At 69.8% G+C, this 230,686-nt stretch carries 210 protein-coding genes and 14 pseudogenes (2 of these 224 cut by a window edge); 121 read left to right on the top strand and 103 right to left on the bottom strand.

The window, feature by feature from the left end:
* Together OG747_RS46330 and OG747_RS46325 are read left to right on the top strand one after the other, a co-directional pair.
* On the top strand, positions 1-329 hold the final stretch of the coding sequence (locus OG747_RS46330) for an ATP-binding cassette domain-containing protein (protein ID WP_405885372.1). Its footprint begins 454 nt before the window's first position; 329 of the gene's 783 nt are visible here — the last part of the coding sequence; its start codon lies beyond the left edge, outside the window; it ends in the stop codon at positions 327-329.
* 14 nt (positions 330-343) lie between these two features.
* The gene (locus OG747_RS46325) at positions 344-1,606 is read left to right on the top strand and encodes a sugar ABC transporter permease (protein WP_405885371.1); all 1,263 of its coding nucleotides are present in this window, start codon (positions 344-346) and stop codon (positions 1,604-1,606) included.
* Positions 1,607-1,817: 211 nt separating this feature from the next.
* Here the strand turns inward: OG747_RS46325 and OG747_RS46320 are convergent, their stop codons facing one another.
* The gene (locus OG747_RS46320) at positions 1,818-3,308 is read right to left on the bottom strand and encodes an RICIN domain-containing protein (RefSeq protein ID WP_405885370.1); all 1,491 of its coding nucleotides are present in this window, start codon (positions 3,306-3,308) and stop codon (positions 1,818-1,820) included.
* A gap of 406 nt (positions 3,309-3,714) precedes the next feature.
* On the opposite strand from OG747_RS46320, the gene OG747_RS46315 reads away from it, so the two are divergent.
* The 15 genes from OG747_RS46315 (at position 3,715) to OG747_RS46245 (ending at position 25,489) form a co-directional block, all read left to right on the top strand.
* Positions 3,715-5,682, top strand: coding sequence for a glycoside hydrolase family 97 catalytic domain-containing protein (locus OG747_RS46315; protein ID WP_405885369.1), 1,968 nt, complete (start codon positions 3,715-3,717; stop codon positions 5,680-5,682).
* 227 nt (positions 5,683-5,909) lie between these two features.
* Positions 5,910-7,985 (top strand): DUF1996 domain-containing protein, encoded by a 2,076-nt coding sequence (locus OG747_RS46310; protein ID WP_405885368.1) that lies wholly within the window; start codon positions 5,910-5,912, stop codon positions 7,983-7,985.
* 634 nt (positions 7,986-8,619) lie between these two features.
* Positions 8,620-9,093 (top strand): DUF2871 domain-containing protein, encoded by a 474-nt coding sequence (locus tag OG747_RS46305; protein ID WP_405885367.1) that lies wholly within the window; start codon positions 8,620-8,622, stop codon positions 9,091-9,093.
* Positions 9,094-9,602: 509 nt separating this feature from the next.
* Positions 9,603-11,003: a dihydrolipoyl dehydrogenase gene (gene lpdA / locus OG747_RS46300; protein WP_405885366.1), complete on the top strand. Its 1,401-nt coding sequence runs from the start codon at positions 9,603-9,605 to the stop codon at positions 11,001-11,003.
* 27 nt (positions 11,004-11,030) lie between these two features.
* Entirely contained in the window at positions 11,031-11,765 is a 735-nt protein-coding gene (locus OG747_RS46295) for a hypothetical protein (protein WP_405885365.1), read from the top strand.
* A 697-nt stretch (positions 11,766-12,462) separates the two neighbouring features.
* Positions 12,463-12,990, top strand: coding sequence for a hypothetical protein (locus OG747_RS46290; RefSeq protein WP_405885364.1), 528 nt, complete (start codon positions 12,463-12,465; stop codon positions 12,988-12,990).
* 526 nt (positions 12,991-13,516) lie between these two features.
* Positions 13,517-15,661 (top strand): hypothetical protein, encoded by a 2,145-nt coding sequence (locus OG747_RS46285; RefSeq protein WP_405885363.1) that lies wholly within the window; start codon positions 13,517-13,519, stop codon positions 15,659-15,661.
* Between the two features lie 86 nt (positions 15,662-15,747).
* On the top strand, positions 15,748-17,277 hold the full coding sequence (gene pelF / locus OG747_RS46280) for a GT4 family glycosyltransferase PelF (protein WP_405885362.1): 1,530 nt from the start codon (positions 15,748-15,750) through the stop codon (positions 17,275-17,277).
* Positions 17,274-18,662, top strand: coding sequence for a hypothetical protein (locus OG747_RS46275; protein ID WP_405885361.1), 1,389 nt, complete (start codon positions 17,274-17,276; stop codon positions 18,660-18,662). Before pelF ends, OG747_RS46275 begins: the two co-directional genes overlap by 4 nt.
* A gap of 85 nt (positions 18,663-18,747) precedes the next feature.
* Positions 18,748-19,749, top strand: coding sequence for a GDP-mannose 4,6-dehydratase (locus OG747_RS46270; RefSeq protein WP_405885360.1), 1,002 nt, complete (start codon positions 18,748-18,750; stop codon positions 19,747-19,749).
* Positions 19,750-19,781: 32 nt separating this feature from the next.
* The gene (locus OG747_RS46265; protein ID WP_405885359.1) at positions 19,782-20,495 is read left to right on the top strand and encodes an NDP-sugar synthase; all 714 of its coding nucleotides are present in this window, start codon (positions 19,782-19,784) and stop codon (positions 20,493-20,495) included.
* Positions 20,496-20,502: 7 nt separating this feature from the next.
* On the top strand, positions 20,503-21,435 hold the full coding sequence (locus OG747_RS46260) for an NAD-dependent epimerase/dehydratase family protein (RefSeq protein ID WP_405885358.1): 933 nt from the start codon (positions 20,503-20,505) through the stop codon (positions 21,433-21,435).
* Positions 21,432-22,094 (top strand): spherulation-specific family 4 protein, encoded by a 663-nt coding sequence (locus tag OG747_RS46255; protein ID WP_405885357.1) that lies wholly within the window; start codon positions 21,432-21,434, stop codon positions 22,092-22,094. Before OG747_RS46260 ends, OG747_RS46255 begins: the two co-directional genes overlap by 4 nt.
* Positions 22,091-23,041, top strand: coding sequence for an endo alpha-1,4 polygalactosaminidase (locus OG747_RS46250; protein WP_405885356.1), 951 nt, complete (start codon positions 22,091-22,093; stop codon positions 23,039-23,041). Before OG747_RS46255 ends, OG747_RS46250 begins: the two co-directional genes overlap by 4 nt.
* A 234-nt stretch (positions 23,042-23,275) precedes the next feature.
* On the top strand, positions 23,276-25,489 hold the full coding sequence (locus OG747_RS46245) for an FUSC family protein (protein ID WP_405886056.1): 2,214 nt from the start codon (positions 23,276-23,278) through the stop codon (positions 25,487-25,489).
* Between the two features lie 77 nt (positions 25,490-25,566).
* On the opposite strand, the gene OG747_RS46240 is transcribed toward OG747_RS46245, so the two are convergent.
* On the bottom strand, positions 25,567-26,769 hold the full coding sequence (locus tag OG747_RS46240) for a cysteine desulfurase-like protein (protein WP_405885355.1): 1,203 nt from the start codon (positions 26,767-26,769) through the stop codon (positions 25,567-25,569).
* Between the two features lie 575 nt (positions 26,770-27,344).
* Here OG747_RS46240 and OG747_RS46235 point away from each other — a divergent pair.
* Positions 27,345-27,530 (top strand): class I SAM-dependent methyltransferase, encoded by a 186-nt coding sequence (locus tag OG747_RS46235; protein ID WP_405885354.1) that lies wholly within the window; start codon positions 27,345-27,347, stop codon positions 27,528-27,530.
* A 653-nt stretch (positions 27,531-28,183) separates the two neighbouring features.
* On the opposite strand, the gene fusA is transcribed toward OG747_RS46235, so the two are convergent.
* Together fusA and OG747_RS46225 are read right to left on the bottom strand one after the other, a co-directional pair.
* A complete protein-coding gene (fusA, locus tag OG747_RS46230; protein WP_405885353.1) occupies positions 28,184-30,298 on the bottom strand; it encodes an elongation factor G in 2,115 nt (704 codons plus the stop codon).
* Positions 30,299-30,726: 428 nt separating this feature from the next.
* Complete coding sequence (locus OG747_RS46225; RefSeq protein ID WP_405885352.1) at positions 30,727-31,215, bottom strand: NADPH-dependent F420 reductase; 489 nt, start codon at positions 31,213-31,215, stop codon at positions 30,727-30,729.
* 165 nt (positions 31,216-31,380) lie between these two features.
* Here OG747_RS46225 and OG747_RS46220 point away from each other — a divergent pair, with 165 nt between their 5' ends.
* The 3 genes and pseudogenes from OG747_RS46220 to OG747_RS46210 all read left to right on the top strand — a co-directional run bounded on the left by OG747_RS46220 (position 31,381) and on the right by OG747_RS46210 (position 34,187).
* Positions 31,381-32,121, top strand: coding sequence for a class I SAM-dependent methyltransferase (locus OG747_RS46220; protein WP_405885351.1), 741 nt, complete (start codon positions 31,381-31,383; stop codon positions 32,119-32,121).
* A gap of 202 nt (positions 32,122-32,323) precedes the next feature.
* On the top strand, positions 32,324-33,067 hold the full coding sequence (locus OG747_RS46215; protein ID WP_405885350.1) for an amidohydrolase family protein: 744 nt from the start codon (positions 32,324-32,326) through the stop codon (positions 33,065-33,067).
* A 116-nt stretch (positions 33,068-33,183) separates the two neighbouring features.
* Positions 33,184-34,187, top strand: a pseudogene (locus OG747_RS46210) (IS5 family transposase).
* A 783-nt stretch (positions 34,188-34,970) separates the two neighbouring features.
* On the opposite strand, the pseudogene OG747_RS46205 reads toward OG747_RS46210, so the two are convergent.
* A pseudogene (locus tag OG747_RS46205) lies at positions 34,971-35,662 on the bottom strand (FAD-dependent oxidoreductase); the annotation flags it as partial.
* Positions 35,663-35,729: 67 nt separating this feature from the next.
* Entirely contained in the window at positions 35,730-36,428 is a 699-nt protein-coding gene (locus OG747_RS46200) for an SDR family oxidoreductase (protein WP_405885349.1), read from the bottom strand.
* A gap of 280 nt (positions 36,429-36,708) precedes the next feature.
* Between OG747_RS46200 and OG747_RS46195 the strand changes: the two genes are divergently transcribed.
* The 3 genes from OG747_RS46195 to OG747_RS46185 all read left to right on the top strand — a co-directional run bounded on the left by OG747_RS46195 (position 36,709) and on the right by OG747_RS46185 (position 39,624).
* Positions 36,709-36,894 carry a hypothetical protein gene (locus OG747_RS46195; RefSeq protein WP_405885348.1) on the top strand — a complete coding sequence of 62 codons (186 nt, stop codon included), beginning with the start codon at positions 36,709-36,711 and terminating at the stop codon, positions 36,892-36,894.
* A 371-nt stretch (positions 36,895-37,265) separates the two neighbouring features.
* Positions 37,266-38,273, top strand: coding sequence for a zinc-binding dehydrogenase (locus tag OG747_RS46190; RefSeq protein WP_405885347.1), 1,008 nt, complete (start codon positions 37,266-37,268; stop codon positions 38,271-38,273).
* Positions 38,274-39,051: 778 nt separating this feature from the next.
* Positions 39,052-39,624: a 4-oxalocrotonate tautomerase family protein gene (locus tag OG747_RS46185; RefSeq protein WP_405885346.1), complete on the top strand. Its 573-nt coding sequence runs from the start codon at positions 39,052-39,054 to the stop codon at positions 39,622-39,624.
* Between the two features lie 21 nt (positions 39,625-39,645).
* On the opposite strand, the gene OG747_RS46180 is transcribed toward OG747_RS46185, so the two are convergent.
* From OG747_RS46180 to OG747_RS46165, 4 genes are all read right to left on the bottom strand, one after another.
* Positions 39,646-40,368 carry a hypothetical protein gene (locus tag OG747_RS46180; protein ID WP_405885345.1) on the bottom strand — a complete coding sequence of 241 codons (723 nt, stop codon included), beginning with the start codon at positions 40,366-40,368 and terminating at the stop codon, positions 39,646-39,648.
* Between the two features lie 41 nt (positions 40,369-40,409).
* Positions 40,410-40,790 carry a hypothetical protein gene (locus OG747_RS46175; RefSeq protein ID WP_405885344.1) on the bottom strand — a complete coding sequence of 127 codons (381 nt, stop codon included), beginning with the start codon at positions 40,788-40,790 and terminating at the stop codon, positions 40,410-40,412.
* Positions 40,791-40,823: 33 nt separating this feature from the next.
* The gene (locus tag OG747_RS46170; protein ID WP_405885343.1) at positions 40,824-41,543 is read right to left on the bottom strand and encodes a hypothetical protein; all 720 of its coding nucleotides are present in this window, start codon (positions 41,541-41,543) and stop codon (positions 40,824-40,826) included.
* A 135-nt stretch (positions 41,544-41,678) separates the two neighbouring features.
* Positions 41,679-42,407, bottom strand: a complete 729-nt coding sequence (locus OG747_RS46165) for an alpha/beta fold hydrolase (protein ID WP_405885342.1) — start codon at positions 42,405-42,407, stop codon at positions 41,679-41,681.
* Between the two features lie 296 nt (positions 42,408-42,703).
* Between OG747_RS46165 and OG747_RS46160 the strand changes: the two genes are divergently transcribed.
* On the top strand, positions 42,704-43,060 hold the full coding sequence (locus OG747_RS46160) for a hypothetical protein (protein WP_405885341.1): 357 nt from the start codon (positions 42,704-42,706) through the stop codon (positions 43,058-43,060).
* A 15-nt stretch (positions 43,061-43,075) separates the two neighbouring features.
* On the opposite strand, the gene OG747_RS46155 is transcribed toward OG747_RS46160, so the two are convergent.
* The 5 genes from OG747_RS46155 to OG747_RS46135 form a co-directional block, all read right to left on the bottom strand.
* Entirely contained in the window at positions 43,076-45,832 is a 2,757-nt protein-coding gene (locus tag OG747_RS46155; RefSeq protein WP_405885340.1) for an AAA family ATPase, read from the bottom strand.
* A 350-nt stretch (positions 45,833-46,182) separates the two neighbouring features.
* Entirely contained in the window at positions 46,183-46,815 is a 633-nt protein-coding gene (locus OG747_RS46150; protein WP_405885339.1) for a UbiX family flavin prenyltransferase, read from the bottom strand.
* A gap of 281 nt (positions 46,816-47,096) precedes the next feature.
* Complete coding sequence (locus tag OG747_RS46145; protein ID WP_405885338.1) at positions 47,097-47,453, bottom strand: transposase; 357 nt, start codon at positions 47,451-47,453, stop codon at positions 47,097-47,099.
* Positions 47,454-47,570: 117 nt separating this feature from the next.
* Positions 47,571-49,073: a UbiD family decarboxylase gene (locus OG747_RS46140; protein WP_405885337.1), complete on the bottom strand. Its 1,503-nt coding sequence runs from the start codon at positions 49,071-49,073 to the stop codon at positions 47,571-47,573.
* On the bottom strand, positions 49,073-49,672 hold the full coding sequence (locus tag OG747_RS46135) for a non-oxidative hydroxyarylic acid decarboxylases subunit B (RefSeq protein ID WP_405885336.1): 600 nt from the start codon (positions 49,670-49,672) through the stop codon (positions 49,073-49,075). Before OG747_RS46135 ends, OG747_RS46140 begins: the two co-directional genes overlap by 1 nt.
* A 114-nt stretch (positions 49,673-49,786) precedes the next feature.
* Here OG747_RS46135 and OG747_RS46130 point away from each other — a divergent pair, with 114 nt between their 5' ends.
* Positions 49,787-50,251 (top strand): MarR family winged helix-turn-helix transcriptional regulator, encoded by a 465-nt coding sequence (locus tag OG747_RS46130; RefSeq protein ID WP_405885335.1) that lies wholly within the window; start codon positions 49,787-49,789, stop codon positions 50,249-50,251.
* Positions 50,252-50,644: 393 nt separating this feature from the next.
* On the opposite strand, the gene OG747_RS46125 is transcribed toward OG747_RS46130, so the two are convergent.
* The 5 genes from OG747_RS46125 to OG747_RS46105 all read right to left on the bottom strand — a co-directional run bounded on the left by OG747_RS46125 (position 50,645) and on the right by OG747_RS46105 (position 54,931).
* Positions 50,645-51,541 (bottom strand): oxidoreductase, encoded by an 897-nt coding sequence (locus OG747_RS46125; RefSeq protein ID WP_405885334.1) that lies wholly within the window; start codon positions 51,539-51,541, stop codon positions 50,645-50,647.
* Between the two features lie 340 nt (positions 51,542-51,881).
* A complete protein-coding gene (locus tag OG747_RS46120) occupies positions 51,882-52,949 on the bottom strand; it encodes an MBL fold metallo-hydrolase (RefSeq protein ID WP_405885333.1) in 1,068 nt (355 codons plus the stop codon).
* A 114-nt stretch (positions 52,950-53,063) separates the two neighbouring features.
* Positions 53,064-53,861 carry an SDR family NAD(P)-dependent oxidoreductase gene (locus OG747_RS46115; RefSeq protein ID WP_405885332.1) on the bottom strand — a complete coding sequence of 266 codons (798 nt, stop codon included), beginning with the start codon at positions 53,859-53,861 and terminating at the stop codon, positions 53,064-53,066.
* A gap of 39 nt (positions 53,862-53,900) precedes the next feature.
* Entirely contained in the window at positions 53,901-54,581 is a 681-nt protein-coding gene (locus OG747_RS46110; protein WP_405885331.1) for an SDR family NAD(P)-dependent oxidoreductase, read from the bottom strand.
* Complete coding sequence (locus OG747_RS46105; RefSeq protein ID WP_405885330.1) at positions 54,578-54,931, bottom strand: hypothetical protein; 354 nt, start codon at positions 54,929-54,931, stop codon at positions 54,578-54,580. The genes OG747_RS46110 and OG747_RS46105 overlap by 4 nt, the downstream gene beginning before the upstream one ends.
* A 456-nt stretch (positions 54,932-55,387) precedes the next feature.
* On the opposite strand from OG747_RS46105, the gene OG747_RS46100 reads away from it, so the two are divergent.
* The 5 genes from OG747_RS46100 (at position 55,388) to OG747_RS46080 (ending at position 58,677) form a co-directional block, all read left to right on the top strand.
* A complete protein-coding gene (locus tag OG747_RS46100; protein WP_405885329.1) occupies positions 55,388-55,531 on the top strand; it encodes a hypothetical protein in 144 nt (47 codons plus the stop codon).
* Between the two features lie 63 nt (positions 55,532-55,594).
* Positions 55,595-55,873, top strand: coding sequence for a hypothetical protein (locus OG747_RS46095; protein ID WP_405885328.1), 279 nt, complete (start codon positions 55,595-55,597; stop codon positions 55,871-55,873).
* A gap of 156 nt (positions 55,874-56,029) precedes the next feature.
* Positions 56,030-56,791, top strand: a complete 762-nt coding sequence (locus OG747_RS46090) for an enoyl-CoA hydratase-related protein (RefSeq protein ID WP_405885327.1) — start codon at positions 56,030-56,032, stop codon at positions 56,789-56,791.
* A gap of 6 nt (positions 56,792-56,797) precedes the next feature.
* The gene (locus OG747_RS46085; RefSeq protein ID WP_405885326.1) at positions 56,798-57,787 is read left to right on the top strand and encodes a 3-hydroxyacyl-CoA dehydrogenase NAD-binding domain-containing protein; all 990 of its coding nucleotides are present in this window, start codon (positions 56,798-56,800) and stop codon (positions 57,785-57,787) included.
* A complete protein-coding gene (locus tag OG747_RS46080) occupies positions 57,784-58,677 on the top strand; it encodes a 3-hydroxyacyl-CoA dehydrogenase (protein WP_405885325.1) in 894 nt (297 codons plus the stop codon). Before OG747_RS46085 ends, OG747_RS46080 begins: the two co-directional genes overlap by 4 nt.
* Positions 58,678-59,109: 432 nt before the next feature.
* Here the strand turns inward: OG747_RS46080 and OG747_RS46075 are convergent, their stop codons facing one another.
* Positions 59,110-60,270: an alpha-hydroxy-acid oxidizing protein gene (locus OG747_RS46075; protein ID WP_405885324.1), complete on the bottom strand. Its 1,161-nt coding sequence runs from the start codon at positions 60,268-60,270 to the stop codon at positions 59,110-59,112.
* 108 nt (positions 60,271-60,378) lie between these two features.
* On the opposite strand from OG747_RS46075, the gene OG747_RS46070 reads away from it, so the two are divergent.
* The gene (locus OG747_RS46070; RefSeq protein WP_405885323.1) at positions 60,379-61,416 is read left to right on the top strand and encodes an Lrp/AsnC family transcriptional regulator; all 1,038 of its coding nucleotides are present in this window, start codon (positions 60,379-60,381) and stop codon (positions 61,414-61,416) included.
* Positions 61,417-61,902: 486 nt separating this feature from the next.
* Here the strand turns inward: OG747_RS46070 and OG747_RS46065 are convergent, their stop codons facing one another.
* On the bottom strand, positions 61,903-62,670 hold the full coding sequence (locus OG747_RS46065; RefSeq protein ID WP_405885322.1) for a pirin family protein: 768 nt from the start codon (positions 62,668-62,670) through the stop codon (positions 61,903-61,905).
* A gap of 256 nt (positions 62,671-62,926) precedes the next feature.
* Between OG747_RS46065 and OG747_RS46060 the strand changes: the two genes are divergently transcribed.
* On the top strand, positions 62,927-63,424 hold the full coding sequence (locus OG747_RS46060; RefSeq protein WP_405885321.1) for a MarR family winged helix-turn-helix transcriptional regulator: 498 nt from the start codon (positions 62,927-62,929) through the stop codon (positions 63,422-63,424).
* Between the two features lie 464 nt (positions 63,425-63,888).
* Positions 63,889-64,326 (top strand): nuclear transport factor 2 family protein, encoded by a 438-nt coding sequence (locus OG747_RS46055; RefSeq protein ID WP_405885320.1) that lies wholly within the window; start codon positions 63,889-63,891, stop codon positions 64,324-64,326.
* A gap of 44 nt (positions 64,327-64,370) precedes the next feature.
* On the opposite strand, the gene OG747_RS46050 is transcribed toward OG747_RS46055, so the two are convergent.
* The gene (locus tag OG747_RS46050; protein ID WP_405885319.1) at positions 64,371-64,736 is read right to left on the bottom strand and encodes a transposase; all 366 of its coding nucleotides are present in this window, start codon (positions 64,734-64,736) and stop codon (positions 64,371-64,373) included.
* Between the two features lie 420 nt (positions 64,737-65,156).
* Here OG747_RS46050 and mdlC point away from each other — a divergent pair, with 420 nt between their 5' ends.
* The 4 genes from mdlC (at position 65,157) to OG747_RS46030 (ending at position 70,288) form a co-directional block, all read left to right on the top strand.
* Complete coding sequence (mdlC, locus tag OG747_RS46045) at positions 65,157-66,740, top strand: benzoylformate decarboxylase (RefSeq protein WP_405885318.1); 1,584 nt, start codon at positions 65,157-65,159, stop codon at positions 66,738-66,740.
* A 75-nt stretch (positions 66,741-66,815) separates the two neighbouring features.
* Entirely contained in the window at positions 66,816-67,577 is a 762-nt protein-coding gene (locus OG747_RS46040; RefSeq protein ID WP_405885317.1) for an SDR family oxidoreductase, read from the top strand.
* 219 nt (positions 67,578-67,796) lie between these two features.
* A complete protein-coding gene (locus tag OG747_RS46035; RefSeq protein WP_405885316.1) occupies positions 67,797-68,675 on the top strand; it encodes an LLM class F420-dependent oxidoreductase in 879 nt (292 codons plus the stop codon).
* Positions 68,676-68,758: 83 nt separating this feature from the next.
* A complete protein-coding gene (locus OG747_RS46030) occupies positions 68,759-70,288 on the top strand; it encodes a GMC family oxidoreductase (protein ID WP_405885315.1) in 1,530 nt (509 codons plus the stop codon).
* 63 nt (positions 70,289-70,351) lie between these two features.
* On the opposite strand, the gene OG747_RS46025 is transcribed toward OG747_RS46030, so the two are convergent.
* Entirely contained in the window at positions 70,352-70,909 is a 558-nt protein-coding gene (locus tag OG747_RS46025) for a TetR/AcrR family transcriptional regulator (RefSeq protein WP_405885314.1), read from the bottom strand.
* Between OG747_RS46025 and OG747_RS46020 the strand changes: the two genes are divergently transcribed.
* A complete protein-coding gene (locus tag OG747_RS46020) occupies positions 70,858-71,250 on the top strand; it encodes a nuclear transport factor 2 family protein (RefSeq protein WP_405886054.1) in 393 nt (130 codons plus the stop codon). The two genes, OG747_RS46025 and OG747_RS46020, sit on opposite strands and share 52 nt — an antisense overlap.
* Before the next feature lie 114 nt (positions 71,251-71,364).
* Here the strand turns inward: OG747_RS46020 and OG747_RS46015 are convergent, their stop codons facing one another.
* Positions 71,365-71,817: a MarR family winged helix-turn-helix transcriptional regulator gene (locus tag OG747_RS46015; protein WP_405885313.1), complete on the bottom strand. Its 453-nt coding sequence runs from the start codon at positions 71,815-71,817 to the stop codon at positions 71,365-71,367.
* A 42-nt stretch (positions 71,818-71,859) separates the two neighbouring features.
* Complete coding sequence (locus tag OG747_RS46010; protein WP_405885312.1) at positions 71,860-72,369, bottom strand: MarR family winged helix-turn-helix transcriptional regulator; 510 nt, start codon at positions 72,367-72,369, stop codon at positions 71,860-71,862.
* Positions 72,370-72,524: 155 nt separating this feature from the next.
* On the opposite strand from OG747_RS46010, the pseudogene OG747_RS46005 reads away from it, so the two are divergent.
* Together OG747_RS46005 and wrbA are read left to right on the top strand one after the other, a co-directional pair.
* A pseudogene (locus OG747_RS46005) lies at positions 72,525-73,007 on the top strand (YceI family protein); the annotation flags it as partial.
* 117 nt (positions 73,008-73,124) lie between these two features.
* Positions 73,125-73,727 (top strand): NAD(P)H:quinone oxidoreductase, encoded by a 603-nt coding sequence (gene wrbA, locus OG747_RS46000; protein WP_405886052.1) that lies wholly within the window; start codon positions 73,125-73,127, stop codon positions 73,725-73,727.
* Here the strand turns inward: wrbA and OG747_RS45995 are convergent.
* The gene (locus tag OG747_RS45995; protein ID WP_405885311.1) at positions 73,676-74,029 is read right to left on the bottom strand and encodes a hypothetical protein; all 354 of its coding nucleotides are present in this window, start codon (positions 74,027-74,029) and stop codon (positions 73,676-73,678) included. The genes wrbA and OG747_RS45995 overlap by 52 nt on opposite strands.
* Positions 74,030-74,128: 99 nt before the next feature.
* On the opposite strand from OG747_RS45995, the gene OG747_RS45990 reads away from it, so the two are divergent.
* A complete protein-coding gene (locus tag OG747_RS45990; RefSeq protein WP_405885310.1) occupies positions 74,129-75,244 on the top strand; it encodes a PP2C family protein-serine/threonine phosphatase in 1,116 nt (371 codons plus the stop codon).
* Between the two features lie 80 nt (positions 75,245-75,324).
* On the opposite strand, the gene OG747_RS45985 is transcribed toward OG747_RS45990, so the two are convergent.
* The 3 genes from OG747_RS45985 to OG747_RS45975 form a co-directional block, all read right to left on the bottom strand.
* Positions 75,325-77,595 carry a M4 family metallopeptidase gene (locus tag OG747_RS45985; RefSeq protein WP_405885309.1) on the bottom strand — a complete coding sequence of 757 codons (2,271 nt, stop codon included), beginning with the start codon at positions 77,593-77,595 and terminating at the stop codon, positions 75,325-75,327.
* A 972-nt stretch (positions 77,596-78,567) separates the two neighbouring features.
* A complete protein-coding gene (locus tag OG747_RS45980; RefSeq protein ID WP_405885308.1) occupies positions 78,568-79,941 on the bottom strand; it encodes a cytochrome P450 in 1,374 nt (457 codons plus the stop codon).
* Positions 79,942-80,088: 147 nt separating this feature from the next.
* Positions 80,089-81,369, bottom strand: a complete 1,281-nt coding sequence (locus OG747_RS45975) for an MFS transporter (protein ID WP_405885307.1) — start codon at positions 81,367-81,369, stop codon at positions 80,089-80,091.
* Positions 81,370-82,200: 831 nt separating this feature from the next.
* Here OG747_RS45975 and OG747_RS45970 point away from each other — a divergent pair.
* The gene (locus OG747_RS45970) at positions 82,201-82,707 is read left to right on the top strand and encodes a hypothetical protein (RefSeq protein WP_405885306.1); all 507 of its coding nucleotides are present in this window, start codon (positions 82,201-82,203) and stop codon (positions 82,705-82,707) included.
* Positions 82,708-82,822: 115 nt separating this feature from the next.
* Here OG747_RS45970 and OG747_RS45965 read toward each other — a convergent pair whose 3' ends face one another.
* Entirely contained in the window at positions 82,823-83,803 is a 981-nt protein-coding gene (locus tag OG747_RS45965; RefSeq protein ID WP_405885305.1) for a Dyp-type peroxidase, read from the bottom strand.
* 602 nt (positions 83,804-84,405) lie between these two features.
* Between OG747_RS45965 and OG747_RS45960 the strand changes: the two genes are divergently transcribed.
* The 3 genes from OG747_RS45960 to OG747_RS45950 all read left to right on the top strand — a co-directional run bounded on the left by OG747_RS45960 (position 84,406) and on the right by OG747_RS45950 (position 87,018).
* Positions 84,406-85,293, top strand: coding sequence for an oxidoreductase (locus OG747_RS45960; RefSeq protein ID WP_405885304.1), 888 nt, complete (start codon positions 84,406-84,408; stop codon positions 85,291-85,293).
* A 71-nt stretch (positions 85,294-85,364) separates the two neighbouring features.
* Positions 85,365-86,198 carry a helix-turn-helix transcriptional regulator gene (locus tag OG747_RS45955; RefSeq protein ID WP_405885303.1) on the top strand — a complete coding sequence of 278 codons (834 nt, stop codon included), beginning with the start codon at positions 85,365-85,367 and terminating at the stop codon, positions 86,196-86,198.
* A 160-nt stretch (positions 86,199-86,358) separates the two neighbouring features.
* Complete coding sequence (locus OG747_RS45950) at positions 86,359-87,018, top strand: class I SAM-dependent methyltransferase (RefSeq protein ID WP_405885302.1); 660 nt, start codon at positions 86,359-86,361, stop codon at positions 87,016-87,018.
* Between the two features lie 518 nt (positions 87,019-87,536).
* Here OG747_RS45950 and OG747_RS45945 read toward each other — a convergent pair.
* Entirely contained in the window at positions 87,537-88,277 is a 741-nt protein-coding gene (locus OG747_RS45945) for an SDR family NAD(P)-dependent oxidoreductase (protein ID WP_405885301.1), read from the bottom strand.
* A 473-nt stretch (positions 88,278-88,750) separates the two neighbouring features.
* Between OG747_RS45945 and OG747_RS45940 the strand changes: the two genes are divergently transcribed.
* Complete coding sequence (locus tag OG747_RS45940; RefSeq protein WP_405885300.1) at positions 88,751-89,545, top strand: polysaccharide deacetylase family protein; 795 nt, start codon at positions 88,751-88,753, stop codon at positions 89,543-89,545.
* An 858-nt stretch (positions 89,546-90,403) separates the two neighbouring features.
* On the top strand, positions 90,404-91,843 hold the full coding sequence (gndA, locus tag OG747_RS45935) for an NADP-dependent phosphogluconate dehydrogenase (protein ID WP_405886050.1): 1,440 nt from the start codon (positions 90,404-90,406) through the stop codon (positions 91,841-91,843).
* A gap of 128 nt (positions 91,844-91,971) precedes the next feature.
* Here gndA and OG747_RS45930 read toward each other — a convergent pair whose 3' ends face one another.
* From OG747_RS45930 to OG747_RS45920, 3 genes are all read right to left on the bottom strand, one after another.
* Entirely contained in the window at positions 91,972-93,015 is a 1,044-nt protein-coding gene (locus OG747_RS45930; RefSeq protein WP_405885299.1) for an NAD(P)-dependent alcohol dehydrogenase, read from the bottom strand.
* 116 nt (positions 93,016-93,131) lie between these two features.
* Positions 93,132-93,302: a hypothetical protein gene (locus tag OG747_RS45925; RefSeq protein ID WP_405885298.1), complete on the bottom strand. Its 171-nt coding sequence runs from the start codon at positions 93,300-93,302 to the stop codon at positions 93,132-93,134.
* Between the two features lie 171 nt (positions 93,303-93,473).
* Positions 93,474-94,142: an MFS transporter gene (locus OG747_RS45920; protein ID WP_405885297.1), complete on the bottom strand. Its 669-nt coding sequence runs from the start codon at positions 94,140-94,142 to the stop codon at positions 93,474-93,476.
* Between the two features lie 311 nt (positions 94,143-94,453).
* Between OG747_RS45920 and OG747_RS45915 the strand changes: the two are divergent.
* Positions 94,454-94,868 (top strand): annotated as a pseudogene (locus OG747_RS45915) (dihydroxy-acid dehydratase); the annotation flags it as partial.
* A gap of 157 nt (positions 94,869-95,025) precedes the next feature.
* Positions 95,026-95,646 carry an L-threonylcarbamoyladenylate synthase gene (locus OG747_RS45910; protein WP_405885296.1) on the top strand — a complete coding sequence of 207 codons (621 nt, stop codon included), beginning with the start codon at positions 95,026-95,028 and terminating at the stop codon, positions 95,644-95,646.
* A gap of 113 nt (positions 95,647-95,759) precedes the next feature.
* Here OG747_RS45910 and OG747_RS45905 read toward each other — a convergent pair whose 3' ends face one another.
* From OG747_RS45905 to OG747_RS45895, 3 genes and pseudogenes are all read right to left on the bottom strand, one after another.
* Entirely contained in the window at positions 95,760-97,100 is a 1,341-nt protein-coding gene (locus OG747_RS45905) for an enolase C-terminal domain-like protein (RefSeq protein WP_405885295.1), read from the bottom strand.
* Between the two features lie 61 nt (positions 97,101-97,161).
* A pseudogene (locus tag OG747_RS45900) lies at positions 97,162-97,984 on the bottom strand (gluconate permease); the annotation flags it as partial.
* Between the two features lie 127 nt (positions 97,985-98,111).
* A complete protein-coding gene (locus tag OG747_RS45895; protein ID WP_405885294.1) occupies positions 98,112-99,071 on the bottom strand; it encodes a 5-dehydro-4-deoxyglucarate dehydratase in 960 nt (319 codons plus the stop codon).
* A 106-nt stretch (positions 99,072-99,177) separates the two neighbouring features.
* Between OG747_RS45895 and OG747_RS45890 the strand changes: the two genes are divergently transcribed.
* Positions 99,178-99,966 carry an IclR family transcriptional regulator gene (locus OG747_RS45890; protein WP_405885293.1) on the top strand — a complete coding sequence of 263 codons (789 nt, stop codon included), beginning with the start codon at positions 99,178-99,180 and terminating at the stop codon, positions 99,964-99,966.
* Between the two features lie 290 nt (positions 99,967-100,256).
* Entirely contained in the window at positions 100,257-101,660 is a 1,404-nt protein-coding gene (gene sthA / locus OG747_RS45885; RefSeq protein WP_405885292.1) for a Si-specific NAD(P)(+) transhydrogenase, read from the top strand.
* Positions 101,661-101,992: 332 nt separating this feature from the next.
* Here the strand turns inward: sthA and OG747_RS45880 are convergent, their stop codons facing one another.
* The 6 genes and pseudogenes from OG747_RS45880 to OG747_RS45855 form a co-directional block, all read right to left on the bottom strand.
* Positions 101,993-102,505 carry a hypothetical protein gene (locus OG747_RS45880; RefSeq protein ID WP_405885291.1) on the bottom strand — a complete coding sequence of 171 codons (513 nt, stop codon included), beginning with the start codon at positions 102,503-102,505 and terminating at the stop codon, positions 101,993-101,995.
* A gap of 65 nt (positions 102,506-102,570) precedes the next feature.
* Positions 102,571-103,359 carry an ArsR/SmtB family transcription factor gene (locus tag OG747_RS45875; protein WP_405886049.1) on the bottom strand — a complete coding sequence of 263 codons (789 nt, stop codon included), beginning with the start codon at positions 103,357-103,359 and terminating at the stop codon, positions 102,571-102,573.
* Positions 103,360-103,376: 17 nt separating this feature from the next.
* A complete protein-coding gene (locus tag OG747_RS45870) occupies positions 103,377-103,577 on the bottom strand; it encodes a hypothetical protein (RefSeq protein ID WP_405885290.1) in 201 nt (66 codons plus the stop codon).
* A gap of 217 nt (positions 103,578-103,794) precedes the next feature.
* The gene (locus tag OG747_RS45865; RefSeq protein ID WP_405886128.1) at positions 103,795-103,998 is read right to left on the bottom strand and encodes a hypothetical protein; all 204 of its coding nucleotides are present in this window, start codon (positions 103,996-103,998) and stop codon (positions 103,795-103,797) included.
* 70 nt (positions 103,999-104,068) lie between these two features.
* A pseudogene (locus tag OG747_RS45860) lies at positions 104,069-104,551 on the bottom strand (oxaloacetate decarboxylase); the annotation flags it as partial.
* 211 nt (positions 104,552-104,762) lie between these two features.
* Entirely contained in the window at positions 104,763-105,371 is a 609-nt protein-coding gene (locus OG747_RS45855; RefSeq protein WP_405885289.1) for a TetR/AcrR family transcriptional regulator, read from the bottom strand.
* Between the two features lie 153 nt (positions 105,372-105,524).
* Here OG747_RS45855 and OG747_RS45850 point away from each other — a divergent pair, with 153 nt between their 5' ends.
* From OG747_RS45850 to OG747_RS45810, 9 genes and pseudogenes are all read left to right on the top strand, one after another.
* Positions 105,525-106,154 (top strand): isochorismatase family cysteine hydrolase, encoded by a 630-nt coding sequence (locus OG747_RS45850; RefSeq protein WP_405885288.1) that lies wholly within the window; start codon positions 105,525-105,527, stop codon positions 106,152-106,154.
* Complete coding sequence (locus tag OG747_RS45845) at positions 106,151-107,728, top strand: aldehyde dehydrogenase (NADP(+)) (protein ID WP_405885287.1); 1,578 nt, start codon at positions 106,151-106,153, stop codon at positions 107,726-107,728. Before OG747_RS45850 ends, OG747_RS45845 begins: the two co-directional genes overlap by 4 nt.
* A 73-nt stretch (positions 107,729-107,801) precedes the next feature.
* A complete protein-coding gene (locus tag OG747_RS45840) occupies positions 107,802-108,287 on the top strand; it encodes a lipocalin-like domain-containing protein (protein ID WP_405885286.1) in 486 nt (161 codons plus the stop codon).
* A gap of 510 nt (positions 108,288-108,797) precedes the next feature.
* Positions 108,798-110,081 (top strand): MFS transporter, encoded by a 1,284-nt coding sequence (locus OG747_RS45835; protein ID WP_405885285.1) that lies wholly within the window; start codon positions 108,798-108,800, stop codon positions 110,079-110,081.
* Positions 110,082-110,879: 798 nt separating this feature from the next.
* Positions 110,880-111,143: pseudogene (locus tag OG747_RS45830) on the top strand (MFS transporter); the annotation flags it as partial.
* Between the two features lie 32 nt (positions 111,144-111,175).
* The gene (locus OG747_RS45825) at positions 111,176-111,679 is read left to right on the top strand and encodes a YitT family protein (RefSeq protein WP_405885284.1); all 504 of its coding nucleotides are present in this window, start codon (positions 111,176-111,178) and stop codon (positions 111,677-111,679) included.
* A gap of 418 nt (positions 111,680-112,097) precedes the next feature.
* Complete coding sequence (locus tag OG747_RS45820) at positions 112,098-113,822, top strand: dolichyl-phosphate-mannose--protein mannosyltransferase (protein ID WP_405885283.1); 1,725 nt, start codon at positions 112,098-112,100, stop codon at positions 113,820-113,822.
* A gap of 521 nt (positions 113,823-114,343) precedes the next feature.
* Positions 114,344-114,529 (top strand): hypothetical protein, encoded by a 186-nt coding sequence (locus OG747_RS45815; RefSeq protein WP_405885282.1) that lies wholly within the window; start codon positions 114,344-114,346, stop codon positions 114,527-114,529.
* A gap of 50 nt (positions 114,530-114,579) precedes the next feature.
* Positions 114,580-114,777: pseudogene (locus tag OG747_RS45810) on the top strand (transposase); the annotation flags it as partial.
* On the opposite strand, the gene OG747_RS45805 reads toward OG747_RS45810, so the two are convergent.
* Positions 114,740-115,639: an NAD(+)/NADH kinase gene (locus OG747_RS45805; RefSeq protein ID WP_405885281.1), complete on the bottom strand. Its 900-nt coding sequence runs from the start codon at positions 115,637-115,639 to the stop codon at positions 114,740-114,742. The pseudogene OG747_RS45810 and the gene OG747_RS45805 sit on opposite strands and share 38 nt — an antisense overlap.
* A gap of 230 nt (positions 115,640-115,869) precedes the next feature.
* Positions 115,870-116,055 (bottom strand): carboxylesterase family protein, encoded by a 186-nt coding sequence (locus OG747_RS45800; protein ID WP_405885280.1) that lies wholly within the window; start codon positions 116,053-116,055, stop codon positions 115,870-115,872.
* Positions 116,056-116,202: 147 nt separating this feature from the next.
* On the opposite strand from OG747_RS45800, the gene OG747_RS45795 reads away from it, so the two are divergent.
* The 3 genes and pseudogenes from OG747_RS45795 (at position 116,203) to OG747_RS45785 (ending at position 117,815) form a co-directional block, all read left to right on the top strand.
* Positions 116,203-116,712 carry an alpha/beta hydrolase gene (locus OG747_RS45795; RefSeq protein ID WP_405885279.1) on the top strand — a complete coding sequence of 170 codons (510 nt, stop codon included), beginning with the start codon at positions 116,203-116,205 and terminating at the stop codon, positions 116,710-116,712.
* Positions 116,693-116,998: pseudogene (locus OG747_RS45790) on the top strand (alpha/beta hydrolase fold domain-containing protein); the annotation flags it as partial. The gene OG747_RS45795 and the pseudogene OG747_RS45790, both read left to right, overlap by 20 nt.
* Positions 116,999-117,527: 529 nt before the next feature.
* The gene (locus OG747_RS45785; RefSeq protein ID WP_405885278.1) at positions 117,528-117,815 is read left to right on the top strand and encodes a cupin domain-containing protein; all 288 of its coding nucleotides are present in this window, start codon (positions 117,528-117,530) and stop codon (positions 117,813-117,815) included.
* Between the two features lie 74 nt (positions 117,816-117,889).
* Here OG747_RS45785 and OG747_RS45780 read toward each other — a convergent pair whose 3' ends face one another.
* The 6 genes from OG747_RS45780 to OG747_RS45755 form a co-directional block, all read right to left on the bottom strand.
* Positions 117,890-119,221 (bottom strand): MFS transporter, encoded by a 1,332-nt coding sequence (locus tag OG747_RS45780; protein WP_405885277.1) that lies wholly within the window; start codon positions 119,219-119,221, stop codon positions 117,890-117,892.
* Between the two features lie 255 nt (positions 119,222-119,476).
* Complete coding sequence (locus OG747_RS45775) at positions 119,477-120,451, bottom strand: catechol 2,3-dioxygenase (protein WP_405885276.1); 975 nt, start codon at positions 120,449-120,451, stop codon at positions 119,477-119,479.
* A gap of 10 nt (positions 120,452-120,461) precedes the next feature.
* Complete coding sequence (locus tag OG747_RS45770; RefSeq protein ID WP_405885275.1) at positions 120,462-121,550, bottom strand: 4-oxalomesaconate tautomerase; 1,089 nt, start codon at positions 121,548-121,550, stop codon at positions 120,462-120,464.
* Positions 121,547-122,257: a 4-carboxy-4-hydroxy-2-oxoadipate aldolase/oxaloacetate decarboxylase gene (locus tag OG747_RS45765; protein WP_405885274.1), complete on the bottom strand. Its 711-nt coding sequence runs from the start codon at positions 122,255-122,257 to the stop codon at positions 121,547-121,549. Before OG747_RS45765 ends, OG747_RS45770 begins: the two co-directional genes overlap by 4 nt.
* Positions 122,254-123,003, bottom strand: a complete 750-nt coding sequence (locus OG747_RS45760) for a PIG-L deacetylase family protein (protein ID WP_405885273.1) — start codon at positions 123,001-123,003, stop codon at positions 122,254-122,256. The genes OG747_RS45765 and OG747_RS45760 overlap by 4 nt, the downstream gene beginning before the upstream one ends.
* A gap of 48 nt (positions 123,004-123,051) precedes the next feature.
* Complete coding sequence (locus OG747_RS45755) at positions 123,052-123,702, bottom strand: GntR family transcriptional regulator (protein WP_405885272.1); 651 nt, start codon at positions 123,700-123,702, stop codon at positions 123,052-123,054.
* A gap of 323 nt (positions 123,703-124,025) precedes the next feature.
* On the opposite strand from OG747_RS45755, the gene OG747_RS45750 reads away from it, so the two are divergent.
* From OG747_RS45750 to OG747_RS45725, 6 genes and pseudogenes are all read left to right on the top strand, one after another.
* Positions 124,026-124,769 (top strand): tannase/feruloyl esterase family alpha/beta hydrolase, encoded by a 744-nt coding sequence (locus OG747_RS45750; protein ID WP_405886047.1) that lies wholly within the window; start codon positions 124,026-124,028, stop codon positions 124,767-124,769.
* A gap of 412 nt (positions 124,770-125,181) precedes the next feature.
* Positions 125,182-125,622 carry a hypothetical protein gene (locus OG747_RS45745; RefSeq protein WP_405885271.1) on the top strand — a complete coding sequence of 147 codons (441 nt, stop codon included), beginning with the start codon at positions 125,182-125,184 and terminating at the stop codon, positions 125,620-125,622.
* A 64-nt stretch (positions 125,623-125,686) separates the two neighbouring features.
* The gene (locus OG747_RS45740) at positions 125,687-126,016 is read left to right on the top strand and encodes a LacI family DNA-binding transcriptional regulator (RefSeq protein ID WP_405886045.1); all 330 of its coding nucleotides are present in this window, start codon (positions 125,687-125,689) and stop codon (positions 126,014-126,016) included.
* Complete coding sequence (locus OG747_RS45735; RefSeq protein ID WP_405885270.1) at positions 125,901-126,527, top strand: hypothetical protein; 627 nt, start codon at positions 125,901-125,903, stop codon at positions 126,525-126,527. Before OG747_RS45740 ends, OG747_RS45735 begins: the two co-directional genes overlap by 116 nt.
* Positions 126,419-126,658 (top strand): annotated as a pseudogene (locus OG747_RS45730) (EamA family transporter); the annotation flags it as partial. The gene OG747_RS45735 and the pseudogene OG747_RS45730, both read left to right, overlap by 109 nt.
* A gap of 194 nt (positions 126,659-126,852) precedes the next feature.
* Positions 126,853-127,302 carry a hypothetical protein gene (locus OG747_RS45725; protein WP_405885269.1) on the top strand — a complete coding sequence of 150 codons (450 nt, stop codon included), beginning with the start codon at positions 126,853-126,855 and terminating at the stop codon, positions 127,300-127,302.
* Positions 127,303-127,332: 30 nt separating this feature from the next.
* Here the strand turns inward: OG747_RS45725 and OG747_RS45720 are convergent, their stop codons facing one another.
* Entirely contained in the window at positions 127,333-127,644 is a 312-nt protein-coding gene (locus OG747_RS45720; protein ID WP_405885268.1) for a hypothetical protein, read from the bottom strand.
* Positions 127,645-127,690: 46 nt separating this feature from the next.
* Entirely contained in the window at positions 127,691-127,888 is a 198-nt protein-coding gene (locus OG747_RS45715) for a hypothetical protein (protein WP_405885267.1), read from the bottom strand.
* Positions 127,889-127,900: 12 nt separating this feature from the next.
* Between OG747_RS45715 and OG747_RS45710 the strand changes: the two genes are divergently transcribed.
* The 3 genes and pseudogenes from OG747_RS45710 (at position 127,901) to OG747_RS45700 (ending at position 129,426) form a co-directional block, all read left to right on the top strand.
* Complete coding sequence (locus OG747_RS45710) at positions 127,901-128,479, top strand: TetR/AcrR family transcriptional regulator (RefSeq protein WP_405885266.1); 579 nt, start codon at positions 127,901-127,903, stop codon at positions 128,477-128,479.
* A 110-nt stretch (positions 128,480-128,589) separates the two neighbouring features.
* A pseudogene (locus OG747_RS45705) lies at positions 128,590-128,962 on the top strand (MauE/DoxX family redox-associated membrane protein).
* A complete protein-coding gene (locus OG747_RS45700; protein ID WP_405885265.1) occupies positions 128,959-129,426 on the top strand; it encodes a peroxiredoxin in 468 nt (155 codons plus the stop codon). Before OG747_RS45705 ends, OG747_RS45700 begins: the two are co-directional and overlap by 4 nt.
* A gap of 55 nt (positions 129,427-129,481) precedes the next feature.
* Here OG747_RS45700 and OG747_RS45695 read toward each other — a convergent pair whose 3' ends face one another.
* Positions 129,482-129,808, bottom strand: coding sequence for a cupin domain-containing protein (locus OG747_RS45695; RefSeq protein ID WP_267060618.1), 327 nt, complete (start codon positions 129,806-129,808; stop codon positions 129,482-129,484).
* Positions 129,809-130,001: 193 nt separating this feature from the next.
* Positions 130,002-130,373: an SH3 domain-containing protein gene (locus OG747_RS45690; protein WP_405885264.1), complete on the bottom strand. Its 372-nt coding sequence runs from the start codon at positions 130,371-130,373 to the stop codon at positions 130,002-130,004.
* 280 nt (positions 130,374-130,653) lie between these two features.
* Between OG747_RS45690 and OG747_RS45685 the strand changes: the two genes are divergently transcribed.
* Positions 130,654-136,191, top strand: coding sequence for a hypothetical protein (locus OG747_RS45685; protein ID WP_405885263.1), 5,538 nt, complete (start codon positions 130,654-130,656; stop codon positions 136,189-136,191).
* 13 nt (positions 136,192-136,204) lie between these two features.
* Here OG747_RS45685 and OG747_RS45680 read toward each other — a convergent pair whose 3' ends face one another.
* On the bottom strand, positions 136,205-139,030 hold the full coding sequence (locus OG747_RS45680; RefSeq protein WP_405885262.1) for an AAA family ATPase: 2,826 nt from the start codon (positions 139,028-139,030) through the stop codon (positions 136,205-136,207).
* A 189-nt stretch (positions 139,031-139,219) separates the two neighbouring features.
* Here OG747_RS45680 and OG747_RS45675 point away from each other — a divergent pair, with 189 nt between their 5' ends.
* From OG747_RS45675 to OG747_RS45665, 3 genes are all read left to right on the top strand, one after another.
* Entirely contained in the window at positions 139,220-139,882 is a 663-nt protein-coding gene (locus OG747_RS45675; RefSeq protein WP_405885261.1) for a LuxR C-terminal-related transcriptional regulator, read from the top strand.
* 133 nt (positions 139,883-140,015) lie between these two features.
* On the top strand, positions 140,016-140,735 hold the full coding sequence (locus OG747_RS45670; RefSeq protein WP_143606978.1) for a DUF4255 domain-containing protein: 720 nt from the start codon (positions 140,016-140,018) through the stop codon (positions 140,733-140,735).
* A gap of 95 nt (positions 140,736-140,830) precedes the next feature.
* Positions 140,831-142,834: an ATP-binding protein gene (locus OG747_RS45665; protein ID WP_405886043.1), complete on the top strand. Its 2,004-nt coding sequence runs from the start codon at positions 140,831-140,833 to the stop codon at positions 142,832-142,834.
* A 67-nt stretch (positions 142,835-142,901) separates the two neighbouring features.
* On the opposite strand, the gene OG747_RS45660 is transcribed toward OG747_RS45665, so the two are convergent.
* Positions 142,902-144,341: a hydrolase gene (locus OG747_RS45660; RefSeq protein ID WP_405885260.1), complete on the bottom strand. Its 1,440-nt coding sequence runs from the start codon at positions 144,339-144,341 to the stop codon at positions 142,902-142,904.
* 127 nt (positions 144,342-144,468) lie between these two features.
* A complete protein-coding gene (locus tag OG747_RS45655) occupies positions 144,469-146,121 on the bottom strand; it encodes a DUF4157 domain-containing protein (protein ID WP_405885259.1) in 1,653 nt (550 codons plus the stop codon).
* Between the two features lie 231 nt (positions 146,122-146,352).
* On the opposite strand from OG747_RS45655, the gene OG747_RS45650 reads away from it, so the two are divergent.
* The 12 genes from OG747_RS45650 (at position 146,353) to OG747_RS45595 (ending at position 160,273) form a co-directional block, all read left to right on the top strand.
* Positions 146,353-147,933: a phage tail sheath subtilisin-like domain-containing protein gene (locus tag OG747_RS45650; RefSeq protein ID WP_405885258.1), complete on the top strand. Its 1,581-nt coding sequence runs from the start codon at positions 146,353-146,355 to the stop codon at positions 147,931-147,933.
* 68 nt (positions 147,934-148,001) lie between these two features.
* Positions 148,002-148,445, top strand: coding sequence for a phage tail protein (locus OG747_RS45645; RefSeq protein WP_054230236.1), 444 nt, complete (start codon positions 148,002-148,004; stop codon positions 148,443-148,445).
* Entirely contained in the window at positions 148,445-148,927 is a 483-nt protein-coding gene (locus tag OG747_RS45640) for a hypothetical protein (protein WP_351527922.1), read from the top strand. The genes OG747_RS45645 and OG747_RS45640 overlap by 1 nt, the downstream gene beginning before the upstream one ends.
* Complete coding sequence (locus tag OG747_RS45635; RefSeq protein ID WP_095856654.1) at positions 148,924-149,082, top strand: DUF6760 family protein; 159 nt, start codon at positions 148,924-148,926, stop codon at positions 149,080-149,082. Before OG747_RS45640 ends, OG747_RS45635 begins: the two co-directional genes overlap by 4 nt.
* Before the next feature lie 2,988 nt (positions 149,083-152,070).
* Positions 152,071-152,610, top strand: a complete 540-nt coding sequence (locus OG747_RS45630; protein WP_405885257.1) for an extensin — start codon at positions 152,071-152,073, stop codon at positions 152,608-152,610.
* 43 nt (positions 152,611-152,653) lie between these two features.
* Positions 152,654-153,079 (top strand): phage tail protein, encoded by a 426-nt coding sequence (locus OG747_RS45625; protein WP_054235291.1) that lies wholly within the window; start codon positions 152,654-152,656, stop codon positions 153,077-153,079.
* 15 nt (positions 153,080-153,094) lie between these two features.
* The gene (locus OG747_RS45620) at positions 153,095-153,823 is read left to right on the top strand and encodes a peptidase M23 (RefSeq protein ID WP_405885256.1); all 729 of its coding nucleotides are present in this window, start codon (positions 153,095-153,097) and stop codon (positions 153,821-153,823) included.
* Positions 153,823-155,739 carry a VgrG-related protein gene (locus OG747_RS45615; RefSeq protein ID WP_405885255.1) on the top strand — a complete coding sequence of 639 codons (1,917 nt, stop codon included), beginning with the start codon at positions 153,823-153,825 and terminating at the stop codon, positions 155,737-155,739. Before OG747_RS45620 ends, OG747_RS45615 begins: the two co-directional genes overlap by 1 nt.
* Before the next feature lie 40 nt (positions 155,740-155,779).
* Entirely contained in the window at positions 155,780-156,220 is a 441-nt protein-coding gene (locus OG747_RS45610; RefSeq protein WP_405885254.1) for a GPW/gp25 family protein, read from the top strand.
* Positions 156,220-158,178, top strand: coding sequence for a putative baseplate assembly protein (locus OG747_RS45605; RefSeq protein ID WP_405885253.1), 1,959 nt, complete (start codon positions 156,220-156,222; stop codon positions 158,176-158,178). The genes OG747_RS45610 and OG747_RS45605 overlap by 1 nt, the downstream gene beginning before the upstream one ends.
* Entirely contained in the window at positions 158,175-158,732 is a 558-nt protein-coding gene (locus OG747_RS45600) for a phage tail protein (protein ID WP_405885252.1), read from the top strand. The genes OG747_RS45605 and OG747_RS45600 overlap by 4 nt, the downstream gene beginning before the upstream one ends.
* On the top strand, positions 158,729-160,273 hold the full coding sequence (locus OG747_RS45595) for an NADase-type glycan-binding domain-containing protein (protein WP_405885251.1): 1,545 nt from the start codon (positions 158,729-158,731) through the stop codon (positions 160,271-160,273). Before OG747_RS45600 ends, OG747_RS45595 begins: the two co-directional genes overlap by 4 nt.
* Positions 160,274-160,769: 496 nt before the next feature.
* Here OG747_RS45595 and OG747_RS45590 read toward each other — a convergent pair whose 3' ends face one another.
* From OG747_RS45590 to OG747_RS45575, 4 genes and pseudogenes are all read right to left on the bottom strand, one after another.
* Positions 160,770-161,975, bottom strand: coding sequence for an SPFH domain-containing protein (locus tag OG747_RS45590; RefSeq protein ID WP_405885250.1), 1,206 nt, complete (start codon positions 161,973-161,975; stop codon positions 160,770-160,772).
* 11 nt (positions 161,976-161,986) lie between these two features.
* Positions 161,987-162,238 carry a hypothetical protein gene (locus OG747_RS45585; RefSeq protein ID WP_405885249.1) on the bottom strand — a complete coding sequence of 84 codons (252 nt, stop codon included), beginning with the start codon at positions 162,236-162,238 and terminating at the stop codon, positions 161,987-161,989.
* 108 nt (positions 162,239-162,346) lie between these two features.
* Positions 162,347-163,225, bottom strand: a complete 879-nt coding sequence (locus OG747_RS45580) for a hypothetical protein (RefSeq protein WP_405885248.1) — start codon at positions 163,223-163,225, stop codon at positions 162,347-162,349.
* A gap of 144 nt (positions 163,226-163,369) precedes the next feature.
* Positions 163,370-163,741 (bottom strand): annotated as a pseudogene (locus OG747_RS45575) (ROK family protein); the annotation flags it as partial.
* On the opposite strand from OG747_RS45575, the pseudogene OG747_RS45570 reads away from it, so the two are divergent.
* Positions 163,741-164,010: pseudogene (locus OG747_RS45570) on the top strand (MlrC C-terminal domain-containing protein); the annotation flags it as partial. The pseudogenes OG747_RS45575 and OG747_RS45570 overlap by 1 nt on opposite strands.
* 54 nt (positions 164,011-164,064) lie before the next feature.
* Here OG747_RS45570 and OG747_RS45565 read toward each other — a convergent pair.
* On the bottom strand, positions 164,065-164,301 hold the full coding sequence (locus OG747_RS45565; protein WP_405885247.1) for a chaplin: 237 nt from the start codon (positions 164,299-164,301) through the stop codon (positions 164,065-164,067).
* A 222-nt stretch (positions 164,302-164,523) separates the two neighbouring features.
* On the opposite strand from OG747_RS45565, the gene OG747_RS45560 reads away from it, so the two are divergent.
* On the top strand, positions 164,524-164,730 hold the full coding sequence (locus tag OG747_RS45560) for a hypothetical protein (protein WP_405885246.1): 207 nt from the start codon (positions 164,524-164,526) through the stop codon (positions 164,728-164,730).
* Positions 164,731-164,794: 64 nt separating this feature from the next.
* Here the strand turns inward: OG747_RS45560 and OG747_RS45555 are convergent, their stop codons facing one another.
* A complete protein-coding gene (locus OG747_RS45555; protein ID WP_405885245.1) occupies positions 164,795-165,445 on the bottom strand; it encodes a DUF4360 domain-containing protein in 651 nt (216 codons plus the stop codon).
* A gap of 264 nt (positions 165,446-165,709) precedes the next feature.
* Positions 165,710-166,300, bottom strand: a complete 591-nt coding sequence (locus tag OG747_RS45550) for a YbhB/YbcL family Raf kinase inhibitor-like protein (protein ID WP_405885244.1) — start codon at positions 166,298-166,300, stop codon at positions 165,710-165,712.
* Positions 166,301-166,440: 140 nt separating this feature from the next.
* Here OG747_RS45550 and OG747_RS45545 point away from each other — a divergent pair, with 140 nt between their 5' ends.
* The 12 genes and pseudogenes from OG747_RS45545 to OG747_RS45490 all read left to right on the top strand — a co-directional run bounded on the left by OG747_RS45545 (position 166,441) and on the right by OG747_RS45490 (position 179,232).
* Positions 166,441-166,983, top strand: a complete 543-nt coding sequence (locus tag OG747_RS45545; protein ID WP_405885243.1) for a hypothetical protein — start codon at positions 166,441-166,443, stop codon at positions 166,981-166,983.
* A gap of 183 nt (positions 166,984-167,166) precedes the next feature.
* Entirely contained in the window at positions 167,167-168,333 is a 1,167-nt protein-coding gene (locus tag OG747_RS45540) for an acyl-CoA dehydrogenase family protein (protein WP_405885242.1), read from the top strand.
* Positions 168,333-169,099, top strand: a pseudogene (locus tag OG747_RS45535) (SDR family NAD(P)-dependent oxidoreductase). Before OG747_RS45540 ends, OG747_RS45535 begins: the two are co-directional and overlap by 1 nt.
* 90 nt (positions 169,100-169,189) lie before the next feature.
* Entirely contained in the window at positions 169,190-169,948 is a 759-nt protein-coding gene (locus OG747_RS45530) for a FadR/GntR family transcriptional regulator (RefSeq protein WP_405885241.1), read from the top strand.
* Positions 169,949-170,053: 105 nt separating this feature from the next.
* Positions 170,054-170,854: an enoyl-CoA hydratase/isomerase family protein gene (locus OG747_RS45525; RefSeq protein WP_405885240.1), complete on the top strand. Its 801-nt coding sequence runs from the start codon at positions 170,054-170,056 to the stop codon at positions 170,852-170,854.
* Between the two features lie 2 nt (positions 170,855-170,856).
* Positions 170,857-171,858, top strand: a complete 1,002-nt coding sequence (locus OG747_RS45520; RefSeq protein WP_405885239.1) for an acyl-CoA dehydrogenase family protein — start codon at positions 170,857-170,859, stop codon at positions 171,856-171,858.
* A gap of 91 nt (positions 171,859-171,949) precedes the next feature.
* A complete protein-coding gene (locus OG747_RS45515; RefSeq protein ID WP_405885238.1) occupies positions 171,950-173,104 on the top strand; it encodes an acyl-CoA dehydrogenase family protein in 1,155 nt (384 codons plus the stop codon).
* 184 nt (positions 173,105-173,288) lie between these two features.
* Positions 173,289-174,842 (top strand): FadD3 family acyl-CoA ligase, encoded by a 1,554-nt coding sequence (locus tag OG747_RS45510; protein WP_405885237.1) that lies wholly within the window; start codon positions 173,289-173,291, stop codon positions 174,840-174,842.
* The gene (locus OG747_RS45505; protein ID WP_405885236.1) at positions 174,832-176,067 is read left to right on the top strand and encodes a CaiB/BaiF CoA transferase family protein; all 1,236 of its coding nucleotides are present in this window, start codon (positions 174,832-174,834) and stop codon (positions 176,065-176,067) included. Before OG747_RS45510 ends, OG747_RS45505 begins: the two co-directional genes overlap by 11 nt.
* Before the next feature lie 62 nt (positions 176,068-176,129).
* A complete protein-coding gene (locus tag OG747_RS45500; RefSeq protein ID WP_405886042.1) occupies positions 176,130-177,287 on the top strand; it encodes a thiolase family protein in 1,158 nt (385 codons plus the stop codon).
* Positions 177,288-177,307: 20 nt separating this feature from the next.
* Positions 177,308-178,456: an acyl-CoA dehydrogenase family protein gene (locus OG747_RS45495; RefSeq protein WP_405885235.1), complete on the top strand. Its 1,149-nt coding sequence runs from the start codon at positions 177,308-177,310 to the stop codon at positions 178,454-178,456.
* 5 nt (positions 178,457-178,461) lie between these two features.
* Positions 178,462-179,232, top strand: coding sequence for an SDR family NAD(P)-dependent oxidoreductase (locus OG747_RS45490; RefSeq protein WP_405885234.1), 771 nt, complete (start codon positions 178,462-178,464; stop codon positions 179,230-179,232).
* 10 nt (positions 179,233-179,242) lie between these two features.
* Here OG747_RS45490 and OG747_RS45485 read toward each other — a convergent pair whose 3' ends face one another.
* Together OG747_RS45485 and OG747_RS45480 are read right to left on the bottom strand one after the other, a co-directional pair.
* Positions 179,243-180,514: an amidohydrolase family protein gene (locus OG747_RS45485; RefSeq protein WP_405885233.1), complete on the bottom strand. Its 1,272-nt coding sequence runs from the start codon at positions 180,512-180,514 to the stop codon at positions 179,243-179,245.
* A gap of 6 nt (positions 180,515-180,520) precedes the next feature.
* The gene (locus tag OG747_RS45480; protein WP_405885232.1) at positions 180,521-181,537 is read right to left on the bottom strand and encodes a CoA transferase; all 1,017 of its coding nucleotides are present in this window, start codon (positions 181,535-181,537) and stop codon (positions 180,521-180,523) included.
* A 74-nt stretch (positions 181,538-181,611) separates the two neighbouring features.
* Between OG747_RS45480 and OG747_RS45475 the strand changes: the two genes are divergently transcribed.
* Positions 181,612-182,649 (top strand): enoyl-CoA hydratase/isomerase family protein, encoded by a 1,038-nt coding sequence (locus OG747_RS45475; protein WP_405885231.1) that lies wholly within the window; start codon positions 181,612-181,614, stop codon positions 182,647-182,649.
* Between the two features lie 70 nt (positions 182,650-182,719).
* On the opposite strand, the gene OG747_RS45470 is transcribed toward OG747_RS45475, so the two are convergent.
* The 7 genes from OG747_RS45470 to OG747_RS45440 are packed head-to-tail and all read right to left on the bottom strand — an operon-like array spanning position 182,720 to position 188,173.
* Positions 182,720-183,448 carry an enoyl-CoA hydratase-related protein gene (locus OG747_RS45470; protein ID WP_405885230.1) on the bottom strand — a complete coding sequence of 243 codons (729 nt, stop codon included), beginning with the start codon at positions 183,446-183,448 and terminating at the stop codon, positions 182,720-182,722.
* Positions 183,445-183,939 carry a hypothetical protein gene (locus tag OG747_RS45465; protein WP_405885229.1) on the bottom strand — a complete coding sequence of 165 codons (495 nt, stop codon included), beginning with the start codon at positions 183,937-183,939 and terminating at the stop codon, positions 183,445-183,447. The genes OG747_RS45470 and OG747_RS45465 overlap by 4 nt, the downstream gene beginning before the upstream one ends.
* A gap of 58 nt (positions 183,940-183,997) precedes the next feature.
* A complete protein-coding gene (locus tag OG747_RS45460) occupies positions 183,998-184,315 on the bottom strand; it encodes a hypothetical protein (RefSeq protein ID WP_405885228.1) in 318 nt (105 codons plus the stop codon).
* Positions 184,281-184,664: a hypothetical protein gene (locus OG747_RS45455; RefSeq protein WP_067374632.1), complete on the bottom strand. Its 384-nt coding sequence runs from the start codon at positions 184,662-184,664 to the stop codon at positions 184,281-184,283. Before OG747_RS45455 ends, OG747_RS45460 begins: the two co-directional genes overlap by 35 nt.
* Positions 184,661-185,368, bottom strand: coding sequence for an ABC transporter ATP-binding protein (locus OG747_RS45450; RefSeq protein WP_405885227.1), 708 nt, complete (start codon positions 185,366-185,368; stop codon positions 184,661-184,663). The genes OG747_RS45455 and OG747_RS45450 overlap by 4 nt, the downstream gene beginning before the upstream one ends.
* Entirely contained in the window at positions 185,365-186,075 is a 711-nt protein-coding gene (locus OG747_RS45445; protein ID WP_405885226.1) for an ABC transporter ATP-binding protein, read from the bottom strand. Before OG747_RS45445 ends, OG747_RS45450 begins: the two co-directional genes overlap by 4 nt.
* A complete protein-coding gene (locus OG747_RS45440; RefSeq protein WP_405885225.1) occupies positions 186,056-188,173 on the bottom strand; it encodes an ABC transporter permease subunit in 2,118 nt (705 codons plus the stop codon). The genes OG747_RS45445 and OG747_RS45440 overlap by 20 nt, the downstream gene beginning before the upstream one ends.
* A 387-nt stretch (positions 188,174-188,560) precedes the next feature.
* On the opposite strand from OG747_RS45440, the gene OG747_RS45435 reads away from it, so the two are divergent.
* The 4 genes from OG747_RS45435 to OG747_RS45420 all read left to right on the top strand — a co-directional run bounded on the left by OG747_RS45435 (position 188,561) and on the right by OG747_RS45420 (position 191,420).
* Positions 188,561-189,031: a pyridoxamine 5'-phosphate oxidase family protein gene (locus tag OG747_RS45435; protein WP_405885224.1), complete on the top strand. Its 471-nt coding sequence runs from the start codon at positions 188,561-188,563 to the stop codon at positions 189,029-189,031.
* A 73-nt stretch (positions 189,032-189,104) separates the two neighbouring features.
* The gene (locus OG747_RS45430) at positions 189,105-189,536 is read left to right on the top strand and encodes a nuclear transport factor 2 family protein (RefSeq protein WP_405885223.1); all 432 of its coding nucleotides are present in this window, start codon (positions 189,105-189,107) and stop codon (positions 189,534-189,536) included.
* On the top strand, positions 189,533-190,633 hold the full coding sequence (locus OG747_RS45425) for an acyl-CoA dehydrogenase family protein (protein ID WP_405885222.1): 1,101 nt from the start codon (positions 189,533-189,535) through the stop codon (positions 190,631-190,633). The genes OG747_RS45430 and OG747_RS45425 overlap by 4 nt, the downstream gene beginning before the upstream one ends.
* Before the next feature lie 4 nt (positions 190,634-190,637).
* On the top strand, positions 190,638-191,420 hold the full coding sequence (locus OG747_RS45420) for an acyl-CoA dehydrogenase family protein (RefSeq protein WP_405885221.1): 783 nt from the start codon (positions 190,638-190,640) through the stop codon (positions 191,418-191,420).
* Positions 191,421-191,437: 17 nt separating this feature from the next.
* Here the strand turns inward: OG747_RS45420 and OG747_RS45415 are convergent, their stop codons facing one another.
* Positions 191,438-191,605, bottom strand: coding sequence for a hypothetical protein (locus OG747_RS45415; protein WP_405885220.1), 168 nt, complete (start codon positions 191,603-191,605; stop codon positions 191,438-191,440).
* A gap of 31 nt (positions 191,606-191,636) precedes the next feature.
* On the opposite strand from OG747_RS45415, the gene OG747_RS45410 reads away from it, so the two are divergent.
* Together OG747_RS45410 and OG747_RS45405 are read left to right on the top strand one after the other, a co-directional pair.
* On the top strand, positions 191,637-191,867 hold the full coding sequence (locus OG747_RS45410; RefSeq protein WP_405885219.1) for a hypothetical protein: 231 nt from the start codon (positions 191,637-191,639) through the stop codon (positions 191,865-191,867).
* Between the two features lie 68 nt (positions 191,868-191,935).
* Complete coding sequence (locus OG747_RS45405; protein ID WP_405885218.1) at positions 191,936-192,748, top strand: acyl-CoA thioesterase; 813 nt, start codon at positions 191,936-191,938, stop codon at positions 192,746-192,748.
* 175 nt (positions 192,749-192,923) lie between these two features.
* Here OG747_RS45405 and OG747_RS45400 read toward each other — a convergent pair whose 3' ends face one another.
* Positions 192,924-194,075: a thiolase family protein gene (locus tag OG747_RS45400; protein ID WP_405885217.1), complete on the bottom strand. Its 1,152-nt coding sequence runs from the start codon at positions 194,073-194,075 to the stop codon at positions 192,924-192,926.
* Entirely contained in the window at positions 194,068-195,495 is a 1,428-nt protein-coding gene (locus OG747_RS45395) for a class I adenylate-forming enzyme family protein (protein WP_405885216.1), read from the bottom strand. Before OG747_RS45395 ends, OG747_RS45400 begins: the two co-directional genes overlap by 8 nt.
* Before the next feature lie 54 nt (positions 195,496-195,549).
* Between OG747_RS45395 and OG747_RS45390 the strand changes: the two genes are divergently transcribed.
* Both OG747_RS45390 and OG747_RS45385 read left to right on the top strand, forming a co-directional pair.
* Positions 195,550-196,311, top strand: coding sequence for an SDR family NAD(P)-dependent oxidoreductase (locus OG747_RS45390; RefSeq protein WP_405885215.1), 762 nt, complete (start codon positions 195,550-195,552; stop codon positions 196,309-196,311).
* A 50-nt stretch (positions 196,312-196,361) separates the two neighbouring features.
* On the top strand, positions 196,362-197,108 hold the full coding sequence (locus OG747_RS45385; RefSeq protein WP_405885214.1) for an SDR family NAD(P)-dependent oxidoreductase: 747 nt from the start codon (positions 196,362-196,364) through the stop codon (positions 197,106-197,108).
* Between the two features lie 67 nt (positions 197,109-197,175).
* On the opposite strand, the gene OG747_RS45380 is transcribed toward OG747_RS45385, so the two are convergent.
* The 7 genes from OG747_RS45380 to OG747_RS45350 form a co-directional block, all read right to left on the bottom strand.
* The gene (locus tag OG747_RS45380; RefSeq protein WP_405885213.1) at positions 197,176-198,228 is read right to left on the bottom strand and encodes a CaiB/BaiF CoA transferase family protein; all 1,053 of its coding nucleotides are present in this window, start codon (positions 198,226-198,228) and stop codon (positions 197,176-197,178) included.
* Positions 198,225-199,166: an LLM class F420-dependent oxidoreductase gene (locus tag OG747_RS45375; protein WP_405886040.1), complete on the bottom strand. Its 942-nt coding sequence runs from the start codon at positions 199,164-199,166 to the stop codon at positions 198,225-198,227. The genes OG747_RS45380 and OG747_RS45375 overlap by 4 nt, the downstream gene beginning before the upstream one ends.
* A 94-nt stretch (positions 199,167-199,260) precedes the next feature.
* Positions 199,261-199,665, bottom strand: a complete 405-nt coding sequence (locus OG747_RS45370; protein ID WP_405885212.1) for a cobalamin B12-binding domain-containing protein — start codon at positions 199,663-199,665, stop codon at positions 199,261-199,263.
* The gene (locus OG747_RS45365; RefSeq protein ID WP_405885211.1) at positions 199,665-201,269 is read right to left on the bottom strand and encodes a methylmalonyl-CoA mutase family protein; all 1,605 of its coding nucleotides are present in this window, start codon (positions 201,267-201,269) and stop codon (positions 199,665-199,667) included. The genes OG747_RS45370 and OG747_RS45365 overlap by 1 nt, the downstream gene beginning before the upstream one ends.
* A complete protein-coding gene (locus OG747_RS45360) occupies positions 201,266-202,693 on the bottom strand; it encodes a FadD3 family acyl-CoA ligase (RefSeq protein WP_405885210.1) in 1,428 nt (475 codons plus the stop codon). Before OG747_RS45360 ends, OG747_RS45365 begins: the two co-directional genes overlap by 4 nt.
* Positions 202,690-203,868: an amidohydrolase family protein gene (locus OG747_RS45355; RefSeq protein ID WP_405885209.1), complete on the bottom strand. Its 1,179-nt coding sequence runs from the start codon at positions 203,866-203,868 to the stop codon at positions 202,690-202,692. Before OG747_RS45355 ends, OG747_RS45360 begins: the two co-directional genes overlap by 4 nt.
* 35 nt (positions 203,869-203,903) lie before the next feature.
* On the bottom strand, positions 203,904-205,454 hold the full coding sequence (locus OG747_RS45350; RefSeq protein WP_405885208.1) for an AMP-binding protein: 1,551 nt from the start codon (positions 205,452-205,454) through the stop codon (positions 203,904-203,906).
* 64 nt (positions 205,455-205,518) lie between these two features.
* On the opposite strand from OG747_RS45350, the gene OG747_RS45345 reads away from it, so the two are divergent.
* Complete coding sequence (locus tag OG747_RS45345) at positions 205,519-206,526, top strand: 2Fe-2S iron-sulfur cluster-binding protein (protein ID WP_405885207.1); 1,008 nt, start codon at positions 205,519-205,521, stop codon at positions 206,524-206,526.
* A gap of 109 nt (positions 206,527-206,635) precedes the next feature.
* On the top strand, positions 206,636-207,355 hold the full coding sequence (locus OG747_RS45340) for an enoyl-CoA hydratase/isomerase family protein (RefSeq protein WP_405885206.1): 720 nt from the start codon (positions 206,636-206,638) through the stop codon (positions 207,353-207,355).
* Between the two features lie 104 nt (positions 207,356-207,459).
* Here the strand turns inward: OG747_RS45340 and OG747_RS45335 are convergent, their stop codons facing one another.
* The 11 genes from OG747_RS45335 to OG747_RS45285 form a co-directional block, all read right to left on the bottom strand.
* Positions 207,460-208,026, bottom strand: a complete 567-nt coding sequence (locus OG747_RS45335; protein WP_405885205.1) for a TetR/AcrR family transcriptional regulator — start codon at positions 208,024-208,026, stop codon at positions 207,460-207,462.
* 122 nt (positions 208,027-208,148) lie between these two features.
* On the bottom strand, positions 208,149-208,967 hold the full coding sequence (locus OG747_RS45330; protein WP_405885204.1) for an NAD(P)-dependent oxidoreductase: 819 nt from the start codon (positions 208,965-208,967) through the stop codon (positions 208,149-208,151).
* Positions 208,967-209,599, bottom strand: coding sequence for a DoxX family protein (locus OG747_RS45325; protein ID WP_405885203.1), 633 nt, complete (start codon positions 209,597-209,599; stop codon positions 208,967-208,969). Before OG747_RS45325 ends, OG747_RS45330 begins: the two co-directional genes overlap by 1 nt.
* Positions 209,596-210,063, bottom strand: a complete 468-nt coding sequence (locus OG747_RS45320; protein WP_405885202.1) for a hypothetical protein — start codon at positions 210,061-210,063, stop codon at positions 209,596-209,598. Before OG747_RS45320 ends, OG747_RS45325 begins: the two co-directional genes overlap by 4 nt.
* Positions 210,060-211,721, bottom strand: a complete 1,662-nt coding sequence (locus OG747_RS45315; protein ID WP_405885201.1) for a thiolase C-terminal domain-containing protein — start codon at positions 211,719-211,721, stop codon at positions 210,060-210,062. The genes OG747_RS45320 and OG747_RS45315 overlap by 4 nt, the downstream gene beginning before the upstream one ends.
* 61 nt (positions 211,722-211,782) lie before the next feature.
* A complete protein-coding gene (locus tag OG747_RS45310; RefSeq protein ID WP_405885200.1) occupies positions 211,783-213,150 on the bottom strand; it encodes a cytochrome P450 in 1,368 nt (455 codons plus the stop codon).
* A 15-nt stretch (positions 213,151-213,165) separates the two neighbouring features.
* Positions 213,166-213,357 carry a ferredoxin gene (locus OG747_RS45305; RefSeq protein ID WP_405885199.1) on the bottom strand — a complete coding sequence of 64 codons (192 nt, stop codon included), beginning with the start codon at positions 213,355-213,357 and terminating at the stop codon, positions 213,166-213,168.
* A gap of 27 nt (positions 213,358-213,384) precedes the next feature.
* Positions 213,385-214,746, bottom strand: coding sequence for an ABC transporter substrate-binding protein (locus OG747_RS45300; protein WP_405885198.1), 1,362 nt, complete (start codon positions 214,744-214,746; stop codon positions 213,385-213,387).
* A gap of 36 nt (positions 214,747-214,782) precedes the next feature.
* Positions 214,783-215,985: a CaiB/BaiF CoA transferase family protein gene (locus OG747_RS45295; RefSeq protein WP_405885197.1), complete on the bottom strand. Its 1,203-nt coding sequence runs from the start codon at positions 215,983-215,985 to the stop codon at positions 214,783-214,785.
* Entirely contained in the window at positions 215,985-217,421 is a 1,437-nt protein-coding gene (locus tag OG747_RS45290) for an aldehyde dehydrogenase family protein (protein WP_405885196.1), read from the bottom strand. Before OG747_RS45290 ends, OG747_RS45295 begins: the two co-directional genes overlap by 1 nt.
* Positions 217,418-218,152, bottom strand: coding sequence for an SDR family oxidoreductase (locus OG747_RS45285; protein WP_405885195.1), 735 nt, complete (start codon positions 218,150-218,152; stop codon positions 217,418-217,420). The genes OG747_RS45290 and OG747_RS45285 overlap by 4 nt, the downstream gene beginning before the upstream one ends.
* 236 nt (positions 218,153-218,388) lie before the next feature.
* Between OG747_RS45285 and OG747_RS45280 the strand changes: the two genes are divergently transcribed.
* From OG747_RS45280 to OG747_RS45255, 6 genes are read left to right on the top strand one after another with little or no spacing between them, the layout of a single operon-like run.
* Positions 218,389-219,195, top strand: coding sequence for a TauD/TfdA dioxygenase family protein (locus tag OG747_RS45280; RefSeq protein ID WP_405885194.1), 807 nt, complete (start codon positions 218,389-218,391; stop codon positions 219,193-219,195).
* Positions 219,192-219,896: an SDR family NAD(P)-dependent oxidoreductase gene (locus OG747_RS45275; protein ID WP_405885193.1), complete on the top strand. Its 705-nt coding sequence runs from the start codon at positions 219,192-219,194 to the stop codon at positions 219,894-219,896. Before OG747_RS45280 ends, OG747_RS45275 begins: the two co-directional genes overlap by 4 nt.
* Positions 219,893-220,423 carry a carboxymuconolactone decarboxylase family protein gene (locus OG747_RS45270; RefSeq protein WP_405885192.1) on the top strand — a complete coding sequence of 177 codons (531 nt, stop codon included), beginning with the start codon at positions 219,893-219,895 and terminating at the stop codon, positions 220,421-220,423. The genes OG747_RS45275 and OG747_RS45270 overlap by 4 nt, the downstream gene beginning before the upstream one ends.
* A gap of 34 nt (positions 220,424-220,457) precedes the next feature.
* The gene (locus OG747_RS45265) at positions 220,458-221,720 is read left to right on the top strand and encodes an SRPBCC family protein (RefSeq protein ID WP_405885191.1); all 1,263 of its coding nucleotides are present in this window, start codon (positions 220,458-220,460) and stop codon (positions 221,718-221,720) included.
* Entirely contained in the window at positions 221,707-222,027 is a 321-nt protein-coding gene (locus OG747_RS45260; protein ID WP_405885190.1) for a hypothetical protein, read from the top strand. Before OG747_RS45265 ends, OG747_RS45260 begins: the two co-directional genes overlap by 14 nt.
* Before the next feature lie 2 nt (positions 222,028-222,029).
* Entirely contained in the window at positions 222,030-223,250 is a 1,221-nt protein-coding gene (locus OG747_RS45255; RefSeq protein WP_405885189.1) for an amidohydrolase family protein, read from the top strand.
* A 73-nt stretch (positions 223,251-223,323) separates the two neighbouring features.
* On the opposite strand, the gene OG747_RS45250 is transcribed toward OG747_RS45255, so the two are convergent.
* Genes OG747_RS45250 through OG747_RS45220 form a run of 7 tightly spaced genes read right to left on the bottom strand, consistent with a single transcriptional unit; the run spans position 223,324 to position 230,087 of the window.
* On the bottom strand, positions 223,324-224,115 hold the full coding sequence (locus OG747_RS45250) for an enoyl-CoA hydratase (RefSeq protein WP_405885188.1): 792 nt from the start codon (positions 224,113-224,115) through the stop codon (positions 223,324-223,326).
* A 15-nt stretch (positions 224,116-224,130) separates the two neighbouring features.
* A complete protein-coding gene (locus tag OG747_RS45245; protein ID WP_405885187.1) occupies positions 224,131-225,279 on the bottom strand; it encodes an acyl-CoA dehydrogenase family protein in 1,149 nt (382 codons plus the stop codon).
* Positions 225,276-226,178, bottom strand: a complete 903-nt coding sequence (locus tag OG747_RS45240) for an acyl-CoA dehydrogenase family protein (protein WP_405885186.1) — start codon at positions 226,176-226,178, stop codon at positions 225,276-225,278. Before OG747_RS45240 ends, OG747_RS45245 begins: the two co-directional genes overlap by 4 nt.
* Positions 226,168-227,109 (bottom strand): NADPH:quinone oxidoreductase family protein, encoded by a 942-nt coding sequence (locus OG747_RS45235; RefSeq protein ID WP_405885185.1) that lies wholly within the window; start codon positions 227,107-227,109, stop codon positions 226,168-226,170. Before OG747_RS45235 ends, OG747_RS45240 begins: the two co-directional genes overlap by 11 nt.
* Positions 227,106-228,122: a phosphotransferase family protein gene (locus OG747_RS45230; RefSeq protein WP_405885184.1), complete on the bottom strand. Its 1,017-nt coding sequence runs from the start codon at positions 228,120-228,122 to the stop codon at positions 227,106-227,108. The genes OG747_RS45235 and OG747_RS45230 overlap by 4 nt, the downstream gene beginning before the upstream one ends.
* Positions 228,119-229,432 carry an acyl-CoA dehydrogenase family protein gene (locus tag OG747_RS45225; protein ID WP_405885183.1) on the bottom strand — a complete coding sequence of 438 codons (1,314 nt, stop codon included), beginning with the start codon at positions 229,430-229,432 and terminating at the stop codon, positions 228,119-228,121. The genes OG747_RS45230 and OG747_RS45225 overlap by 4 nt, the downstream gene beginning before the upstream one ends.
* A 1-nt stretch (position 229,433) precedes the next feature.
* Entirely contained in the window at positions 229,434-230,087 is a 654-nt protein-coding gene (locus OG747_RS45220) for an AMP-binding enzyme (RefSeq protein ID WP_405885182.1), read from the bottom strand.
* 112 nt (positions 230,088-230,199) lie between these two features.
* Between OG747_RS45220 and OG747_RS45215 the strand changes: the two genes are divergently transcribed.
* Positions 230,200-230,686, top strand: the 5' portion of a protein-coding gene (locus OG747_RS45215) for a TetR/AcrR family transcriptional regulator (protein WP_405885181.1). Its footprint extends 194 nt past the window's final position; the window shows 487 of its 681 coding nt (coding positions 1-487); the start codon lies at positions 230,200-230,202; the stop codon falls past the right edge of the window.

Raw genomic sequence — 230,686 nt, 5'->3', positions numbered from 1 at the left:
GGCAGACGGTCGCCATCGCTCGCTCGCTCCTCGGCGACCCGCGGATTCTTCTCCTCGACGAACCGACCGCGGCTCTGGGATTCGAGCAGACGGCCGAGGTTCTGGACCTCGTCGACCAGTTGCGTGACCGCGGCCTGGGAGTACTGCTCATCAGCCACAACATGGGCGACGTCAAAGCTCTCGCGGACCGGGCCGCCGTGCTGCGGCTCGGTCGTAACAACGGCTTCTTCGACGTGAACACCGCGCCTCAGGAACAGATCATCTCCTCCATCACCGGCGCCACGGAGAACGTGCCCCACCGGATGGCCTCCCAGGAGGCGGGGTGGTGAAAGGGATGCGCCACATGACGGACAACACCCGGGCCGACCCCACAGCACCTGACGCCGAGGCCAGTCGGCCGCGCCGCGCAGGGGCTGTCGCCCGTGCCGTCGATCATTCGGTCACCCTCTTCCGGCGCAAACTGAACGCCGGCGAACTGAGCTCGCTCCCCGTCATCCTCGTCCTCGCCGTGGTCTGGATCACCTTCCAGTCCCTGGACCGGAGCTTCCTCTCGCCTCGGAACCTGTCCAATCTCAGCGTGGACGTCGCGGGCACGGGTCTGATCGCGGTCGGCCTCGTCTTCGTCCTGCTGCTCGGTGAGCTCGACCTGTCGGTCGGCTCGATCAGCGGTCTCTCGGCGGCCGTCTTCGCCGTTCTGAACGTGAACAACGGCGTGCCCGAATGGCTTGCCGTCATCATCGGGGTGCTCGTGGGTACCGCGGCGGGAACCATCCAGGGCTTCTCCTTCGCCAGGACCCGGGTGCCGGCGTTCGTCATCACGCTCGCGGGGCTGCTCACCTGGAACGGCTTCATGCTGTACATCCTCGGGACCAGCGGCACCGTCAACCTCGACGAGAACGGGTTCGTCGCCAAGCTGACCAGCTACTACTTCACCAACGCCGGCGCCGCCTACGGCCTGGCGGCGGTCGCCTCGGCCATGCTCTTCCTCGTGTCCTACCAGGACAGGCGGCGCCGCAAGGCCGTCGGCATGCCGCACCGCTCACTCCGGGGAATCGTGGTGCGCACGGGAGTACTCGCGGTGATCGCGTTCACCGGCGCGTATCTGCTCAACCGTTTCCAGGGCCTGCCGCTCGCGCTCCTGATCTTCCTCGTCGTGGTGGCCGGCCTCGACGTCGTTCTCCGCCGCACACACTACGGGCGGCAGATCTACGCACTCGGCGGCGGTGTCGAGGCAGCCCGTCGCGCCAGCCTCAGTGTGACAAAGGTGCAGACCGCGGCGCTCGCGGTCTCGGGCACCATGGCCGCGATCGGCGGTCTGTTCCTGGCCTCGCGCATCACCTCGGTGAGCCAGAGTTCAGGCTCGGGCGTGCTGCTGCTCAATGCCATCGCGGCAGCCGTCATCGGGGGCACCAGCCTGTTCGGAGGACGCGGCACCACCTGGTCAGCGGCGCTCGGCATGCTGATCATCCAGTCCATCGCCTCGGGCATGGCGCTCACGGACACCCCCGCTGCTCTCCAGTTCGTCGTCACGGGCGGGGTGCTCTTCGCCGCGGTGGTCATCGACTCGCTGTCGCGGCGTTCGCAGATGGCACATGGGCGGGCTTGACGTGCCTGTTCCGGCGTTGCTGTCGCGGTTCCCCGACGTTGCTGTCGCGCGACAAGACGGTGCCGATCCCCCGCGCCGGCGTGCGGCGGCGGGTACAGGTGACCGGCGAGGCGGGTGAGGCCGCGTCCGTGCTCCACGCGCGCGAAGGGCACATGGAGCACGGACGTTGCAGGAATCGGGCGGCCCGGAATCAGGACTCACCCGCAGGCGGTCAGGAAAGGCTCCACTGCTGGCTCGTCGCGCCGGTGCCCGTCTCCTGTTCCACCGCCGCGCCCTGAGTGGCCGAGCCACCCGCGACGCCGATGTCCAGGTCGCTGCCCACCCCGGCGAGCATGTAGGTGCTGCCGCTGTAGCTGCCGACCAGGTCGAGGAACCACTGTTGGTTGGTCCCGCCGTTGCAGGTCCACTGCTCCAATTGCACTCCCGTGGCGGTCGACTGGTTCGGTACGTCCAGGCACAGGCCGCTCTTCACGCTCTTCAGGGTGTAGATGTTGTCCGCCACCCTCGTGAGGGTCCATTGCTGGTTGGCGCCGCCGTCGGACGGCCATTGGATGGTCTTGGCGCCGTTCGAGGTGGAGCCGCTCGCCACATCCATCGGCATGGAACTGTTGCCGTTGGTCAGGGTGCGGACCCCCGCGGAGGGCACCCCGCTGTCGGCCGTCCAGGTACCGACGCCCGGGTCGAGGGACCAGGTGGGGTACTGGCCGAGGTTCACCGTCGTGCCCCTGATGGTCAACGGTAGCCAGATCAGCTTCGACGAGCCCAGGTCGGAGGTGTTCCACCGGTCGCCGGCGTAGATGTAGGTGGTGCCGGTGGAGCCCTGAACGGTGATGACGTTCGCCGTCTGACTGCCGTAGGTGTGGGTACCGGGGGCGGCGAAGTTCCGGAACGCCGACCAGGGGCCGCTCAGCGATGTGGCGGTGGCGTAGATGTTGTCGTTCAGACTCCAACCCGTCAGATGCGAACCGAACACGTAGTAGATGCCGTTGGCCTTCACCATGGCGGGCGCCTCGACGCTGTTGCTGCCACTGCCGCCGAGCACCGTCACCGCGCTGTCCACGGACAGGTAGTCCGCGGACAGCTTGTCGATGCGCAGACCGTTGTTGCGGTCCTCGCTCAGCAGATAGGCCGTGCCGTCGGTGTCCTGGAACAGACCCAGGTCACGGCTCAGGTTGCCCAGCGGCCGGAAGCTCCCGCGGTAGGTGTAGGGGCCGCATGGAGTGCTGCTGGTGGCCACACCGACCTTGGCCTCGGAGTAGTTGGTGCTGTCGATGTGCATGTACATCACGTACGTACTGGTCGAGGCGTTGTAGATGACCTTGGGCCGCTCCACGACCCGGCTGGGTCCCAGGTCCCCGCTGCTCTGCTTGGCCAGGGCGACGCCCTGATAGGTCCAGTTGGCCAGGTCGGTGGACGAGTAGCAGGTGATGTCCTGGAACGACGTGTCCGACGAGGTCTCGCCGGTCTTGTCCTCCCCGAAGCCGTACCAGGCGTCTCCCACCTTGATGATGCCGAGGCCGTGCAGCTGCAGCGCGTTGCCGTTCTGATCGGTCCGTGTGGCGCCCGTGGTGAACGACACCGTGGCCGCGTGCGCCTCGGTCGCCGGAAGCAGGAGCGCGGCAAGGCCCCCGAGCAGCATGAGGAAGGCGGTGGCGGCTCTGCGCCATCGACCGATCGACCGATGGGGTACTCCCTTGGGCATGCTCTTCCCTCTCCTCGAGGCCAGGTTGAGTCCCTGTCACCCGGCGGGGATCCATGAGAGTGGCAGGTCAGACGTGACGTCAAGGATTGCGATCGATTTTGTTTATTCTTGACCGCTCAAGAGGAGGTGAGACCTATTTCGCTCGGCAGCCCATACCCCCTCCAATTGCCACCAGAACCGGCGAGTTGCACGGCCTTCCGAGCCGCCGCCCGCGAGGGAATCATGGTGACGACCCATTGACCTCTCAAACAATAAGGCACTAAAAACGTCGCCAACGGCGAGGGTATGTTTCTTCCTGATTGGAATTGTTGAAAACGGCTCCTGGCGTCAGCTCCGCGCCCGACTCCAGCGGGGCCGACGTGCCTTTCTTCCTCATCGGCCTCATCAAGCGAGAGGTGTGCTGGTTGTGAACGTTCCAGGACGTCAGGGACCATCCGACGCGCACAGGACCGGCCCCACCGGATCGGTGTCCCGCCGCGGGATACTCAAGGGCACGGCCGTCACCGCGTCGGCGGCCGCGCTGGGCATCGCCACCCCCCGTCCGGCCGAGGCCGCCGACGCCTCGGTCACCGCGACCTCGCTCGACGGCGCCACCACCCTCACGATGTCGCTGACCGGTGGTGTGCTCCGCTGGTCGGCCCAGCGCAACGGCGCCACCGTGATCGACACCTCGGCCATGGGGCTGCAACTGAGCGACGGAACCACCCTCGGCACCGACACCGCGCTGACGAACTATCAGCACTGGCATGTCGACACCACCTGGACCCCGTCGTACGGACGCAACGCGACCGTCTCCGACGCCTATCAGGAGATGCGCTGGAACCTCCGGGACACCCGCACCTCCATCAACTTCGGCGTCCAGATCCGCGCCTACGCGTCCGGCGTCGCGTTCCGCTATGTCCTGCTCGACTCGGGCACCGCCACCATCGCCGGTGAACTCACGACGTTCGTCTTCCCCGACAGCACACTCGTCTACAGCGCGCGGGACGAGGACCCCTACAACCCCGTCATCCCCGGCTCCATCCCGTCCACCGGAAGCCCCTCCACGGACAACGGCCCCCTGACCGACCTGCCGCTGACCGCCACCTGTCCCGACGGACTCATCGCCTCCGTCTGTGAGTCGGGCCGCGTCAACTACCCGCGCCTGATGCTCAGTTCCGTCTCCGGACAGCCCAACACCCTCGCGGCCCACCTGATGCAGCACACGGCCCGCGGCTCCGACACGCTCCAGACGCCCTCCACCGTCACCACGCCGTTCGTCACGCCATGGCGCGCGGTGGTCATCGGCTCCACCCACGCCGAGCTGGTCGACAACGCCGAACTGGTGCTCAGCCTCGCCCCGCCCAACGCCCTTGCCGACACCTCGTGGATCAGACCGGGAAAGGCCTTCCGCTGCAACCTGAGCACCGCCGACGGACTGGCGGGCGTCGACTTCGCCGTCGCGCGCGGCCTGCAGTACATCGAGTACGACGCCGGGTGGTACGGGCCGGAAAACTCGACGACCGACGCGACCCAGCCGATCCCGGCGATCGACATGCCGACGGTCATCTCCTACGCGGCCGGCAAGGGGATCGGCCTCATCCTCTACGTCAACCGCATCGCGCTCAGCGACCCGGACTCCCTGTTCGCCCTCTACCAGAGCTGGGGCGTGGACGGCGTCAAGCTGGGATTCGTCAATGACGGCACACAGGCGATGACGAACCTGATCACCGGCTGGGCCAGGACGGCGGCCAAGTACAAACTGCTGATCGACATGCACGACGACGTACGGCCGTTCGGCTACGAGAGGACCTACCCCAACTGGATCACCCTGGAGGGCGTGCGGGGCAACGAGCACTTCCCGACCGCCACCCACAACGTCACCCTGCCCTTCGCCCGCAACATCGGCGGTCCGATGGACTACACCATCTGCTACGGCCAGTCCCGCGACCGGACGACGAACGCCCACCAGATGGCGATGGCGGCCGTGTATTACCAGCCCCTGAATTTCCTGTACTGGTACGACACGCCGTCGAAGTACTCCGCTCCGTCCAAGTGGCCCGGGCTGCCCTGGTACGACGCCATCCCCACCGTCTGGGACCAGAGCACGACGCTCGCGGGCTCGATCGGTGAGTACATCGCCGTGGCCCGGCGCAGCGGCGCCATCTGGTATCTGGGCGCGATGACCAACGAGACCGCCCGGACCCTGTCGCTCCCGCTGTCCTTCCTCGGCGGCGGCACCTACACCGCGACGATCTACGCCGACGGAACGCCCGGAAGCAGTCCCTACCAGACCCCCGTCGTCGTGAGCACACGGACCGTCACCTCGGCGACCGCACTGAGCGTGGCGATGACCGCCGCGGGCGGCCAGTCCGTCGTCCTGCAGCCGAACTGAGCCTCGGAACCGGTACGCATCCCGCTCCCCGCCGGACCGGCTCGCCGGAGCCGGGAGGTCGGACGAGGGCAGACCCCCGGGACATTGGGTCGCTGACAGCGCGACGTTTAACGACAAACTAAGAGGCTGCTGTGAATTTGTGAGGCGTTTGAACGCGGGCGGGCTCATCTGCGTATGGCACTGGGGATTTCCATGCCTGGCCTGCTACGGGACGTAGGAGCACACACGTGAGACGCAACACGCGCAGACGCCCCAGGGGCGCACAGCGTGCGACTTTTGCCGCAGCCGCGCTGATATTGGGCGGAGGAGGGCTGGTAGCGGTCAATGTCTACGCTTCAGCGACCGAAAGCGGCTCGGGTGGTGCGCCCGGTCAGCCGGCGAACCCGAGCGCGAGCAACCAGACCTGGGCATCGGGAGCCGCCACCATCGACTGTCCGGACGTGGGCAGCCAACTCGCGGAGGTGCCACAGCAGGCGAGGACGGACGTCGACAAGGAAGTCGCCCTCCTCGACCAGCAGATCTCCGAAGCGTATGCACGACTGACCTCGGAGCAGCAGGCGCAGACGCAGGACGCGAGCTTCGTGCAGAACGCGATCCTCGGCCCGCTGAAGGAGAAGCGGGGCGCGGTCATCGACCGCATCAAGACCGACTTCAAGGGCGCGGGCGCCGAAGCCCCGAACTCGCTCGACGGTCTCGCCTCCTGCACCGCGGTCCCCGCAGACCAGGCCCAGAACAACGCCGGTGGCCAGAACGACAACGGCCGGCAGCAGAACAACAACGGCAACCAGAACAACGGCCAGCAGGGCGGCAAGGCGAACGGCGTCAGCGGTCCCGTCGCCGCCGACTTCGTGGACATCACGACGGTCCAGCCGAACGTGCAGCAGAAGCCGCGCAACGGCGGCGACGCCTCGACCGGTACGTTCATCAGTTCGTGCGGTGTGAACGCCAACAAGAAGTTCAACACCGACAACGTGATCGTCGCCCCCGGTGTCGCCAACGGCGCCCATCACCTGCACGACTACGTCGGCAACCAGTCGAACGACGCGTTCGCCAGCAACGACGATCTCGCCAACGCCTCGACCACGTGCCAGAACCAGGGCGACAAGTCCACGTACTACTGGCCGGTGCTCCGCCTGCAGGACGGCACGCAGGAGTTCGACGCCGACAAGAACGGCGGTGGCCTGGAGGGCAACGTCGGGAAGGTCCTGCAGGCCAAGCAGGCGCAGATAGAGTTCATCGGTAACCCGCAGACCAAGGTCGTGGAGATGCCGACGTTCCTGCGCATCATCACCGGCGACGCGAAGGCGTTCACCAATGGCACCGCGAACGCCAACGCCCACTGGAGCTGCACCGGCTTCGAGGACAAGGTGCAGCTGACGGACAAGTACCCGATCTGCCCCCAGGGCAGCAGCGTGGTACGGACGTTCGCCTTCCAGAGCTGCTGGGACGGTCAGAACATCGACAGCGCCAACCACCGCACCCACGTGGCCTTCGCAGGCACCGACGGCAACTGCTCAGGCGGCTTCAAAGCGATTCCCCAGCTGACGATGCGGCTGGTCTACGACGTTCCGGCGCCGACCATCGAGAACGACCAGGTGAAGAACCCGTACGCCGTGGACGGGTTCCCCGAGCAGCTGCACAAGGCGATCACCGACCACGACGACTTCATCAACGTCTTCGACGCATCCCTCATGCGGGAGATGGTGGACTGCATCAACGCCGGCCGACAGTGCGGCGACGTTGGTGGCGGTGCCGGCGACGGTGCAGGTGGCAGTGCAGGCGGTGGCAGTACGGGTGAGCCGTCGAAGGACGAGCCGACACCGAGTCCTGACGCCCCGTCCGGTGGCCACGACGGATCGGCCCCCGCCACCCCCACGGATACGCAGACCCCGCAGGCCCCGCAGACCCCGGCCAGTACGCCGAGCATCGAACCGGCGGGCGGCGGTTCGGCCACCGGCCACGGTGGCGTCGTACCCAAGGCGGACACGACACCCTCGGCCGCAGGGAGCGACGCGGCCACCCCACCGCAGGGCGACACCGCCGGCGGCCACGGCAGCGAAGCGACCCACCCCGGGCGGACGTCGGCCACGAGCGCGGACGCTCCGTCCGCGCAGGCGACGACGCAGGACACGTCGCAAGCGCAAGCACAGTCGCAGTCGCAGTCGCAGTCGCGGACCGAACCGCAAGCGGTCACGGGCGATCTGGCCGACACCGGCACGACCCTGTGGCCGGCCGTGGCCGGAGGGGTTCTCGTGATCGCGGGCTTGGTGCTCCTGCGCCGGATCAGGCGCGGCTCTGTGTGACACCGCCTCCGGGCGACAGACACGAGGACGCCCGCCGCCCGTACCCGCAAGCCGCGGGTACGGGCGGCGCCGTCCCTGGTGTTCCTGGCCGCCCAGCCCCAGCGCACTCCCGCCACGACCGCCGGCATCTCTCAGGCGTTCGGCTACCACGACAAGAGCGCCACCCGAATAGCCGCCGAAGCCGGAGCACCGTAGAAGAACTACGTACCCGACGACCACCACGCGGTGACAGGGGCTGAGCCGGTCAGCTGCGAGCCAGGGTCATAAACCCGATCTCGCTCCACGGCCGCCACGGCGGCCCGGAAGGCTCCGGTCGGCCAAGTCGGCCGCAGCGCCGGACAACACCCCGCGCAGCGCCAACTCATAACGCGACACCGTCGGCCCGTTGACCGGTCAGTCTTTCGCTCGGTGATCATGTACGGGCCGCGCTCGACGCCGGCCCCCAGGACCGTCCGGCCACGTCGGGCGAAGGTCTGCCGCGCGACGGACAGAGTGCCCAGAAGCCGTTGAAGCCCGCTCGAGGACCGCTCGGGCGATCTCCTGAACCAAGCGAGACGTTCCTACCGGAGTGCTTCAATGGCCCCTGTCCGAGCCCGAGTTGACCAGCACCGACCGGCAGGGAGCGAGCACGCGCATGCGGAAGTCGTACTACGCGGCACACACCTACATGATCCTCGGAGTGATCTCCGGCCTGTACTACCGGGAATTCACCAAAGCCAACCATTTCGACGGCGACACCCAGCTCGCGCTCATGCACACCCATCTCCTCGCACTGGGCATGATCGGCTTCCTCGTCGTCCTCGCCCTGGACAAACAGTTCCAGCTGTCGGGGACGAAACTGTTCACCTACTTCTTCTGGTTCTACAACGCGGGCATCGCGATCACCGTCGCCATGATGTTCGTCCACGGCACCGAAACCGTACTCGGCAACCACACCCCCGAAGCAGTCATCCTGACCGCAGGCCTGGGACACACCCTCCTCACCGTCGGACTCATCCTCCTCTTCATCCAACTCGGCAAACGACTCGACGAAACCACCCGAACCCAGCCCACCGAACCAGAACAGAAACTTCCCCATCTCGATGTCAAGCCGATGCGGGGCGACTGAGCGCTCGGCGTGTCAGTGAGGCGTGACAACATCTCGGGCACGACGAGTACGGGTGGCCCTTGTCGTCGTGCAGTCGTACACGGCTCCGGCCGCGTCCAGGACGTCCCAGACCTGAGTCCGGTCGGGGAGACCCACAGCCCGGCAGCGGTCGCGGTCTTCGGTCCAGGACCGGGGCACGTACAACTCCCGGTCGAACGAGGCGTGTCCACTGCGGACCGAGTACGGGCCGACAGCAGTACCGTTGCGAACACGCCCGCATCCGCCACCGCGCTGCGATCCGGGCGCACCCGTCCGCCATCTGGCCCAGCAACTGGTCGAAAATCGCCTGCCGGCGGGGAGGGCCTACGCCGTGGTCCGTGGGCCGTGGCTTGTGGGCCGTGGCCTGTGGTCATCGCCTGATCTTTCCTCGCCCCCGGTGACACCGATGACCAACGCCGGCCGTACCCCTGCGCGCACCGACCCCGACCGGCAAGATCGCCGCCTGCGGCTGGAGTACTAGGCTGGCCGTCATGAGCGCACACTTTGACGTGGTGGTCCTGGGCGCCGGCCCGGGTGGATATGTCGCGGCGATCAGGGCCGCCCAGCTCGGCCTCAGCGCGGCGATCGTCGAGGAGAAGTACTGGGGCGGTGTGTGCCTCAACGTGGGGTGCATCCCGTCGAAGGCGCTGCTGCGCAATGCGGAGCTGGCCCATATCTTCACCCAGGAGGCCAAGACCTTCGGCATCCGGGTGAACGGTGAGGTGAGCTTCGACTACGGCGAGGCCTTCACCCGCAGTCGCAAGGTGGCGGACGGACGCGTCAAGGGCGTCCACTACCTGATGAAGAAGAACAAGATCACCCAGTACACCGGCCACGGCACCTTCAGCGACGACCACACCCTCCAGGTCGCCCTCACCGACGGCGGCACGGAGACCGTCACCTTCGGCCACTGCATCATCGCCGCCGGCGCCACCACGAAGCTGCTGCCCGGCACCTCGCTCAGCGAGCGCGTGGTGACGTACGAGGAGCAGATCCTGTCCGACACGCTCCCGGAGAGCATCATCATCGCGGGCGCGGGCGCCATCGGCGTCGAGTTCGCCTATGTACTGCACAACTACGGCGTCGAGGTCACCCTCGTCGAGTTCCTCGACCGTATCGTCCCGCTGGAGGACGAGGAGGTCTCCGCTGAGCTGACCCGCCGCTACAAGCGGCTCGGCATCAACGTGCTGACCTCCACCCGGGTCGAGGCGATCAACGACTCGGGCGATTCGGTCAAGGTGATGGTGACCACCGGCGGCCAGCGGCAGACGCTGCAGGCCGGCAAGGTGCTGCAGGCGATCGGCTTCCAGCCGCGCGTGCAGGGCTATGGCCTGGAGAACACCGGTGTGAAGCTCACCGACCGCGGGGCGATCGACATTGACGGGCGCTGCCGCACGAGTGTCCCGCACATCTACGCCATCGGCGACGTGACGGCGAAGCTGATGCTCGCTCACGCGGCCGAGTCGATGGGCATCGTGGCGGCCGAGACGATCGCCGACGCGGAGACCATGGAGCTCGACTACGTCATGATCCCGCGGGCGACCTACTGCCAGCCGCAGATCGCCAGCTTCGGCTGGACCGAGGCGCAGGCCCGTGAGAAGGGCTTCGACGTCCGGGTGGCGAAGTTCCCGTTCACCGCCAACGGCAAGGCGCACGGCCTGGGCGACACCGCGGGCTTCGTCAAGATCCTCAGCGACGCCCGGTACGGCGAGCTCCTCGGCGCCCACCTGATCGGCCCCGAAGTCACCGAACTCCTCCCAGAGCTGACCCTCGCCCAGCAGTGGGACCTGACCGTCCACGAGGTCGCGCGCAATGTACACGGCCACCCGACGCTCGGCGAGGCGGTCAAGGAAGCGATCCACGGGCTGGCAGGTCACATGATCAACATGTGACCCGGGGCACCGGGGACAATCGTCGCCATGAGCGACCGTATGGATGACGCCGAGAGCCGCCTGACCAGGATCGAGCGGCTGCTGGAGAACGGCGAGCGCGATGTGGTACCCGCGTGGCGCCGGGCGACGCGCGGTGAGCCGCGCTGGGCGGTGACCGCCGTGATCCTGGTGGCGGTCACCCTCCAGTTGATGCTGCCGCACCGGCTCACCCTCCAGCCGTACTGGGCGCTGCCGGTGCTGGAGGTGGTGCTGCTGGCCGGTCTGATCGCCGCGAACCCCCGGCGGGTCGAGCCCCGGACTCGGTGGCTGCGGCGGCTGGACCTGGCCCTCATCTGCGTGATCAGCCTGGCCAACGGCTGGGCGGCGGACCAATTGGTGGCGGGCCTGGTGAACGGCACCGAGGGGAAGGACGCCGGGCCGCTGCTGCGGACCGGCGGCAGCATCTGGCTGACGAACATCATCGTGTTCGCCCTGTGGTACTGGGAGTGGGACCGCGGCGGACCGATGGAGCGGGCCCGCGGTCACCACCAGTTCGCCGACTTCCTCTTCGTACAGATGCAGAGCCCGGAGACCGCGCCGCCGGACTGGGAGCCGGCGTTCCTGGACTACCTGTACCTGTCGTTCACCAACTCCACCGCCTTCAGCCCGACCGACGTGATGCCGCTGTCGCGGTGGGCCAAGATGCTGATGATGCTGCAGTCCTCCGTCTCCCTGGTGATCGTGGTACTCGTGGTGGCCCGGGCCGTCAACATCCTGCATTGACAGGGCACACGGGGGGCCGTTCTCGGCGCCCGCGACGCCTCCGGCGCCCCCTTGCCACGACAACCACCTCTCCGGCCTCTACAAAGCCCTGGTACGCGGCGAACTGCGCCTCACCGACCAGGGGCACTGGCTGCTTACTTCCACCAAGGACGTCGAACCCTCCGGCTCGGGCAGCCCCAAGGCCGACCGGGCCGCCCTCAAGACACTCGGCCTCGCGTCCGTGGCCGATCCCGCATCCCCCGCTCCCACCCACATCCACGCCCACCGCCGGTCCCCTCACACAGGACCGCACAGCCGAAGGCGGCCGCAGCACGAGCTGAGGTTGCGGTTCGTACGGACGAATCCGCGCCCGCGCCCCGCGCGAAACCGGCCCCGTGCGTACGGAGTGCCCTCGGCCGGAAATCACGGGTTGGCCGAGAAGGACCCCGGCTCACATCCGGTGGTGATCCTTCCGTGGCAGCCGACGCATCCGATACTCGCCAATACCGTCCGGTCACGCCTCGGAACCGTCCGGCGCCGCGGGCCCGCCCCGACCGACCCCTCGCCCCCTCGGTGCCATGCAGAGACACGGGTGATCGCAATGTGTGATGACCCGGTTACAACAGCTTCACGAGACGTACACTTCCGGCCGAGTGCCGCTTCCGGTGTTCCGGCAGGGGCAGACGGTGCGCTCGCGGTTTGCCTAGCCTCCCGGGCCATGCGATCCACTCAGTTGAGACGCCTCGGTCTCGCCGCCGCCTTCGCCCTTGTCCTCGCCGTGTTCGGTCTGGCCCCCAGCGCGAGCGCGGCCGACCCCGCTCCGGCCGACCTGACGTTCACCACCGACAGCGCCACCACCCACCCGGGTGGCACGGTGAACCTGTCGATGACCATCACCAACAACAGGACGTACGACATCTGGTTCGTCTACCAGACGATCGACCCGACGTGGCTGACCACCCAGCGGCCCGATCTGAAGTACGGCTTCACCGGTTGCAGTCTGGCCACGGCCGCCGGCAGCACTCCCTGTTCCGGCACCGGGCCCGCCAACCTCGGTGCCAACTACGGGGCGACCGTCCCGCCCGGCCAGAGCCGGACCGTCACGCTGACGCTCCAGGTCGCCGCCGACTCCGGTTGCAACGGCAACATCGGCTTCTACTCGTACTACTACGCCGAGTTCAGCGACAGCACCAACTCCAGTGGCGGCCCCGTCTACACGCCCGAGACCCGTGTGCTCTGCTCCTGACAACAGGCCGGTGTCCACGTCGGACTGAGTCCCGGCGCAGGGCATCCCACGGGACATCGAGTCCCCGAAGTGCCGGTGGCCGGCGGGCCCGCGCGCGTGCGGGCCCGCCGGCCACCGCCGGTACTCCAGAGTTCGGGGCCCGGGGTCCGGGGTGAGTCAAATCCGGCCCGGATCCGGGTAGTCGACGTGGCCTGAACCACTGACGCCCCGACCGGCGGAACCGATGGCTCCGCATTCGATCCGCCTCAGGCCACGACCAGCCCACGAGGCTCATGGACCATCCTCGCCCCATGCTCCCCGGCGGCCGCCGACCCGGCTTTCCGGACCCGCTGATGACCGATTCGACGCCTGCGCTTTTCCGTCACGTTTCGCGGCATCACCACGAAAGCTACACACAGACACCACTATGTGACGCGACGGATGCGTCGACGACCGACACCTGAGGGGGGCGACGGCGTCGCGCAAGGGGGTGTGTCCGCTCCACAGGAGCCGTACCCACCCCTGCCCGGGGAGGGGACTTCGCCGCATGAAGCGGACCAAGCGGACCATACGCACGACCGCGCTCACGGTGGGCGCGCTCATCGCCTCGCTCGGCTTACCGGCCGGCACGGCCCAAGCCGACGCCACCACACCCCGTATCGATCTGCGGGTGCTGGTCGTGAGCGACGGCGGCCCGTCGACCGATGCCATCGCGGCCGAACTGGACGCCGCCGGGACGCCGTACACCGAGGTCGACCTCCAGCAGTCCGGGAGGTCCGTGATCGACGCCGGCTTCCTGGCGGACACGGTGGACGGGCGACCGCGCGCCAAGTTCCAGGCCGTCGTCCTGCCGAACGACAACCCGTTCCCCGCGGGCTCCGCCGAGATGGCGGCCCTGGCCGCCTACGAGCAGACGTACGCGATCCCGCAGGTGGACGCCTACACCTACGCGCGTCCCGAGGCCGGGCTCCAGTCCCCCGTCAGCGGCGGCTACTCCGGCAGTGTCGACGGCGTGCAGGCTCAGGTCACGGCGGCCGGGAAGGCGGGGCCGTTCGGCTATCTGGACGGCACCGTGCCGTTCGAGGACAACTCACCCACGGTGGCCGAGAGTTACGCCTATCTGTCAACGCCCGCCGCGGGGGCCGACTTCACCCCGTACGTCGACGCGCCGATACCGGGGCAGTCGACGCGGGGTTCCCTGGTGGGCGAGTACCGGCACGACGGGCGGCGCGAGCTCGTCGTCACATTCGTCTACAACCAGTACCAGCAGCAGTTCCGGCTGCTGGCCCGCGGCATCGTGGAGTGGATGACCGGGGGCGTGCACCTCGGCGCCTCGCGCAACTACTTCGCCGTACACGTCGACGACGTCTTCGCCGCCGACGACCGCTGGGACACCCAGCTCAACTGCACGCCCGGCGACATCGACTGCCCGCAGGGCGAGGGCGTGACCAACCCGATCCGCATGACCGCTGCGGACGTCGACAACGCCGCCGCCTGGGAGAGCAGCCGGAACTTCACCCTCGACCTGGCCTTCAACGGCGCCGGCAGCGTGGACCAGCGTACGGACAACAACGGGGTCGACCTGCTGGCCGACAAGCTGATCGCCGACCGCGACAAGTTCCGCTGGATCAACCACACCTACACACACGCCTTCCTCGGCTGCGAGCAGGACACCACCGTGGTGCCATGGAAGTGCTCCACCAACGCCGACGGCAGCACCAAGTGGGTCAGCCGCACCACCATCTCGGACGAGATCGCGAACAACCGCGCCTGGGGGCAGGCGGCCGGACTGCCCCTCGACACCAGCGAGTTGATCACCGGTGAGCACTCGGGGCTCAAGGTGCTGCCGCAGCAGCCCGACGACAATCCCAACCTGGCGCCCGCGCTCGCCGACAACGGCGTCGCCTGGCTCGGCTCGGACAACTCCCGCGAGTCCGACCAGCGTCAGGCCGGTCCCGCCGCGACCGTCCCCCGCTATCCGATGAACGTCTTCTACAACGCGGGCCGGGCGGCCGAGGAGGTCGACGAGTACAACTGGCTCTACACGAGCCGCGCCCAGGGCGGCAGCGGCATCTGTGAGGACCACTCCGACACCTCCACCTGTCTGTCGGCGCCGCTGGACACCACCACGGGCTACGCCGACTACATCGTGCCGCTGGAGACGAGGATCGACCTCGGTCACGTCCTCTCCAACGACCCCAAGCCGCATTTCATCCACCAGTCGAACCTGGCCGAGGACCGCATCGCCTACCCGGTCCTCGACGGCGTTCTCAACGGATACGCCGCCCTGTTCGCGGACAACACCCCGGTGGTGAACCCGCGGATGAAGGACATCGGCGTCGAGATGCAGCGGCGCGCCGCGTGGAAGGCCGCTCTCGCCGCAGGTCAGGTCACCGCCTACCGCGTCGGCGACACGGTGACGGTCCAGGCACCCGACGGCGTCGCGGTGACGGCCACCATGCCCACGGGCACCACGAACGGAAGCACCGGCTTCGGTTCCGCGTACGCCGGTGAGGTGTCCGGATGGACCGCGTCGGCCGGCGCCCCACTCGCGCTCACCCTGCCGTCGGCCACCGCCTCGCCGGCCACGACCCTCGACAGCACGGAGAAGGTGGCGGCGACCAGCACCACCCCGCGCACCCGGGTGCCGGCCGGCGTGACCCGGCAGGTGCCCTACACCCCGGACAACTGAACGGCGCACCGACCGAAGGTCCCGGCCGCACCACCCGCGGCCGGGACCGGCACGACCACCCCATACCTCGGCCGTGGAGCACATCGATGCACGTTCCCCACGGCGCGCGACGCCCCAAGTCAACGCGCGTCACTCTGCTCACCGAAGGTACGTATCCGCACAGTCACGGCGGCGTCAGCGTCTGGTGCGACCAGCTCGTCGGCGGGATGTCCGACATCGACTTCGACGTCATCGCCGTCACCGGCACCGGACGCGAACCGATCGTGTGGGACATCCCCGGACACGTCTCGGCGGTCGTCCCCGTACCCATGTGGGGGCCCGCCCCCGAAGGCCGCCCGCCCCGTGGACGGCAACGGAACCGACTCGCAGGCGCCTACGAGCAGTTCCTGACCGCCCTGCTCGATCCCTGCGCCGAGGACCGGTTCGCCGCCGCCCTGTACGTGATGGCTCGGGCCGCGGCGGCCGGCATGCTGAGTCCCTTCCTGCGCGGGGACCGGGCGATCGGCATCCTGACGGCCGTCTGGAACCGCCCGGGCCTTGCCGTGCGCGAGGCCCGGCCGAGTCTGCACGACGCGATCACCGCGACCGCTCTGCTGGAACACGCGCTGCGTCCGCTGGCCGCACCACTGCCGCAGGACGGAGTGGCCCATGCGGTCAGCGGCGGCGTCGCCGCGCTCCCGGGGCTGGCCGCGCTCGAACGGCACGGCGTACCGCTGTTGCTGACCGAACACGGGGTCTATCTGCGCGAGCGGTACCTCGGCTACCGCACCGCCCCCTACCGCTGGCCGGTGAAGGCCGTCGTCCTCGGCTTCTTCCGGCTGCTGGCCGAGGAGACCTACCGGCGGGCCGCCCTGATCACACCGGGCAACCGCTACAACCGGCTGTGGGAGGAACAGGGCGGCGCGGACCCCGGATCGATCCGGACCGTCTACAACGGTGTGGATCCCGCCGCGTTCCCGCCGGCCGGGCCCGAGCCGACCGACCTCACCCTCAGCTGGGCCGGGCGCGTCGATCCGATCAAGGACCTGGAGACCCTCATCCGGGCCTTCGCTCTCGCTCGCGCCCAACTCCCTTCCCTACGGCTGCGGTTGTTCGGTGGGACGCCGCGTGGCGGCGAGGCCTACCGGGAGCGGTGCGAGGCGCTGGCCGCCGAGCTCGGTCACGCGGACGCGGTGACGTTCGAGGGCCGTGTCGACGACATCAAGGACGCCTACGCCGCAGGCAACGTCGTGATGCTCTCGAGTATCAGCGAGGGTTTCCCGTTCACCCTGATCGAGGCCATGTCGTGCGGACGGGCGACCGTCTCCACGGACGTGGGCGGCGTACGGGAGGCCGTCGGCGACACCGGACTCGTCGTACCGCCGCGCGATCCCGGGGCCATGGCCGCCGCCGCGCTGGAGCTGCTGGGCGATCCCGGTCGCCGCCGGTCGATGGGCGAGGCGGCCCGGCTGCGGGTGATCGAGCAGTTCACCCTGCGCCAGACGGTCGACACCTTCCGCTCCATCTATCTGGAGTTGTCGACGCTCGGCCGGATCACGCCACGTGATCCCTGGACGGCGGACTCCGACACCGCACTCGCCACGGCGGGCGCGCGAGCGCGGAGCCTGGCCGGATGAGCGGGCCGATAGAGCTCGAACCGGGCGCGTCGGAAGGGGACACGTTGTCCCTCCGGCTCGCCGACGACCGCACCCTCGCCCTGCGCCTGCCGGGCCACGACCCGGACCAGGGCCCGCACCCCGACGCGGTCGACCGGCTGGCCGCCGAGCTGGCCGACGGCATCGGGCCCGCCGTCCACCCCTACGAGGTGGCGGCGCTGCTGGAGTCGGAGGGGCTGACCGCCGAGGTGATCCAGGAGCGGTACGGGCATCCCCATCTCTTCTCGCTCGCCTCCACGCTGTTCGAGCGGGTGCCGCGCACCTTCCCCGAGCCCGCGAAGCCGACCGACCCGTGGCATCCCGACCATGTGCGGTGCGCGCTGCGCGGGGCGCTGTTCGCGCTGCCGGGGCTGGCCTACCTGCTCACCGGACGGCTGTGGCAGGCCGACCGGCACATCTCCGCTCTGGTCGTGGCCGGGCTGGTCTCCTGGGCCTGGGGCCAGGCGCTGGGGCACCGGGCCTATCTGCGGATGATCACAGGGCGGCGGGAAGCGGGCCGTACGCTCCTCAAGGGCGCGCCCCTGGGTGCCGCGGTGGCCACGGCCGCCGGGGCGGTGCTCGCCGGGTCCGCTGCGGCGGCCCTGGCCGCGGCGGCACAGTCGGTGTACCTGGCGGCGGCCGGTGTGCTGCTGGTGCTGGGCCGGGAGCGGCTGCTGCTGGCCGCGCTCACCCCGGTGATCGCCGGTGCGGCGGTGCTGCCCTGGTGGGAGCCGGGCACCGTGCTGCGGGCCGGTCTGCCTCTGCTCGCGCTGCTCGGCACGGCCGCCGCCGCCGGCTGGGCGCTGCGGACCACCTTCGCCGCAGACCCCGTGGCCGACAGCACGCGGCCCCGGCTGCTGCGGTCGCTGCCGTACGGCCTGTTCGGGCTGGCCGCCGGGATGCTGGTCCTGCTCGAGGGTCTCCGGGAGCCGTACGCCGTGATCGTTCTGACCGTGAGCATGGGGCCGGCCGAGTGGCTGCTGTACCGCTACCGGGGTCTGTCGGTGGCGGCGCTGCGGGCGACCGCCACGCCGACCGCGTTCCTGGTGCGTTCGGCCGGCGTCCTCGCCTTCTGTCTGCTCGCCTATCTGCTTCCGCTGCTGCCCGCGGCCGTACTCACAGGGGCCGGGCCGGCCTCTGTGCTGCTGCTCGCGGCGACCTTGTGGACCTCACTGCTGCTCCAGGCATTCGGGGTGGCCTGGACGCCCGCCGCGGTGTGTCTCGCGGCCGCCGGCGGAGCCGGAGCCGTCACCCTGTTCCGTCTCCCACCGGGCGCGGCGGTGCTGCCGCTGTGCTGCGGCGCCGCCGCGCTGTGTCTCACGGCGTGCGCGCTACGGCTGCTGGGGCGGCCCGCCCCGCACGCCTGACCATCACCACCGCACGAGCCCCGCCCGTTCGGGCCTTGCCCGATGCCCGGACATCGCCTGCGCAACCGACCGGAAGGACCACGCGTTGACCTCCGCACCGCTCGCCGCCGTCACCGGAGCCGAGGGTTTCATCGGCTCGCACCTCACCGAGGCACTGGTCGCCTCCGGACACCGAGTGAGGGCCATGGCGCAATACAACTCCTTCGCCTCCTACGGCTGGCTGGAGACCCTGCCCTCCGACGTCCTGGACCAGGTGGAGATCGTCCTCGGCGACGTCCGGGACCCCGGCTCGGTCCGCGGTCTCCTCGAAGGCGCCGACTGCGCCTACCACTTGGCCGCCCTCATCGCCATCCCGTACTCCTACCAGGCACCGCACAGCTACGTGGACACCAACGTGACCGGCACCCTCAACGTGCTGGAGGCGGTGCGCGCCCTCGGCACGCCCCGGCTGGTGCACACCTCCACCAGCGAGACCTACGGCACCGCGCGGACCGTTCCGATCACCGAGGACCACCCCATCAACACCCAGTCCCCGTACGCCGCGTCCAAGGCCGGCGGGGACCGGCTCGCCGACAGCTACCACGCGAGCTTCGACACCCCGGTGGTGACACTGCGGCCGTTCAACACCTTCGGGCCGCGCCAGTCGATGCGCGCGGTGATCCCGAGCGTCATCGGGCAGGTGGCGGCCGGCGCGCACACCATCACCCTCGGCGATCTGCGCCCCACCCGCGACTTCACCTATGTCAAGGACACCGCGCAGGCGTTCCTCGCGGTCGGCACCGCGCCCGCCGAGCACGTGGAGGGCCGCACCTTCAACGCCGGAACCGGCGGCGAGATCTCGGTCGGTGACCTGGTCACGCTGATCGGCAAGGTGATGGACACCGACATCGACGTACGCGAGGACCCGCAGCGCATCCGGCCCGCGAACTCCGAAGTCATGCGGCTGGTCGCCGACGCGACCCGGCTGGGCGAGGCCACCGGCTGGAGTCCCGCCCACGACCTGGAACAGGGGCTCACGCACACCGTGGAGTTCTTCCGCGACCCCGCCAACCTCGCCCGCTACAAGACCGGCATCTACAACATCTGACCCGTCCGGCACGTCCACGAAGGAGGAACCCCATGCACGCAGTGATCCTGGCGGGAGGCAAGGGCGTCCGGCTGCGGCCCTACACCACCGCGCTGCCCAAGCCGCTCGTACCCATCGGCGACCAGCACGCCATCCTGGAGATCGTGCTGCGCCAACTCGCCACGGCCGGTTTCACCGACTGCACCATCGCCATCGGCCACCTCGGCGAGATCATCCGCGCCTACGTCGGCGACGGCTCCCAGTGGGGCATGGCCGTCGACTACGCCACCGAGGAGAGCCCACTCGGCACCATGGGCCCCTTACTCACCATGCGCGAGCGACTGCCGGAGTCGTTCCTGGTGATGAACGGCGACGTGCTCACCGACCTCGACTTCGCCGACGTCCTGCGCCGGCACCGGGCCTCGACCGCCCCGCTGACGATCGCCACCTACGCCCGCAAGGTGCACATCGACTTCGGGGTACTGACCACCGACGCGAGCAGGGTCGTCGCGTTCACCGAGAAGCCGAGCATGGACTACCACGTCTCCATGGGCGTCTACGGGCTGTCCCGGTCGACGCTCGACGGTTACACCCCCGGGCTGCCGCTGGGCTTCGACGAGCTGGTCCTGGACCTGCTCGAGGCGCAGAATCCGCCGCACGCGTACGAGTTCGACGGGTACTGGCTCGACATCGGCCGTCCCGACGACTACGACCGGGCGAATGCCGAGTTCACCACCCGCAAGTCGCTGCTGCTCAAGGGAGCCTGACCACCGCATGCGCATTCTCGTCCTGGGCTTCACCGGCTATCTGGGCGGTCACGTCGTCGAGCATCTGCGCGCCCTGCCGGGCGTCCGGGTGCTCGGCGGCGGGCGCTCGCCCGACGCGGAGCTGGACATCGACCTGGCCACCACCCGTACGAACCGGCTGGCGAAAACCCTGGCGTCGGCGGCGCCCGATGCCGTGATCAACTGCGCGGGGTCGACCGACGGGGACCCCGTGACCTTCGCGGAGGTCAACTCCCGTGGCCCCGCCGTCCTGTGCGCGGCGCTGCGGGAGGCGGCACCTTCGGCACGCCTCGTCCAGCTGGGCTCGGCCGCCGAGTACGGGCCCGGCACCCCGGACACCAGGGTGACCGAGTCGGCGGCCACCCGTCCCGTCACCGCGTACGGCGCCACCAAACTCGCCGGTACGGTCACGGTGGCCACCTCCGGCCTCGACGCGGTGGTGCTGCGCGTGGGCAATCCGGTGGGGCCCGGTGCCCCGCCCACCGGGCTGCCCGGTCGGATCGCCGGGCTGCTGTGCGCGGCCGGCCTTGATCCGGACGCGGTGGTCCGGCTGGGTGACCTGTCGGCGTACCGCGACTTCGTGGACGTACGCGATGTGGCGCGCGCGGCGGTGCTCGCGACCACGGCGCCCGGGCCCCTGCCACCCGTCCTCAACATCGGCGGCGGGCATGCCGTCCCGGTGCGCGAGCTGGTACGGGCGCTGGCCCGCACCGCCGGGTTCCGGGGGCGGATCGAGGAGAAGGGCGGCGGATCCGCCCGCTCGGGAGGGGTGTCGTGGCAGTGCTCCGACATCACCGCCGCCGGGGACGCCCTGGGCTGGCGGCCGTCCTACACCCTGGACGACTCGCTGTCCGCGCTCTGGGCGGCGGCGACGACCGCGGACGCCCCGTCCCCCCGGCCGGAAGGCGACCGTACACCGTGAACCTGCTCATTCCGCTGTACGTCCACCCGGCCGAGGATCCGGGGGCCTGGCACCGCCTGATCACGGCCGCCGCCCGTACGTACGCGGTCGTACTCAATCCCGCGAGCGGTCCGGGCCCGAGTCCCGACCCCGCGTTCACCGCGGCGGCCGGGGCGCTGCGGGCCGCCGGGGCCCGCCTGCTCGGGTATGTGGACACCGACTACGGTGCGCGCACCTCGGCCGAGGTCGCGGACGACGTCGTACGGCACCAGGAGTGGTACGCGGCCGACGGCTGCTTCCTGGACCGGGTGGCCTCGGGTCCGGCCGAACTCCCGGCCTGCAGAAGACTGGTGCGGGCCGTCCGGCGGCTGGGCGCCGGGACCGTCGTGCTGAACCCCGGGGTTCATCCGGCGCCGGGGTACGCCCGCGTCGCCGACCTGACGGTCACCTTCGAGGGGCACTGGTCGACGTATGTGTCGGCGTTCAGCAGACCGGCGTGGACCGCGCGGCATCCGCCCGAGCGGTTCTGCCATCTCGTCTACGGCGTGCCCGAGGCGCTCGTGCCGCTCGCCGTGCGCACCGCGCGCGACCGCGGCGCGGCGATCTGCGGCCCCGTGACGGGTGAACCTCCCAATCCCTGGGCGCAGTTGACGCCCGCGCTGAGTGAGGCGGAGCGATGAGACGCTCGGCGGTGACCCTCGTGGCGATCGTGACCGCGCTGCTGGTGGGGTGTTCCGCCTCGGACGGCGGAGACCGGGCGTCCGGCGGGCACCGGTCGACCGCGAGCGGACTCTCCGAAACCTCTGCGGGCACAGCGCGGCGGCCGACGCCCGGCGGCGGGAAGTCCAGCAGTCCCGCCGGACAGCCGTCCGCCTCGGACAGCGGTCCCGGGCCCACCCCCACCGATCGTCGACGGACGAGGCTCTGGCAGCCGCGCCCCGGTGTGGCCTGGCAGTGGCAGCTGGACGGAGAGGTCGACCCGTCCGCCGACGTACCCGTCTACGACATCGACGGCTTCGAGAACTCCGCGGCGGACGTGGCACGCCTCCACCGCGACGGTCGCAAGGTCATCTGCTACGTCAACGTGGGTGCCTGGGAGAACTTCCGGCCCGACAAGGACGACTTCCCCCGGTCGGTGCTCGGCGCCTCCAACGGCTGGGAGGGCGAGCGCTGGCTGGACATCCGCCGGTTGTCCGTACTGCGGCCGATCATGGAACGGCGTGTCGACATGTGCCGCGCGAAGGGGTTCGACGCGGTGGAGCCCGACCTGGTGGAGGGGTACGGCAACGACACCGGATTCCCGCTGACCGCGAGCGACCAGCTCGCGTACAACCGCATGATCGCGCACATCGCGCACGCGCGCGGGATGTCCGTGGGGCTGAAGAACGACCTGCCGCAAATCCCTCGGCTCCTGAGTGACTTCGACTTCGCGGTCAACGAGGAGTGCGCACAGTACGACGAGTGCGCACAGCTCAGTCCGTTCATCGCGGCGGGCAAGGCGGTCTTCCACGTCGAATACCAGGAGTCGACCAGCGAGTTCTGCGCCGAATCGCGCAGGCTGAAGCTGTCGTCCATGCGCAAGAAACTGGAACTCGGGGTGTGGCGCCAACCCTGCGCCGGCGGATGAGGCCGGAGTGTCCACCGGGCGGCCGCTGCCGCGAGCCGAACGCCCGAGTTGCCGAACGCCCGAGCTGCCCGAGGGCGGCAGTGGCGTCGACTCATGCCATGCTGGAAGCGCTGATCATGGCGGAGAGCAGGGTGGAGAGCGGGGCGGAAGGGCAGCGTGAGGACGACGGCACGGCTGGGCCCGAGGAGGATCTGGGACCGATTCGCGGCATCGGATCCCGGGCTGCTGCGGCTCATGGCCGGGCTGCGCACGGTGGGCGCCATCGCGCTCACGCTCGCGGTGCTGGCGCTGCTGGGGGCCGATGTGACGCGCATGGTGGCCGGCTCCATCGCGGCCATGGTCGCCACCTTCGCCATCAAGGAGAAGCAGCGGCGCGGCCAAGCGGTCACCCTGGTGCTCGGCCTTGCGGTGGCCCTCGCCGCGATGTCGCTGGGAGCGCTGCTCAACACCCATGTCGTCGCGGGTGACCTCTTCTTCCTCGCACTGATCTTCGCCGCCGTGTACAGCCGCCGGTTCGGCGATCGGGGAACGGCTCTGGGCCTCATCGGGTTCCAGATCTACTTCGCGTCCCTGTTCGTCAGGGCCACTCCCCCCGCTCTGCCCGGGCTGTGCGGGACGCTGGCCGTCGCGTTCGTGTGCAGCGCGCTGGTGCGCTTCGTCGTGGTACACGAGACGCCCGAGCGTGTTCTGCAGCGGCTGCGCGAGGCCTTCCGGGCTCGCCTGGCACAGCTGGTGTCCGCCCAGATCGAGCTGCTGGACGCCGGACCCGATCGCGTGGAGAAGGCCCTGGAGGACGTCAGACGGCACACCGCCCGTCTCCACGAGAGCGCGATGATGATCCAGGGGCGGCTGGCGGAGGGGACCGACGACAGCGCCACCGCCTCACTCGTGCAGCGTCGGGTCGCCGATGCCGAGATCGCCGCCGAGCGGCTCGGAGTTCTCCTCCTCACCGCCCGCAGCGCCGAACGTGCCGACATGCTCACCCTGCATCTGCCGAACGCTCCCGTGCCCGCGCCCGGTAACCGGCTCCGGGCACAGGACGACATCACCGTCACACTGCGCCGCGATCTCGATGCGCTGCGCCTGCTCGTCGTCCGCCCGGTCGCCCACGACCGCGCCACCGCGCTGGCCCACGTACGCAACCGGCTCCTCGGTTACCGCGACGAGGAGAATCTGCCGCGCGCCTCGGCCGCCGTACAGGACGTCTTCCGTGGGATCGGGGAGGCGGCGCGCGCCGTCCTGGGCCTGCGACTGGCCCTCGACGGACCTCAGGACGAGTCCGACGACACGCCGTCGACGACCCGGTCGCGTGAGGAACTGGACGCCGAGGACGCCGCCCTCGCCGGGGTCGAGGAGAGCGAGCGGGACGAGTCCCGCCAAACGGGGTGGGAGCGTCCCACGACCCGCGCGGCGGTCCAGGTGTCGGTGGGATCCGCCCTCGCCATCGTCGGCGGGGAGTTCCTCTCCAGCCAGCGCTGGTACTGGGCGGTGCTGACCTGCTGGGTCGTCTTCCTGAACACGGCGTCCACCGGAGAAATCCTCGTCAAGGGCTACCGTCGGCTGCTCGGCACCGTCCTCGGTGTCGTCGCCGGTGGAGCCCTCGCGGGTCTGGTCGGCTCTCACACATGGACCGCGTTCGCCCTGGTGCTGCTGTTCGTCTTCGCCATGTTCTTCACCGCGCCGCTGTCGTACGCCCTGATGTCCTTCTTCGTCACGGCGAGTCTGGGCCTGCTCTATACGCTGCTCAACACCTACAGCACCGGGGTGCTCGTCCTTCGGATCGAGGAGACCGCGCTCGGTGCCGCCTGCGGTGTCGTCGCGGCCGCCCTGGTCCTGCCGGTACGCACCGCTCGCCGTACCGACGAACTGCTGGCCGCGGTTCTCAACCGGCTCGCGGAGGTCACCGGCGCGGCGGTTGATCAGCTGAGCGGCGGTCCCGCACTCGATCTGCTGGACAAGGCACGGGATCTCGACACGGCTCTGGACGATCTACGGTCCTCCACCCAGCCGCTGACCCATCCGATCACCCCGCTGCGGACCCGCCGCGAGACCGCGCGGTATGTCGTGGCCCTCCTGGAGACCTGTGCCTATCACGCGCGTTCGCTGGCGGCGACGGCCGAAGTCCTGCCCTACAGCAAGACCGTCGCGGCCGACCCCCGCCTCAAGGGAGCCGGTCGGCGCATCGCACACAACATCGACGTGCTCCGCGCACGCGTCGAGGACGAGGACAGCACGGGCGTGGCCGAGACCGGCGCCAGCCTCGCGGCCATGCTGGAGCCGGACCGGCCGGGTGTCCCACGGCACGACCGCGTGACGGACCGCGTCCTGCGGCATCTGCAGCGACTGGACGAAGGTGTGATCGGCCTGGCCCGCCCGCTCGGAGTACCGGTCTCGACCCCCACCGGCGCGCCGTCCGACACGGCTCGGCGTGTCGGCGACCTCAGGTGATCGCCCTTACGTTCCCCCGCACCCGTGATCGGACGGCATCCGCCGCGCCGCCCGTCGCTCTGTGCCGTCTGCGACGGTCACGTTTTCAAGAACGCCGCCAAGCCCTGGAGGAGTCGCTCCACGTCGTCCTTGTCGTTGTACGGCGACAGCCCGACGCGCAGGCCGCCGGTGTCGCCCAGACCGAGGTGCCGGGATGCCTCCAGCGCGTAGAAGGTTCCCGCGGGCGCGTGCACGCCGCGCCCTGCCAGGAAGGGGTAGGCGTCCGCCGCCTCCCGGTCGTCGAACGTCAGGAGCAGGGTGGGAGTGCGGTCGGCCGCCGTGGAACGGATCGTGATGCCGCCCAGTGCGGCGAGGCCGTCTTGCATCTGCTCCCGCAGCGCCCTCTCGTGCCGCTGGATCGATGCGAAGGCGGACCGCAGGCGGTCACGCCGCTCACCCGGTCCGGTCCCGAGACCGGCGAGCAGGTCGACGGCGGCGCGGGTGCCGGCGAGGAGCTCGTAGGGCAGCGTCCCGAGCTCGAAACGCTCCGGAACCACGTCGGTGGACGGCAGCAGCTTGTCGGGACGCAGCGTTTCCAGCAGATCCGGGGATGCGGCGAGGACACCGTGGTGCGGACCGAGGAATTTGTACGGCGAGCACACGTAGAAGTCGGCGCCGAGCTGTGCGACGTCCACGAACGCGTGCGCCGTGTAGTGCACGCCGTCGACGTAGAGCAGCGCTTCCGTCCGGTGGACCAGTCGGGCGATCTCGGGGATGTCGGGGATCGTGCCGATCAGGTTGGAGGCGGCGGTCACGGCGACCAGCCGGGTGCGCTCGGTCAGCAGCTCGCCGACGGCCGACGGCGAAAGTTCGCCCGTGCCCGGATCGAAGTCCGCCCAGCGCACCCGGGCGCCGACCCGCTCCGCGGCCTGCAGCCAGGGGCGGATGTTGGCGTCGTGGTCGAGACGGCTGACCACGATCTCGTCACCGGGGGCCCAGTTCTTCGCCAGCGCGTAGGAGAAGTCGTATGTGAGCTGGGTGGCGCTGCGGCCGAAGACGACTCCGGAGGGATTCCCGCCCAGGAGGTCGGCCATGGCCTGCCGGAACTCCCGGACGAGCGCCTCGGCGTTCGTCTCGCCCAGGGCGGTACTCCCCCGGTTCGACAGGGGGCGGTTCAGCGCGTCGGCGATCGCTCCGACGACCGGCGCCGGTGTCTGCGTTCCTCCCGGACCGTCGAAATGCGCGATGCCGGCCCGCAGCGCGGGGATCTGGGCGCGCAGCGCGCCGACGTCATAGGTCACTCGGACTCCTCACGGGCGACGGCGCGTCCTGGTCCTTCCGACCTGGACGTGGCCGGAAGGGGGCGACCGTCGGACGGGTGCGCCACGGTCCCCGGTCGATCATCGCAGGCCGCTTCCCTCCGTGGAAGACGGGACGTCCGCCAAGAAGAACGCCGGAGGCGGCCCCGGCTCTCCGGCCTGTCGGCGCAGGCGGGCGGCGTCCTACCCGACAACCGGGCGAGGGTCCTCGGTGCGCGGGTGTCCACCTGGTGGTCCCGGATCCAGCGGGGCGCCCGGCTGATCCTGGTGAGGCGGCTGTCGGCCGGCCCGATCCGGCGTACCGGCGCCGCTCGCCGTGTACCGACCGCACGACTACGACTGGTCCACGCCGCTCGCGGAGATCCCGCGCGCCCTGCACCACCTCGTCACCGCGGGCAAGATCCGCTACGGCGGCTTCTCCGCTCGCCGCGCCCGGGTGAGCTGGAGCGCCTCGAAGCCCACCTCGCGGGGCTGGACGTCCGGCTCACCCCGGCGCGGATCGCTGCAGGGGACGAGGTGTCGGCCCGAAGTTCCAAAAGACCTGGTCCGGCGCGGGTATGACGCACGTTCACTGCGCTATGACGAGGCATGTGACGGCAGGACACCGCGTCGCCGGCGTAGACATCAGCGAGGTGCAGATCCGTCGGGCTCAGATGCTCGTGCGGGAGGCCAACTTCATCAGGGCCGACGCCACCTCGGTTGAATTCTCCGGCGGATCGTTCCCTACGGTGGTATCCCTCTGAGTTCGAAATTACGCGCTGAGGACGAACTTGACCGACGACAGGTGTCGCGGGCGGGAAGGACTCGGTGACGCCGGAGCTGGAGTAGCCCACGTCGGCGGTGAAGGTGATGCCGCTGATCGCCGCGGCGGCGTCACTGCTGGGGAACAGGAGGGGACAGGCCTGTTCCAGAGGGGTCGCCGGCTGGGTGCCGGCCTCCGCTCGGTAGTCGGCTGCGAATCCGAGCCACGTCGCCGCGGCGTCACGGGGTCGGGCGAACAACAGATTCCCCGCACACAAGTCCAACCGCTCCTGACAGGGTCATACGCCGGGTCTTGCCCTCATCATTGAGCCCACGCCACCTGGGCCGCGGGTGCTGTTCGGTCTGCTTCTGTCGCTGCACGCGCCCCATGTGGCCCGCAGCTCATCGAAAGCAGACAGCAATGGCGAACACCCGGGCCGCATCGGCCAGTTCTCGTGTCGGAGCCACGTCGTGATCGCGGCCCGCCTCCCGGGCTTGATCATGCCCCTCGTCTATCTCTGCGCAGTCGCCGCAGCCATGGTCTGGTACTGGCGGCATCGCGGCGAGTAGAAGGAGGGCCCGGAAGGCACGAGGCGGCCATATGTACGGCGATGACGACGGTCCCGCCCGCGTGCGGGCGGGACCGTCGTCGGGGTTACGGGGCCGGTGTCCCGTTGGACGCCGTGCTCGGTGCCGGGGCGTAGCCGGCGGGACGGGTGGTGAAGACTCCCCGGCCCTGGGTCCGGCTGCGCAGCCGGGTCGCATAGCCGAACAGTTCGGCCAGCGGCACGGTGGCGTTGATCACCACGGCGCCCGCTCGCGCGACCGAGCCCGAGACCTGCCCGCGTCGCGCGGCCAGGTCGCCGAGCACCCCGCCCACGGCGTCGTCCGGCACGGTGACCGTGACGTCGACCACCGGTTCCAGAAGAACCATTGTGGCGGCGCGCAAGGCATTCCGCAGCGCGAGCCGACCGGCCGTCCGGAACGCCATCTCCGAAGAGTCCTTCGGATGGGTCGCTCCATCGGTCAGGACGACGCGCACCCCGGTGACCGGGTGACCGCCGAGCGGCCCTTCGGCCAGGGCGTCACGGCAACCGGCCTCCACCGCCCGGACGTACTCCTGCGGCACCCGTCCACCGACGACGGTCGAGCGGAACTCGAAGCGCGTCGCGCTGTCGCCGCCGTTGTCGACGGCGGTGCCCGGGGCGGCCTCCAGCGGCTGCACGTCGAGCACGACATGCGCGAACTGACCGGCGCCGCCGTCCTGCTTGACGTGCCGGTAGACCAGCCCGGTCACCCCGCGGGCGACTGTCTCCCGGTAGGCCACCTTCGGCCGGCCGACGCGGACGTCCAGCCCGTGGGCGCGCCGGATCTTCTCCACCGCGACCTCCAGATGCAGTTCGCCCAAGCCCGACAACACCATCTGGCCGGTCTCGGCGTCGGTGCGGACGACGAGCGAAGGGTCCTCCTCGGCCAACCGCGTCAACGCCGACACCAAGCGGTCCGCGTCCGTGTTCCAGCCGGCTTCGACCGCCACGGAGACGACCGGATCGGCGGCCGTCGGCGGTTCGAGTACCAACGGAGCCGCCGGGTCGCACAGGGTCGACCCGGCGCGGGCCGACTTCAGCCCGACCACCGCGACGATGTCCCCGGCCACCGCCCGGTCCAGTTGGGCGTGGCGGTCGGCCTGGACCCGCAGGATCCGGCCGATCCGCTCGGTGCGCCGCACGCCCGAGTCCCATACCGCCTCTCCCTTCCCGATCGTTCCCGAGTAGACACGCAGGTACGTCAGCCGCCCCGAAGCGGTCGCGTTCACCTTGAACACCAGTGCCGCGAACGGCGCCGCCGGATCTGCCGTCCGCTCCTCCTCCTCCGTACCGTCCCGGGTGCCGCGTACCGCGGGCACGTCCAGCGGCGAGGGCAGATAGGCCAACACGGCATCCAGCAGCGGCTCGATCCCGCGGTTGCGGTAGGCCGAGCCGCACAGCACCACCACGCCGTCACCGGAACGGGTCAGGTCGCGCAGCGCGGAGGCCAGGGTCTGCGCGGAGAGCGCCCCCTCCGTGCAGAACTCCTCCAGCGCCACGGGGTGGAGTTCCGCCACCGCTTCCTCCAGCCGTCGGCGGCGACGGTCCGCTTCGGCCCTCAGTGCCTCCGGCACCGGACCCTCCTCGACCGCGTCGCTGCCGTCGGCCCAGACCAGCGACCGCATGCGCAGCAGATCCACCACCCCGGTGAACCCCGCCTCGGTGCCGATCGGCAACTGGACGACCAGCGGGGCCGGGTGCAGCCGCTGCCGGATCGACTCGACGGCGGTGTCGAGGTCGGCACCGGCGCGATCCAGCTTGTTGACGAAGGCGATCCTCGGTACGCCGTACCGGTCGGCCTGCCGCCACACCGACTCGCTCTGCGGCTCGACTCCCGCGACGGCGTCGAACACCGCGATCGCCCCGTCGAGCACCCGCAGTGAGCGCGCAACCTCGTCGGAGAAGTCGACGTGGCCCGGGGTGTCGATCAGATTGATCCGGTGGGCGTCCCAGGCGCAGCTCACGGCCGCGGCGAAGATGGTGATACCACGGTCGCGCTCCTGGGGGTCGAAGTCGGTGACGGTCGTGCCGTCGTGGACCTCACCCCGCTTGTGCGTGGTCCCGGTGACGTACAGGATCCGCTCGGTGATGGTGGTCTTGCCCGCGTCGACGTGGGCGAGGATGCCCAGGTTGCGGACGGCGGTGAGAGGACTGGTGAGTTGACGGTGCAGGTCGGTACGCACGGCCCATGGCCTTTCGGAATGATCCAGAACGGGGCGGCGCGATTCCCGGACGAGACGGCCTGCGATCTGGCCGTGCGGTGACCTCGGGCACGGCACATCCGCGTCTGGACGTGCGTCACCATGGCCCGATAGCGGGCTGACAGAGGTCAGGTGTTCGTCACGGACAACCGGTCCCGGCCGCGCAGCCGGCACCGGGCCCACGAAGACACGAGGATCACCTCGTACCGTGACCGGGGAACAACGACAGCGGTGCGTTGACGCACGGCCCGGCTCCCCTCACTCGTCACGAAACGCGCCGCGGTGTCCTGCCGTTGTGGCAGCCCTTTGTGGCAGCGCGTGTTGTGTGGCGAGTGTAGGGAACCCGGAGCGGTCGGGGCATCGGATTTTCCCTCGGCAGTCCCGGGGCATTGTCAGCGGTGGTGCGCACGTCAGCCGACGTCCTGCAGCAGCAGGTGCTTTGCGCTGAGCGCACCGTCCAGCTGCATCAGCTGCCCGCCCTCACGCAGACCGCCGAGATCCAGGGCGGCGAATCCGAATTCGTCCAGCAAACCGGCCACGGCTGCCTTCGCGTCGGCGTCGTCGCCCGCGTAGAAGGCCACTAAAAGCCGTCCTTCGGCATGCCGGGGCTCCGCAGCGATGAACGGGGCGTACAGGGTGTTGAGAGCCTTCACGACCCGGGCGCCGGGAAGGTGGCTTGCAACCCACTCGCTGCCCGTGAGGTCACCGACGTCGTACCGGCCCCGATAGGGATTGGCCGCTGCGAACTGATTCGTCGTGTCGACGACGATCTTCCCGGACCAGGTGGTGAGGCGTGTCAGTTCCGGCACGGCGAAGAACGGCACCGACAGGAAAACGAGCTCCGGCCTCGCCGCCTCCTCGGCCGTCACTGCGCGGGCCTTCGGCCCCAGCCTGCCCACCGCTGTACTCCTGGAACTGGTTTCGTCAGCAGGAGCGGGCAACGTTTGTCGACGTTTTCGGTACCAGGGGCGATCAAGCAGCTCGAAAATGTCGATGAGAACTGGAGAACTGACAACGCTGCGCGCTCCTCCCGATGCCAGCGGGACGCGCGCATACTGCGTGGTATGGCGACTTACAACACCATCGGGGCGACCTACGCTTACACCCGGCGGCCGGACCCCCGAATCGCCGCCAAGATCCATCAGGCCCTCGGTGGTGCTGCCACCGTGATCAACGTGGGAGCCGGCACCGGCTCCTACGAACCGCCACAAACGCTGCTGGCTGTCGAACCCAGCGCAGTGATGATCGCCCAGCGTCCGGCCGGATCCGCGCGGGCTCTGGAAGCATCCGCGGAGTCGATCCCTCTCGCCGATGACTCGGCCGATGCGGTGATGGCCCTTCTGACCGTGCACCACTGGAGCGACCTGGAAGCCGGCATCGGGGAACTCCGTCGCGTCGCCCGGCAACGGATCGTCATCTTCACCTTCGACCACGACATCAACCGCAGGTTCTGGCTGCTGGACGAGTACCTGCCCGAGGCAGCCGCGTTCGACGGCACACGAGCCGTCGGCCTCGACCGCCTGGTCACGCTGTTAGGAGGCGCCCGCGTCGAGACCGTCCCCATCCCGGACGACTGCACCGACGGATTCCTCGCCGCATTCTGGCGCCGACCCGAGGCATACCTCGATCCGGAAGTCCGGGCGGGTATCTCGATGTTCGCCCAGATCAGCGACGACGTCATCCAGCCAGGCTTGGCCCGGCTGTCCGACGACCTGTCTTCCGGCCGGTGGCACCGACGCCATGCCGACCTGCTCGACCGCGAAGCCCTCGATGCCGGCTACCGGCTTGTCGTAGCCGACCTGTAAACCAGGCGGGCCGTCTGAGTGCACAGTCAAACGGTGGCTGTGGGCAATGCGCACCGGCTACGGTCGCAGTAAGCGATCGCTTGGCCACTTCAGTGCAGGACAACCGGTGGCGCCAGCAGAGGCAGGGAACTTGATGCCGGTCATCGATGCGTGGATGCAGCACCCAACGCTCCGTCACTCCAACCACGAGATGTTTGAGTCATTGCGTCGATGGACGGGCCAGGGGCTGCTGAAGGAGCCGTTGCCGGTCAAGGCCACAGTGGCCGCGATGGCCGCGGGCGGTGTCGAGGTTGGGCTGTCAGCGGCCTGGTACGGGCCCCACGGGCCGCTGATCAGCAACGACGAAGTGGCCGAGTTCGTCGCCCAGTCCGACGGACGGCTGCGGGGGGTGGCCGGCGCGGACCTCACGCGGCCGATTCATGCCGTGCGGGAACTGCGCCGCGCTGTGCAGGAACTCAGCTTCGTGGCCCTGCGGATCGTGCCCTGGCTGTGGCAGCTCCCGCCCACCGACCGGTTGTACTACCCGCTGTACGCAGCTTGCGTCGACCTCGGCATCCCCTTCTGCACACAGGTCGGGCACACCGGCCCGCTGCGCCCGTCCGAGACCGGCCGTCCCATCCCCTACATCGACCAAGTCGCGCTCGACTTCCCCGAGCTGACCATCGTCTGCGGACACATCGGCTACCCGTGGACCACCGAGATGATTGCGGTGGCCGACAAGCACGCCAATGTCTACATCGACACCAGCGCCTACACTGTCCGGCGCTACCCACGCGAGCTGGTCGACTACCTACGCGGCCGGGGCCGCAGGAAGGTGCTGTTCGGCACCAACTACCCCATGATCACCCCTGGCCAAGCGCTGGAACACCTCGGTGAACTGGGCCTGGACGAGGAGGCCACCGAGCTGTTCCTGTCCGGCAACGCCCGACGACTCTTCAGTCTTTGATCACACCGGGGCAGCGCCGGGGCCAGATGAGGATCGCTGCTAGGGCGCGTATCTGGTTTCGATCAATCTGCCGGATCTGGCCCGCGCGGTGGGGTGGATCCGGTAGATCGTCGTGTATGACGCGTGCGCAACTGACTGATGCCGAGTGGGCGTTGATCGAGCCGTACCTGCCGGTCGGCGAGCGGGGTCCGTACCCGGAGCGGCTGCGGCAGCAGTTCGAGGGAGTGATCTGGCGGTTCAGGGCGGGTGCGCAGTGGCGTGAGGTGCCGAGTGAGTTCGGCGCCTGGACGACTGTGTCCAACCGGTTCCGGCAGTGGCGGGACGCCGGGGTCTTCGAGGCGCTTCTGGAGGGGATGATCGCGGAGGCCGCGAAGCGGGGTGAGGTGGACTTGTCCCTGGTCAGTGTGGATTCCACCACCGCCCGGGCTCACCACGACGCTGCCGGGATGCACCTCGGCCAAGAGGTCATGGCCGCCTTGGAGAAGGCGGCCGCCGAGGAGGAGAATGCCCGCCAAAAGGGGGCAGTCCGGAAGGACAAGACGGGCAGGGTGCTTTAGCTGATCCCGAGCGGGAGGAACGGCGACGTATCCGGCGCCGGCACAAGGCCCGCCTGAAAGCAGCCCTGCTCGGACGCTCGAGGGGCGGGCAGACCAGCAAGATCCACGTCGCCGCCGACCGCAAGTGCCGCCCGCTGGTCTTCGTCCTGACCGCCGGCCAGGCGGCGGACAGCCCGCAGTTCATCCCGGTACTCAAGAAAGTCCGGGTGCCCGGGCCGGTCGGCCGCCCCCGGACCCGGCCCGACGCTGCTGCCGGCGACAAGGCCTACTCGTCCCGCGGCAATCGCTCCTACCTGCGCAAACGACGCATCAAGGCGGTCATCCCGGAGAAGAAGGACCAGGCCGCCAACCGCAAGAAGAAGGGCAGCCGGGGCGGCCGGCCCGTCAGCCACGACACCGCGCTCTACAAAGAGCGGAACACAGTCGAGCGTCTGATCAACAAGCTCAAGGCGTGGAGAGGCATCGCCACCCGCTACGACAAGACACCCAAGAGCTACCTCGCCGGAGTCCACCTGCGCGGCTCGATGATCTGGATCAAGGAGCTCGCGCGGGCCACCCCTTGATCAAAACCAGATACGCGCCCTAAGCGGTCTCGGTGATATGGGCTGTGGTTCGGATAGGAGGTAAGCATGGGCTGCCCATGTCGGAGCTTTGCGTGTGGAGTTGACGTCTGATCAGGGATGCGAGGTGCGTGAGCGGCTGCGAGCACGTGATCTCTCACCGGGCACCAGGCTGCATCTGGAGTGCATACGCCTGAGGGGGCGGGGGCTGACCGTCCCTGGGGTGGCTGACCTGCTCGAATGCAACGCGGTCACCGTGCAGGGTTGCGGTTCACCGTTTCGCGGCCGGTGGGTTCGACGCGCTCGTGAGGGCGCTTAGCCAAGACGGCAGCGTGAACTCGATCCACGATGCGCGAGGCCAGGACGGCCAGTCAACGACCACGCTGGCGGCATGAACAGGCTCGCACGGCGTCGTGCCGCCGAAGAAGAGTGGCTTCAACGGCACGACAAGCCACTTGGCCTGCTAAATCACTCAGTGCCGGGCGATGCGTTCTCCGCGCGGATCATTCTCCGGAGGCTGGTGCGAGCAGCCGCGAGGTCGTCTTCGAGCTCACTGACTCGGCCTTCCAGGAGCGCTTTCTCCTCCGTGGCTTGATGGAGGCGGCCTTCGAGGTGTGCGGTGGCCTGTGTCAGCTCCTGGACGTGTGTGACGAGGTCCCGGGAGTTGGCCTGGTCGAGTTGATGTCCGAGGTGAAGGCGGGCCGCCTGCCGCAGCTGGTCGCGCTCGGCCCGTAGCTTCGCGATCTCTTCTCGGGCTGGAAGCGGATCGGGCAGGCGTTGCCGCCGGCCCTGCCGCTTGAAGCGTCGGGTGAGTTCGGCAGAGACTTCTTCATCCTCCAGCGGCGCGATCCGGTCGAGGAACTCAATCAGCGTGACCTCGACGCCGTAGGACCGAAGCAGATAGGCGAACTCGACCCCGATGGCGCCTGCGCCGGCGATGATCAGGCTCGCCGGGAGGCTGTCGGCGAGGATCTGCTCCTCGTAGGTGACGACGCGCATGCCGAGCGTCGTCCCCGGCAGGAGTTTCACGGTCGCTCCGGTTGCGATGATGCAGGAGCGGAAGGAGAGCGTCGCCTCGCTGTCGTTCATCCGTACCTGCATGGTGTGGGGATCCAGGAAGGTGCCCCGACCTTCGAACTGAGTGATCTTGTTCTTGCGCATGAGGTACGTGACGCCCTTCGAGCGTCCCTCGGCGACCACCCGGCTGCGCTCGTAGGCGGCCCGGTAGTCCAGGCTCACGTCCCCGCTGATCTTCACCCCGAACTTCTCCGCGTCACGCGGGAACATCTGTGCGACTTCGGCATTGCGCAGGAGCGCTTTCGCCGGGATGCACCCGATGTTCAGGCAGACGCCACCCCAGAACCGGCCCTCCGTGACGGCTGTGCGCAGCCCCAGCTGCGCCGCACGGATGGCCGCCACGTATATCCGCCCGGGCCGACTCCCAGGACGACGACATCGAAGTCCGCACTCGTGTTCATCACTCTGCCCTCGCCCTTGCTCCGCTTCCGGGTACGGCCGGTCTCCACTCACCCCGCGCCAGCTCGTTCAGGCGCTCGGGTAGAGGAGTTCCAGGGGACCGGACAGTGCGGCGCGCACCCGGCGGGCGGTCTCGTCGACGAGTACCTCCGGCTCATCGCGGCTGATCGCGTCCATGGTCTGTGCCGCCACTTCCGCAGCCTCCACCTTCGGAGCCTCGACTCCTGCGGTGGCGTCAGTGTCCACGTACCCCACATGCACACCGACGACCAGCGTCCCCTGCTCACGCAGTGCCACGCGCAGCGCGTTGGTGAGCGACCATTGGGCAGCCTTCGACGCCGCATAACCGGGGAACCGGTTGTTCGCCCGCCAGGAGGCCACCGACAGCATGTTCACCAGGGCTCCGCCACCGTTGGCGGCGAGGACGGGCGCGAAAGCCCGCGAAACCGCCCAGGTGCCCAGATAGTTCACCTCCAGCTCCTGCCGCGCGCCCTCCAAAGACCCCTCCAGCAGGCCCGGCCCGGCCTGGATGCCGGCGTTGTTGATCACGATGGTCGCGTCGGACGCCGTCATCGCCGCGGCCGCGATCTGGTCCGTGTCGGTGACGTCCAGGCGCAGTGGTTCCAGTCCGGGCTCTCCGAAGTCCTCGGGCCTGCGGACACCCGCGTACACCTTGGCGGCACCCCGTGCCAGCAGAGCGTGCGCGAAGGCCCGGCCGATACCCCGGTTCGCGCCGGTCACCAGCGCAACCGACCCATTGATCTCCATCGGACACCTCGTTTCACGGTTCCCCCGTAGGGGCGTGTGCAGTCCGGACCGAGGCGGTGCAGCCGAGAGCGCCGCCTCCCCACTCATGCTGGCGCCAACGGCCCGGCACCACATCATGTGGGGTCCGTGGTGGTGCTCAGCACACGACTACGTAGTGGCTGGTTGATCAGGTGATCAGGGTCTCGCGCAGGATGTCACGCGCGGGCACCTGGTCCCTGGCCTGGGCTTGATCCGCTTTGACGGCCACCGAGCGGTGGGCTGCAGCCCCATCCTGCCGAACATGGCCTTCCCACCTCTCTCCGCAGCCGACGGGGACGAAGGCGTGCTTCCCGCGCATGCGCCGGCAGCGGCGGCCGACGCTCCGGCGACGGTCGCCGACAGGCAGCTGAGCCGTTTCCTCCGCCCCGACGCCCTGGTCGCCCCGCACCTGACCCAGTCGCCCCGTTTCCCTGCGCCGGCGCCCTGACCTGCCGCGCGCCGCGTCGTCGGCCGCCCGGCGCCCACGTCGCGTAGGCACGGGCCATCAGAACCACGCACTCCACGTGATGCGGTCCCGGTGCGCGCTGGTGAGCATGGAAGGGTGGTCACTGAGCACCCTCAGCGGTGACCTGCCCTGACGAGCAGAGTCGCACGCTTCCCTCCACAAGTCCCTGCAGGCTGGGCACACCGCCGGGTCGGCTGCAGGAGCCGATGCCGGGCAGCCCGCACGGCCTTCCAGCGATGGGCGGGCGGCTGATGCGGCTGCACGGTGCGCTCAGCGCAAAGCACCTGCTGCTGCAGGACGTAGGCCGACGTCTCGGTCACCGCCCACACACACCCGTGCGCACGAGGAGCATCATGAACCGTCGTGTCGTCTGCACCCGTGGCGGGTTGCCCGCCGACGTCCTGACCGTCATCGAGGAGCCGGCGCCGGCAGCGCCTGGGGGCGGTCAGGTCCTCATCCGCACCACGGCCTTCCCGGTGCACCCTGGAGATCTCCAGGCCGTCGAGGCCTACCCAGGGGAGGCTGCAGAGCCGCTTCCGGCCGGCGTGGAGGCCACCGGCGTGGTCGAGGGGATCGGCCCGGGAACGCGCGTGGCGCCGGGTGTCGAGGTCGGCGCCCGCGTATCGGTCTTCCCCCACCCAGGGGCGTGGTCCCAGTGGATCGTCGCGGATGCCGACGTGGTTGTCGCCGTACCGGACGAACTGTCGGACGAGGTCGCCGCGCAGATGCTGGTGAACCCGCTCACCACGGTGATGCTGCGCCGTGAGGCGCAGGAGCACCTGGCCCTCGGATACGACGGTCTTCTGGTGCAGACCGCCGCGGGCTCGTCGGTCGGGCGGCTGGTGACGGGCGTGTTCCAGTTCCACAACCTGCCGCTCGTCAACGTCGTCCGCAGCGAGCGCGGTGCCGCCGAGCTGCGCAAGCGGTTCCCGGACGTGCCGGTCGTGGCAACAGAGAATCCGGGCTGGGCCGACGAGGTCCGCAAGGCAGCCGGCGGCCGTCCGGTCAGTGTGGCCTTCGACCCGATCGGGGGGAAGCTGGCGGAGAGCCTTCTGGACCTGTTGACGCCGGGCGGGAAGCTGGTCAGTTACGGGCAGATCGCCGAGGAGCCGATCTCGCTCCATGCGTCGACGCTGCTGCACCAGTCGCTGACGCTGCGGGGCAAGAACATCGGCAGATGGCTGTCCGAGGCCTCCGCCGAGAGGCGGGCTTCCGACGTCGCCACCGCGAAGCAGATCGCGCTGGCACTCAACGACCTGTTCGACGTGGCCGCTACGTACGGCCTTGGCGAGGTGGCCAACGCCGTGGAGCACGCGGTACGGCCCGGCAAGGTCGGCACCGTCCTCGTCCGCCCCTGGTAGCCGCCAATCTGCGGCGGCGCCCGGTGACCTCGTCAGGCAGCCATACGTTCCCGGTCGCTTCCAGGACCACCTCGCCGTCCGGGCGGAGCGGCTGCGCGCACTCGCGCAGGCCTTCGGGGCGCAGGAGACCCACTCCGCGCCCCGGTCCGGGCTCCCCGCCCAAGCTGCCCGGCCGTCCAGACCTCCTGGGCGCGGTCGTCGACGAGACAGCCCTTTGCCAATGCCTCCGTCGCACGGCGTTCACAGTTGGGTCTGGCCGTCGTTGACCTCGTACACGGAGCCGGTGACGAAGGCGGCTTCGTCCGAGAGGAGGAAGCTCACCACGTTGGCGACCTACGATCGCAAGGAGTGAAGGAGTGAAGGAGTGAACGATGCGCCCCGAGGCGGCCTCCCTGCCGCTCTGCCTCTGCAGATGAGATCGAGCGCGTCGAGGAACGCGTCTGCCGCTTCGCGGTCGCCTTTCACCGTGGTGTAGTCGAGGCCTGGGCGCGGCACCACGTGCCGCTCGTAGTCCGCTCGCAGCAGTGAAGAGGGCGGTGACGTAGAAGGATCGGCCGTCCGGCTTCATGGCCTGACCACCCAGTTCTCGTGCAGAAGAGGCTCGTCGGTGTTGCCCGCCGGTTGCCTCTGCCGCCCGCATCGGGACTCAGAGGGTTATGGGCGGGCGGGGGTGACGGAAATGGAAACAGGCACGACTTTGCGCCGTCCCCGGACGGGCCATGGTGCGAACGGGCCAAAAGACGTCCCGTCATCAGGACCCGGGGACTGCCTGCCTGCAGTGCTCGCGCCCCAGGCCCCCTACGTGCCAGTTCGCCAGGACTACGTGCGTCGCGTGATGTCGGCTGCTGCCCAGGACGGTCATGATCGCAGTTCCGCGACCCTGCGGAGCCACAACCGGCAGGCACTCACCAAAGCGAGGATTTTTCTCATGCCCATGATCGACGTGTACGCCGCCCGGGGAGTCATCGAGGACCGCAAGGGACTTGCACAGGAACTCGCTCAAGCCGTCATGCGCTGGGAAAAGGTGCCCGTCATCCCGTTCTTCACCGACAATACGGCCGCCTTCGTCCACGAGCTGGACGCTGATTCCTTTTCCACCGCCGGTGGCGGCAGCGACCACGTCCGCGTCACCGTGACCACCAACGCCGACGCCTTGAACCGGGAGCAGCAACTCGGCCTGGTCAAGGAGATCTCCGAGCTGGTGGCCAAGGCATCCGGCGATCCCTCGCTGGCCGAACGCACTTGGGTCGCCTTGACCGAGGCGGTCCCCGGGGGCTGGGGCATCGGCGGCCACGCTTACACCAACGACGAAATCGTCGCGCATGTGCGCGCACTCCTCGGCAAGGACTGAGGCCCCGCTTGGCAGTTGCTGTCAGAAGTAGTGCACGTCACTCAGGTCGATACTGACCCTGAGGTGATCGTGGACGGGATGCCCGTCGGATCCGCGCAGATACGCGCGGCGCTTGGTGGGGAACTTGATCCCGTCCGCTTCCTCGATGTCGTACACATACTGGGCGGCCGCGAAACCGCCGGCGATATCGACGTGGTAGTCGTGGCGCCTGAGCAGAAGGTCTTCTCCGAAGTAGAAGTCCTGGATCGTACTGTGGCTTGCGATGTCGTCCGGGAAGGAGACCCGCAGGTGGCGCCATCGCTCGGTCGGCGACTCCTTCCACGGCTCCATTTCCTCCACGAGCATGCCTTTCATGGTCATGAAGAACGGCGTGGTCATGTGCGTCCACAGTGCGTAGCCGTTGAAGTAGGCGCGGTCCAAGGGATCCCAGGGAGTTTCCAGGGTGTGTTCGGCGAACGCCTGCCGTGGGTCGAGGCGTTCGGCCACGACGGTGCCGTCGGCGCGTTCGATCGCGATGCGACCGGGCGTGAAGTCCGATCGCTGCTTGGGGGCTCCGAAGGGGCGTACTGAAGCATGTTCCTCGTGCAGACTCACGGTCATGTGGCGAGGTTGAAGGTCCTGGGGCAGACCCTTGGCCGAGAAAAGCTCGCCGTCGCTGACGATCGTGGCCGTCGCGGTGGTGAGGTGCTCCCACCGCTCGACGCCGCCATGCGCCTCGATGACTTCTGCGAGCAGGTCGCTCATTTCCACTCCTCGCCCGGAGAAGCCGGGCACTCTGGTGAACTTCATTGGGCCCAAAGACGCCTGGAGAGTCCGGCGGCGAAGGCGACGACCTGCTGGAAGGGCTTGTGGTAGAGCTGGACTGCCCGGATGAGCCCTTCGTCGTCATAGGCCAGTACGGTCACCCCCGAGACCGGCTCGCCGAGGAACTCGCCCTCCCATTCGAGGTAGGTCCGCTTTCCGTTCGTGGTCTCGTGGACGAACGCGATGCTGTCGTACATGGTTCGGGTGATGCCGAAGAAGTGGCGCACCGCCGGTGGTCCGACGATCGGGTCCTCGGCGGTGGACAGCGCCAGTTCGACGTCGTCGGTGAAGGCGGAAGCGAATTCCTGCAGCGTGTCACGCCTGATGATCGCCATCCACCGTTCGCCGGGATTCCCGGACATTCGCGCTTCGTTGTTCATTTCCGGCCCTGCCTGTCAGGCGAAGTACGCGTCTTCGATGTCGATCGCGAGAGAGGTGGATTCGCGAGCCCGCGAGCCGTCCGGGTTGCGTACGTAGACCCGGCGCCGGGTGGGCACGATGATCCCGTCGAAATGCCGGTGCCGCGAGGCGTAGTGCACCGCTGGGCTGGGGCCGAGCAGATCGAAACCGAAGTCGGTACGCCGCAAGAGGCCCTCCCCGTCGAAGTAAAAGGTCTGTTGCTTCGACGGGGAGGCGAATGCGTCCGGATAGGTGACATGGAGGGCCGGCCAGACCGCTCCCTCCTCACGCCATGGTTTCGCCTCCTCGGTGCGGACGTCGTCGCGCAGAAGGTGGAACGGGACGGTGAGGCAGTTCCACAGGACTTCCGCCGCGAAGTACGCGGCATGGAAGTCGTCCCACGGTGTCTGCCGGGTGTGGGAGTCGAACCGGGCCCGGGGATGGGGCTGCTCGGCTACCAGGGCACCGTCGTCCTGCACGATGGTCTGGCGCTGCGGTTCCCACGTGGTGTGAAGTCCGGGTCGAGGATACGGAGCGATGGTCAGGCGTGGCTCGTGTGTCGCTCCGGTGATGGCGATGCAGTCGAAGAGGCCCTGGGCACCCTTGACCGCCCAGATGGCACCGTAGACATGTGCTCGGGCGCGGAAAGAGGACAGCGTGCGCCAGTGCTCGACTCCGCCGTGGGCTTGAACCGCCCGAGCGAGCAGATCCTGCATGGCGCTACCCTCCTGGTGCTGGTCTCCACGTGCCGGTCTCCACGTGCCGGTCTCCACGTGCCGGTCTCCACGTGCCGGTCTCCACGTGCCGGTCTCCACGTGCCGGTCTCCACGTTCGGAGCCCCGCCCCGGGGATCAGCCGATCTCGGCGAGTGCTCCGAGAATGACCTGAGCCACTTCGTCCGCGTGGGAGAGCGCGATGGCGTGGGAGCCGCCGTCGATCTCGGTGACGGTCGCCCCGATCCTCTTGGCCGCGGCACGCTCGGCATCCGGGTTGATCGCGTGGTCCGCGCCGGCGACGACGAACCAGCTCGGAAGCTTCTTCCAACCCGGCTCCACGGCCAGGGTCTCGCCGAACGCCACGTCGGCAGCCGGTCGTTGGCTGACTGCGAGCACGGCAGCCTCGTCGTCGGGCAGGTCCGCGCAGAACACCGAGTGGAAGTGCTCGGGCTGGATGTAGAACTCCGTGCCGGTCTCCTCGCCGCGCGGGAACGTGCGCGGCAGCAGTGCCGTGTCCAGCTCGGCAGGCGGAAAACCCTCGTTCGAGCCCAGGGTGGACACGCCCTGGGCGACGCCGAAGGAGGCCACGAAGACCAGGCCCTTGACGTTCTCGGCCTTGGCCGACGCGTAGGTGATCACCGGGCCGCCGTAGGAGTGGCCGACCAGCAGCACAGGTCCCTCGATCTGGCTCACGAGGCTCGCGATGTACTCACCGTCGGCGGTGAGCCCCCGCAGCGGGTTGGGTGCCGCGACCGCCGTCACGCCCGCCGCACTCAGGCGGCGTACGACGCGTGACCAGCTCGATGCGTCCGCGAACGCACCGTGCACGAGCACCACGGTGGCGGACGATACGGGTGACGTCATTGGTCCTTTTCCTCTCGCTTCTCCCGGCGGCCGCGGCCGTGCGGCGATTCCCGGGGCGGGTGCAGGCGGTCACCGTTCGCTGCCTGGTTGAAGAGGCCGCCCTGAAGACCACACTCCGACGAAGGGCGTGCTGGGGCATCCCGTGCGTTCCGTAGTCGGCAGCCGATTCCACTACGTGTGGTCTCGGGCGCGTGATCGCGTCCTTCCACCACTACGCGTGACACGGGATTACTCACAGACTGAAGTGAGGGAAGCGTCCGCGATGTCGCACCCCGACTCGACGGAAGGAGAGGGCGATGCTCCGCACGTACCCTGACGCCTCCGCACCGGGCGGCACCGGCGCCGACCTCTACATCAACCCGGACACCTTCCAGGAGATCTTCGCCAAGGCGACCGAGGCGGCCCTGACCCAGCGCCCACTGGCGCAGAGCACCTTCGCCGAACCACTCGACGGGGAGCCGGCCTGGAAGACCATCCCCAGCTGGGACCTGGTCACCCTTAACGATCACGCCATCTCCCCTGCGTGCCAGAAGTTCATGGCCGGCCGCGCCCGTGCCGAACCCACCACGTTCCGTGCCGCCCACGACGTGAGCCTCACCCGGCCCGACGCCGTCGACAAGGTCATCCTGAACGCGGCGATATCCGTCCGCTGACCGGCGGCACGCCCACTATGCCGAGGTGATGCAATCTCGCTGGTCCGACAACTCACGCCGGGAGTGGACATCGAGCTTCCGGAACACCTTCCGCAGGTGGTAGTCCACGGTGTGCACGCTGAGGTACAGCTGGGCCGCGATCTCCGCGTTCGTGGCCCCGCCGGCTGCCAGACGGGCGACACGGGCCTCCTGGGCAGTCAGGTCGCTGCCGCCGTTCCGGGCCCTCGCACCGGGCTGAACCGGATCACCGGCCGCCGACAGCTCCTGCTCTGTTCTGGCGGCGTAGCCCTGAGCGCCCATGTCGTCGAAGAGTTCGTAGGCGATTCTCAGCTCGTAACGGGCCTCCTTGGTTCTGCGTTCCCGGCGAAGCCATTCCCCGTAGAGCTGATGGCTCCGTGCCCTGCGCGACGGCCCCCGGGCGTCCTCGTGGTGCTGGATGGCCCGCAGGTAGAGCGCTTCCGCCGCCGATGGATCGGCGGTGGTCAGCGCCTGAGCGCGGGCAAGGTCTCCGAGCAGGCCCGGGACGGGTGTCCTGTCGGCCAGTCGGGACAGGCGTTCCACCAGGTGCGTCGCCTCGTCGTCCTTCCCGCAGCGGATCGCTGCCTCGACCATGTCGACAACGGCGAACTTGACCTGGCACGTGTCCCCGATCTGGCCCTCCAGACTGAGGTATGCCTCGTGATACCGGCCCTGGCTCAGCTCGACCACGCTGCGCGCGTAGTCACAGAAGACAAGCTGATATCCCTGGCCGGTGCGGGCGGCGTGCTCCTGGACGGCCTCCGTCAGCGCGCGGGCTTCCTCGAACCGGCCGCGCCACGCGGCGATGAGCAGGGCACCGAGGTGCAGCTGCGAGCCTCGGGCCTCCTCCAGCACGGCGCGTTGGTCGAACAGGCGCTCCGACTCCGCGAGGCGTCCGGCGATCAGTTCGGACAGTGCCGTGTGGCTGAGGGCCAAGGCCATCGGGATGACGGCGCCCTGGCGCCGGGCTTCCGCATGCAACCGCCAGGCCAGCTCGTGCAGGGCGAGGTCGTCGCCGAGCATGGTCGCGTGGGAGCAGGCCGCGGCCAGCAACTGGAACAGTTCGGGAGCCGTCGCCCTCTCGTGCCGTACCGCGTCGACGGCCCGTTGCAGCATCGGGCCGGCGCTTTGCAGCCCGTCGAGATGCACCGCCGTGTCGGCTTCGAGCACCACATCGCCCGTCGTGGCCGGCATCCCGGCGGGCAGCGGCAGGGAGCGAACCGTCTCGGCGACGCTGCGGCACGATGCCCCCTGCGGCGCGAGTGAGCCGCTGATCTGCGCCTGGACGAGTGCCTCCACGAGGATGTCGCGAGCCAGCCGGATGTCGACAGGGCCCAGTTCCCGGGCCGCCGTCAGCAAGGCGTAGGTCGCGGCCGCCGGGGCGCCCGTCAGCCGGTGGATCCGCGCTTGCACGCGCTGTACCAGGCCGTTGTAACACTGGTCCTCGCGGTAGGCGGCCGCTTCGTCGAGCAGGGCCTGGGCTCTCCCGGGTGAGCCGGCCACGGCACTGGCCTCCGCCGCGCCCAGGAGGCGACGAGCACGGGTGGGCAGGTCGGACGTCAAGGACGCTGCTCGCACCAAGAGGGTCGAAGTGCCGGTCCAGTCACCGCGATCGCGGGTGCGCTCCGCAGCACGTTCGAGTTCAGTGGCCACGACGTCGTCCGGATCGGTCGCCGCAGCCGCCAGGTGCCAGGCGCGCAGGTCGATCTCGCCGAGGTCCCCCGCGACGTCCGCCAGGGCGGCATGGACCCTCGCACGCTGCGCCACCGGGGCGCCGTAGTAGACGGCCGACCGGATCAGCGGGTGGCGGAACTTGACCGTCTCGCGGATCGAGAGGAGGTTCCGCTCCTCGGCGGCCGCCGCGGCGGCGGCGTCGTAACCCAGCTCCGGACCCGCCCGCCACAGCACGTTGGGATCACTCGTGGGATCGGCCGCGGAGGTCAGCAGCAGAGTCCGTGTCTGCGGGGGCAGCGCCAACGCTTCGCGCAGGTAGACCCGTTCCAGCGCCCGACCGAGGGGGACGGGCTCCGGCAACGGCGCCTCACCGCTGAGCTGATCGCTACCCAGTTCCCTGGCCGCCTCGATCAGGGCGAGAGGGTTGCCTCCTGTGGAGGCGATGATCCGGATGCGTACATCGGGATCGAGGACGCCAGGGACCACCGATTCCAGCAGCCGGCCGGCCGCATCCGTACCGAGGCCGGCGACGATCAGCTCGGGAAGCCCCGCAAGGTGGTCGACACGGTCGACCTGGTCACGTACGGCGAACACCATCGCCACCGAGTCGGCGTACAGACGACGGGCCACGAAGGCGAGCGCCGCGGCGGACTCCTCGTCGAGCCAGTGGGCGTCGTCCACCAGGCACAGTAGCGGTCTGTCGTCGGCGCGTACGGCCAGCAGCCCGAGCGAGGCGAGCGCGACGAGGAAGCGGTCGGGCGGGCTGGTCCGCTCCTGGAGCCCGAAGACCTGACAGAGTGCCTCACGCTGGGGATCGGGCAGCTTGGGAAGTTGGGCCAGGTGGGGTCTGAGCAACTGGTGCAGTGCGGCGAAACCGAGCTCGGCCTCCGATTCCACGGCGTCGAAGCGCATGATCTCGAAACCGCCGCCGGCCAGGGAATGAAGGTGGTCGAGGAGTGCGCTTTTGCCGGTCCCGGGTCCGCCCCGCAGTACCACGACCGCGCTCATCCCACGTCGGGTGGCGTCGAGGGTTGCCGTCAGCCGATCGCATTCCTCTTCCCGCCCGAACAGCTCGTCCACTGGTCAACCCCAAGGCGCTCGAGAGGGGCCGGCTTGCGCTGCTCTTTGGCAGGCGTGAGTCCGATCACCGATCCGCGTTCCATACTGGCCAGCGCCGGAGCCCTTGTCCAGTTGCCCCAGAAGGCAGGTTGTCCGACCCCGGTTCCCGCGTCCCGTGGTGCCCCCGGTCACCGGACCACGCGTCGCGCATGATGCCTCGTACGAGGAGTCGGCGTAAGACCGAAAAGGCGGGCCGTAGCGCGTAGCCTGCAACATGCGCACGCCGATAGCGGCGCCTGTCGTTCCCGTCATCCCCACGACAAGTCGCACGATGTCTCCGCGTCCTGGGTCCAGAGCTGGGCCACAGTCCGTTACAGCGCTTGAGTGTGCTCGCGTCGCGCCGCGGTGTCGCTGCCGTCCCACTGGTAGCGATCCGTGCCGGGCAGGCCCAGGAACTGCAAGACGCGTTCGACGAACTCGTCCCGCAGCTGCGCGAGTGTCTCCGGCACGTTGTAGTACGTGGGGATCATGGGGTACACGGTGGCTCCCGCTTCCGTGACAGCGACCATGTTGCGCAGGTGGATGAGGTTCAGCGGCGCTTCCCGCAGGCAGAGGACGAGTTTGCGCCGTTGCTTCAACATCACGTCTGCGGCTCGCTCGACGAGGCTCTCTGTCTGGCCGTGAGCGATGCGTCCGAGCACGCCGGCCGCACACGGCAAGATGATCATTGCGTCGCTCGGGTAGCTGCCGCTGGTCACTGGTCCGGACATGTCGGCCGGATCCAGGAAGCGTACTTTCGGTGACGTCGCCTCCAGGGCCCGGACCACCGAGTCCGGATCTTCACCGGTCTGGAATTCGAAGGCCACTAGTTTGCGCCCGTTGGCCGACACCAGAAGATTGATATGGCCGACCCGGTCGTCCCTCTGAAGTGCGGTGAGCAAGGCCTTGGCCACACCGGTGCCACCCGCTCCCGTGACAGCAACTGTCACATTCTGCTGGGTCACGATTGTCCCTTTCTTGACTCATCGGGTCGGCAACCGCACTGACTCGTGCCAAACAAGTGATGTCTCGACGCCGGTGGTTGAGAACCGCCGTCCGCTTCGGTCCGACACGCACGCTGATCGGTACCCCGCCATATGATCGCCAAATCCCATTGGTCACTCGACCAGCGGCTTCTCGTCATTCCTCATTCACCCGGGCGGCGTCCACCGCTCAGCGAGGTATTGAAAAGTCCGAGCGGGCTGGGCGTGTACCGGCGTGTTCCACGACCCACACCGGTACGCGCTCAAGCCGGAGCCGCCCGCGACGCCGTGCTGCCCCCACCCGAGCCCAGGTCCAGCGGAGTCCTCCGTCGCGGCGCTGCACGATCTCCACGGTGATGCCAGTGGCTTCCCGGGCCCAGGCACGGAAGTCGGCTCCGCGGTAACCCTGGTCCGCCCACACGTGCCACAGACGCGGAAAGGCGGCCGAGCCGCGCTCGCTCGCGTTCGCGCAGCGCCGTCAACATCCGCTCCCACACGCCTTCTTGCTGCCACCGCCGCCAGTAGTGGTAGACCGTCTGCCACGGCGGCAGGTCATGCGGCAGCAGTCTCCAAACACAGCCGCCCGCAGCCAGTACGCCGGCGCGTTGAGGATCTCCCACTCCGGATCGGACAGATCCACGAGTAACGGGTACGCAGCCCGCACACCCCAGCCCCCGAAAGTGCGCCACCACCCCGCTACCAGGCGACTTGCCCGCTGACAGGGTTTCAGACGCCCTCTAGCTCGATGCGGCAGAACCGGTGTCGCCTGCCGACTCGGATTCGGCGGCCAGGACCCTGGCGCGCACATCTGCCGGGAAGACGCCGTCGAAGGTGGCGGGCGGAACGCGTCCGCTTCCCACCGCAGGGAGCAGGGCGTCGTGCACGACGACTGCTCCCCAGCCATTGTGCAGTTCCTCCTCGAGGAAGCACGGGTACCACGGCATGATCGGCCCGTGCCACTGCTCTTGGCGGAGCGACGGATGCACCCTGGTGGCCAGCGCCCACAGGAGATCCGAGTCATTCGACGGATCCACGTCGTCGTCGAGGACATAGACGACCGGAGAAAGTCTGCCAACCCGGGTGCCGTTCAGCACGTCACCGATGCGGTGCACGAATCGCGCGGTGTCCATACCCGGCAACAAATCGCGCCAGTTCTGCGGGACCGTGATCACCGTCCAGAAGCAGGCGGCGCCGAGCGGTAGCCAGGCAGTCGTGATGGGCAGTCCCGCCTCCTGCAAGACCGCGACGACCTCTGCGGAGATGCCCGCAGCCGGTGCGACATGCGAGTCGTCGACAGGCCGTCCGGCGGCAGCCAACGGCCAGATCGGGTCGTCTCGGTACGTGATCGCTTCGATGCTGAAGAGCGGCTGCGGCGACGTCTCGGGCAGTGCCCAGCCGTGGAACTCCGCGAACGGGCCCTCCACGGCATCACGCGTCGCGGACAGGTGCCCCTCGATGACGACCTCGGCGGAGGCAGGCACCTCCAGATCGTTCGTCTCGCACTTCACCACGTCGACCGGCTTGCCCAGCACCGCTCCGAGATACGCTCCCTCGTCGACCTCGGTCGGGACGGTCATTCCGCCGACGATGGGGACGCCCGGGTCACCTCCCTGGACGAGGGCGTAGGGCATCGGCTCGCCGATGGCCTCCCACTCACGCCAGATCATGCCGAGGTGCTGACTCGGCAGCACCAGTCCGGTCATGTGCCGGTCGTCGATCATCATGATTCGGGAAATGGACCAGTTCGTCCATCGGCCGTCCGGTGTCTTCGCGACGATCACACCCCACGTATTGACGTAGGGACCGCCGTCGCTCTGGTGAACGAACGGGATCGGGAATCGGCCGAGACGCGCTTCTTCACCCGTCAGGATGTTCTGCTTACAGGGCGCCGAGCCGGCTGCCACACGCCGCGGTGGGAGCAGTTGCTTGGTGCCTGCCTGCCTGAGATGTTCGACCAGTTCGGCAGCGGTCGTCGTGTACGGCAGGCCGAGAGAAAGGGAGACCCGCGCCAGCGGATGCCCAGAAACGCTCGACAGTGCGCCCGGGGCTCCGATCATGCGGAACCCCTCATCGACTCCGCTGAGGTGCTCGAAGAACGGGGCGGGCCGGCCGTTCTCGGTGGACCGTCGAGTGACGGCCGACGCTTCCAGGTTTGGATCGATCACGCGCGAGATGCGCTGAACGTCTCCCAGCGCGTCGAGCGCAGAGATGTAGGACCGGAGGTCATTGATTTCGGACATCAATTCCTTACGCCTTTCAATTCGGATGAGCGAGGCATTCCGTCCCAGCGCTGCGTCGATGGCACCTGGATATCCAGCTGATCCAGCACTCGGACAACGACATGCTCAACGAGCTCGTCGATGCTTTTCGGGCGACTGTAGAAGGCCGGCATCGGCGGAACGATTCTCGCCCCCATACGGGAGAGCGCCAGCATGTTCTCGAGATGGATTTCGCTGAGTGGGGTCTCCCTCGGCACGAGCACCAGGGGACGCCGCTCTTTCAGCGTGACGTCGGCGGCGCGGGGGATGAGGCCATCAGCGTATCCGGTTCGAATTCCGGCGAGCGTCTTCATACTGCACGGTGCGATAATCATTCCACCCACCGGGAATGACCCTGATGAAATCGCCGCACCCTGATCATTCCATGAATAGGTCACGTCCGCCAGGTCGGTAACTTCGCGAACCGACAGGTCGGTCTCCAGATGGATTGTCGCCTTGGCCCATTGAGACAGAACGAGATGAGTTTCCACGTCCGGCTGGTTCCGCAGCCGGCGAAGCAGCTCGACACCGAAGACGGCGCCGGTTGCTCCGGTCATCCCCAAGATCACCCGTCGCGACACGGGAACCACCTTCCGTACACGGTAAGTCCGTACACGGATCAATGTAGGGGATGAAGTTTCCCGTTGCAAATAGTCCGTGCACCAACTCACAGTGCACGGATGTATCCTGAGCTTGTGACGACCGGAGCTCGATACGACGGCACGCTGGCCGACGGCATGGCCCACCAGCTACGACGCGCCTCGCAGGCGGTGAACGCCTCGTGGCAACTGCGCAGCAGCGACCTCACGCCTCCACAGTTCGCAGTACTCCAAGTCCTGGATGAACGCGGAAGCCTCGACCAGAAGAGCCTCGGCGCCCTCGCCGCAGTCGACCGGTCGACACTCACCCCCCTCCTCGACCGGCTCCTGGCCCGTGGCCTGATCACCAAGAGCACGGATCCCAACAACCGCCGTCGGCAACTGATCACTCTGACTCCAGCCGGGCACGACCGAGCAGCCCTGGGCCGCCAGCAGGCACAGGACACAAGCCGTTGGATCGAAGATCTGCTCGGGTCCGAGCGACTCGCGACCCTCACCGTGCTCCTCAAGGAACTCGGGGACGCGGGCCGCGACCAGCAGCCAGACGGCAATCGCTCATGAGCAAGCCCTCGGGGCGCCGGGCAATCATCTGCTACGCCGATCCACACCGAGCGCACTAACGATGTCGGTATCGCGACAGGCACCGACTACACAACCGCCCGTGCGCCCCAGCCTCAGTAGGCAACGGACTGGTCCAGCCATAGCCGCCACACGCCACCTTGGTCACCTTGTCGCCAGAGCCGGTCTCGACGGTCCGGTGCAGCAACCGGACGGGGGACGCCGAGCAGTGCTGTGACGGCGCGGCCAGAGCCCTGGGGTGCCGGTCGAGGTGTTCGACCCAGTTGGAGTGCGCGGGTGCGAGCGCGTACGGAAGCGACAACAGGGCCTCCGTAAGTTGTTGGGTGGCTCGGGAAGTTGCTGGGTGGCTCGGGAGGCTGGTCAGCTCCGGTCGGATCATTTGGCGGCCGGAAAGTACCTGGCCAACTCTGCGCGGGAAGCGTCGTCGAGTTCGACGCCCGCGGCGTGGAGGTTCTCGGTCAGGTGCGTGCGGGTGCGGGTTCCGGCGATGAGCAGGATGTTCGGTGCGAGGTCGAGAAGCCACGCGAGGGCGATCTGCGCCGGGGACGCCTGCAACCTTGATCCCAGCGCGGCGAGCACCGTGCTGGTGAGGATCTCGTTTTGGACGCCGCGCGGCCACCCGAGCGGGCAGAACGGGACGAAGGCGATACCGCGTTCCGTGCACTCGGTCAGGATGTCCGCAGAGCGCTGGTCCGCCAGGTTGAACAGGTTCTGCACGCAGACGATCTCGGTCTGGTCGAGGGCCCGCAGCAGGTGCTGCCGCGAGATGTTGCTCAGGCCGATGCCGTCGATGAGGCCCTCGTCGCGGGCTCGGATCAGGCTCGCCAGTTGGGCGTCGAACCGTTCGCCGGGCGCGGACTGGTCCATGATGCGCAGGTTCACGGCCGCCAGGCGGCTTGTGCCGAGGGTGGCCAGGTTGTCTTCAATGCCCTGGCGCAGTTGGTCCGGCTCGTCGAAGGGCAGCACCGCGCCGTCGACGTCGCGGCGGGCGGCCACTTTGCTCACGATCGCCAAGTCGGCCGGGTAGGGGTGCAGGGCCTCGCGGATGAGGTCGTTCACCACGTCCGGGCCGTAATACTGGGCGGTGTCGATGTGGTTGACCCCGCTCTCGACCGCGGCGCGCAGCACCCACAGGGCTTCGTCGCGGTTGCGGGGCGGCCCGAAGACGTTGTCGCCGGCCAGTTGCATCGCGCCGTATCCGACTCGGCGTACCTGCCAGTGGCCGAGTGCGAATGACCCAGCTTGTTCGAGATCGTGTAGGGAACCTGACACGACGTTTCTCCTTTGCCGAAGCCACTCGGCCGTGGGGTGCGCGATGGTGTGCGTGTGTCGATGGGCTGCGTGCCGGACACCTGTGTCGACGACTGTGGTCGCGGATTCCGTGGCCGACTGACGGATCTTCGTACGTTCGGAGGCGGCCTTGAGCGGCCGTGGGGGGGCGCACCAGGCCAGTGGATGCGGGCTTCTGGATCTCTGAGTTTCCCCGGTCGCCATTGGTGTCAGCGATCCCACCGACCGTCTGGACCAGGTCGACGTGGCACGCGGCGCCATTCCAGGTGTAGACGGTGCCCCCGCCGTTGCCCCACAGCGGCGGGGCCTGGTCTTGCCATGCTCAGGCGTGGACCTGGGAGCCGTAGCCGAGGTCGAGGCGGACGGACTCGAGGATGATGAAGGCGTGACTGGCGGTGTAGACGTCGGCGGCGGCCAGGACGCCGGTGTACTTCTTGATGACCGGGGCGGCGGCGTAAGCGGCCTGGGCGTCCTGGTAGGTCTTGACGGCGGCCCAGGTGTTGTCGCCGTACTTGGCGAAGAACGGGGTCGGGTCGACGGTGGCGATCGCGGCCTTGACTCCGTCGACGAGGTCGTCGACGTATTGCTGGTAGGTGGTCATGTCGGCACGGGTGCCGAGGCGGCCCATGTGCCCGCCGACATGGTGGGTCCACGGGTAGGCCAGGGCCTTGGCCGGGGCGGCGATGGAGCCCTGGACATCCTCGTTGAGGTTGAAGTTGCTGAACGGCACCCAGCCGGGCAGGTTGATGTCGACCAGCATGAGGGTGTCGTGGTCGGGAAAGTGAATGTAGATGTTGTCCGGGCTGTGGTTGGTGCCCTGGTAGGCCAGTTCGACGCGCTCCCCGCCGACGCGCAGGGTCTTGCGGTGTTCGAACGTGACGTTCGGTGCCGGGCGGGCCGAGTCGTTGTCGCGCAGCAGCAGCCGGCGGGTTTCGGTGTGGCCGATCCGCTCCACGTCACGGCCGAACAGGGACGAGCCCCCGAGATGGTCGGTGTGGTGGTGGGAGTACACGATGTGGGTGACTTTGTTGGAGGTGCCGTTGGCGGCGGCGACCTGGTCGATGGCGCGCTGCAGATTGTGCCCGATGGTCGGGGGCGCGTCGAACAGGACGACGCCTTCCTTGGTCGTCAGGAACGCCGCCTGGTAGGTGCCATCGGTGACCCAGTACAGGTTCCGCTTGATCCGGCCGACGTAGTAGCCCTGGTCGTTGACCGCGGGGCCGAGTGCCGAGGCCGGGATCGGGGCGTAGTCCGGCAGTTCGGTGGAGTCGGCGGCGGCCGGCTCGGCGAGGACACCGCCGGCCACGGCGGCGATCGCCGGGACGGCCGCGATCTTCGCTGACCGGGCGAGGAACGAACGACGGTTCGTGGGGAAATTGAGCTCGGACATGGTCGCCATTGCCTTTCACGATGAATTGATATGGCTGATCGCAGGTGGTTCTGATCAGGCCCCCGCCGTGCTTCGGGGAGCGGAGGCGCGGGGTGGTTCGCGGGCGAGTCGAAGTCAGTAGTTGCGGGTGTAGCCGCCGTCGGCGGCGATGAACTTTGCGGTGACGAACTCGGCGTCGTCGCCGGTGAGGAACAGCACCGTGCCGACGATGTCCTCGGGCACGGCGGGGCGCTTGATCGCCTGCTCGTCGGCGAGCAGGGAGTCGATGTCGGGCGGCATGGCCCCGTCGGCGACCGTCGCGTCGATCAGCGGGGTGCGGGTGAACGCCGGGGACACGGCGTTGACCGTGATGCCGAAAGCGCCGAGGTCGTTGGCCAGGCCGCTGGTCAGGCCGAGGATCCCGGCCTTGCTGGCCATATACGGCGTCATGTCCCTGGTGGTGGTGTAGATCGACGAGGAGCTCATGTTGACGATCCGTCCCCAGCCGCGCTCCCGCATGTCCGCGGCGAACGCCGTGGCCATCAGGAACTGGGAGTCGAGGTTGGTCGACAGCACGCGGCGCCAATGGGCGAAGTCGATGTCGGCCAGCGGTGCCATGCCGGCGATCCCGGCGTTGTTGACCAGGATGTCGGTCGGCCCGCAGGCGGCGCGCACCGCTTCGTGCACTGCCCGCACGGCGGCCGGGTCGGACACGTCGGCGATCAGGGGGACACACGTGCCACCGGCCCGCTCGATCTCCTCCTGGGTCTGCTCGACGGCCATCAGGTCGACTGCGGCGACGGTCGCGCCGCGGCGCGCCAGCCCGCGGGCGACGGCGGCGCCGAGGCCGCGGGCCGCGCCGGTGACGACCGCGACACGGCCCGCGTGGGTGGCCGGCGGTGCGGTTTGAGCGGAAACAGTGTTCTCTGGCATGGGATTCCTTCTTGCAACGCCTTGTCGCGGTAGTCGGGGTCAGCCGCCGTAGGTCGGCAGGATCGCTCCGCTGATCGGTGCGGCGGCGTCGCTGACGAGGAAGGCGATCACTTTCGCGATCGCTTCGGGGGCGACCGCGTGCGCCAGTTGCTCCTCGGTGAGGAAGCTGCGGTTCTTGGGGGTGTCGATCAGCTGCGGGGCGACCGCGTTCACCCGGATGCCGCTGGGGCGCAGTTCGAGGTCGAGGACGCGGATCAGGTGAGTGAGTGCGGCCTTGCTGACGCCATAGGCCGTCATGCCTGCGGTTGGTTCGACCCCCGGTCGGGCGGAGACGTGCACGATGGCTCCGGACCCACGCCTTTGCATGTGGGCCCCGGCCGCCTGGCTCAGCCACAAGGCCGCACCCAGGTTCACGTCGACCATGAGGCGCAGCGCTTCGGACGTCGTGGTGAACGCGTCCGAGAGGTCGAACGCACCCAAGGTGTTCACCAGCACGTCCGGAGGGCCGACGTCGGCGGCGATCCGGTCGATGAGAGTCTTGGCCACGTCCGGATCGGTGGTGTCGCCCACTTGACGGCCGATACTGTCGGGCAACTCCTTGAGCGCGCGCTCGTTGCGGTCGACGGCCACGACCGTGAAGCCGTCGGCGGCAAGGGCCAGGGCGGTCGCGCGGCCGAGGGCACCGCCGGCGCCGGCCACGATCGCTACGCTGCTGCTCACCGGGCCGCCACCTTGCTGACAGGCGGTGCGTACGCGCCGAGTTCGGGCAGGGTCGGGTACAGGTCGGGGGGCATGTCGCTTCTCCTTGATGGGCGTACGGAGGGGGCGGTCCGGGGCGGCCACCAGCCGGTCGCGGAGAACCTTGTCGGGCTGGTCGGTGCCAGGGCGGCCCAGGCGGGGAACACCTCCGCCGCGGCCTCGACGGCGAAACGGGCCTCCACTCCCCCGCCGTCGGCGACATGCGCGAACACTTTGCCCGTGCAGGGCCCGAAGTCCCCGAATGTCGCCCCTGCGGTGGCCTCCCGCCGCTGACCTCCGGTGTAGTACTTGCGCACGGGCACTTCAGGCATGGCAACCCATCCTCGCCGAACCATTTGCTTGCGTCGGCAATAAGACTCTCCCTCCGCCCATCGCTTGTCAAGCAACCCCCACAGACAGCACGGCTGTTGCGCGCGAGCAGCCGCCGCATGCCGACGTCGAGCCCCCGGGATCCGTTCGGCCAGCCCCCTCACGAGGACAGAGATGCCGAGCGTCCCGAACACGCCGGATCCCGCCCTTGCCGTTCCGCCGTTCCCGCAGGTGATGAACCTGCTGTCCGGCTTCCAGGTCTCACAAGCCCTCTTCGTCGTGGCCGAGTCGGATATCCCGACGAAGCTGCTGGACGGTCCCCGATCGGTCGAAGCGCCGGCCGCGTCGTCCGGCGCGGACCGCAAGGCGCTGAACCGAGTCATCCGCTTCCTCGCCCCCTGGGCGTCTTCCGGACCGAGGGCAATCTCGCGTCGCTCACGCCTCTGGGAGAGGCCCTGGTGGAGGGCGACCAGGGCGGTGCGCGCGGCGTCGCCCGCTACTGCACGCACACGCACCACGCGCCGTTCGGGGAGCTGCTGCATACCGTCCGCACCGGCGAGCCTGCCGCCACGCACTACTTCGGCAAGCCGCTGTTCCACTGAGTGACCGAGCGACCCAACCTCGTGGAGCTGCGGAACGCGGGGATGTCAGGTGGCGGAAATGGCATGCGCGCCGCCATGTACGACACCTACCGCCTTCCCCAGGGCAAGGTCGTCGCCGACCTCGATGGCGCCGACGGCAACATCCTGATCCAGTTGCACAGAGGCACCCCCCGCCGGCTCTCCGGGACCAGCCTCCGCGACCGTGTCCTCGGCGTCGTACTCGAACCGCTGTCCTGGAACGTGACCCGGCTCGGGCAGCCGCTCACCGAGTGGGAGTGCCCGCGGTCCTCGCAGTCCTGCCTCACCTCTCCCTCACCGGGCGGCGACGGGCCACTGGGGTGATCCGGAGCGACAACGGCACCCCTGAGCGGCGCGCGTTCGGGGAACCGACCCCGGATCCGCTTTTAATCGCGCCAGAGAGCCGAAACGCCGGTTGCGGAGAGCGCTGACGGGCGGGGACCTCCGAGCCATGCCCCACAGCGCTTGAGGGAGATCGCAATGAGCGGCACATCGGCCTTGCCGACACCGTCCGGTCCTTACCTGGACGGAGGGTTGCTGCCCGCCGACTTCTACGCCTATGAGGAACTGCTGTCGGACGGGGAGCGGGAGAAGATCGAGTCCGTCCGCGAGTTCCTCCGCACGCAGGTCGCCCCGATCGTCGACGACTACTGGGCCCGGGCCGAGTTCCCCTTCCAGTTGCTCGAGGGCTTCGGCGGGGCCGCGGTCGATGGATGGGCGCTGGGTGGCGGCTTCGAGCTGGTACTCGCCTACGACCTGATCGTCGCGGCAGAGGATGCCCGGTTCGGGTTTCCCGGGGTCATGCGCGGTCTCGTGGCGGCAGAGGACGGACTGGTCAGGCTGCCGCGCCGCCTTCCCTACCACGTCGCCGTGCGCGTACTGCTCACGGGCGAACGGCTGACCGCCTCCGAAAGCAAGGAGTACGGGCTCGTCCGTGAGCTGACCCCACCCGGCGCCGCGCTGGACGGAGCCCGCGAGCCGGCCGGGGCTCGTCGCACGGAACGCCTCGCCGGCGCCTGCGGCCGTCAAGGAGGTCCTGCGCGAAACGCAGAGCCCGAACGAGGACGACGCGTTCAGATAGCAGGACGAGCTCACGCACGGGTCGGCCACCAGCGAGGACGTGCGGGAAGGCGCGCGAGCGTTCGCGGAGAAGTGCGCGCCCGTCTGGCACGGCCGCTGATGCCGGCCACGTCAGCCTCTTCCCTTCCACCGCAGCCCGTGTCCGACTTCCAGGAGCAGTGACCAGCCATGAACGTGCACAAACCCGTCCAGCGCGTGGCGATCGTCGGGACCGGCACCATCGGTGCGAGCTGGGCGACGCACTATCTCGTCCGAGGCTTCGATGTCACGGCCACCGACCCCGCCCCCACCGCGGAGGCGGCCCTGCGGTCGTACGTGGAGGCGGCATGGGACGCGGCTGCCTCGGTCGGGCTCGCGCCCGACGCCTCGCCTGATCGCCTCAGCTTCACCGCGGACCTGCGTCAGGCCGTCGCGGACGCCGATTTCGTACAGGAGAACGCGCCGGAGCGCCCGGAGCTCAAGGTCCGGCTGTTCGCCGACATCGACGATGCCACGCCGCCGGACGCGATCATCGCGTCGAGTTCGTCGGGCATCACGATGAGCGTCATCCAGGCCGAGTGCCGGCGTCCGGAGCGGACCGTCATCGGTCATCCCTTCAACCCGCCGCACATCGTCCCGCTGGTCGAGGTCGTCGGCGGAACCAAGACCGCCCCCGAGACGGTCCGGGACGCCATCTCGTTCTACACCGCGATCGGCAAGAAACCGATCCACCTCAAAAAGGAGCTTCCCGGGCACGTCGCCAACCGTATCCAGGCCGCGCTGTACCGCGAGGTCGTGTACCTAGTCCAGGAGGGGGTGCTCGACGTGGCGGACTCCGACGACGCGGTGTCCTGGGGACCAGGGCTCCGATGGGGCGTCATGGGTCCCCATCTGCTGTGGCATCTCGGCGGAGGAGAGGGCGGCATCCAGCACTTCATGGACACCCTCATGCCGCGGATGGTGGCGTCCTGGCAGGACCTGGGCACCCCCGAATTCACGCCCGAGCTCCAGGAGAAGATCGTGGGCGGCGTCCTGGAGGAGGCGGACGGCCACTCGGTCGATGAACTGGCCGCCCGGCGAGACGCCATGCTCTCCGCCCTGCTGGCCGTGCGCGCCCAGCACGACCCGTCCGGCCCGCCGAGCGCCGCAGCCGGTCGCCCGGCGAAGGAGGAAGCATGACGCGGTGCCAGGAAAGACTGTTCGTGCTCGAGGCCAGCAGCGGCGGTCGCCTGTTCTCCGTGAACCCCGACGGCTCCGACAAGCAGGTCATCGTCACCGGGTGCAGAATCCCCGACGGGGTCGCCGTCGACGTCGAGGCCGGACACATCTACTGGACGAACATGGGCCTACCCCCGGAGAACGACGGCTCGATCGAACGCGTGGACCTGGACGGAGGCGACCGGACGACGATCGTCCCCAGCGGCGTCACCTACACACCGAAGCAGCTCCACTTCGAGACCGCCGGCCGGAAGCTGTACTGGGGTGATCGCGAGGGCATGCGCGTGATGCGCTGCGACCTCGACGGCTCGAACGTCGAGACCCTCGTGCAGACGGGACACGGAGACGACGACCGCCGCGACGAGACCAGATGGTGCGTGGGAGTCGCCGTCGACCCCCACGGCGGACACCTCTACTGGACACAGAAGGGCCCGAGCGACGCGGGGCTCGGGAAGATCCTGCGGGCCGGAATCGACCTGCCCGCCGGGGAGAGAGCGGCCGAACGGAGCGACATCGAGGTTCTGTTCGAGAGGCTCCCGGAGCCGATCGACCTGGAGCTCGACCTCGCGCAGCGCATGCTGTACTGGACGGATCGCGGAGACCCGCCGCGGGGCAACAGCGTGAACCGCTCGCCGGTGGACCCGCCGGACGAGCGGCGGACGCCCGAGATCCTGTCCACCCACCTCATGGAAGGCATCGGCCTCGCCCTCGATCCGGACGGCGGCCGCTTGTACGTGACCGACCTGGCCGGGAACGTCTACGCGGCCGATCTCGACGGATCGAACCGGAGGGAGATCCTCATCCTGCAGGGCAACCTCACCGGCATCGCCCGTGCTGTGCTGCCGACATGAACGAGGGTCTAGCCCGTCGGACCGGAGGGGTCCACCCACGTGAGCGGGACTCCTCCGGCCGCCGGCCGAGCAGCATCAGCTCGGCCTTGCCCGTTCCCGCCGCGACCGCGCTGGTGCTCGACGAGGCCAGGACATCGGAATAGCTCAGCAGCACTGGGCAGGGTCGAGACGTTCAGGTGTACGCCGACAGTTTGTGACCTGCTGGTTCGTGAGGATCTTGATGGAGGCGGGTGATCTTGCAACACTGGCCATGGTTAGCGGTTGGCCGGCTTCCCGCAGTTGCCGAACCGCCGACCCATCACGGTGTGCCACCCGGCATCATGCAGCGCCTTGCTACTGGTGGTGAGCTTGCCGGGCACCCGAGGACGCCGACCGCACCCCCGGTCGCGCGGCGCGACCGGCAGGTGGCGGCTGAGCGAGGATGCCGCACTGTCAGGCGACGTGCCGGAGGGTGTCGGGGGTGAGATCGGCGAGGGTGGGGTAGCCGTCGACGGCCATGATCAAGTCGGCTTCGGCGAGCAGGGCGCGCAGGACGTGGACGATGCCGGCTTCACCTCCGTAGGCGAGGCCGTATGCGTAGGGGCGGCCGACGCCGACGGCGGTGGCGCCCAGGGCGACGGCCTTGATGATGTCGGCTCCCGTGCGGACACCGGAGTCGAACAGGACGGGCGTGCCGTCGGCAGCTTCGACCACGGCAGGCAGGGCGTCGAGGGCGGGCAGGCCGCCGTTGGCCTGGCGTCCGCCGTGGTTGGAGCAGTAGATGCCGTTCACACCGGCGTCCTTGGCGCGGCGGACGTCATCGGGGTGGCAGATGCCTTTGAGGATCAGCGGCAGGTTGGTGATCGAGCGCAGCCAGGGCAGGTCGTCCCAGGTGAGCGGGTTGCCGAAGATCCGTGCCCATAGCGCGACCGCGGCCTTCGGGTCGTCCTCCGGGCCAGGGGCGAGGCGGGAGCGGAAGACGGGGTCGCTGGTGTAGTTGGCCAGGCAGTTCCCGCGTAGCTGAGGGAAGTTGCTGGTGCCCAGGTCGCGGGGGCGCCAGCCGGTGATCCAGGTGTCCAGGGTGACCACGATGCCCTTGAACCCGGCCTTCTCGGCACGGTGGACCAGGCTCTCGGCCAGTTCCCGGTCGGTAGGGGTGTAGAGCTGGAAGAAGCCCGGGGTGCCGCCGAACTCCTCGGCGACCTGCTCCAACGGATCGACGGTCAGTGTGGAGGCGATCATCGGCACACCGGTGCGGGCGGCGGCGCGGGCAGTGGCGAGATCACCGTGGCCGTCCTGCGCGCACAGCCCGATCACTCCGACCGGGGCCATGAACAGCGGCGAGGGCAGGCGCATCCCGAACAGGTCGACGGACAGATCCCGGTCTGTGGCCCCCACCATCATGCGCGGGATGAGGCCCCATCGTCCGAACGCGGCGACGTTGGCCCGCTGGGTGCGCTCGTCGCCGGCGCCGCCCGCGACGTAGGAGCGAACCGAGGCGGACATCGCGGCCTGAGCCAGCGGCTCCAGGTCGTCGTAAGCCATCGGGAAGCGCGGCACCACCCCGCGCAGCCCGTCGATATAGATCTCGTCCTGGTAGTCGGCGAAAGCCATGATCCGGCCCTCCTTCACGCCCGCCGGGTGCGGGCCCATGAAGTCCACAATGAAAGAGTGATGCACGAAAGCCGCCAAACGCAGGATTCTGGCTCATGAGGCGAGACTATGCAGGATGATGGACCGGCACTGCTGACAGAGGACGAGCTGGCGCTGATCAGTGCCCTGCAGCTGCGACCGCGGGCCTCGTGGACCGATCTCGGGCGCGCCTTGGGCGTCGACCCGGTCACCGTCGCTCGCCGCTTCAGCCGCCTGTCCGACCAAGGCGCCGCGTGGGTGGAGTTCTCACCCGGCCCGCGCCTGTTCGAGCAGATCTGCGTGGCCTTCGTCGTGATCGACTGCGCTCCGGGAGCCACCGCCCAGGTCGCCCAGGCACTGAGCGCCCACCCCCACATGCTCACGATCGAGCGCGCGGCCGCCAGCCACGACATCCTCGCCACCGTCGCCACCCGCGACCTGCCGGCCCTCTCCCACTACACCCTCGACCTGCTCCCACACCTTCCCGGTATCACCACCGTGCAGGCCCGGATCGTCACCCACATGTTCACCGAGGGCGGCCGGTGGCGTATCGCCGCCCTGGCCGCCGGCCAACGCGCCCAGCTGACCGACCCGCCCTCAGCCCGAACCGCAGCCGTTGCCCCGGGCGAGATCACCCCCTTCGACCGCGCCCTCGTCACCCGGCTCGCCCATGACGGCCGCGCTCCTTACCAGACCCTGGCCAACGACCTCGGCGTCAGCCTCTCCACCGCCAAACGCCGCACGGAGCAGCTCACCCGCCGCGGCCTCCTGAGGTTCCGCTGCGACTTCGCCCGCCCCCTCGGCGGCTGGCCCGTCGCTGTCACCCTCTGGGCCAGAGTCCCACCCGCTGACCTCCCCGAGATCGGCCACGCCCTCGTCCGCCTGCCCGAAACCCGCAACTGCGCCGCCGTCAGCGGACCCCACAACCTCATTCTCCAGGCCAGCCTGCACTCCGTCAGCGACGTCCTGCGCCTGGAAACCCAGCTCGCCACCGCTCACTCAAGCCTCGACATCGTCGACCGCGTCATCACCCTGCGCCAAGACAAGCTGCTCGGGCGTCTCCTGGACCCGCATGGCCGCTCCGTCGGCGTCATCCCGCCCGACCTCTGGGCGGAGGCGGCGATTTGACGCACCCGAGCCTGCCGGCGAGATCGACATCTGCAGAGGAATCAGCGTCAGACGCGTAGATTCTTGTCCGCGTACGAGGCCATCTGCGCGGCCCCGTACATGCCGCACTACACGAGCCGGGCCTCACTCGCTCGGGTCGTCCGACGGCCGGCAGATCGTTGGACCGGGACGAGTTGTCCAGAGTGGCCGAAGGCCGGCGCGCAACGCCGCCGCAGGCGCCCTTGACCACTAGGGTCGCTCCTCGCACTTCCCGATCCGACGGCCCCAACACCCCCTGTATGTACGCCAGTTGGAGCATACCGAGCCCTGCACTTGAGCCCGTACCCAACTGTGCACGCGACCTTGCACCCCGACTCTTCTGCCCTGGTTGCTCATCGCCTGCGGCACGCCCATGAACAGGCCTTCCAGGCGGGCCCCGGCCGCCGGTACGCACTATCTGCTCCTCCACGGCCTCAGCCTCTGCCATCGGTCCCGTTCTCGACCCGGTCACACGGCGACGGTGGCGTGCATTTCCCACACGAGGATCTCGGCGGGCTCGGTGGCGCTGACCTGGTGCCCGCCCGTGGCGGTGAAACGCACAGCGTCGCCCTCGTTGAGTCCGCCGGTGCCCTCCAGGTCCACCGAGCCGCGGGCAATGAACAGGTGCAGGTACGGCGCCTCGGGCAGGAACACATGCTGCCCGGGGCGCAGCCGTGCCGCGTACAGCGCGGCGTGCCGGTTCTGGATCCGGATGGCGCTGGCGTCCTTGTGCTTGTCCATGCCGGACGCCACCGTGACCAACCCCCCGGTCAGCAACTCGCCGTCGATCTCAAGCTGTTCGTAGCCCGGCGCGACGCCGGCCTCGTCCGGCAGGACCCACATCTGGATGAAGTGCACCGGGACGGTGGGACGTTCGCCGTTCGACCGGTAGGAGTCGTTCTTCTCCGAGTGCAGGATCCCGGTGCCGGCGCTCATTCGCTGGGCCAGACCGGGGTAGATCACGCCGGAGTGGCCGCCGGAGTCCTGGTGGACCAACGAGCCCTGAAGAACCCAGGTGACGATCTCCATGTCCCGGTGCGGATGAGTCTCGAAGCCCGTACCCGGCTGCACCAGGTCCTCATTGTTGACCACCAGCAGACCGTGGTGCGTGTTGGTCGGATCCGGCTGGTGAGTACCGAGGGAGAACGAGTGCTTGGAGTCGAGCCAGGACAACCTGCTCGCCAGCCGCCGGCCGGCGCGCCGCACGTCCACCGTGGGTGTCAGCAGTGCGCTCATAGTGCGCTTCCTTTCCATACAGACATCCCCAAAATGTTCAACATTCAACGTCCACGCTACGCCCGAATCACATGAACATTCAAGTCGTTCGGAGGGTGTGAGCGGCACCTACCCGCCGACGCCACCACGCTTGCTCACCCCAAGAGGGCCGGGCTGCGCCATGGCGCGATCTGGCACCCCCGGGGCCCTATACCCTTGCCCGAATCGGACGGTCCAGGCCTCCAACCGCGACAGGCCAGGCTGATAGGCTCTCAAAATGACCACCCACGACAAGTCGCCGCAGGTAGACGAGCACGCCGACTTGTGGCTCACGCCGGCCGAACTGGCGTCGTGGATGTCACTGGCCCGCCTGATCACCCGGCTTCCCTGGGCCATCGACGCACAGCTGCAGCGCGACGCGGAGCTGAGCATGGTCGAATACATGGCCCTGGCAATGCTGGCGCAGGCCCCCGAGTGGACCTTGCGCATGAGCACGCTGGCCGAACGCACCAGCTCGTCGCTGTCCCGGCTGTCACACCTGGTGAAACGACTGGAAAGCCGCGGCTACGTCCGGCGTGAACCGGACTCCAATGACGGGCGCTTCACCAACGCCATCCTCCTGCCCGACGGCATGAGCAAGCTGGAATCGTCCGCACCCGGCCATGTGGCCTACGTCCGCCACCTCGTGGTGGACAACCTGTCCAGCGAACGCCTGCGCCGACTCGGCCAGGACGCCGAGCGCATCCTGCAGCGCATCGACTCTCCCGCACGCTGAGCGCACCGGGGCGCGGCACGTCGCATGAGCCTCCCGTCATTCCGTGACAGTGCCCCGCGCCCGGTGAGAGTGCACGCTGCCCGCAGAGCGGGACGCCACCGCGACGCCCCACGTCCGCGATCGGCTCGCCCCGACGGGCCGGCTGACGGCATCGGCGCCACCGCATCCCACCAGATGGCTTGAGTATTCGACTCGCGTTTGACGCCAAGCTGCCCAACTCTCCACGTCGACAGTCTCGCGTGCCTCAATCACTTGAGTGTTAAAGTTATTGACGTGAGGAAGTCGGGCTCGTCACTGACTGGGCTCTGCCATGCCAGCCTTTGCAGACCCGTCGGAGGGCGCTCCCGTGCAACACGCCGAACTTCCCTGACAACCAGGCACTGCCCGGAACACCTGCGTCGGTGGTGTCACTTCGTTGCCTCTCGTGCACCAGCTCACCCCGCCACCGACAGGTGGTACCAACCGTGCGAACCAAGAGAATCCAAAATGCCCACAACGAGAAGATAATTCGCCACGCCTACCAGGTCGCCGAGGACAAGGACGTCGCCGGCTGGATCGCGGCGTTCACCGAGGACGGGACCTTCACCGACGAGTCCATCCCCTGCACCTACCGCGGCCCGGACGAGCTCGGCACCACTGTCGAGGTCTACGCCAAGGCATTCCCGGACATGCACCGCGAGCTTCTTCAGTTCTACGTCACCGGCAACATGGTCATCGTGCAACTGCGCCTACAGGGCACCCACCTCGGCCCGCTGGAACTGCCCAGCGGCACCGTCCCCCCGACCGGCAAGCGAATGGACGCGCCATGCTGCGACGTGTCAGAGCTCGTTGACGGCAAGATCAAGCGGTTCGACTGCTACGCCGAGGGCTCCGTCATCGCCAAGCAGCTCGGCCTGGCCTGAGTCGGCGGCGAACCGCGCACGCGGATCCGGCGGCGAACCGCGCACTACCAGGCCCGACCCCTCCGGGCCCTGGTCACTCGGCCCGCGAGCAGGCGACGCGTGGCGCGTATGATCCGCCGAGGGGTCACCGAGGCCGCCCGAAGGACCTCATAGGCGCGGCCCAGTTCCCGCACCTCGCGCCGCGGCTGGGCGAGTTCTTCCTTCGACTCGGTGGTAAGCAGGCCGTCCCGCTCGCCGGCACCGGCCTCGGCCTCCCGGATCCAGCCTCGCAGGGCCTCGTGATGCACGCCGAGTCCCTCGACCATGCGACGGATAACGGGCTTCGGCTCGGCGGTCCAGTACATCCGCACTGCACGCTCACTCAACTCCAGTGGGTATTTCCTGGCGATCGTCTGCGAGCGAGGACGCACGGCAGCAATGCGGGCCGTTCCCTCTCGTGGCCGGCTATTAACCCATCCGAACGAAGCCACGGTGACTCAACTCGCTCAGTACAGCAGCAAGCAACCAGTGGACCACCCAGCCGCTCCAGAACGCCTCATGAGGGTGGAACATGCCGTCCCATCGGGTGGATTTCCACGGACTCTCCTCCAGCGCTGTGGCGTGGGAGGGCCGTCCAGTGCGGAATTACTGACGCGCGCCCGCTTGCAAGGATGACGCAACGGTGGTGTCGTTTGGGTTGGTTCATGGGCTAGTGACCCTGCATTCGCTGTCCACCATGGGAACGGCCGGGCATCGGAATCGATGGCACGGTGTATGCACATGCACCTTCATCTTCCGGCACGCACGAAAGATGGCATCTTACGATGACTGAGCAATCCACCGTCCGAAGCGTGACGTACGATCTGCTGCGAAATCTTGGACTCACCACCGTCTTCGGCAATCCCGGTTCGACAGAGCAGCCTTTCCTGCAGGAATTCCCGGACGATTTCACCTACATCCTTGCGCTGCAGGAGGCCTCCGTCATCGCGATGGCAGACACCTTCGCCCAGGTCACCGGACGTCCGGCATTGGTCAACGTGCACTCCTCCGCGGGCATGGGAAACGCGGTGGGGAATCTGGTGGCGTCCTACCACGGGAACACACCCCTGATCGTCACCTCGGGACAGCAGCACCGAGAACTAATCATCGGCGATCCTTATCTAGGCAACCGCGAAGCCACCACGCTCCCCAAACCGTGGGTGAAGTGGTCGTACGAGCCCGCACGTGCCGAGGACGTCCCCGAGGCGATCATGCGGGCCTACGCGATGGCCCTGCAGCCGCCGGCCGGACCGGTCTACCTGTCGATTCCCATGGACGACTGGAAGCGGCCCCTGGCCGGCTACAGCCGCGTCCGGACGGTGAGCAACCGAGTCGCTCCCGACACGGAACGTCTACGGCTCTTCGCCGACCGCATCTCCGCCAGCCGCACCCCCGCGCTGGTCTTCGGCCCCGAGGTGGACCGCAGCGGCGGATGGGACAGCGCGGTCGCCCTGGCGGAGAAGCTGCGCGCGGCTGTCTACGGGGCCCCGCTGCTGGACCGCGCCTCCTTCCCTGAAGACCACCACCTCTTCCGCGGCCCGCTGGGCATGTCCGTGAAGACCATCAGCGATCGGCTGACTGGCCACGACCTGGTCGTCGTGATCGGCGCCGAGGTGTTCCGGTATTACCCCTATGTCCCCGGTGACTACCTGCCGGATGGCACGGAACTGCTCCAGATCACCGCCAACCCTGATGTCGCGGCTGCGGCGAGAGTGGGCGACAGCCTCCTGAGCGACACCAAGACGGCGATCGACCAACTCCTGGACCTCCTCACGGAGGGATCCGCGAGGACTGCCCCGGAGCCCATGGCACGCTCCCATGAGCTTCCACAGGTGCCCAACAGCCCACTCACACCGCCAGAGGTCTATGCAGCCCTCAGCCGGGTCAGGCCTGCCGACGCGGTCATCGTCAACGAATCGACCTCCACCATGGCCCAGCAGGTCGAGTGGCTGCCCACGGTCAGGACGGGATCGTTCTTCGCCACGGCCAGTGGAGGGATCGGCTGGGGCGTGCCGGCGGCCGTAGGCGTTGCCCTGGGCGATCGGGACAGGGGCGTGTCCCGGCCGGTCATCGGCCTGATCGGTGACGGCTCCTTCCAGTACTCCGTGCAGGCGATCTGGACGGCAGCGCAGCACGAACTGCCGATCGTGTACGTGGTCATGCGAAACAGCGAGTACTCCATCCTCAAGAGCTTCGCGGTGCTGGAGGAAACCCCGGGCGTTCCCGGACTCGACCTGCCCGGGCTCGGCATCACCTCCGTGGCCCGCGGCTTCGGATGCCGCGCCATCGACGTCGAGACCGTCGAGGATCTTGAGCGGGAGTTCAAAACGGCCCTGACCGCCGACACCACGACGGTCATCGTGGTGCCCACACAACCCCAAAGAGCAATGCTGTAAAGGGTACCGAGATCGGCTGCCCCCAGCCGGCCGCTGGGGGCCAAAACCGGATCTTGAGGGGACACAGGAGCAATCATGGATCTTGGGCTGAAAGATCGGGTATTTATCGTCACAGGCGGCACCCGCGGTCTGGGAATGGCCACCGCACGCGAACTGGTCGCGGGCGGCGCGAAGGTGGTCGTCAGCGGTGTCAACGAAAAGTCGGTCGCCGCCGCGGAAACGGAACTCGGCGGCCTCGGGCAGGCGGTCGGCGTCGTCGCTGACAACACTGACGCCGACACACCGGACCGGCTGATCGGTGCGGCGCGCAGTGCCTTCCAGCGGCTGGACGGGATCCTCATCAGCGTCGGCGGCCCACCGACCGGCACTTCTGACACGATCGACGACGCCCAATGGCGCGCGTCCTTCGAATCAGTCTTCCTGGGCGCGGTACGGCTGTCCCGCGCCGCTGCCGAGGAACTGGGCGAAGACGGGGTGATCGGATTCGTGCTCTCCGCCTCCGTGTATGAGCCGATCCCGGGCCTCGCCATCTCCAACTCCTTTCGCCCAGGCCTGGCCGGCTACGCCAAGAACCTCTCCAACGAACTGGGCCCCCGTGGCATTCGCGTCGTCGGCTTCCTGCCAGGCCGCATCGAGACCGACCGGGCCCGCGAACTCAACGCCCTCACCGGCGACATCGACGCCGCCCGCGCACGCGCCACCGCCGACGTCCCCCTGCGCCGCCTCGGTCGCCCCGAGGAATTCGGCCGCAGTGCCGCCTTCCTTCTGTCGCCCGCCGCGTCCTACATCACTGGCGTGATGCTCTCCATCGACGGCGGCGCTCGGCGTGGCTTCTGACGAACTCATACGTGGTTGGCAGTGACGGCCGTTCTCGCCGGGGACGGCCGATGCGAGCAGCGACCGCAGTCGGAACGCGTCACCCCCTGTCCATCAGTTGCTCTGCCGCTCAGCAGGTGACGCCTGGATCAAGGTTGGCCGTCAGAATTTCCTTGCTTGACAAAGCAGATGATTGCCTGGGCATACTCGGCTCGATCGGTATGGAACACGGGAGCCCGTATGAACCTCGGTATAGCCATCGCTGACTTCACCCAGTCCCGGGGCCCGGCAGGTATCGCACGTCACGTCGGCCGGCTTGCCCGCGCCGCGGAGGAGTACGGGTTCACTCGCATCGCCGTCATGGATCATCTCTTCCAGATCGGGATCGTGGGGACACCCGAACAGGCAATGCTGGAGGCGTACACCACGCTGGGCTACCTGGCGGCGAGCACCGAGCGCGTGGAGCTTCTCGCTCTGGTGACCTCGGCCGGCTACCGCGAGCCCGGCCTGCTGGCCAAGATGGTCACCACTCTCGATGTGCTGTCCGAGGGCCGGGCAGCCCTGGGCATCGGCGTCGGGGCGGGGTTCAACGTCGCCGAGGCGCGCGGACTGGGTCTGCCCTTCCCGCCTGTCGCGGAACGGTTCGAGCGGCTCGAAGAGACGCTGCGGATCTGCCTGCAGATGTGGAGCGACGACGAAGGGCCCTTCAACGGTCGCCACTACCGGCTCGAGCGCACCCTCAACTCCCCGGGCACGGTGCGGCGGCCCCATCCGCCGATCCTGATCGGCGGGTCCGGCGAGCGGAAGACGCTGCGGCTTGTCGCGGAGTACGGCAACGCCTGCAACCTCTTCCACGGACCCGACCTCCAGCACAAGCTCGATGTGCTGCGCGGACATTGCGACCGGGCCGGGCGGGACTACGACACGATCGAGAAGACGGTCCTCCTCCCCCTCGACCCCGGGCGGCGGGGCGAGCGCGTGCCGGCTCTGCTCGCCGAACTGCGCCGACTTCACCGGATCGGCATCGACCACGTCATCGGCCCCATACAGGGAGCCGACCAACAGGCAGCCCTCCAACTGCTCGGAGAGCGCGTCGTTCCCGAGGTGCCGCATCTGTGACCGCAACGCGGCAGGAACTGGACCAGCCCAGCAGCATTAATTTGCTTCAAGAAGCATTAACCGATAAATCCTCGGAGGGATCCATGAGCGACAGCAACGACCACCCGGGCGGAAACGCCGATGTCATCGTCGTCGGAGGCGGATCCGCGGGCGCAGTACTCGCCGCCCGGCTCAGCGAGGACTCGCAGCGCAAGGTCCTGCTGATCGAGGCAGGCCCGGACTACCTCGCGGGGCAGTTCCCCTACGGGCTCCAGACCCCGCATCTGCTGGCCGATCCTGATCACGACTGGGGCTACACCGCGCGGGGCACCGACCGGGCCCCGAGCATCCCCGCTCCGCGCGGCCGGACCATGGGGGGCAGTTCCTCCGTCAACGCAGGGGTGGCCCTCCGGGCGCGTGCCGCGGACTTCGCCGCCTGGGCGGACCGTTACGGCATCAAGGGCTGGTCCTACGAGGACGTACTCCCCACGTTCAGGCACATGGAGAACACACCGACCGGCGACGACCCCTACCACGGGCGCTCCGGACCCTTCCCCGTCCGCCAGTGGACCTACGAGGAACTCACGTCGCCTCTACGGGCGTTCGTCGACGGCTCGGCGGACCGGGGGTTCCGGCGTGTCGACGACTTCAACGGGGCCGGGCAGGAGGGCGTCGGTGGCTATCCCGTCAACATCGTCGACGGGGTGCGGCAGAACGCCGCCCTGGTCCATCTGACGCCGCAGGTGCGGCAGCGCCCCAATCTCGAGGTGATCAGCGATGTCACCGTCGACACCGTGCTGATCAAGGACGGCACGGCGCGCGGCGTGGTGAGTGCCTCTGGCACCGTGTACCGGGCCGCCGAGGTGGTACTCGCCGCGGGCAGCTACGGCAGTCCGGCCATCCTGCTGCGCTCCGGCGTCGGCCCGGCGAAGGACCTGCGGGCCTTGGGCATCGACGTGGTCGCCGATCTTCCGGTCGGCCGACGGCTGCAGGACCATCCGTTCTTCCACTCGCTGTTCGCCCTGGCGCCCGAGCACCAGACGATGACGGAGGCCTTCGCGGCGGGCCTGTGGTGCGCCTCGACCGAGGCTCAGGCCGGCGAACTGGACCTCGGCATCGTCGCCGTGCACCTGCTGGACGGCTCCTTCAGCCCGAGCGGCGGGGCCCTGCTCCTGGCGACGGCCGTCACCCGGCCGGAGTCGCGAGGCTCTCTCAGCCTGGCCGGCCGGGACCCGTACGACGCTCCGGTCATCGACAACAACTACCTCGCGACCGCCAGGGACCGCCGACGCATGCTGGAGGGCGTGAAGCTCGTGCGTAGCCTCGTGAGCACGCCGCGGTTCGCACGGGTGATGGCCGGCGAACTCGTTCCCGGCGATGCGGTGCAAGGCGACGAGGAACTACTCGACACGATCGAGGCCGGGATCTCCACCTACGGTCACCCCACCTCGACCGTGCCCATGGGAGGGCCCGAGGACGAATGGGGCGTGGTCGACGAGTTGGGCGCGGTCAGGGGGGTTGCGCGGCTGCGCGTCGTGGACGCCTCCATCATGCCGGAGGTCCCGTCGACCGTGACCAACGCGACCACGATCATGATCGCGGAGCACATCGCCCGCCGCGTGTACAAGGCCTGACGGGGCGTGTGAAACACCGACGCCGGGAGCGCGACGTGGACCGCTCGATCGGAACGGTCCGCGTCAGCCCCACTGTACGGGCGCGCAGGCGACGACCGCATCGACCAGGTCCTCCTGCGCCACGGACGCATCCCTGAGCCACGCCTCGATGGCTCCTGCGAATCCGTGGGAGACGAACTGCGCGACGACCTGCCGGCTCACGGCGGGGAGATCCGGGTGGGTAATGCGCGCCATGAATGCCAGGCGGTAGTCGATGAAGTGCCGCACCAGCGCCTCGTACACGCCGCGGTCCGCTGGATCCGCCAGAGCGTTCCGGTAGACGGCCCTGAACCGCGCCATGTGATCGGCGACCTCGCCGGTGGCGAGGCGCAGTTGCTCCTCGGCCGAGTATCCCCCTTCGGCTTGCCGCTGCTCTTCCCACCGGTGGCCTGGCTCCAGGTCGGCGTACAGCACCTGGATGAAAAGGTCCAGTGGGCTGTCGTACCGGTTGTAGACCGTCGCCCGGCCCACCCCGGCGCGGTCGGCCAGCTCGGCGACGCCGGCCCGCGAGATGGGCCGCTGCGCCGCGAATTCCGCAATGGCCCGCTCAAGGGCCCGGGCTGGGGCTTCCCACTCGGCCATCTCACCCGAGGAAGCCGCCGACCGGCCGGCCAGCCAGCCGTGAACTGGTCGACGCCTATGCCCACGGCGCGGACCGGCGCGACGGCAAAGGCCGGATGGCGCTCTTCACCTCCGACACCCGGTTCCTCGTGTTCACGGACGCGATGGGTTCGGAGCCGACTCAGGAGCTGCACGGCCGCGACTCGCCGAACGCCCCCGTCTTCGGCAATCTGAACACGTACGACACCACTACTCACTTCAACGGGCAGAGCACGGTATCGGTGGACGGTGACCGGGCAACCGGCGAGAGCTACTGTCTGGCGCATCACCTGTCCTGGGCGAGGACGGGCAGCGGACGCTGATGATCGCCTCGAACCGTTATCTCGACGAATTCGTCAAGCAGGACGGCGGGTTGCTCTTCGCCGGGCGCGAACTGATGGTCGACCGGACCGAGACACGGCCGTCCGTGGCCTGATTCAGTCGAGCTTTTTCACTACGGCTTCGAACTGCCTCACCAGGGCGGGCAGGGAGCGTCCGTCGAGCTGGTCGACCACCCGCTTGCGGGCACTGGCCAGATGAACGGGGTAAGCGGCCTCGATACGCTTCAGCCCCTCCGGGGTCAGAGAGGCCACATTGCCCCGGCCGTCGCATTCGTGGCGCCGCTTGACCACCTGGCCCCGCGCCTGGAGCGTGTCCACGATCCGGGTGATCCGACTTGCCGACAGGGCGCTGGCCGAGGCGAGATCCGTCATCCGCAGCTCCTGGTTCTCGGCCTCGGAGAGGTTCACGAGGACGACGTACTCGGAGAGCGTCAGTCCCGTGGACCGCAGCAGATCGTCGTCCAGCGAGCGCGGGAGCGCGATGATGACGCGCATCAGGGCACGCCAGAATCGTTCTTCCTCGGCGGTCAGCGCATCGGTTTCACTCATCCTTACAGCTTACGTGCTCAAGCAAGCAAGCTCAAGCAGTGATCAGACCTCGGGTTCTCGTGCAGCCTGCGGCGCCGCACAGAGCCGGTCGGCGACCGACTCCACCTGTGCGGCGAGCGGGCCGACGATCGCGGGATCCAGCTGATCCATGACTCGCCTGCGGGCGCTGACCAGATGGGCCGGATAGGCGCCGCGCAGCCGCCGCCGGCCCTCCTCCGTGATCACAGCCACATACCCTCGGGCGTCCGTCGCATGGCGTCGCTTGACCACCAGGTCATCGGCCTGCAAATCCTCCACCACCCGCGTGATGCGGCTCGCGGACAGGGCGGTCGCAGCGGCCAGGTCCGTCATGCGCAGCTGGTTGCCGGCCACCTCCGAGAGGTGCATCAGAACGATGTACTGGGTGAGCGACAAGCCTGTGCAGCGCAGCAGATCCTCATCCAGCGCGCGGGGCAAGGCCACCAGCAGCCTCTGAAGCGAACGCCACAGGCGCTCCTCCTCACAGCTCAGCGGTTCCGAAGCCGCCACCCTCCCCCAGTCCCACGCCTCCATGCCCTCACCCTTCCTCCCGGTCGCGGCCTGAGCCGGTTCACATCTCCCAGTTTACTTGCTTGACAAAGCACTAGCACACCAATGATTCTTGCTTACGCAAAGAACAATCTATCTGGGATCGCCGTGTGCGACGACGAGTGAGAGGCCACAAGGGCATGAGTGTTCAGTTGCCCCCCGCCGGGACCTACCAGGTCGATCCGACGCGATCGTCCATCAGCTTCACCACTCGGCACCTGTTCGGCCTCGGCAAGGTGAACGGCACCTTCGCGCTGGAGTCGGCGAGCATCTCCGTCACCGAGCCGGTGACCGAGTCGGCCGTACACGCGGTCGTCGCGGCGGACAGCTTCCGGACCGGTGTGGCTCGCCGGGACGATCACGTGCGCTCGCCCGCGTTCCTGGACGCGGACCGGCACCCGGCCATCCGCTTCGAGTCGAGCGGGGTAGTCCGCGGTGAGGACGGCGTCTGGATGGTGGAGGGGTTGCTCACGCTCCGGGGGCACCAGGCTCCCGTTCAACTGACGATCGACTCACTGACCGTCAGGGACGGATCGCTGCGGCTCTCGGCCTCGGTGACCGTCGACCGATACCGCCACGGCCTGACAGCCGCCCGCGGGATGGCAGCCCGCCGACTGCAGCTTTCCCTGACCGCCACCGCGAACCCCACCGCGAACCCCACTACGAACCCGACCGCGAACCCGACCGTCGGCACGGCGACTCGCGCCGTCGCTCCGACAGAACAAGAAAAGGAACTTCTGATGTCTCCCAAGATCGCAGTGATCTACTACTCCTCCACCGGGACGGTCCACGAGCTAGCGGAGTCGGTGGCCGAGGGCGCCCGCAAGGAAGGGGCGGAGGTACGGCTTCTGCGTGTGGCCGAACTGGCCCCCAAGGAGGCCATCGCCACCAACGACGCCTGGGCGGCGCACATGGTGGCCACCGAGGACATCCCGGTGGCGACCCCGGACGACATCGAGTGGGCGGACGCGGTCATCTTCGGCTCCCCGACCCGGTTCGGCAACGTCGCCAGCCAGCTCAAGCAGTTCATCGACGCCCTCGGCGGCCTGTGGGCACAGGGCAAGCTGGCCGACAAGGTCTACAGCGGCTTCACCGCCACCTCCAGCGCCCACGGTGGCCAGGAGTCCACCCTGCTGGCCATGTACAACTCCGTCCACCACTTCGGCGGCATCCTCGTCACTCCCGGCTATACCGACCCCGTGAAGTTCGCCGACGGCAACCCCTACGGCACCAGCCACGTCAGCGGCCAGGGGACCGTCCCCGTCGACGACACCGCCCGTGCCGCCGCCGTCTACCAGGGCAAGCGCGTGGCCGCCGTCACCGCGCAGCTCAAGAACGCGTAAACCGTGGGCAGGCCCGTTCCGGCGCCGCTGACTACGTGCCGCCGGAACGGGCCGAACCCGCCCACCTGTTCAGGGGCGCCGCCGTGCGGATCGAGCCGCCGGATTCCGGATTCGGCGTCGGCGTTGTAGTTCACGTACAGGGTGTCGTCGGGAGCCCGGACGACGCCGGAGACGACGGCCGTGCCGGAGATTGTGGGCGGTGGCGTGGCGAGGATCGTGACCTTGCCACGTGGGGTGACCCTGGCCACCTCCCGCGCGAAGGCGAATGTCAGATCTCCGGCCGCCTCCGACGGATTCGCCACGCCCACCCCGCGGAGTCAGGGGCCGCGGGCTCCGGCCGGGCCCGCCGTGATGCGCCCGGCCCCCGGACGTAGGAGCGTGGTGGAGTAGGGAGGAGGGCTATGGGCGCGCCCGTCCCGCGGCGGCGGGACCGTGAGGAGCGCGGCTGGCTGCGCGGCGCACCGCCACCGCGTTGGGTGCGAGCGCTGCCGCCGGCCCTGCTGGCGGCGGTCTGCATCTCCGAACTCGCGAGCAGTCACCCCTTGGACATCGGCTTCCTGCTGGGCGCCATCCCGTCACTGGCCGTGCTCTCCTACGGACCGGTGGCGACGGCCGTCTTCGGCGCCGTCGTCATCGTCCTTCTGAACGTACCGGAGCTGCGGCTCAACCATCCGGGCAACACCGACCTGCTGACCATCACGTTCGTCGCGGTACTCAGCGTCGTCGTCTCCCTGGTGCGCAGCCGGCGCGACGCCCATCTGGTCACGGTGCGCACGGTCGCGGAAGCCGCCCAGTTCGCCGTGCTGCCGCCGCTTCCCGAACGCGTCGGCCCCGTGCGATGCGCGGGTCTGTACCGGGCGGCGCAACGCGAGACGCTGGTGGGCGGTGACTTCTTCGAGGTGCGCGACGGCCCCTTCGGCGTACGAGCCGTGATGGGCGACGTGCAAGGACACGGGCTGTCGGCCGTCGGGACGGTCGCCTCGCTCCTCGGGGCGTTCCGGGAGACGGTGCTCGACCAGGGCGACCTGAAGTCGGCCGCGGCCCGCCTCGATCGCCGGCTGGTCGTGGACTCGTCCCAGACCGAGCACACCGAGCTGTTCGCGACCGCCCTGCTCCTGGAGTTCTCACCCGACGCGGACGCGGTGCGGCTGACGTCGTGCGGACATCCGCATCCGTTTCTGCTGCGTGACGGAAAGGCCGTCGAACTCGTTCTCGAACCGGGGGCTCCCCTCGGTCTCGGATTCTTCGAGAACTCTCCGCCGCAGGTCTGCACCGTCCGACTCGAGCGCGGCGACCGGCTGTTCCTGAGCTCCGACGGTGTGAGCGAGAGCCGGGACAAGGCAGGTGCCTTCTATCCCTTGGCCGAACGCCTGACCACCTTCGCCCGGGAGGCGCCCGGCGAACTCACCGTCCGCGTGTGGGGAGACCTCGTACGGTTCTGCACCGTGGTGCGCGACGACGTCACGATGCTGGTCCTCACGCCCGACGCTCAGGACGACCGCGACCGAGCCCGCTGACGGGGACAGGCCCGGGTGAACGGGCTCGTCCGCCCGGGCCGTGTGCGGCGGTCCGGGCGGGCGAGGTGGGTTGGTGGAGGTCAGGGGGTGAGCTGCCACTGCTGGATGTAGCCGACGTCGATCGCGGCGGTGTCACGCACCCGCAGGATCCAGGTGCCGTTGACGGGTTGCGCGGAGGCGTCGACGGTGAAGGTCTGGTCGACGTTGTCGGCGCTGCCGCCGCTGTGGTTCAGCAGCGAGTAGACGGTGCCGTTGGGGCCGACCAGGTCGACCGTCAGGTCACCTCGGTACGTGTGGATGATCTTGACGTAGACCTGGGTGGTGGCCGAGGCGTTGCCGGTCTGGCCGGTGATGGTGATCGGCGATTCGACCGCGGGTCCGTTGTCGGGGATGTCGACGCGCGTGCCGCTGGCGAAGATGTTCGCCACCCGCCAGTTGAAGCTCACCGAGACGGCCGCACCGGTGCTGTCGGCGACCGTCAGGGTCACGTCGCCGGTCCCGGTGGTGGTGGGGACGCCGGAGATCAGGCCGGTGTCGCTGATCGTCAGGCCGTCCGGCAGACCGGTGGCCTGGTAGGTCAGGCCGGCGCCGGAGTTGGTGGTGTAGGCGCTGGTCTGCAGGGAGACCTGCTGGCCGACGCCACTGATCTGGTCGTCGATCGGGGCCACGTTGACGCCGAGCGCGATCCGGTCGCCGACGTGGATCCCGGCCCAGGCGGCGGCGACGGCGAGGTAGGTGTCGCTGTACGCGCCGAAGAGGTCGGCGGCGGCCTGGAGCGTCGCTGTCCGGGCGCCGGCGTAGTCGGTGGTGGAGGTCATGTAGGTAGTGAGGGCCCGGTACCAGATCCGCTGGGCGTTCTCGATGCCGATGCCGGTCACCGGCACACCGTCGTAGGTCGGGCTGTCGTACGAGACCCCGTTGACGGTCTTGGCGCCGCTGCCCTCGGAGAGGAGGTAGAAGAAGTGGTTGGCCGGTCCGGAGGAGTAGTGGACGTCGAGGCCGCCCAGCGAGGAGTCCCAGTTGTCGCGCGACGCCCCGTCCTTGGAGGGCTTGTCCATATAGCGCAGGGGGGTGCCGTTGCCGTTGATGTCGATCTTCTCGCCGACCAGGTAGTCGGGGACGTCGGCGGGCAGGTTGGCGTGGAACTCGACCGCGGCGGCGAAGATGTCCGAGGTCGCCTCGTTGAGGCCGCCGGATTCACCGGAGTAGTTGAGGCCCGCGGTGGCGGCGGTGACGCCGTGGCTCATCTCGTGCGCGGCGACGTCCAGGGCGGTCAGCGGGTGCGCGTTGCTCGCGCCGTCCCCGTACGTCATGCAGAAGCAGGTGTCGGACCAGAAGGCGTTGACGTAGCTGTTGCCGTAGTGCGCCCGGCTGTAGGCGGCGACGCCGTCGTTGCGGATGCCGTTGCGGCCGAAGACGTCCTTGTAGTAGTCCCAGGTGGCCGCGGCGCCGAAGGCCACGTCCACAGCGGCCGTCTGCCGGTCGCTCTGGGTGCCGTCACCCCAGACATCGTTGTCATCAGTGAAGAGGGTGCCGGTCCCGGAGGTGCCCTGGTTCAGGTCGTAGGTGCGGTGGCCCGCACGGTCGCCGTCCACCAGTTGGTACGAGGAGCCGGACTGCGTGGTGCCGAGCGGAACCGTCCCGCTGTACTGGCCCGTGCCCGTCCCCGTGCGCACGGCCTCGAAGTCGAACAGGGCCTTGCCCGAGGCGGCGTCGGTGATGACGTGGAGCTCGCTGGGCGTGCCGTCCTCCTGGGTGCCCCCGACCACCGACTCCCAGGCCAGGACCGGCTTGACCCCGGCGGCCCAGACGACCAGCCGGGGGGAGCCGTCGACCTCGGGACGCGTGGCGTCGGCCTTCTTCGCCACCGCGAGTGCCTTGTGGGCGGCGGTGCTGGAGGCGAGCTCGGGCGTGGTGGTCGGCACCTTGAGGGCGGCCTTGGCGGCCTCGGACACGGTGGTACGGCCGTCCTTGGTGTGCACGACCAGGTCGCCGCCGAGGACCGGCAGGCCGGCGTAGGTGCGCTCGTAGCGGGTGTGCGTGGTGCCGTCGGCGTCCTTCGCCACATCCTTGACGATCAGCTTCTCTTTGGAGCCGAGGTCGAGGGTCTTCGCGGTGTCGGTGACCGCGGCGCCCGCGCTCTTCAGGAGCGCGGCGTGCTGGGCGGGAGACAGCTTCGCCGGGGCCGCGCCGGCCCGGGGAGTGGCGACGATCTTCGCGTGGCCGCGGTCGCGGGGAGCCGCGGACGCGACGCCGGCGTGGAAACCGGCGGCGAGCAGTGTACTGACGGTGGTGAGGGCCAACGCCGCGGTGTACCTGCGTCGGTACGAGGAGGTGTGGGGCGGTAACAAGGGCTTCTCCTTCTGGCGACGACCGGCCTGTGGTCCAGGCCGAGTGAGCGGGCCGGCAGGGTGTGGCCGGCTGGCAACGCGCTGAGCAGGGAAGGGCGTTGCGCGAGATGACGCACGAGGGGCGTGTGGGAACTCGGCGGCGCGCGAGAGGTGGGGGGTATGAAGGAACGGTGAACGTTCAGGAGCAGACTGGCATCGCATATGCCGCCTTGTCATGGCAATGACAAAGCAACGGCTGGAATTGACTATTGCTTGCTGGATGTTCGTCCCGGCTCAGGGCTCTTTTCGGCCGCTGCCGGACGGTGCGCGTGGGGCGGCTGCCACCACTTGGGGCGCCTTGCGATGACACCACCGACCGGCTTCTACGCCGACGGCTGTCACTCCACTGCGAACTGGACCGCGCGACAAGCGGCGGACCGTGTGAATCCGGAGCAGTTCGCGTACCACAAGGCCACTGACGGCATGAAGGACCACGTGCGCCGGTGTGCTCGCGCCCAACGGCGTCGCGTTCCCGACCGAGCCTGTGGCCGACTACGAGACAACTCCTCCGTCCGCGCCGAACGTCTGCGATCGCAAGGGGAAACCCACCGCCGATCCGTCCCTCGTGCCCGCCCCGGTGTCGTCCCTCGTCGGGGTGCACACGGTGCGGCTGCCGCTCGACGGTGTGCACACGGGCCGGATCATCGTCACCTCGAAAACCGGCAGGCCCGTCGTGATCGACACCCGACTGTGGGAAGCGGAAGGGCTCCAGGAGCTGTGGCAGCGGTTGAGACTCCCTTTCAGGGACCACGGTGCCCTGGATCGGTACGAGCTGCACGCACGCTTCCCCGGGGTGCGCATGCCGGCGTCAGGTCCACTTCACCATGCACGCTGCTCGTCGCGATCGGAGGCATCGCGTACATCGTCCTGGTGGTGAACCTGCCGTTCCTCGTGCGACCCGTCCGGGGGTCGGCGGTTTGGGGCGGTGTGGGCTCAGCGGCCGGTCCGTATCAACCCCGTCAGGTACCGCCAGAGCGACGAGCGCCGCTGGACGACCGGGTCGTCCCCGACCACCGTCCCGGAGGTGGCGGGCTGCGGCTCCTCGGGCGCCGTCGGTGCGAGCGGCACGGCGAGTTCGTACCGTACCGGCAGCGACCGCAGCCCCCGCATGAACGGGGAGGAGCGCCAGGGCAGTTGGTCGACGGGCAGCGCGAGCTCCAGGTGGGAGAACCGCTCGAACAACCGGCTCACACCCACCGCGGCGACCGTCGACGCCAATTCGCGCGCCGGACACTGACGATGGCCCGCACCCCACGCGAGGTGCGCCCGGGTGCTGATCGTCGTGTTCGACACCACGTGGTCGGCGAAGAGCGGATCGGCGTGCGCGGCGGCCGAGGAGACCCACACCGGGTCGCCCGCGCGGATCGTGTAGTTGCCGAGGGGAGTGTCCTTCGCCGCGAATCTCGGAACGAAGTTCACCAGGGGCGGCTTGCGCATGACCACCCGGTTCATGGTCTCCCTGACCATCCCGGCGGACAGGCTGGCACGGGCGCCGCCCTCCCCCGCGATGACCTCGACCACGGTGTTGGAGATCAGGATGCCGACGTGGTCGGACGTCATGCCGAGCAGCATGAACAGCTCACGGGCCAGCGCGTCCAGCGAGAGGTCCGGGTGCGCGGCCAGCAGGTAGGAGGGGAAGTCGTCGCCCGGCTGCGCCCGCTTCGCCGCCGCCAGCTCGACCAGCGTCTCCAGCAGTCGTTCCAGGGCGGGTTCGGCGTCCGGCCCCGCGTCGAGCACCCGCCACATGTCCATGAGCGCGTCGTCGCCCTGCGAGCCGGGGATGCCGAGGAGATGGCTTGCCACCATCAGCGGCAGCGGTCGTGAGAACTGCGCCGACAGGTCCGCCACGCCTGTGCCGCCGCCCTGGCCCAGCAGGGTGATCAGCTCGTCGGCGTGGGCGGTGACGGCCGTCTTCAGCCGCTTGGTCTGCGGATGGCGCGGGTCCTGGAAAGGCTTGAGTGCCGCGTCCCACGCCGTGCGCAGCGGCTGGTAGCCGGGCCCGCCCTGGATCAGTACGTGGTTGACCTCCAGGGAGGGCGCGAGCGGCCAGTCGGCGGGAACTCGGCCCTCCGACCGTGCCCGCCAGTTCTCCAGCCCCTTCGGCCACGCGTCGTCGTCCTGGAGGACTTCGAGCGACTCGCGGTAGCCGAGCACCAGCCAGGCCGGTACGCCCAGCAGGTCGACCGGCGCGACCGGGCCGTGCCGCTCCCGCAGCCGCTCGTACACGAGCGCGGGGCGCGTCTCGTAGTCCCTGGTCATCAGCGGCTGCGTAGTCATCGCCTCCAACCGCGTGTCGTCCACGTCCATGGATCCGCCGTACCCCATGTGGGATTCCACCGCTCGCAGCCCTCCGACACTCCCCGTACCGGTACGTAACACTTCGGTGGCTACGAACCGGTGGCAGACCCTACCTCAGACCGCCCGGACGGGTGGGTGCGGGGCGCGGCCCATGGGTCAGGCGGTGGCCTGTGCGGGATTCCCAGGGGTTCGCAGAACCGGATCGGTGCGCAGTCGCAGGAAGGCGAGACCGAGGGCGACGGCTTGCAGAGCGGCGCACACCGCGATGACGTACCCGAGAGCCCACGGCGGGGTGAGGGCGACCAGGATCCCCGCGAGCGGGAAGGGCAGCAGCAGAAGCAGGATGGTCAGGGAGAGGGTGCTGCCGAAGACGGCGGCCGGGATGAGGAGTGAGCGCAGGGTGCGCAGGACGACGGTCAGACCGCCGTCGCCCGCCATGAAGAGCGCCATGAGGACGACGTAGGCGGTGTACGTGGGCGCGAGGGCCAGGGCGAGACAGGCCGTGGACGCGATGGTGGAGCACACGACGCCGACTCCCCACAGTCCCAACCGGTTGAGCGCGAACCGGCAGACGGCGACCGTGAGGAGCGTGGAGGCGGCGGCCGCCGACCAGAGGGTGCCGACGGCCGCGGGGGAAAGACCGAAGTGCTCGACCACGATGATCGGGCTGGCGGACTGGAGCAACCCGAGCGCGAGGTTCGAGACGGTCAGCCCGCCCACCAGCCAGCCCAGGGCGGGCAGCGAACGCAGCGTCCGCCAGCCCGTCTTGAGGCCTGCTCCGGGCTGCGCGGTGCCGTTCTGCGAGCCGCGCAGCGGGGTCGGCGGGGTCTGCAGGGCGAGCGCCGCCGCCAGACACGACAGCACGCTCAGGACGGCCAGCATGTGGGCCGGACCGGCCAGCAGCAGCACACCTCCCAGCGCGGGTCCGGTGAGCGTCGCCGTCTGGTCGATGCCGATCAGCACGGCTTGGACCTTGTGCGCCTGGGTGTCCGTACGACGGCTGACGATCGCGCCCACGGCCTCGTTGGCGATGAAGCTGAACTGCGTCAGCGTGCCGGTTCCGGCGGCCAGCGCCATCACGACGAGCGTCTCGGCCGTCCCTCGGTCGAGCATGCTGAGCGCAATGCTCCCGCCCGCCACCAGGACCGCCCGCGCCGAGGAGGAGAGGAAGAACACGATGGCGGCCCCGCGCCGGTCGACGAGGTCACCGGCCAGACCGAAGGCCGCCACCCGCGGTATCCACTCCAGCGCGAACGCCAGCCCGGTCAGCGAGGCGGAGTCGGTCGTGGCCAGCACCAGGAGCGGCATGGCGTACGTCGACATGGAGAAGGCGAGCGCGTCGAAGGCACGCGGTGCGTAGACCCGGCGGAGCAGGCTGCCGGGCGGTACCGCTGCGTGCCGACCGGCCGGCCGGCCCTCGTACAGTTGAATGGTCACGGAGTATGGGGGCTTTCACTCAGCTGTGATGGGGTGGAACGCCTGACAGGTGGGAATCCCTGACGTGGCGTGGGACGGGGCACAACCGGGTTCGTCCGACCGGACGTCGAGGGCGCTCGGGGAGTTGACGGACGGTCGCGACGGACGACAAGGGCGAGCAGGTGCACGACAAGCTCAACGGCGGATGCCGATGAAGCGGGTCGAGCATGGACGAGGCAGAGGGCCGCCCGGCGGTGCCGCGCGGAGGCGTCAGGACGACGCCGACCAGTCGTCAGATCGACACGGGCGACATCGCCGGGGCCAGGCGTCCCTTCCCACCTGCGGGGCCGGCGCGGAGAAGGCTGTTCGTCCACGTCATGGCGCGATGTCGGGTCACGCGAACTCCGCTCGAAAGGAAGGCGAGCCAGCAGAAAACGGGCATGCAGGATGAAACGACAGAATCGCGATCGGGGAGATGACACTGATGCGCGCCTTGTTCAGGCCTCAACTTTAGTGCAGCCACAAGGTAGCCGATACTTTCCGATCACCCGAAAGGGTAACCGGCCAAAGTCACAGGCCTGCGGCTAAATATGACATCAGCCAAGGGAAGCCCCGGCCCCCGGCCCGGAGCTCCCAACGGCCGCCCGCTCCCCCTGGGCAGGCGGACGCGACGAAGGCCCGCCATCGCGACCGCCCGGACTCCGGCGAGACGACCGCCGGGCCACTGCAGAGCGTCGTGCGAACTCCACTGCGGTCCACACGAGTTCAGCCCTCTTGAGCCGTCCTCGATCAGGGGGAGATGGGCCAACCTCCGCTGTAGCGTCTCCGGAGACGATCACCGGGGAGGGCGGGATGACGAATGATCTCCAGTTCAGCTGGGAACTGAGCGGCAGCGGTTGGGCGACGTGCCGTATCGCGGCCGGCTCCTCGGAGCGGAAGGACGTCGTCGGTTACTGCACGGATGCCCTTGCCGACTTGCTTCACGGTGTGGCGGGTCTCTACGGCCCTACCCCCGTCCAACGCTTCTCCTTCGACCTTGAGCCGGCCGAAGCGAGGTGGGTTCTCCGGGGGAGCGATTCGGATGTCGACATCGCGATCTACCGGTTTCCCGACATGTCCACGAGTTTCGATGCCACCGACCAAGAAGGCACACTCTCCTGGAGCTCCGAACAACCCCGCAGCCTTCTCGGCCACGTCGTCGTGGAGGCCGCTCAGTCGGTGCTGCGGCTCCACGGTGAGGACGGCTATCGGACGAAGTGGGTTCAGCACCCCTTTCCCGTCGCCGCATTGCAAGACCTCCGCCGGCTGCACCTGCGAGACGACAGGTGTGATCGCCGGCACGACGTGGAGTTCCCGTAGACGCCTGGAGACCTGCCATGACAAGCCTGGCTGACCCACGCCGCGGTCCTGAGCACAACTCCTCGCCCAGGCCCGCGGATCGGCAGCCGGAGCGCATGCCGGTGCGGGCGTCCGCTCAGAGGGCTGTGGCGGATGAGGGCTCAGCCGCGGCCGCTGCGGACGGCAGGGCAGGGAGCTCTTCGAGGAACTCCGCGGACGGTACGAAGAAGAGGGTTCCGCTCACGGCAGTGGAGAAGTCCAGGATGCGGTCGTGACTCACGGACCCGGCGCCCAGGAACATGTTGCGCAACATCTGCTCCGTGACCTCGGGGGTACGGGCATAGCCGATGAAGTAGGTGCCGAATTCTCCCTCGCCGACCCGGCCGAAGGGCATGTTGTCCCGCAGGATCCGCAGTTCGGTGCCGTCCGGGGCGGAAACGGTGTTGAGGTCGACGTGGGAACCGGGCACGTCCAGCTCTACATTGTTCATCTTCCTGCGACCGATCACTCTTTCCTGCTCCTCCACCGACAGGGCGTTCCAGGCGACCATGTCGTGCAGATACTTCTGCACGATGACGTAGCTGCCACCGGCGAAGTGCGGATCCTCGTCGCCGATCAGCACCGCGGCACGCGCGGCTCCGCCTTCGGGGTTCTCCGTTCCATCGACGAAGCCGAGCAGATCGCGGGCATCGAGGTACATGAAGCCGTGCACTTCGTCCTGGACCGTGACGGCACCACGCAGGCGTTCCATGACCTCGGTGGCCAGACCGAAACACAGGTCCAGGCGACTGGCCCTGATATGGAAGAGCAGGTCCCCCGGCGTCGACACCGCCGTGTGCCGACTGCCTCGCAACTCCCGGAAAGGGTGCAGGTTTTCAGGACGCGGTCCTTCGAACAAGCGGTCCCACGCCTGCGATCCGACTCCCACGACACAGCTCAGCCTGCCGTCGGGATAGCCGAACCCGATGGAGCGCTGCAAGGCCGCCACGTCCCCCAGCAGATCCCGCGCTGTCTTCTCGCCACCAGGATTCACCGTCACGACCAGAAAGATCGCGGCCATGGTGAGTGGCGCAAGAACCGGCTGCGCGGCTGCTTCTCGAGACTCCTCGGATGCCACCTTTACCTCATTTCAGCAGGACCCACAGGGGGTACAGACGTCAGCTACGGGAACAATCATGCGGTCGAAGCCCCCGAAGTGCGGAGGAACGGCATCCGGGGCGTCGGCCGCGAGCGAAAGCGCCCTGCACGCAGACGCCATGCGGCTCGGGCCAACGGCTCCGAACATGGCCGAGGTTGCATCCGGCCCCCCCGACCACGCGCGTGTCGCCCACCGGGACGACTGCGCCCGTGCCGCTCGCAGATCCTGGGAGAGGCGAGTCCTGCGACGCGGGTCCTCCGACGCGGGCGCGGAAGACCACGTACCGCGAAGTGGGGTGAATGCCGGGCTTCATAGATCCCCTCCTCTGCATACTTGCATCTCTGCATCTCTGCATCTCTGCATCTCTGCGTGCGCCGCGTCCGGGGTTGGTGTGGTAGCCGGCCGCCTCCGGGAGTGCAGATCCGCACGCCGCCCATCCATGTACTGCCATGCCATGGATAAACGCTCCTCTCCCGCTGTGCGTGGCGTGCGCCGATAGTGGCTCGGAAAGGGAGGCCCGCCCTGTACGGGCTCGGGACGCTTCCCCCGCCCACTCCCGTTACGAAGAGAAGAGCCTGATCATGGCCACCGAGACATGGACCCCCGCCCCGCTTCCCGACCTGTCCGGGCGCACGGCGGTGGTGACCGGCGCCTCCAGCGGGCTCGGTGCGGTCACCTCCCGCGAACTGGCCCGGGCCGGGGCGCGGGTCGTGCTGGCCGTGCGCGACCCGGCCAAGGGCCGGGCGGTCGCCGAGGCCATCGCCGGGGACACCGAGGTACGCACTCTGGACCTGGGCGATCTGGCCTCGGTGCGGGCCTTCGCCGACGCATGGTCGGGCACCCTGGACATCCTGGTCAACAACGCCGGGATCATGGCCGTGCCGCAGGGCCGGACCACTGACGGCTTCGAGCTGCAGATCGGCACCAATCACCTGGGCCACTTCGCGCTCACCAATCTGCTGCTCCCGCACATCGGCGACCGGATCGTCACCGTGTCCTCGGGACTGGCCCGGATCGGGCGCATCGACCTGGACGACCTGAACTGGCAGCACCGCACCTACCGGCCCATGCGCGCCTACGGGCAGTCCAAGCTCGCCAACCTGCTGTTCACCCTCGAACTACAGCGCCGTCTCACCGAGGCAGGAAGCCCCGTGCGGGCCCTGAGCGCCCATCCCGGCGTGGCCGTCACGGCCCTGGACCGGCATATCGGCGGTCTCCAAGCCGCCGTCACCCGCTTCGGATACCGCTTCATCGCCCAGAAGCAGCCCGAGTTCGGCGCGCTGCCCACCCTGTACGCCGCTACCCAGGACCTGCCCGGGGACTCCTACGTCGGACCCGGTGGTCGTAGCGGTCGGCGCCCCGTCGTCGAGAAGCGCACCGCGCGCGACAGCGACACCTCCCTCGCACGCCGCCTGTGGGACCGGTCCGAGGAACTGACCGGGGTCCACTACCGGGTCCATCACCACTGACCCGACCCCACAAGCTCACGAGGGGACACGCCATGCCCGTCCCGGACATCCACCACCGGAATAATGGGAAAGTGGACCGATCCCAACTGGCCGACTTCCTGCGTCGGCGCCGCGAGGCCCTGCAACCCGAGGACGTCGGACTGGTCAAGAGGCCGCGCCGCCGCACCCCCGGCCTGCGCCGTGAGGACGTCGCCGCGCTGACCGGCATGTCGGTCGACTACTACGTCCGGCTCGAACAAGAACGCGGCCCGCAACCATCCGAACAGATGACCGCAGCCCTCGCCCGTGGCCTGCGTCTGTCCCTGGACGAACGCGACCACCTCTTCCGCCTGGCCGGCCATCCCACCCCCGGACGCGTCTCCCGGACCGACCACGTCAGCCCCGCCATGATGCGCATCCTGGACCGCCTCGAAGACACCCCTGCCCAGGTCGTCACCGACCTCGCCGAAACGCTCGCCCAGACCCGCCTGGCCACCGCACTGCTCGGCGACCAGACCCACTTCACCGGCCCGGCCCGGAGCATGATCTACCGCTGGTTCACCGACACTCGGTCCCGGTCCCTCTACCCCGAAGCCGACCACGACCTCCACAGCCGCATCCTCGTCTCCCAATTGCGCACCGCACACGTCGACAGTGACCAGAGCCGCCGCACGACCGCTCTGATCCAGCAACTCCAGGCCCTCAGCACGGAGTTCACCCACCTGTGGAACCAACACGAAATCGGCTTCCGCCACGACGAACGCAAGACGATCGTCCACCCCGAACTCGGCCACCTCCAACTGCACTGCCAGGCCCTGTTCGCCACCGACCCGGCCCAAGCCATGCTCATCTTCACCGCCACCCCGGGCTCGGACAGCTACGAAAAACTCAGGCTCCTCTCCGCCATGGGCACATACCCCCTGTAACCACCAGCTCGTAGACCCAGAGTTTGGTCGTGGACGCCGTGATCGTCCGGAAGCGGCGCGTCTTCGAGAACAGGGTCGCGGCCGCCCTGTCCATCAGGCCTCGGCGCCTGTGCCCTGGGCCCCTGGGCAAGGCGCGGGCCCCTCCTCTAGAGTCGCCCGCGTGACTGCTCTCTCCTACCTCGCCGCCGTCCGGGAGTCGTACGACACGGTCGCCGCCGACTATTTCGCGCAGGTCAAGAGCCCGGCGGAGCTGGATCCGCTGTCGCGCGCGATGTTGGCCGCGTTCGCCGAGGTTGTACGGACGGCCGATGCCGGGGCTGTCGCAGACCTGGGATGCGGGCCCGGCCTGGTAACCGCGTACCTGGCAGAGCTGGGGGTATCCACGTTCGGCATTGACCTCTCGCCCGCGATGGTCGAGCTGGCCCGTCAGGCGCACCCGGATCTGAGTTTCACCGTCGGGTCAATGACCGCGCTGGCAATCGAGGACAACGAGCTCGGCGGCATCCTTGCCTACTATTCCGTCCACCACACGCCGCCGGAGTTGTTGCCGGTCGTGTTCACCGAGTTCCGTCGCACGCTCGCACCCGGCGGCTGTCTGATGCTCGCCGGCTACGTGGGAGCCGACGAGCATCTGCGTCCGACGCAGGCGTATGGCGGCCATCCGGTGTCTTACCAGTCCTATCTGTTGCCGCCGGATCGGATGGTCGAGCTGTTGGACCAGGCCGGTCTCGTCGTCACGGCACGACTGCTGCAAGAGCCCGGCGAAGGAACCAAGAGGACTGTCGCCACCTTGCTCGCCCGAAAGCCCGAACGGCCGTGAGGTGCGTCTCTGGTTGAGGCGGAGATGCGGTGTCGGTGACGACGGACATGCCGAGACCGGCCAGTTGGGGCGGCGCCGGAAGAGGTGCGGCAGCAGCGGCCCGGTGATGCGCTCGTGCTCATCGTGAGATGCGACCAGCGGGATCTTGACCGATTGGCGTCCCATAGTCGTTGGATGATCGCGGCCAGGACGCCGACTGCTCCGGGCTGACCAGCGGCAGCCGCTCCTCGTTGGTCATGGACGGCACGATCTTTGATCCGGGGCTCGGTGGTCATGACCTGGGTGGCCAGGTAGGCCGAAGCGCCAGCCGCGCCGGTACTCGTGATTGACACGCAGGGCACGTGCCTGTCCGGGGCCAGGGTAGGGCGTACCGCCCATCACCCGGACCGCCTGTTCCCGGAAGTTCCGGTCGCGCGAGTCCCGGTCGCGAACGAAGGTCCAGGACCGGTACTGCCAGGGCTTGAGATGGTCCTGCTTGAGTCGGCGGCGGGGTGCCGGCCCCGGCTGGAATCCATTTCTCAGACGGCGAAGCCGCCGTCGACGCTGATCGTCGTTCCGGTGATGTAGCGGGCGTCGGCGCCGGCCAGGAAGGCGACGGTGGTGGCGATGTCGTCTGGAGTGGCATAGTGCCCAAGGGCGGTCAGACCGCGGATCGATTCGGCGTTCGGACCGTCGGCAGGGTTGGCATCGGTATCGGTCGGCCCCGGATGCACGAGGTTGACGGTGATACCCCGCGGTCCGAGATCGCGCGCCAAGCCCTTGGTCATGCCGATGAGCGCGGTCTTGCTCATCGCGTACAGGCTGAACCCGGGAAACACCGTCCGCTCGGCCACGTTGCTGCCAATACTGACGATGCGTCCTCCGTTGCCCATGTGGCGCGCCGCTGCCTGCGAGGCCACGAATGGTGCCCGCACGTTGACCGCCATGGTGCGGTCGAACTCCGCCGATCCGAGGTCTTCCATCGGGCCTACCAGAAACACTCCGGCGTTGTTCACGAGAACGTCGAGGCTGCCGAATGCCGCAGCCGCTTCATCCACGGCCCCTGCCACCGCGGCCACGTCGGCGCTGTCAGCCCTCACCGCCAGCCCCCGACGGCCCTGCGCCTCGATCCGGTCGACCACGACGGCCGCACTCTCCTTGTCGCGCTCATAGGTCAGCACCACATCGGCACCGTCCTGAGCCAGCTTCAACGCCACCGCCGCGCCGATACCGCGGCTCCCGCCGGTGACCAGGGCTGTCTTGCCTTCGATCTTGTTCATGGCAACCAGCATGTTCGCCGGGCAAGTGGAGTGTCTGGCGGTAATCCGCCGTGGCGTTCGACGGGGGCCGCGGGCGTCCCCACCCGGCCGTGGCCCTCACACGAGCGTCACCGGCACACGCGACCGCCTGCCCCAGGCCGTTGACCAGTAACAACGAGGTTCGCACGCCCCGAAGGACTTCCGGAGTCGACCACTGGGGGCAGTCCGACGGTTCAGCGCACTCAGGAGGACGATCCACCGGGTCGACGGGACCGAGCGGGCACCGTCAGGAGTACTGACAATGACGCATCAGTGGCTGGCGAATCACGGGCATCGGCAGCGGGATCGAGGAGTTCTCCCGCCGTTGTGTCACCGCCCTGTCCCCGAATCCCCGCGGAATTGTCCTTGATCGGTAACAGACGCATCCTCCGGCCGCCCCCCTCCGTCCTCACGGGTGCACGAGATCGACAAGGACGGCAAGGAGTGGGGCGGACATGGCGCGGCGTGGCGGACGGGGATGGCACGGGCGGGTGCTCGCGGCGGCGGTCGGAGTGACGGCGGCGGCTGCCGCCACCTCGCTGTGGACCGCGCAGGCCGATCCCGTCGAGGGGCAGCACGCGTCGGCAGGCAGTTCAGCGCACTCCGGCGCGTCGAACGACGGGTCCAAGGCCCCCGGAGGGGCGGCGGTGTCGGTGGACATCGCCCATGCCTCGGACCGCGGGGCCCGCGGTATCAACATCACCATCGACGACGGGCCGGACCCCATCTGGACGCCGCAGGTCCTGCAGGTGCTGCGGGACAACGGCGTGAAGGCCACGTTCTGCATGGTGGGCACGCAGGCCCAGGCACACCCGGACCTGGTCAAGGCGGTGGTGGCGGCCGGGCACCGGCTGTGTGACCACACCGTGTCGCACGACACCACCATGGACACCAAATCCCAGGCCTACCAGTCACAGGAGATCCTGGGCGCCGAACGCATGATCACCCAAGCGTCCGGAGGCGTCCGGCCGCTCTACTACCGGGCCCCGGGCGGTGCCTTCACCCCCTACAGCCGGCACCTCGCCGCTTCCCGGGGTATGCGGCCGCTGGGCTGGAACGTCGACTCCAAGGACTTCGAACGCCGCGGCACCGGCAACATCGTCGCCACCGTCAAGAACGAGATCTCCAACGGCCCGACCATCCTCTTCCACGACGCGGGCGGGGACCGCTCCCAGACGGTGGCCGCCTTGCGCGAGGTCCTGCCGTGGCTGAAGCAGCAGGGGTACTCCTTCGGCTTTCCCGTGCGCTGAGTACCACTCGCTCGCCCGGGACAGGGCTCGTAGGCCCGGCCGGCGAGGCTGCCGCGGAGAGCGGACCATCACCGGCCGGCCCGACCCGGGGCGGCGCGGCGCTCAGGGACCTCGCCGTCACCGCAGGCGAGCCACACAGTCGGGTGCGTGCTGCTGCAGAAATACGGTGTACGGCACGTCGGCGTGAGTGGCTGTCCGGAGGGGCACCCCGCCATCGTCGATCCGGTGCTCTGGTCGGCGATCGAGCAGAAGAGCACCGCCCTTGAGGAGCACGGGCTGCCCGGCGGCGTCATCACCCAGTTCGGCTTCGACGTCGACGCCGTTCTCCCCTGGGTCGAGGCGGTACGGGCGCGGGGCATCGACCTGCCCGTCCGGATCGGCGTGTCCGGGCCCGCCGGGATCAGGCGGCTGAGGACCTACGCCGCCCGTTTCGGCGTCGGCACCAGTGAGTCCATCGCCAAGAAGTACGGCTTCTCGCTCACCAACCGCATGGGGCCGGGCCCGACCGGTTCATCCGGGCCCTGGCCAAGGTCTACGACACCGGCCGCCACGGCGAACTCAAGCTGCACTTCTACACATTCGCCGGCCTCAGGACCACCTCCGAGTGGGTCGCCGACTTCCGCGACAAGGAGAACTCCTCTCCGCGCGGCGACGGGTGTCGACCGGTCGGCGGCTGTCAGCAGGGGCTACTGGGTGCCTGGAACAGGGGCGCTTCCCGCACCTGAACGGCGGCCGACGGGAAACCGACGAGGTATTTCCCGCCTCGGCATCGAGAAGACCCGGCCGCTGCCCCGTACCCATGGTCACGGGGTCGCCCCGCCCCATGACATGGCCGATATTCAAAGGACAGGCAGCCTCATGAACGCATCCGCATCCATCGGTGTCACCGGCCTGGGAGTGATGGGCCGCAATCTGGCCCGCAACTTCGCCCGCAACGGTTACACCGTCGCCGTCCACAACCGCACCGCCGGCCGCACCCGCGCGCTCGTCGAGGAGTTCGGCCACGAGGGCAGCTTCACCCCGGCCGAGACCGCCGAGGAGTTCGTGGCCGCGCTCGAACGCCCCCGCCGCCTCATGATCATGGTGCAGGCCGGTGCGGCCACCGACGCCGTCATCGACGAGTTCGCCCCGCTCCTGGAAAGCGGCGACATGATCATCGACGGCGGCAACGCCCACTTCGCCGACACCCGCCGCCGCGAGGCCGCCCTGCGCAAACGCGGCCTGCACTTCGTCGGCGCCGGCGTCTCCGGCGGCGAGGAGGGCGCTCTCAACGGCCCGTCGATCATGCCCGGCGGCTCGGCGGAGTCGTACGCCGTGCTCGGCCCGATGTTCGAGAGCATCAGCGCCAAAGTCGACGGCGAACCCTGCGCCACCCACATCGGCACCGACGGGGCCGGACACTTCGTCAAAATGGTCCACAACGGCATCGAGTACGCCGATATGCAGCTCATCGCCGAGGCCTACGACCTGCTCCGCCAGGTCGCCGGGTACACCCCGGGTGAGATCGCGGAGGTCTTCCGCACCTGGAACCAGGGCCGCCTCGGCTCCTATCTGGTCGAGATCACCGCCCAGGTCCTGGCCCACACCGACCAGGCCACCGGCAGACCGTTCGTCGACATCGTCGCCGACGCCGCCGGGCAGAAGGGCACCGGCCGCTGGACCGTGCAGACCGCCCTCGACCTCGCCTCCCCCGTCACCGCCATCGCCCAGGCCACCTTCGCCCGCGCCGCCTCCGGCCAGAGCGACCTGCGCGCCGCCTACCAAGGCCTGCCCGGCGGTACGAGTGTCGCGCTGAGCCGCACCGAGGCCGCACGCTTCACCTCACAGGTGGAACACGCCCTCTACGCCTCAAAGGTCATCGCCTACGACCAGGGCTGGAAGATGATCCAGGATGCCGCCGCCGAGTACGGCTGGAAAATCGACCTCGGAGCCGTCGCCCGGATCTGGCGCGGCGGCTGCATCATCCGCGCCTCCTTCCTGGACCGCATCCGCGCCGCCTACGCCACCGACCCCGACCTGGTCAGCCTGCTCGGCGAGAAGGGCTTCGCCGAGGAGATCACCGACGCCCAGGTGCCCTGGCGGGAGATCGTCGCCTCCGCCGCCCGCCGCGGCATCCCCGTCCCCGCCTTCTCGGCCGCCCTCGCCCACTACGACACCCTGCGCGCCGACCGCCTGCCCGCCGCCCTGCTCCAGGGCCAGCGCGACTACTTCGGCGCCCACACCTACCGGCGCACCGACCGCCCCGGCACCTTCCACACCCACTGGTCCCAGCCCGACCGCCCCGAGACGACGGGCTGACAGCGGCGAGAGGCCCGTACGAGCGGGAGGCGCCCGGTGGGACCACCGGGCGCCTCCCGGGAAGCAGGAAGACACGGTCACCCTCCCGTCTTGTACGGGGTAGAGGGTGCGGACGGTGCCGCGGTGGGTCAGGCCAGCGTCGCGGTGTCGATCACGAAGCGGTAGCGCACGTCCGAGGCCAGGACGCGTTCGTACGCCTCGTTGATCTTCTCGGCGGGGATGACCTCGACCTCGGCGCCGATGCCGTGCTCGGCACAGAAGTTCAGCATCTCCTGGGTCTCGGGGATGCCACCGATCAGCGAACCGGCGTAGGAGCGGCCCTGCATGATCAGCGAGAACACGTTCAGCGACAGCGGCTCCGCCGGAGCGCCGACGCTGACCATCGCGCCGCCCACCGCGACCATGGCGAGGTACGCGTCCAGGTCGAGCTTCGCGCTCACCGTGTTGACGATGAGGTCGAAGCTGCCGGCGAGCTGCTCGAAGGTGACCGGGTCACTGGTGGCGTAGTAGTGGTCGGCGCCCAGCCGCAGGCCGTCGTCCACCTTCTTCAGCGACTGCGACAGCACGGTGACCTCGGCGCCCATCGCGTGCGCGATCTTGACGGCCATGTGCCCGAGTCCGCCGAGGCCGATGACGGCGACCTTCTTGCCGGGGCCCGCGCCCCAGCGGCGCAGCGGCGCGTACGTGGTGATGCCGGCGCAGAGCAGCGGGGCCGCCTCGTCGAGGCCGATGCCTTCGGGGATGGTGACGACGAAGTCCTCGGTCACCACGACGTGGGTGGAGTAGCCGCCCTGGGTGAGCGTGCCGTCGGTGTCGATGGAGCCGTAGGTGAGGGTGTTGCCCTTCTGGCAGTACTGCTCCTCGCCCCGCAGACAGGGCGCGCACGCGCGGCAGGAGTTGACCATGCAGCCGACGCCGACCCGGTCGCCGACGGAGTGCTTGGTGACCTCGGAGCCGACCTGGGTGACGATGCCGGCGATCTCGTGGCCGGGGACCATGGGGTAGGTCGCCGGGCCCCATTCACTGCGGGCGTTGTGGATGTCGGAGTGGCAGATGCCGCAGTACTTGATCTCGATGAGGACGTCGTGCGGGCCGACGTCACGGCGCTCGATGGTGGTCGGCGCGAGCGGTTCGGTGGCGGACGTGGCGGCGTACGCGTTGACGGTGAGCATGATTCTCCAGTGGTTCTGATCTGGTGGTTCTGATCTGGTGGGTCTGATCTGGTGGGTCCGATCTGGTGGGTCCGATCTGGTGGGTCCTCAACAACCGCGTGGCTGTTGGTCTCCGACTAGGCGTCCACTGCTCGGCGCGGTATCAGGCGCATCGTCGTGGAGCCCGCCGTAGGGCTCGCGATGCGTCGGATGGTGTTCGCGGAGTAGCGGGCGCGGGTGCCGCGGTACCAGTCGGAGCCGGGGCCTTTCACGGAGCGGACGTGGATGTCGTCGCCGACACGGACCACCCAGATCGTCCGCCAACTGCTCAGTGAGCCCGTCGCGTCGCACGGACGCGACGTCGAGTTCCTCCGCTGATCCGATCCGGTCGAGCTCGTCGCTCGTCCAGGTCGAGGTCGAGGTCGAGGTCGAGGTCGAGGTCATGGGTTCGTCTCCTTGATGCGTTCGGGCTGCGGGCGTCACTTCTGCGGGGTGGGCTTCAGCGTCAGGGAGGCCGCGGCGATCACGAGCAGCAGCACGGTCGAGATCGTCAGACTGACGCGCATGCCGTGCAGGAAGTCGGTGGTGATCAGCGCGCCGTAGACCGCCACCGCCAGAGCGCCGCCCATCTGTCGGAAGGTGTTGAGGACCCCGCTCGCGGTGCCGGCCCGCTCGGCCGGGACGTTGTCCAGCAGCACCGCCGTGAGCGACGGCACGGCCAGAGCGCCGCCGACCCCGACCGGACCCAGCAGGACGGCCATCAGCCAGACCGGCGTCGACTGCGGGACGACGCACAGCACCGTCAGGCCCACCGCCATCAGGAACAGACCGACGGAGATCGGCACCCGCGCCCCGAACTTCTCCGCGGCCCGGGCGGCCACCAGGTTCATGAAGGCGGTCACGATGGTCATCGGCAGGAACGCGAGGCCTGTCGCCGACGAGGACAGTCCGCACAACTCCTGGAAGTAGAGGCTGAGCAGGAACACCAGGCCGTAGAAGCCGACGGTGAAGGCGAAACCACCCAGCAGCGGAATCACCACGGATCGAGAACGGAACAGGTCCAGCGGCACCATCGGGTGCGCCCCGCGCTGTTGCGCCACCAGGAACACGATCAGCGCCACGACCGCAAGGCCCAGCGCGACCAGCACCTGCGGCGCGGCGAATCCGCCGGCACCGGCCTCGATGACACCGTACGTCAGTCGGTCACGGCGCCGCCAGGCTGGAGGGCATGACCAGCGAGCGGCAGCACGGAAGTGCCGGTACCGGGCCCGCCCCGACCCGTCCGGGGCTCGGGGTCGTCCTGGGAGGACCGGGGCGGTCAGGTCCGGCTTCAGGGCTGGATGAGGACCTTCAGCGCCTTGCGGGTGGCCATCGCCCGGTAGCCGTCGGGTACGTCCTCCAGGCCGACGGTACGGTCGAGACCGTCTGCGCCTCGCGATCGCCGACACCGCCTCCGAGCGGCTACGACAGGACGATCCCCTCGCTGCTCATGGCGGCCGCCTCGGTGGATCTGCCCGCGGTCGTCGTGCCGGGCGGTCCGATGCTCACCGGCACCTTCCGCGGCAAGCCGCTGGGCTGCGGTACGGATGTCCGGATACGGCGTCCACCATGTCCTGCGCCACGGAGGCGCTGGCACCACCCTCCGCGGTCTGGCCCGTACCCCCGCACCGGACAGCCGTCTGCCGGAGGGCGCCCACGTCACCTGCCGCCTCGCCGTCGACATGGTCGCCGCGGGCCGCCGTCCCAGGACCACCCCCACCCGCGGCTCGTTCCTCAACCCCGTCGTCGCGCTCGCGGCCATCGGTGGCTCCCCGAACGCCGTGGTGCACCAGCCTGTCGACCTCCAGCCGGCCGGACGGCACCTCATGGAGGACTTACTTCCACCGCGCGGGCGCCTCGGCCGCGTCGAAACCGGCGACCAGGTCGGCTGCGATGTCGCCGCGCGGCGGCTGGACGTCGGCCACGTCACCCAGCCGCTCGACGTGGAGGTGGGAACCGGGAAGACCTCCGCCGCCGATCTAAGCTCGGCGCATGGCCAAGTATCTCGACGTGCACCCGGAGAACCCCCAGCAACGCACCATCAGCCAGGTGGCGGAGATCATCCGCGGCGGTGGTCTCGTCGCCTACCCGACCGACTCCTGCTTCGCCCTCGGGTGCCAGCTGGGCAACCGGGAAGGACTCGATCGGATCCGCTCGATCCGCCGGCTCGACGACCGGCACCACTTCACCCTGATGTGCCAGGACTTCGCGCAGCTGGCCCATTTCGTACGCCTCGACAACACGGTCTTCCGCGCGATCAAGGCCTCGACCCCGGGCAGTTACACCTTCATCCTCCCGGCGACCAAGGAGGCGCCGCGCCGTCTGCTGCACCCGAAGAAGAAGACGGTCGGCGTCCGGATTCCCGACCATGTCGTCGCCCAGGCGCTCCTCGCCGAGCTCGGCGAGCCACTTCTGTCGAGCACCCTGCTCCTCCCCGATCAGGACAAGCCGCTGACCCAGGGCTGGGAGATCAAGGAGGAACTCGATCACGTGGTGGACGCGGTCCTCGACTCCGGCGACTGCGGCGTCGAGCCGACGACCGTCATCGACTTCTCGCAGGGGGAGCCCGAGATCGTACGCCGGGGAGCGGGCGACCCCGCCCGGTTCGAGTAGCAGGGCACGGCCCTGTCCGGAACGGTGCGGGGTCGCCGGGCAGGGCCTCCGGTGGACAGATCCCCCGCCGGACGCCACGTCCGACACGGGCTCGCTCAGCTGATGGGAGACGCTTAACGCACCAGACACGGACGCTTGCTGTCGAACTCCCAGTCGGGAACGAGGTAGCGCATCCCGACGGCGTCGTCACGCGCCCCCAGTGCCTTCTCCCGGTAGAGCTCGTGGGCCGCGAGGAGCCGGTCCATGTCCAGTCGGACGCCCAGACCGGGCGCGTCCGGCACGGCGATCTCGCCGTCGACGATACGCGGCGGGTCCTCGGTGAGCCGCTCCAGCCCCTCCTGCCAGATCCAGTGCGTGTCCAGGGCGTTGTACTCACCCGGGGCCGCAGCCCCGCAGTGGGTCACCATGGCCAGCGAGATGTCGAAGTGGTTGTTGGAGTGGCACCCCCAGGTCAGCCCCATCGCGTTGCACAACTGTGCCACGCGCACCGATCCCTGCAGGGTCCAGAAGTGCGGGTCGGCCAGCGGGATCGACACCGACTGCAGGGCCAGGGCGTGGGTGAGCTGCCGCCAGTCGGTGGCGATCATGTTGGTCGCGGTCGGCAGGCCAGTGGCCCGCCGGAACTCGGCCAGGATCTCCCGCCCGGAGTAGCCGCCCTCGGCCCCGCAGGGGTCTTCGGCGTAGGCGAGGGTGCCGACCAGGAGTGTACACAGCTCGACGGCCTCGCCCAGTGACCAGGCGCCGTTCGGGTCGAGGGTGATCCGCGCCTCGGGGAAGCGGTTCTTCAGCGCCCGTACGGCCTTGACCTCCTCCGCGCCCGCCAGAACACCGCCCTTGAGCTTGAAGTCCCGGAAGCCGTACAGGTCGTAGGCGGCCTCGGCCTGCCGGACGATCGCCTCCGGCGACAGCGCCTCCTCGTGCCGGAGCCGGTACCAGTCCACGGCCGCGTCGGGTTCGCGGGCGTACTCCAGATCGGTGCGGTCGGGGTCACCGACGTAGAACAGATAGCCGAGGACCCTTACGGAGGCGCGCTGCTGACCGTCGCCCAGGAGCGCCGCGACGGGTACGTCGAGGTGCTGCCCCAGCAGGTCGAGCAGCGCCGACTCGACGGCGGTGACGGCATGGACGGTGGTCCGCAGGTCGAAGGTCTGGGCACCACGTCCGCCGGCGTCGCGGTCGGCGAAGCGGTCCCCGATCTCGCGCAGGACGCGCTTGTAGTCACCCACCCGCGCCCCGACGACCAGGGACTCGGCGTCCCGCAGCGTCCGCGTGATCTTCTCCCCGCCCGGGACCTCGCCGAGGCCCGTACGGCCCTCCGAGTCCGTGAGGACGACCACGTTCCGGGTGAAGTAGGGGCCGTGCGCGCCGGAGAGGTTCAGCTCCATGGAGTCCCGGCCGGCGACCGGATAGACGGAGAACGCGGTGACGGTCGGCTGGGTCTTGCGCATGCTCATGGTCTGCGAAGTCCTTGTGTACGAGGGTGAGGGGGCCGGTGATCAAAAAGCTGCGGGGGCTTCAGAGGCTGAGGACGTCAAGGGCCCACTCGACCACCAGGACACCGCCCAGACCGAGGACGGCGAGCACGGTCGTACAGCTGGTGCGGACCTTGATCGCCTCGACGACCGAGAGGTTGAAGTACTCCTTGAACAGCCAGAATCCGGGGTCGTTGACGTGCGAGAAGGCGATGGAGCCACAGCACACGGCGAGCACCATCATCTCGGGGTGCACCCCGCTGCCCGCCAGGAACGGCAGCACCACGCCCGACGTCCGTGACGACGGCGACCGTCGCCGAGCCCAGGGCCACCCGGAGGATGACGGCGATGAGCCACGCGAGGACGATCGGCGAGATGGACCAGCCGTGCGTCTGGTCCTTGATGTAGTCGGATATTCCGCCCTCGACCAGAACGTTCTTGAAGGCGCCGCCCGCACCGATCACCAGCAGGATCACCGCCGTCGCCTGCGCCGCGGAATTGCAGGAGGCGCTGACGTCGGCCAGGCTCCGGCCGATCCGCGGCCCGAACGCCCAGACCGCCAGGATCAGGGTCAGCAGCAGTGCGATCGGCGCCGAGCCGGTGAAGGCGACGAAGTGCAGGAACGGGCTCGAACCGGAGGTGGCCATGTCGGTCACCGCGGCGCCCACGATCAGTGCCACGGGGAACAGGACCACACCCAGCGACCAGCCCAACGCGGGCATTTCCTCGTCCTCGAACACCCGCTCGCTGACCAGGCCCTGGGGTATCGAGGGATTCATCGCCTTGACGAACGGCAGCCGCGGCCACACCAGCGCGATGAGCGCACCGATGGGGACGGCGATGAACAGGCCGTAGAACTTGGTCATGAGCAGCAGCAGGACCAGAACACTGATCCCGACTACGAGGAGCGGCACGTCTCAGTTCCCCTTTGAACCGTTGGACCAGATGACAGGTGACGGATGGCAGGTGACAGGTGACAGATGGTGTGATTCGTCAGGCTGATCGGCGTACTGCACCGACCAGGTTCAGGCCGTCGTCCAGGACCTTCTCCAGCGCGGCGAGGTCGTCCGGACCCGGGTCGGTGAGCGGGGCGCGGACCGGGCCGACCGGCAGACCGCGCAGCCTGGCGGCCGCCTTGACCAGCGAGACGGCATAGCCGGGCACCCGGTCGCGCAGCTCGACGAGCGGGACGTAGAAGTCCCGCAGCAGCTGGGTCACCCTCGCCTCGTCGCCGTCCCGCAGGGCCGCGAAGAAGGCGTCCGCGATCTCGGGCGCGAAGGCGTGGACCGCCGACGAGTAGGCGGGGACGCCCACGGTGGCGTAGGCGCGGGCCTGGATCTCGGCGGTGGAAGCGCCGTTGAAGAAGAGGAAGCCGTCGGGCGCGGCGAGCGTGAGGCGCTGGAGCCGGTCGAGGTCGCTGTGGCCGTCCTTGAGGCCGATGACCGTGGGGATGTCCGCGATCCGGCGCAGGCTGTCGGCGGTGAAGGCGACCTGGCCGCGCTGGTAGGCGATCAGCGGGAGCGACGTACCGGCCGCGATCCGCCGCAGCTGCTCCACCAGCCCGTCCTGCGGGGCCACGACCAGGTAGTGGGGCAGCACCAGCGCGGCGTCCGCACCGGCCTCCTCCGCGATCCGGGCGAAGCGCAGCGACTGCGCCCAGCCGTAGCCGATGCCCGCGACCACCGGCAGCCGTCCGGCGGCGATCTCGACCGTGGCCCCGACGATCGCGCGGTACTCGTCCTCGTCCAGCGAGAAGAACTCCCCGGTTCCGCAGGCGGGGAACACCGCGCCGGGTGCGGTCGCCAACTGGGCCGTCAGATACGCCCGGTACGACTCCAGGTCGAGATCGCCGTCCTCCCGGAAGCTCGTGAGTGGGAAGGAGAGCACCCCGCCCATCATGCCCTCCCGCAGCCGCTCGGCCACGCCCTCGGCCGCCGCGCTGAACCGTGTCATGAATCTCGTCCTCATATGCAGATGACGTCTATGTATGAAGATGGAGGCTAGGTTCGTGAACGCGTGGGGTCAATGGGTGCGGCACGGCGGATTTACGATGGGGCCCATGCCGGAGAGCAGTGGTGTGCGTGGAGTGAAGTCAGCGGCCCGCACGGTCGCGCTGCTGGAACTGCTCGCCGGGCGGGGCGACCGGCCGGCCCGTCTGGACGAACTCGCCGCCGAGCTCGGGGTGCCGCGCAGCAGCATGTACCAGCTGCTGCAGACCCTCGTCGACTGCGGCTGGGTGCGTACGGACACCACCGGTTCGCTCTACGGCATCGGAATCCGCGCCCTGCTCACGGGCACCAGCTATCTCGACGGCGACCAGCATGTACGGGTGGTCCGCCCGTACCTCGACGAAGCCTCGGACGCGCTCGGCGAGACGATCCACCTGGCGCGCCTCGACGGTCCGAACGTCGTCTATCTCGCGACCCGCGAGTCCCACGAGTACGCGCGTACCCTCAGCCGGGTCGGCCGCCGGATCCCGGCCCACGCCGGCGCCCTCGGCAAGGCGCTGCTCGCCGAGCGTCCGGACAGCGAACTCCCGCTCCCCGCCGAGCCGTTGACCGCCCTCACGGAGAACACTCACACCGGTCGCGCCGGCCTGCTCGCCGACCTCGCGGAGGTGCGCGAGCGCGGCTACTCCACCGACCGCGAGGAGACGGTGCCCGGTATCGCGGGCTTCGGCTTCGCCCTGCGGTACGACACACCGGCTGTCGACGCCATCAGCTGCTCGGTTCCGGTGGCCCGGCTCACCGAGGAGCACGGGGCCCGCATCGTCTCCGTCATGCGGGAGATGAGGATGAAGATCGAAACGCTGGTGCCGCCCGCCTCGGGCGCTCCCGACTGGCGTTGAACCGATCATCTGATCGGTTCAACGGAACGGCCGGCCCGGCATGTGCCACCGTCCGTCAAGCCTCAAACGTCAAACATGGTCATGCCCCGGTACGGTCCCGCCGTCCTGGCGGAGATCGAAGAGGCCGACGCCGATGAGTAGGTGATCGTCGGCGGGCACGCCCACCTGCGGTTCGACCGCACCGTTGCCGGACGGCGCAGCGTCAACCCTTCCTCATTTCCCTCGTATGAGGCCGACGGTTGCCAATTCACCCTTTCGGAGGAGGACTTCGGCCTGACAGACTCCGGAGGGTGCGCGACTTCGACATGCTTGTCATCGGATCCGGCCCGGGTGGCCAGAAGGCCGCCATCGCCGCGGCCAAACTCGGCCGCCGGGTCGCCGTCCTCGACCGCCCCGACATGGTCGGCGGGGTCTCCATCCACACCGGGACCATCCCCTCCAAGACCTTGCGCGAGGCGGTCCTCTATCTCACCGGCCTCAACCAGCGCGACATGTACGGCCAGAGTTACCGGCTCAAGGACGACATCACCGTCAGCGATCTGACCGCGCGCACCCAGCACGTGGTCAGCCGGGAGGTCGACGTCATCCGCAGTCAGCTGTCCCGCAACCACGTCTCCCTCTTCGCCGGCATCGGCCGCTTCGTGGACGATCACACCGTCGCCCTGGTCGAGGCGAACGGCAACGAAAAGCTGTTGACGGCCGAGCACATCGTGATCGCCACCGGCACCCGGCCGGCCCGGCCCGCGAGCGTCGAGTTCGACGGGCGGACGATCATGGATTCGGACAACGTCCTCAACCTGGAGGGGGTGCCACGCTCCATGGTCATCGTCGGGGCAGGCGTGATCGGCATGGAGTACGCCTCCATGTTCGCCGCCCTCGGCAGCAAGATCACGGTGGTGGAGAAGCGGCCCGGGATGCTCGACTTCTGCGACGTCGAGGTGATCGAGTCGCTGAAGTACCACCTGCGCGACCTGGCCGTCACCTTCCGCTTCGGGGAGACGGTCGCCGCGGTCGAACGTCATCCCCGGGGCACACTCACCATCCTGGAGAGCGGCAAGAAGATTCCCGCGGACACCGTGATGTACTCCGCGGGCCGGCAGGGCCTCACCGACGAACTCGACCTGGACAAGGCCGGGTTGTCCGCCGATCCGCGCGGCCGCATCAAGGTCGACGAGAACTACCGCACCGACGTGCCGCACATCTACGCGGTCGGCGACGTCATCGGATTCCCGGCGTTGGCGGCGACCTCGATGGAGCAGGGCCGTACGGCGGCGTACCACGCCTTCGGCGAGCCGGTGCACCCGATGCACGACCTCCAGCCGATCGGCATCTACACCATCCCGGAGATCAGCTTCATCGGGCGGACCGAGGACCAGCTGACCGAGGAGTGCGTGCCGTTCGAGGTCGGTATCTCCCGCTACCGCGAACTGGCCCGGGGCCAGATCATCGGCGACTCGCACGGCATGCTCAAGCTGCTGGTCTCCCCCGACGATCGCAAACTGCTCGGCGTGCACTGCTTCGGCACCGGCGCCACCGAGCTCATCCACATCGGCCAGTCGGTGATGGGCTGTGGCGGCACGGTCGACTACCTGGTCGACGCGGTGTTCAACTACCCGACGCTCGCGGAGTCCTACAAGGTCGCCGCCCTGGACGCGACCAACAAGATCCGCCAGATAGACCGCCTCAGGGACTGACCGACCGCGCCGCCCTCCGGGGCACCGAGGGCCGGACAGCCGCAGCAGTGCGAACTCCCGCCGGCGCGCGGCCGTGCTCATCGCCGGCGTGACGAGGTAGTTGACCCGGGCGTTGGCCCGCTGCTGCGTCAACTGTTCGTCGACGGCGTGGTCGTCCCGGAGCGGTGCCGGGGCAGGCCGCCACCCCAGCGCTTGTGGACGAGTTGTTCGGTTTCGGGCCTTCATGGACGGCCGGGGACGCACTCAGCGGCGGCGGCCAAGGCCGTCTGCCAGGCGCTCGGTGCCGGCATGGAGCCACCGCACACCGGGAACAGATGTCACACGCCGGAAGATCACGTTGCAGCGGCTTCGGCCCTGGCGCCTTCCGGCAGTAGCGCCAGGAGCTGTTTCGCGTGGCCGGGCAGCTCCACTTCCGCGAGGCCCGTGATGAGGTCCCTCAGCGGCACGGGCTGATCGACCAGGACTGTGCCGTTGGACAGGAGCAGGGTGGGCACCGGTGTGCCGAGTTCGGTCTCGCTCAGCATCGGTCCGCCGAGCGCGCAGAGGGCCTCTCCTTGGAGACGGATGCGGTTCCGAAGCCCCGCGTTGCCGCCGGCGAGCGCGATGACGCGTTCGATGGTCCAGGTGTCGAGCGCTGTGCGGTTGTCGTACGTCGTATTCGCTCCCGAAGCCACAGACGAGACGGCGGTGATCGTGGTGGCATTGACGATGGCGACGTGCGCCAGAATCTGGTCGGCGTTCCACTCGCCGGTCGGCGGGACGGGGCTCGTGTCACCGGAGTCGGCCACGGTGGCAGCGGCGTCCAGCAGCGCGCGGTAGGCGTCCCGCAGCGGGGTGGTGTCCATCAGGTCTTCTTCTCTCTGCGGTCGTGCGCGGAATGGATACGGGAAGGGCTGTGGCGACTGCCGTCTCAGGTGTGCGCGCCAGACATCTCCCATGGCGCCTGCGGAAGGACCTCGCCGGTCTCGAGCAGCGACTTGAGGTTCGCCAACACGGCCGGCCATCCGCGCGAGATGCCGTTGAGCATCTCCTGGTTGGGGAGATTCTCGTGGGTCACGGTGAGGCGGACGATGTCCTGGTGTGGTTCGACGAGAAAGGTGACAACCGACGGTTCTCTTGGCGATTCGGCGTCGGGGGCGTCGTCGAAGGTGATGACCAGGCGCGTCGGGGGATCGGCCTTGATCACTCGACCGACGACATCGACGACGCCTGATCCGTCGACGCGCCGATGCTCCCAGGTCGAGCCCGGCTGCCAGTCCGAAACGTTGGCGTGTCCCCAGTAACGCGCCGTCAGGTCAGCGTCCGTCAGGGATTGCCACACCTGCTCCGCGCTTGCGCGGATGTAGGTGACATAGACGTAGGTCGGCACGGACATGCGTCCGTTGGTCATGGCGTACTCCTCTGCCTGGTTCTTGATGGCACTGATCGCTTGCAGGCGGGGCTTGTCGAACCCCGAGATCCAGCGCTCTTCGATCTCGTGGATCGGCGCCGGGTTGAGGTAATGGAGTCGTTCCCGTCCGCGCCGGACGACGGTCACGAGGTTGGCCCGCTCAAGGATGTCGAGATGCTGTGTCGCCGACTGGCGGGCCATGTCCAAGCGTTCACACAGCTCGCTCAGTGTCTGGCCGTTGTGCTCGCGCAGACGGTCCAGCAGGAGTCGTCGGGTGGGGTCGGCCAGTGCTTTGAAGACCGAGTCCATCGCACTCGCTTCGAGGTTCACGCCTCCATTATGCAGGCAATCACCTGCATAATGTCAACAGTGAGTGGGCCGGCGTCCGGGGTGGGTGGTGAACCGAAGCGGCACGCAGGATGCACCTCGCGGTGCTTCGCGTCGATGCCGAAAGCTCCGAAGATCGCCCTCACCATGCCGATGAGCGCCGGGAACATGTCCTCCGTACCCGCGAACATCTTCAGCACGTGCAGGGTGGCATCGGGGTCCGTAGTCAGCGCCGATCACCTTCGCGATGTCTTCCTCGTGAGGAAGCGGAGCATCGACACTTGCCGAGTAAGAGGTTGGCTTGGCCATAGTCTCGCCCTGTGTGTTGATCGTGCGGGCAGTGGGGGCCTCGCCCCTACTGCCGTTCGATGCGCAGCTCTCCGGCGGTCCGGTGAGTGCCGGACGGAGCTCGCGTGGTCAGAATTGCTCGGTGCGGTAACGCTTCTCCAGTTCGTCGTGGTCGGCGCGGCGCACCAGCCGCTGCCGCTCGTCCCACGGTGTGAGCTGGTCGAGTACGGGGTCCAGTGCGCCCGCGTCGCGCAGTCCGGCCAGGACGGTCTGGGTGCCGCGGATGGCTCCCCGCATGGCCGTGTTGGCGTACAGGTGCACCGAGAAACCCATGGCAAGGAGCGGCTCGGGCCTCGGCGTAGAGGGCTGCGCGCTCCGGCGCTTCGGCAAGTCCGTGCCGGGCACGTAGGTCGGTGCGGGCCACGACAAGGGTGTCGTGGCTGCGCCGGGACTCGACAGCAGCGCGGATCTTCTGGCGCATCTCGTCGGCGGGGATGACCTCCTGGCCGTCGAAGTGACCACAGCGCTTGGGGGCGACCTGGTCTTCGAGCTGCACCGCCGAGGCGCCGGCCTTCTCCAGGATGCGTACGGTACGGCCGACCGATACGGCGTTGCCGAAGCCGGTGTCGGCGTCGACGACCACGGGGATGGCCACGGCATCGGTGATGGCGCGGACGTGGGCAGCCATCTCCGGTAGCGACAGCAGGCCGATGTCGGGGAGCCCAAGGAAGGTGTTCCTCACCCCGGCACCGGTGACGTAGAGGGCGTCGAAGCCGAGGCCTTCGGCGATGCGGGCGGTCAGAGCATTGACTACGCCCGGCAGCAGCGGTCCTCCCTCTGCGTCGATCAGCTCCCGCAGCGAGGCGAGAGACGACGGTGTGCTCACCGCCGCAGACAAGGCCGACAGCTCCCACGGCTCCCCGGCGTGCTTGTTCTGGGCAAGATCCGTTGGAAGACATATCAGCCCACGAAGATCAGCTGTCGGGAAGATCAGATCACGTCAGGTCGGCCGCGGCCCGAAACCCTACCGGACCCACCGGCCCCGGGCCCGGGGCCGGGGCCGGGGCCGGGGCCGGGGCCGGGGCCGGGGGTACGTGTCAAGCGGCGGGAGACGAAGTTCCTGACGCGTATCGCTTGAGTTGCTTGGAGACCGTCTCCAGTAGTTCGTCTGAGAAGTCCTTGTCGGCCACGGCCCGGGATATGAGTACGGCGCCAACCAGGGCGCTGAGGGTAAGCATCGCCTCGGCCCGGGCATCTTCGACATTGCCGTCCAGGCCTGCGATCAGTTCCAGGTACGTGCGGACCTGCTTCTCATAGGCTTCTTTGAAGTGCTGGTCACCGCGTCCCGCGGCGGCACCGAGGGGGACCAGCGCGCAGCCGGTGGCCGGCACGTCGCGGTGCTGTTTCGCGAGGTAGGCGTCAACGAGACCGGCCCGTGCATCCTGCTCGTTCTTCCGCGCGGCGCGCTCCATCTTCGCTGAGCCCTCGGCCAGGGCAATGGCGGCGGCCTGGGTGATCAGGTCATCACGTGAGTCGAAGTGCTTGTAGAAGCCGCCGTGCGTCAGTCCGGCTTCCTTCATGAGGTCCGCGATGCCGGGGCGGGTGACGCCTTCGGTGCGGACCTTGCGGGACGCGATCCGCAGGACCCTTTCGCGGGTCGCCGCTTTCTCCGCCTGCGAGTGGCCCATGTCGGCCCTGCCTTTCATGGGGCGGCGCAGTGTAACCACCGCGCGATTGGATGATGGCCATCATACTCCCCTGGCATAGAGGCAGCTCCAATGCCGTTTATTTGACTTTCAGGATGTTGGACGTAATCTAGCAACTGCATGTTAGCCATCATCCAGATCGGAGCAGGAACCGTGTCCCAGACCTATGACCCCCGCCACACGGCCGTTTTGCTGGTCGACCCCTACAACGACTTTCTGTCCGAGGGCGGCAAGATCTGGCCGCGCCTGGAGCCCATGGCGGAGGAGGTGGGCCTGCTGGACCACCTGCGCTCTGTGGTCGCCTCCGCCCGTGAGACTGGTGTCCGCGTGGTGTTCGTTCCGCACCGTCGCTGGGAGGCGGGGGACTACGAGACGTGGGATCACCCCAACCCCACCCAGCAGGCCATCATGGAGCGACACAGTTTCGCCCGCGGAACCTGGGGCGGGGAGTTCCACCCCGACTTCCAGCCGCAGCCCGGCGACGTCGTCGTTCAGGAGCACTGGGGGCAGAGCGGGTTCGCAAACACTGACCTGGACTTCCAGCTCAAGCAGCACGGCATCACCCACGTCGTGGTCGTCGGCCTGCTGGCGAACACCTGCATCGAGTCCACCGGCCGGTTCGCCATGGAGCTCGGGTACCACGTAACGCTGGTGCGTGACGCCACCGCGGCGGTCCTCCCCGAGATGATGCACGCCGCGCACGAGCTGAACGGCCCCACCTACGCCCACGCCATCACCACCACGGACGAGCTCACCGCCGCATTCAAGGGAGCGCACGCATGACACTGACCGGAGAACTGCTGATCGGAGCGTCCCGCGTGCCTGCCGACGCGGGAACGATGAAGGCACTCAATCCCGCGACCGGAGAGCTCATCGGGCCCGAGTTCGCCTTCGGCGGCGCCGCCGAGGTCGACCGTGCGCTCCGCCTCGCCGACGAGGCCTTCGACAGCTACAGCCACACCGGGCTGGCCGAGCGGGCCGCGTTCCTGGACCTGATCGCGGACAAGCTCGAGGCGGTCAAGGACGAGCTCGCCGAGCGTGCCTCGCTGGAGGCCGGCCTGCCCGTCGCGCAGTTCGAGGGCGAGGCACTCCGGACCGCCGGCGTGTTCCGCAAGTTCGCCGTAGTCGTCCGTCAGGGCCGGTTCCTCCAGGCGGCCATCGACCCCGCCCAGCCGGACCGCCGGCCTGCGCCGCGCATGGATCACCGGCTGCAGAAGGTGGCCCTGGGCCCCGTGGTGATCTTCGGCGCCAGCAACTTCCCGATCTCCTACTCAGTGGCGGGCGGCGACACCGCCTCGGCCCTGGCGGCCGGCTGTCCCGTCATCGTCAAGGCCCACAACGCACACCCGGGTGCTTCCGAGATCCAGGGCCGTGTCATCCAGCAGGCCGTCGCCGAGGCGGGACTGCACGAAGGAGTCTTCTCCCTCGTCCGGGGCGCCGGCAACGAGATCGGTGAGTCGTTGGTGGACCATCCTCTGGTCCGGGCGGTCACCTTCACCGGCTCCGAGGGCGGCGGTATGGCCCTCTACCGCCGGGCTCAGCAGCGTCCCGACCCTATCCCGGTGTTCACCGAGATGACCAGTGTCAACCCGACCTTCGTGCTGCCTGCCGCCCTGGCGGCCCGCGGCGCCGAGATAGGCGGCGGCCTGGTCCAGCGCGCCATGTACAACGTCGGGCAGGCCTGCCTGAAGCCCGCCATCCTCCTCGCCGTCGACGGACCCGGCTTCCGGGAACTGCGTGACGCGGCGACGGCCGAGGTGGAGAAGGCGGCCGCACGGACCATGCTCACCCCCGGCATCCACGACTCCTACACCCGCAACGCACAACGTATGGAGGAGAACGGCGCCACCCGCATCGGCGCGGGCCCGGCCCCGGCCGGGGCGTGGGACGGCCAGTCCCTGCTGTACGAGGTCACCGGTGAGCAACTGCTGGCCGAACCTGCCCTGCGCGAGGAGGTCTTCGGCCCCGCCATCCTGCTGGTCAGGTTGACCGGCCCGGATCAACTGCTCGACGTGGCCCGCGCCTTCCGCGGACAACTCTCGGCCACCATGCACGCCGAGGCCGCCGACCGCGCCGCCGCCGAACAGCTCCTGCCGATCCTGGAACGCCGCACCGGACGCATCGTGTTCAACACCTTCTCGATCCCGCAGGAGGTCTCCTACGCCTCCACCCACGGAGGCCCGTTCCCGGCCACCTCCGACAGCCGCTTCACCTCCGTGGGCATGGGTGCGATCGAGCGGTTCGTACGTCCGGTCACCTACCAGAACTTCCCCGACGAACTCCTGCCGCAGCCACTGCGCGAGGCGAACCCGCTGCACCTGTGGCGGCTCGTCGACGGCGAACTCACCCAGCACTGATCGTTGCCACGGGCCCCGTTCGCTCTTCCGAACGGGGCCCGTTCGCTCTCCTGGAATGAAAGGAGTCCCTTCCATGTCCATCACAGACCACGCTGCCGCGGGGAATGAACGTGAGGCCCGCGATGAGATACGCGGGAAGCTGCTCGGCGCATGGCAACTCGTGTCCTACACCGCGGTGAGCACCGACGGGGAGGCCATCCACCCCCTCGGCCCCACCCCGTACGGCCTGATCGTCTACACCCCTCAGGGATACATGTCCGCCCAGCTGGGGCGCGGCGACCGCGCACCCCTGAGATCGGCACGTCTCGAGGACGCGGCGGCCGACGAACTTGCCCAGGCAGCGGCCGGCTACGTCGCCTACGGCGGGCCGTTCGAGGTCGTCGATCCCACAACCGTCGAACACCACGTCACGACCAGCCTCTTCCCGAACTGGATCGGGCGGTCCCAAGTTCGGACGGTGACCTTCGAAGGCGCGCTCCTGAAACTCGGCGTCGCCACTCCCACCCGGCTGTGGGGTGCGGAACGCACAGCCGAACTCACCTGGAGCAGGCTGGCCTGACTGTGGCCTGCGTCGCGGGCTCTCCTCGCGAAGTGTGCCCTGCACATCATTCCGCAGGGCTGAGCGAGGTCGCGCCCGGCGTCCGTTCCACCAGCGCAGGGCCCTCCTCGGACACCTCTGCGGTGCTCCCGTCCAGGGCCGCGTCGCTGTCCGTCATCAGCGGTTCCGGTCTCGTGGCGTGACTGCCTGAGCATCGAGCGTTGCCAGTCCATCGAGCCGCGAAAGCGCGATTCTGCCGCACGTGCTCGACGGCGATGTTCCCGTTGCCGCCCGGTGCCAGGTCGTCCTATGGGCTCAATGCCGCGCACAGGCATTGCTTCGGTAGGCGTGCAGGCGCTGCGGCCACGCCGGCAGGGCGTATGCAACGGGGAGCACAGGGACCGGCCTGCGCATTGTCGCCGGATCGCCACGGCATGCCGGAACCACCGTGACAGCCGCTGTCGCGCCCTGTCGACTCGATCGCCGCCCATCACAACCCGTGCTTCACGCACATAAGGACCCAAGGACCCCATGACCAGCGCAGCCACCCGCCCGGACGTCAAGCGAGGAACCATTCCCGTCTTCGCCACCGCAACTGCGATCACCGTCTCCAACATCTATTTCACCCAGCCGCTCCTCGACGAGATCGCCCGGGGCTTCCGGATATCACCCTCCGCTGCCGGGCTGGTCGCCACGACAGGACAGATCGGCTATGCACTGGGCATCATCGCCATCGTCCCGCTTGCTGACACCGTTCGGCTTCGCCGGTTGTCCATCCTTCTGCTGGCCGTCACCGCCACCGCCCTCCTCGCGGGCGCTTTCGCCCCCTCGGTCGCTCTGCTGAGCATGGCCACCCTCATACTCTCTGCCAGCACCGTGCTGCCGCAGGTCATCATGCCGACCGTCGTCTCCATGGCGACTCCCGGCAATGCCGGTCGCGTCCTGGGAGCGGTGGGGACGGGGCTGACCATGGGAGCCCTGCTCTCGCGCACCGCCGCCGGCCTCATTGCCGAGGCCACCGGTACCTGGCGGGCAGGATTCGTCATCGCTGCCCTGGCCACCGGAGCCCTGCTCCTGGTCCTTCCGCGCTACATGCCGCACGACCGGCCGACCCCGACCGGAGCGTCGGAAAGCTACCTCCGTCTGCTGGCGTCGCTCCCCAAGCTGATCGCCGAACACGCTCCCTTGCGTCTGTCGGCCGCGCTGGGAGCGACGGTCTTCGCGGCCTTCTCCGCCTTCTGGTCGGCACTCGCCTTCCACCTCACCGCGGCCCCGATCTCACTGGGCCCCGCGGTGATCGGGCTCTTCGGCCTGTTCAGCGTGCCCGGCGCCCTGGCCGCCCGTTACTCGGGGCGCCTTGCTGACCGATGGGGCACGCGCAGCGTCAATGTCCTGTCCCTCACGTCGGCGCTGCTCGCCTTCGCGCTGTTCGGGTTCGCAGGCCGGTCACTGATCGCCCTCGCTGCGGGCTGCAACCTTCTCGGCTACGGGACGACCAGCGGTCAGATAGCCAACCAGGCGCGCATCTTCGCCGCGCGCCCCGCGATCAGGGCTCGGCTCAACACCGTCTACATCTTCGCGGTCTTCGCCGGAGGCTCCGTCGGATCCGCAGTCGCCGGGGTGCTGTTCTCTGCCTTCGGGTGGACCGGTGTGGTGTACAGCGGACTCGGCTTCCTGCTGCTCGCAGGCGTCGTCCTGGTGGGGCACTCCCTGCGCGTCCCGCGCGCAACCGGCTCGACGACCGTAGCCGCCGACACTCTTGAGAAGCATGCGGAGGACGGCGGCCGCGTCGGCGGCACCAACGGCCGGCGGTAGAGCGCGAGGCCGGGCCCCCATACACGGCAACCCGCTGGGGCGGACGGGGTCATGGAATGCTCTCCTGTATCGGTGCTGGCCGGTTTGGCGCCCGGCGACGGAACGACGCGTCGCGCCAGTGCAGGCGTCATGGCTGTGCTCCCGAAGAGAACGAAGGACCGCCGGGTAGGTATGTACTGCGCGGGGACGAATTTCGTATCACTGTGTCACTTTGTGGTGCACTCCGCGGCTGCACGCCAGCCGGCCGACTTCGCGGCAGCGAGCTGAGCGCGGCGCACCCCAACAGGAGGCGGGACGCCCCACGATGAAGCGTCTGCCATCCCGTGGCCCGGTGCCGATCTTGGGCCTATCGAGTCGGCTCAGGCCACCAGCCCTTCCTCGGCTCGCGCGAGCTGCTGCTGCGCTTGGGCGGTGGTGATCTCGGAGTAGGCCTTGTGTACCCGCACCAGCCAGGCTGCTTCACCGTTCAAACAGCCGGGAACATGAGGGGAGTTGGGCGACCCCTGGGTCAAGAGCGAGGTTAGGAGAGCTGAGGCGGGCCCCTGAAGATCCCAACGTGACTCTTTCTGCGGGACCTGCGTCTTCTGCATCTTCTGCGCGGCCCGCGTCACGTGCTCGGTCCGGGCCACGCCGCGAAGTACGCAAGACGCGGCGCGAGCAGCGTATCGAAGTCTGCGGCGTCACTTGTGCCATCGAACGGTGACGGAGCCCCGCCGAGCTCTGCTGATGCACCATTGGAACGATCAGGGAGTTTCTGTGCATTGGACGGATGGGTTTAGGGGTCCGTACGTTCGAGGCATGCCTGCTGCCGATACCGGGGCGTCCACCACCACGGGCGCCAATGCCACCGCCCTTCCCGCCGCCGATTCCCGTCCGACCCCGGGCGGCGCCGGCTACCGCCGGATGAGCCTCGCCCTCTTCCCCGCCGGGGTCGCGACCGTCGCGCTCCTCTACTCCACGCAGGCCCTGCTGCCGCTCGTCTCCCGTGACTTCGGGGTGACGACGAGCGCGAACAGTTGGACGGTGTCGGGCACGACAGGCGGACTGGCGCTGTTCGTCCTGCAGGCCCTCGGCGCCGCGCTGGAGGTCCGTCCGTGAGCACTGACGCTCCGCACCCCTCTGACCGTGCTCTGGAACATCCCACCGAAGCTGCTCCGGCACCGCGCCTTCCTGCGCCGCTCCTCGCCTACGTCCCCCTCCGTGAGCACCCGCTGAGACGCCTTCCCCAACTGCTCATCGGACTCGCCCTGTACGGATTCAGCCTCTCGGTCATGGTCCGGGCCTCGCTGGGCGTCAACCCCTGGAGCGTTCTCTACGAGGGGCTGGAGAACCACACGTCCCTCAGCTTCGGCACTATCAGCGCCGTCGTCGGAGTTCTCGTGCTCCTGCTGTGGATCCCCCTCAAACAGAGACCGAAACTCGGCACCGTCGCCAACATCATCGTCCTGGCATACTCATCGGATCTCGGCCTCTCACTCATCCCCGAGCACCTCGGGCTCCCGGCCCGGGCCGGCCTGCTGGTCGGGGTCTCCTCAATGGATTTTCCATCGCTGTGTATGTCGGCGCGCGCTTCGGACCTGGCCCCCGTGACGGACTGATGACCGGAGTGTCCGGCATAACCAGGCGCTCCACGCGGCTCATCCGCACCCTGATCGAGATCATCGTGCTCGCGGCGGACTGGCTACTCGGGGGAAGCGTGGGCGTCGGCACCGTGCTGTACGCCCTCACCGTCGGCGTCATCACCCAGTTCTTCCTATCCAGGTTCGCCTACCGCAGTAACGACGACTCCCGGACGTCCCTCACTCGTCGTGTCCCGCGTCCGGATCCCACAAAGGCCGCAAGCCGCCGGGCAGGTCAGAGAGCTGAAAAAGAATACTGGCCCCGTATGAGAGCTGCGTCCTCAACGCGAGCGGACCGTCCGTGCGGGGATCACACAGCGCGACGCTCGGCAGCACAGGACTGGCCTGCGCCGCCGCCCGCTGCCAGAACTCGGCTGCCACGCACGAGAGTCATCCGGTGACGAGTAGCAGCGCTCCGCGTTCCCAGGTCCTCGACAGCACCCGTCCGACTACGGCGCCCGGCAACTGGCAGGACTGGCTACGCCTGTTCGGATACGCCGGACGCCCCCGGACCGACATCCGCGAACGCCTGGTTCCGCCCTTTCCCGAGCCGTCAACCCGCCTCTGGGAGCTCACACGCATCAATCCGGCACTGGCATACCGCGTCGCGAAGGCCATGGACTGGCTGGGGCCGGTACTCATCGCCGTCCTAGCCGGAGCGATCCGCTTCTGGCACCTCGGGCAACCGCAGGACCTCGTCTTCGACGAGACCTACTACGCCAAGGACGCCTGGTCGCTGCTGCAGCTCGGCTACGAGGGCACCTGGCCGGACCGCAAGATCGCCGACCCACAGATCCTGGCGCACCCTCAGGTGATCCCGCTCTCCGACACCGGGTCCTTCCTCGCCCACCCGCCGACGGGCAAGTGGGTGATCGCCCTCGGCGAGTGGATGTTCGGCCTCAACCCGTTCGGCTGGCGCTTCATGATCGCGCTCCTGGGCACGCTGTCGGTGCTGATGCTGTGCCGAATAGGCCGCCGCCTGTTCCGGTCGACGGCGCTGGGCTGCCTGGCCGGCGCGCTGATGACGGTGGACGGTCTGCACCTGGTGATGAGCCGCTCCGCTCTCCTGGACATCATCGTCATGTTCTTCGTACTGGCGGCGTTCGGATGCCTGCTGCTCGACCGGGACAACGCACGGGCCCGGCTCGCGGCAGCCCTCCCGGTGGGCGAGGACGGCCACGCACGCCCGGACCAAGTCACAGGCGACCGCGCCGGGATGGGATTGCGTCCATGGCGGCTCGCAGCCGGCCTCTTCCTGGGACTGGCGGCCTCGACCAAGTGGAACGGCCTGTACTTCCTCGCCTTTTTCGTGGTCCTTACCCTGCTGTGGGACGTCGCCTCTCGCCGCGTGGCGGGAGCCCGCCGCCCGTACCGGGCAGTGCTGTGCAAGGACCTCGGCTGGTCGCTGCTGTCCGTCGTTCCGGTCGCCGTGGTGACCTACCTGGCGACATGGACAGGCTGGTTCCTGTCCGACAACGGCTACGGACGGCACTGGGCAGACGGCCGCGGCGGCACCTGGTCGTGGATTCCGGCTCCGCTCCGCAGCCTGTGGCACTACGAGTACGGGGTGTACCAGTTCAATGTGGGGCTCCACACTTGGCACCGGTACGAGTCCAACCCGTGGAGCTGGCTGGTCCTCGGCCGCCCTGTGCTGTTCCACTACCAGTCGCCGAAACCCGGGCAGGACGGGTGCCACGCGACGGCCGACTGCTCGCAGGCGATCCTCGCACTGGGCACACCGCTCCTGTGGTGGACGGCATGCTGCGCACTTATGTATCTGCTCTACCGATGGGCACTGCGCCGCGACTGGCGCGCCGGCGCCGTCCTGTGCGCGGTAGCTGCCGGTTATCTGCCCTGGTTCCTGTACCAGGACCGCACGATCTTCTCCTTCTACGCGGTCGCCTTCGTGCCGTACCTGTGCCTGGCCGTGGCGATGATGCTGGGCGCGCTGCTGGGGCCGCCGGGGGCGGATGGCAAACGCGGCACACGGGGCGCGGTGGCCGCGGGCGTGCTTGTGCTGCTCATCGCCTGGAACTTCATCTATTTCTGGCCCCTGTACACAGGCACGGCCATTCCGATCGACCAGTGGCGGTCGCGGATGTGGCTGGACACCTGGGTCTAGCTACGTAGACGCCCAGAGATGGCGCGGCAGTCTGCCGTGCCATCTCTGTCGGTGGTGGTTGTCAGCGGCTGTCGTTGGTCGCCCTCGTACGGCCCGGAGACGGCCCCGGACACGCAATCTCAAGGACCGAACCCCCGCTGACCGGCGGGGGCGGAGCCCCGGGCAATACCCCGATCTGGCGGAGGCCCGAGTGGTTCAGACGGGCGAGGATGCTGAACGGTCGGCCTCCTCCCGCAGCTCGTCCACGAGATGGCGAGCACCCAGCTCACGCTGTTCCAGCAGCTCAACCACCGACGGCATCCACGACCTCCCGGGGAGCGACACAGCGACAGGCCACTACTCCCACAGAACTCCCGCCCTACGCCCGACCAGCGGAAACGCAGCCCTCAAGTCCAAAACGACAACAGCTACTGAGGAACGAGACCTCACTCCTGCCCGCGAGCGCCGCGGACCTCGCCCCAACAGCCCGCCGCAAAACCAACACCAAGCGCCAGTCATTCAGCACAAGCAAGGAGAAACAGGTGACGACCGCAGACCTCACCGCCATGTCCGGACTCGAACTCATGCGGTGGGTACAGACCGAACGGTCCACCGACATCCCACACTTCAGCGCACTGCTCGGCATGCGCGTGGACACGGTGGAGAACAGCCACATCGTCGTCTCCCTCGACACCCGACCGGACTTTACGCAAGCGGCCTTCGTCTGAACATGTGCTCCGCCCAAGGAACACACACGTCCAGCACAAGGGACGTGAGGATGAGTCTGCTGCATCACGATGCCCGGCAGGTGGCGTTGACGGAACTGTCATGCTTCCGGGGCGAGTTCTACTCCTTTCTCACCGCTCGTTCGGACGCGCTGTTCGAGCCGGCTGATGCTGTGCTGTGCGGCGACGGGCCGGTGAGATCGCTTGCCAGGGCTACGTCGAGGGACCGGCATGCCCCTGGGAAGTTCGGTGACCCGCTTCGATGCTTCCTTTGATGCCGAGTTTTCTGCGCGCCCGCTGGTAGAACGTCGTACCGCCGAGGCGCACGACATGAGCCGCCGCGGGACAGGCCGCCACGGTGATCCGGTCGTCCGCGTCGAGGTAGCCGACCACCTCGCCGTCCACCTCGACCGCCAGACGCCCCGTCGTGGGGAGCAGTTCGAGGGTGACCTCCTCGTCCGCGGGCAGGACGAGCGCCCGGTCGAACGACGAGTGCGCGCTCGCGGGGACGACGAGGATCGCTTCCACCCGGGGCGAGAGGATCGGACCACCCGCGGCGAAGCTGTACGCCGTTGATCCGGTCGAGGTGGCGACGACGACGGCATCGGCCGCGTAACGGATGAACTCGTCGCCCTGGAGGCGGATCGCGATGGCGGCCATGCCGCTGCCGGGCACCCGTACGAGGGCGATGTCGTTGAACGCACGGACCTCGCGCCCGTCCGGAAGGCGGGTCCGTACGGCCATGCGGGGCTCGGTGGTGTACTTGCCGCTGTCGATAAGGTCCAGCGCCGGCGGCAGATCGTCGACATCGATCTCGGCGAGGAAGCCCAGCCGGCCCAGGTTGACGCCGAGCACAGGGGTGGCGCTACCGGCGAGCAGCCGCATGGAGCGGAGCATGGTCCCGTCCCCGCCGAGGCTGACGATCAGGCCGGCCCGGGCGACGAGGGCTTCCGCCGGCACGGCCACGGCACTGCAGTCGATACGGCCCACCTCGTCCGGCAGCCCCAACACCTCGGTCTCGTTCTTGCGGGCCCACCGCACGATCGACTCGATGACCGGTCCCGGATGGCGCCTGGGATGCAGGATCAGGCCGATCGATCCGATCAGACCCATGACAGGTTCCCTTCGTCGATACGACATGTCCAAGTGGTCCATCATTGCCCTGCGAGGACGATTCCCCGTCGGTGCGGCACGAAAATGCAGCCCGGTCGGCTCGTAAGGAACCGGCCGGGCGGCGGCCGGCACATGGCCGACCGGCGTGTCGCCGAATTCCCTCGTCGACGCGGAGCGGCGATGCGCGGCGGCCCGGTGCGCGAGACCCTTGCCGTTCGGATTGCCGTCGGTCACGAAGTCACCACGTAGTCCGAGCCGTGGCCGCCGACGAACCGTCCGTCGTAGATCCACACCAGGACCGGGCGCTTCTCTCCGGCGCACGCGGCTCCTGTCCAGACGTTCAGGTCGAGGCAGTCCTCGCCGATCGAGACCGAGCTGGAGCCCTTCACCGGCTGCGGGCAGATGTCCCCGAACAAGTCCGCCGTGCGCAGGGCGACCCCGGCAAGCGCCCGAGAGGGCCCGAGGGGATGCGAGTGCCCGTGCTAGCATCGCCCCACCAATTGCCAGGAATCCTGTCGATTGGCGACACGTGGTTGGCGACACGGCTCGACGATCGGAACCGTATGTCTCTCTTCGCCCGGCCCGCGGTGGCCTCCTTCGCCGCCAAGTCGATGCAGCGCCTTGCCGTGGCGGCCGACCGGCGCCCGAGCGGTCGCGGTTCCGCTGCCGCTTCACACGGCCGCTTCCCCCAGTTCCCGCGCACCGTACGCGAGTTGACGGTCCCGACCTCGGTCGCTCCGGCCCGCGCCATGGTGTACCTGCCGACGACCGAGGGTCCACCGCCGCCGGTGCACGTCAACTTCCACGGTGGCGGCTACGTCATGCCCCTGACGGAGATCGACGATCCGCTCTGCCGTCACCTCGCCGCGGAGGCGGGGGTGGCCGTGATCAACGTGGACTACGTCGTCGCCCCGCAGCACCGGTTCCCCGCTCCGCCCCGGCAGGCGTTCGAGGTCGTCCGGTGGATCGCCGAGCACGGCGGCGAGCACGGCTGGGACGGCGGCCGGCTCTCCGTGGGGGGGCCAGAGCGCGGGCGGCGCGCTGGCCGCGGCGGTGGCGCGTCAGGCGCTTGAGGAGGGCGGGCCCTCGATCGCGTTGCAGGTGCTGCACTACCCGCCGCTGGACCTCGCGACGAGCGCCCGGGACAAGCGCGCCGCCATCGCCAAGCCGGTGCTGCGCCCCTGGATGGGAGAGATCTTCGACAGCGCGTACGTACCTGATCCCCGGGAGCGCGCCGACCGGCTGGTGTGACCCGCGGGTGCGGCGGACACGGTCGACCTCAAGGGCATCGCCCCGGCCCTCGTCGTCACGGCGGAGTACGACCTCCTCAAGGCGGAGGGCGAGCGGTACGCCGCGCGTCTTCAGCGGGCGGGATCCCTCGTCGAGCACTACGACGTGCCCGGAGCCGATCACGGATATGACGGCACGGACGACGAGAAGGCCCTGAAGACCTACGCCCTGATCGCCCGCCATGTGCGGCAGGCGATCAACACCGGGACGCCCGAGGCCGGTTGAGCAGGTGTGCGCCGGGGTGGACGTCGCGCCCGGAGCCGGGTTGAGCGGGCGGGCGTCGGGTGGCCGAGGCGCCCGCCGTACATCGGACGCCCCGGCCACCCTCTCCTCCATCCCCCTCTTCATGGAGGCGCCTGTCAGCCCTGCGATCGGACCTCGGGAGGCGTGATGCCCAACTTGCCCGCGCTCTCGGTCAGTTCGCGCCACACCTTCGGCGCTACGGGTACCCCCTTCTCGGCCCGCTGCACGCTCACGGAGGCGCTGCGCTCGCCGGGGTAGAAGACGCCCTCCGCACCGTCCGCGACAGCTCCGCCGCCCGCGTGATCATCGTGGGCAGGGTGTGGACGCTGGCGGGGAAAACCGCATCACCAGCGGCATGAGCGTGTATCCGGTCGGCTCCGGGGCTCCGTTGCACTCGCACAACTGCGACGAGCACGTGACGATCCTCGAGGGCGAGGCGGAGGTGGTCGTCGACGGCGAGGTGACGAAGCTGGAGCAATTCGACACCACGTACGTCCCGTCGCCCGTCCCCCACCTGTTCCGCAACACAGGCGACCGCCCGCTGCGCATCCTGTGGGTGTACACGTCGGGGACGGTCACACGTACGTTCACCGAGACCGGGGTGACGGTGGAGCATCTCTCGGCACAGGACCAGATGGGCTGAGAACGGACATGTCTGAGGCCGGGCCCCCGCCAGGTCCCGGCCTCAGACATGTCCTCGTGGTCAGCCGATGGTGGTCAGCCGGTGGTGGTCAGCTGCTGGGCGGCGTTGGGCTGCGGCGTGTGCTGCGGGCCACGCAGGCCGGTGAGGGCGACGAAGACCGTGGCGAGCACGGCGGCGATGGCGAACGCGGTGAAGCCCCAGGTCTCGGACTTGGCCGCGACGAGCTGGCCGCCGAGCCACGGTCCGAACACGGCGCCGAAGCGGCCGATGCCGGAGACCCAGCCCACGGCTGTGGCGCGGTTGTCGTCACTGGAGCGGCCTGCCACCGTCGCGTAGATCATGGCCTGGGCGCTGAAGAGGAACAGGCCGGTCAGGAAGACCACGATGTAGGTGAGCGGCAGCGCCATGTGGATGCCGAGCAGGTAGACGCCGAGGGCGGTGGCCGCGAACCAGACGGTGGCGACGCGCGCACCGCCGAAGCGGTCGGAGAAACGGCCCGCGATCAGCATGCCCGCGATGCCGCCGAGGTTGATGACGATGACGAAGGAGAGAGAGGAGCCGAGCTCGTAGCCCGCGCCGCGCATCATGGTGGGCAGCCAGTTGCTGACGCCGTAGACAAGCAGCAGGCCGCAGAAGGAGGCCGGCCAGAACAGCAGCGTGGTGCGCCACAGGCCGCCACGGAACAGGGCGATGACGGCGCTCCAGCGGTCCCCGGCAGCGGGGCGCTCCGCCGCGGGGGCGGGCAGTTCGACGTCGTAGCGCTCGGCGAGCTCGTGGGCTTCCCGCGTACGTCCCTTGGCGATCAGGAAGTTCAGCGACTCGGGGAGGTACTTGGCGATCAGCGGGACGCCGATGAGCAGCGGGACCACGCAGATCCAGTAGGCGACGCGCCACTGGCCCGCGCCGGTGGTCCACAGGCCGACGAAGCCCGCGAGGATGCCGCCGGCCTGGTGGGCGGTCATCAGCGTGCCGACGATCAGGGCCCGGCGGCCACGCGGGGCGTACTCGGCGACCATGGTGATCGTGGTGGGGAGCAGACCGCCGAGGCCGAGACCCGCGATGAAGCGGCCGAGGCCGAAGACACCGAGGCTGGGGGCGACGGCGCAGACGGCGGACGCGAGCGAGAAGACCGCCGTACAGGTGATGATCACCTTCTTGCGGCCGATCCAGTCGGTGACCGTACCCGCGGACAGCGCGCCGATCAGCATGCCGAAGGTGGCGTAGCTGCCGAGGTCGCCGGCCTGGGACGGCTGGAGCCCCAGGGCGTGCTCGGCGAGCATGTTGGGCAGCACGGAACCGTAGACGAACATGTCGAGACCGTCGAAGAGCACGACCAGCCAGCACAGGCCGACGACCAGCGTGGCCAGTCTGGTCCCGCGGGCGCGCAGGTCTGGGGAGGGAGACATCATTGTTTCCTCTCGTCCGGGAGAAGTGTCCCTGGAGGGGATGAGTGAGGCGGGTCGGTGCGGCTCGAGCGGCTGACCCGATGGTGCGCACGACGCTAAGGTTCCGGTTCCCCAAGCGTCAACGCTTTTGTCAACAATCTCAGGAACAATCCAGCCAGCCGTTCCTGGAGGCTACGGCAGGACGAAAACAGCAGGTGAAACGGCCATGGGCGGCACACAGCCGTGTGCCGCCCCGCCCGTTTCGCTGGCTTGTTTTCAGCCGTCCGTGCCCTGATCGGTCTGCTCGATCGGCGGTGTGCCGTGGGTGTGGAAGGACTCGATGGTCTTCAGGCCCCACGCCTGTCCCTTGGCCCGCTCGGCCTGGGTCCACGTGATCAGAGGCCAGTCGGGGGCCAGCACGAGTCGCGTGAGCGGGTTGCACAGCTCGATGCGGTTGCCGCCGGGCTCGTAGACGTAGAGGAAGAACGTCTGCTGGATGGCGTGCTTGTGCGGGCCGGTCTCGATGAACACGCCGGTGTCGATGGCGAGGTCGGCGGCGCGCAGGATGTCCTCGCGGGTGTCGGTCGCGAAGGCGATGTGGTGCAGCCGCCCGCGCGAGCCCGTCCAGTCCTCGGTGTAGACGACGTCGTACGACTTGTTCGTGAACGTCAGCCACTTCGCAGCGATCCTGCCGCCGTCGAGCTGGATCTGCTCGGTCGGCCGGGCGCCCAGGAGGTGCTGGTGGAAGTCGGCGTTGGCGGCGACGTCGGCGGCCAGGTAGTTGACGTGGTCCAGGCGGCGTACGCCCACACCGTGGCCGGGCTTGGCCTGGGGCTGGTTCTTCAGGCCGGGCTTGAGCTCGTCCGGGGCCGTGTACCACTCGGACTCCCAGTACAGGGCCAGTTCGTGGCCGTCGGGGTCGGTGGTGACGTACAGCGGACCGAGGCCCGGCTCGTCCTCGGTCCAGCGGCCCTGATGGCCTCCGGCCTCCAGTTCCTTGACCCTCCGTTGCAGGGCCTCCTCGCTGGAGGCGCGCAGGGCCGTGCGGCGCAGACCGGAGGTCTCGTGCGCGGTGAGGACGAGGCTGTGGTGCTCGTAGTCGTCCCAGGTCCGCAGATAGACGGAGTCACCGCTACGGCCGTTGGCCGTCAGGCCGAGGTAGTCGGTGAAGAACCGCAGACTTCCGTCCAGGTCCGGGGTGAGCAGTTCGACGTGACCGAGGTGGGCGATGTCGCCGAGGGGCGGGGCCATAGGGGCCTCCTTAAGGGTGAAGTGCGGCTCCGGCCGGCCGGGGGAAGACCGTACCGTCGAAGATCTTGCGTGCGGTGCGGACGACGGCGGTGCGGCGGGCCACGGGGGCGGCCCCCGAGGTGCCGTCGTCGATCTCGCTCTCGATGTCGAGAAATCCGGTCGGATGCTCGATGCGCAGCCGTCCGCCGTTCTCGGGCAGACGGGCGATGTCCTCGCCGACGCTGCCGTGGATGCGCAGCCCGGCGGCGACACTGGCGGCTCCCAGGACGCCGATGGCGGCGTGGCAGCGGACCGGGATGAACGTGCGGGTCATCACCGCGCCGCCGTTCGTGGGCGGCGCCAGCAGGCTGAGCTTGGGCACGGTCGTCTCGCTGACGTCGCCCAGGCCCATCAGCCGGCCCGCCTCCAGGCGGATCCGCTGGAGCCGGTCGTGCAGGGTCAGGTCCTCCTCCAGGTCACGCGGCCTCTCGTAGCCGGTGACCTGCAAGGAGGACGCGGCGATCAGCACGGTCGGCATGCCGTTGTCCACGCAGGTCACCGGGGTGTCCGCGACGATGTCCCGGGCGTGCCCGGTGGGCAGCAGGGGGTTGTTGCCCTGTTCGAACTCGATCACCACGGGGGCGGCGGTGCCCGGCACGCCCGAGATCTCCGCGGCGCCCGCGTAGGAGACGCGCCGGTCCGGCGTGGGGAAGGTGGCGGTGGCGTGGTCACCGCTGTTGACCATCCGGATCCGTACCGAGGTGTGCCCGTCCCGGGCGGCGACCAGACCGCGTTCGACGGCGAACGGGCCGACCCCTGCCAGGAGGTTGCCGCAGTTCTGCCGGTCGGAGACCTCAGCCCGGTCCACCCCCACCTGGAGGAAGAGATAGTCGACGTCCGCGTCGGGGCTCTCGGAGCGGGAGACGACCGCGACCTTGCTGGTGAGCGGGTGCGCTCCGCCGAGGCCGTCGATCTGCCGGGCGTCGGGACTGCCCATGACCCGCAGCAGCAGGTCGTCGCGCGCCCCGGCGTCGGCCGGCAGGTCCTCGGCCAGGAAATAGGCGCCCTTCGAGGTCCCGCCGCGCATCAACATGCAGCGCAGCTCCTCGCCCGTGCTCATGACACGGTTCCGTTGCGCGCGTACTCCTCGTACGGCTGGTACCGCACCCCGAGCCGTACGAGCGTCTCGCGCAGCCCGTAGCGGTCCAGGCCCAGCTGCCCCTCGGCGAAGGCGGCCCGGGACGCGTCCTCCTTGGCGGTGCGCGCCTCGGCGGCCTTGACGGCCGTACCGGCCTTCTCACGGGGTACGCACACCACGCCGTCGTCGTCGGCGACGATGACGTCACCGGGACGGATGACCTGGCCGCCGAGCACGACGGGCACGTTCACCGAGCCGGCGGTGGCCTTGACCGTGCCCTGGGCACAGACGGCCGTCGACCAGACGGGAAAACCCATGGCGCGCAGGTCGGCGGTGTCGCGCACCCCGGCGTCGATGATCAGGCCGCGCACTCCGCGGTACTGGAGCGCGGTGGCGAAGAGGTCGCCGAACATGCCGTCGGTGGAGGGCGAGGTGGTGGTGACGACGAGGATGTCACCCGGCCCGCACTGCTCGATGGCCGCGTGGATCATGAGGTTGTCGCCGGGCCAGCACAGGGCGGTGACCGCGGTGCCCGCGATGCGCACGTCCTGCTGGATGGGCCGGAAGCCGGGGCCGAGGCTGCCGGTGCGGCCCATGCCCTCGTGGACGGTGGCCACGCCGTAGTCGCCGAGTGCCTCGACGTCCTCGGCGTAGGCGCGCGGCGGGTTGGTGATGATCAGGCCGCTCATGCCAGCTCCTCCGTGACCTGCGGGTAGGGACGCATGTAGGCCTCGCCGTAGGTGGCGTGGGGCAGGCCGAGGTTGGGGCCCGCGTTGCGCTTGAGCTGCACGCCGCGCCGCTTGCCCAGGTCGGTGTAGTAGTCCCACAGGTGCTGCTGGGCGGCCAGGCACTCCATGGCCTTGCGCTTGGTCTCCCACACCGGGGTGATGTCGAGGAGGACCTCCGGCTTGAAGCCGCACATCTCCGGCTGGTGCGGCTCGAAGAAGAACACCGGCGGGGCTCCGATGATCTCGCCCTCGGAGGGGTAGCCGATGGCCTGGGCGAGGACGCGGGCGTCCAGGGCCATGCGGGCGGCCGCCGGGTGGTCGCCGTTGTAGGGGTCGTCCAGGGGATGGGTCAGGACCACGTCGGGCTGGGTGTCGCGGTAGATCCGAACCAGCTGGTCGGTCAGCTCCTGGGTGGCGAGCAGGGGGTAGTCGCCCGCGTCGAGGAAACGGACCTCGGCGCCCAGGGTCGAGGCGGCCGCCTCGGCCTCGGCACGGCGTATCTCCTTGATCTCCTCCAGCGACTTGCCCTCCCGCCAGGCTTTGGCGGACTCACCGCGCTCCCCGTAGGTGAGGCACGCGATGGTCACCTTCTCTCCACGGGAGGCGGCCAGGGCGATGGCTCCCCCGGCCCGCCAGACGAAGTCCCCGGCGTGCGCGGTGATGACGAGTGTCGATCGTGGGGTGGTGGGCGCCTTGCCGTGCGTCATTGCTCGAATCTCCTTGGTGGACAGGCCGGTTGCCCCACCCCCGCGAGGTCATTGGCGCAGCGCGTCGATGACTCCCGCGAGATGGGTACGGACGGCCGCTTCGGCCGCCTGCGGGTCCCGGGCCCTGATCGCCTCGATCATGGCCAGGTGCTCACTCAGGGACTGCTGGGGACGCCCCGGTCTCAGCGCGAGCTGGAAACGGTGGCGCACCAGCTGCCCGTTGAGCCGCTCCAGCAGCTCCACGGCGACCTGCTGGCCGGAGAACTCCCTGATCCGGTCGTGCAGTTCGTGGTTGAGCTGGGAGTAGACCACCGGCTCGCCATTGGCGACCGCCTTCGACATCGCCGTGCCCAGGTCGGTCAACTGGTCCAGCCGATCCTCGCTCGCCTCGACGGCCGCCTTGGCCGCACAGAGGCCCTCCAGGACCATGCGGCATTCGGTGATGGCCACCGCTTCCTCGACCGTCACCACCCGCACCCGCGAGCCGCGGTTGCGGATCCGCTCGACCAGTCCCTCCGACTCCAGCTCGATCAGCGCCGCCCGGACGCTGGCCCGCGTGACACCGAACTGCTCGGCGAGTTCGTTCTCCACCAGCCGCTGGGCCGGTGCCATCTCGCCGTGCAGGATCGCCTGCCGCAGTTGCACCAGTGCGTGCTGCTTGGCCTGCTCGCCGGTGCCTGGACGGGCTTCCTTCGGCATCGCGCCCTCCCTGAGTGAGTGCCTGTCGAACCTAAATCCAGCCCGACAAGATTGTCAACAATTTTGTTCTCTATGTTGCCGACATGCTTCGTCGGCGCTGCGGTCATCCGCCACGGCAGCGCTGACCGGCCCCGAGCGTCCCGCGGTCGCTCGGCAGTTCGGCGTGGGCCGCGTCCGGCCGACGGCACCCGGCGGCGGCCCGATCCACGCACGTCAGGACTTGCCCGGCACCCGGCCGGGCCGCCCCGAGCCGAGGAGGACCGGATGCATCACCTGCGCCAGATCCGCCACAGTCATCCTGGAAGGGCGACCCGAACCTTCAGCTGACCGCCTCGCTGTTCACCGGGAAGAACCTCAAGGCATATCTGAAGGAGTCCGGCGGCATCTACGACTCCACCGACCCCGACCTCGCCGCCTTCTACAGGTCCGGCGGCAAGCTGATCCACTGGCACGGTCTGTCCGACGGATACATCCCGCCGACGGGGTCGATCACCTACCGGCAGGCGGTCATCGACACCACGGGCAGGGCGACCGCCGACAAGTTCTACCGCTTCTACACGGTTCCCGGCATGTTCCACTGCGCGGGCGGCTACGGGGCATCTTCACGCCGGATGACGCGATGTTCGCCTCGCTCACCGACGACCTCGACCGGCTGCGCCGGCTGGCGGCCGGCCTCTCCAGCCTGTCCCGGGTCGAAGAAGGGGCCTTCGCCCCGCACCGCGAACCGGCGGACATCGCCGCCCTGTCCGGGCCATCAGGGAGCGCCTGCGCCCTCGTACGACAACCGGTGCGTCGCCCTCACGGGCATCACCCGCGCCCACCACGGAGACATCACCGCTTCCTCGCCGGGCATGGACAAGGGGCGACCTTCACGCTGTGGATGCCGAAGATGTCGCCCTGCGGAGACGGACAGTTACCGCCCGCTCCCCGTCGAGCTCACCCTTCCCCGGTCGGACACAGTCCCCCGCCGGCTCGGTCTCGGGGCCGTTTCCGACCGTGTGGACGGTGACGGTCACCTCGTGGCAAAGGGCGCCAATTCCTCAACGGCGAAAGAAGGTTGCCTCTGATTCCAGGGGGCCTTCCGGTGCGCCCGAGGCCGCTCTTCTGCGCTTGACTTCCTTGTAGACATATGCGTAGTTTGGATACGGATTGAACAGAATATCCGCCTTTACCTGGTGAGAAAACGCAAAATCTCCACCATCCCGACCGACACACCCCGACCGGCGACCATTCGGTCGTTGGTCGTCACACGGACGGGCGGCTCCGCCGCGGGGTTTGCTGCCCTCAGCAGCCCGGGTGGGCCCGATGCCGCGCAACCAGCGCGTGAGTCGGCGACGGCAACTCCCGTCATTTCCCAGGCCGATGTACCGGACCCCTTCGCGAATGTTCCAGCGCCTCACCGGCGCTGACGTCACCGCGCCCATGCAGGGCCAGAACAACCCGTCTACGCTCCCGGGAAGGGAAAGCATCATGCGGGTCATGACATCAAGGACCTTCCGGCTGATTGCCAGCGTGTTCGCCGCGCTGGCGCTGGCCTTCGGAACCGCCGGCATCGCCAGTGCCGCCAGCAGTTACCACTCGAATTCGTCCGACTCCTACAGCAACAACTGGGGCAACGACTGGAACGGTCACGGGGACCACGGTGACCATGGCGGCTATGGCGACCACGGCGGCGGTGGCGGCGACCACGGCGGCTACGGCGGCGACCACGGCGGCGGTGGCTACGGCGGCGGCGACCACGGCGGCGGCTACGGCGGCGGCGGCGACCACGGCGGCGGCGGTGGCTACGGCGGCGGCGGTCACGGCGGTGGCGGCGGCCACGGCGGCGGCGGCGGTGGCGGCGGCCACGGCGGCGGTGGCGGCGGCCACGGCGGCGGCGGCGGCGGCCACGGCGGCGGCGGTGGCGGCGGCGGCCACTGACACCTGAAGATTGACGGCACATCATCTCGGCAAAGCCAGCCGAGTGTTCTCCAGCGGTCCCGCGATGCGACAGCAGCGCGGGACCGCTTGGCGTGCTGTTCACACTTGCGGTGTCCACGGTCCCGGTACCGTCGCAACAGAACCGGTCGGGGGCGTGGTGAAGGCCGATGCACGGCGTGTGACACTGAGTGACGTCGCCGCGGCGAGCGGAGTGTCGCGGGCGACCGTGAGCTTCGTACTCAACGACGATCCGAACCAGACGATCTCGGCGGCCACGCGTGAGCGCGTACGCCGGGCAGCACGCGACCTGCGGTTACGCGCCGCACGGGATCGCGCGGGCGCTGCGCGAGGGCTCCTTCCGGATCGTCGTCCTCAATGTCGACTGGGGGCTTGAGGGCAACTACTCCCGCAGCTACATCCGGGGCCTCGACGACGAGCTCGCCGCGCACGACCATGTCCTGCTCGTCCGGCACGGGCATGCCACACCACAGTCGACGCAGCAGGTGCTCGACGCGATCGCGCCCCGCGCCGTACTGCGGTTCGCCGCGCATCTGACCGGCCACGAGTCGGCGGGCGGCGGCGACTGGAAGGACGGGTTCGCCGCGAACGTCGCCCTGCAGATCCGCTACCTCGTCGACCGCGGCCACCGCCACATCGCGATGGCGCTGCCGGACCACGACTCCCCGCTGCTGGAGGCGCGCCTGCGCTTCGCCCGGGAGACCACCGCCGTTCCAGCCCCACGACGGCGGGATCGAAACGACGGTCGGCCGGCGGTCTGCGCACCACGGCCAAGGGGTCCGTCGGCTGCGCCGTCGCCGCCGGGGTTCTGTCCTCCGCGGTGCTGTATCTCGCGGACCTGTTCACCCTGCGCCGCTTCCCGGCCCCGGCCTTCGGTCTCTTCATGAGCGTCAACCCCGTCCTCGCCGGTCTGGTCAAGTAGATCGTCCTGGGCCAGTGCCTGGGATGGACAGAGTGGGCCGCCATCGGCGCGATCGGCGCGGCCGACGCGCTCGGCATCCTCACGTCGCGGACCTGACGGACATCGGCGCCACCCCCCTCCCCAGAAGAACGTTTCGGCAGTACGCCACGTCACGCCACCCCTTCCGCAAGGAAGAAATATCTACCAGCATGAACGCGCCGGGTTGGCGCCCAGATGCGGCTTCGCATCTGACCGCGTCGCTCCATGCCTGGTCAGACGGCCTGCCAATGCCCTGGAGTTGCTCATGCCGGATGCAAAGTGTCGAGTGGCTCGCGGCAGCCGCTGCGGACCCCCGGGCCTGCAAGCGGGAGTGGGGCCAGGGACCGGGGACCGTACTCATGGAGGCCGGGCGGTTCTGGGACGTACTCAGCGTTCCCGAGCAACTCGGCCTGCTGGCGCTGGACATCCTGTGGAACGAGCCCCTGCACGCGCCAGGGCCGACCTTGGCGGACACCGCGGCCCGCAGAGTGGGCTTCTTCCTGCCGCCGGATCCGGCCAGCCGCTGGATCGGATCCGGGCTCCGCCATGCCGGCAAGGGCTCGTGGGTCGCCGTACCAGCGCCCTACCGCGCCGCGAGGTACCTGGAGTGGATCATCCCACCCGACGGCAGCGGGGCCCTCCATGCCGCCGTCGCCCTGGAAGCGGCACTGCAGCAGGCCAATGGAACGCTCGCCGTCCTGGCGCCCCTGCACGGCGGGTGAGGCCGACCCCGCGACACCGCGCAGAGGGGCTCACCACCCCAGCAGACCACGGGATACGGGGTACGGCGGGTACAGGGAGGGGACGGCGGGGGGACGGGTCCGGCGGCTCCTCGTCCCGCCGGTCCCGCCGGTCCCGCCGGTCCCGCTCTTGCGTCCTGGTGTCCGACGGTCACGGCGGCGGTCTCGGCCCTTGGCCCGCCACTCCGCGACCAGTTGGGTGCGCAGTGGCGGATGTGCCGGACGCCCGTCCGTCAGTTCGGCGTAGCGGCGACCCGCGACGGCGCTCACCGGGTCGAGTGAGCGCGCCGCCCATTCGGAGTCACGGCGCGGTCCGAGCAGCATCGTCACCCATCGTTGCGGTCCGCGGGCGTGGTGGGCGTGGTGCGCGTCAGCTCCGTGCGCCGGAAGCGGCAGCGGTTCCCGCCTCCGTACGGGACGAGTCGTCGCCCGCGCGGGCTCCGCCGGAGACCCGTCCGGCGCGCTGGACGGGAACGAGCAGGCCTGCCAGCGCCGCGGCCAGGCAGAGCAGGGCGAGCAGGGTGAACCCGTGGGTGTATCCGGACTCGTAGGGAACCTTCTCCTCCACCGGGAGGCATCAGTGACGGCTCAGCCGTTCCCCGTCAGCGGGATCGTGGCGTCCCGGCGCCCACACCGCAAAGACGCCGCGCGCAACTACGACGCCCTGCTGGCCGCCGCGCGCGAGGCGTTCGCGGAGCACGGCGCGGAGGCGTCCCTGGAGGACATCGCCCGGCGTGCGGGCGTCGGCATCGGCACCCTCTACCGGAACTTCCCCACCCGCCGTCACCTCTTCGAGAGCGTCTACGCGGACGAGGTGGACGCCCTGTGCCGGGTGGCTCAGGAAGTCACCGTGCTGGAGCCGTGGGAAGCGCTGACCTCGTGGCTGCGGCGGTTCGTGGACTACACCGTGACCAAGCGTGCCATCCGCGAGGCGCTCACCAACGAGTCGGAGATCTTCCTGGCCTGCCGGGACTCGATGTACCAGGCGGGCGGCCCGCTGTTCGAGCGGGCACAGAAGGCCGGCGAGGCGCGCGCGGACATGGACTTCGACGACCTGCTGCGCATGGTCGCCGGGATCACCTCGACGAACTTCCTCGACGACACCCAGCGCGACCGGGTCCTCACGGTCGCGCTGGACGGCGTCCGCGCCGCGCGCTGACATCGGCCCGGGGCAGGCAGGAGGGAGCCCCTACCCTTTCGTGAGCCCCGTCGCCCACACCACACTTACCCTCCAGTAATATCTCGCGGCAGTCCCCTGGAGGAGGAGCCGTGCCACGGTCGGAACGCTCAGCTCTGTTGCTCGCCGGCCTGCTGGCCACCGCGGGTGTCGGTCACTTCGTGTCGCCACGGCAGTTCGACGCGACCATTCCGCGGGCTCTGCCGGGGGCGCCCCGGACCTGGACGTACGCGAGCGGTGTCGCCGAACTGACGCTGGCCGCCGGGGTGGCGGTGCCCCGTACCCGGCGGGTGGCCGCGCGCGGCCTTCTTCGTCGGGGTGTTCCCCGCCAACGTCCAGATGGCCGTGGACTGGCGCCGGCGTCCCGCTCCGCAGAAGGTCGCGGCGATCGCGCGACTCCCCTTGCAGGTGCCCCTTGTACTGTGGGCACGCAGCGTTGCCAAGGATGGGAAGAGTCAGTCATGACGCGTGGTGTGGATGTGGGCGACAAGATCGAGGACTTCGCCCTGCCGGACGAGACCGGTACGGAGCGCAAGCTGACCGAGCTGCTCGGCGAGGGACCGGTCGTGCTGTTCTTCTACCCCGCCGCCCTCTCCGCCGGCTGCACCACCGAGGCGTGCCACTTCCGCGATCTGGCCGCCGAGTTCACCGCCGCCGGCGGGCGGCCGGTCGGCATCAGTGGTGACGCGGTCGACAAGCAGCAGGAGTTCGCCGGGCGTCACACGCTCGGGTACCCGCTGCTGTCCGATGCCGACGGCACGGTCCGCGAGCGGTTCGGAGTCAAGCGCGGCTTCTCCCTGGCACCCACGAAGCGGGTCACCTTCGTCATCGCGCAGGACCGCACCGTCCTGGAGGTGGTGCGCAGCGAACTGCGGATGAGCGCCCACGCGGACCGGGCCCTCGCCGCGCTGCGGGCCCATCAGGGCTGACCTTCGGCTCCCCCGCGGCGGCCGGATCGTCCTGCCTCGCCCCGGCGCGCCCGCGTCACTCGCCCGTGGCCGGCGGGCCGACGACATGAAGGTCGTAGGCGCCCACCAGGCCGGCAGCGGCGTCGAGGCCGAGGGACGGGGGCAGTTCACCGGCAAAGGCCACCGGGGTGCCGTTGCGGGTGAACCATTCCGCGACCCCGGTGGGCACCGAGGTCACGAGCAGACGGGATTCCGGGCTGCGCACGACATGGCGGCGCGGGACGCCGCGCGGACCGAAAGCGACGTCGCCCGGACCGAGGTCGTAGCGCTGCTCTCCGACGAAGAAGGTGATCTCACCTTCGAGTACGGCCCAGATCTCATCGTCATGGGCGTCCACGTGCATGCTGATCCTTCTCTTCGTGGGGCGATCGGGCGGGACCTCGTCCATTGTGCGAAGCGGTGGCTCGACTCAGCTTCAGTCATCTGACTGGTCCGTCCGACAGGCATGGCTCGACCATGATCAACTCGCTGTGGTCGCCACGCTGCACCCTTTCGTACGGCCTCTGCTGCCCGGCCTGGACCGGCTGCCGCGCGGGTCAGCACTGCGCCGAGGCCGGAAGATCGGCCCGGTCGTCACCGCGGAGGTACAGGGCGCTGACCCAGCCGTTGCCGATGCCGGGGCCGCCGGAGAGATGGATCCAGATGTGGCTGGTGGAGCCGTGGTCCGTGATGGTCTGCCCGTGGGTCCAGCAGTACGCGGTGTAGGACTGACCTGCGGTCAGGGTGGCCAGGTAGGCGCTGTCCTTCGTCGGCAGCTTGCGGACCTTGACGTTCTCGTAGGGCACGACGGTGTACGACTGCTCGGCGGGCGCGGCAGGCGCGGCGGGCGCGGCAGCGGCCAGGCCGGCCGGGACGAGGAAGGCGAGCGTCGCGGCGCACGTGCTGATGACGGCCGGAATACGGCGCATGAGGAATTCCCCCTGTGTGTGGTGTTGCGCTTTCGACCACCGCCACAGTGGGCGCCGACGGAGCACGGCGGCAATGCCATTCAACGGTGTTCGAAGTGAGCGCACGGCCGCGGAAGATGGAGCGCGGGTGTACTGCCGTTGTCCCTTCGGTGGTCGGCGGGCGTCCATATGTCCGAGTCCATGATCTTGCTCCCTGTGGGGCCTACGCAGTGGTTACGCTCCCCAGCGGACGGATCCGATGGGGGCGGGACGGCGGTCCTCATGACGGGAATGGCTCACTGTGCGTAGGCAGCGGCAGGCATCGGGCGGGAACGGCAGGACCGGGGACCACGGCCGGGGAGCCGTCGGCCGGGACACGGCCTCGGCCGCCAGGAGCGGCGCGGAGGTCACGGCGCCGCACCTGGCGTCCCCGACACCCGGCCCCGGGATGACTCCGCAGGCGCTGCTGGCCCTGCAGCGGAACGCGGGCAACGCGGCGACCGCGCGCGCACTGCGCGGACGGCTCCCGGCCGCCGAGGGCGTGGCGGGCACCACGCGCGCGCCGAGGCCCGCCCCTGCCGTACTGCCCAGCCTCGAAGAACTGCCCGAGAGCAGTGCCGCCACCCGGCTGCCCGCGGTGCTTCCCGCGCTCGAAGAGGCGGCGGAGGAGTCCGAGGAAGGCGCAAAGAACGCCCCGCCGCGTGCCGTCACCACGACACGCCCCCGTCGGACGGGCACGCGTCGGCCGATCGCCGGCGGATCCGGCGCCTCCCATCCGCCGCTCGGACTGCCGCCGTACCTGCGGGAGTTACGGGCGGCGGGGCTCTCCACGGCGTACGGGCTCACCGGGCACGAGTTCGTGTCCACCGCCCTCGGGACGGTCGTCGGACGGTCCGACGGGACGGTGGCCGAGATACGCGAGGAACTGGCCGGGCGGCCGGAGACGTTCTACGGCCAGGGCCGCTCCTTCGCCGTCGAGGGCCCGGAGGGCAAGGGGTGGTACGACGTCACCGTCACCATCTCCCGGGACGGCACCGACCTGCCCGAGACCTTCGTCTCCCCCGAGGCCGCGAAGGCTCAGGCCGCGGCCGTGCAACAGGCCAAGGCCATGGCCGCGTTGCTGACCGAGTCGGAGGCCGCCATGGGCAAGGGGAAAGGGAAGGCGCGAGCCGACGATCACGACGGCGGCACCGGCACCGGCACCAAGGTCGCCCCCCGGCAGGCCGCCCAGGACGCGCGGATGGCCGAGGGCGCCAACATCAAGGTGGACACCCAGCACAACACCTCGGGCGTGGTGAGCCACTCCTCGGGCGGTTCGTCCAGCAAGGGTGTCAACTTCATGGCGTTCGGGCTGGCGCCGGTCGTCCCGGGCGTCTGGCTCGGCGGGGCGGTCATGGCCAACGCGCAGCCGTTCCAGTCCTCCACCGACTCCCGTGTGCAGAAGACCATGTCCGAACCGCGGGTGCTGCGCAGCGACAAGGGGTCCGTCGAGATGCGGCGCCAGGTGCGCTACGGCGTACGGGTCCAGCCCCAGGACGAGGGGCGGGGCGGCCGGGCGCGGACGTTCAGCGGCGCCGGGTCCCTCATGATGCGGGTGCCCACCGAACACCTGGTGCCGGTCACCGCCGAGGCACCCGCGCGGCCGCGCCCCCTCAGTACAGGGACCGCCCGCAGCGTACGGCTCGCGGACTCGCTGGCCCCGGTCGCCCTGGACGACGCCGCGGCCCCTCATCCGGGCGGCGGCGGTCTGTTCGACACGGTCCGCTCCGTGCTGCACCCCTCCCTGACCTCCCGCGGTGCGCCCGGTCGGGCCCGGCTCCACGACGCCACCTCCGCCACGACCGTCCTGGAGGACCTGCCCCGGCTGCTGAGCGGCTGGGTGATCGGGGAGGATCTCGTCTCCAAGGACGGCAGTGCCACGGGCACCTACCGGATGCGCGCCGACCTCACCGCCCTGTCGCCCACCTGGACGACCGGCAAGACCCAACTGCGTACGCACCAGCAGGCACAGCACTCGGTGTCCCACACGGCGGCCAAGGGCCGAGGGGGGACCTTCGGCGCGGGCCCGGCGGCGGGGTTCGGCGTGCTGGGCAACGCCGCAGCGGTGCGCGCGACGGTCATGCCCACGGCCGGCGCGCGCAAAGCGCGGTTCACGGTGGCCGAGCAGACGGTGTCGAGCCGTCAGGGCGCCGAGGTCAGGGGCGACAAGGTGCTCTACCTCGGCAAGGTGCGGTTCAGCGTCGAGGGGACCGGACCGCTCTCCCCCGCCATGAAGGTGCGCTCCGGGACCCGCACGGCCCGGCACTCGATGGATGTGTGGGTCAGTCTGCGCGCCGACGAGGCCCGGTCGCTGGGCCTCGAACTGCCCGAAGGCGTCACGGCGGGCTCCATGATCAGGGAGCCGGGAACGGACGCGGACGGAAAGAAGCTCGACCGGCGGCAAGGGGAAGAGTCACGGGACGGAGCCGGGTCGTCGGCCGGTACGGACACCGAGCGCCATCTGCCGTTCGGGGCCATGGGGTCGAGCGTGGCGATCAGCCAGCTGGACACCGCTCCCCTGCTCTCCGGCATCGAGCGGCTCTTCGCCACCGATCAGCGACTCACGGGCTATCTGCCCGCGTTCGGCGCGGGGGCGGGGACCGAGGTGAGCCGCGAGGAGGGCGAGGTGCAGCGGCGCAACTACCGCGAGCTGATCACCGTACTCTCGGAGACCAACCTGCGGGTCAACAAGGACCAGCTGCTCTCCTCCGGGATCCGGGTCCGGATGCGGCGCAAGAGCCGATGGCACGCGCACGACGTCCAGATCAAGGTCGCCGGCGCCCTGCGCGAGACGGGCTACCAGGGGGAGACGAAGGACTGGCTGGTGCGCAGCCACAGCGGCGTCAGCAGCAACTCGCAGAGCGGGCGGTCCAGTTCACGGTCGATCGGCGGACTGGCGCTCGGCCAGTTCCGGCTGATCCCCGGTGCCCTGTCCGCCACGGTGCGTGGCGAGCGGACCCGGCAGAGCACCCGGCGCAACCAGGCGGGTCCGGCGACACGCTCCGACGTGCTCACCAACGGCGGTGCGAACACCAGCGCGTTCGGTGGCGCCCTGCGCCTGGACGTGGACGTCACCATGACGACACGGGAGCGGACCGCCAAACGTGCCCTCACCCCGGGCATGCCGGGGCGGGACGCACCCGACGCCGTGCACATCGCCTCGACCGCGGACACCGAGGCGCTCGACCTGGCCGAGCAGGACGTACGGCTGCTCACCCCGACCGCGTTCACCCTGGACACCGCCGGGAAGGACCGGCTGACGGCCAGGACCGGCAGGCGCACCGCCGGACTGGCGCCGCCGCAGCGGCAGTTCAACGCGTCGGGCATCGGCGATCTGTCGACCATGGCGCCGCGCTCGATCGCGGGCCGGGCGGTCCGGGACTGGACGCTGGTGGAGACCGTCGGAGGCGGTGGACCGGTCCGGGACCTCGCCTTCGAGCTCCTGTCGCGGGCCGCGAGCCGCAATCGGGAACTGCGGGAGGACCTCGCACTGCAGACGGAGGGCCTCGCGCCACGGCTGGCGATCGAGGAACGCTTCAGTCCGCAGGCCATCACCTCGGCGCTGCGCCAGGCGGTGTCCTCCGGGTGGGTGGTGAAGAACCTGCAGTACCCCCGCAGGCTCCACGCGCTCAACGGCGCGATCGGCACCCGGTTCGCCCTCACCAACCCGGAGGTGGTGGCGGAGGGCACCGGGGCGGGTACCGAGACGTTCCTGCTCGGCGGCCACCAGATGACCGGGCAGGAGGGCAGCGGTACCTCCACGACCGTGCAGGGCGGCGCCCTCGGATCGGAGAACGGCGCCGGCTGGCGGCTGGGCGAGGGCGTGTCGGCCGGACGGAGCCTGGGCCGGAGCGCGGCGACGGCGACGACGCTGAGCGGCACCGTCGAACGCAACGCCCACACTCCGCGCACCCGGCCCCTCTACCTGGTCCACTGCGACCTGGTGGTCCGGATGGTCAGCGAGGTCAAGGTCACGGGAGGCGGCCCGTACGTCGCGAAGGGCGAGCGGACACTGCCCGCCGCGGCCGCCGTCTGGCTCACCCAGGAGCAGTTGGCGGCGGCGGGCCTGCGCGTTCCCGGGGCCGCCGGGCAGACGTCCTCGCAGGAGGAGTCCGCACGCCGGGGTACGGAGTCCAAGGGCCAGGAATCCAAGGGCAAAGAGTCCAAGGGCAAGGGGAAGGCCGCCCAGGAGCAGACCGAGACGTCCCGGAGCGGGGAGTCGTCGAGCACGACCGCCCCGGCGGCGCCCGCCCTCGCCCAGGAGTTGCCGCTCGGCTTCGGCATGATCGAGGAACTGCCCGACTTCGTTCCCCTGCTCGAGCGGCTGCGCGCCGACGTCGGGCGGCGTGACCGGTCTCTCGCCGACGAACTGCTGCCGAAGCAGCAACTGGCCGATCCGCACGACAACATGCAACGGCTGCTGCGTGTCCTGGACCGGGACGGGTCGGCCGGGCTGCTCTCCGGGGCCATGGACGGCGGGGTGCCCGTCGAACTGTTCCGCGGCCGCAACACACCGTACTGGGCCGTGTTCCGCATACGCCGCACCCGGCAGGGCACGTCCGAGGGCGAGGCGAAGGACGGCCGCGACATGGAGTACATCACCTCGGCCGCCACGCAGCGGGCGGACACCCGCGAGACGAGCGACACGCGGACCGTCGAGGGGGTCGTGGCCGGAGCGGGCAAGCCGGAGGGCGGCGGTGGTCCGCTCAAGAGCGTTGGCGGCTCCGGCGGGCTCGGCGTCGGCGTCAGCGATGTCACGAAGTCAGCCACCGTGGGGCGGGGTCAGCTCGGCATGAAGACCGTCGCCGAGGCCTCCGCCCGTTCCGTCAGAATGCGGGTGCCGATCGAGGCGACCCTCGAACTGCACTCGTCCCGTGGGCGGGTGGGCCTCGCCGCCCTCGGCGGCCAGTCCCTGGTCCACCGCGTTCTGGTCAAGGACCTCGAGGCACTGTCCCGGCTGCGGCCGGTGCCGCGCGCGGAGGCGGGACAGGCGTTCCTGCGGCAGGACGACGCCGAAGCGAGCCGACTGGGGCCCTGGCACGGCCGCGGGGTGAGCCTGCCGATGGAGGCGCAGGTCAACGGGTTCCGCGGCGCTCCCGAGATCCGCAGGGTGATCGACGACGCGGTACGGGCGGCGCACGGCGGGGAGCGCTACCGCAAGACGGGCGACGCGGCGGCGTACGCCCAGCGCGAGGCGGTGTCCACCGAGTGGCTGATCTCCGCCCTGCCACTGCTCACCGCGGCGGGGGTCGACCTTCCCGTCGTGCACGCCTCCGGCGCGCAGGGGCAGGATCTGCGGACCTCACTGCACGCCCGGCTGCGCGCCGGCCGTGTGCTGGGCGTCGGCGACAAGATGACCTTCGAGACGGTGGCGCAGAGCGCCCTGGACTCGCCCCGGCCCACGGGCACGGACCACCAGCAGGCGGTGGAGCACAACAAGTCGGTACGGGGACTGGGCGGCGCCGGTGTGCTCAACGCGGACGAGTTCCGGATGAACCAGCTCCTCGGCAACGTCGACCAGGTCGGCGGCGCCACCGACACCTCGGCCCACGGGTCCGGCTCGATGCCTCTGCACAAGCCCAAGTTCGAGGCGACGCTGGTGCAGTTCACCCTGGACGTGCGGGTGGTGGCCCGGGTGAGCAACCGGGGCCGCTCCGGCGCCCCCTCCGTCGCCGTACGGGACTTCACCGTCCCCACTCCGGTGGTCGTGCGGATCCCGGCGCCCGTGGCCCGCCGTATGCTCCAGGACCCGTCCAACCACACCAAGCTCCACGACCCGGACGGCCGCCTCACGTCCTGATGTCGGGGGCGTGTCAGAAGCCCGGCTCCTCCACCGGATCCGCCGGCCGCTCGCCGATGACCGTGGTGAGCTCCGTCCTGCGGCGGATGCCCAGCTTGCGGTAGGCACTGGTCAGATGGGTCTCGACGGTGCGTCGGGCCAGGTGCAGGAGTTCGGCTATCTCGGCGTTCGTCCGCCCGTCGGCCGCGAGGGCGGCGATCCTGCGTTCACTGCCGGTCAGCGCCTCCCATCCGGTGAGCGCGGTCGCCGAGCCGCGGGAGCGGCCTTCGGGGAGAACCTCCTCGGCCAGCGCCCGCATCCGTACCGCGCCCAGCCGTTCGGCGTGCTCGGCCGCCTCGCGCAGCGCGTCGCGGGCCCGGCTCCGGTCCCCGGCCGCGACGAGCTGACGCCCCTGTCCGATCAGGGCGGGGATCAACTCGGTCTGCGCGGAGGCGTCCCGCAGGATGCGTACGGCACGATCGGCGAGTTCCAGACCGCGACGGCCCCCGGTCGCGGTGGCCAGCCCGCGCAGCGCCCGGCCCACCAGCCGGGGGGTGTCCCACACCTGGGCGAGCCTCAGTTCTTCACGGGCCAGCGTGAGGGCCTCCTGCGGACGGCCCAGCGCGCTGCGGCACTCGGCCGCCGCGGTCCGCCAGGGCGTGACCACGGGGCTCACCACGTCCCGTGCCGTCTGCCGGCGGCCGCATTCCAGGAAGTCGTCCAGCGCGCCGGCGTGATCCCCCTGCGCGGACCGCAACACGCCCCGCGCGTAGAGGAATCGGTTGAGTTCCCAGGAGTCGTGCGCGTCGCCCAGGTCGAAGCTGTCCGCGAGGCGGGCCGCCTCTTCGGTGCGGCCCGTCTCGACCAGGGCGATCACGGCGTGTCCGTGCGCGTTGGCCGGAGCGGGCCGGTTCCGGGTGGCTTCGGTGACCTGCCAGGCCGCCGGTTCGGCGAGCAGATCGGCGTACTGTCCGCGCGTCGCGGCGATGTCCGCCCGTACGTTGAGCAGCGCCTGGTGCATGGGGTGCAACAGGGACGGGCTCTGCCGGTCCAGTCCCCGGCGTACCAGCCCCTCGGCCTCCGCCAGTTCGTCGGCCCATTGCGCGACGGCGGCGGCCGTACCCAGCAGGAAGGGTTCGGCGAGCGCGTCGATCGGTTCGTCCAGCAGGGCGTGGATCCGTTTCATGGCCGTGGCGGCGGGGATCAGTCCGGCCGTCGCGTCGTAGCGGACCAGAAGGGCCTGCCCTGCCGTTCCGACCAGGTCCGGGGACTGCTCGGCGGCACCGTGCAGCCAGCGGTACGCCTCCTGACGGATGCCCTGGTCGTGGTCCGACAGCAGCGCCGAGGCGGTCTGCAGCAGCCGTGTCAGGTCCGGATGGTCGGTCAGTTGCTCGTCCAGGTCCCGCAGGACGTCCATCGCGGCGCGGGCCTTGCCGCGCCGGGCCAGTACGGTGCCCAGGGCCACGGCCGCCCGTACCCGGTCCTGCGGCATGCCCGGCAGCCGGGTCGCCTCGGTCAGCCGCGGTATCCCGGCCGAGGAGCGGGCGGCGGCGAACTCCAGGGAGCCCAGCTCGGTGAGGACCATGGTCCGGCGGGCGGGCGTCAGCGGTTCGTCCAGCGCACGACGCAGATACGACACGGCCTCGTCGGGCCTGTCGTCCCGCACCGCCACGGACGCGGCGTCCTGCAGCGCCACGGTGGCCCAGGCCGCGCCCACGGCCGGGGTCCGCAGCAGCTGTCCGGCCACCGCTTCGGCGCGGTCGCCACGGCCCAGCATCACTTCGGCCGCCGTACGGTGGGCCGCCTGCCGCCGGACGGTGGGCCAGCCGCTGAGCACCGCGTCCCGCAGCAGCGGGTGGGCGAAGCATGGCCGCCCGTCGGGATCGGGCCGCAGCAGGCCGAGGCGGGTCATGGCGGTCAGCCAGCCGGGCACCCGGGCGGGGTCCGCGCCCGCCGTCTCGGCGAGCAGTTCGGCGAACTCCTCCGCGTGGCCCTCCTCCCACACGTCCGCGTCCAACGCCGCGAGGGCGCGGGCCACCCCTGCCGTCGCCTCTCCGGCGCTGTCCAGCCACCAGGAGACGGCGGCCGGATAGGCACCCGGGTAGAGGGCGGCACAGGTGTCCGGCACGCTCCTGGGGGGCGCGCCGTCCGGTTCCTGTGCGCGGAGGTCGTCGAGCAGGGCGCGCAGCAGCAGGGGGCTGCCCGCGCCGGCCCGGACGCAGTCGTCCACCCAGGCGGGCGTGGCGGCGCCGACGTCCGAACGGACCAGCTGCGCCGCCGCGTTCGCACTCAGCGGGGCGAGGGTGTGGGTGCGCACCAGGGTGGGCGAGAGCGCGTGGGCCAGACCGGCGGACGGCGGGTCGATGTCGTACTGGCTGCGCTCGGTCGCCACCAGGAGGACGGGCAGTGCGTCGATCCGCCGGGCGGCGTCGACGAGCCAGCGGCGCGAGGGTTCGTCGGCGCTGTGGACGTCGTCCACGGCCAGCAGCAGCGGGGCGTGGGCGGCGTGGGAGCGCAGCCGCCTCCAGAGGTGTTCGGCGTAGGACCAGTGGTGCGGGTTGTCGTCGAAAATGTCCGGAAAAAGCTTGGTTCCGGCATCGAATTCGCCGCCCGATGACAGAAGTTGGAGGACCGCCGCGAACTCCCCGGCCTCGCCGTCGGGCGAGCAGCGGGTCCGCAGCACCCGCATGCCACGGGCCGCCGCCCGCTCGGTGACGGCCTCCAGGAGGGCGGTGCGCCCCGTGCCGGTGGCCCCTTTGAGCAGCACCAGACGGCCGGACCCGGCGCAGGCGCGGTCCGCCTCGGCGGCCACCAGCTCCAGGGCCTCCCGTCGTTCACGCAGCGCTTCGGTCTCGCCCATCGATGTCTCCTGTCGTGGACGTTTCATGATCCATCTCGTGGTACGTCTCGTGGTCCTCCACGATTGCGCGAGGCACGCCAAGCACAGAAGTCTGGGACAAGCCCTTCGGCCACTGGCGACACAGGGGCTACCAGCACGTGGATTTGGGAGAAGCGGTTGCGCAGTTCATTACGGACCACTGACGCAGGCGTGTCACAGCGGCCCGCCGACACCGGTGCGGTGGATTCCGGAAACCGCATACCGGTGGTGGTCCAGGCACCCGACCCGATCTCCCGGGCAGGGGTGCGCAGCCAGTTGGGGCAGCACCCGGTGATCGACCTCCTCGACAGTGCGGAGGCCGGGCCCGGCATCGTGGCCGTCCTGGTCAACGAGGGACCGGACGAGACCACGCTGTCCCGGCTGCGCCGACTCGTACGCAGCGACGGGGCGCGTGCCGTGCTGGTCGTGAACGCGATCCGCGAGGCCGAGCTGCTCGACGTCATCGAGTGCGGTGTCGGCGCCATCGTCTGGCGCCACGAGGCCAGTGCGCACCGGTTGGTACAGGCCGTGCTCGCGGCCGCGCGGGGCGACGGGGATCTGCCCGCGGATCTGCTGGGACGCCTCATCACTCAGGTGGGATCGCTCCAGCGCACCGCTTCCGGCCAGACCGGAGTTCCGCTCTCCGGCCTGGTGCCGCGCGAAATCGATGTGCTGAGGCTCGTCGCCGAGGGGCTGGACACCGGGGAGATAGCGAGCAAGCTCTCCTACTCCGAACGTACCGTCAAGAACGTGATGCACGGGCTGACCACCCGGCTCCATCTGCGCAATCGCGCCCACGCCGTGGCCTATGCGCTCAGGGAAGGCTACATCTGAGGCGGGCGATCGTTCGCACGGGGCCTGTCGAACGGGGTACCGAGCGGATCACAGCAGACGGGTACAGAGCGGGTACTCAGCCGGCCCACGGCTGGTACGCGGCAGGACGTGACGGCACGGCGGGAGCACGACGGTGATTCACGAGGTGGACGAGGTCCTCAAAGGGCTGCTCAGGAGCGGTGCGCTGGCCGGTTCCGGTATCGAGGTCGCCTTCGACGCGCCGAGCCGCGAGTGGGCCGCCCGCCGCAACGCGCCCGCCATCAACGCCTACTTGTACGACATCCGCGAGGACGTGCGGCGCCGTGAGCGCGGCGCCATGGCCGTGCGGGACGAACGCGGCATCGTGCTGCGCCGCCGCCAGCCGCCCCGCTGGTTCCGGCTGTCGTATCTCGTGACGGCCTGGACCAAGCAGCCGCAGGACGAACACCGGCTGCTGTCCGCGGTGTTGGCGACGCTGCTCCCCCACGAGATCCTGCCCCCGCACGCACTGCCCGACGCGCTGGCCGCACTGGGGCTGTCCGTGCCGCTCTCGGTGGCGAATCTGCACACCGAGTCCCGGTCCCTCGCGGAGATCTGGTCCGCGCTCGGCGGCGAGCTGAAGCCGTCGCTGGATCTGGTGGTGACCGCGCCGTTCCCGTCGTTCCCGGAGTACGACGCCGGGCCGCCGGTCACGGAGGGCGCCGGCGTGCGCGTACGCGGGATGGACGGAACCCTGGAGGGCTCGCCCGAACGGCGGCACCGGGCACGGCACTTGGCCTCCACGACCGCGGCCGACACGGCAGCGGGCACGGAGCTCCCGGCTGGGGACCGCCCGGTCGCGGAGGATCGAAACGGAGAGAAGCGAGCGAAGTGACCCCGCACGTCCCGGCGTCGGCCGCCACCGACACCTCGTCGTCCAGCGACGACACTTCACCCGCCACCGCCTCCGAGGGATCGGCCGACGCGCTCCTGCTCCGGGTGTCCCGGCTCCGCGAGCATGTGGCGCTGCTGGTCGAACACCGCAGCGCGACCGATCCCACCGCGGCCGATCCGCTGCGCGGCCTGTATCTGTCCGAGGACGCGGTACGGCATCTGCTGGAGCCGGCCGGTCAGGACCCCGCTCCCGAGAGCTGGGTCTCCGAGCGGGGCGACCGGCTGGATCTGCTGGCCCGGCGGCTCGGGCTGACCGAGCTGGACGTCCGGATCCTGCTCATCGCGCTGGCCCCGGACCTCGACCGCACCTTCGAGCCGCTGTACGGCTACCTCAACGACGACGTCAGCCGCCGCCGGGCCACCACCGGGCTCTCGCTCGACCTGTGCGGACTTCCGGCACACCGTGCCGAGGCACGGGCCCGGTTCCATCCCTCGGCTCCGCTGGCCGCGCTGGGCCTGGCAGTGGTCGAGGAACCCGAACGCCCCTTTCTGAGCAGGTCGTTGCGCGTACCCGACCGGCTGATCGCGCACCTGCTGGGCGACGAGACCCTGGACGCCGCACTGACCGGCCATGTCCACCGGCTCCGGGTGCCGGCGCGGGGCGAGCAGTACGACGAGGTTTTCCTGCGCAGGCTCGCCGACCGGCTGGCGGCCGCCCCGCTCACCGTCTATCTGCGCGAACACCGGGCGGGAGACGGTCTCGCCTGTGCCGCGGGCGCGCTGCGCGACGCTTCGGGGCAGGAGGCGCTCCACTTCGCTCCGGACAGGACCGCCGGGCAGGAGCCGATCGCCGACCTGCTCCGCGAGGCCCGGCTGCGTGACTGCGCGATCGTCGTGTCGCCGCTGCCGGAGGATCCCGCCCCGTTGATGCGGGCGCTGGCGGTGGACGACGTGTCCGTGCTGTTCACCGATCCGCGTCCGTACGATCCGCACTGGTGCGACCATCGCGACCCGCTCGTCCTGGACGCGCCCCGGCTGCGCTCCGGAGCGGTGGACGCGTGGGCGATGGCGCTCGGCACCGAGGGCGACACCGGGGCTTCCGCCCGTGTCGCACCCGTACCCGTACCCGAGCCCGCCCCCGGCTTCGACCTCGCCCCGGTGGTCGCGCCGTACCGGCTCGGTGGCGACCGGATCCTGCGCGCCGCCCGTGCCGCGCAGCGCCTCGCCGTGTTCGAAGGTACCGCGCTGACCCCCGCTCATCTGCGGCTGGCCGCCCGGCAGCAGTCCGCCTCCGGGCTGGAGCGGCACGCCCGCCGGATCCGTCCGGACGTCGGCTGGGAGGATCTCGTCCTGCCCGACAAACCGCTGGTGCAACTGCACGAACTGGCGTTGCGCGCCCGCCACCGTGACCAGGTGCTCGGCGACTGGCGGCTGAGCGCGGGCGGCGGGCGTGGCCGGGGCGTCCTCGGCCTCTTCGCGGGTGATTCCGGCACCGGCAAGACCCTGTCCGCGGAGGTCGTGGCCGCCGAACTCGGCCTCGACCTCTACGTCGTGCAACTCTCCTCGATCGTCGACAAGTACCTCGGCGAGACGGAGAAGAACCTGGAACGCATCTTCACGGAGGCGGACCGCACCGACGCCGTGCTCCTCTTCGACGAGGCGGACTCCGTGTTCGGCAAGCGGTCCGAGGTCAAGGACTCGCACGACAGGTACGCCAACATGGAGAGCTCCTATCTGCTCCAGCGGCTGGAGTCCTTCGACGGCATCGCGCTGCTCACGACCAATCTGCGCGCCAACATCGACGAGGCGTTCACCCGCCGTCTCGACCTCGTGATCGACTTCCCGTTCCCGGACGCCGACCAGCGGCTGGCCCTGTGGCAGCACGCCCTGACCCATGTACCGTGCGCCGAGGACACCGATCCGCGGGCCGTCGCCCGTGACTTCGAGTTGGCCGGTGGTTCGATCCGCAGCGCCGTGGTCACGGCCGCCTACGGCGCCGCCGGCCGCGGTGCGCAGGTCGACACGGCCGACCTCCTGGAGGGCGCGCGCCGCGAGTACCGCAAGGCGGGCCGGCTGGTGCCGGGCGAGGGCACCTGGTAGCTCCTCGCCCGGCTGCCCGCGCGGACGACCCTGCCCGGCCGACGGCTGTCGGCCGGGCAGGGTCGCTTCACACGGTGAACTTGACGGCCTCGAGCCAGAGCAGGTTGCTCAGGGTCCCGCCGAAGATGTAGTTGTCCCCGCCGGGTTCGTCGCAGCCCAGGCCTTTCCAGCCCTCGTTGTGGACGTGCGCGGTCTGGCAGACGACGCCCTTGCTCTGGCCGACGTTCATGGCGAAGCCCAGCATGTACGGGTCGTCCTTCTTGGTGCTGCCGATGTAGAGGTCGGCGCCGTCGACCACGCCCTTCCACGGCCCGAAATAGTGCCCGTTGCCGTTGGTCGACTGGGAGTCGTAGACGAAGGCGGTGGCAGCGGTGCCGTCGGTGTCGGACGTGGCGAGGTTGAGGGACTTGATCGGGCGGTTCTGTCCCACGGTGCCGGCCATGGCCCCGTCGCACACCGGTTTGGTCCAGCCCTTGTCCGTCAGATAGGCCCGGTAGCAGATGTGCCGTCCGGGGTCCTGCGCGGCCAGTTGCACGACGGCGGTCGCCGCCGTGTCCTCCTGCGGTTTGGCCGACTCCTTCGGCTTGGTCTCGGACGAACCTCCGCCGCCCCCTCCGGAACCGCTCGCGGCCTGTGTCTCGGGCCCCGAGGGCACGACCGGGGCCTGGGCGCTGGGCGAGGGAGGCGTGGGTGGCGCGGCGGAGGCCGAGGGGCTGGGCGGCAGCGTGCTGATGCCGGCTTCCTGGAGCTTCTCCGTGGCGGACGAGCGCACTGGGGGCTTGTACGCGATCCACAGCATCACGAACGTGATCGCGAGCGCCATGAACGCACCCAAGAACGTGGCGAGCCAACGCGGCAGGAACCCGCGCTGCACATACGTACCCTCCACCGGCTGCGGCCCCGTACCCGAACGCTGAATCGCCAGCGTGTACGGCCGCTGCTCCTTCGACCCGAACCAGATGATCTGCCGCGGCTTCAACGTCGCCTTCACGAACGCCGCACGACCCGGCTCGATCTGAACATTGCTCGGATGGATGTCGTACGACAGATGATCGCCGTTGTCACTGCCACTGATCGACGCCGTCAGCCTCGTATTACCCAGATTGTCCACCGCCAGCTTCGGCCGCCCACGAAAACGCCCCTTCACCGTCGGCGGCACCAACTCCGCCCGCACCTCAGTGAACGGCGTGATCGTCAGATTCCCCTCGGGAACCGTCGTGGCCTCCGGATGCTCCGTCGGCGTGATCCGCACCGCGAACGGATTCGGACCCGCCACCGCGTCGGGAGAACGGGGTGGCGAGAACATCAACTCCACCGTCCCCGTCGTCCCGGGATAGAGCCGCAGCGTCTGCGGCTCCACGGTCGTCCAGGGCGCCACATCACCCACCGGCTCGAACCGGTACTCATCCACCACGTCACCGGTGTTGCGCAACCGCAACCGCACCTTGGTGCTGCCACCGGGATCCACAGTGCTGGAGGCAGGCTCCAGCGAAGTCCAAAGGCTCACGCGGTGACGTTAGCCGCAGGTCCGCTCCCGGGGCAGCGGCCTCAGGGGTAAGGCCCCTGCACGAACAGGTAGGGCGCGGTGCCCTCTCGGCCCCGTGGCAGGGGCAGCGGCACCCGGCCCGACCCTGTCAGCGCCGGGGCAGCGTCCCTCCGGTGGCCACGACGACGAACTGCGCGTAGGAGTCGGCGTTCATCAGGGCCCGCCTGCCCATGGCGTACCAGTTCAACTGCTTGTCGGGGTGGGCCGGTTCGTCCTGACCGGTGTACTGGTCCGGGTCGCGGGCGACACGTTTGCCCAGCCTGCCCGCGGAGTGCTGCGCCAGCTCCTGCTGACTCCAGCCGAAGACCTGTGCCATGCCCACGTCGGCCTGGTCCTCGTTGAGTTCGTGCTCGTAGGGGCTGTACTGGAAGTCGAGCGTGCCGGCGAACCGGTGCGTGGCCTCGTGGATGATGTACCAGACGTTCTCGCCGGGTGTCCGCAGGTTGATCGGGCCCTCGCGTCCGGCGTCCATCGTCGGCAGCTCTTCGCTCTTCATGTCGTGGGGCCTGAGCCGCTCGCCCATGGTGGGGGCGACCCAACCGGCCACGTTGGCCTGGTCGGACCCCAACGCGCCCAGGTCGTACCACGGCGTCTCCCCCGCCAGCGCGATCTGCGCGCCCGACGCGTTCAGGCCCGTCTGGACCCGGGTGAGAACCTCCACGACATGCGACAGCAACGGTTCGATCTGCTGCGGTGTGGCCCGCTGGAAGGCCGGGAAGCCAGACCTGAGCGCATCGAGGAGCCGGCCGCCGGGAGGTCCGCCCGCCCCCAGCATGGCGATGGTCTCCGCCATCTTCCTCTTGGCGTCGACCAGCGCGTTGCGGACCCTGGCCTCGCGTTCCTTGTACGCGGTGCCGTTCCGGTGCGCCTGTGGGGTGTCGGGGATCGTGCCACGCTGGGAGAACTCGACGTTCCCACTGCCGAAGTGACGCCTGGTGACGTCGTCGTACTTGTCCCCGTGGCGCAGACCGTCGGCCCCGACGCCCAACTGCGCGGAGGTGGCGGTCTGGGCGGGGTTGGTCTCGTCCTGCCAGACGCCCGATGCCGGTATTCCCATGGCGAAGCGGGTCTGGGTGCTGGCGTTGTACGTCCAGACCGTGCGCTGGATCGCCGGCGCCCCCGCCTCCGCCGTCCCCGACCCGCTCCGCTCCGCCGTGTGGTCGACGGCGCGCTGCACAGGGGGCGCCCCGCTCATCACCCGCCGGGCGTTCTCCTCCGCCTGGACCTCGGCCCAGTCCCCGCGATCGGACATCATCAGCCCGGAGCCGTTGTCGGTGCCGGGAACGGGGCCCCGGATCTGCTGGCGGTAGTGATCCAGTTCGTGGGCGAGGACGTGCTTGTCCTGACCGTCCCAGACCACGTCGGTTCCGGAGGTGAACGCCTTGGCACCGATCTGCGCCGCCGCCCGCTGGGCCGCCGCGTCGGTGTGGACGCGTACACCGCTGAAGTCCTCGCCGCCGTACCGGCCTTCCATCTCGGTCTGCAGCGGAGCGTCGAGCGGCCGGCCCGGGGACCGCAGCACCTCGTGCACGGCGGAGCGCTGGACCGAGGGCCCGTGGCCGCAGTTCGCGTCGTGCTCGTGACGCTGCTCCTCGACGGCACGGGCCACCGCCGCGTTGCCCGCGGCGCGTTGCAGCGCCAGGATCCCTGCGGCGGGCCCGGGCGCGGGGGCACGGCCGGACGGCCGGCCCTCGCCCGTCCGGCCACGGGTCTTGTCGATCTCCTTGCCCTGCGCGTGCACTAGGACTCCATTCGAACGCGGGTGCACCAATCTGCAAGGTGTACCGGACGGCGCCGTCGCGGGGAACGCACTCAAGGGCAGTCCTGGGGGCAGCGTCCCTCATCGTCCGCGCCATGTGCCCCTGCGGGCAACAAAGCTGCCCCCTACCGGGTACGTAAAGACGTTTCGGCGCACGCGCTTCGCGCGTGAGGGTGAGTGACGTCCCATCTCGTACCCCGAGGAGAGCAGAGCATGCCGTCCTACCTGTCGCCGGGCGTCTACGTCGAGGAGGTGGCCAGCGGCTCGCGTCCGATCGAGGGCGTGGGCACCTCGGTGGCGGCCTTCGTCGGTCTCGCCCCGATCGGCCCCCTGCACGAGCCGACACTGGTGACCAACTGGACGCAGTACGTGGCGGCCTTCGGTGAGTTCACCGACGGGTACTACCTCGCGCACTCCGTCTACGGTTTCTTCAACAACGGCGGCAGCGCCGCCTATGTCGTCCGGGTCGGCGGAACGCCCGGCGGCGCTGCGGGCGACTCCGGGGCTCCCGCCGCGGTGACCGGCTCCGGCGCGCAGGCCGCGCTGCCGCCGGGCGAGCCGAAGCAGCTCGGCACGTTCTCGGTGAGCGCCGTCGCGGGCGGCTCGCTGAGCGTCGAGGTCGCCGATCCCGAGGGCGAGGGCCCGGCCGAGCGGTTCAAGCTGATCGTCAAGGACGGCGACAAGGTCGCCGAGACCTTCGACGTGACCGCCAAGAAGGGCGGTCGCAACTACGTGGTCACCCAGGTGAAGGAGCGCTCGAAGCTCATCGCCGTGCAGGAGGCCGCGCCCGCCGCCCAGCTGGCCCGCCCCGACAACCAGACGGTGGCGCTCGCCGCCCCGTCCGCCTCCTCCCCGGCCGTCCCGGCCACCACGGAGGACGGCCACCCCGGCCCCGCCCAGTACCTCGGCGACTCCGCCGACCGCACCGGCTTCGGCGGCCTGGAGGCCGTGGACGAGGTCTCGATGGTCGCCGTCCCCGACCTGATGGCCGCCTACCAGCGTGGCGCCATCGACCTGGAGGCCGTCAAGGCCGTCCAGCTCGGCCTGATCGCGCACTGCGAGCTGATGGGCGACCGGGTCGCGGTCATCGACCCGCCGCCGGGCCTCAACGCCCGTCAGATCCGGGTGTGGCGCCAGGAGACGGCCGGCTACGACTCCAAGTACGCCGCCCTCTACTACCCCTGGGTCAAGGCCTTCGACCCGGCCACCGGCCAGTCCCGGCTGATCCCGCCGAGCGGCCACGTCGCCGGCATCTGGGCCCGCAACGACTCCGAGCGCGGTGTGCACAAGGCGCCCGCCAACGAGGTCGTACGAGGAGCGGTTGACCTGGAGCTCCAGATCACCCGCGGCGAGCAGGACCTGCTCAACCCCATCGGCGTCAACTGCATCCGCGCCTTCCCCGGCCGCGGCATCCGTGTCTGGGGTGCCCGCACCATGTCCTCCGACCCGGCCTGGCGCTACCTCAACATCCGCCGGTACTTCAACTACCTGGAGGAGTCGATCCTGATCGGCACCCAGTGGGTGGTGTTCGAGCCGAACGACCACGCCCTGTGGGCCCGGATCCGGCGCAATGTCTCCGCCTTCCTGGTCAACGAGTGGCGCAACGGCGCCCTCTTCGGCTCGCGGCCGGAGGAGGCGTACTACGTCAAGTGTGACGAGGAGACCAACCCGCCGGAGTCGGTCGACCTCGGCCGCGTCATCTGCGAGATCGGCATCGCGCCGGTCAAGCCCGCCGAGTTCGTGATCTTCCGGCTGGCCCAGTTCTCCAGCGGCAGCGGCGAGTTGGAGGAGTAGCAGTACCGCCCTCTCGGGCACCAGCTCCGCCCCGTACGCCCAAGAAACCCTAGAAGGACAGAGAACAGATGAGTCTCCAGCCGGGTGACGCCCTTACTTCACACAATTTCGGCCTCCAGATCGACGGTGTGATGGTCGAGTACCTCGCGGAGGTCAGCGGCCTCAGCATCGAGCAGGACGTCATCGAGTACCAGCAGGTCTCCTCTCAGGGCATCCCCGTCACGAAGAAGCTGCCGGGCGTGAAGAAGGCCGGCACCTGCACGGTCGTCCGCGGTATGACGCAGTCGGCGGCCTTCAACCAGTGGATCACCGAGTCCGTCGCCGGTCAGATGAGCACCGCCCGCAAGAACGCCACCATCATGGTGATGGACTACATGAACAACCCGGTCAAGCGGTACAACATGCGCAACGCCTGGTGCAGCAAGATCGACACCAGCACCGTGAAGGCCGGCGAGGCGTCCGCGCTCACCGAGACCGTGACGATCACCTTCGAAGAACTGGTCATCGAGTAATGCGCCGTACGGCTCCCAGGGCGGCGGCCGCGGCCGTCGCCGAACCGGAGCCGGAGCAGACCGCTGCTCCGGCTCCGGCCCCGGCCCCGGCCCCGGCTGCAGCCGCGCAACCACTGCGCACCGAGTTCGAGTTCGAGCTGCCGCGCGGGTACGTGGACGACTCCGGCACCGTGCACCGGCACGGCGTGATGCGGCTCGCCACCGCTCGCGACGAGCTGGTCCCCTTGCGGGACATGCGAGTGCAGGAGAACCCGGCGTACCTGTCGGTCGTGCTGCTCGGCCGGGTCATCACCCGGCTCGGCACGCTTCCGCTGGTGCACGACGGGGTGGTGGAGAACATGTTCGCCTCGGACCTGGCCTTCCTTCAGGACTTCTACCGTCAGGTCAACGCGGAGGGCCACACCCGTGCCGCCGTGACCTGCCCGCACTGCGAGGAGCCGTTCGAGGTCGAACTCGGCGGGAGCCGCCTGGGGGAATCGTGACGTACGCGACCGACCGCATCCAGGAGGAGATCGCGTACATCGCCTATCACTTCCACTGGAGCCTGGAGACCATCCTGGATCTCGAACACCGCGACCGGCGCGGCTACACGGAGCAGATCGCGGCACTCGTCAACCGCGGCGCCGGAGAAGGGTGACACGGCGTGGGGCTTTTTGATCGGCTGCGGGGCGGCGCGGGCGGCGGACCCCAGCGGGGATCCGCCAGCGGTTCCGCCGCCGCGTCCGCTTCCGGACCGGCGGGCGCTTCGACTCCGGACGGCGGTGCGAATGCCGGGGTGAGCGATACGTCCACGGCGGGCGGTGCGGGGCGGGGGGCCGGTGCGCGTGTGGTCCGGCCTGCCGCCTGGCCCGCGCTGCCGCCGATCCAGCGGGCCACGGACCGGCCGGGCTCCGTCGCCGACGCCGGGTTCGGCGGCCGGTTGACGACCTGGCAGAACCCCTCCCTCACCGGCACGCTGTCGCACGCCGTCCTCGACGGCGCCCCTGGCGGACTGGTCAAGGGCCTGCTCGCCGCCCCGGTGGGACCTGCCTCCGGGCTCGAACTCCCCTCGCTCTCCCTGCCGGTTGCCTCGCCCGCGGAGTCGGGCGAGGAGACCGGTGCGCTGCCCGTGCAGCGCATGAGCTCCCCGGTGGCGGCCCTCGGCCCGGCGGGCCCACGGGTGACGCCCGCCGCTCCCCGGGCCACACGGCCGACCTCGCTGACCAAGGCACCGGCCAGGCCCGCGGTACAGCGGCGGGCCCTGCCGGCGATGAAGCCGTCCGCGCCGTTGCCGTCCGTACCTCAGCAGTCCGTACCTCAGCCGTCGTCGACGCCCGCCGTCACCGTCCCGGTTACCGGTGGCGGCGGCAGTGACGGTGCCAGTGGTAGTGGCACTGACAGTGGCAGTGGTAGTGGCACTAACAGTGGCAGTGGTAGCGGTAGTGGCGCGACGCCGTCCGGCTCTGCCGCTTCGGTGAGCGTCTCCCGGACATCGGGCACTGCTCCCCGGGCTTCGGTTCCCGCCGCCACGCTCCCGGGTTCCGGGACACCGGCTGCCTCCGCCGGCCCGGTCACGCCTCCCGTCTCCCTGTCGCGATCGCGCGACGGTTCTGCCGCCCGGTCCGATCTTCCGGTCCAGCGGAGTACGTCGGGCGGTTCCAGACGTACGGGGCTGGGGGCGCCGTCCGTTGGGGACGAGCCGTCGGCCGGGGCATCCGTACCGGCGTCTCCCCTTCCCGCAGCACCGACGGCATCGGCGGCACCGACCGCTCCAGTGGCTCCGGTGACTCCGGGCGGCAGCCCGACTGCGGGTCCGCCGCGTCGACGCTCGGGGCTGGGCGCGCCCTTGTCCACTCCGCCTTCGCACGCGACGCCGGTACAACGTCCGGTGCAGCGTGCGACGGGAACCCCAACGGGACGACCGGCCGCACGCAGCGGTGCGACGACTCCCCCCGCTCCCTCCGCGACGACGTCTCCCAGGACGCCGTCCCCAGAGCCAGGGATGCCGCCTTCGGGGTCGTCGTCATCAGGTGCGGCACCGTCTCGACTGGAGTCTCCCGAGCCGGGAGTCCCGTCCGGAGACCTGCCTGTTCAGCGTGCGGTATCGACCCCGGCTCCGACCCCGGCTCCGGCTCCGGCTCCGGCTCCGGCTCCGGCAGGTTCCTCCGCGGCAGGTACGGCCACGGCGGGCAGCCCTGTCGTACAGCGGGCCGTCGTAGCGGAACCTCGCGCTCAGAAACGTACGAGTGCGGTGGAGGGAACGGCGCAGAGTCCGGCGGGCAGTGGGCCCGTCGTCCCCCGGCAGGACGGTGGCGCGGAGCCGGTCGCTCTCACCTCCCCGCCGTCGCCGCGTCCACCGGTGCGCCCGCTCGCTCCCGCACGCGCACTGACCTCGCTGCTGCCCTCCACGCCTCCTGCCGCCGCCGTGCAGCGCCGTACCGCTCCCGCGGCCGTACCGCTGCGGCGCGCCACAACAGCCGACAACGGCCGGAGCGGGTCCCGTTCCGGCGGCTCCGGCGGTGGCTCTGTGAGTGGCCCGTCGGCGCGGCGGGCCGACGGGCCCGGGCCGGCAGGAGCAGCCGGCCCAACAGGGGGCACGTCCTTCGCCCCCGGTGGGGCCATAGCCGGAACGACCTCGACCGCGGCCCCGGCCCCGGCCCCGGCCGTACAGCGTTCCTCGGCAGCCGGGGCCCGTCCCGGGCCTGGCGGCGGTCTGGTAGCCCGTCCGATACGCCGATCGCCTGAGGCACCGGGAACGGCACCTTCGTCGACCAGGTCGCCTGGGTTGCCCGGTGGCACCGGTGCCGTGGTGCAGCGGGCAGTGTCGCAACCGTCGGTCGGCGGGCCCGTCGCCGGTACCCACGGCGGTCCGGCAGCGCGCGGCCCCGAGGCTCCCGGCGCCGGTGCTCCGGTCCTCCGGCGCCTTGCCACCGTCCCCCTTGCCCAACCCGGCACCCGTGCAAGCGGCCCATCGGCGCGACGCAGCCCGGCCTCCGTAGGCCCTACGAACCCGTCGACGCCGAACTCACCGACGACGACAACTTCCCCTGCAGTTCAGCGCGTTGCCTCCTCGACTCCCCCGACTTCCTCGACACCGCTGCCCCGTGCGAGTGCGTCACCGGCAACACCCACCGGTCCCACGGGACCGCTCGCCCCTCGCGCATCTGTTCCGGCTTCTGCTCCATCTCCAGCTCCAGAGCATCCCGGCATCGCCCGTACGAACGTCGCCGGGCCCCTCGTGCAGCGCTCGGCAGTTCGGCAGCCCGAGACCTCGTCACCCGCACCCCAACCCCAGGTGTCCGCGAAGCAGCACCGCGCTCCTCGCCCCGACGCCACGACCCCACGACGTCTCGGCCTCGGTGCCCCCGTCGTCCAACACGTCACCTCCGAGCCCGCTCCGCCGCGGCAGGCACCCGACACACCCGCCGTTCAGCGCTCGACGGCTCGCCATACCCCTGCGCACCCGCTGCCCGCCGAAGGCGTTTCCCCCGGTCTCACACCCCCGACGACGCACAGCGCCACCCCCGTCGTACAGCGTTCCTCCACGCCGAGCACGCCCATGCCTCGCCCGTCGGACGGGCTCCCCCTTCCGACTGACCCGACAGACCCGGCGGGACCAACGCAACCGACGCCACCGATTCAGCACATGAAGTCGACGGCCCCAGCGCAGCCAACACCCCCAGCGCCGCCGACGACTTCCGCGAGCCCCACCCCCCGTGCGGCCGTCCCCCTCAACGCAACCCCCGCCGCCCCACCCGTAGCCCTGCCGGTACAGCGCTCCTCCGCCGTCCCTCCCGTACTTCCCGCACCCACCACCGCCGTCACCGCACCCGCCACCCCCGTCGTGCCCCCAGCCCTCCCCTCGGTGCAGCGGGACGTCAACCCGATGTCCCCTCCCGCGTACTCACCCGCCTCACCTCCGCCGACGCCACCGCCGCCGCCTCCGAGCGGCCCCCCGCCCCCGTACTCCGCGACCGAGCCGCCCCGTCGGCCACTGCCCTCGCACGCCGAGCGCGAAGAGGCCCCGCCCACATACACCGCCGTCGATTTCGATCCCCGGTCCCTGACCCAGGGTCAGATCGACGAGCTGACACACAAGTTGGCCGGGCCGATCACCCGCTTGCTGCGGACCGAACTCCGCCTCGAGCGGGAGCGGATCGGCAAGTTGCGCGATCCCCGTCGCTGACCTCCACCACCCCGTACGACACCCCAAGAAAGGCCGATCTCCGATGGCCACCGATCGAGACCCGGGCTCCACCATCTTCTTCACCCTGACCATCGACGGCGAGAGCCTCGGTTACTTCAACGGGTGTGAAGGACTCTCGTCGCAGGTGGAGATCGAGCAGCGCCAGGAGGGCGGCAACAACGGGTTCGTGTGGCAGCTTCCGTCCCGCGTGACCTTCTCCAACATCCGGCTGACCCGCCCCCTGACACCGGACACCGCGAAGGTCGCGGCCTGGGTGTCCTCCGTGACCACAGGGGTCAAGCGGCCGACGGCGCAGATCGCGGCGCTGCGCGCGGACGGCTCGGAGGTGGCCCGCTGGGGTCTGCTCGACGTGCTCCCGGTCAGTTGGCAGGGGCCCTCCCTGGACCCGGCCAGCCCGGCCGTGGCCACGGAGGTGCTGGAAATCACCCACCACGGGTTCACGGACTAGGGAACGGCGAAGAACATGGCAGGCAAGTCAGGAAAGGGCGGCGCGGGCAAGAGTCTTGTGAGGGCCACGCTGGCCATTCACGAGCCGCCCATCGGTCGCAGCACCACTCCGGGCGGGTTGATCAAGACGTTCAACTTCGACTTCAACCCCTCGACGCTCTCGCTGAGCCGGCGCGCCCGGTGGAAGACCACCCCGACCGCGGCCGTGCGGGACGGCTCCCTCCCCGAGTTCATGGGGCCCGAGCCCCGCGAGATGACCGTCGAGATCTTCCTCGATTCGTCCGACGACCCGACCAGCAATTCGGTGCTGAAGAAGGTCGAGGCGCTGTTCTCCTGCTGCGAGGTGACGACGAAGAGCATCGCGGCGAAGCAGCCGTCCACTCCGTGGGTGGTGTTCCAGTGGGGGTCGTTCTCGACCGCGCGGTTCACGGCGTACGTCAGCTCGGTGGACGCCAGTTACTCCCTGTTCGGCACGACGGGCGTGCCGATCCGCGCCACCTGTCAGGTGCATCTGCACGAGATCCCCAGCAAGACCAAGGGGCAGAACCCGACGTCGGGCGCGCTCACCGCGCGGCGTGTGCACCGGGTCGTCGCGGGCGACTCGCTGCAGTCGCTGGCGTGGCGGGAGTACGGGGACGCGGCGGCCTGGCGGGCGATCGCCGAGGCGAACGGCATCGACGACCCGAACCGGCTGTCGAACGGCATCGAGCTCGTGCTGCCCGCCGCCGAAGAGGTGGGTTTCTGATGGTCCAGCCTTCGTACTCCAACGTCGTCCACGTGACCGTGGACGGCAGTCCGGTCCCGGAGAAGATCGCCTCCGACCTCGTCGGCTGCTGGGTCGACCTCGGGGCGGGGGTGCCGGCGGCGTTCCGGCTGACCTTCCGCGACCCGGACCGGCTGGTGCTCGGCGAACTCGGCATCCAGTGCGGCACCCCGGTGACGCTCGCGCCGGTCGCGGACGGCCAGGGCGCGGCCTCCCCGCTGCTGACCGGCGAGGTGACCGGCATGGAGACCGACTACGACGGCACCGGCACCTTCACCGTCATCCGCGGCTACGACATGGGCCACCGTCTGATGCGCCAGCGCAGGGTGGCCGCGTACCGCAACCAGACGGCCGCGGACATCGCGAAGAAGCTGGCCACGATGAACGGCATTCCGATCGGCAAGGGGAAGGGCGGCATCAAGCCCACCACGACGGTCTACGAGTTCATCAGCCAGGCCAACGTGACCGACTGGGACTTCCTCGCCCGGCTCGCCGACGAGAACGACGTGGTCATGTCGCTGGACTCCGAGGGGAAGTTCCAGTTCGCCAAGGCCGACCCGGCCTCCACCGCACCGCCGACCAGCACCCCCGGCGACAAGAGCCCCTTCGTGCTGCAGGGCGGCGTCGACGTGCTGCGCTGCCGGGCCGCGGTGACCTCCGCCGACCAGGTCGCCAAGACCGAGGCGCGCGGCTGGAACGTCACGACGAAGAAGAAGCTCACCGCCACGTCGCCCGCCACGTCCAACGACGGCTTCGCCATCGGCACCACCCCGCAGAAGACGGCGAAGAAGTTCAAGACCGCCAAGCTGGTCGAGACCGACACACCCTACGACCGCCTGGCCGAGGTGAAGGTCGCCGCCAAGGCCCTCGCCGACGACGTGACCTCCTCCTTCGCCGAGCTGGAGGTCATGGTGTTCGGCAACCCCAAGCTGCGTCCCGGCGTTCCGGTCACGCTGACCGACGTGGGCAAGCCGTTCGAGGGCAAGTACAGCGTGACGTCCGTGCGGCACGTCTTCGGCTACGACGAGCACTACCAGACCTGGATCACCGTCAGCGGCCGGCAGTGGCGCTCCCTGTACGGCCTCACGTCCGGCGGGGGCACGGCCACCGCGCCGAAGCTGCCGAGCGTGGCCAACGCCCTGGTGACGAATGTGCAGGACCCGCTGAAGCAGGGCCGGGTCAAGCTCCAGTTCCCCTGGCTGGACGACGCGTACGAGAGCGACTGGACGCGGACCGTGCAGCTCGGCGGGAAGGGCGGCGGCGGGGTGTTCCCCTACGACGTCAACGACGAGGTGCTGGTGGCCTTCGACCGCGGCGCTCTGGACCACCCGTTCGTCATCGGCGGCCTCTACAACGGCAAGGACAAACCGACCGTGGTCAGTGACGTACCGCTGCACGACGGGCTGAAGAAGCAGGCGATCCGGCACACCCTGTCCGACCGGAAGGGCAACCGGGTGGACCTGCTCAGCCAGCAGACCGGTGCCCGCAAGCAGGGGGTGCGGATCGCCTCCGGCAACGACAAGCTGATCATCAATCTCGACCGCACGAAGACCGAGATCACCGTGGACAGCAAGGGGTCCGTCACCATCAAGGGCACCCGGTCGGTGTCGGTCGAGGCCGGCACCGACCTCACCCTGAGCGCGCGCCGGAGACTGACCATCAAGAGCGGCGGACCGCTCGACATCGAGGGCCGCGGGCTGGTCAACCTCAAGTCGCTCGGCGGCGCGGTCACCGTCGACGCGATGGGGGCGCTCAGCCTCAAGGCGGTGGGCGCCGCGACGCTCACCGCCGGCGCCAGCGTGCAGGTCAACACCATCGCGAATGTGGGCATTCGGGCCATCACGCTCGCCTTGCAGGGTGTGGTGCTGGTCAACAACAAGCCGTATCCGCTGCCGTGACGGCCGGGACGTTCTTCAGGAGTAGGCGGGTGGCCCTCTGATGGCCGAGCAGTTCGTTGGATCCGGCTGGGCGTTCCCCATGCGCATCGGTCCCACCGGTGGCATCGCGCTGGTCAGCGGGGAGCGGGAGGTCGAGGAGGCCATCCGGCTGGTGCTGGCCACCGCGCCGGGCGAGCGGCCGATGCGGCCCGAGTTCGGCTGCGCCATCCACGACCTGGTGTTCGCGCCGGTCAACGAGGCGACGGCGGGGCGCATCCAGCACGAGGTGTACACCAGCCTGGACCGCTGGGAGCCGCGCATCGAGGTCAACGACGTCGAGGTGACGGCGGGCGCGGACCAGGGTGTGCTCTTCATCGACGTGCGCTATTCGATCCGCGGCACCAACAACCCGCGCAGCCTGGTCTTTCCGTTCTACGTCATCCCTTCCCACGAGGAGCCCGACGCCCCCGGCGCGGGCCCCTCCCTTGAAAGCGACCGCTGATGGCACTGCCCTCCCCGAACCTCGACGACCGCCGCTTCCAGCAGTTCGTCGACGACGCCAAGCGCTACATCCAGCAGCGCGCCCCGGAATGGACCGACCACAACGTGTCGGACCCCGGCGTCACCCTCGTGGAAACGGTCGCCCACATGGCCGACCAGATCGTCTACCGGCTCAACCGCGTCCCCGAGAAGAACCACCTGGCCTTCCTCGACCTCGTCGGCATCACTCTGTTCCCACCCTCGGCCGCCCGTACGGACCTCATGTTCTGGCTGTCCGCGCCGCACGAGGAGCCCATCGTGCTGCCCGTCGGCACCGAGGCGGCCACCCTGCGCACCGAGAGCGAGGAGGCCGTCGTCTTCGCGACCGAGCGCGAACTGACCGTCGTCCCTTGCTCGTTGCGTCATCTCGTCGTCCAGCAGAGTGGCAGTCCGGTCGCGGACCGGACCGCGGACCTCGCCGAGGGCAAGGACGTGATGTGCTTCGCGGAGGCCCCGAGCCCCGGTGACTGCATGCTCCTCGGCCTCACCGCCGCCGTACCGCACTGCGCGGTGGGACTGGAGCTCGACAGCCGGGTCGACGGTGTCGGTGTCGACCCGCGCCAGCCGCCACTGGTCTGGGAGGCGTGGACCGAGGACGGCTGGGCGGCCTGCGAGGTCGACCGGGACGCCACCGGCGGTCTGAACCGGCCCGGCGAGGTCGTCCTGCACGTCCCCGGCGGCCACACACTCTCCCGCACCGGCGGTCAGGAGGCGGGCTGGCTGCGCTGCCGGGTCACCGAACCGCTGTCCGGCCAGCCGTTCTACACCACGTCACCGACCGTCCGGTCCGCGGACGCCTTCACCCTCGGCGGCACCACTTCGGCCCTCCACGCCGAGACCGTGTACGACGAGGCGCTCGGCGAGTCCACCGGTCTGCCCGGGCAGCGGCTGCGGCTCGCCCACTCCCCCGTCGTCGGCGACACTCCGCCGGTGCTGCTGCAGACGGCCGAGCGCGATGGCTGGAGGAACTGGGACGTCGTCCCGCACTTCGCCGCGTCCGGCCCCGACGACCGGCACATCACGCTGGACGCGGCCACCGGCGAGATCGCCTTCGGACCCGCCGTCCGCGAACCCGACGGGACCCTGCGCCGATACGGGGCGGTGGCGTCCAAGGGCGCCGTGATCCGCGCCCGCCGCTACCGCACCGGCGGCGGCCGGGCCGGCAATGTCGCCCGCGGTGCCGTCCAGGTGCTGCGCAGCTCGGTGCCGTACGTCGCCGAGGTCGTCAACCGGGAGGCGGCCCGAGGCGGAGTCGAGGGCGAGACCGTCGAGGAGGCGAAGACGCGGGCACCGATCACCCTGCGGGCCCAGGAGCGGGCCGTGACCCTGCGCGACTACGAGGAGCTCGCCCGGCGTGCCGCCCCCGAGACCGCCCGCATCACCTGCCTGGAGGGCGACGAGGGCGAGCACGGCGCGTACGCGGTCCGGGTCCTGGTCGTCCCGCAGGCCGTGCCGGACCCCGGCGGACGACTGCGCTTCGAGCAACTCGTCCCCGGCGACGCCCTGTTGCAGCGCATCACCCGGCACCTCGACGAGCGCCGGCTGATCGGCACCCGGCTCGCGGTCGGGCCGCCCTTCTATCAGGGCGTCACCGTGGTGGCCACCGTGCACGCCTTCCGCGGGGTCGACACCGATCGCGTGCGCCGTCAGGCGCACGACGCGCTGTACCGCCATCTCGACCCGCTCACCGGCGGCGCCGACGGCAATGGCTGGCCGTTCGGCCGGCCCGTGCAGGCGGGCGAGGTCTTCGCGGTGCTGCAACGCGTCCCCGGCGTCGAACTCGTCGACGCGGTACAGCTCCACCCCGCCGACCCGCTGACGGGCAAGCGCGGCGACCCGACCGACCGGATCGACCTGGCCGCCCCCTCCCTGGTGTTCTCCTTCGACCACCGGGTCCGCGTCATCGGAGACGGTTCATGAGGGGCTCCATCGACGGCCTGGAGTCCTCGGCGCCGATCGGCACGATGCTCCCCGCGGTCTTCGCCGACGACGACCTCGCGCTGCGCTTCGTCGCGGGACTCGACGAGGTGGTCGCGCCGATCCTGCTCGCCCTGGACTGTCTGCACACCTACTTCGACCCGGCGCTCGCACCCGCCGACTTCACCCGCTGGCTGGCCACCTGGGTCGGCGCCGAGGTCGACGGCACGGAACCGGACGCGAGGCTGCGCGCGGCCGTCGCCGCCGCCGCGTATCTGCACCGCGTACGAGGCACCCGACGCGGCCTGGCCGAAGCGATACGCCTCGCCTTCGGAGCCGAGCCGGAGATCACCGAGAGCGGCGCCGCCGCCTGGGACCCCCGCCCGCTCGGCCCGGTCCCCGGCGACCCCCGCCCCCGGCTCCACGTCACCCTGCGGCTGTCCGACCCGACCCCGGCGGACGAGTACCGGCTGGAGAGCCTCGTGGCGGCCGCCCGCCCCGCCCACATGCCCTACACGGTCCAGGTGACCGCCGCCGAAAGGATCCCCGAGAAATGACCACCCAGACCCCAGGCACCGACCCCGGGCGTGCCCCGTCCTGCGCCGAGTGCGGCACTCGGGCGGAGCCTGGCCAGTCCTTCTGCGACGCCTGCGGCGCGGTGCTCGACTGGGCCGGGGACACGGCTCCGGCGGCGGGCGCCCGAGGCTCCCAGGCGACGGGAAGCGCCGGATCGGCCGACGGCGAGCGGGGGTGGGACGCGTTCGCGCGACCGGGTTCCGGTACGGGAACGGCTCGTACGGCGCACGACGCGGGGTCCGGAGTCGGCGGGCAGCCGGCGGTGAGCGGCATCCACGAGGCGGACACCGTGGGCGCCGAGGGCGGTGTCGACGGGATCGCCGACGGGGCGGGCTCGGTGCGCCCCTCCGTCGACACCCGTGCGGCCGGTTCCCTGGGCAGCGGCCCGGACACAGCGGCCGCCGGTACGCCGGTACGGGGTGCCTCGGTCGAGCCGAGCCCGACGATGGCCGACACCCCACGTCCCCACCCGGAGGCCTCCGCCACATCCGACTCAGCCCCCACCGACTCAGCCCCCACCGACTCCGCCTCGGCCGCTCCCGTGCGGGACGGCGGCACCGCGAGGCCGGACGAGACCGCGGCCACCGAGCCCCTGCCGTCCGCCGCCCCCGGTGCCGCCCAGGACTCCGCGGCCGAGCGGGCGAGGTCCCTGCTGGTGCCGGTGGCGGACCCGGAACCCCGGGCGGCGGCGCCGTCGGTGGCGCCCGTACTGCCGGGCCGCCCCGTCGCGAACCGCCCGCGGGTGCGCACCCCGGGCACGGAGCCCGGCGCGGACGGAGGTGTGCCCTGTCCCTGGTGCGCCACTCCCAACCGCCCGGACCGGCACTTCTGCGGCCGTTGCGCGCTGCCCATGGCCGGCGAGCGGCAGGCCGCCGGACGGCTGCCCTGGTGGCGTCGGCTGCTCGACTCCCGCAACGGTGAGACGCCGTGGGCCGGCGAGCGGCCGCGACTGCGCCGGGGCTTCGGGCGCGTCATGAACTGGGTGGTCGGCGCGGTGGTGCTCGGCCTGCTGGTGTTCGCCGCGATGAACACCGGCACTGCGGTGCAGGCGGTGCAGGACCACTTCTCCAAGCGGGCCCCGGTCGGCCCGGACAGCGTCAAGGCGTCCCGTTCCTTCCCCGGCCACGGCGCGGCGCTCGCCTTCGACAAACTCAACAACACCTGGTGGGGCCCCGGCGTTTCGCAGTCCGGGGAGGGCGAGTGGCTCGAGGCCCGCTTCGAACAGCCCACCCGGCTGCTGGACCTGGTCATCACCCCTGGCGTCTCGACCCACGCGGACCAGCTCTCGCAGTCCGCGCTGCCGCACCGCATCGAGGCCCGCATCACGACCTCGAACGGCAGGACGAGCACTCGCTTCCTCACCCTCGACCAGGGCGCGGGCGGCCAGCGCCGCGAGTTCCGCGTGGGTGACGTCACCAAGGTCCGCTTCATCATCCGCTCGGCCTATGGCGCCTCCGCGGACAAGCAGGTGTCCATAGCGGAGATCGAGTTCTTCGGTCGGTCGAACGCCAACAGCTCGTAGGAAAGGCTCGCAGGAGAGGCGCGTAGGAGAGGAAGGAACGGGAGAGGGCGGGGGGCCTAAAGGGGGGGACGGGGGAACGTGCCATTCCTTGGTCAATGTGCTTCCGGTTCTGGCCGAACTGGGAGGATGACCACTGCGGAGCCGCCGCGGCCTTACCGTAGAGACAAGGCACCAGACCCGAGGAGAAGCGCCACCCGTGCACGAAGCACCGATCTACGCCCAACTGATCTCCGAACGCGGCGACATACCACTGCAGGTCCGCAACGAAGCCCGGAGGATCCAGCGCGAACTCGACTGGATCCTCAGCTCGGACTCTTCGCCGGGCGGCCTGCTCCCAAGACCTCCAGGCGGTTCGGTCCCCAGCCCCCGTTCCCTTCCTCCGTCTCTTCCGCCGTCCCTTCCCCCGGGGAACAGTTCGACCGGCTGGCTCACCTGACGGTACGTCGACTTCGCAGGAGAGCCGGCGGCCAACGTCGTCCTCCGGCTGTTCCTCCGGCTATTCCTCCGTCTTGACTTCCGGCTTGTCCCCCGGCTCGTTCGCGGCGGCGGCCTTCTGCGGCGATTGCACGTACCCCTGCAGCTCCAACGGGCCGTCGGCCTTCTCGGGACGGCCGTCCGAGGTGTGGCCGTTGAGGTTCTGGCGGACCGAGTCCAGGATCGTCAGGCCCTGGGCGACCAGCCCCGCGGCGATCTCGCCGAGCCCGTCCGCGCCGTTCAGGACGTTGACGTTGGCCCCGGCGAGACCACCCGCGGCCTCCTTCACGATCAGCGGGAGCTGGTCGATCAGCATCCGGTCGAGTGCCACGCGGTCGTGCGAGGCCGCCGCCTCGGCCTGGATCTTCATACGCTCCGCCTCGGCGATGGCGAGCACCTTGATCCGCTCGGCCTCGGCCTCGGCGGGCTTGACGATCTCGGCCACCAGCTGCTGCTGGCGCAACTGGGCCGCCTTCTGGGCGAGTTCGGTCTGGGCGGCGAGCACCTCCTGCTGTGCATGCGCCTGCGCGAGCGGTCCGGCCTGGGCGGCCTGCGCCTGCGCGCGGTCCACCTCGGCCGAGTACTCCGCCTTCACGACCGCGGTCTGCCGGGCGTACTCGGCCTGGTTGCGCGCGGCCACCTGCTCCGCCTCGACGGACGCCTGGGTGGCCTGTGCCTGCGCGATCTGGGCCTGCCGCTGGATGGCCGCCTTGTGCGGTGCGGACATGGCCTCGATGTAACCGACGTCGCCGTCGTCGATCGACTGGATCTGCAGCGAGTCCACTATCAGGCCGATCTTCGCCATCTCGACCTTCGAAGTGTCCAGGACCTCCGCGGCGAGCTTCTGCCGCTCGGTGACGATCTCCTCGACGGTCATCGAGCCGATGATGGCGCGCAGATGACCGGCGAAGATCCGCCCGGTCAGCACCGACATCTGGTCCTGGTCGGAGAGGAACCGCTGTCCCGCGTTGATGATGCTCTCGTGGTCGTTGCCGACCTTGAACGCGATCACGGCGCGGACGTGCAGCGCGATGCCCTGCCTGGTGACACAGGTCTCGGTGACCTCCGCCTCGCACATCGACAGTGTGAGGAAGCGGGTCTTGCGGAAGACGGGGAGCACGAATTTTCCGTGCCCCGTCACCACTCGGAACGGCGCGCCCCCCAGTCCCCGCCTGCCTCCCGAGATCAGCATCGCCTCGTCGGGAGCGGGAACGCGGTAACCGAACATCCTGTTTCTCCTTAACCGGCGTCGACGGGGTCGCCGTCCAACGCGTCCAACGGATCGACCCAGCGAATGACGTCGACCTCACGACATCCGCGGGATTCGACCACGAGCACGATCGCCCCCATGGGCAGGGGCTCCTGCGACCAGGCAAGGAAGGTCTCGGATCCGCCTCTGACCCGCACGAGGATCTCGCCGGGACCGGCGGTTCCCCGGGTGCCGATCAGCAGCTCCCCCGTACAGCCGATCACGGCCTCGTCCTGCACCACTGTCGGCCGCCTCCCCATCTCTCTGGTTCTGCTTCCGACCTTAGACCTCACCCACCTCGGACGCCTACGCTCCTGTCGCTGCCTGTATCACGCTCCGGGTGCGCGGGCTCAGCTTTTGGTGAACCGGTAGGTCTTGCTGTCCGTCAGGACGCAGAAACCCGGCGACACGACGATCACGCGCAGGGTGCCGGTGCGCCGGTCGTAGTCGATGCCCTCCGCCTCGAACGTGCCCGAGCAGGAGCTGCGCAGCGGGAGCTGGCGCAGGGCGGTGACATGGCCGGTGACATCGGCGCTACCGGGTTCGGCGGACAGGTCGATCTGCAGCAGCGGCTTGGTCATGCCGAAGAGGGTGCCCGCCGGGTCGTCGGACGAGCACAGCAGCTGGGTCGCGGTGACGAAGTCGCAGCCCTGTACGTCACGGACGGCGTGGTCGAGGTTGATGGTGGAGGCCTGCGGGAGGTTGGCCGAGGGGGAGGTGCTCGGGTTCACGCCAGGGGTGGGGAACACCAGCAGGCGGGTCATCGTGCCCCACTCGCCGGACACCATCCACTGGCCGTCCGGGGTGATCGTGTCGAAGGAGTTGTTCAGCGCCTCTCCGGGACTCAGCGCGTGAACGTACTCCGACCAGCCACCGTCCGGCGCCTGCACCCGGAACATCTTGGCGCTGCCGGAGTCGCTCTGGTACGGCTCGACGTAGTAGCCGTTGTACGAGGCGTCCGGGTCGCCCACGTGGTTCCAGCCGCGGGTGCTGACACTGAGCGGGATGGTGCCGATCCCCGTGTAGCGGTTGGCGCTCCCGGCCGGGACCTCGACCGAGGTCAGGCCCTGGCTCTCGGTCAGCGGGTCGGCACGGTCGGAGCCCACCTCGGTCCAGGTGTCGGCCGCCGCGGCGGGCACGGTGGCGGAGACGGTCAGTACGGCGGCGGTGGCGAGCGTGACGAGACCGGCCAGGGCCGTGTGACAACGTTGCCGGGCGGACATGCGCATGAGGTCTGCTCCTCAGTGAGGGGGTGGTCGGCGCACAGTCTGACCGGTCAGCGACCATCATGTACAGGCCAATGGAGGAGGCTTGGTCGTCAACTCACCTCCCGGACAACGGTAGTTACCCACGCAGCCCCCTACGCCCTTGTCACCACGCCGAGTTCTGACGGCGAGCGCGTCGGGGTCGCCGTCGCCGACCGCCTCGGCGACGCCCCGGACAGTCAGACGCCGCCCCGTGCGCTCGCCGTAACGGGCCGCGAGGGAGCGGCCGGAGGCGAGTGCCTCCGGGTGGCCGCGGCCACCGCAGGTGCACGGCAGGTCGCCGAAGCCCGGGAGGTGGCCGATCTCGCCCGCCCCGTGCGCTCCCTCGCACAACGCTCCGTTCAGCCACAGCGCGCCGCCGACCACGGTGGCGAACGTCGTCCCGAGCGCACCGGGCTCGCCCGCGACGGCTCCCTGGGCCACCTCGCCGCGCAGAAAGGCATTGACCTCCTCGCCGAGGAAGGCCGACACCCTGAGGGCTACGGGTCGGCAGTGTGTACATGATCATCACCGGGCTTCGCAAGCCGTACCACTACGAGTACGACTTCACCGACCTGGCGCTCGCCCGGCGGAGCGCCGACGTCGTCGTCAAGATCGACTGTCTCGAACCGGAACCGTTCGACATGTCCGCCGGCCGGAGGGTCGTGCTCACCCCCGGGGGCGCCGACCAGCACCTCGTCCGGCTGCGGCACCGCCGTATCCGGATCATCCCGCCGTCGAGCGAACCGCTCACCGGGGAGGACGAGTAAGGGCGTCGCCACGGGCAGGAAAGCCCTGCCCGCCGCGACTCGCCGGTCGGCCGGTCAGCTGTTCGTGCAGGTGTTCCCCACCGCCGGGTTCAGCAGACCCAGCAGGTCGATCGAGTTGCCGCAGAGGTTGAGGCCCACGTCGACGGGGATCTGGATGACGTTGCCGGACAGGAAACCGGGACTGTCCATGGCGACACCGACCGGGTTGGGGTCGGCGGCGGCAGCGGTCCCGGCGGTGGCCAGCAGGGCCACGCTCGCCAGCCCGGCGGCGGCCATCAGACGAATACGCATTACAAGCTCCGTTCAGTTCGCAGGGGTGCGAGTCCCTCCACCATCACCTCCGCGGCCGACGAGCGACATCGCTGTACGCCCGAACGGGGCGGTCGCGCCCCCGCCCCCTCTCCTCCCCCTTCTCTTCCCCCTCCCTGAGCCGGGTCCGCACGGGGGCGTGTCGCGCGGGGTGTGCGGAATGCCCGTAGCGTGAGAACAGGTCAGGTGGAAGAGGGAGAGATCATGCCAATAAGCCAACCCGATTCGCCCGCGCCGTCCGACGACAAGGCAACCCCCGACACGCTGCTGCACACCGGCTCCGACGGCCCCATAACCGCCGAGGACATGGTGCTCGCCGCGGGTCGCGACATCACTCCGCGCAACCTCGCCTGGGCCGAGCGCAGGCTGAAGGAGGACGGGCCCGCAGCCATCGAGAGACTGCTTCCCTAGGGTGACGGCTTGACCGGCTCCGATGCGGCGGAGCCGGTCAAGGGTCTGCGCGGGGAGCGGTGGGTCAGGAGGCGGGGCACTCCTTCCAGGCCAGGTGGTAGACGGTGCTGATGTCACCGTCCGTCGAGTCCATGGTCATGAAACTGGTGGTGCCGGGAGCGGACGTGCCCGCGTTCACGCGCAGCTCGGTGTTGATGTTGAAGTTCCGCTGAACACCGCAGGGCGCCCACACCAGTTGGGCCCAGTCGGTGGTGTCCGTGGCCTGCCAGTCGTCGTTGTACGGGCCGCGGAAGGGATGGGCGATGGCAGCCGTGCTCGACGAGCCCTGGAAGTAGTACGAGGCCTTCTCGGTGCTGTTCGCGCCCGGCTGGAGTGCGGCGAAGCCGCGGTAGTCCGCGCTGGCGATGGCGTACGTGAAGCCCTGCGGCACGTGGACGATCAGGTTGAGCTGGCAGTTCTTGCGGAACGCGGTGGGGTCGGAGCCGGCTCCCACCTGAGCCAGGTAGTCGCTGTAGGTGACCGTGAAGGCCGTGTTGTCCGGGGAGACCGCGACGGCGGCGGTTCCCTGCGGGCAGCCGGAGCCGTTCACCGTGGCGACCTTGATGACGATCTTGTCCGGGGGCGGGTCGACGAACCCGGAGGACGGGTTCTGCCCCGGCAGTGCGGTGGCGAACAGGGCGGCTATCGCGCCACCCAGAAGCAGCCCACCAGCCATGGTGCTCCAATCCGTTGCGTTGGCGTTTCCGGCGGTACGGGTCGCATGCCGCCGTGAATTGGGGGGTGCGGCCCCGCACGCGTACGAGCGGGGCCGTCGCAGACCAGTGCGTTGGATCAAGCGTGGTTCGTTGAATCATGCACATGACAAATCCATGCGCACGCGATCCCGACCCCTGAAGAATCTGTGAGGGAACTGTGAAGGCCGGGATCGACCGCATCGTACGTATCCCAGCCCCGGTTGGTCAGGGCGATCTCCGGCCATTCACCCCGTGCGCCCGTAACGTCCGACGAGGGTGCCGGATCCCACGGTGTGTCCGGCCAGGGCGCGCCGCACGGCGTCGACCGTGGCGTCCTCGGGGAGGTTCAGCCTCCGGTCGGCGGCGTACACCGAGAACACGTAGTGGTGGGGCTTGCCGCTGGGCGGGCAGGGGCCGCCGTAGCGGCGCTGCCCGAAGCCGTTGCGGCCCTGCACGGCGCCCTTCGGGACGGCGCCCGCGCTCAGGGTCGCCTCGTGCGGATCGATGCCCCACATGAGCCAGTGCACGAAGGTGCCGCGCGCCGCGTCCAGGTCCTCGACCAGCACGACCGACTCGGCCGCGCCGCCCGGCACACCGGTGAAGGTGAGCGGCGGTGACTGGTTCACGCCGTCGCAGGTGAAGCGGCGCGGGACGGTCCCGCCGTCCGCGAAGGCCGGGCTCGTCACCGTGATCGTCTTCGAGGTCCCCGGCGTCACCGCCGCCAGCGTGGCGGACGCGGCAGACGTGGTGGGCGCACCTCCGTCGCCCCCGCAGCCCGCGGTGAGTGCCACCACGGCTGCCGTCACGACGGTTCCCAGCAAGTTCCCACGGCGCATGTCCGTCACGTTAGCGCCGGGAGGACGGCCGGGGCCGGCAACCGGGCCGTCGGCCGCCACTCCCCGGACCCGCCGCGGCGCGCTCCACGAATCCCCTGCCGCCCCACCGCTCCATGCCCGCTCCTGCGACACTGAAGGGCATGGAGCCCCGACACCTGCGCATCGGCCGCCGTCGCATATGGATGCTCAGCGGGGTCTGCTTCCTCGTGCTCGGCCCGATCGGATACTTTTTCGGTGGCTGGATCTCTGTCGCCACGCTGACCGTCTCCCTCCTCGCGGCCACGTCGGTCTCGCACTGGAAAGCCGCCTCGTGGCTCGCGCCCGCCATCGCGCGAGGACAGCGGGAAAGCCGCCGGGACGTGGCGACCTTCTGCGTGGTCATCGCCGTCAGCGGTTATGCCCAGCCTCCCGCGCCGCCCGCGCCCTCCTCCGAGGACTTGGCGGCGCTGCGCCTGGAGGCGTACCGGGCCGCGGCGGACGACGACCTGCCCGAGGACCTCCGGGGCCTGGCGGCCGACGCACTGGCCGCCGCCGACGCCGCGTACGCCGAGGACACCCCGGTGACCTGGCGGGCGGCACGCGCAAGCGCGGAGCGCCTGGCGCACTCCGCCCAGGAGGGCAACCCGTACGTGCGGCAGCTCCTCATCCAGTGGGTCGAGGGGAACCCGGCCGCGGACCGGTAGGAGCGCAGTGGAGCGGTAGGGACACCGCGGGCCGAGGTGTCCCGCCGGACGCGCCCCGACGATCGGGCCCGCCCCGACGCGCGCGGCCCCTACGGCTTCATGCGATCGGGGGCGCCTCACTGTACATACGGTCTGACCTTTGATATGTTTCGCAGATATTAAGCTGCGGAGGGGTCCAAAATTGTGGACTTTGAGCTGACCGAAGATCAGGAGACCATCCGCAAGGCAGTCGTCGGACTCCTGCGTGACTTCGACGACCGGTACTGGATGGAGAAGGACCGGGAGCACCGGTTTCCCGAGGAGTTCTACGCCGCCGTCGCGAACGGCGGCTGGCTGGGGCTCACCGTTCCGGAGGAGTACGGCGGTCACGGTCTCGGTATCACCGAGGCCACACTGCTGCTCGAGGAAGTGGCGCGATCCGGTGGCGGTATGAATGCCGCGAGCTCGATCCATATGTCGATCTTCGGAATGCATCCCGTGGTGGTGCACGGTTCCGAGGAACTCAAGCGGCGCACACTTCCGCGCGTCGCGACCGGCGATCTCCACGTCTGTTTCGGAGTGACCGAGCCGGAAGCCGGCCTGGACACCACGAGCATCACGACCTTCGCCCGACGGGACGGCGACCACTACGTGGTCAACGGCCGCAAGGTGTGGATCTCCAAAGCGGTGGAATCCGAGAAGATCCTGCTGCTGACCCGCACCACGAAGGTCGACGAAGTCGCCAAGCGGACCGACGGGATGACGCTGTTCCTCACCGATCTGGACCGTGCCAGGGTCGACATCCGTCCCATCCCGAAGATGGGCCGCAACGCCGTGACCTCGAACGAGCTCTTCATCGACGAGCTGCGCGTCCCGGTCGAGGACCGCGTCGGCGAGGAGGGGCAGGGGTTCCGCTATCTCCTCGACGGCCTCAATCCGGAGCGCATGCTGATCGCCGCCGAGGCGCTCGGGATCGGCCGGGTGGCGCTGGAGAAAGCCGTGAGCTACGGCAATGAGCGCGTGGTGTTCGGCAGGCCCATCGGCATGAACCAGGCCATCCAGTTCCCGCTCGCGGACTCGCTCGCCCGGCTGGACGCGGCCGAGCTGATCCTGCGCAAGGCGACCTGGCTCTACGACAACGGCCGGCCCTGCGGACGCGAGGCGAACACCGCCAAGTACCTCTGCGCGGACGCCGGATTCACCGCCGCCGACCGGGCGTTGCAGACCCACGGCGGTATGGGCTACTCCGAGGAATACAACGTGGCCCGCTATTTCCGCGAGGCCCGTCTGATGAAAATCGCGCCGATCAGTCAGGAAATGATCCTGAACTATCTGGGATCGCACACTCTGGGAATGCCGAGGAGCTATTGATGGCCGCCAACACCGGTCTGTTCGATCTCACGGGACGATCGGCACTGGTCACCGGAGCCGCGGGCGGCATCGGCTCCGCGGTCGCCGAGGCGCTCGCCCACGCCGGAGCCGCGGTCCTCGTGACCGACGTCGACGGGGCGGCGGCCGCGGCGGTCGCCGAGAAGATCTCCGCGACGGGTGAGACGGCGGTCAGTGCCGTGCTGGACGTACGGGACCGGACCTCCGCCGATGCCGCGGCGGCCCGGGCGGCCGCGCTGACCGGCGGAAAGCTGCACATCCTCGTCAACAACGCCGGAATCGTCGCACCGGACATGTTCGAGAACCTCCAGGAGGAGGCGTTCCGCCGGATCGTCGACATCCACCTGATGGGGGCCTTCCACTGCGCGCAGGCCGCGCTACCGTTCCTGCCCACCGACGGCACCGGGCGGATCATCAATGTCACCTCGTCGGCCGGCATCGTCGGCACCCTCGGGCAGGTGAACTACTCCGCGGCCAAGGCGGGCATCATCGGCCTGACGAAGTCCCTCGCCCGTGAACTGGCGCGTAAGCAGATCAAGGTCAACGCGCTGGCGCCGCTGGCCGCGACGCCGATGACGGAGACGATCCGCACCAACAAGAAGTTCGCGGACGCGATGCTCGCCCGGATTCCGCTGGGCGCTGGGCCGCACCCGAGGAGATCGCCGGCAGTTTCGTCTTCCTCGCCTCGGATGCCGCGTCCTTCATCACCGGCCAGGTGCTGCCCGTGGACGGCGGCATGGTCATGTGAGCCACGGCTGCGAGACGCGGCGCCCCTGAGCATCCGTACTATGCTGAATGGTTCAACCAAAGCAGTGGCATCGGTCCCAGGAGTGCGTACATGCCCGGTAGGTCTCACCCGCGCTTCGACGCCCTGACGGTTCCGAAGGCATCGGACGTCCTGGCGTCGGAGGTACGTGAGCGCATCCTCTCCGGCGAGTTCACGGAAGGCATGGCCCTGCCGCCCGAGCGTCAACTGGTCGAGCAGACGGGGCTGAGCCGCGCCACGGTGCGGGAAGCGCTGCGGATTCTCGAAGTCGAGAAACTGCTCCAGATCCGGCCGGGCCGCGGGGGCGGCGCCTTCGTACACCGGCCGGGCCGCGAATCACTCGCCAGCACGGTGCAGTTGGTCATCCGGGGGCAGCGGATCCGGCTGGAGGCGCTGCACGAGACGCGCGAGGCCATCGAGCCCACCTGTGCCGCACTGGCGGCGGCCCGCCGCACCGACCGCGATCTCGCCGAACTGGACGCCGCCCAGCGGGATCTCGTCGACGCCGGGGACGACATCCCGCGCTTCCTGCGGGCGAACATCGACTGGCACAGCGCGGTGGCGAGGGCCAGCGACAACGAACTCCTGATCGGGTTCATGAGCGCGCTCTCGCAGTCGATCTACGCCGCCACCGATCTCGAACAGTTCATGGACGCGGAGATCCGCGCGATCACCGCCCGCGCGCACGCGAAGATCACCGAGGCCATCCGCGACCAGGACGGACCGGCGGCGATGCGGCGCATGGCACGCCATGTGTGCGGATTCGCCGACGCGGCTGCGCAGGTCGACCGGCGTGACCAGGTGGAGTTGTCCGGGCCGACGGAAGACTGAGTCTCGCGGCCTCAAGGCGGACCCTCAGGATCGTTGACGCCATTCGGTCTGACCTTTAATATCATCTGATGTTGGGGCGACTGAGGCACTGGAGATGGGGTCCCCATGGGCGAGGTCAGCTCCGTCATCACCGTCGAAGCGGACGGCGACGTCCGCATCGTCACGCTGAACAGGCCCGAGCGGCTGAACGGTGTGTCCGAGGAGCTCCACCGTCGGCTGGCCGAGGTCTGGAGCGAGCTCGCGGAGGATCCCGACGCCCGGGCCGTGGTCCTCACCGGCGCGGGCCGTGCGTTCAGCGCGGGCGGTGACTTCGACCATCTGCGGCGCCACCACAGCGATCCGGAGCTCCGCGAGCGCTCGATCCGCCTCGACCGGACCATCCAGACCGCGATGATCCGCTTCCCGCTGCCCATCGTGGCGGCGGTGAACGGCCCCGCGGTCGGGCTGGGTTGCAGCCTGGCGCTGGGCTGCGACCTGGTCCTGATGGCTGAGGACGCGTACCTCGCGGATCCCCATGTCTCGGTCGGCCTGGTCGCGGGCGACGGCGGTGTGACCCTGTGGCCCCTGCTCACCAGCCTGCTCCGCGTGAAGGAGTTCCTCTTCACCGGAGACCGTATTCCCGCCGCCACGGCGGTCGAACTGGGCTTGGCGAACCGCACCGTGCCCCCCGAGGACCTGCAGAAGGAGGCCCTCGCGCTGGCCCGTCGGCTGGCGGCCCAGCCGGTCGAGGCGCTGCGTGCCACCAAGATGGCGCTCGCCGTGGTGGTGGAGCAGGTGTCGCGCGGCGGCATGGAGGCGGCGCTGATGGCCGAACGGGCGACCATGACCAGCCCGGACCACATCGAGATCCTCGAGAACCTGGCGTCCCGCGCCCGGCGACGGCCGACCGAGGCCAAGGAGGACTGACGGTGGAGGCCGAGGAGTTCCTGCTCGTACGGGACATGTTCCGCACGTTCGCCGCGCGGTTCCGGATGGGCTCGGCCGACGAGGTGAAGCCGTCCACGCGCACCTCCGCACAGGCGGCACTCGGCGAACTGGGCCTCGCCGAACTACGACGGTCGTCACCGCCGGCCGCCGGCGTGCAGGAGTGCGCGCTGCTCGCCGAGGAGCACGGCAGGCAGCCCCTCACCACCTCCTTGGTCGGCACGGTACTGCTCGCCCCGGAGCTGCTGCGACTCCTCGATCAGGACAAACCACCGGGCCCCGGCCATGGCGCGACACCGACGATCGCGCTCGCCCCCGATCTACGCTTCCCGGCCTCCTCCCGCCCGTCCGATCTCCTTGCCTGGGACTGCGAGGGCGCGGACAGCGCGCTGTGCGTCACGCCCGACGGGACGGTGACCAGTGTCGAACTCGGCGCGGCCGTACCGGGCGTCGACCTGCTGCGCGGTATCCGTGCGGTGCCGCCCGACTCCACGCCGAAGGCCGTCGGCCGGATCGATCCGGAGCGGTACCGGCACTGGCAGGCCTACGCGCTCGTCATGGTGAGCAGTGAACTCGTCGGCGCGGCCGGTTCGTTCGTCCGGCAGAGCGTCGAGTACGCCCGGGAACGCCGGCAGTACGGACGGGAGATCGGCTCGTTCCAGGCCGTACAGCATCTCCTCGCGGATGCGACGGTCCTCGTGGAGGCCTGCATCAGTGCCACCAGGTATGCAGCGTGGTGTCTCGACAACGAGCCGCCCGCGCGGGCCCTGACGGCGGCGCGCGTCGCGAAGGCCGAGGCCGGTACGTCGGCCCTCGACGCGGTCTACACCGGCATGCAGGTCTTCGGGGGCATCGCCCAGACCTGGGAGCACATCGCGCATCTGTATCTCCGCAAGGTCCGCCTGGGCGCCATGGCCCTGGCGACGACGTCCGATCTGCTGACGACGCTGGCGGAGCCGTGCCCGGAACCGGAACCGACCCGATGACCGGCCTGACGACCGGCCTGACGACCGACCTGACGACCGACCTGATGACCGAACCGACTGCAGACCGGACGGCCTGACCGGAAGGGACGCGATGACCGACACCCCTCTGGACTTCGGTGACCCGGCTGACCTCGACCAGCTCCGCCGGCGGTTCCGTGCCTGGCTGGCCGCCCACCCACTCCCCGAACGCCTCCCGGACGAGCCGGTCCCGGTCTTCCTCCACCGGTGGCACCGCCAGTTGTACTCCGGCGGCTGGGTCGGCCTCGACGTCCCCGTCCAGTACGGCGGCCGGGGCCTGAGCGCGCTGCACCAGGTCGCGATCAGCGACGAACTCGGGGCCTGCCACGCCCCCGGAGTCCCCCGCATCGGCTATCTCGCGCACGCCCTCCTCGAGTTCGGCTCCGAGGAGCAGCGGCTGCGCTGGCTGCCGCGCATGCTCGCCGGTGACGACGTCTGGTGCCAGGGCTTCAGTGAGCCGGGAGCCGGATCGGACCTCGCCGGGATGAGCACGGTCGCGACCCCGCACGAGGACCACTACACCGTACGCGGCCAGAAGCTGTGGACCAGCTACGCGCAGTACTCCGGTCTGTGCCTGCTGCTGGCCCGGACCGACCGGTCGGCGCCCGCGCACAAGTCGATCTCGGCGTTCGCCCTGCCGCTGGACCGGCCGGGAGTGACGGTACGCCCGCTCAGGGCGGCGGGCGGCGACGACGAGTTCTGCGAGCTGTTCCTCGACGACGTACGCATCGCCAGGTCCGAGCGCATCGGTGCCGAGGGCGACGGCTGGCCGCTGGCCATGACGACGGTGTCGTACGAGCGCAACGCCCTCGACACCGGCCATATCTCGAAGTACGGGCTGCTCGTCGAGCGCCTGCGCCGCACCGCTCGGGACCGCCGGGGGGACCTCTCGGACGGGCTGCTGTCCGAGATCGGGCGCTGTTTCGTGGATTACGAGGTTCTGGTGGCGCATGCCCGGCGCCGCACCGCCGAGCGGCTGAGCGGGCAGGTCGCCGGGCCGGAGTCGTCCATCGACAAGCTCCTGATGACGAGGACCGAGCAGCGGCTCTACGAGACGGCGCTCAAGGTCTTCCCCGAAGAACAACTCCACGAAGAGGAACGAGAAGGGGAGAGTGAACTCTTCGGGGACTACCTCTACTCCAGAGCCGCGTCCGTGTACGGCGGAACATCGCAGATCCAGCGCAACATCATCGCGAAACGGGTCCTGGGTCTGCCGTCCGGCACCTAGGACTTGTCCGGCTGATCAGGTCGGAGGGAAGCAACAGTGCCTTATAAGCACCCCCGCGTCTCCGGCCTGATCCGCCGGAGAGGCCCTGGCCCTGGCCCTGGCTCTGGCCCTGGATCAGCGGGATTTCATGTCCGATGGGAGATCACCCGTGCGATACGACCTCGAATACGTGAGCATTCCCCACGTGATCAGAGTTGCCGCCAAGCAATTCGCGGACGCGCCGGCCCTCGTCGACGACACCCGCCGGTGGAGCTTCCGTGAGCTGGAGCAGCAGATGGTCCGCGCCGTGCGGGCCGCCGTCGCGCTGGGGATCGAGCCGGGTGATCGGGTCGGTCTGTGCGCTCCGAACTCGGCCGAGTGGATCGTCGCCGCGCTCGGCATCCAGGGCGCCGGGGGCATTGTGGTGCCGCTCAATACGAGGTTCAAGGCACAGGAGATCTCGTACATTCTGCGTAAGTCCGAGGCGAAGGCCGTCTTCGCCTCGTCCTTCCTGGGCAATGACTACATAGCCGAGTTGAAGAGCGCCGATCCGGAATTGCCGGCGCTGGCCAGGACCGTGTCGATTCTTGGCCCGCAGGGTGCGGCGGACCTCGCGTGGGACGACTTCCTGCGCGCGGGAGACGCCGAATCCCCCTCCACGGCCCACGACTTGATCGACCGGCTGACTCCGGACGACATCTCCGACGTGATGTTCACATCCGGCACCACCGGCCATCCGAAGGGCGTCGTCCTGACGCACGGACAGTCCCTGCGCGCCTACGGCTGGATGTCCGAGGAATACACCTTCACGCATTCCGACAGCTTTCTGATCATCCCACCGTTCTTCCACTGCTTCGGATACAAGGCGGGGTGGCTCGCCTCGCTGATGCACGGCGTGACGGTCATTCCCATGCGCACTTTCGACGCGGGGCGGGCGTTGGACATCATCAGCAAGGAGCGCGTCAGTATTCTGCTGGGGCCTCCCACCATCTTCCAGGACCTGATCAACCACCCGGACCGTGCCGCCTTCGACCTGTCCTCGCTACGGGTTTCCATGACGGGCGGCACCACCGTTCCGGAATCGCTGATCCGCGCCATGAAGACGGAATTGTCCTTCGACATCGTCATGAGCGCGTACGGGCTGACGGAGTCGACGGCGTTGGTGACGACCACCCGGATCGGGGACTCGGAGGAGACGGTCGCGCGCACCACGGGGCGGACCATCCCGGACGTCGAGGTGAGCATCGTCGACGATCAGGGCCGGGCCGTGCCCACCGGTCAGGACGGCGAAGTCCTGGTGCGCGGCTACAACGTCACGCCCGGGTACTGGGCCGACCCGGAAGCCACCGCCGCGACCATCGACACCGATGGTTGGCTGCACACCGGTGATGTGGGGCGCCTCGACGAGTCGGGAAATCTCTCCATCGTCGACCGCAAGAAAGACCTCTACATCGTCGGTGGATTCAACGCCTATCCGGCCGAGATCGAGAAGTTGCTGCTCGGGAACGAGGCCATCGATCAGGCCGCCGTCATCGGAGTTCCCGACGACCGTCTCGGTGAGGTCGGCTGTGCCTTCCTCGTCGTGAAACCGGGCCACCGTCTCACCGAGGCCGACGTCGTCGCGTGGGCGCGCGAGAACATGGCCAACTTCAAGGTCCCGCGGCACGTCCGGTTCGTCGACGGACTTCCCCGGAACGCCGGCCAGAAGGTGCTCAAGGACGGGCTGCGGCGCGATTGGAGCGAGCCGAGTGGGAACTGAGCGGCGAATTGAGCGGGGAACTGATCACACGGAGGATGCGGAGCCGTCGGGGGAAGGCCCGGCCGGGCCCCTGACGGGAATCACCGTGGTGACCCTGGAGCAGGCGGTGTCGGCGCCCATGTGCACCCGCACGCTCGGCGACTTCGGCGCGCGGGTGATCAAGGTGGAGAACCCGCGGGGTGGCGACTTCGCCCGCCACTACGACGACGTGGTGGGCGGTCTGGCGGCGCACTTCGTGTGGCTCAATCGGGGCAAGGAATCGGTGGCCCTGGACCTCAAGTCCGCGGCCGGGATGGCGGTACTGCACCGGCTGCTCGACCGCGCCGACGTACTGGTCTCCAACCTCGCCCCCGGGGCGACCGCGAAGCTCGGCATCTCACCCGCCGACCTGGCCGTGAGCCATCCCGAGCTGATCGCGGTGGAGATCGACGGGTACGGGCCCGGTGGTCCGCTCTCCCACAAACGCGCCTACGACCTGCTGGTCCAGGCGGAGTCGGGGGCGTGTGCGACCACGGGCCGACCGGGTGCGCCGGCCAAGGCGGGCCCGCCGATGGCCGACGTGAGCACCGGCCTGTACGCCGCGCTGTCGATCATGGCGTTGCTCTGCGGGAAGGAGCGCGGCCGGGTCCAGGGGCCCACCTCCGCCGCGGTCAGCCTCTTCGACACCATGACGGAGTTGATGGGCTATTCGCTGACCTACACCCAGCACACGGGCGTGGATCAGGAGCCGAAGGGCATGGGCTCGCCCGCGGTCGCGCCGTACGGGGCCTACCCCACGGCCGACGGCCACACCGTCGTCCTCGGCACCACCAACGACCGCGAATGGCAGCGCCTCGCCCGCGAGCTGCTCGGCCGCCCCGATCTGGCTGACGACGAGCGCTTTGGGACCAACTCCGGCCGGGTCGCGCACAGTGGGGTCCTGGACGCGGAGATCGACGCCTGGTGCGCACGTCATGATCTGGCGTACGTCCAGGACCGTGCGGATGCCGCGGGAATCGGGAACTCGCGTTACAACACCCCGAGCGACGTCGTCGCGCACCCGCATCTGACGGCCCGCGACCGCTGGCGCGAGATCGACACGCCGGGCGGTCCGGTACCGGCGCTGCTGCCGCCCCCGGTCATCTCCGGCTACGAGCAGCCGATGGGGGCGATCCCCGCCCTCGGCGAACACACCGCGGCCGTCCTCGCCGAGCTGGGCATCAGTACCGAAGGAGAGCCGCTGTGAGCGCTGCCGCGGGCGAGGAGCCCGTGCTGCTGTCGGGCGGACCAACCAGCGGAAGGGTCTACATGCGTGAAGCAGTGATCGTGGAGGCGGTCCGTACCGCTGTCGGCAAGCGGAACGGCGGACTGTCCGGTATGCACGCCGCCGACCTCTCCGCCGTCGTCCTGAACGCTCTCGTCCAGCGGACCGGAGTCGATCCGGACGTCGTCGACGACGTGATCTGGGGCTGTGTGTCCCAGGTCGGGGACCAGTCGAGCAACATCGGGCGCTACTCCGTCCTCGCCGCAGGCTGGCCCGAGGGCATCCCCGGCACCACGGTCAACCGGGCCTGCGGATCGAGTCAGCAGGCGCTGGACTTCGCCGCGCAGGCGGTCATGTCCGGGCAGCAGGACGTCGTGGTGGCGGGCGGTGTCGAGGTGATGAGCCGGGTCCCGCTCGGGGCCGCGCGCTCCACGGGCATGCCGTACGGGCCCCAAGTCCTCGCTCGTTACCAGGGCTTCTCCTTCAACCAGGGCATCTCCGCCGAGAAGATCGCGCAGAAGTGGGGCTTCGACCGTACGCGGCTCGACGCGTTCTCGGCGCTGTCCCACGAGCGGGCCGCGGCCGCGCAGGACGCCGGTGCCTTCGAGGCCCAGATCACCGCCGTGTCCACTGGTGCCACGACGAAGGTGACGGCCGACGAGGGCATCCGGCGCGGCACCGGCGTCGAGACCCTCGCGGGGCTCAAGCCCGCCTTCACCGAGGACGGCGTGATCCATGCGGGCAACTCCTCCCAGATCTCCGACGGGGCGGCGGCCCTCCTGGTGACGACACCGCAGAAGGCGCGCGAGCTGGGGCTGACGCCGCTCGTGCGTTATCGCGCGGGCGTGGTCACCGGCTCCGATCCGGTGCTGATGCTCACCGGCCCGATCCCGGCGACCGAGAAGGTGCTGCGGAAGGCGGGCGTGGGCCTGTCGGAGGTGGGCGTGTTCGAGGTGAACGAGGCCTTCGCGCCCGTCCCCCTGGCGTGGCTCGCCGAGACCGGCGCCGATCCGGCGTTGCTCAATCCGCTCGGCGGCGCGATCGCGCTCGGGCATCCGCTCGGCGCGTCGGGCGCGGTGCTGATGACCCGGATGGTCCACCACATGCGGGAGCACGGCATCCGTTACGGACTGCAGACCATGTGCGAGGGCGGCGGCACCGCCAATGCCACCCTCGTCGAGCTCGTATCCCCCGCATCCTGAGCATCCTCACGGAGGACGTCGTGCGCCGAGAACTCTTCACCGCCGACCACGAAGCGTTCCGGCAGCTCGTCCGGGACTTCGTGGCCAAGGAGGTGGTCCCCCACTACGCGGAGTGGGAGCAGGCGGGCCGGCTGCCGCGCGAGCTCTTCGAGAAGCTCGGCTCGCTCGGGGTGCTGGGCATGTCCATACCGGAGGCGTACGGCGGAGCGGGCCTCGACGACTACCGGTACAACGTCGTGCTCCAGGAGGAGGCGGCCCGCGCCCTGGTCACCCTCGGCACCGTGCGCACCCAACTCGACGTCGTCCTGCCGTACTTCCTCGCCTACGCCGACCCGGCACAGCGCGAGCGCTGGTTCCCCGGGCTCACGGCGGGCCGGCTCCTGACCGCCGTCGCCATGACCGAACCCGGTACGGGCTCCGATCTCGCGGGCATCCGCACCACCGCCGTCCGCGACGGGGACGCGTACATCCTCAACGGGGCCAAGACATTCATCACCGGCGGGCTGCTCGCCGATCTGGTGATCGTCGTGGCGCGAACGGCGACCGATCCCGACAACCGGCGGGCGGGCCTGACCCTGCTGGTCGTCGAGGACGGCATGGCCGGGTTCACGCGCGGGCGGGTGCTGAACAAGATGGGCATCAAGGTGCAGGACACCGTCGAGCTGGCCTTCGACGAGGTCCGGGTCCCGGTCGCCAACCGGCTCGGCGAGGAGGGCGCGGCCTTCGGCCACCTCGGCCACAACCTTCCCCGGGAGCGGATGACGGTCGCGGTCGGCTCGGTCGCCCAGGCGAAGGCGGCACTCGCCACGACCCTCGCATACGTCAAGGAGCGGCAGGTGTTCGGGACGCCGGTCGCCTCCTTCCAGAACACGAAGTTCGAACTCGCCGCGGTGGCCGCCGAGATCGGGGCCGCGCAGATGATGCTCGACCGGGCGGTCGGCGAACTCGTCGACGGCGAGCTGTCCGGCGCGGACGCGGCGAAGGTCAAACTGTTCTGCACGGAGATGCAGGCGCGGGCCGTCGACCGCTGTCTGCAACTGTTCGGGGGGTACGGCTACATCCTGGAGTACCCCATCGCCCGGCTGTACGCGGATGCGCGCATCACCCGCATCTACGCCGGCACCAGCGAGGTCATGAAGGTCATCATCGCCAAATCCCTGGGACTGTGAACACCATGGCGGATTTCTCCAGCAGGACCGGTGTCGCGTTCGTCGCGGGCGGCACCGGCGGCATCGGCGCGGCCGTCGTCCGCATGCTCGCCGAACGCGGCAGTGACGTGGCGTTCACGTACCGCACCAGCCACGCCGGGGCCCACGCCCTCGCCGCCGAGGTGAAGGCGTACGGGCGCCAAGTCCTCGCACTGCGCCTCGACCTGGGCGACGAGCAGGCCACGGCGGAGGCGGTCGCCGAGGCGTCCGACGCCTTCGGGGGCCTGCACACGCTCGTGTACGCGGCGGGCCCACACGTGCCAATGGTGCACCTCAGCAAAGTGACGCCCAGTCAGTACCGGGCCCAACTCGACGCGGACGCGGTGGCGTTCTTCAACCTCGTCCATCCCGCGCTGCCCCGGCTGCGGGAGATGCGGGGCACCGTCGTCGCCGTCACCACCGTGGCCACCCGCCGGTTCCCCGTGCGCGACGGGCTGTCGTCGGGCACGAAAGGGGCGGTCGAGGCGGTGGCGCGGGCGCTGGCCGCCGAGGAAGGCCGCTACGGCGTCCGTGTGAACTGCGTCGGCCCCGGCATGCTGACCGACGGCATCGCCGCCCGTCTGATCAGCTCCGGCGAACTCGACACGGCGGCCCTGGAGATCACCCGGCGCAACATCCCGCTGCGCCGCTTCGGCGAGGCGAAGGACATCGCGGAGGCGGTGGCGTTCCTGGCCTCGGACCGCGCCGGTTTCATCACCGGGCAGGCACTGGGGGTGGACGGCGGATACAGCGTCTAGCGCGCTCTTCTCAATCCTGCGTGATCGGACGTCCGCCGACGAACGCGGCGCGTACGACGTCTGCCGACAGCAGGTCGAGGGCTTCCCGCAGGGGTACGTGGAGCAGGCACAGGTCGGCGACCGAGCCGACCGTCAACTTCCGTACATGTGACGGGTGTTGTGGCTCGCCCGCGAACAGGTCCAGCGCCGCCCGCCGGTGCATCGCCTCCCCGCCGACCCGCTCCGCGGCCGCCCGCATCACTGCCCAGGGGTCGGCGGTCCCGAACGGCGCGTCCGTCCCCGCGGCGAGCAGAATCCCCGCCTCGGCCAATGAACGGCAGCGGTACAGGTGGGCCTGGTCGTCCGCGTCCACGTCCCTCGCGTACTCCCGTCCCCGCTCGACGGGAAAGTGCGGTTGCGTCACGACCGTCACTCCCAGCCGCCCGAGCCAGGGGATCGTCTCGGCCGGGATCACCGACCCGTGCTCGATCCGGTCGCCCTCGACCGGCCCGGCCTCCTCCAGGGCGAGCAGCGTCACGAGCAACTGCACCCGGGTCACGCAGTGCACGGCCACCGGGTGGGGCCGCACCGCCGCCACGGACGCCGCGAGCTCGTCCGGAGTCGGCAGGGTCGCGTCGTCGAGCAGGAACTTCACCGGCGCGTCGCCGATCCCCATCATGACGAGCCGCTGCGGCAGCACCGACAGCATCTCCGGCAGCCCCTCCCCCGGGTGCGGATCGGCGTTGGTGAATCCGGTGATGCCGTACGCCGCCGCCCGGTCCCCCACGCTCCGCAGATCCAGCCGCACGGGCGGTACGAACCCGCGCAGCCGTTCGTCCTCCCGCCAGAACCGCCCGTCGCCCTCGTCCGCCAGCCCGGCCGTCTGCAACGCGGCGCTGTTCCACACCCACAGCGCCCCGCTCCGATGCTGGACGCGCACGGGCCGATCGGGCACGAGTCCGTCCAGCATCCACCGGTCGAGCTTCCCCGCGACACTCTCGTGGTAACCGACGGCCCGCACCCACTCCCCCGGCGCTCCGCTCCGCAGGGCCTCCGCCAGCCCGTCGCGGTCGTCCACGTCCGCCGGACCGACCCGGACCGACGCGGCCTCGGCCGCCAGCGCCGCCAGGTGTACGTGGTGGTCGTGCAGGCCGACCAGCAACGCGCCGCCCTGGCCGTCCAGTTCGCCCGGACCGCTCAGCCGCCTGCCGATCTCGACGACGCGCCCCCTCCCGAGCCGCACGTCCACCCGGCCGAACCCTTCGACCTCCACGTCCGTGATCAGCACGTCATCGGCCGTCATCGGTTGTCATCGGGCGTCTGCGGAGTCGGCGAGGGCGGCGGCGCAGGCCGCCATCGAGACGCACAGCAGCTCCCCGCCTCCGGCGGCCAGGGAGCGGGCCACGGCGTGGGCGGCGAAGATGCCGGCGACGGGGTCGGCGAGCGCGTCACCGAGGAAGACGGGGTCGCCGCCGCGGCCGAGGCCGGTCAGGCCGCCCGCGACCGCCGCGTCGTCGCCGAAGGCGATACGGTCCTCGTCGCGGCCGTACCCGGTGATGCTCAGCCAGACGCGGCCCGGCCGGGCCGCGAGGAACTCCTCGGCATGGACGCCGAGTCGGCGCAGCGCCCTCGGCCGCGACGCCTCGATGACGACATCCGCCGCGGCGACGGCCTCGGCCAGCCGGCCGGAGGCGAAGTCGAGCACCCGGCTCTCGTGTCCTTCGTGCAGCCAGTGGTAGAAGGCGGGCGATCCGAGGCGCGCGCCGTCCGGTCTGGTCGTGCTCTCCACCTTCACGATCCGGGCACCCGCCGCCCCCAGCAGCCGCGCGCACAGCGGTCCCGCCCACAGGGCCGACAGATCGACGATCCGCAGCCCGGCCGGGTCGCGTGGGCTGGCCGCTTCACCCCGTTCGGCGCATACGGGAGCGCGGGTGCCGCGCGCCGAACCGAGCGCGGCGGCCGCGATCCCGAGCAACTGTGCGTGCGCCGCGACGTCGGCCGCCGTGGCCCGCCGCGCCGCGGGGTGCAGCTCGTCCGTCCCGGCTCCCCCGAGGAGCGCGACGAGAGCGGGGACGGCGGCCAGGTCGTCGGGGCGGGCCAGGTTCACGGCGGCCCAGCCGTCGGTGGTTTCGAGGAGGTGGCAGGAGCCGCCGGCCGAGACCCTGCCGGGGGGTCGCAGACCGGTGAGGTCGGCGCGGAGGAAGAGGGCGGTCGGCAGGTCGACGGGTACGCCGGTGAGGCCGGTGAAGGCCTTCGCCACGTCGTAGAGGGGGCCGAGGAACGGCTCGACGGGTTCCGTCCAGTGACGGAGAGTCTCGTTCTCCAATCCATGAACCCCCTTCTCGGTTCCGGCGATCTCCCATTACACTCCAGTCGCCACCGGTTGGGGAGGGGATCGACATGACCTTGGACTCGCCCTTCCACCTGGTCGACCTCGACCGGGAAGCGCCAATGTGTACCGACGCGAAGGATCGAGTCCTCGTCGGCGTGGCGACGGAACCGGTCGAAGCGGGCGAGGAGTTCGACGTCCTGCTGACGGGGGCCGCCGCGCCGCCCCGCCCCTGGGCCGGATGCGAGGACCCGCACGCCGCCGCCCACCATCTCGCCGACGTCGTGGCCGCGCAGCCGGCGGCCTCCGTCGCGCTGGTGCAGGTGCTCCGCATGGGCGGCCCGGTCCCTCCGCCCGAGCGGCTGGTGCTCGAATCCCTCGCCTACTCGATGCTTCAGAGCGGCGCGGGCTTCCGTGCCTGGCTGGCCTCGGCACGCACGCGCACTCCACGTCCGGCCGCCGAGCCCGTACGCCTGCGCCGTGACGGCGACCGGCTTGCCATCACCTTTGACCGGCCGTGGGTGCGGAACGCGTTCGACGCCGGGACCCGGGACGCTCTGTGCGAGGCGCTGCACGTCGCCGTGGCGGATCCGTCGATCGCGCACGTCGACCTGTACGGGAACGGTGCCGCCTTCTGCAGCGGAGGAGACCTGGCGGAGTTCGGGACGTCCCGCGATCCGGCACAGGCCCACCTGCTGCGGGTGCGGCGCAGTCCGGCCGCGCTGCTCCAGGAGTGCGGTCCCCGGGTGACCGCGCATCTGCACGGCGCCTGTGTCGGCGCCGGGATCGAGCTGGCGGCGTTCGCGGGGCGCGTGCTGGCCGCCCCGGACACGGCGATCCGGTTGCCGGAGATCGGAATGGGGCTGATCCCGGGCGCGGGCGGCACGGCGAGTCTCCCTGTCCGGATCGGCCGGGAGCGCACCGCGTATCTCGCCCTGTGGGGCGGCACGTTGAGCGCCGGGGAGGCGCTCGGCTGGGGCCTGGTCGACGAGATCGGTGAGGTCACCGCGGCGGGCGCCCCCTCGGCGCCCGCCGCGGCCACCGGCACCCCGCCCGCCACGGCGACGGACGCCCCCTCCACGTCCGACGCGACGGCGGCCGGTCGCTGACCTCACTGCGCGGCGCGGCCGTCACCGGGCGCCGAGGCACCGCACGACGGCCGTCGGGGGACGCCGCGCGTCAGCTGCCGGTCCACAACGGCGTCCTGCGCTCCGCGAAGGCGCGGGCGCCCTCCGCCGCGTCCTTGCTGCGGAACACCGACATGACCTCGTCCGGTTCGGCCCAGCGGCGTTCTCGTATCAGCTTCTTGGTCATGGCGACGCCCAGCGGGCCGTTCGCGGCGATGCGCCCGGCCAGGGCGAGCGCCTCCTCCCGTACCCGGTCGGCGGGGACCGCACGGTTCACCAGGCCGGCCCGCTCGGCCTGCGCGGCCGTGACCGGATCGCCGGTCAGGCCCATTTCCAGGGCGACCGCCAGCGGCACCCGGTCGGCGAGCGTGGTGCCGCCCCCGGCCGCGAACAGACCCCGCTTGACCTCGGCGATCCCTAGCTCGGCGTCCTCGGCGGCGACGACCAGGTCGCAGGCCAGCACCATTTCGAAGCCGCCGCCGAGCGCGGAGCCGTTCAGCGCCGCGATCACGGGAGTGCCGATGCCGTCCCGGAAGAACCACACCAGGCCGTCGAACTTGCCGCCGCCCTTCGCGAACGCCTTGAGGTCCATGCCGGCGCAGAAGACCGTGCCCGCGCCCGTCAGGACGATCGCCCGGACCCCCGGGTCGGCGTCGGCCTCCCGCAGTACGTCCGACAGGTCGTCGATCAGCTCCGGACTCAGGGCGTTGCGGGCCTCGGGCCGGTTCAGGGTCGCGACGAGGACGCCCTCGACCCGTTCGGTCAGGACCAGGTCGCTCATGAGGCGGCACTCGTCGCCGCGCGCGCCCGGGAGCGGTACGCCTCCAGCTTCTCGGCGGGCTCGATCAGGCGGTGGCTGCGCGACTGGATGGAGACGTCATGGCCCTCGGCCCGCTTGCGCAGCACTCCCACCGTGGCCTGCTCGCGCGGGACATGGGCGAAGGGATCGAAGGAGTACCAGCGCATGGCGTTCTCGTGGGTCATCTTGTTCATGTCGGCGACGCGCTCGTTCACGTCGTGGCAACCGGGACGGATCTCGTCCAGGGCCTGCGGTTCGAGGCCGTACTCCTCCTTGGGCCGTCCGGCCACCGCGTTCAGCGCGGCGGTGCGGATCACCGTCGACCGGGAGGTCCAGGTGTCGGTGCCGTCGTCCTGGTGGACCAGTTGGGGCGCGTCGTCCTTGTACCGCTCGGGGAGATGGTTCACGAACATGTCGGGGGGTTCGATGATGTGGTCGTCGACGCTGATGAGGATGAGATCGTCTCGGTCCATGACGGGTTCCCTTCCGGAAGGGGGAGGCAGGCGGCTCGGGTGGGGGGAGGGCGTACGGCTAGTCGGAGGCGGGCAGCGGCTTGGCCGCCTTGATGGTCATCGGGACGCCGTCGCAGCTCAGTTCGCCGGTGCCGGAGAAGGTGCAGAGCACTTCGAGGGCGCCGTCGGCGTCCACATACCGCTTGCCGATGAGGGTGGCGGCTTCGGCCGCGCCGCCGGGCGCCGGCTTCGCGGCGGTCGCGGGGACCATCGGACTGCCCCCGCAGGCGAGCTGGGTCGCGCCGCCGGCGGGGGCGCGGACGACGACCACCCGCGTGCTGCAGACGGCGCTGGCGAGCTGGTCACCGGGGCGCAGCGTCGTTACCGGTGGGGTCATGGTGGATGTCCCTTTCGAGCAGGCGATCGGCGAGGAGGTTGATGTCGTAGGACTGGCGGGCCATCCAGAACCGCAGGAAGCCGGTCAGCGAGTACCGCAGGAAAAGCGCGGAGCCCACCACGGTCGCGGAGATGCCGCCCAGGCCGAGCGCGAGGCCGTCGCCCTGGACGAGCGGGTCGACGGTGTTGTGGGACACCAGGTAGCCCGACACGCCGAGCACCAGGCCGCCCACCATCAGCAGCACGCCGAGGCGCAGCCAGAGGGTGGCCCGGGCGGCGGCCGGGTCGGGGATCTTCAGTACCGCCAGTTCTCGGACGAAGCGGTCCGCGCGCGGCTCGGTGGTGGTCATGCGGAACTCCCCAGGTAGAGGGCGGACAGTTCGGCGCGCAGCCCGCCGTCGGGGTGGCCCTGCCGTTGGACCCGCCCCCGGACCAGGACGGCCGCGTGGTCGGCGATGTCAAAAACGGCGGCCGCGAACTGCTCGACCACCAGGACGGCCACGCCCTGCCGGGCTATCTCGGCGACCTGCTCGTAGAGACGGCCGACGATCAACGGGGCGAGCCCCATGGAGAGTTCGTCGAGCAGCAGGACGGCGGGGTCGGTGGCGAGGCCGCGGGCGAGGGCGAGCATCTGCTGCTCGCCACCGGAGAGGGTGCCGGCCGCCTGCGAGGCACGGCGGGCGAGGATGGGGAAGCGTTGGAAGGCGATGTCCTCGATCTCCTCGCGGCTGCGGCCGGTGAAGGTCATCATCAGGAGGTTGTCGCGGACGGACAGGTTGGGGAACACGCCGCGGCCCTCGGGGATCAGACAGACCCCGGCGCGGGCCAGGTCACGGGGGTCCACACCGGTCATGTCCCGGCCGCCCAGCAGGAGATGGCCGGATTCGACGGGGTGGACTCCGGAGGCGACGCGCAGGGTGGTGGTCTTGCCCGCGCCGTTCGGGCCCAGCAGGGCCACCACCTGGCCGGCGGCGACCTGGAGATCGACTCCATGCAGGACCGTGATCCGGTCGTAGGCGGCGCGTACGCCGCTCAGTTCGAGAATGGCGCTCACGCGTCCCCCAGGTAGGCCGCCAGGACGGTCTCGTCGTTGCGGATCACCTCGGGCGGGCCGGAGGCGATGACCTTGCCGAGATCGAGTACGTACACCTCGTCGCACACGCCCATGACGAGGCTCATGTCGTGTTCGACGAGGACCACGGCCGTGCCGTCGTCGGTCAGCGAGCGCAGCAGCGCGGCGAACCGTTCGGTCTCCTCGCTGTCCTGTCCGGCGGCGGGCTCGTCCAGGAGGAGCACCTTGGGCCGGATGACCATCGCCCGGCCGACCTCGACCAGGCGGCCTACTCCGGTGGGCAGCACGTCGGGCGGGCTGTCGGCGAGATGCGTCAGGCCGAGCCGGCTGAGGGTCTCGGTGACGGCGTGGTGGGCTCGGCGCCGTTCGGGGCCGAGTTCGGCCGCGACGAGGAGGTTGTCGCGGACGGTGAGGCGGCCGAAGAGCTCCAGCCGCTGGAAGGTGCGGGCGAGTCCGCGTCGGGCGCGGCCCGCGGGGCTGGTCCGGGTGACGTCCTGACCGTCGAGGAAGACCTGTCCGCAGGAGGGCCTGCGCAGCCCGGAGGCTACGTCGAACAGGGTGCTCTTGCCGGCACCGTTGGGGCCGATGAGTCCGGTCACCCGGCCCGGTTCGGCAGTCAGGGCGACGCCGTCCAGGGCCCGGTTGCCGCCGAAGGCGACGGTCACTCCGCTAATGCGCAGCGAGGCCACGGGCGAGCACCTCCCTGTCCTCCGGGCGCCAGGCGCGCCGCAGTCCCCACCACTCGACGGGGACCTCCGGTTCGGCCGGAGCGGCGGTCTCCCGGGCCGTCGCCCAGATCCGCAGCGCCACCCCCGCGGCCACCGAACAGGCCAGGAACGTCCAGCCGTTGATCAGGTCGCCGAGCCGCAGCACCCACAGCAGGGCGAGTACGCAGAGCAGGCCGGGCAGGGCGATCCGGTCCCGGCCGAGCGGCTCCCATTCGCGGCGGAAGCGGACGACAATGCCGTCGGGGTTGTGGCCGAGCCCGACGCCGGCGAGGCCGGGCAGCAGGGCGACGAGGTTCTGCGACCAGGGCGCCACGGCGACCAGCGCGTTCGTCGGGCCGATGTAGGCGGTTCCGGCGAACAGTCCGTTGCCCACCGTGCCGAGGCCGCCGACCACCGCGACCAGGAAGATCGGAAGGCCCGCCACCATGTTGAACTGGTCGGCGGTGATGGAGCGTTGCTGCATTCCGTACAGGGCCCCGCCGAGCCCGGCGATCCCCGAGGAGAGCGCGAACACCAGGACCTTGGCCCGCAGCAGGCTGCCGCCGAGGGTCGCGTAGGCGGCCTCGCTGTCGCGCAGCGCGATCAGCCGCCGCCCGAACCGGCCGCGTCGCACCGCCGCCACGACGAGCGAGGCGAGCGCGAGGCAGACGGCCGCGAACACCATCTGCTTCGCCGCGGTGTCGATTTCGAGGCCGAAGAGCTGAGGTCCGGCCACGTCCACGGACCCCTGGTCGAACAGCGCGATGCGCATCCCGAACAGATGGAAGGCCGGCAGCGTGAAGATCCACCGGTCGAGGACGACCGCGAAGGCGGCGGTCCCGAGCGCCAGATACACCCCGGACAGGCGCAGCGCGGGGAGCGCGACGAGCGCTCCGGCCACCGAGGAGACCACGACGGCGACGCCGAGGGCCCAGAACTCCCCGTGCGCGCCCAGGTGGGCCCATACGACCGCCCCGATCCCGGCCATGCTCAGCTGGCAGAGCGAGATCTGACCGGCGTATCCGGCCAGCGGTACGTACGACAGGGCCACCACGCCGAGCGAGAAGATGGCACCGTAGGTGATGAGGTCGGCCTCGCCGAGCACCGAGGCCAGTACCGCTCCGAACGCGACGACACAGACGGCGAACACGACCGTGCCGCGAGCGGTCGGAACCGGCACCGGGCGCAGTTTGCGGTCCCGGCCGCGCAGCCGCCGGTGCGGGAACACCAGCAGGGCCACGAGCAGCAGCAGCGCGGGAGCGGCGAGCCTGAGGCCGGGCAGGTAGGCGTTCTGCGGGAGATAGCCGGTCAGATAGCTCTCCATGCAGCCGACCACGACCGCGCCGACGAAGGTCAGGGGCACGCTGCGCAGCCGCCCGAAGATGGCCGCGGTGTAGGCACTGACGATCAGCAGCGAGAGCTGGGCGGCGTCGAGGGTGACGGTGGGCGCGATGAGGATGCCGCCGATCGCCGCCAGTTGGGTGCCGAGGATCCAGGCGATCTTGTTGGCCCGTACGGGATGGGCTCCGGTGAGCCCGACCAGGGCGCGGTCGTCGACGGTCGCCCGCATCTCGGCGCCGGGACGGGTGCGGTACAGCAGGATCCGCAGGCCCACCGCGACCAGTACCGCGACGGCCATCGTGAGGGCCTGGTGCCAGGTGACCACGGCCGAGCCGATGTGGAAGGGTTTCCGGTCGGCGAAGAAGGTGGGCAGCGTGCGCGGGACGTCGGGGTCCCAGATCCACCGGGCGACGGCGATCAGACCGCTCAGCAGCGCCACCGTCATGACCAGCCGTTCGGCCTCGCCCAGCGCCTGGACGGGCCTGAGGACGACCTTCTCGACGAACAGGCCGAAGGCCGGGGCGAGAACGAGCAGGACCACGGCCAGAGCCACGGGGACCGGCCAGCCCCAGCCGCCGGTGAGCTGCCAGTAGGTGAAGGCCGAGAGCATGCCCGCCGCGCCGTGCGCGAAGTTGAAGACGCCGGTCGTCGTGTAGGTGAGCACCAGTCCGCTGCCGATGACCGCGTAGATCGCGGCGGTGCTCAGGCCGACGATCCCGAAGGTGAGGAACTGCTCCATGGCGGGCCGTCACTCACCTTCTCGCCGGGGCCGGCGAGGGCGAACGTTCTCCGCGGCCGGTCGGCCGGAAGGCGGTGGCGCACGAGCACAGGGCCGCGTCCTCGCAGGGCGCTGCCGACGTGGCGAACGTCAACCAGGCCTGAAAGGGCCGCAACGGCGGTGGCGCCATCTGCTGCAAGGCGTACTTGGCGACCGCCCCCAGGGCGGCGAAGGGTGTGGGCTGTTTCAAGGGGTGTCTCCTCCTCGGTGCTGTCCCCGAGCGGCCGGCGGGAACAGGTGATCGCCCCGGCCACCTTGAGCGCGAGGTGGGTTCTCCTCCTCTCTATTGGTGGAAACTAGCTTCTCGTTAAGAGAGAATCAACCATTCAAACAAAGGCAGGAGAGACGATGAGCGGACAGCGCCGAGGAACCGCGATCGCCATGACCGACACCGAGCGGGACGCTTTTTTGCGCACCGCGCCACTGTGCCGGGTCGCCACCGCCGGACGGACCGGACATCCCCACGTCAGCGCTCTGTGGTTCGTGTGGGACGGGTCCGCGCTCTGGCTCAACTCGCTGGTGCGCAGCCAACGCTGGACCGACCTCGACCGCGATCCACGGCTCAGCGTGATCGTCGACGACGGCGGCACGGACTTCATGGCCCTGCGCGGCGTCGAACTGCGGGGCAACGTCGAGGTCGTCGGCGAGGCGCCGCGCAAGGGCGAGTCGCTGGACGAGCTCGTCGGGCCCGAACAGCTCTTCGCGGACAAGTACATGGGCGGCGGCGCGTTCCGGTACGACGGGAGGCACGGCTGGCTCAGGCTCATCACGGAGAAGGTCGTGAGCTGGGACTTCGCGAAGCTCCGCCGCGACCGTTGACGCCATGGCCCACACATGGAAACCTGCCACTCGTGAATGAGAATGCCATTCTCACCGAAGGGCGGAAGGGTCCTTGTCCACTGACGACCTGATGGAGATTCAGCAGTTGCTGGGCCGCTACGCGGTGCACATGACCCGGGGCGACATCGACGGGGTGCTCGCGGTCTTCACCCCCGACGGCACCTACAGCGCCTTCGGTGACACCTATGGCCTCGACGAGTTCCCGGCGCTGGTCGCCGCCGCTCCCGAGGGCCTGTTCCTGGTCGGTACGGCCGTGGTCGAACTACCCGAGGACGGAGGCACGGACGGAAACACCGCGACCGGCACCCAGCCGCTGTGCTTCATCGAGCACGCCACCCACGCCATGCGGATCGGCTACTACAACGACACCTATCTGCGGACCGACGAGGGCTGGCGGCTGCGCACGCGGGCGATGACGTTCATCCGCCGCAGCGGAGCCCACGATTCGGGCCGCCCGCACGCGTTCGAACGCCCCGGCGCATGAACGTCACGGAGTTCCGGTCCAGTCTGCGCGGCTGGCTCGACGAGAACGACCTCTCCCCCGGGCCCGACCTCTCCCTCGACGGACAGGTCGCGCAGTTGGCCCGGGTCCGGCGCGCCCTCTACGAGGCGGACTGGATGCGGTACGGCTGGCCCGCCGAGGTGGGAGGTCTCGGCGGGCCGGCCGTCCTGCGGGCCGTGCTCGGCGAGGAGGTCGCCACCCGGGGCCTGGCCGAGCCCGGCATCTACTCGATGATCGAGGTGCTCGCGCCGACGATGATCTCGTACGCCCGACCGGAGCTGGCGGCGGAGATGGTCCCGCTGCTGCTCGGCGGCCGGGAGCAGTGGTGCCAGGGCTTCTCCGAGCCGGGCTCCGGCAGTGACCTCGCCTCCCTGACCACCCGGGCGGTCCCCCACGACGACAACTGGGTGGTGACCGGCCAGAAGGTCTGGACGAGTCTCGCGCAGTACGCGGCCCGCTGTGTCCTGCTCACCCGCACCGCGCCGGGCCACGACGGGATCACCGCCTTCTTCGTCGACATGGACACCCCGGGAATCATGGTCAGACCGCTGCGGACGATGCACGGCGTGGACGAGTTCGCCGAGGTGTTCTTCGACGATGTCGTCGTCCCTGGCGACCGGATGCTCGGCCGGCCCGGCGACGGCTGGCGGCTGGCGATGGACCTGCTCCCGCACGAGCGCTCCACCTGCTTCTGGCATCGCATCGCCCATCTCTACACGCGCCTGGACCGGCTGCTCACGGAGAGGGCCGAACCGGACGACGCGAGCGACGACTTGACCCTCGGCGCCGCCTATCTGGCGCTGCACACCACGCGCTGCCGCTCCCACGGCACCCAGCGGCAGCTGGCGGAGGGCGCCCGGCTCGGCCCGGAGACCTCCGTCGACAAGGTGCTGCTCGCCACCGCCGAACAACAACTCTTCGACACAGCACGGGACTTGCTCCCCGGCGTGCTGGAGCTGACGGACACACCGTGGCGGGAGGAGTACCTGTACTCACGGGCGGCGACCATCTACGGCGGCACCGCCGAGATCCAGCGCAACATCATCGCCCGCCGGCTGCTGGACCTGGGAAGGGACTGACACCATGGACGCCGCCGAGCGGGACCTGCTCGCCGAGACGCTCCGCAAGACGATGACGGCGGCGTCGGGCGGCGCCCTCGACACGGCCCTGGCCGATCTCGGCTGGGCCGACCTGCTGACGGAAGTGCCGGACGTGGCGGTTCCGCTCACCTTCGGGCTGCTCGGCGAGACCGGCGCCCACGCACCGCTGCTGAACGACGTGCTGCTGCAGGCGGCGGGGCGCCCCGTCGGGGGCACACTGCCGCTGCCGTACACGGGCGGCGCGTGGGTCGTGTGGGAGCGCACCGACGGGGCGGGCACCGCGCTGGACGGCGAGCTGCCGTTGCGGATCGTCCCGGCCGGGGACGCCGTCCCGCTCGCCGCGGGGCGCCGGGCGCTGGGCTGGTGGTTGCTGGGCACCGGCCGGGCGATGCTCGCGCTCGCCCGCTCACACGTGCTCGACCGGACCCAGTTCGGCCGTCCCCTGGCCTCCTTCCAGGCCGTACGGCACCGGCTCGCCGAGACCCTGGTCGCGCTCGACGGCGCCGAGGCGACCCTCGTGGCCGCCGAGGACGACCTCGGCTCCCTGCTCGCCAAGGCGGCGGCCGGACAGGCGGCGCTGACGGCGGCCCGGCACTGTCAGCAGGTGCTGGGCGGGATCGGTTTCACCGCCGAGCACGATCTGCACCGGCACATCCGGCGCGCTCTGGTCCTGGACGGACTGCTGGGCAGCGCACGGGAGTTGACCCGGGAGGCCGGAGCACTCGTACGGGCGGGCCGCTCGGCGCCGCGGCTCGTCCAGCTGTGACCCCTCCTGTCGTGACGTCAGGGCCGGGTCTGCGAGCGCCCCCGTGCGGTGACGTCGGCGCGCCGGGCGGCGACCTCGCTCGTCCCGGGCTGCCAGGTCTCGGCCATGTACCCCTCGATGAGATGCGCCTCGTCGAGGGTGGCGGCGCCCTCCAGTTGGCGGTAGTGCCGCAGCAACCGGCGCACGCACGTCTTCGAACTGCACGGGTGGGACGGCGTGAGCGAAGAGCTGACCGCGCTGTCGAAGGCGGGGCGGTGGCCGGAGACGGCGGGGCTGATCACCGACGAGATGGTCGACGCCTTCGCGATCGTCGCCGGTCCGGACGAGCTGCCCGGCCGGGTCGCGGAACGCTTCGGCGGGCTGCTGACCCGTCTCTCGTTCACCCCGCCGCCCAGCCTGGACCGCGAGGCCGCCATGGACCTCGTCGCGCGCCTGCGCGCCTGCTGAACCACGCCGCACCACAGCCCACCGCATCCCACCGAACCGCACCGAACCGCACTGAACCGGGAGTGTCTGTGACCGACCTCTGGAACGACCTGCTCGCCTGCCTGGAGCTGCGCCCCGACCCCTCGGCACCCGAACCCGCCACGGGCTTCGAAGGATCCAACCAACACCTCGGCTATCACCGGCTGTTCGGCGGGCAACTGCTCGCCCAGTTCGTCCGGGCGGCGGTACTCACCTGCCCGGACAAGGCCGTGAAGTCCCTGCACGCCCTGTTCCCGCGTGAGGGCCGGGCCGACGAGCCCGTCCGCTACGAAGTGACGCGCCATCGCGAAGGCAGCACGTTCGCGACGCTGACGATCGTCGCCCGTCAGACACCGGGGGTCATCGCCACCTCCTCGGTGTCCCTGCACGCCGAGGAGGACGGGCTCGACCACCAGAGCGACTTCGAGATCCCCTCCGTGCCCGGCACGGAACACGACGTGGAACTCGGCCTGATTCCCTGGACGACCCGGTCGACCGCCGACCTGGACTCCCCGAAGGCGGAACCGGCCGAGTACGACCTGTGGATGCGTATGCCGGAGGTCGCCCCGGAACTCGCCCCGGCGCTCACCGCGTACGCGACCGACCTGACCCTCATCGGCACCGCCGTGCGCCCTCTCGAAGGAGTCTCCCAGCGGGACGCGCGCACGGCGTTCACCTCCGCCGTCACCTCGCACACCCTCTGGTTCCACCGGCCGCTGTGTGCTGAGGACTGGCTGCTGCTGCATCAGCACAGCCCGCTCCTGGCGCACGGCCGCTGTTTCGGCCGGGGGGACGTCCTGACCGAGGACGGCACCCTCGTCGCCTCGTACGCCCAGGAGGCGCTGCTCCGTTTCCGGAGCTGATCCACCGGCAGGAGGGGTCGGCTCACGTGCGCGGCGACCTCGGTCATGAACCGCTGGAAGACCGTCGGATCCCGGTGGTCGCTGGAACTGCGGGACGTGCACGCCCCAACGGGGTGCCTCGCGGTCGATCGTGGTGGGCGTCGCGGAGGCACTTCCGCCGGGGCACGGTGTCATGTCAGGGCGCCGGGACCTCGATGACCGTGGCCGAGCCCATGCCGCCGCCCGCGCACAGCGCGGCCACGCCGATGCCGCCGCCGCGCCTGCGCAGTTCGTGGACGAGCGTGACCAGCATGCGCGCCCCGGTGGCAGCGACCGGGTGGCCGAGCGAGCAGCCGCTGCCGCTGAAGTTCACCGTGTCCGGGTCGAGTTCGAGCAGCCGGACGGCGGCGACGGGCACCGAGGCGAACGCCTCGTTGATCTCGAACAGGTCGACGTCGGCGATCGACAGACCGGCGCGGGCCAGGGCCTTGGGGATCGCCTTCACCGGGGCAAGTCCCATCTCGGCGGGGTCGACGCCGACGGATGCCCAGGACCGTACGGTGGCGAGTGCCGTCAGCCCCTCGCGGGCCGCCGTCGCCTCGCTCGCGACGACCAGGGCGACCGCGGCGTCGTTGGCGCCCCCGGCGTTGCCGGCCGTGATGCTGAACCCGTCGATCTCCGGGTGCAGCGGCTTCAGCTCGGCCAGCTTCTCCGCGCTGGTGTCCCGGCGTGGGTGCTCGTCGACGGAGAAGAGACCGTGGGGGGTCTCGATCGGGACGATCTCCTCCTTGAAGCGGCCCTCGTCGATGGCCGCCACGGCGTTGCGGTGCGAGCGCAGCGCCCAGGCATCGAGCTCGGCGCGGGTGAGGTCCGCCGCGACGGCGGTGTTCCAGCCCACCGTGATCGACATGTCCTTGTTGGGGGCGTCGGGGCGGTCGGGGTGGGTGGGCGACATCCAGGGTTCCCACTCCCCGTCGACCCGGAAGAGCGCCTTCGGTGAGGTGGAGGCCGAGTTGACGCCGCCCGCGATGACGAGTTCGTCCATGCCCGCCATCACGCTCGCGGCGGCGCTCTGGACTGCGGCCATGCCCGCGGCGCAGTGCCGGTTGTTGGCCAGTCCCGCGACCGAGGTGAGTCCGGCGGTGACCGCGGCGTGCCGGGCCAGGACGCCACCTCCATAGAGTCCCTCGCCGAGGATCACGTCGTCGATGAGGGCCGGGTCCAGGCCTTCGGCCGCGGCGGTGACGATGTGGTGGGCCAGGTCGAACGCGGTCGTGTCGCGCAGGGTGCCCTTGACGGCGGTGCCGATGGGGGTACGCAGGGCGGACGCGATGACTGCTTCAGGCATGGGTGGTCTCCAACTCGGCCAGCAGGGTGCGGCGCAGCAGTTTTCCGGTCTCGGTCTTGGGCAGTTCGGCGCGGAACACGATGGCGTCCGGTGTCTTGGACGAGCGGAGCCGGTCCTTGACCCACTGCCGGATCTCGGCCGGGTCGCCTTCGCCGACGACGATGGCGACGATCCGCTGCCCCCACTCGGGGTCGGGCAGCCCGACGACGGCCGCCTCGACGATGCCGGGGTGGGCGAGGAGTACGTCCTCGATCTCGGCCGGGGCGATGTTCTCGCCACCGCGGATGATGGTGTCGTCGGCGCGCCCCTCGATGAAGAGGTAGCCGTCGGCGTCGAGCCGTCCCCGGTCCCGGGTGGCGAACCAGCCCTCCGTGTCCAGGACGCTGCGGCCGCCGTACTCGCCGGAGATCTGCTCACCCCGTACGAAGACCAGTCCGGTCTCCCCCGGCACGGCGGGCTTGTCGTCGTCCGTACGGATCTGGATCTCGATGCCGGGCAGGGCCCGGCCCACCGAGCCGAGCCGGTCGCGTACCGCGGGGTCGTGCGACACGGACGCCTGCCAGTGGTCGTCGGGGCCGAGGACCGCGATGGAGGAGGCGGTCTCGGTCAGGCCGTAGGCATTCACGAAGCCGGTCTGCGGGAAGATGCGCAACGCCCGCTCCACGATGGGCCCCGGGGTGCGCGCACCGCCGTACGCGAGGCTGCGCAGCAGGGGGGTCCCGGCGTCGTCGCCGGGCACTTCGGCGACGATCCGGGCGAGCATGGTGGGGACCACGAGGGCATGGGTGATCCGCTCCCCCCGTACGGTCTCCAGCCACCGCCCCGGGTCGAACGCCTGCAAGTACACGATCCGGCGGCCGGAGTAGAGGTTCGTCAGCAGGTTCATCAGTCCCGCGACGTGGTACGGCGGCACCGCCACCAGCGACGCGTCACCCTCGTCGGCCGACGCGAACTCCTGGGTGTTCAGCACGTAGGCGAGCAGATGACGGTGCCTGAGCACGGCCGCCTTGGGCTCGGCGGTCGTCCCGCTGGTGTACAGCAGCACGGCGACGGAGTCGTGGTCCTGTGGCGGGTCCAGGAACTCCACGTCCGGCCGCTCGTCGAGGAGGGCGTCGAGGTCGCCTGGGCGCAGCACCACGGCGCCGGGATGACGGACCAGCAGGGCGCTCAACTGCTGTTCGCCGAGTCGGTAGTTGACCGGGACGAAGGGAACGCCCGCCAGAGCGGCTCCGAACAGGGCGACGGGATAGGCGAGTTGGTTGGCGCCCAGATACACGACGGCCTGACGGCCCCGGAAGCGGTGGGCGGCGGCATGGGCGCGGTGCAGCAGTTCGGCGGCGGTCAGCGAACGGCCGCCCGCCGTTATCACCGCCCGATCGCCGGCCGAGGCCGCCATCTCAAGGATCATGGTGATATTCATGAGAATGCTATTCTCGTATACACAGAGCCCTGCTTGCAAGAGAGGATAACCTTGATGCAGATCAATGGGAGTTCCGCGGTCGTGGTCGGTGGGGCGGGGGGCCTGGGCGAGGCCACCGTCCGTCGCCTCCACGCGGCTGGAGCGAAGGTGGTCGTGGCCGACCTCGCCGACGAGAAGGGCAAGGCGCTGGAGGCGGAGTTGGGGGTCCGTTACGTACGGACCGACGCCACCGACGAGAACGACGTCAAGGCGGCGATGGCCGAGGCCGAGGCGGCGGGACCGCTCAGGATCTCGGTGGACGCGCACGGCGGCCCGGCCAGTGGCGGCCGGCTCGTCGGCAAGGACGGCGAACCGCTGGACCTCGCGGGCTTCCGGAAGACCATCGACTTCTACCTCACGGCCGTCTTCAACGTCATGCGTCTGGCGGCCGCCGCCATCGCACGCCAGGAAGCCGTCGACGGCGACCGCGGTGTCATTGTCAACACCGCGTCGATCGCCGCGTACGAGGGGCAGATCGGCCAGATCCCGTACGCCGCCGCCAAGGGCGGAGTGGTCGGCATGACCCTCGTCGCCGCGCGCGACCTCTCGCCGCTCGGCATCCGGGTCGTCACCATCGCCCCGGGCACCTTCCTCACCCCGGCCTACGGCGCGGCGGGCGACCAACTGGAGGCCTACTGGGGGCCCAAGGTCCCGCACCCCAAGCGCATGGGCCGCTCCCCCGAGTACGCGGCTCTCGTGGAGCACATCTGCGAGAACGACTATCTCAACGGCGAGGTCATCCGCCTCGACGGCGCCCTCCGGTTCCCGCCGAAGTGACCGGCCGAGTGACCGGCCGAGTGACCGGCCGAGTGAACGGCCGAGTGAACGTGAGCGGCGAGCTGAAGGGGAAGGTGGCGTTCGTCGCCGGGGCGAGCCGGGGCATCGGCCGGAACATCGCGCGGGGGCTCGCGCAGGCCGGAGCCGCGGTCGCGGTCGCCGCGCGCTCCGAGGAGGAGGGCCGACTGCCCGGCACGATCCATGCCGTCGCCGAACAGATCACGGAAGCGGGTGGCCGCGCTCTCGCGGTTCCGTGTGATGTGACCTCCGAGGCGTCGGTCTCGGCCGCCGTGGCGGCGACCGTCGCGGAGTTCGGCGGGATCGACATCCTGATCGCCAACGCCGGGGTCATGTGGCTCGGCCCGGTCGAGTCCACCCCGCTCAAGCGCTGGCAGCTGTGCCTGGACGTCAATCTCACCGGGGTCTTCCTCGTCACCAAGGCCGTCATCCCGCACCTCAGGGCGCGCGGCGGGGGTTCGTTGGTGGCGGTGACGACCAACGGGGTCGGCATGACCGACAAGGGCGCCAACGCCTACTGGGTCTCCAAGGCGGGCGTCGAACGCCTCTACCTCGGGCTCGCCGCCACCCTCAAGTCCGACAACATCGCGGTCAACTGCCTGGCCCCGTCGCGTGTCGTCGTCACCGAGGGCTGGCAGGCCGGGGGCGGCGGACGCGAGATCCCACCGGAGATGATCGAACCTCCGGAGGCGATGGCGCGGGCCGCCGTGGTCCTGGCCGGCCAGGACGCGAGCGGCGTCACCGGCACGGTGCAGAAGTCGGAGTCGATGCCAGAGTGAACGTAAGGGGTCCCGGGAGTTCGACTCCCGGGACCCCTTCACGTGACCGCTACGAACGGCCCGCGCTCTACGAGCCGTGCTCGCCCAGGCGGGGCGGCGGCCCGTACTCGGGCTCGTACCCGGCCACCCGCACGGGACTTCGTACCAGCCGGAAGTCCCCGGCCGACACGATCGCGTCCGGCGTCGCCGCCAGCGCCTGCGGCAACGTCCGTACGGCCGCCGCCGGTACGCCCAAGGGGCGCAGCCGGGCCTCCCAGCCGACCGCGGTGTCGGTGGCCAGGGACCTGGTCACGACATCGAGCACCGCCTCGCGACGTGCCGCGCGTTCGGCCATCGTCGGGAAGCCCTCGATGCCCGCCTCCGCGGCGAACGACTTCCAGAAGCTGTCGTGGGTGATGAACAGGGCCAAGTGGCCGTCCGACGTGGAAAAGAGCTGCGCCGGTACGTAGTAGGAGTGCGCGCCCAGCGGCAGGCGGCGCGGCTCGGCTCCCTCGTTGAGGTAGGCGGACGCCCGGTAGTTGAGCTGGGAGAGCATCACGTCCCGCAGCGACACCTCGACCTGCCCGCCGCGCCCGGAGACGATCTGCGCGAGCAGGCCGAGGGCCGCGGTCAGGCCGGAGGAGTTGTCGGCCGAGGAGTAGCCGGGCAGCGTCGGGGGCCCGTCCGGGTCGCCGGTGAGCGCGGCGACGCCCGTGGCCGCCTGGACGACGTAGTCGAAGGCCGGATCGTCACCGGCGTCCAGGCCGAAACCGGTGAGCGCGACGCAGACGATCCGTTCGTTCCACTTCTTCAGCGCCTCATAGGTGAGCCCGAGCCGGTGGATCGCCGACGGTTTGAGGTTGACCAGCAGCGCGTGGGCGTCCGTGACGAGTTCACCGAGACGGTCCTGACCGCTCGGCGTGGTCAGATCGAAGCGGACGCTGCGCTTGCCCCGGTTGAGGCTGGCGAAGTACGCGTCGCTGACCTGCCGGGAGATGTCCCCGCCCGGCGGCTCGATCTTGGTGACCTCGGCGCCCAGGTCGGCGAGCATCATGGTGGCGTACGGGCCCGCCAGCATGTGGCCGACCTCCAGGACCCGGATGCCCGCCAGGGGCCCTGGGGTGGCGGGGCCGGAGCTCATCGGAAGTCCGCCGCGATCCTGGCGAGGACCTCACGGGTCCGGCGTTTGGAGGCGATCAGTTCGTCCCGGCCCTCGCCGATCGGCAGCAGCCGTACCGACAGATCGGTGACCCCGGCGTCGGCGAAGCGCCGGAAGCGGGCCGCGATGGCCGTCTCGTCGCCGGCCGCGCACAGGTCGCCGATGTCCCGGGCGTCGCCGTAGTCCAGCAGCCGCTGGTAGTTGGGCGAGATCTCGGCCTCCCCGAGGATCCGGTTGGCCCGCTCGCGCGCCGCGTCGACCTCGGCGGGCCTGCACAGACAGACCGGGATGCCCGCGACGATCCGCGGCGCCGGGCGCCCCGCACCGTCCGCCGCCTTGGTGATGCGCGGGACGACGTGGTCGGCGACCGCCCGCTCGTCGGCCATCCACAGCACCGTTCCGTCCGCCCGTTCGCCCGCGAGTGCCAGCATCACCGGGCCGAGCGCGGCGAGCAGCACCGGCAGGGGGGCCACGGGGCCGAGGTCCAGCGGGTTGTGCACCGTGAATGTGCCGTTCTCGACGTCGACCGGGCCCGGGCCGTGCAGCGCCGCGTCCAGGACCTCCAGATAGTCACGGGTGAAGGCGGCGGGCCGCTCGTAGGGCAGCCCCAACATGTCCTGGATGATCCAGTGGTGCGAGGGACCGAGGCCCAGGGCGAGCCGCCCGCCCGCGGCGGCCTGCGCGGACAGCGCCTGGCGGGCGAGCGCGATCGGGTGCTGTGCCTGGAGCGGTACGACCGCGGTCCCGATCTCGATCCGCTCGGTCCGCGCGCCCATCAGGGCCACGGCCGTCAACGCGTCGAAGTCCGTGGGGATCTGGGGCACCCAGGCGGTGTCGAGGCCCGCCTGCTCCGCCCATGTCACGTCATCGACCATCCGCGCGACCTTGCGCGCGGAGTCCCCACGCTCCGGCCCGATCATCACACCGACCCGCACAGTGCCTCCCGGTTTGCGTGGCTTTCGAGGTTTCGAGTTGTCGACCTCCCGCGTCCTCAGGCAGGAGCAGGTCGGGGTGTCAGGGCGAGGCGGGGACGACCGCCGTCAGGGCGCGCATCTGCGCCACGATGGCGTCGAGGGGCGTGCCGGTCGGAAAGACCGCCGCCGCACCCGCCGCCTTCATACGGGGCACATCGGCCAGGGGGATGGTGCCGCCCACGACGACGGCGATGTCCTCGGCCCCGGCGGCCCGCAGCCCCTCGACGACCCGGGTGGTCAGGGCCAGATGCGCACCGGAGAGGATGCTGAGGCCGACGACGGCCACGTCTTCCTGGAGCGCGGTCGCCACAATGGTGTCGACGCGCTGGCGGATGCCGGTGAAGACCACCTCGAACCCGGCGTCGCGCAGCGTCCGCGCGACGATCTTGGCCCCTCGGTCGTGGCCGTCCAGACCGGGTTTGGCGATGAGTACGCGGGTCGACATCAGAACACCACCGGTTGCTGGAATTCGCCCCAGACCGCCTTGAGGGCGGCGACCATCTCGCCGACCGTGCAGTAGGCCTTGGCGCAGTCGATGAGCAGGGGCATGAGGTTGTCGGTGCCCTCGGCGGCGCGGGCGAGGGCGGCAAGGCGGCCTTGTACGGCCGCGGCGTCGCGGGTGGCCTTCACGTCGGCCAGCCGCTTCAGCTGCCGGTCGCGGCCTTCCCCGTCCAGCTCGTAGGTTTCCAGTTGGGGCGGTGGCTCGGGCGTGGCGAAGCGGTTGACGCCGACCACCGGCCTGGTGCCCGCCTCGACCTCCTGGTGGAGGCGGTAGGCCTCGTCGGCGATCAGGCCCTGGAGGTAGCCGTCCTCGATCGCCCTGACCATCCCCCCGTGATGCTCCAGGTCCGCCATGACCTCGACGATGCGTTCCTCGGTGGCATCGGTGAGGGCTTCCACGAAGTACGAGCCGCCGAGCGGGTCCGCGACCCGGGCGACGCCCGTCTCGTGGGCGAGGATCTGCTGGGTGCGCAGGGCGAGCGTCGCCGACTCCTCGCTGGGCAGCGCGAACGGCTCGTCCCAGGCGGCCGTGAACATCGACTGCACGCCGCCCAGCACCGAGGCCATCGCCTCGTACGCCACCCGAACCGTGTTGTTCTGCGCCTGCGGCGCGTAGAGGGAGGCCCCGCCCGCCACACAGCCGAAGCGGAACATCGACGCCTTGTCGGTGCTCGCCCCGTACCGCTCGCACACGATCGTCGCCCAACGGCGGCGCCCGGCACGGTACTTGGCGATCTCCTCGAAGAAGTCGCCGTGGGTGTAGAAGAAGAAGGAGATCTGCGGGGCGAACCGGTCGATCGTCATCCGGCCGCGCGCCAGCACCGTGTCGCAGTACGTGACCCCGTCCGCGAGCGTGAACGCCATCTCCTGTACGGCGTTGGCGCCGGCGTCGCGGAAGTGCGCGCCGGCCACCGAGATCGCGTTGAACCGCGGCACCTCGGCCGCGCAGAACTCGATGGTGTCGGCGATCAGTCGCAGCGACGGCTCGGGCGGCCAGATCCAGGTGCCCCGCGAGGCGTACTCCTTGAGAATGTCGTTCTGGATCGTCCCGGTGAGCTTCGCCCGCGGCACCCCGCTGCGCTCGGCGGCGGCCACGTAGAACGCCAGCAGGATCGCCGCCGTGCCGTTGATGGTGAAGCTGGTACTGATCCGGTCGAGGGGGATGTCCTCGAAGAGCATCTCGGCGTCGGCGAGCGTGTCGAGGGCGACACCGACCCGGCCGACCTCCTCGCTCACCTCCGGGTCGTCGGAGTCGTAACCGCACTGGGTGGGCAGGTCGAGCGCCACGGACAGTCCGGTGCCGCCCTGTTCGAGGAGATAGCGGTAGCGGCGGTTCGATTCCTCGGCGGTGCCGAAGCCGGAGTACTGGCGCAGCGTCCACAGCCGCCCCCGGTAGCCGGAGGTGTAGTTGCCGCGGGTGAAGGGGAAGCGCCCCGGCGCGGGCGGCTCGACAGGCCGGTCCTCGGGTCCGTAGACCGCCTTGAGGGGAATGCCGGAGGCGGTGTGGGAGAAGTCGTCCTTCTCCCGCGGCTTCTCTGAAAGGGTCATCGCAGTCGGTCCTTCATCACCTTGCCGGTGGCGTTCAGCGGCAGCTCTTCGAGGAACTCCACATACCTGGGCACCTTGAACCCGGCCATCCGCTCCCGGCTCCAGGCGATCAGCTCGTCCGCCGAGAGGGCGTCCCTCCGTACGACGAAGGCCTTGCCCACCTGGCCGAGCCGCTCGTCCGGTACTCCGATCACGGCGGCCTGGGCGACGGCCGGATGCTCCATCAGGAAGCCCTCGATCTCGGCCGGGTAGGCGTTGAAGCCGCCCACGATGAACATGTCCTTCTTGCGGCCGACGATCCGCAGATGGCCCCGGTCGTCGAGCGTTCCGAGGTCGCCGGTGCGCAGCCAGCCGTCCGGGTCGATCGCCTCGGCGGTCGCGGCCGGGTCGTCGAGGTAGCCGCGCATGACGCTGTACCCGCGCACCAGGACCTCTCCGTCGTCCGCGATCCGGATCTCGACGCCGTCGCAGGGGGTGCCGACGGTTCTCGCGATGTCCTCGAATGAGTCGCCGGGCCGCGAGGCCGTGGCCGTGCCCGCCTCGGTCAGGCCGTAACCCGTCATGACCGTCCGGAAGGGCAGATCGCTGACGATCCTGCGGACGAGGTCGACCGGGATGTCGGCGGCCCCGGTGACAGCCACCCGCAGCGAGGACAGGTCGCGTCCGCCCTCCGCGGCCAGCAGCGAGTGGTAGAGCGTGGGCGGCCCGGGCAGGACCGTCACCTTCTCGCGCTCCACGAGTTCGAGGACACGGTCCACGTCGAAGACCGGCACCGGGAGGATGGTCGCGCCCCGGATCAGGGACGTGATGCAGCCCGCCTTGTAGCCGAAGATGTGGAAGAACGGGTTGACGATCAGATAGCGGTCGCCCTCCCTGAGGTCCGCCAGGTCGCACCACTCCGCGTACAGCCGGAGCGTCTGGGCGTGTGTCATCAGCACGCCCTTGGGCCGCCCGGTGGTCCCCGAGGTGAACACGATGTCGCAGACGTCGTCGCCGCTCACCTCGGCCTCGTACGGTGAACCGCTCGCGAGGAAGGCCGACTTGATGTCGATCACGGGCACGCCGGGCGGAGTCTGGAAGTCCAGACCGAGGAATCCCTCCTCGACGAGGACGACCTTGGCGCCGCTCCGGCGGATGATGTCGCCGGCCTCGTCGGCCTTGAACCGAGTGTTGACCGGGACCAGGACGCCGCCGGCGGTCAGCAGCCCGAAGGCCGCGGTGATCCACTCGGCGGAGTTGGGTGCCCAGATCGCCGCCCGGTCGCCCCTTCCGACGCCGGCCGCCGCGAAGGCTCCCGCGGCGGTGCGCACACGGTCGGTCAACTCCGTGAAGTTGAGGCGGAGTTGACCGTCCACGACTGCTTCGGCGTCACCGAAGCGGTCGGCCGCGCTGAGCACCATCTGCGGGATGGTCTCCCACTTCATACGCCGATCAACCGGGCCAGGTTGCCGCCCATGATCTTGGCCTGGTCGGTCTCCTTCATGCCCTTGATCGCGTCGATGTAGGTGACCGGGTCGGCCAGGCCCTCGGGGTGGGGGTAGTCGGAGCCGAACAGCACCCGCTCGACGCCGATGATCCCGGCCAGCTCGGACATGTCCTCCTCCCAGAACGGGCTGATGTGGATCCGGTTCTTGACCTCTTCGACCGGGTCGCCCAGGAAGCCCTGTGGCTGCTTCTTGTAGACGTCGGCCAGCTGGTCGAGGAGCGGCACCAGCCAGGAGGACCCGTTCTCGATGACCGAGACCTTCAGCTCCGGGAAGCGGAACAGCGCTCCGTGGCAGACCCAGGAAGCCACCGAGTCGGTGACCGGCCGCCATTCGCCCAGCATCCGGAAGGTCTGCGCCTGGAACGGCGTCATCTCCTGGCTCTTGCCCTCCCAGTCGCTGGAGTACCGGGAGTAGCCGCTGTCGGAGGAGTGCATCGACACCAGCACCCCTGCCTCCTCGACCCGCTTCCAGAAGGGGTCGAACTCCGGCAGCGCGAAGGACCGCGAGCCGCCGAACCCGGGGACCGGGGCGGGCCTGACCAGGATCGACCGCGCTCCGCGCTCCAGGCACCACTCCAGCTCGGCGATCGCCTTGTCCAGGATCGGCAGGCTGATCACCGGGGTGGTGAAGATCCGGTCCTTGTAGTTGAACTTCCAGGTGTCGTACAGCCACTCGTTGAGCGAGTGGACGACCGCGTGGATCAGCTCCGGGTCGTCCCGCATCCGCTCTTCGATCAGGCTGGCCAGAGTCGGGAAGTTCAGCGCCTGCCGGATCCCCATCTCGTCCATGAGCTCCAGACGCGGCCCGGGCTCGCGGAACGCGGGAATCGACTTCATCGGCTCGCCGAACAGCTCGCGGTGCGACTTGCCCTCCGGATTGCCCTCCCGGAAGTACTGCTCCCACGCCCCCGGCCGGGCGACCACCGAGAACGTGGGGTTGGGGATGTAGTCGCTGATCCGACCGCGGATCGCGATCTTCGTACGGTCGTTCACCTGCACGTACTGGATGGCGCCCTCGTACTGCTTCGGCAGGTACCGGGTGAGCGCATCCTCCGTCTCGTACAGGTGGTTGTCGGCGTCGAACAACGGATACGGCAACACGCGCGACGGCATGAGATCCTCCTTCGCTGATTACGAGAATCCTATTCTCAACTTGCTCGCGCGGCAATGTCCCGACGGAGAACGAACTTCTGCACCTTGCCGCTCGCCGTCCGCGGGAACTCCCGCACGACATGCAGCTCCTCCGGCCACTTCTGCCGGGCCAGGCCCGCCCCTTCGAGGTGGGCGCGCATCTCGTCGAGTGTGGGCGCGGGGTGACCGGGCTTCAGCCTCAGCGCCGCCGCCGCGTGTTCGCCGAGGCGGGCGTCGGGGGCGGCCACCACGGCGGCCTCGGCGACGGCCGGCAGGGCGAGCAGCACCTCCTCGACCTCCAGGGCGCTGATGTTCTCGCCGCCGCGGATGATGATGTCGGCCTTGCGGTCGGTGATGGTGAGGTAGCCGTCCTCGTCGATCACCCCGATGTCACCAGTGCGGTACCAGCCCTCGTCGTCGAAGGCGCGCTCGGTCAGGGCCGGATCGGTGTACCCGAGGCACAGGTCGGGTCCGCGGCTGAGGATCTCACCGTCCTCGGCCAGCCGTATCTCCGTACCGGGGAGGGCGTCGCCGTCCGTGTGGAGCCGCTTGGACTCGGGCGCGGTGTGGCGGGAGCCGGTGATCGAGGGGTGTTCCGTGCTGCCGTACGAACGGAAGACCGTCATGCCGAGCTCCGTGAGGCGGGTGGTGACCGCGACGGGGACCGCCGCCCCGCCGAGTCCCGCGTACTTCATGGCGGTCAGGTGCCGGGGGGTGAAGTCGGGGTGGTCGAGCAGGCTCGTCATGAAGTACGCCGCCCCGCCGCCCACGGTGAGGCCGTCGCTCTCCATCAACTCCAGCACTCGCCCGGGGTCCCAGACGTCGGCGAGGTTCACCGGCGAGCCGTCGAGGACCGGGATCAGGAAGGAGTTCACCATCCCGATGAAGTGTCCGATCGGAGCCGCGGTGAGCTGGCGACCCCGGTCGGGCGGATAGAGCCCGGCGAGCTGACGTGTCTCGAAGCCCAGCGTCTGGTGGGAGTGGACGACGCCCTTGGGATCGCGGGTGGTGCCGGAGGTGAACGCGATCAGGGCGGGCGCGGCCGGGTCCGTCGCGATGACGCCGGGCAGCGGCTCGTCGGCGAGCAGCTCGTCGAAGTCCCGTCCCACGACACCGACGACGGGGACCGCGGCCGACAGGTCCGGCTGGTGTTCCATCCGGCCGAAGCGGTCGGCCGTGATGAAGACGCGGGGCGCGACGGCGTCGAGGATGTATCCGACCTCCTTGCGCCCGTAGAAGTGGACGATCGGCACCACGACCGCCCCGAGGAAGGCCGACGCCCAGAACACCGCGGCGCCCTCCATCCAGTTGGGCAGCTGGAACGCGACGACGTCACCGGGGCCGACACCCCGGGCGCGCAGTCCGGCGGCGAGCCTGCGGGCCGTCCGTTCGACGTCGGCGAAGGTTCCCCGCCAGGGCCGGACGGCGGAGTGCACCCGGAACTCGACATCGGGAGCGGCGTCCAGGCCGTACGCCAGCAGGTCCCCGATCGTCTCCCGAGTCCACCAGCCCTCCGCTTCATACCGTTCGATCAGCTCGGCGGGCATCGTTCGCATGGCGGTTCGCATGGCGAGAGCTCCCTCCTCGGCGCGAGAATTGCACTCTCGCAGAGAGAGAAGCTAAATTCCATACATGGTACGAGACCACGGATTCCACCCGGTCCGAATCAAGCGGATCGTCCAGGAGACAGCCGACACGCGCACATACGTGCTCGACACCCCGTTCCCCTATCGGGCCGGGCAGTTCTTGACGGTCAGGGCCTGCGGCACCCTGCGCAGTTACTCGATGTCGAGCTCCCCGGACACCGACGCCGAGTTGATGACGACGGTGAAGCGCGTCCCCGGCGGCCTGGTGTCGAACTGGATGCACGACCATCTCGCACCCGGCGACGTCATGGAGACCACGGCCCCCGCCGGGGTGTTCTGTCTGCGGGAGACCGACGAGCCCCTGGTGGCGTACTGCGGGGGCAGCGGCGTCACGCCGATTCTCTCGCTCGTCAAAACCGCGCTGGCGACGACCGATCGACGGGTGCGCGTGCTGTCGGCCAACCGGGACGCCGACGCGATCATCTTCGCGTCCGCGCTGGCCGCGCTGGCCGAGCGGCACCCGGGCCGGTTCGAGATCCGCCATCATCTGGACGACCAGGGGGGTTTCGTGACCGACCCACAGGTCCGCGCGTTCGCCGGCGGCGATCTGGACGCGGACTTCTACCTCTGCGGTCCGGCACCCTTCATGGATCTGGCGGAACGCGCCCTGCTCGTGCACGGCGTGGACGCCGAGCAGATCTTCGCCGAGCGCTTCACCCCGGCGGCCGACGAGACGCCGAACGACGCGGGAGGCGGCGGCGCGGGCCCGTCGGAGAAGGACGGCACGGTCAGCATCGTCCTCGCCGGCAAGCGCCGCACGGTGCCCCGACACTCCGGCGAGACCCTGCTGGAGAGCGCGCGGCGGGCCGGTCTCATGCCGCCCTTCTCCTGCGAGTCGGGCAACTGCGGCACCTGCATCGCCCACGTCACCGAGGGCGAGGCCAAGATGCGGGTGAACAACGCGCTCGACGACGACGAGGTCACCGAGGGCTGGGTCCTCACCTGCCAGGGCGAGCCGGTGACCCCGGACATCACCGTCGTCTACGAGGACTGACAGGCACCGTGCGACGAGAAGCGAGCAGCGCCGGTCTGGACGGCCACCCTTGTCAAGAATAATATATTCACATAGCGAGAATGCCACTCTCTCCCATGGAGAACCCTGCATGGTTGATCTTGAAATGGACCAGGGGCTCGCGGTCATCACCATCGACCGCCCGCACGCCCGCAACGCCATCGCGCCGGCCACCATGGACCAGCTGGACAAGGCCCTCGACGCGGCCGCGGACTCCCTGGCCCTGGTCGTCAGGGGCGCGGGCGACCGGGCGTTCGTGTCGGGCGGCGACCTGAAGGAACTGGCCGCGATCCGCACCGAGGACGAGGCGACGGCCATGGCCCTGCGGATGCGCGGGATCTGCGACCGGCTCGCGAACTTCCCCGGCCCGGTGATCGCCGCCCTGAACGGCCATGCCCTGGGCGGCGGCGCAGAGTTCGCCATGGCCGCCGACATCCGGGTGGCCGCGGACGACATCAGGATCGGCTTCACCCAGGTGAACCTGGCGATCATGCCCGCGTGGGGCGGCGCCGAGCGGCTCGCCCAACTGATCGGCAAGGGAAGGGCGTTGATGCTCGCCGCCGCCGGAACCGTGCTCGGCGCCGAGGAGGCCCAGCGGCTCGGGCTGGTGGACCGGGTGCTGCCGCGGGCCGAGTTCGACCAGGGCTGGCGCGCCCTGGCCCGCTCCCTCGCCACCGCCCCGGCGCGGGAGATCAAGCGCGTCATGAGCGGCGCCGTACCGGCGACCGAGGCGGCGCGTGCCTTCGCCCGCCTGTGGGTGACCGACGAACACTGGCAGGCAGCGGAGAAGGTGATGTCCCGTGGCAAGTGAGGTCCAGGTGGAGACCAGCCCCACTTCCGGCGTGACGGTGGACCTGCGGATCCGGCCCGACGCGACGAGCGTCCGCCCGGAGACCGTCACCGCGATGGGCGACTTCATACGGGCGTGGACCCCAGCAGGACGGACAGCACATCCCGCATGATCTCGGGGTAGTCGTCCTGCTCGCCGTCGAGCAGCCACTGCTGCTGCATCCCGTCGAGCATCGCCAGCATGGCCCGGGCCGCGGCCCGCGGGGCCAGACCGCTGGGCAGCCGGTCGCCGTACCGCTCGGTGAGCCGGGCGATCATCAGCCCCTGCATGGTCTCGTAGTGGTCGTGCAGATACTGCTGCGCCGGAGCGGTTCCCGTGACCCCCTCGGCCAGCATCACGCTGTGGACCTGGGCCAGACAGGGGTACGTGTGGTCATAGGCGACCACTTCGGCGAACAGGCCCGGCCAGTCGTCCTTGTCGTCGTGGCCGACCAGATGCTCCCGGTTGAGCTCCTCACGGAACCGCAGGAGCGCCATGAAGAGCTTCTTCTTGCTCGGAAAGTAGTGGAGCACGCCCTGCCGGGTCAGCCCCGCGCGCTCGGCGACCGCGTCGATCGAGGTCCGCCGGTAGCCCCGCTCCGCGAACACCCGTAGCGCCGCGTCAAGGATTTCCTCGCGCCGGGCCTCTGCCATCCCGCACCCCTCCCGCGACGGACCGTGCCGACGTAACACTACGTTTGCCGTCGCCGCCAGGGGAGCCCTCGGACACCTACCGATTGGCGCTCAGCGCCCGTACCGCTCGGTATCCGTACCGCTCAGCGCTCGTGCTCGATCAGGGCGAGGGTGGCGTCAGCGGCCTCCAGCACGATGCCCGTCGAGGCCGTGGCCGCGTCGGCCAGGTCCGCCACCAGCCGGACGTCCTTCCTCAGCAGCGGCCCGGCCTGCGCCGCGATGCGCTCGAGCGTCCCGCCGGCGGCCGCGATCCGGCCCAGCGCGAAGCTCGATCCGCTGCCGTGGGCCATCACCTCGGCAAGGCCGGCCGGGTCCACATGGAGATCCCTGCCAAGTGCGAGGGCCCCCGCGGCGGTCGCGAGATTGGCCGTGAACAGCACGTTGTTGAGGAGCTTGGTGAGCTGCCCGGAGCCGAGCGGGCCCGTGTGGACCACGGGATCGCCGTACGTCTCGAACACCCGGCGGCAGAACCGGACGGTGCCGGACTCGCCGCCGACCATCACCAGCAGGCGGCCCTGGGCCGCCGCCGGGCCGCCGCCGCTCACCGGCGCGTCGATCAGCGTGACACCGTGAACGCGGGCCCGGTCGGCGAGGCGACGGCAGGTGTCGGGGTGGACCGTGCTGTGCACGGCGATCACACCGCCCTGCCTGAGGCCCGCCAGCACACCGTCGTCCCCGACGACGACCTCCTCGACATCCGCGTCGTCGACGACACAGACGCACACGAGGTCACTGGCGGCGGCCAGTTCGGCGGGGGACGCGGCGCGCTTCGCGGGCGTGTCGTCGAAGGGCGCGAGCGAGGCGGGGCGGCGCGCCCACAGGGTCGTCTCGAAGCCCGCGTCGACGATCCGGCGCGCCATGGGGGCGCCCTGGCTGCCCAGGCCTATGAATCCGACGCGCATCAGCGGGTCTCCTGCTCGGCCGGTGGTCCGGGCACGGCGGGAGCTTCCGTCGTGTCGGTCGGCTTCGGTTCGGTCGGCTTCGGTTCGGTCGACTCCGTGTCGGTCGACTCCGGTTCGATCGACACCGGTTCGATCGACTTCGGTGCCGGGCGCCAGAACACGCCGAGCAGACCGGCGGTCGCCGCCACGGCCGCCCCGAGGGCGATGGCGCCGCCGCTCCAGCCGGTCACCTCGATGTCGCCGACGTGGTCCGCGGAGAGCCTGCCGGGCCCCAGTACCGCCAGGGCCAGCGAGACCACCGCAAGGACGAGGACGTACTCGTAGCCCTCTTTGAAGACGAAGAAACCGTTCGGCCGGTGCGCGAGGACGCCCGCGACCAGCATCACGGAGATGACCGCGGCGCAGGCCAGCGGGGTGAGCAGCCCGGCGATCAGCAGGGCCCCCGCGCCGACTTCGGTGACCACGCTCATCCACGCCTGAAGCGTGCCTTTGCGCAGGCCGAGGCCGGTGAACCAGCGGGCGGTGCCCTCGATCCGGCCGCCGCCTCGCCAGTGGTTGAGTCCGTGCGCGATCATCACGATCCCCAGGATCACCCGTACCAGCAGCAGCGCTGCCACGTCCGCGTCGCTCAACTCGCCCTCCCGGGCCGCTCTTGTGCCGCGCTCGCGCGAGCCGGTACACATTTCTCGACGAACGACAGGATCTTGAGGTGGTAGGCCATCGCCGTCAGTCCGATGCTCAAGTTGTGGCCGCCGTCGGCCTGTTCGTCGACGACGACGAGCGGCGAGGCGGTGAACAGGGACGCGATGTCGGCCGGCGCCGCGGGCCCGAACCGCCACGCCCACACGTGCTCGCCGAGGGTCTCCAACGGTGCGGCGATTGGCTCGGCGAAGCCGCGGAAAACGAGGACGGTGAACCCGAGCGCCGTACCGGTGCGCAGCAGCGACAGATGCGGCCTGCCCGGGTAGTCGACGTACCCCGAGTGCGCCGCCCCGCCGTGCAGCGCGAGGACGACGGCCCGGGGCCGGCGCGCCTCCTGGAGCAGGGCCGATACGGGGATGCCGTCGACGTCGACGACACGGGAGACGCCGCTCATGTGTCCGCCCGGAGCAGGATCACACCGCTGGGCGTGAGACCGCCGGTGCTCGTCACGGCGACCCGCGCGCCTTGCACCTGGCGCGCTCCGGCCTCACCGCGCACCTGCGTCACGGCCTCATGGACAAGCCCCAGGCCGTGGGTGCGGCCGTGCGACAGCTGGCCGCCGTGGGTGTTGAGGGGGAGCAGTCCGTCCCTGGCGATGTTCTTGCCTCCGTCGAGGAAGTCCTTGGCCTCACCGATGCCGCAGAAGCCCAGCCCCTCGATCCAGGAGAGGCAGTTGAAGGTGAAGCCGTCGTAGAGCTGGGCCACGTCGACGTCCGAGGGACGCAGCGAGGTGCGGGTCCAGAGATGGGCGGACTGGCCGAGCACCTGGGGTTCATGGGCGGAGGTGCTCTGGTCCCATTCGAGCCGCTCCATGATCTGGGTGCCGACGGCCTCCACGAGCACCGGCGGTTTGGCCAGGTCCCGCGCGGCGTCCACGGCCGACACGATCACGGCCACCGATCCGTCGCAGGGCACGTCGCAGTCGTACAGCCCGAACGGCGTGGTGACCGTCCTGGCCGACAGATAGTCGTCCATGGTCATCGGATCGCGGTAGATCGCCGTGGGGTTGAGCGCGGCGTTCGCCCGCTGGTTGAGCGCGATCCAGCCGAGTGTCTCGCGCGTGGTGCCGTAGCGGTGGAAGTGCCGCTGGGCGTTCTGGGCCAGGGTGTGCGCCGCGGAGATCGCCCCGAAGGGCTTCTGCCACCCCGTGACCCTGCGCCCGGCGTCCTGGGTGATCCGGCCGCGCAGTGTCAGTTCGCCGTACGAGGCTTCCCAGACCGTACGGAAGCACAGCACATGCCGGGCCAGTCCGCCCGCGACCGCCAGCATCGCGGCGATGAGCGAGCCGCCGGGGCCGAAGGTCTCGGCGCCGCCGTTGTACCAGGTGGGCCTGATGCCGAGGGCGTCCTCCAGCGCGGTGATGCCGCCCTCGGCGAAGCCGCCGTAGGCACCCGCACCCGGGTAGGTCGCCAGGCCGTCGATGTCGTCGAAGGCGAGGCCGGCGTCCGCGAGGGCACGTTCGCAGGCCCGCACGGTCAGCGACAGCGGCGGGACCATCAGCCGGCGCCCGATCTCCGACATCCCGATGCCGCTGATCGCGACCTTGTCCTCGAACTTCTCGGGCGTGGCCATCGGGCGTATGTGGCGCCGCATGTGCTCGGGTTCCACCTCGTCCGGCGGCAGCAAAGCCGGGGCCCCCTGTTCGGCCGTGGGGCGGAACAGCGGCAGCCAGACGTCCTCGACGTGTTCGAAGACGACCTCCAGCCGCATGCCCAACTCGAGCTCGTCGACCTCGCATTCGACGAGGTTGGTGGTGAGCCGGACCCGGGTGTCCTCCTCCAGGGCGACCTGCGCCACGATGTAGGGTGCGGGCATCCCGGGCGAGCTGAACCGGTGGTTTACGGTGAACCCGATCAGCGTCGCGTAGCCGGAGACGGCCCGCACCCCGGTCTCGTGCCCCCGGCAGTACCGGCAGACCGGCTGCGGTGGGTGCAGCAGGGCCGCGCAGGATGAACATTCCGTCACGCGCAACCGGCCGTCCGCGCCGGAGGTCCAGAAGAACTCGTCCTCCTCTGTGATCACCGGCAGCGGACGTCCCGTGGGTCCGGCCACGTCCTCTCCTCACCGTGCCACCACTCGGGCGGCACACGTACGTCCGACGGGCAGGCGAAGATCAACGGTCGATCTTCGCCTGCCCCTTGCGTACCGTGACGGGCTCGGCGAGCCGCTGTTCGTCGACGACCCTCTGCAGGGTCTCCAGCGTCTCGTCGAGCCCGCCGCCGATCCTGGGGCCCGGCGTGAAGGTCGCGGGGAGGTGCCGCATGCCCTGGATGATGCCGATCGTTTCGTAGTGCTCCGCGCCCTCGGGGTCGCAGTGGAAGTCCGGCATCCGGTCGAGCACCTGGGTGACCATCCGCTTGAACACCGTGCGCGCCACGTTGGAGCCGATGCAGCGGTGGATGCCGAGGCCGAAGCTGCTGTGCCGGTTGCCCTTGCGCTCCATGTCGATGGAGTCGGGGTCCGGGAACACCTGCGGGTCCCGGTTCGCCATCGCCCAGGACAGCCAGAGCCGCTCACCCTCCTTGAACCGGGTGCCGGCGATCTCACAGTCCGCGGAGAAGGTGCGTCCGTCCCCCGGCGCGGGCGCGTAGAAGCGCAGGAACTCCTCGGTCGCCGAGTCCAGCAGGGACTTCCGCTCCCGGCCCAGGCGGTCCCGCTCGGCGGGGTGCTCCGAGAGCCACTCCAGCGCGTGCGCGGTGAGCGCCGTCGTGGTGTCGAAGCCACCGCCGATCAACAGGGCCAGCACGCCGAGGAGTTCGTCGTCGGGCGGGGTCTGGCCGTTGATCTCCGCATGGACGAGGGCGTCGACCAGGCCCGGCCGCGGTGTCCGCCGGATCTCCGCGATGGTCATGGCCAGGTCCATGCCCATCGCCTTCTGCAGCTCCAGGACGCGGGCCTGTTCGGGCGAGTTGGGCGGGGTGTAGACCGAGGCGTGCGCCGCCTCGTTGTAGATGGTCCACTTCCTGACCGGGATGCCCATCATGGCCAGCGTGAGCACGGCCGGCACGACGTTGGCGAGGTCGTCGACGAAGTCGATCCGCCCCGACTCGATCTTCTCGTCGATGCAGGCCCGCGCCACCTCGTCGACAAGCGGAATCCAGCGGGTGATCGCGGCCGGGGACAGATACGGGTTGAGGGTCTGGCGGTAGTAGCGCTGCTCGGGCGGATCCATCTCCAGGAACCCGCCCCTGGTGGCCTTCGCCCGGGGCGGCGGCGGGATGGTGATGCCCTCGTATCCGCGCCGCTCGCCCTTCACGTCATGGTCGTTGGAGAGGAACTCGGCGGACCGGGCCAGCTCGAAGACCTCCCGGTTGCCACTGGCGACCCAGTGGCCGCCGTAGGTCTCCGACCAGGCGATGGGGCACTTGGACTGCAACTCCTGGGTGATCGCCTGGAATTCGTCGCGGTACTCGGGAGTGTGGCGGTCGAAGTGCACCGGGTTCCGTTTGGGGTCGTCGTTGACGGCGTCGTCCGTGGTCATCGGATTGTTCTCCCCTCAGGAGATGAAGATCGCTCGTTCGGGGCAGGACCTGACGGCCTCGATGGCCTCGTCCTGCTGGTCGTCCGAGACCTCTTCCTTGATCACCGATGAGTGGCCGTCGATCTCGCTGAGCTCGAAGATGTCCGGAGCACGCATGGCGCAGAGCGTGTGACCCTGGCAGCGCTCCGGGTCTACCCGTACCTTCACATCGCTTCCTTCCTGCCGCAGAGCTGGTTACTTCACGTCCGCCAACGACTTGCCGACATCGGCCAGGGTCATGGGCTTGGTGTAGGTGCCCTTGAACTTGTAGGGGGTCACGTTGCAGCGGTAGGCGCCGGTGTCGGGCTTGAAGTCGGCCGCTGCCCAGCCCTTGGCGGTCGCCTTGACGGGGTCGAAGCACTTGGGGGGCACGGTGGGGGACGACAGGTCCATCGGGGCCTGCAGGCCACCGCCGGTCCAGGCCGTCTGCTTGAGCGCGTTGTCGTACACGCACGTGCGGGTGAGCTCGGCGCAGTCGCCGGCGGCCGTGGCGAACAGCAGCCAGCTGGAGAAGGCCTTCAGCGCCGGCAGTGTGACCTGGGCGTCGGGAGCGTACTTCTTGAAGAGGTCCTCGACCATCTTGGTCGCCGGGTTGGCGGTGGCGTCCTCCAGCGGGGCGAAGCCGCCGAGGTCGGCGAAGTTGGCCTGCTTCGCCAGCGCGGGACCGGCCAGCTGGAGGAAGGCGGGGCCGTAGGCGTTGCTGTTGGCGTCGATCCAGTCGGGCGCGTAGCCGATGTTGGTGAGGACCTGCTCCAGCTTGGCCAGGCTGGCGAAGTCGCCGAGGAAGACCAGTCCCTTGACCTTCTTGTTCTTGATGGACTGGGCGTACGGCGTCCAGTCGGACACGCCCTGGGCCGGATACAGGTCCGAGTAGGTGATCTTGCCGCCCGCCGAGACCAGCGTCTCCTTGTCCTGCGCGGTGATGTCCTTGACGACCGGGGAGTCACCGGCGATGACACCGACGCTGCTCGCCGATCCCGGGAACGCCTCCTTGAGCAGCCAGGAGTAGAAGCCCCCGTAGGGCGAGTAACCGGTCGCGGCACCCTGGACGGTGACCTGGAGGTCCGATCCGATGGCCTGGCTGGTCTGGGCGGGGAAGTCGGGGAGCAGGCAGTTCAGCCTGTCCTTGACGCCCATGCCGTCGAGCGCGGCGCCGCCGCCGGCGAGCGCGAAGTCCGAGCGGCATGCCTCGATCATCCGCTGGCGGACCTCGACGAGCTTGGAGTCGTGGGTGACGGGAACGAGTTTGCGTCCGTTGATGCCGCCCGCGTCGTTGCACCAGGAGGTGAACACCTTGGCCGCGTCGACGAACTCCGGGTTCTTGGTGAAGCCGACGTCGCTGAAGACGCCGACCTTGATCTCGGAGTTGGTGACTCCCTGGGAGGCGGAGGCCTTGGCGGTGCCGGAGTTGCAGACGTTCTTGAGCGTGCCGAAGTCGGACGCCGAGGCGGAGTCGGACGCCGAGGCGGAAGGCTTGTCGCCGCTCGGCGACGTGGTGGAGCGGGCGGAACACCCGGCCAGGGCCAGGACGGCCACAGCGATGAGCAGACGTCTCATCGGTTCTCCTCGAATTCGTTCCCCGAAAAAGGGTGGTCAGGTGACCGCGCCCGCTTCTTTCAGCTCGATGATGCGGGGCCAGTCCAGTCCCAGTTCCATGAGGATTTCCTCGGTCTGGGCAGCGAACTCGGGCGCGGGCCCGAGTGCGGGAGCGGTGGTGTCGAACTGCACGGGGCTGGCGGCCAGATCGATCTCGCCGACCCGGAGCAGGTACTCGTTCGCCCGGATCTGCGCGTCGGCGCCCACCTGCACGGTGTCCTGCACCGGGGCCCACGGCCCGGCAAGGGTGGCGAAGCGCTCGGTCCACTCTGCGAGGGTGCGGGTGGCCAGCACCGCCCGCAGGATCTTGACGGCCTCTTCGGTGTGGGCGGCGAGCAGCTCCGCCGTGGCGAAGCGGGAATCGTCGGCCAGCTCCGGGTGGTCGATGTGCCGGCACACGTCGGCCCAGAACTTGCCTGGCTGGAGCATGACGAAGGCCAGATAGCGGTCGTCGGCCGTGGCATAGATGCCGGACAGTGGGTTGATCGGCGAGCCGTGGGCACCTGGCACCGGTGCCACCCAGGGCTTGTCGAGGTGCAGCGAGACCGCGGTGGCCTGGCCGTTGGCCCATACGCCGCTGCCGAGCAGGGAGACGTCCACGACCGACGGTTCGCCGGTGCGCTCGCGCCGCAGCAGTGCCGCCGCGATGCCTCCGGCGAGGTTCGTGCCGGAGATGGTGTCCCCGTAGGCGGGCGTGGGTCTGATCATGCCCTCGACACCGGGCGGGGTGATGCTGGCGGCCGTGCCGCCCCGGGCCCAGAAGGCGGTCATGTCGTAACCGCCCTTCTCGGATTCCGGTCCGCGCGGCCCGAGCGCGCTGCCCCGGGCGTAGATGATGCGGGGGTTCACCGCGCGGATGTCGTCCACGTCGATGCCGAACCGCCGCCGGTGTCCGGGCAGGAAGCTGGTCAGGAACACGTCGGAGCGGCGGGCCAGGTCGTAGAGCACTTCCTTGCCCTCGGGCCGGGTCATGTCGAGGCCGAGGCTGCGCTTGCCCCGGTTGGCGTGCTCGATGTTGGGGTTCGGGTCGCCCTCGACGCGCAGCGTGCCGGTCTGCCGCAGACCGCGCTGCGGATCGCCCGTGACGGCGTGCTCGACCTTGATGACGTCCGCGCCCCAGTCGGCCAGCACGGCTCCTGCCGAGGGGACGAAGCCGTACATGGCGACTTCGAGCACGCGGATGCCTTCGAGCGGACGCATTACGGGACCACCACCGCGAAGGACTTGGTCTCCAGGAACTCCTCCAGCCCGGCGACCCCGCTCTCCCTGCCGATGCCCGACTGCTTGTACCCGCCGAAGGGCACTTCCTGGGAGAAGTAGTTGCCGCCGTTGATGCTGAAGGTGCCGGTACGGATCCGGCGTGCGACGGCGACGGCCCGCTGCTCGTCGGCGCTGTGCACGGCGCCGGAGAGGCCGAAGATCGAGTCATTGGCGATGCATACGGCGTCGTCCTCGCCGTCGTACGGGATGACCGCGAGCACCGGTCCGAAGACCTCGTCCTGCGCGATCTCGCTGGCCGGGTCGACATTGCTGAGCAGGGTGGGCGTGTAGAAGAAGCCCGGGTCGACGCGCTTGCCGCCGGTGACCAGCGTGGCGCCGGCCGCGATGGCCCGCTGCACCATGCCGTCGACCTTGTCGCGCTGACGCTCGCTGATGAGCGGCCCCATGAAGGTCTTGGGGTCGGTCGGATCGCCGTACGACACGCGTTCGAGGCCGGCCGCGACCATGGCGACGATCTCGTCGTGGTGCTCCCTCGGCACGAGCAGCCGGGAGGTGAGGGCGCAGCCCTGTCCCGAGTGGGAGCAGATGGTGAAGGCCGCGAACATGGAGGCGGCGCGGAAGTCGGCGTCGTCGAGCACGATCATGGCGGACTTGCCGCCGAGTTCCAGGAAGACCTTCTTCACGGTGGCGCTCGCGGCCTCCATGATCCGGCGACCGGTCGCGGTGGAGCCGGTGAAGGTGATCATGTCGACGTCGGGGTGTTTGGTGAGCATCTCACCCGCCTCGACCCCGGAGGAGACGATGACGTTGGCCACGCCGGGTGGGATGTCCGTGTGCTCGGCGATCAGTTCACCGAGATACAGCGTGGTCAGCGGGGTGTCCGGGGCGCCCTTGAGGACGACCGTGCAGCCGGCGGCGAGCGCGGGGACCAGTTTGGCGAGCGCGAGCTGGTTCGGGTAGTTGTACGGGATGATCGCGGCGACGACTCCGGCCGCTTCCTTCTCCACCCAGCGGCGGTGGCGCTGGCCCCGGATCTCGGTCTCGCCGAGCTCCTCGGTCAGGGGGTATTTCTCCAGCAGGTCGGCGTAGTAGGAGACCAGCTTGATGGGCTCGTCCAGCTGGGGGCCGTGGGTGAGCATGCGGGGCGCGCCGACCTCGGCGATCGTCAGGTCGCGCAGCTCTTCCTGATGGTCGCTCAGCGCCTTGTGCAGCTGGCGGAGACAGCGGATGCGCTCCTTGGTGTCGGTCGCCCAGCTCGTGGTGTCGAAGGCGCGACGGGCGGCCGCGACTGCGGCCTCGGCCTCGACGGCCGTGGCGTCGGGGGCCTGGTCGAGCACCTCGCCGGTCGCGGGGTTGAGCGAGGGGAAGCTCTTCTCGGTCTCGACGAGCCGGCCGTCGATGAGCAGCCGCTTCACAGCCGGACCACCTGTCCGCCATCGACGCTGACGACTTGGCCGGTCAGCCAGCGCGCCTCGTCGGAGAGCAGGAACAGGACGGTGGGCGCCAGGTCTTCGGGGGTGCCCATCCGCTTGATGGCGAGGCTGCCGATCATCGTCTGCTGGTACTCCTTCGGCATGACGCTGCGGGTGGCCTCGGTGTCGGTGGGGCCCGGCGCGATGCCGTTGACCCGGATGTTCTTGCCTCCGAGCTCGGCGGCGAGCGAGGCGGTGAGACTGTTGATCCCGGCCTTGGCCAGCCCGTAGTAACCGCCGCCCATCCAGGCGGCCGTGGACGACTGGTTGACGATGGCGCCGCCCTCGGTCATGTGCGGGACGACCGCGCGCGTGCAGTGCAGCGCGCCCATCAGGTTCACTTGGAGGAAGCGGCTGAGGTAGTCGAGGGGAACCGTGGTGAGGCCGTCGCGCCGCATGCTGTGGAAGATGGCCGCGTTGTTGACCAGGTAGTCGATGCGTCCGAACTCCGCCATCACGGCGGCCGCCATCGCCTCCGCCGACGCGGGGTCGGCGACGTCCACCTTGACGAACAGAGCCGCGTCACCGATCTCCTTGGCGACCCGCTCGCCCTGTTCCTCGTTGAGTTCGGCAACCACCACGCGTGCGCCCTCGGCGGCCAGCGCACGGGCGTAGCCCTCGCCGATCCCCTGTCCCGCGCCGGTGACGATCGCAACCTTGTCCTGGAACCGCATCCTGCCTCCTTGCTCGGATGTGGTGGAAACTACATTCTCAGCTTACGCAAATCAATATTCCGGAAACGAGAACGTCATGGCAGATCAAGGAAGCCTCCAATGGACGGAACCTGACCGATATTCAGGACCGGAGGCCCATCTCACGATCCAGCGGGAGGCGCGAGGCCGGCCGTCCCGGGCCTTCCGGTAGGCCAACCGGCGAGAATACTATTCTCACATCTGGAAGGGAGATTTTCATGATCGCAACGAAGGCCCTCAGCCCGAGCCTGGGCGTAGAGGTCACCGGCGTCGGCAATCCGCTCGACGATCAACTGATCAGCCGGTGCGCGGAGGCGCTCCAGTGGCGCGGCGTTCTGCTCATCCGCGGGCTGCACCTCGACGACGAAGGCCAACTGGCCTTCAGCCGCAAGCTGGGCAAGGTCTTCGCGGTGCGCGGAATGGAGGTCTTCACCGTCTCCCTCGATCCGGCCAAGAACCCGACGGCCGAGTACCTCAAGGGGACGTTCCACTGGCACATCGACGGCACCACCGACTCCGTACCGACCAAAACCACCACCCTGACCGCGCGGCATGTGGCCATGACGGGCGGCGGGACCGAGTTCGCCAGCACCTACGCGGCGTACGAGAACCTGCCGGAGGCGGACCGCAAGCAGTACGACGATCTGCGTGTGGTGCACAGCTTCGAGGCCGCACAGCGGCTGGTGACGCCCGATCCCGGTCCGCAGACGCTCGCGGGCTGGCGCGAAGTCCCCGCCCACGAGACGCCGTTGGTGTGGAAGCGCCGTGACGGCCGCCGCTCCCTGGTGATCGGGGTGACGGCCGACCACATCGTCGGCATGGACCCCACCGATGGCCGAAAGCTGCTCGACCGATTGCTGGAGTGGAGCACCCAGGAGCGGTTCCGTCACACCCATGACTGGCAGGTCGGCGACCTGGTGGTGTGGGACAACACGGGGATGCTGCACCGGGCTCTGCCGTACGGCGCCGACTCGGAGCGGATGCTGCATCGCACGACCATCGTCGGCGACGAGGAGCTGTCATGAGGACGGCGGTCGTCACGGGCGGCGCCTCCGGCATCGGCCTCGCCATCGCGGAGCGGCTCGCCAAGGACGGGTACCAGGTCGCCGCGCTCGATCTCAACCCGTCGGACACCAGTGTCGTCCCGGCCACGGACGTCGCCGACCGGGCCCAGGTGGACGCGGCCCTGGCCGCCGTCAGGGAGCGGCTGGGGCCGGTCACGATCCTGGTGAACGCGGCCGGGATGGACGGCTTCAAGCGCTTCACCGACCTCTCCTTCGAGGCCTGGCACCGCGTGATCAACGTCAATCTGAACGGCGTCTTCCACTGCGTGCAGGCCGTGCTGCCGGACATGCTGGAGGCGGGCTGGGGACGGATCGTCAGCATCTCCTCCTCCAGCGCGCAGTCGGGCCAGCCGTTCATGACGCACTACGTGGCGTCCAAGTCGGCGGTCAACGGACTGACGAAGGCGCTGGCCCTGGAGCTGGGCCCGTTCGGTGTGACCGTCAACGCGGTGCCGCCCGGCTTCATCGACACCCCGATGCTGCGTAAGGCGGAAGCGCGCGAACTGCTCGGCGGGACGGTCGAGGAGCACATCCAGCGCACTCCCGTACGCCGGGTCGGTCGCCCGGAGGACATCGCCGCGGCCTGCGCGTTCCTGGTGTCGGAGGAGGCCGGGTACATCACGGGCCAGATCCTGGGCGTGAACGGGGGCCGCAACACGTGAACCGCATCACTCCGCTCCCCTACGCCGAGTGGGACACCGAGGCGCTGGCGTCGCTCGCCCCGGGGCGGGGGCTGCCGCAGTCCAACGTCCTGGGCCTCTTCGCACGCCACCCCGAGCTGGCCACGGCCTTCCTGGGCTACAGCCGGTATCTGCTGGGCGGCGGTACGACGCTGTCGCCGCGCACCCGTGAGCTGGCCATCCTGCGGGTGGCCTGGCGCAGGCGCTGCCCGTACGAGTGGGCCCAGCATGTGCTGATCGCACGGAAGGCCGGCGTCACCGACGAGGAGATCGACGCGATCCGCGCCGGCGAACCGACCCCGATCACGAGGGCAGTGGACGAGCTGGAGGCGGACTCGGGCCTGTCCGACGACACCTACAGGGCGCTCGCCGCCGAGCTGGACGACCGGCAGCTCATGGATCTGGTCTTCACGGTCGGCACGTACGGCCTGCTGGCCATGGTCCTCAACACCTTCGAGGTGGAGCTCGATCCCGGTCTACCTGCAGAGAACTTCACTAGCGATGAATGAGAATGCTATTCTCATCCTGGAAAGGGGGGCAGCCATGCCACACTTCAGCAAGCCTGAGGCCGGGAGCTGGACCGAGCAGTACCCCGAACTGGGCACGAGTCCCGTGAACTACGAGGACTCGATCGATCCCGCCTACTACGAGGCCGAGCGCGAGGCCATCTTCAAGCGGACCTGGCTCAACGTCGGCCGCGCCGAGTCCGTCCCCAAGCCCGGCAACTACTTCACCAAGGAACTCGCCGCCGCCGGCACCTCACTGATCATCGTCCGCGGCCGCGACCAGCGGATCCGCGCCTTCCACAACGTCTGCCGCCACCGCGGCAACAAACTCGTCTGGAACGACTTCCCGGGCGAGGAGGTCAAAGGCACCTGCCGCCAGTTCACCTGCAAGTACCACGCCTGGCGCTACGACCTCACCGGAAAACTCACCTTCGTCCAGCAAGAAGGCGAGTTCTTCGACCTCGACAAGGACGACTACGGCCTCAAAGAAGTCGCCTGCGATGTCTGGGAAGGCTTCGTCTTCGTCAACCTGGATCCGCAGGAGCCCCTGCGCGAGTACCTCGGCGACATGGCCAAGGGCCTGGAGGGCTACCCCTTCCACGAGATGACCGACGTCTTCACCTACAAGGCCGAGGTCGGCAGCAACTGGAAGCTGTTCATCGACGCCTTCGCCGAGTTCTACCACGCCCCTGTCCTGCACCAGAAGCAGGCCACCAAGGAGGAGGCAGAGAAGCTCCTCGGCTACGGCTTCGAGGCGCTGCACTACGAGCTGCACAGCCCGCACTCGATGATCTCCTCCTGGGGCGGCATGGCGCCGCCGAAGGACCCCTCGATGGTCAAGCCGATCGAACGGGAGCTGCGCAGCGGCCTGTTCGGCCCGTGGGACCGGCCCGACATCGCAGGCCTGGACCCGCTGCCCGCCGGTATCAACCCAGCCCGCCACCGCGCCTGGGGCACCGACTCCTTCGTACTGTTCCCGAACTTCATGCTGCTCATCTGGGCGCCGGGCTGGTATCTGACGTACCACTACTGGCCGACGGCCGTGGACAAGCACCTGTTCGAGGCGAACCTCTACTTCGTCCCCGCCAGGACCGCCCGTGACCGCCTCGCCCAGGAGCTCGCCGCCGTCACCTTCAAGGAGTACGCCCTCCAGGACGGCAACACCCTCGAAGCCACCCAGACCATGCTCAAGGGCCGCTACGTCACCGACTTCCCCCTCAACGACCAGGAGATCCTCCTGCGCCACCTCCACAAGGTCGTCCGGGACTACGTCAAGGAGCACGCCGATGCTGCCGACTGACTTCGCCGAACTCGAGCCCTACAGCGACTGGGTCCTCGGCAGCGAACGGGAACGGTACGCCAAGCGCCTCGCCGGCAGCATGGAGGACATGCAGGCGTTCTACGACGCGGCGTTCCCGCTGCTGGACCGCGCGACGACACATCTCGACAAGTTCCCGCTCGACGACCTGCCCGAGCCCGAACGCAACCTGATGCTGCTCATGTTCTCCCTCGTGATGGTGTCGTTCCCCATCGAGGTCTGGAAGCAGCCGCGGGTCCCCGACTCGGGCGCCGCCTATCTCGACGTCATCGCGGAACCGCAGGTCTGAGCATGGTCACGCTCAAGGCCGCCCGCGTCCTGCACGTCGAGACGGGGGAGATCGAGGAGCCGGGCCTGATCACCGTCGACGGCGACCGCATCGCGAGCGGTGGCGGCGACGAGGGCGAGGGTGACGTCCTGGATCTGGGCGACGTCACCCTGCTGCCCGGCCTGATGGACATGGAGGTCAACCTCCTCATGGGAGGCCGGGGCGAGGTCCCGGGTCTCTCCCCCGTCCAGGACGATCCGCCGCTGCGCATGCTCCGCGGGGTGGCCAACGCACGCCGGACGCTGCGCTCGGGGTTCACCACCGTCAGAAACCTCGGCCTGTTCGTGAAAACCGGCGGCTATCTGCTGGACGTCGCGCTGGCCAGGGCCATCGACGCCGGCTGGGTCGACGGCCCGCGCATCGTCCCGGCAGGGCACGCGATCACCCCGACCGGGGGCCATCTGGACCCCACGATGTTCGCCGCGTACGCCCCCGGAATCATGCCCCTCTCGCTGGAGGAGGGCATCGCCAACGGCGTCGACGAGGTGCGCAAAGCCGTCCGCCACCAGATCAAGTACGGCGCCCAGCTGATCAAGGTCTGTGCGTCGGGCGGGGTGATGTCCCACACCGGCACCGCGGGCGCGCAGCACTACTCCGACGAGGAGTTGCGGGCCATCGTGGACGAGGCCCACCGGCGCGGACTCAAGGTGGCGGCACACACCCATGGCGCCGCCGCCGTCCGGTCGGCCGTGGAGGCCGGCATCGACTGCATCGAGCACGGCTTCCTGCTGGACGACGAGACCATCGAGCTGATGGCCGAGCGCGGCACCTTCCTCGTCGCGACCACCGCCCTGATCGACGGCATGGACCTGTCCAAGGCCCCGCCCGAACTGAAGGCCAAGGCCGGCGAAATCTTCCCGCACGCCAGGACCGTCGTCGCCAGGGCCCACAAGGCGGGCGTGAAGATCGCGGTCGGCACCGACGCGCCGGCCATCCCGCACGGCCGTGGCGCCCAGGAGCTCAGCGCCCTGGTCGAGCGCGGGATGACGCCGCTGGAGGTGCTCCAGGCGGCCACCGTCAACGCGGCCGAGCTGATCGACGCCGAGGACCGCGGGCGGATCGCCGAGGGGCTGCTCGCGGACCTGATCGCCGTACCCGGCAATCCGCTGGAGGGCATCTCGGTGATGGCCGATGTCCGCTTCGTGATGAAGGGAGGGAAGGTCTTCCGTCACGAGCGCGGCTGAGCAGGGGCGTTGGAAGGGCGAAGTCCTGAGGGGCGGGGCGCAGACTGCGCCCCGCCCCTCAAGCAAGCCGCCTTCACTGCGCCTTGATGTGGTCCTTCATCTCCTCGAGCCGCGTCAGGATCGGATAGCCACCCACGCTCAGCGCGTTCCCGTGCCCGGTCTCGTGGATGTCGAACACCGACTGGACGGCCGCGTAGAAGCCCTGCACGTCGAGAGTCTGGTTGACGGCCCGCTTGGCCTGGCGGAGCGCGAAGGGGTGCATCTGGGCGATCTGCCCGGCCAACTCCATGGTGGCCGCGTCCAGTTCGTCCAGCGGTACGACGCGGTTGACCATGCCGACCTTCTCCGCCTCCTCGGCGATCACGGCCCGTCCGGTGAAGAGGATCTCCTTGGCCTTGCGCGGGCCGAGCTCCCACGTGTGCCCGTGGTACTCCACTCCCCCGATGCCCATGTGCACCACGGGATCGGAGAACTCGGCGTTCTCGGCGGCCACGATCAGATCGCAGGGCCAGCACAGCATCAGCCCGCCCGCGATGCACTTGCCCTGCACCGCGGCGATCGACGGCTTGGGCACGTTGCGCCAGCGCAGGGTGTACTCCAGGTACCGGCGCGCCTCGGCCGTGTAGATCCACTCCAGGGTGATCTTGTCGGGGCTCGGCCACCGGTCCTTCAGGTCGTGGCCGGCCGAGAAGTGCCGCCCGTTGCCCCGCAGCACGATCACCCGTACGTCCTCGTCGGCCGCGGCGCGGGTCCAGGCCGCGTCCAGGTCGTCGAGGAGGCCCATGGTCTGGGCGTTGGCGACCTCGGGCCGGTTGAGCGTGATGACCGCGACCCGGTCCTTGACCTCGTACAGAATCTGGTCCATACGCGTCCTCCTGGGTTATCTCGGCAGGCCGAGGATGCGCTCGGCGATGATGTTGCGCTGGATCTCCGAGGTGCCGCCCGCGATCGTCCCGGCGAAGCTGCGCGCGTACCGCTCGAACCAGCCGGCGATGAAGTTGTCGATGCTCATGTGGTTCGGCGGGCCGGTCACTTCGGGATGGACCAGGCCCTCCGGCCCGCGGTCCTCCAGCGCGTGCAGGCTCGCGACCTGGATCGCCTCGGAGCCGAGCAGTTTGAGGACCGACAGCTCGGCCGCGTCGCGGTCGCCGCCCAGCTGGCGGTAGCCGAGCAGTCTGAGCGCCTGGGCGTCCATGAGCAGCGTCGCGTACCACTCCTCATCGCTGGGCGCGTCCCGGATCAGGTCGTCGAGGCGCTCGGCGAAGCTCAGCCACAGCATGGTCCGCTCGTGCCCGAGCGAGCCGTGCGCCACCGACCAGCCCTTGTTCAGGGGGCCGATGAGGTTCTCCCGCGGGACCCGGACGTCGGTGAAGAACACCTCGTTGAAGTCGAGGTCGTCCTGGGCGGCCATGGACGCGAACGGCCTGCGCACCACGCCCTCGGTGTCGGTGGGGATGAGCAGCACGCTGATGCCCTTGTGCTTGGGCGCGGCCGGGTCGGTGCGGACGAACGTCAGCAGGACGTCCGCGTCGTGCGCGCCCGAGGTCCACACCTTCTGCCCGTTGACGACGAAGTGGTCGCCGTCGAGCACCGCGCGGGTCCGCAGCCCGGCGAGGTCGGATCCGGCGCCCGGCTCGCTCATGCCGAGCGCCGCCGTGATCTCCGTCCGCAGGATGGGAACCGCCCACTGTTTCTTCTGCTCCTCGGTCCCGAAGGTGAGGATCGAGGCGGCGATGATACCGATGCCCTGCGGGTTGAAACTGTGGTAGATCCGCCGCCTCGACAGCTCTTCCAGGTGGGCGAGTTGCTGCGGCAGGGTGGCGCCCCGGCCGCCGTACTCGGGCGGCTTGCCCGGCAGCAGCCAGCCCGCGTCGAACAGCGTCCGCTGCCAGTGCCGCGCCCACGCGGGGACGTCGGCGCTCGACCGCGACGCTGGGACGGCCTCCGCCGCGGTGGGCAGATGCGCGTCGAGGAATGCGGCGAACTCGGCGCGGAACTCCTCCACTTCGGAACCGGAGTCCAGCTTCATCCCGCCACCACCCCTTCGTGCCTGCTCTTCTCCCGTTCCTGCCTCGTCTTCTCCAGCAACGCCCTGCGGTGTACGGCCGCCGTCCCCAGCAGCAGATCTCCGGCCTTGGCCCGTTTGAGGTGGATCTGCAGTTCGTTCTCCCAGGTGAAACCCATCGCCCCGAAGAGCTGGAAGCCATTATGGAAGACGATCCGCTGGCACTCACCGGCGGCGGCCTTGGCCATCGAGGCCGCCCTGCTCCGCCGTGGGTCGTCCTCGGCGATGGTCAGGGCGGAGAAGTAGGCGAGGGCCCTGGCCCGTTCGATGGCGACGTACATGTCCGCCGCCTTGTGTTTGACGGCCTGGAAGGAGCCGATGGGCACGTCGAACTGGACGCGTTCCTTCACATGGGCGACGGCCAGGTCCAGGATGCGTCGGCAGCTGCCGACCGTGGAGATCGCCAGGCCCATCAGGGCCAGGTCCGGAATCCCCGGAACCAGGTCGGGCACGTCCACATGGGCCGTGTGGAGGGTCGGGTCGAAGATGTCGACACGTGCCGCGCCGAGGTCCGAGCCCTCCACGATTTTCACGCCGTCCCGGGTGAGCAGGGCGATCTCGTCCGCCCGGTCCGCGTCGAGGACGAACCGGCCGGTCCCGTCGAACACCCCGGTTCCCGAGCCCCGCGGCAGCCGCCCGGCCAGCGGCGCGAACCAGGTGGCCGTGGCGAGGAAGGGGGTCGGATCGGCCGCGTACCCCAACTCCTCCAGGACGATGGCCAGTTCCACCGGAGGGGCCTCCAGCCACCCCAGTTCCAGATAGGTCGCCCAGAGCTGGTCCTCGGGCTGCGAGCGCGACTTGGCGACGGTCTCGCGGACCAGCCGTTGGAGCAGCCGCTGGTCCTCGTCGAACTCAAACTCCACGGGCCACCTCCAGAAGGATCTTGCCGATGGCGCGGCGATCCAGGTCCAGGGCCGTCGCCACCTCGTCGAGCGGGTGGACGGCGTGGACGCGGGGGTGGATCAGCCCCTCGGCGAACATACGGTTGAGCTCGGCGCGGGTGACGGCCAGTTGCTCCCGCCCGTGCCGCGCCCAGCCGCCGAAGTCGAAGCCGTGGATCGTGACGCCCTTGAGCATCGCCAGATTGAGCGGGAGCCGGGGCACCTCGCCGCTGGCGAAGCCGACGTTCACGAACCGGCCGCCCCAGCGCATGGCCCGCAGCGCCTGTTCGGAGTGCGGCCCGCCGACCGGATCGATGACGATGTCGGCGCCACCCGAGTCCCGGAGCCCGCGCTTGAGGTCGTCGTACGGAAGCACATCGTGGGCACCCGTTTTGAGGCAGGCCGCCCGCTTCTCCTCGGTGGAGGCGACGGCGACCACCTCCGCGCCCAGCAGCGCGGCCAGTTCGACGGCCGCGAGACCGACCCCGCCGGCCGCGCCGAGCACCGCCACCCGCTCCCCTGCCTGGAGGCGGCCGATCAGCGTCAGCGCGTTGTACGCGGTGGCGTGCGAGACTCCGAAGGCCGCCGCGCGCCGGGTCGGGATCGCGTCGGGGATCCGGTGCAGGCCGGCCGCCGGGACGGCGACCCGCTCGGCGAAGGCGCCGACGAAGACGGACCCGAAGACCCGCTCGCCCTGCTCGAACCCGTGCCCCGACTCGGCGACCACCCCGGCGAACTCGCTGCCCGGAGTGAACGGCAGCTCCGCCTTGACCTGGTAGGTGCCCCGGATCACCAGGACGTCCGCGAAGTTCATCGCCGCGTAGTGCACATCGACGAGTACCTCACCGACCGGGTCGGGGATCTCCTCGACGACGACCGGACCGCCGACGGCGTTGCACCGGGCCGCCCTCATAGCCGTGTCGTCGCGGCCAGTTCGGCCGCCTGGGCCGCCATCTGCAGGACGGCGTCCCCGTAGTAGGCCATCTTCGGGTTGCCGCCGTCGCCCTTCACATGGCGGGCGTAGCCGCCCTCCAGCACGATCGCCATCTTGAACCGGGCGAGGATCACGTAGTAGTCGATGTCGCTGACGTCCCGGCCGCTGACCTTGGCGTAGTGCTCGATGATGTCGGCCCGGTCCGGCATGCCCGTGTAGTCGGCGTACCTGCCCGCCGCGTCCCGGTCCTCGTCGGCGTTCGGCCAGCCCATGACGACCCAGCCTAGGTCGAGCAGCGGATCGCCGACGGTGGCCATCTCGAAGTCGACCAGGGCGGCGAGCTCGGCGGGCGCCCCGTGCTTGAACATGACGTTCGCGAACTGGTAGTCGCCGTGGATGATGCCCGGCTCCCACTGCCGGGGCCGGTGTTCACGCAGCCAGGCCGCGGCCGCGTCCAGACCTGGTATCTCGCGGAACGTGAACTTCGCCAGGTGCGCCGACCAGCGGTCGACCTGGCGGTCGTGGAAGCCGTCCGGGCGGCCGAAGCCTTCCAGCCCCTGGGCCCGCCAGTCGACATTGCCGAGCTTGGCAATGCCCTCCACCAGCGCGTAGGCGAGGCCGGGGCGCAGGGACAGGTCGCTCTTGAAGGGCTCGGGCCAGCCGTCGGTGTTCATCGGCGACCAGCCGTCGACGTGGCCCATGAGGTAGAAGCACGAGCCGATCACATCGGGGTCGTCGCAGACGGCGATGGCCTCCGGGTGCGGCACCTCCGTCCCGTTCAGCGCGTTCAGTACCCGGAACTCCCGCAACATGGTCTCGTTACGGCCCGGCGGGACCTTCTCCGGGGGCTTGCGCAGGACCATCCGCCGCTCGCCGCGCCGGATGTCGAAGATGTCGTTGGAGGTGCCCCCGGAGATGAGGGACGCCTCGACCGGTTCACCCGGAGCGATGTCCTGACCGTCCAGCCAGCGGGCGAGCGACTCGATGTTCACATTTTCTCCAGCTGCTTGCGAGCCCACTCCCGGCGAGCGGGCAGATGCTGCGACGGCCACAGCCCGGACGCGGCCTCGTAGCCGCGCAGCAGGTCCTTGGCCACCGTGATCTTGTGGATCTCCGAGGGTCCGTCGACGACCGCCATGACGGCCGCGCCGGTCCACATGTCGGCGAAGGGCATCTCGTTGGACACGCCCAGGGCGCCGTGCAGATGCATGGAGCGGTACACGATGTCGTGCAGCACCTTCGGCGTCAGGAACTTGATGGCGGAGATGTCCTTACGGACCCGCTTGTAGTCCTGGTACTGGTCGATCTGCCAGGCCGTGTGCAGCACGAACAGCCGGAACTGCTGCAGCTGCGCGTAGGAGTCGGCCAGATCGGCCTGGACCAGCTGCTTGTCGGCGAGCCTGCTGCCCTGGGTCTCCCGCGACAGGGCGCGCTCGGCCATCATGTCCAGCGCCTTCTGGCACTGCCCGACGACCCGCATCGCGTGGTGAACCCGTCCGCCGCCGAGCCGGGTCTGCGCGATGGCGAACGCCTGGCCCTCGCCGCCGAGCAGCGCGTCACCGGGGACGCGGACACCGTCGTACTCGATGAGCGCGTGCATGCCGTCGTCCGGGGCCTCGCTCATCAGGCCGAGGTGGCGTTCCATCCGGATGCCCGGGGTGTCGCTGGGCACCAGGAACATCGACATGCCCCGGTACGCGCTGACGTCCGGGTCGGTCACCGCCATCACGATGACGAACTTGGAGGTCCGCGCGTTGGAGGAGAAGAACTTGCGGCCCGTGATGACCCAGTCTCCCCCGCTCTCGGCTCCGCTCGAGCGGGAGGTGCCCCCATCGTCCCGTACGGCACGTGTGGTGAACATCTTCGGGTCGGCGCCGGCCTGCGGCTCGGTCATGGAGAAACAGGAGAAGCACTCGCCTTCGAGCAGCGGCTTGAGGTAGCGCTCCTTCTGCTCCTCGGTGCCGTAGCGGGCGATGATCTCGGCGTTGCCGGTGTCCGGCGCGGCCGTGCCGAAGATGACGGGGGCCCAACTGGACTCCCCCAGGATCTCGTTGATGAGGGCCAGCTTGAGCTGTCCGAAGCCACGTCCGCCGAGCTCTGGACCGAGATGGGGCGCCCACAGTCCCTGGTCGCGCACCTGCTGCTTGAGGGCCCGGACGATCGGGCCGGTCTCCTCGTCGAGCGGGTGGAAGGCCCGGTCCGGGTAGACCAGGTCCAGCGGGTCCACGCGCTCGGCGCGGAACCACCTGATCCACTCCAGTTTCTTCTCGAACTCCGGCTCGGTGGAAAAGTCCCATGCCATGTCAGACGATCCTCGTTTCGTGGTTCCGCCAGTACGTCTCCCGGAGCAGGCCCTTGCGCAACTTGCCGCTGGGGTCCCTGGGCAGGCTCAGGACGAAGTCGACAGCGCGCGGGCACTTGTACGGGGCGAGGCGCTCCCGGCAGTACGCGAGCAGCTCGTCGGCGCTCACGTCGGCGGCGGCCGGCTGGACCACCGCGAGGACCCGTTCGCCCCTCTCGGGGTCCGGGACCCCGATCACCGCGACGTCGGCCACCCGCGGGTGCATGACCAGGACGTCCTCGGCCTCCCGCGGGTAGATGTTGACCCCGCCGGACACGATCATGTGCGCGGCCCGATCGGTCAGATACAGATACCCGTCCGCGTCGAGATACCCGATGTCCCCCAGGGTGTTCTCGCCGAAGTGGACGACACCGTCGACGATGCGGACGTCGTCGCCCGCCCGGCCCACCGATCCCGGGTGGGCCAGCCACTCCTCGGGACCGATGACCGTGAACCCGTACGCCTCGGTCCCGGAGCAGAACTCGTGGATGATCGGGCCGAACCAGTCGAGCATCCGCCGCTTGACCTCCACCGGACAGGGCGCGGCGCCGTGGAGGAGCACGCGCAGGCTGCTCAGGTCACAGGCGCGCTGCTTCGCCTGCCATCCCAGATACATGCGGCGAGAATATCATTCTCAGTGAGTGCAAGTAAGAGTCTCGTAACCTGTGATGCGCGATTCGGTAGGGCGCCGCGACTTATTCCCGTTGAAGTGGAGTATCGTTCTGCAAGTGACCGCAGTCCCCGAAGAGCCAGCGTGGCGCCAGCGCGCCGTAGAGCGATCGACCCGTGCCGCGAAGCTGCGCGCCGAGCAACGCGTGCAGCGCTTCCTGGACTCGGCACAGGAGTTGATCGTCGAGAAGGGCACGACCGACTTCACCGTCCAGGAGGTCGTCGACCGCTCGAAGCAGTCCCTGCGCAGCTTCTACCAGCACTTCGACGGCAAGCACGAGCTGCTCCTCGCCCTGTTCGAGGACGCGCTCTCGATGGGCGCCGCCAAGGTCCGCGAGGCTGCCGCCGCCGAGAGCGATCCGCTGCAGCGCCTGCAGATCGCCGTCGAGACGCTCTACGAGCAGTCGCACCCCAGCCCCGGCGTCCAGCGCCCGCTGTTCAACGATTTCGCACTGCAACTGCTGGTCAAGCACCCCGAGCAGGTGGCAACCGCCCACATCCCGATGCTCACCGTCTTCACCGAGATCATCGAACAGGCCGCCGAGG

The sequence above is a fragment of the Streptomyces sp. NBC_01384 genome (genome assembly GCF_045040035.1).
GTDB lineage: Bacteria > Actinomycetota > Actinomycetes > Streptomycetales > Streptomycetaceae > Streptomyces.
The sequence above is the reverse complement of the archived record's forward strand: the minus strand, read 5'-3'. Positions and strand labels throughout refer to the sequence as shown.

Coding starts and splice junctions, on each gene's coding strand:
- OG747_RS46325 (WP_405885371.1), top strand. CDS start 344: ATGACGGACAACACCCGGGCCGACCCCACAGCACCTGACGCCGAGGCC.
- OG747_RS46320 (WP_405885370.1), bottom strand. CDS start 3,308: ATGCCCAAGGGAGTACCCCATCGGTCGATCGGTCGATGGCGCAGAGCC.
- OG747_RS46305 (WP_405885367.1), top strand. CDS start 8,620: ATGCGGAAGTCGTACTACGCGGCACACACCTACATGATCCTCGGAGTG.
- lpdA (WP_405885366.1), top strand. CDS start 9,603: ATGAGCGCACACTTTGACGTGGTGGTCCTGGGCGCCGGCCCGGGTGGA.
- OG747_RS46295 (WP_405885365.1), top strand. CDS start 11,031: ATGAGCGACCGTATGGATGACGCCGAGAGCCGCCTGACCAGGATCGAG.
- OG747_RS46290 (WP_405885364.1), top strand. CDS start 12,463: ATGCGATCCACTCAGTTGAGACGCCTCGGTCTCGCCGCCGCCTTCGCC.
- OG747_RS46285 (WP_405885363.1), top strand. CDS start 13,517: ATGAAGCGGACCAAGCGGACCATACGCACGACCGCGCTCACGGTGGGC.
- pelF (WP_405885362.1), top strand. CDS start 15,748: ATGCACGTTCCCCACGGCGCGCGACGCCCCAAGTCAACGCGCGTCACT.
- OG747_RS46275 (WP_405885361.1), top strand. CDS start 17,274: ATGAGCGGGCCGATAGAGCTCGAACCGGGCGCGTCGGAAGGGGACACG.
- OG747_RS46265 (WP_405885359.1), top strand. CDS start 19,782: ATGCACGCAGTGATCCTGGCGGGAGGCAAGGGCGTCCGGCTGCGGCCC.
- OG747_RS46260 (WP_405885358.1), top strand. CDS start 20,503: ATGCGCATTCTCGTCCTGGGCTTCACCGGCTATCTGGGCGGTCACGTC.
- OG747_RS46250 (WP_405885356.1), top strand. CDS start 22,091: ATGAGACGCTCGGCGGTGACCCTCGTGGCGATCGTGACCGCGCTGCTG.
- OG747_RS46245 (WP_405886056.1), top strand. CDS start 23,276: ATGGCCGGGCTGCGCACGGTGGGCGCCATCGCGCTCACGCTCGCGGTG.
- OG747_RS46235 (WP_405885354.1), top strand. CDS start 27,345: ATGACGCACGTTCACTGCGCTATGACGAGGCATGTGACGGCAGGACAC.
- OG747_RS46220 (WP_405885351.1), top strand. CDS start 31,381: ATGGCGACTTACAACACCATCGGGGCGACCTACGCTTACACCCGGCGG.
- OG747_RS46200 (WP_405885349.1), bottom strand. CDS start 36,428: ATGGAGATCAATGGGTCGGTTGCGCTGGTGACCGGCGCGAACCGGGGT.
- OG747_RS46195 (WP_405885348.1), top strand. CDS start 36,709: ATGGCCTTCCCACCTCTCTCCGCAGCCGACGGGGACGAAGGCGTGCTT.
- OG747_RS46190 (WP_405885347.1), top strand. CDS start 37,266: ATGAACCGTCGTGTCGTCTGCACCCGTGGCGGGTTGCCCGCCGACGTC.
- OG747_RS46180 (WP_405885345.1), bottom strand. CDS start 40,368: ATGAGCGACCTGCTCGCAGAAGTCATCGAGGCGCATGGCGGCGTCGAG.
- OG747_RS46175 (WP_405885344.1), bottom strand. CDS start 40,790: ATGTCCGGGAATCCCGGCGAACGGTGGATGGCGATCATCAGGCGTGAC.
- OG747_RS46170 (WP_405885343.1), bottom strand. CDS start 41,543: ATGCAGGATCTGCTCGCTCGGGCGGTTCAAGCCCACGGCGGAGTCGAG.
- OG747_RS46165 (WP_405885342.1), bottom strand. CDS start 42,407: ATGACGTCACCCGTATCGTCCGCCACCGTGGTGCTCGTGCACGGTGCG.
- OG747_RS46160 (WP_405885341.1), top strand. CDS start 42,704: ATGCTCCGCACGTACCCTGACGCCTCCGCACCGGGCGGCACCGGCGCC.
- OG747_RS46140 (WP_405885337.1), bottom strand. CDS start 49,073: ATGTCCGAAATCAATGACCTCCGGTCCTACATCTCTGCGCTCGACGCG.
- OG747_RS46120 (WP_405885333.1), bottom strand. CDS start 52,949: ATGTCCGAGCTCAATTTCCCCACGAACCGTCGTTCGTTCCTCGCCCGG.
- OG747_RS46115 (WP_405885332.1), bottom strand. CDS start 53,861: ATGCCAGAGAACACTGTTTCCGCTCAAACCGCACCGCCGGCCACCCAC.
- OG747_RS46105 (WP_405885330.1), bottom strand. CDS start 54,931: ATGCCTGAAGTGCCCGTGCGCAAGTACTACACCGGAGGTCAGCGGCGG.
- OG747_RS46095 (WP_405885328.1), top strand. CDS start 55,595: ATGCGCGCCGCCATGTACGACACCTACCGCCTTCCCCAGGGCAAGGTC.
- OG747_RS46090 (WP_405885327.1), top strand. CDS start 56,030: ATGAGCGGCACATCGGCCTTGCCGACACCGTCCGGTCCTTACCTGGAC.
- OG747_RS46085 (WP_405885326.1), top strand. CDS start 56,798: ATGAACGTGCACAAACCCGTCCAGCGCGTGGCGATCGTCGGGACCGGC.
- OG747_RS46080 (WP_405885325.1), top strand. CDS start 57,784: ATGACGCGGTGCCAGGAAAGACTGTTCGTGCTCGAGGCCAGCAGCGGC.
- OG747_RS46075 (WP_405885324.1), bottom strand. CDS start 60,270: ATGGCTTTCGCCGACTACCAGGACGAGATCTATATCGACGGGCTGCGC.
- OG747_RS46070 (WP_405885323.1), top strand. CDS start 60,379: ATGCAGGATGATGGACCGGCACTGCTGACAGAGGACGAGCTGGCGCTG.
- OG747_RS46065 (WP_405885322.1), bottom strand. CDS start 62,670: ATGAGCGCACTGCTGACACCCACGGTGGACGTGCGGCGCGCCGGCCGG.
- OG747_RS46060 (WP_405885321.1), top strand. CDS start 62,927: ATGACCACCCACGACAAGTCGCCGCAGGTAGACGAGCACGCCGACTTG.
- OG747_RS46040 (WP_405885317.1), top strand. CDS start 66,816: ATGGATCTTGGGCTGAAAGATCGGGTATTTATCGTCACAGGCGGCACC.
- OG747_RS46035 (WP_405885316.1), top strand. CDS start 67,797: ATGAACCTCGGTATAGCCATCGCTGACTTCACCCAGTCCCGGGGCCCG.
- OG747_RS46030 (WP_405885315.1), top strand. CDS start 68,759: ATGAGCGACAGCAACGACCACCCGGGCGGAAACGCCGATGTCATCGTC.
- OG747_RS46025 (WP_405885314.1), bottom strand. CDS start 70,909: ATGGCCGAGTGGGAAGCCCCAGCCCGGGCCCTTGAGCGGGCCATTGCG.
- OG747_RS46015 (WP_405885313.1), bottom strand. CDS start 71,817: ATGAGTGAAACCGATGCGCTGACCGCCGAGGAAGAACGATTCTGGCGT.
- OG747_RS46010 (WP_405885312.1), bottom strand. CDS start 72,369: ATGGAGGCGTGGGACTGGGGGAGGGTGGCGGCTTCGGAACCGCTGAGC.
- wrbA (WP_405886052.1), top strand. CDS start 73,125: ATGTCTCCCAAGATCGCAGTGATCTACTACTCCTCCACCGGGACGGTC.
- OG747_RS45990 (WP_405885310.1), top strand. CDS start 74,129: ATGGGCGCGCCCGTCCCGCGGCGGCGGGACCGTGAGGAGCGCGGCTGG.
- OG747_RS45980 (WP_405885308.1), bottom strand. CDS start 79,941: ATGGACGTGGACGACACGCGGTTGGAGGCGATGACTACGCAGCCGCTG.
- OG747_RS45970 (WP_405885306.1), top strand. CDS start 82,201: ATGACGAATGATCTCCAGTTCAGCTGGGAACTGAGCGGCAGCGGTTGG.
- OG747_RS45960 (WP_405885304.1), top strand. CDS start 84,406: ATGGCCACCGAGACATGGACCCCCGCCCCGCTTCCCGACCTGTCCGGG.
- OG747_RS45945 (WP_405885301.1), bottom strand. CDS start 88,277: ATGAACAAGATCGAAGGCAAGACAGCCCTGGTCACCGGCGGGAGCCGC.
- OG747_RS45940 (WP_405885300.1), top strand. CDS start 88,751: ATGGCGCGGCGTGGCGGACGGGGATGGCACGGGCGGGTGCTCGCGGCG.
- gndA (WP_405886050.1), top strand. CDS start 90,404: ATGAACGCATCCGCATCCATCGGTGTCACCGGCCTGGGAGTGATGGGC.
- OG747_RS45930 (WP_405885299.1), bottom strand. CDS start 93,015: ATGCTCACCGTCAACGCGTACGCCGCCACGTCCGCCACCGAACCGCTC.
- OG747_RS45910 (WP_405885296.1), top strand. CDS start 95,026: ATGGCCAAGTATCTCGACGTGCACCCGGAGAACCCCCAGCAACGCACC.
- OG747_RS45905 (WP_405885295.1), bottom strand. CDS start 97,100: ATGAGCATGCGCAAGACCCAGCCGACCGTCACCGCGTTCTCCGTCTAT.
- OG747_RS45895 (WP_405885294.1), bottom strand. CDS start 99,071: ATGACACGGTTCAGCGCGGCGGCCGAGGGCGTGGCCGAGCGGCTGCGG.
- OG747_RS45890 (WP_405885293.1), top strand. CDS start 99,178: ATGCCGGAGAGCAGTGGTGTGCGTGGAGTGAAGTCAGCGGCCCGCACG.
- OG747_RS45880 (WP_405885291.1), bottom strand. CDS start 102,505: ATGGACACCACCCCGCTGCGGGACGCCTACCGCGCGCTGCTGGACGCC.
- OG747_RS45875 (WP_405886049.1), bottom strand. CDS start 103,359: ATGGACTCGGTCTTCAAAGCACTGGCCGACCCCACCCGACGACTCCTG.
- OG747_RS45865 (WP_405886128.1), bottom strand. CDS start 103,998: ATGGGTTTCTCGGTGCACCTGTACGCCAACACGGCCATGCGGGGAGCC.
- OG747_RS45855 (WP_405885289.1), bottom strand. CDS start 105,371: ATGAAAGGCAGGGCCGACATGGGCCACTCGCAGGCGGAGAAAGCGGCG.
- OG747_RS45845 (WP_405885287.1), top strand. CDS start 106,151: ATGACACTGACCGGAGAACTGCTGATCGGAGCGTCCCGCGTGCCTGCC.
- OG747_RS45840 (WP_405885286.1), top strand. CDS start 107,802: ATGTCCATCACAGACCACGCTGCCGCGGGGAATGAACGTGAGGCCCGC.
- OG747_RS45835 (WP_405885285.1), top strand. CDS start 108,798: ATGACCAGCGCAGCCACCCGCCCGGACGTCAAGCGAGGAACCATTCCC.
- OG747_RS45805 (WP_405885281.1), bottom strand. CDS start 115,639: ATGGGTCTGATCGGATCGATCGGCCTGATCCTGCATCCCAGGCGCCAT.
- OG747_RS45795 (WP_405885279.1), top strand. CDS start 116,203: ATGTCTCTCTTCGCCCGGCCCGCGGTGGCCTCCTTCGCCGCCAAGTCG.
- OG747_RS45785 (WP_405885278.1), top strand. CDS start 117,528: ATGAGCGTGTATCCGGTCGGCTCCGGGGCTCCGTTGCACTCGCACAAC.
- OG747_RS45780 (WP_405885277.1), bottom strand. CDS start 119,221: ATGTCTCCCTCCCCAGACCTGCGCGCCCGCGGGACCAGACTGGCCACG.
- OG747_RS45775 (WP_405885276.1), bottom strand. CDS start 120,451: ATGGCCCCGCCCCTCGGCGACATCGCCCACCTCGGTCACGTCGAACTG.
- OG747_RS45770 (WP_405885275.1), bottom strand. CDS start 121,550: ATGAGCACGGGCGAGGAGCTGCGCTGCATGTTGATGCGCGGCGGGACC.
- OG747_RS45765 (WP_405885274.1), bottom strand. CDS start 122,257: ATGAGCGGCCTGATCATCACCAACCCGCCGCGCGCCTACGCCGAGGAC.
- OG747_RS45760 (WP_405885273.1), bottom strand. CDS start 123,003: ATGACGCACGGCAAGGCGCCCACCACCCCACGATCGACACTCGTCATC.
- OG747_RS45755 (WP_405885272.1), bottom strand. CDS start 123,702: ATGCCGAAGGAAGCCCGTCCAGGCACCGGCGAGCAGGCCAAGCAGCAC.
- OG747_RS45745 (WP_405885271.1), top strand. CDS start 125,182: ATGACATCAAGGACCTTCCGGCTGATTGCCAGCGTGTTCGCCGCGCTG.
- OG747_RS45740 (WP_405886045.1), top strand. CDS start 125,687: ATGCGACAGCAGCGCGGGACCGCTTGGCGTGCTGTTCACACTTGCGGT.
- OG747_RS45725 (WP_405885269.1), top strand. CDS start 126,853: ATGCAAAGTGTCGAGTGGCTCGCGGCAGCCGCTGCGGACCCCCGGGCC.
- OG747_RS45720 (WP_405885268.1), bottom strand. CDS start 127,644: ATGCTGCTCGGACCGCGCCGTGACTCCGAATGGGCGGCGCGCTCACTC.
- OG747_RS45700 (WP_405885265.1), top strand. CDS start 128,959: ATGACGCGTGGTGTGGATGTGGGCGACAAGATCGAGGACTTCGCCCTG.
- OG747_RS45695 (WP_267060618.1), bottom strand. CDS start 129,808: ATGCACGTGGACGCCCATGACGATGAGATCTGGGCCGTACTCGAAGGT.
- OG747_RS45690 (WP_405885264.1), bottom strand. CDS start 130,373: ATGCGCCGTATTCCGGCCGTCATCAGCACGTGCGCCGCGACGCTCGCC.
- OG747_RS45680 (WP_405885262.1), bottom strand. CDS start 139,030: ATGGGCGAGACCGAAGCGCTGCGTGAACGACGGGAGGCCCTGGAGCTG.
- OG747_RS45650 (WP_405885258.1), top strand. CDS start 146,353: ATGCCGTCCTACCTGTCGCCGGGCGTCTACGTCGAGGAGGTGGCCAGC.
- OG747_RS45645 (WP_054230236.1), top strand. CDS start 148,002: ATGAGTCTCCAGCCGGGTGACGCCCTTACTTCACACAATTTCGGCCTC.
- OG747_RS45640 (WP_351527922.1), top strand. CDS start 148,445: ATGCGCCGTACGGCTCCCAGGGCGGCGGCCGCGGCCGTCGCCGAACCG.
- OG747_RS45630 (WP_405885257.1), top strand. CDS start 152,071: ATGAAGTCGACGGCCCCAGCGCAGCCAACACCCCCAGCGCCGCCGACG.
- OG747_RS45625 (WP_054235291.1), top strand. CDS start 152,654: ATGGCCACCGATCGAGACCCGGGCTCCACCATCTTCTTCACCCTGACC.
- OG747_RS45620 (WP_405885256.1), top strand. CDS start 153,095: ATGGCAGGCAAGTCAGGAAAGGGCGGCGCGGGCAAGAGTCTTGTGAGG.
- OG747_RS45615 (WP_405885255.1), top strand. CDS start 153,823: ATGGTCCAGCCTTCGTACTCCAACGTCGTCCACGTGACCGTGGACGGC.
- OG747_RS45610 (WP_405885254.1), top strand. CDS start 155,780: ATGGCCGAGCAGTTCGTTGGATCCGGCTGGGCGTTCCCCATGCGCATC.
- OG747_RS45605 (WP_405885253.1), top strand. CDS start 156,220: ATGGCACTGCCCTCCCCGAACCTCGACGACCGCCGCTTCCAGCAGTTC.
- OG747_RS45600 (WP_405885252.1), top strand. CDS start 158,175: ATGAGGGGCTCCATCGACGGCCTGGAGTCCTCGGCGCCGATCGGCACG.
- OG747_RS45595 (WP_405885251.1), top strand. CDS start 158,729: ATGACCACCCAGACCCCAGGCACCGACCCCGGGCGTGCCCCGTCCTGC.
- OG747_RS45590 (WP_405885250.1), bottom strand. CDS start 161,975: ATGTTCGGTTACCGCGTTCCCGCTCCCGACGAGGCGATGCTGATCTCG.
- OG747_RS45580 (WP_405885248.1), bottom strand. CDS start 163,225: ATGCGCATGTCCGCCCGGCAACGTTGTCACACGGCCCTGGCCGGTCTC.
- OG747_RS45565 (WP_405885247.1), bottom strand. CDS start 164,301: ATGCGTATTCGTCTGATGGCCGCCGCCGGGCTGGCGAGCGTGGCCCTG.
- OG747_RS45560 (WP_405885246.1), top strand. CDS start 164,524: ATGCCAATAAGCCAACCCGATTCGCCCGCGCCGTCCGACGACAAGGCA.
- OG747_RS45555 (WP_405885245.1), bottom strand. CDS start 165,445: ATGGCTGGTGGGCTGCTTCTGGGTGGCGCGATAGCCGCCCTGTTCGCC.
- OG747_RS45550 (WP_405885244.1), bottom strand. CDS start 166,300: ATGCGCCGTGGGAACTTGCTGGGAACCGTCGTGACGGCAGCCGTGGTG.
- OG747_RS45545 (WP_405885243.1), top strand. CDS start 166,441: ATGGAGCCCCGACACCTGCGCATCGGCCGCCGTCGCATATGGATGCTC.
- OG747_RS45530 (WP_405885241.1), top strand. CDS start 169,190: ATGCCCGGTAGGTCTCACCCGCGCTTCGACGCCCTGACGGTTCCGAAG.
- OG747_RS45525 (WP_405885240.1), top strand. CDS start 170,054: ATGGGCGAGGTCAGCTCCGTCATCACCGTCGAAGCGGACGGCGACGTC.
- OG747_RS45515 (WP_405885238.1), top strand. CDS start 171,950: ATGACCGACACCCCTCTGGACTTCGGTGACCCGGCTGACCTCGACCAG.
- OG747_RS45500 (WP_405886042.1), top strand. CDS start 176,130: ATGCGTGAAGCAGTGATCGTGGAGGCGGTCCGTACCGCTGTCGGCAAG.
- OG747_RS45490 (WP_405885234.1), top strand. CDS start 178,462: ATGGCGGATTTCTCCAGCAGGACCGGTGTCGCGTTCGTCGCGGGCGGC.
- OG747_RS45485 (WP_405885233.1), bottom strand. CDS start 180,514: ATGACGGCCGATGACGTGCTGATCACGGACGTGGAGGTCGAAGGGTTC.
- OG747_RS45475 (WP_405885231.1), top strand. CDS start 181,612: ATGACCTTGGACTCGCCCTTCCACCTGGTCGACCTCGACCGGGAAGCG.
- OG747_RS45470 (WP_405885230.1), bottom strand. CDS start 183,448: ATGAGCGACCTGGTCCTGACCGAACGGGTCGAGGGCGTCCTCGTCGCG.
- OG747_RS45465 (WP_405885229.1), bottom strand. CDS start 183,939: ATGGACCGAGACGATCTCATCCTCATCAGCGTCGACGACCACATCATC.
- OG747_RS45460 (WP_405885228.1), bottom strand. CDS start 184,315: ATGACCCCACCGGTAACGACGCTGCGCCCCGGTGACCAGCTCGCCAGC.
- OG747_RS45455 (WP_067374632.1), bottom strand. CDS start 184,664: ATGACCACCACCGAGCCGCGCGCGGACCGCTTCGTCCGAGAACTGGCG.
- OG747_RS45440 (WP_405885225.1), bottom strand. CDS start 188,173: ATGGAGCAGTTCCTCACCTTCGGGATCGTCGGCCTGAGCACCGCCGCG.
- OG747_RS45435 (WP_405885224.1), top strand. CDS start 188,561: ATGAGCGGACAGCGCCGAGGAACCGCGATCGCCATGACCGACACCGAG.
- OG747_RS45425 (WP_405885222.1), top strand. CDS start 189,533: ATGAACGTCACGGAGTTCCGGTCCAGTCTGCGCGGCTGGCTCGACGAG.
- OG747_RS45420 (WP_405885221.1), top strand. CDS start 190,638: ATGGACGCCGCCGAGCGGGACCTGCTCGCCGAGACGCTCCGCAAGACG.
- OG747_RS45400 (WP_405885217.1), bottom strand. CDS start 194,075: ATGCCTGAAGCAGTCATCGCGTCCGCCCTGCGTACCCCCATCGGCACC.
- OG747_RS45395 (WP_405885216.1), bottom strand. CDS start 195,495: ATGAATATCACCATGATCCTTGAGATGGCGGCCTCGGCCGGCGATCGG.
- OG747_RS45390 (WP_405885215.1), top strand. CDS start 195,550: ATGCAGATCAATGGGAGTTCCGCGGTCGTGGTCGGTGGGGCGGGGGGC.
- OG747_RS45380 (WP_405885213.1), bottom strand. CDS start 198,228: ATGAGCTCCGGCCCCGCCACCCCAGGGCCCCTGGCGGGCATCCGGGTC.
- OG747_RS45375 (WP_405886040.1), bottom strand. CDS start 199,166: ATGATCGGGCCGGAGCGTGGGGACTCCGCGCGCAAGGTCGCGCGGATG.
- OG747_RS45370 (WP_405885212.1), bottom strand. CDS start 199,665: ATGTCGACCCGCGTACTCATCGCCAAACCCGGTCTGGACGGCCACGAC.
- OG747_RS45365 (WP_405885211.1), bottom strand. CDS start 201,269: ATGACCCTTTCAGAGAAGCCGCGGGAGAAGGACGACTTCTCCCACACC.
- OG747_RS45360 (WP_405885210.1), bottom strand. CDS start 202,693: ATGAAGTGGGAGACCATCCCGCAGATGGTGCTCAGCGCGGCCGACCGC.
- OG747_RS45355 (WP_405885209.1), bottom strand. CDS start 203,868: ATGCCGTCGCGCGTGTTGCCGTATCCGTTGTTCGACGCCGACAACCAC.
- OG747_RS45350 (WP_405885208.1), bottom strand. CDS start 205,454: ATGCGAACCGCCATGCGAACGATGCCCGCCGAGCTGATCGAACGGTAT.
- OG747_RS45345 (WP_405885207.1), top strand. CDS start 205,519: ATGGTACGAGACCACGGATTCCACCCGGTCCGAATCAAGCGGATCGTC.
- OG747_RS45340 (WP_405885206.1), top strand. CDS start 206,636: ATGGTTGATCTTGAAATGGACCAGGGGCTCGCGGTCATCACCATCGAC.
- OG747_RS45335 (WP_405885205.1), bottom strand. CDS start 208,026: ATGGCAGAGGCCCGGCGCGAGGAAATCCTTGACGCGGCGCTACGGGTG.
- OG747_RS45330 (WP_405885204.1), bottom strand. CDS start 208,967: ATGCGCGTCGGATTCATAGGCCTGGGCAGCCAGGGCGCCCCCATGGCG.
- OG747_RS45320 (WP_405885202.1), bottom strand. CDS start 210,063: ATGAGCGGCGTCTCCCGTGTCGTCGACGTCGACGGCATCCCCGTATCG.
- OG747_RS45310 (WP_405885200.1), bottom strand. CDS start 213,150: ATGACCACGGACGACGCCGTCAACGACGACCCCAAACGGAACCCGGTG.
- OG747_RS45300 (WP_405885198.1), bottom strand. CDS start 214,746: ATGAGACGTCTGCTCATCGCTGTGGCCGTCCTGGCCCTGGCCGGGTGT.
- OG747_RS45295 (WP_405885197.1), bottom strand. CDS start 215,985: ATGCGTCCGCTCGAAGGCATCCGCGTGCTCGAAGTCGCCATGTACGGC.
- OG747_RS45285 (WP_405885195.1), bottom strand. CDS start 218,152: ATGCGGTTCCAGGACAAGGTTGCGATCGTCACCGGCGCGGGACAGGGG.
- OG747_RS45280 (WP_405885194.1), top strand. CDS start 218,389: ATGATCGCAACGAAGGCCCTCAGCCCGAGCCTGGGCGTAGAGGTCACC.
- OG747_RS45275 (WP_405885193.1), top strand. CDS start 219,192: ATGAGGACGGCGGTCGTCACGGGCGGCGCCTCCGGCATCGGCCTCGCC.
- OG747_RS45265 (WP_405885191.1), top strand. CDS start 220,458: ATGCCACACTTCAGCAAGCCTGAGGCCGGGAGCTGGACCGAGCAGTAC.
- OG747_RS45260 (WP_405885190.1), top strand. CDS start 221,707: ATGCTGCCGACTGACTTCGCCGAACTCGAGCCCTACAGCGACTGGGTC.
- OG747_RS45255 (WP_405885189.1), top strand. CDS start 222,030: ATGGTCACGCTCAAGGCCGCCCGCGTCCTGCACGTCGAGACGGGGGAG.
- OG747_RS45250 (WP_405885188.1), bottom strand. CDS start 224,115: ATGGACCAGATTCTGTACGAGGTCAAGGACCGGGTCGCGGTCATCACG.
- OG747_RS45245 (WP_405885187.1), bottom strand. CDS start 225,279: ATGAAGCTGGACTCCGGTTCCGAAGTGGAGGAGTTCCGCGCCGAGTTC.
- OG747_RS45235 (WP_405885185.1), bottom strand. CDS start 227,109: ATGAGGGCGGCCCGGTGCAACGCCGTCGGCGGTCCGGTCGTCGTCGAG.
- OG747_RS45225 (WP_405885183.1), bottom strand. CDS start 229,432: ATGGCATGGGACTTTTCCACCGAGCCGGAGTTCGAGAAGAAACTGGAG.
- OG747_RS45220 (WP_405885182.1), bottom strand. CDS start 230,087: ATGTATCTGGGATGGCAGGCGAAGCAGCGCGCCTGTGACCTGAGCAGC.